This window comes from Streptomyces harbinensis (assembly GCF_900116145.1).
In the GTDB taxonomy this organism is placed as follows: domain Bacteria; phylum Actinomycetota; class Actinomycetes; order Streptomycetales; family Streptomycetaceae; genus Streptomyces; species Streptomyces carpaticus.
Window position 1 is genome coordinate 486,152 of sequence record NZ_FPAB01000003.1, and the last position, 230,686, is coordinate 716,837.

The 230,686-nt window shown below is 72.1% G+C and carries 200 protein-coding genes, 1 tRNA gene and 1 pseudogene (2 of these 202 cut by a window edge); 132 read left to right on the top strand and 70 right to left on the bottom strand.

Features of this window, described 5'->3' with window-relative positions:
- From BM385_RS10005 to BM385_RS10035, 7 genes are all read left to right on the top strand, one after another.
- Positions 1 to 637: the 3' portion of a cell division protein FtsQ/DivIB gene (locus tag BM385_RS10005; protein WP_093842815.1), read on the top strand. 164 nt of this gene lie to the left of the window's left edge; only the last 637 of its 801 coding nucleotides appear in the window; its start codon lies off the left edge, out of view; it ends in the stop codon at positions 635 to 637.
- Between the two features lie 261 nt (positions 638 to 898).
- Complete coding sequence (gene ftsZ / locus BM385_RS10010; protein ID WP_019433679.1) at positions 899 to 2,137, top strand: cell division protein FtsZ; 1,239 nt, start codon at positions 899 to 901, stop codon at positions 2,135 to 2,137.
- A gap of 15 nt (positions 2,138 to 2,152) precedes the next feature.
- Positions 2,153 to 2,887: a peptidoglycan editing factor PgeF gene (gene pgeF / locus BM385_RS10015; RefSeq protein WP_374314207.1), complete on the top strand. Its 735-nt coding sequence runs from the start codon at positions 2,153 to 2,155 to the stop codon at positions 2,885 to 2,887.
- Positions 2,880 to 3,602: a YggS family pyridoxal phosphate-dependent enzyme gene (locus tag BM385_RS10020; protein ID WP_019433677.1), complete on the top strand. Its 723-nt coding sequence runs from the start codon at positions 2,880 to 2,882 to the stop codon at positions 3,600 to 3,602. Before pgeF ends, BM385_RS10020 begins: the two co-directional genes overlap by 8 nt.
- A gap of 124 nt (positions 3,603 to 3,726) precedes the next feature.
- Positions 3,727 to 4,350 carry a cell division protein SepF gene (locus tag BM385_RS10025; RefSeq protein WP_019433676.1) on the top strand — a complete coding sequence of 208 codons (624 nt, stop codon included), beginning with the start codon at positions 3,727 to 3,729 and terminating at the stop codon, positions 4,348 to 4,350.
- 71 nt (positions 4,351 to 4,421) lie between these two features.
- On the top strand, positions 4,422 to 4,706 hold the full coding sequence (locus tag BM385_RS10030) for a YggT family protein (protein ID WP_019433675.1): 285 nt from the start codon (positions 4,422 to 4,424) through the stop codon (positions 4,704 to 4,706).
- 49 nt (positions 4,707 to 4,755) lie between these two features.
- Positions 4,756 to 6,042, top strand: coding sequence for a DivIVA domain-containing protein (locus tag BM385_RS10035; RefSeq protein WP_093842816.1), 1,287 nt, complete (start codon positions 4,756 to 4,758; stop codon positions 6,040 to 6,042).
- 147 nt (positions 6,043 to 6,189) lie between these two features.
- Here the strand turns inward: BM385_RS10035 and ileS are convergent, their stop codons facing one another.
- The gene (ileS, locus tag BM385_RS10040) at positions 6,190 to 9,333 is read right to left on the bottom strand and encodes an isoleucine--tRNA ligase (protein ID WP_093842817.1); all 3,144 of its coding nucleotides are present in this window, start codon (positions 9,331 to 9,333) and stop codon (positions 6,190 to 6,192) included.
- Between the two features lie 447 nt (positions 9,334 to 9,780).
- On the opposite strand from ileS, the gene BM385_RS10045 reads away from it, so the two are divergent.
- The 4 genes from BM385_RS10045 (at position 9,781) to BM385_RS10060 (ending at position 13,825) form a co-directional block, all read left to right on the top strand.
- Positions 9,781 to 10,479: a TraR/DksA family transcriptional regulator gene (locus tag BM385_RS10045; RefSeq protein WP_093842818.1), complete on the top strand. Its 699-nt coding sequence runs from the start codon at positions 9,781 to 9,783 to the stop codon at positions 10,477 to 10,479.
- Between the two features lie 56 nt (positions 10,480 to 10,535).
- A complete protein-coding gene (gene lspA, locus BM385_RS10050) occupies positions 10,536 to 11,165 on the top strand; it encodes a signal peptidase II (RefSeq protein WP_019433669.1) in 630 nt (209 codons plus the stop codon).
- A 24-nt stretch (positions 11,166 to 11,189) separates the two neighbouring features.
- Positions 11,190 to 12,131 (top strand): RluA family pseudouridine synthase, encoded by a 942-nt coding sequence (locus tag BM385_RS10055; protein WP_019433668.1) that lies wholly within the window; start codon positions 11,190 to 11,192, stop codon positions 12,129 to 12,131.
- A gap of 104 nt (positions 12,132 to 12,235) precedes the next feature.
- Positions 12,236 to 13,825 carry a Na+/H+ antiporter gene (locus tag BM385_RS10060; protein ID WP_093842819.1) on the top strand — a complete coding sequence of 530 codons (1,590 nt, stop codon included), beginning with the start codon at positions 12,236 to 12,238 and terminating at the stop codon, positions 13,823 to 13,825.
- A 171-nt stretch (positions 13,826 to 13,996) separates the two neighbouring features.
- Here the strand turns inward: BM385_RS10060 and BM385_RS10065 are convergent, their stop codons facing one another.
- Positions 13,997 to 15,058 carry a mechanosensitive ion channel family protein gene (locus tag BM385_RS10065; RefSeq protein ID WP_019433666.1) on the bottom strand — a complete coding sequence of 354 codons (1,062 nt, stop codon included), beginning with the start codon at positions 15,056 to 15,058 and terminating at the stop codon, positions 13,997 to 13,999.
- A gap of 124 nt (positions 15,059 to 15,182) precedes the next feature.
- Here BM385_RS10065 and BM385_RS10070 point away from each other — a divergent pair, with 124 nt between their 5' ends.
- Complete coding sequence (locus tag BM385_RS10070) at positions 15,183 to 15,758, top strand: dienelactone hydrolase family protein (RefSeq protein WP_019433665.1); 576 nt, start codon at positions 15,183 to 15,185, stop codon at positions 15,756 to 15,758.
- A 37-nt stretch (positions 15,759 to 15,795) separates the two neighbouring features.
- On the opposite strand, the gene BM385_RS10075 is transcribed toward BM385_RS10070, so the two are convergent.
- From BM385_RS10075 to BM385_RS10090, 4 genes are all read right to left on the bottom strand, one after another.
- The gene (locus BM385_RS10075; RefSeq protein WP_093842962.1) at positions 15,796 to 16,668 is read right to left on the bottom strand and encodes a thioredoxin domain-containing protein; all 873 of its coding nucleotides are present in this window, start codon (positions 16,666 to 16,668) and stop codon (positions 15,796 to 15,798) included.
- Between the two features lie 43 nt (positions 16,669 to 16,711).
- Complete coding sequence (locus BM385_RS10080) at positions 16,712 to 17,404, bottom strand: hypothetical protein (protein WP_019433663.1); 693 nt, start codon at positions 17,402 to 17,404, stop codon at positions 16,712 to 16,714.
- Between the two features lie 49 nt (positions 17,405 to 17,453).
- Positions 17,454 to 21,005, bottom strand: a complete 3,552-nt coding sequence (dnaE, locus tag BM385_RS10085) for a DNA polymerase III subunit alpha (protein ID WP_093842820.1) — start codon at positions 21,003 to 21,005, stop codon at positions 17,454 to 17,456.
- A 213-nt stretch (positions 21,006 to 21,218) separates the two neighbouring features.
- Entirely contained in the window at positions 21,219 to 21,497 is a 279-nt protein-coding gene (locus BM385_RS10090; protein WP_093842821.1) for a hypothetical protein, read from the bottom strand.
- Positions 21,498 to 21,635: 138 nt separating this feature from the next.
- On the opposite strand from BM385_RS10090, the gene BM385_RS10095 reads away from it, so the two are divergent.
- The 9 genes from BM385_RS10095 (at position 21,636) to BM385_RS10130 (ending at position 29,565) form a co-directional block, all read left to right on the top strand.
- A complete protein-coding gene (locus BM385_RS10095) occupies positions 21,636 to 22,481 on the top strand; it encodes a helix-turn-helix domain-containing protein (RefSeq protein WP_093842822.1) in 846 nt (281 codons plus the stop codon).
- Between the two features lie 29 nt (positions 22,482 to 22,510).
- Complete coding sequence (locus tag BM385_RS10100) at positions 22,511 to 22,723, top strand: DUF397 domain-containing protein (protein ID WP_078576039.1); 213 nt, start codon at positions 22,511 to 22,513, stop codon at positions 22,721 to 22,723.
- 32 nt (positions 22,724 to 22,755) lie between these two features.
- The gene (locus BM385_RS10105; protein WP_308277311.1) at positions 22,756 to 22,926 is read left to right on the top strand and encodes a DUF397 domain-containing protein; all 171 of its coding nucleotides are present in this window, start codon (positions 22,756 to 22,758) and stop codon (positions 22,924 to 22,926) included.
- A gap of 112 nt (positions 22,927 to 23,038) precedes the next feature.
- Positions 23,039 to 24,487 (top strand): WXG100 family type VII secretion target, encoded by a 1,449-nt coding sequence (locus BM385_RS26730; RefSeq protein ID WP_139275158.1) that lies wholly within the window; start codon positions 23,039 to 23,041, stop codon positions 24,485 to 24,487.
- The gene (locus BM385_RS10110) at positions 24,484 to 25,701 is read left to right on the top strand and encodes a S8 family serine peptidase (protein ID WP_037755870.1); all 1,218 of its coding nucleotides are present in this window, start codon (positions 24,484 to 24,486) and stop codon (positions 25,699 to 25,701) included. The genes BM385_RS26730 and BM385_RS10110 overlap by 4 nt, the downstream gene beginning before the upstream one ends.
- 393 nt (positions 25,702 to 26,094) lie before the next feature.
- A complete protein-coding gene (locus BM385_RS10115; protein WP_093842823.1) occupies positions 26,095 to 26,490 on the top strand; it encodes a hypothetical protein in 396 nt (131 codons plus the stop codon).
- Positions 26,477 to 28,546, top strand: a complete 2,070-nt coding sequence (locus tag BM385_RS10120) for a hypothetical protein (RefSeq protein ID WP_093842824.1) — start codon at positions 26,477 to 26,479, stop codon at positions 28,544 to 28,546. The genes BM385_RS10115 and BM385_RS10120 overlap by 14 nt, the downstream gene beginning before the upstream one ends.
- A gap of 3 nt (positions 28,547 to 28,549) precedes the next feature.
- Complete coding sequence (locus BM385_RS26735) at positions 28,550 to 29,083, top strand: hypothetical protein (RefSeq protein WP_139275159.1); 534 nt, start codon at positions 28,550 to 28,552, stop codon at positions 29,081 to 29,083.
- 236 nt (positions 29,084 to 29,319) lie between these two features.
- Positions 29,320 to 29,565: a hypothetical protein gene (locus BM385_RS10130; RefSeq protein WP_019433656.1), complete on the top strand. Its 246-nt coding sequence runs from the start codon at positions 29,320 to 29,322 to the stop codon at positions 29,563 to 29,565.
- 69 nt (positions 29,566 to 29,634) lie between these two features.
- On the opposite strand, the gene BM385_RS27095 is transcribed toward BM385_RS10130, so the two are convergent.
- Positions 29,635 to 29,793 (bottom strand): hypothetical protein, encoded by a 159-nt coding sequence (locus BM385_RS27095; RefSeq protein WP_175542960.1) that lies wholly within the window; start codon positions 29,791 to 29,793, stop codon positions 29,635 to 29,637.
- Between the two features lie 198 nt (positions 29,794 to 29,991).
- Between BM385_RS27095 and BM385_RS10135 the strand changes: the two genes are divergently transcribed.
- The 4 genes and pseudogenes from BM385_RS10135 to BM385_RS10150 all read left to right on the top strand — a co-directional run bounded on the left by BM385_RS10135 (position 29,992) and on the right by BM385_RS10150 (position 33,767).
- Positions 29,992 to 31,164: an NYN domain-containing protein gene (locus BM385_RS10135; RefSeq protein WP_019433654.1), complete on the top strand. Its 1,173-nt coding sequence runs from the start codon at positions 29,992 to 29,994 to the stop codon at positions 31,162 to 31,164.
- Between the two features lie 136 nt (positions 31,165 to 31,300).
- A pseudogene (locus BM385_RS28460) lies at positions 31,301 to 32,140 on the top strand (ABC transporter ATP-binding protein); the annotation flags it as partial.
- The gene (locus BM385_RS10145; RefSeq protein ID WP_175542968.1) at positions 32,101 to 33,042 is read left to right on the top strand and encodes an ABC transporter permease; all 942 of its coding nucleotides are present in this window, start codon (positions 32,101 to 32,103) and stop codon (positions 33,040 to 33,042) included. The pseudogene BM385_RS28460 and the gene BM385_RS10145, both read left to right, overlap by 40 nt.
- Positions 33,043 to 33,128: 86 nt before the next feature.
- Positions 33,129 to 33,767: an ABC transporter permease gene (locus BM385_RS10150; protein ID WP_093842827.1), complete on the top strand. Its 639-nt coding sequence runs from the start codon at positions 33,129 to 33,131 to the stop codon at positions 33,765 to 33,767.
- A gap of 24 nt (positions 33,768 to 33,791) precedes the next feature.
- Here BM385_RS10150 and ybaK read toward each other — a convergent pair whose 3' ends face one another.
- Both ybaK and BM385_RS10160 read right to left on the bottom strand, forming a co-directional pair.
- Positions 33,792 to 34,295, bottom strand: coding sequence for a Cys-tRNA(Pro) deacylase (ybaK, locus tag BM385_RS10155; RefSeq protein ID WP_019433650.1), 504 nt, complete (start codon positions 34,293 to 34,295; stop codon positions 33,792 to 33,794).
- Positions 34,296 to 34,310: 15 nt separating this feature from the next.
- A complete protein-coding gene (locus BM385_RS10160) occupies positions 34,311 to 35,099 on the bottom strand; it encodes an LON peptidase substrate-binding domain-containing protein (protein ID WP_019433649.1) in 789 nt (262 codons plus the stop codon).
- A 115-nt stretch (positions 35,100 to 35,214) separates the two neighbouring features.
- On the opposite strand from BM385_RS10160, the gene hisD reads away from it, so the two are divergent.
- Genes hisD through hisF form a run of 8 tightly spaced genes read left to right on the top strand, consistent with a single transcriptional unit; the run spans position 35,215 to position 40,958 of the window.
- Positions 35,215 to 36,537 (top strand): histidinol dehydrogenase, encoded by a 1,323-nt coding sequence (gene hisD / locus BM385_RS10165; RefSeq protein ID WP_093842828.1) that lies wholly within the window; start codon positions 35,215 to 35,217, stop codon positions 36,535 to 36,537.
- Positions 36,534 to 37,691 (top strand): histidinol-phosphate transaminase, encoded by a 1,158-nt coding sequence (locus tag BM385_RS10170; RefSeq protein ID WP_019433647.1) that lies wholly within the window; start codon positions 36,534 to 36,536, stop codon positions 37,689 to 37,691. Before hisD ends, BM385_RS10170 begins: the two co-directional genes overlap by 4 nt.
- A complete protein-coding gene (hisB, locus tag BM385_RS10175) occupies positions 37,688 to 38,278 on the top strand; it encodes an imidazoleglycerol-phosphate dehydratase HisB (RefSeq protein WP_019433646.1) in 591 nt (196 codons plus the stop codon). Before BM385_RS10170 ends, hisB begins: the two co-directional genes overlap by 4 nt.
- The gene (locus BM385_RS27100; RefSeq protein ID WP_019433645.1) at positions 38,275 to 38,439 is read left to right on the top strand and encodes a CG2302 family histidine operon protein; all 165 of its coding nucleotides are present in this window, start codon (positions 38,275 to 38,277) and stop codon (positions 38,437 to 38,439) included. The genes hisB and BM385_RS27100 overlap by 4 nt, the downstream gene beginning before the upstream one ends.
- The gene (gene hisH, locus BM385_RS10180; RefSeq protein WP_093842829.1) at positions 38,436 to 39,074 is read left to right on the top strand and encodes an imidazole glycerol phosphate synthase subunit HisH; all 639 of its coding nucleotides are present in this window, start codon (positions 38,436 to 38,438) and stop codon (positions 39,072 to 39,074) included. The genes BM385_RS27100 and hisH overlap by 4 nt, the downstream gene beginning before the upstream one ends.
- Complete coding sequence (priA, locus tag BM385_RS10185) at positions 39,074 to 39,799, top strand: bifunctional 1-(5-phosphoribosyl)-5-((5-phosphoribosylamino)methylideneamino)imidazole-4-carboxamide isomerase/phosphoribosylanthranilate isomerase PriA (protein WP_019433643.1); 726 nt, start codon at positions 39,074 to 39,076, stop codon at positions 39,797 to 39,799. The genes hisH and priA overlap by 1 nt, the downstream gene beginning before the upstream one ends.
- Entirely contained in the window at positions 39,796 to 40,191 is a 396-nt protein-coding gene (locus BM385_RS10190; protein WP_019433642.1) for a Rid family hydrolase, read from the top strand. Before priA ends, BM385_RS10190 begins: the two co-directional genes overlap by 4 nt.
- A complete protein-coding gene (hisF, locus tag BM385_RS10195) occupies positions 40,188 to 40,958 on the top strand; it encodes an imidazole glycerol phosphate synthase subunit HisF (protein WP_019433641.1) in 771 nt (256 codons plus the stop codon). Before BM385_RS10190 ends, hisF begins: the two co-directional genes overlap by 4 nt.
- Here the strand turns inward: hisF and BM385_RS10200 are convergent.
- Positions 40,943 to 41,641, bottom strand: a complete 699-nt coding sequence (locus BM385_RS10200) for a ScbR family autoregulator-binding transcription factor (protein ID WP_093842830.1) — start codon at positions 41,639 to 41,641, stop codon at positions 40,943 to 40,945. The two genes, hisF and BM385_RS10200, sit on opposite strands and share 16 nt — an antisense overlap.
- 60 nt (positions 41,642 to 41,701) lie before the next feature.
- A complete protein-coding gene (locus BM385_RS10205; protein WP_019433639.1) occupies positions 41,702 to 42,346 on the bottom strand; it encodes a ScbR family autoregulator-binding transcription factor in 645 nt (214 codons plus the stop codon).
- Positions 42,347 to 42,546: 200 nt separating this feature from the next.
- Here BM385_RS10205 and BM385_RS10210 point away from each other — a divergent pair, with 200 nt between their 5' ends.
- Positions 42,547 to 43,497 carry a ScbA/BarX family gamma-butyrolactone biosynthesis protein gene (locus BM385_RS10210; RefSeq protein WP_019433638.1) on the top strand — a complete coding sequence of 317 codons (951 nt, stop codon included), beginning with the start codon at positions 42,547 to 42,549 and terminating at the stop codon, positions 43,495 to 43,497.
- 321 nt (positions 43,498 to 43,818) lie between these two features.
- Entirely contained in the window at positions 43,819 to 44,889 is a 1,071-nt protein-coding gene (locus tag BM385_RS10215; protein WP_019433636.1) for a LysR family transcriptional regulator, read from the top strand.
- Here the strand turns inward: BM385_RS10215 and BM385_RS10220 are convergent.
- The 16 genes from BM385_RS10220 to BM385_RS10295 all read right to left on the bottom strand — a co-directional run bounded on the left by BM385_RS10220 (position 44,810) and on the right by BM385_RS10295 (position 61,954).
- Positions 44,810 to 46,381: an AMP-binding protein gene (locus BM385_RS10220; RefSeq protein ID WP_019433635.1), complete on the bottom strand. Its 1,572-nt coding sequence runs from the start codon at positions 46,379 to 46,381 to the stop codon at positions 44,810 to 44,812. The two genes, BM385_RS10215 and BM385_RS10220, sit on opposite strands and share 80 nt — an antisense overlap.
- The gene (locus tag BM385_RS10225) at positions 46,375 to 47,046 is read right to left on the bottom strand and encodes a flavin reductase family protein (protein WP_019433634.1); all 672 of its coding nucleotides are present in this window, start codon (positions 47,044 to 47,046) and stop codon (positions 46,375 to 46,377) included. Before BM385_RS10225 ends, BM385_RS10220 begins: the two co-directional genes overlap by 7 nt.
- Positions 47,047 to 47,069: 23 nt before the next feature.
- Positions 47,070 to 48,629: an amino acid adenylation domain-containing protein gene (locus BM385_RS10230; RefSeq protein WP_093842831.1), complete on the bottom strand. Its 1,560-nt coding sequence runs from the start codon at positions 48,627 to 48,629 to the stop codon at positions 47,070 to 47,072.
- Complete coding sequence (locus BM385_RS10235; protein WP_093842832.1) at positions 48,626 to 49,612, bottom strand: hypothetical protein; 987 nt, start codon at positions 49,610 to 49,612, stop codon at positions 48,626 to 48,628. Before BM385_RS10235 ends, BM385_RS10230 begins: the two co-directional genes overlap by 4 nt.
- The gene (locus BM385_RS10240; protein ID WP_093842833.1) at positions 49,609 to 50,220 is read right to left on the bottom strand and encodes a 4'-phosphopantetheinyl transferase family protein; all 612 of its coding nucleotides are present in this window, start codon (positions 50,218 to 50,220) and stop codon (positions 49,609 to 49,611) included. The genes BM385_RS10235 and BM385_RS10240 overlap by 4 nt, the downstream gene beginning before the upstream one ends.
- Positions 50,207 to 51,355, bottom strand: a complete 1,149-nt coding sequence (locus tag BM385_RS10245; protein ID WP_093842834.1) for an acyl-CoA dehydrogenase family protein — start codon at positions 51,353 to 51,355, stop codon at positions 50,207 to 50,209. Before BM385_RS10245 ends, BM385_RS10240 begins: the two co-directional genes overlap by 14 nt.
- Positions 51,348 to 52,526 (bottom strand): acyl-CoA dehydrogenase family protein, encoded by a 1,179-nt coding sequence (locus tag BM385_RS10250; RefSeq protein ID WP_175542961.1) that lies wholly within the window; start codon positions 52,524 to 52,526, stop codon positions 51,348 to 51,350. Before BM385_RS10250 ends, BM385_RS10245 begins: the two co-directional genes overlap by 8 nt.
- Complete coding sequence (locus tag BM385_RS10255) at positions 52,523 to 52,783, bottom strand: acyl carrier protein (RefSeq protein ID WP_019433628.1); 261 nt, start codon at positions 52,781 to 52,783, stop codon at positions 52,523 to 52,525. Before BM385_RS10255 ends, BM385_RS10250 begins: the two co-directional genes overlap by 4 nt.
- Position 52,784: 1 nt before the next feature.
- Positions 52,785 to 53,906, bottom strand: coding sequence for an acyl carrier protein (locus tag BM385_RS10260; RefSeq protein ID WP_139275160.1), 1,122 nt, complete (start codon positions 53,904 to 53,906; stop codon positions 52,785 to 52,787).
- Positions 53,903 to 55,270 carry a TrpB-like pyridoxal phosphate-dependent enzyme gene (locus BM385_RS10265; RefSeq protein ID WP_093842836.1) on the bottom strand — a complete coding sequence of 456 codons (1,368 nt, stop codon included), beginning with the start codon at positions 55,268 to 55,270 and terminating at the stop codon, positions 53,903 to 53,905. Before BM385_RS10265 ends, BM385_RS10260 begins: the two co-directional genes overlap by 4 nt.
- Positions 55,267 to 55,551, bottom strand: a complete 285-nt coding sequence (locus tag BM385_RS10270; protein WP_019433625.1) for an acyl carrier protein — start codon at positions 55,549 to 55,551, stop codon at positions 55,267 to 55,269. The genes BM385_RS10265 and BM385_RS10270 overlap by 4 nt, the downstream gene beginning before the upstream one ends.
- Positions 55,552 to 55,670: 119 nt before the next feature.
- Complete coding sequence (locus tag BM385_RS10275; protein ID WP_093842837.1) at positions 55,671 to 56,999, bottom strand: glutamate-5-semialdehyde dehydrogenase; 1,329 nt, start codon at positions 56,997 to 56,999, stop codon at positions 55,671 to 55,673.
- Positions 56,993 to 57,742 carry an SDR family NAD(P)-dependent oxidoreductase gene (locus tag BM385_RS10280; protein WP_019433623.1) on the bottom strand — a complete coding sequence of 250 codons (750 nt, stop codon included), beginning with the start codon at positions 57,740 to 57,742 and terminating at the stop codon, positions 56,993 to 56,995. Before BM385_RS10280 ends, BM385_RS10275 begins: the two co-directional genes overlap by 7 nt.
- A complete protein-coding gene (locus BM385_RS10285) occupies positions 57,739 to 58,545 on the bottom strand; it encodes a thioesterase domain-containing protein (RefSeq protein ID WP_093842838.1) in 807 nt (268 codons plus the stop codon). The genes BM385_RS10280 and BM385_RS10285 overlap by 4 nt, the downstream gene beginning before the upstream one ends.
- Positions 58,542 to 61,697: a non-ribosomal peptide synthetase gene (locus BM385_RS10290; RefSeq protein ID WP_093842839.1), complete on the bottom strand. Its 3,156-nt coding sequence runs from the start codon at positions 61,695 to 61,697 to the stop codon at positions 58,542 to 58,544. The genes BM385_RS10285 and BM385_RS10290 overlap by 4 nt, the downstream gene beginning before the upstream one ends.
- A complete protein-coding gene (locus tag BM385_RS10295; protein ID WP_019433620.1) occupies positions 61,694 to 61,954 on the bottom strand; it encodes an acyl carrier protein in 261 nt (86 codons plus the stop codon). The genes BM385_RS10290 and BM385_RS10295 overlap by 4 nt, the downstream gene beginning before the upstream one ends.
- A 279-nt stretch (positions 61,955 to 62,233) precedes the next feature.
- Here BM385_RS10295 and BM385_RS10300 point away from each other — a divergent pair, with 279 nt between their 5' ends.
- From BM385_RS10300 to BM385_RS10315, 4 genes are all read left to right on the top strand, one after another.
- Positions 62,234 to 64,738, top strand: a complete 2,505-nt coding sequence (locus tag BM385_RS10300; RefSeq protein WP_175542962.1) for a condensation domain-containing protein — start codon at positions 62,234 to 62,236, stop codon at positions 64,736 to 64,738.
- 72 nt (positions 64,739 to 64,810) lie between these two features.
- Positions 64,811 to 66,142, top strand: a complete 1,332-nt coding sequence (locus BM385_RS10305; protein ID WP_093842841.1) for an MFS transporter — start codon at positions 64,811 to 64,813, stop codon at positions 66,140 to 66,142.
- A gap of 56 nt (positions 66,143 to 66,198) precedes the next feature.
- Positions 66,199 to 67,581 (top strand): KamA family radical SAM protein, encoded by a 1,383-nt coding sequence (locus BM385_RS10310; RefSeq protein ID WP_093842842.1) that lies wholly within the window; start codon positions 66,199 to 66,201, stop codon positions 67,579 to 67,581.
- Positions 67,578 to 68,861: a pyridoxal phosphate-dependent aminotransferase gene (locus BM385_RS10315; protein WP_051131118.1), complete on the top strand. Its 1,284-nt coding sequence runs from the start codon at positions 67,578 to 67,580 to the stop codon at positions 68,859 to 68,861. The genes BM385_RS10310 and BM385_RS10315 overlap by 4 nt, the downstream gene beginning before the upstream one ends.
- 62 nt (positions 68,862 to 68,923) lie before the next feature.
- Here the strand turns inward: BM385_RS10315 and BM385_RS10320 are convergent, their stop codons facing one another.
- Genes BM385_RS10320 through BM385_RS10330 form a run of 3 tightly spaced genes read right to left on the bottom strand, consistent with a single transcriptional unit; the run spans position 68,924 to position 72,343 of the window.
- Positions 68,924 to 69,664 (bottom strand): succinate dehydrogenase/fumarate reductase iron-sulfur subunit, encoded by a 741-nt coding sequence (locus tag BM385_RS10320; protein WP_026047401.1) that lies wholly within the window; start codon positions 69,662 to 69,664, stop codon positions 68,924 to 68,926.
- Positions 69,665 to 69,669: 5 nt separating this feature from the next.
- Positions 69,670 to 71,640, bottom strand: coding sequence for a fumarate reductase/succinate dehydrogenase flavoprotein subunit (locus tag BM385_RS10325; protein WP_019433614.1), 1,971 nt, complete (start codon positions 71,638 to 71,640; stop codon positions 69,670 to 69,672).
- Between the two features lies 1 nt (position 71,641).
- Positions 71,642 to 72,343: a succinate dehydrogenase cytochrome b subunit gene (locus BM385_RS10330; RefSeq protein ID WP_175542963.1), complete on the bottom strand. Its 702-nt coding sequence runs from the start codon at positions 72,341 to 72,343 to the stop codon at positions 71,642 to 71,644.
- 96 nt (positions 72,344 to 72,439) lie between these two features.
- Here BM385_RS10330 and BM385_RS10335 point away from each other — a divergent pair, with 96 nt between their 5' ends.
- Positions 72,440 to 73,330, top strand: a complete 891-nt coding sequence (locus tag BM385_RS10335; protein WP_019433612.1) for a LysR family transcriptional regulator — start codon at positions 72,440 to 72,442, stop codon at positions 73,328 to 73,330.
- 26 nt (positions 73,331 to 73,356) lie between these two features.
- Here the strand turns inward: BM385_RS10335 and BM385_RS10340 are convergent, their stop codons facing one another.
- From BM385_RS10340 to BM385_RS10375, 8 genes are all read right to left on the bottom strand, one after another.
- Positions 73,357 to 73,992 carry a hypothetical protein gene (locus tag BM385_RS10340; RefSeq protein WP_093842843.1) on the bottom strand — a complete coding sequence of 212 codons (636 nt, stop codon included), beginning with the start codon at positions 73,990 to 73,992 and terminating at the stop codon, positions 73,357 to 73,359.
- 6 nt (positions 73,993 to 73,998) lie between these two features.
- Entirely contained in the window at positions 73,999 to 74,940 is a 942-nt protein-coding gene (locus BM385_RS10345) for a carbohydrate ABC transporter permease (protein ID WP_246338197.1), read from the bottom strand.
- Complete coding sequence (locus BM385_RS10350) at positions 74,937 to 75,899, bottom strand: carbohydrate ABC transporter permease (protein ID WP_019433609.1); 963 nt, start codon at positions 75,897 to 75,899, stop codon at positions 74,937 to 74,939. The genes BM385_RS10345 and BM385_RS10350 overlap by 4 nt, the downstream gene beginning before the upstream one ends.
- A gap of 49 nt (positions 75,900 to 75,948) precedes the next feature.
- Positions 75,949 to 77,253 (bottom strand): ABC transporter substrate-binding protein, encoded by a 1,305-nt coding sequence (locus BM385_RS10355; protein ID WP_093842845.1) that lies wholly within the window; start codon positions 77,251 to 77,253, stop codon positions 75,949 to 75,951.
- A gap of 287 nt (positions 77,254 to 77,540) precedes the next feature.
- On the bottom strand, positions 77,541 to 79,520 hold the full coding sequence (locus BM385_RS10360; protein ID WP_093842846.1) for a rhamnogalacturonan lyase: 1,980 nt from the start codon (positions 79,518 to 79,520) through the stop codon (positions 77,541 to 77,543).
- Positions 79,521 to 79,628: 108 nt separating this feature from the next.
- A complete protein-coding gene (locus BM385_RS10365) occupies positions 79,629 to 81,113 on the bottom strand; it encodes a GDSL-type esterase/lipase family protein (protein ID WP_254791496.1) in 1,485 nt (494 codons plus the stop codon).
- Between the two features lie 300 nt (positions 81,114 to 81,413).
- Positions 81,414 to 81,908, bottom strand: coding sequence for an NUDIX hydrolase (locus BM385_RS10370; RefSeq protein ID WP_093842848.1), 495 nt, complete (start codon positions 81,906 to 81,908; stop codon positions 81,414 to 81,416).
- A 39-nt stretch (positions 81,909 to 81,947) separates the two neighbouring features.
- A complete protein-coding gene (locus tag BM385_RS10375; protein WP_026047400.1) occupies positions 81,948 to 82,586 on the bottom strand; it encodes a TIGR03085 family metal-binding protein in 639 nt (212 codons plus the stop codon).
- A 69-nt stretch (positions 82,587 to 82,655) separates the two neighbouring features.
- On the opposite strand from BM385_RS10375, the gene hisI reads away from it, so the two are divergent.
- From hisI to BM385_RS10455, 16 genes are all read left to right on the top strand, one after another.
- The gene (hisI, locus tag BM385_RS10380; protein ID WP_019433601.1) at positions 82,656 to 83,021 is read left to right on the top strand and encodes a phosphoribosyl-AMP cyclohydrolase; all 366 of its coding nucleotides are present in this window, start codon (positions 82,656 to 82,658) and stop codon (positions 83,019 to 83,021) included.
- Positions 83,022 to 83,032: 11 nt separating this feature from the next.
- Positions 83,033 to 84,559: an anthranilate synthase component I gene (locus tag BM385_RS10385; protein WP_093842849.1), complete on the top strand. Its 1,527-nt coding sequence runs from the start codon at positions 83,033 to 83,035 to the stop codon at positions 84,557 to 84,559.
- On the top strand, positions 84,556 to 85,182 hold the full coding sequence (locus BM385_RS10390; protein ID WP_019433599.1) for a TIGR02234 family membrane protein: 627 nt from the start codon (positions 84,556 to 84,558) through the stop codon (positions 85,180 to 85,182). Before BM385_RS10385 ends, BM385_RS10390 begins: the two co-directional genes overlap by 4 nt.
- 128 nt (positions 85,183 to 85,310) lie before the next feature.
- A complete protein-coding gene (locus tag BM385_RS10395) occupies positions 85,311 to 85,595 on the top strand; it encodes an HGxxPAAW family protein (RefSeq protein ID WP_019433598.1) in 285 nt (94 codons plus the stop codon).
- Between the two features lie 152 nt (positions 85,596 to 85,747).
- A complete protein-coding gene (locus BM385_RS10400; RefSeq protein ID WP_254791498.1) occupies positions 85,748 to 86,179 on the top strand; it encodes a DUF2752 domain-containing protein in 432 nt (143 codons plus the stop codon).
- Positions 86,180 to 86,251: 72 nt separating this feature from the next.
- Positions 86,252 to 87,058: an indole-3-glycerol phosphate synthase TrpC gene (gene trpC, locus BM385_RS10405; RefSeq protein WP_019433596.1), complete on the top strand. Its 807-nt coding sequence runs from the start codon at positions 86,252 to 86,254 to the stop codon at positions 87,056 to 87,058.
- 6 nt (positions 87,059 to 87,064) lie between these two features.
- The gene (gene trpM / locus BM385_RS10410) at positions 87,065 to 87,262 is read left to right on the top strand and encodes a tryptophan biosynthesis modulator TrpM (protein WP_093842850.1); all 198 of its coding nucleotides are present in this window, start codon (positions 87,065 to 87,067) and stop codon (positions 87,260 to 87,262) included.
- 245 nt (positions 87,263 to 87,507) lie between these two features.
- Positions 87,508 to 88,752, top strand: coding sequence for a tryptophan synthase subunit beta (trpB, locus tag BM385_RS10415; RefSeq protein ID WP_019433594.1), 1,245 nt, complete (start codon positions 87,508 to 87,510; stop codon positions 88,750 to 88,752).
- The gene (gene trpA, locus BM385_RS10420) at positions 88,749 to 89,567 is read left to right on the top strand and encodes a tryptophan synthase subunit alpha (protein ID WP_093842851.1); all 819 of its coding nucleotides are present in this window, start codon (positions 88,749 to 88,751) and stop codon (positions 89,565 to 89,567) included. The genes trpB and trpA overlap by 4 nt, the downstream gene beginning before the upstream one ends.
- Before the next feature lie 74 nt (positions 89,568 to 89,641).
- The gene (locus BM385_RS10425; RefSeq protein WP_237751288.1) at positions 89,642 to 90,835 is read left to right on the top strand and encodes a DUF1266 domain-containing protein; all 1,194 of its coding nucleotides are present in this window, start codon (positions 89,642 to 89,644) and stop codon (positions 90,833 to 90,835) included.
- Between the two features lie 131 nt (positions 90,836 to 90,966).
- On the top strand, positions 90,967 to 91,716 hold the full coding sequence (locus BM385_RS10430) for a DsbA family protein (protein WP_093842852.1): 750 nt from the start codon (positions 90,967 to 90,969) through the stop codon (positions 91,714 to 91,716).
- 388 nt (positions 91,717 to 92,104) lie between these two features.
- Positions 92,105 to 92,518 carry a hypothetical protein gene (locus BM385_RS10435; protein ID WP_139275163.1) on the top strand — a complete coding sequence of 138 codons (414 nt, stop codon included), beginning with the start codon at positions 92,105 to 92,107 and terminating at the stop codon, positions 92,516 to 92,518.
- Between the two features lie 188 nt (positions 92,519 to 92,706).
- Positions 92,707 to 93,708 (top strand): prolipoprotein diacylglyceryl transferase, encoded by a 1,002-nt coding sequence (lgt, locus tag BM385_RS10440; RefSeq protein ID WP_093842966.1) that lies wholly within the window; start codon positions 92,707 to 92,709, stop codon positions 93,706 to 93,708.
- Positions 93,705 to 94,409, top strand: a complete 705-nt coding sequence (locus BM385_RS10445; protein ID WP_093842854.1) for a VIT1/CCC1 transporter family protein — start codon at positions 93,705 to 93,707, stop codon at positions 94,407 to 94,409. The genes lgt and BM385_RS10445 overlap by 4 nt, the downstream gene beginning before the upstream one ends.
- A 304-nt stretch (positions 94,410 to 94,713) precedes the next feature.
- A complete protein-coding gene (gene gltB / locus BM385_RS10450; RefSeq protein ID WP_093842855.1) occupies positions 94,714 to 99,282 on the top strand; it encodes a glutamate synthase large subunit in 4,569 nt (1,522 codons plus the stop codon).
- Complete coding sequence (locus BM385_RS10455) at positions 99,275 to 100,738, top strand: glutamate synthase subunit beta (RefSeq protein ID WP_093842856.1); 1,464 nt, start codon at positions 99,275 to 99,277, stop codon at positions 100,736 to 100,738. Before gltB ends, BM385_RS10455 begins: the two co-directional genes overlap by 8 nt.
- Positions 100,739 to 101,613: 875 nt before the next feature.
- On the opposite strand, the gene BM385_RS10460 is transcribed toward BM385_RS10455, so the two are convergent.
- Positions 101,614 to 102,168, bottom strand: a complete 555-nt coding sequence (locus BM385_RS10460) for a hypothetical protein (RefSeq protein ID WP_093842857.1) — start codon at positions 102,166 to 102,168, stop codon at positions 101,614 to 101,616.
- Between the two features lie 207 nt (positions 102,169 to 102,375).
- Here BM385_RS10460 and BM385_RS10465 point away from each other — a divergent pair, with 207 nt between their 5' ends.
- Genes BM385_RS10465 through BM385_RS10475 form a run of 3 tightly spaced genes read left to right on the top strand, consistent with a single transcriptional unit; the run spans position 102,376 to position 105,477 of the window.
- Positions 102,376 to 103,677, top strand: a complete 1,302-nt coding sequence (locus tag BM385_RS10465) for an extracellular solute-binding protein (protein WP_093842858.1) — start codon at positions 102,376 to 102,378, stop codon at positions 103,675 to 103,677.
- Complete coding sequence (locus BM385_RS10470) at positions 103,667 to 104,665, top strand: carbohydrate ABC transporter permease (RefSeq protein ID WP_093842859.1); 999 nt, start codon at positions 103,667 to 103,669, stop codon at positions 104,663 to 104,665. The genes BM385_RS10465 and BM385_RS10470 overlap by 11 nt, the downstream gene beginning before the upstream one ends.
- Positions 104,662 to 105,477: a carbohydrate ABC transporter permease gene (locus BM385_RS10475; protein WP_019433582.1), complete on the top strand. Its 816-nt coding sequence runs from the start codon at positions 104,662 to 104,664 to the stop codon at positions 105,475 to 105,477. The genes BM385_RS10470 and BM385_RS10475 overlap by 4 nt, the downstream gene beginning before the upstream one ends.
- A 24-nt stretch (positions 105,478 to 105,501) precedes the next feature.
- Here BM385_RS10475 and BM385_RS10480 read toward each other — a convergent pair whose 3' ends face one another.
- Genes BM385_RS10480 through BM385_RS10490 form a run of 3 tightly spaced genes read right to left on the bottom strand, consistent with a single transcriptional unit; the run spans position 105,502 to position 108,929 of the window.
- Positions 105,502 to 106,398, bottom strand: coding sequence for a tautomerase family protein (locus tag BM385_RS10480; RefSeq protein ID WP_093842860.1), 897 nt, complete (start codon positions 106,396 to 106,398; stop codon positions 105,502 to 105,504).
- The gene (locus BM385_RS10485) at positions 106,395 to 108,497 is read right to left on the bottom strand and encodes a serine/threonine-protein kinase (RefSeq protein ID WP_093842861.1); all 2,103 of its coding nucleotides are present in this window, start codon (positions 108,495 to 108,497) and stop codon (positions 106,395 to 106,397) included. The genes BM385_RS10480 and BM385_RS10485 overlap by 4 nt, the downstream gene beginning before the upstream one ends.
- A gap of 51 nt (positions 108,498 to 108,548) precedes the next feature.
- Positions 108,549 to 108,929 (bottom strand): VOC family protein, encoded by a 381-nt coding sequence (locus tag BM385_RS10490; RefSeq protein ID WP_175542965.1) that lies wholly within the window; start codon positions 108,927 to 108,929, stop codon positions 108,549 to 108,551.
- Between the two features lie 31 nt (positions 108,930 to 108,960).
- Between BM385_RS10490 and BM385_RS10495 the strand changes: the two genes are divergently transcribed.
- The 9 genes from BM385_RS10495 (at position 108,961) to BM385_RS10535 (ending at position 121,643) form a co-directional block, all read left to right on the top strand.
- Entirely contained in the window at positions 108,961 to 109,287 is a 327-nt protein-coding gene (locus BM385_RS10495; protein WP_093842863.1) for a chorismate mutase, read from the top strand.
- Positions 109,238 to 109,594 (top strand): Rv1352/Rv1906c domain-containing protein, encoded by a 357-nt coding sequence (locus tag BM385_RS10500; RefSeq protein WP_093842864.1) that lies wholly within the window; start codon positions 109,238 to 109,240, stop codon positions 109,592 to 109,594. The genes BM385_RS10495 and BM385_RS10500 overlap by 50 nt, the downstream gene beginning before the upstream one ends.
- 52 nt (positions 109,595 to 109,646) lie before the next feature.
- Positions 109,647 to 112,169, top strand: a complete 2,523-nt coding sequence (gene pepN, locus BM385_RS10505) for an aminopeptidase N (RefSeq protein ID WP_019433577.1) — start codon at positions 109,647 to 109,649, stop codon at positions 112,167 to 112,169.
- Positions 112,170 to 114,043: 1,874 nt separating this feature from the next.
- On the top strand, positions 114,044 to 115,531 hold the full coding sequence (locus BM385_RS10510; RefSeq protein ID WP_019433769.1) for a pyridoxal phosphate-dependent decarboxylase family protein: 1,488 nt from the start codon (positions 114,044 to 114,046) through the stop codon (positions 115,529 to 115,531).
- Positions 115,528 to 116,952, top strand: coding sequence for a lysine N(6)-hydroxylase/L-ornithine N(5)-oxygenase family protein (locus tag BM385_RS10515; RefSeq protein ID WP_093842865.1), 1,425 nt, complete (start codon positions 115,528 to 115,530; stop codon positions 116,950 to 116,952). The genes BM385_RS10510 and BM385_RS10515 overlap by 4 nt, the downstream gene beginning before the upstream one ends.
- 268 nt (positions 116,953 to 117,220) lie before the next feature.
- Positions 117,221 to 118,654, top strand: coding sequence for a pyruvate kinase (pyk, locus tag BM385_RS10520; protein WP_026047425.1), 1,434 nt, complete (start codon positions 117,221 to 117,223; stop codon positions 118,652 to 118,654).
- 136 nt (positions 118,655 to 118,790) lie between these two features.
- Positions 118,791 to 119,942, top strand: coding sequence for a Gfo/Idh/MocA family protein (locus BM385_RS10525; protein WP_019433772.1), 1,152 nt, complete (start codon positions 118,791 to 118,793; stop codon positions 119,940 to 119,942).
- Complete coding sequence (locus BM385_RS10530) at positions 119,939 to 120,877, top strand: DUF6807 domain-containing protein (RefSeq protein WP_093842866.1); 939 nt, start codon at positions 119,939 to 119,941, stop codon at positions 120,875 to 120,877. Before BM385_RS10525 ends, BM385_RS10530 begins: the two co-directional genes overlap by 4 nt.
- Positions 120,878 to 120,893: 16 nt before the next feature.
- Positions 120,894 to 121,643, top strand: coding sequence for a cupin domain-containing protein (locus BM385_RS10535; RefSeq protein ID WP_019433774.1), 750 nt, complete (start codon positions 120,894 to 120,896; stop codon positions 121,641 to 121,643).
- Between the two features lie 12 nt (positions 121,644 to 121,655).
- On the opposite strand, the gene BM385_RS10540 is transcribed toward BM385_RS10535, so the two are convergent.
- On the bottom strand, positions 121,656 to 122,438 hold the full coding sequence (locus BM385_RS10540) for a hypothetical protein (protein WP_093842867.1): 783 nt from the start codon (positions 122,436 to 122,438) through the stop codon (positions 121,656 to 121,658).
- Between the two features lie 112 nt (positions 122,439 to 122,550).
- Positions 122,551 to 122,624 (bottom strand) — tRNA-Leu (locus tag BM385_RS10545).
- Positions 122,625 to 122,721: 97 nt separating this feature from the next.
- On the opposite strand from BM385_RS10545, the gene BM385_RS10550 reads away from it, so the two are divergent.
- From BM385_RS10550 to BM385_RS10575, 6 genes are all read left to right on the top strand, one after another.
- Complete coding sequence (locus BM385_RS10550; RefSeq protein WP_019433776.1) at positions 122,722 to 123,381, top strand: ANTAR domain-containing response regulator; 660 nt, start codon at positions 122,722 to 122,724, stop codon at positions 123,379 to 123,381.
- A gap of 276 nt (positions 123,382 to 123,657) precedes the next feature.
- The gene (locus BM385_RS10555; RefSeq protein WP_026047427.1) at positions 123,658 to 124,839 is read left to right on the top strand and encodes a branched-chain amino acid ABC transporter substrate-binding protein; all 1,182 of its coding nucleotides are present in this window, start codon (positions 123,658 to 123,660) and stop codon (positions 124,837 to 124,839) included.
- 103 nt (positions 124,840 to 124,942) lie between these two features.
- Complete coding sequence (locus tag BM385_RS10560; protein WP_019433778.1) at positions 124,943 to 125,866, top strand: branched-chain amino acid ABC transporter permease; 924 nt, start codon at positions 124,943 to 124,945, stop codon at positions 125,864 to 125,866.
- Complete coding sequence (locus BM385_RS10565; protein ID WP_093842868.1) at positions 125,863 to 127,194, top strand: branched-chain amino acid ABC transporter permease; 1,332 nt, start codon at positions 125,863 to 125,865, stop codon at positions 127,192 to 127,194. Before BM385_RS10560 ends, BM385_RS10565 begins: the two co-directional genes overlap by 4 nt.
- Positions 127,194 to 128,087, top strand: coding sequence for an ABC transporter ATP-binding protein (locus BM385_RS10570; RefSeq protein ID WP_093842967.1), 894 nt, complete (start codon positions 127,194 to 127,196; stop codon positions 128,085 to 128,087). Before BM385_RS10565 ends, BM385_RS10570 begins: the two co-directional genes overlap by 1 nt.
- Entirely contained in the window at positions 128,084 to 128,848 is a 765-nt protein-coding gene (locus BM385_RS10575) for an ABC transporter ATP-binding protein (protein ID WP_093842869.1), read from the top strand. Before BM385_RS10570 ends, BM385_RS10575 begins: the two co-directional genes overlap by 4 nt.
- Before the next feature lie 34 nt (positions 128,849 to 128,882).
- On the opposite strand, the gene BM385_RS10580 is transcribed toward BM385_RS10575, so the two are convergent.
- Together BM385_RS10580 and BM385_RS10585 are read right to left on the bottom strand one after the other, a co-directional pair.
- Positions 128,883 to 129,416, bottom strand: coding sequence for a PaaI family thioesterase (locus BM385_RS10580; RefSeq protein WP_093842870.1), 534 nt, complete (start codon positions 129,414 to 129,416; stop codon positions 128,883 to 128,885).
- Positions 129,417 to 129,477: 61 nt separating this feature from the next.
- A complete protein-coding gene (locus BM385_RS10585; RefSeq protein ID WP_019433783.1) occupies positions 129,478 to 131,769 on the bottom strand; it encodes an FdhF/YdeP family oxidoreductase in 2,292 nt (763 codons plus the stop codon).
- 203 nt (positions 131,770 to 131,972) lie between these two features.
- Here BM385_RS10585 and polA point away from each other — a divergent pair, with 203 nt between their 5' ends.
- The 6 genes from polA (at position 131,973) to BM385_RS10615 (ending at position 142,256) form a co-directional block, all read left to right on the top strand.
- A complete protein-coding gene (polA, locus tag BM385_RS10590) occupies positions 131,973 to 134,681 on the top strand; it encodes a DNA polymerase I (RefSeq protein ID WP_093842871.1) in 2,709 nt (902 codons plus the stop codon).
- A 202-nt stretch (positions 134,682 to 134,883) separates the two neighbouring features.
- Complete coding sequence (locus BM385_RS10595) at positions 134,884 to 136,416, top strand: lytic murein transglycosylase (RefSeq protein WP_254791500.1); 1,533 nt, start codon at positions 134,884 to 134,886, stop codon at positions 136,414 to 136,416.
- A 396-nt stretch (positions 136,417 to 136,812) separates the two neighbouring features.
- Positions 136,813 to 138,321, top strand: a complete 1,509-nt coding sequence (gene rpsA / locus BM385_RS10600; RefSeq protein WP_019433786.1) for a 30S ribosomal protein S1 — start codon at positions 136,813 to 136,815, stop codon at positions 138,319 to 138,321.
- 219 nt (positions 138,322 to 138,540) lie between these two features.
- A complete protein-coding gene (locus BM385_RS10605; protein WP_093842968.1) occupies positions 138,541 to 139,494 on the top strand; it encodes a PAC2 family protein in 954 nt (317 codons plus the stop codon).
- Positions 139,495 to 139,520: 26 nt separating this feature from the next.
- Positions 139,521 to 140,126 carry a dephospho-CoA kinase gene (gene coaE / locus BM385_RS10610; RefSeq protein WP_093842872.1) on the top strand — a complete coding sequence of 202 codons (606 nt, stop codon included), beginning with the start codon at positions 139,521 to 139,523 and terminating at the stop codon, positions 140,124 to 140,126.
- Between the two features lie 42 nt (positions 140,127 to 140,168).
- On the top strand, positions 140,169 to 142,256 hold the full coding sequence (locus BM385_RS10615) for an NB-ARC domain-containing protein (protein ID WP_093842873.1): 2,088 nt from the start codon (positions 140,169 to 140,171) through the stop codon (positions 142,254 to 142,256).
- Here BM385_RS10615 and BM385_RS10620 read toward each other — a convergent pair.
- Entirely contained in the window at positions 142,238 to 143,782 is a 1,545-nt protein-coding gene (locus BM385_RS10620; protein ID WP_254791501.1) for a translation initiation factor 2, read from the bottom strand. The two genes, BM385_RS10615 and BM385_RS10620, sit on opposite strands and share 19 nt — an antisense overlap.
- 207 nt (positions 143,783 to 143,989) lie before the next feature.
- Positions 143,990 to 145,201: an FUSC family protein gene (locus BM385_RS10630; RefSeq protein ID WP_093842875.1), complete on the bottom strand. Its 1,212-nt coding sequence runs from the start codon at positions 145,199 to 145,201 to the stop codon at positions 143,990 to 143,992.
- Between the two features lie 122 nt (positions 145,202 to 145,323).
- Between BM385_RS10630 and BM385_RS10635 the strand changes: the two genes are divergently transcribed.
- Positions 145,324 to 146,463 (top strand): glutathione-independent formaldehyde dehydrogenase, encoded by a 1,140-nt coding sequence (locus BM385_RS10635; protein WP_019433792.1) that lies wholly within the window; start codon positions 145,324 to 145,326, stop codon positions 146,461 to 146,463.
- 171 nt (positions 146,464 to 146,634) lie between these two features.
- Complete coding sequence (locus BM385_RS10640) at positions 146,635 to 147,513, top strand: SAM-dependent methyltransferase (protein WP_019433793.1); 879 nt, start codon at positions 146,635 to 146,637, stop codon at positions 147,511 to 147,513.
- On the opposite strand, the gene BM385_RS10645 is transcribed toward BM385_RS10640, so the two are convergent.
- Positions 147,506 to 148,489: a zinc-dependent alcohol dehydrogenase family protein gene (locus BM385_RS10645; RefSeq protein ID WP_019433794.1), complete on the bottom strand. Its 984-nt coding sequence runs from the start codon at positions 148,487 to 148,489 to the stop codon at positions 147,506 to 147,508. The two genes, BM385_RS10640 and BM385_RS10645, sit on opposite strands and share 8 nt — an antisense overlap.
- A 127-nt stretch (positions 148,490 to 148,616) precedes the next feature.
- On the opposite strand from BM385_RS10645, the gene BM385_RS10650 reads away from it, so the two are divergent.
- The 5 genes from BM385_RS10650 to BM385_RS10670 all read left to right on the top strand — a co-directional run bounded on the left by BM385_RS10650 (position 148,617) and on the right by BM385_RS10670 (position 155,062).
- Positions 148,617 to 149,894, top strand: a complete 1,278-nt coding sequence (locus tag BM385_RS10650) for a VWA domain-containing protein (RefSeq protein ID WP_019433795.1) — start codon at positions 148,617 to 148,619, stop codon at positions 149,892 to 149,894.
- Positions 149,894 to 150,712: a hypothetical protein gene (locus BM385_RS10655; protein ID WP_019433796.1), complete on the top strand. Its 819-nt coding sequence runs from the start codon at positions 149,894 to 149,896 to the stop codon at positions 150,710 to 150,712. The genes BM385_RS10650 and BM385_RS10655 overlap by 1 nt, the downstream gene beginning before the upstream one ends.
- 152 nt (positions 150,713 to 150,864) lie before the next feature.
- The gene (locus tag BM385_RS10660) at positions 150,865 to 153,573 is read left to right on the top strand and encodes an ATP-binding protein (protein ID WP_093842876.1); all 2,709 of its coding nucleotides are present in this window, start codon (positions 150,865 to 150,867) and stop codon (positions 153,571 to 153,573) included.
- 46 nt (positions 153,574 to 153,619) lie between these two features.
- Positions 153,620 to 153,988 carry a 6-pyruvoyl trahydropterin synthase family protein gene (locus BM385_RS10665; protein ID WP_093842877.1) on the top strand — a complete coding sequence of 123 codons (369 nt, stop codon included), beginning with the start codon at positions 153,620 to 153,622 and terminating at the stop codon, positions 153,986 to 153,988.
- A gap of 66 nt (positions 153,989 to 154,054) precedes the next feature.
- Positions 154,055 to 155,062 carry a DUF5954 family protein gene (locus BM385_RS10670; protein ID WP_139275164.1) on the top strand — a complete coding sequence of 336 codons (1,008 nt, stop codon included), beginning with the start codon at positions 154,055 to 154,057 and terminating at the stop codon, positions 155,060 to 155,062.
- A 30-nt stretch (positions 155,063 to 155,092) separates the two neighbouring features.
- Here the strand turns inward: BM385_RS10670 and BM385_RS10675 are convergent, their stop codons facing one another.
- Complete coding sequence (locus BM385_RS10675) at positions 155,093 to 156,529, bottom strand: WGR domain-containing protein (RefSeq protein ID WP_093842879.1); 1,437 nt, start codon at positions 156,527 to 156,529, stop codon at positions 155,093 to 155,095.
- 92 nt (positions 156,530 to 156,621) lie between these two features.
- Between BM385_RS10675 and BM385_RS10680 the strand changes: the two genes are divergently transcribed.
- The 3 genes from BM385_RS10680 to BM385_RS10690 all read left to right on the top strand — a co-directional run bounded on the left by BM385_RS10680 (position 156,622) and on the right by BM385_RS10690 (position 158,967).
- Positions 156,622 to 157,065: a type II toxin-antitoxin system PemK/MazF family toxin gene (locus BM385_RS10680; RefSeq protein WP_019433802.1), complete on the top strand. Its 444-nt coding sequence runs from the start codon at positions 156,622 to 156,624 to the stop codon at positions 157,063 to 157,065.
- A gap of 126 nt (positions 157,066 to 157,191) precedes the next feature.
- Positions 157,192 to 157,956: an MHYT domain-containing protein gene (locus BM385_RS10685; RefSeq protein WP_139275165.1), complete on the top strand. Its 765-nt coding sequence runs from the start codon at positions 157,192 to 157,194 to the stop codon at positions 157,954 to 157,956.
- Positions 157,957 to 158,325: 369 nt separating this feature from the next.
- Positions 158,326 to 158,967 (top strand): M23 family metallopeptidase, encoded by a 642-nt coding sequence (locus tag BM385_RS10690; protein WP_093842880.1) that lies wholly within the window; start codon positions 158,326 to 158,328, stop codon positions 158,965 to 158,967.
- 125 nt (positions 158,968 to 159,092) lie between these two features.
- Here the strand turns inward: BM385_RS10690 and BM385_RS10695 are convergent, their stop codons facing one another.
- Positions 159,093 to 159,998, bottom strand: a complete 906-nt coding sequence (locus tag BM385_RS10695) for a glycerophosphodiester phosphodiesterase (RefSeq protein WP_093842881.1) — start codon at positions 159,996 to 159,998, stop codon at positions 159,093 to 159,095.
- 171 nt (positions 159,999 to 160,169) lie between these two features.
- Here BM385_RS10695 and uvrB point away from each other — a divergent pair, with 171 nt between their 5' ends.
- Entirely contained in the window at positions 160,170 to 162,290 is a 2,121-nt protein-coding gene (gene uvrB / locus BM385_RS10700; protein WP_093842882.1) for an excinuclease ABC subunit UvrB, read from the top strand.
- A 55-nt stretch (positions 162,291 to 162,345) separates the two neighbouring features.
- Entirely contained in the window at positions 162,346 to 162,927 is a 582-nt protein-coding gene (locus tag BM385_RS10705) for a TerD family protein (RefSeq protein WP_019433807.1), read from the top strand.
- A gap of 51 nt (positions 162,928 to 162,978) precedes the next feature.
- On the opposite strand, the gene BM385_RS10710 is transcribed toward BM385_RS10705, so the two are convergent.
- On the bottom strand, positions 162,979 to 166,422 hold the full coding sequence (locus BM385_RS10710; protein WP_254791503.1) for a phosphodiester glycosidase family protein: 3,444 nt from the start codon (positions 166,420 to 166,422) through the stop codon (positions 162,979 to 162,981).
- 115 nt (positions 166,423 to 166,537) lie between these two features.
- Complete coding sequence (gene uvrA, locus BM385_RS10715; RefSeq protein ID WP_019433808.1) at positions 166,538 to 169,471, bottom strand: excinuclease ABC subunit UvrA; 2,934 nt, start codon at positions 169,469 to 169,471, stop codon at positions 166,538 to 166,540.
- Positions 169,472 to 169,670: 199 nt separating this feature from the next.
- Here uvrA and BM385_RS10720 point away from each other — a divergent pair, with 199 nt between their 5' ends.
- The 12 genes from BM385_RS10720 to pgi all read left to right on the top strand — a co-directional run bounded on the left by BM385_RS10720 (position 169,671) and on the right by pgi (position 182,111).
- Positions 169,671 to 170,363 carry a maleylpyruvate isomerase family mycothiol-dependent enzyme gene (locus BM385_RS10720; protein ID WP_026047433.1) on the top strand — a complete coding sequence of 231 codons (693 nt, stop codon included), beginning with the start codon at positions 169,671 to 169,673 and terminating at the stop codon, positions 170,361 to 170,363.
- Positions 170,364 to 170,376: 13 nt separating this feature from the next.
- Entirely contained in the window at positions 170,377 to 171,033 is a 657-nt protein-coding gene (locus BM385_RS10725; protein WP_093842884.1) for an MBL fold metallo-hydrolase, read from the top strand.
- Positions 171,034 to 171,104: 71 nt separating this feature from the next.
- On the top strand, positions 171,105 to 173,150 hold the full coding sequence (gene uvrC / locus BM385_RS10730) for an excinuclease ABC subunit UvrC (protein ID WP_093842885.1): 2,046 nt from the start codon (positions 171,105 to 171,107) through the stop codon (positions 173,148 to 173,150).
- 83 nt (positions 173,151 to 173,233) lie between these two features.
- Positions 173,234 to 174,175 (top strand): RNase adapter RapZ, encoded by a 942-nt coding sequence (rapZ, locus tag BM385_RS10735; protein ID WP_093842886.1) that lies wholly within the window; start codon positions 173,234 to 173,236, stop codon positions 174,173 to 174,175.
- A gap of 1 nt (position 174,176) precedes the next feature.
- Complete coding sequence (locus BM385_RS10740; protein WP_019433813.1) at positions 174,177 to 175,253, top strand: gluconeogenesis factor YvcK family protein; 1,077 nt, start codon at positions 174,177 to 174,179, stop codon at positions 175,251 to 175,253.
- Complete coding sequence (whiA, locus tag BM385_RS10745) at positions 175,244 to 176,221, top strand: DNA-binding protein WhiA (protein ID WP_019433814.1); 978 nt, start codon at positions 175,244 to 175,246, stop codon at positions 176,219 to 176,221. Before BM385_RS10740 ends, whiA begins: the two co-directional genes overlap by 10 nt.
- A gap of 156 nt (positions 176,222 to 176,377) precedes the next feature.
- Positions 176,378 to 177,382, top strand: a complete 1,005-nt coding sequence (gene gap, locus BM385_RS10750) for a type I glyceraldehyde-3-phosphate dehydrogenase (RefSeq protein WP_019433815.1) — start codon at positions 176,378 to 176,380, stop codon at positions 177,380 to 177,382.
- A gap of 185 nt (positions 177,383 to 177,567) precedes the next feature.
- A complete protein-coding gene (locus tag BM385_RS10755) occupies positions 177,568 to 178,770 on the top strand; it encodes a phosphoglycerate kinase (protein ID WP_093842887.1) in 1,203 nt (400 codons plus the stop codon).
- Between the two features lie 3 nt (positions 178,771 to 178,773).
- On the top strand, positions 178,774 to 179,547 hold the full coding sequence (gene tpiA / locus BM385_RS10760; protein WP_019433817.1) for a triose-phosphate isomerase: 774 nt from the start codon (positions 178,774 to 178,776) through the stop codon (positions 179,545 to 179,547).
- A gap of 132 nt (positions 179,548 to 179,679) precedes the next feature.
- Entirely contained in the window at positions 179,680 to 179,904 is a 225-nt protein-coding gene (gene secG / locus BM385_RS10765; RefSeq protein ID WP_019433818.1) for a preprotein translocase subunit SecG, read from the top strand.
- A 128-nt stretch (positions 179,905 to 180,032) separates the two neighbouring features.
- Positions 180,033 to 180,368, top strand: coding sequence for an RNA polymerase-binding protein RbpA (locus tag BM385_RS10770; RefSeq protein WP_019433819.1), 336 nt, complete (start codon positions 180,033 to 180,035; stop codon positions 180,366 to 180,368).
- A gap of 114 nt (positions 180,369 to 180,482) precedes the next feature.
- A complete protein-coding gene (gene pgi, locus BM385_RS10775; RefSeq protein WP_380980373.1) occupies positions 180,483 to 182,111 on the top strand; it encodes a glucose-6-phosphate isomerase in 1,629 nt (542 codons plus the stop codon).
- Positions 182,112 to 182,135: 24 nt separating this feature from the next.
- Here pgi and pgl read toward each other — a convergent pair whose 3' ends face one another.
- Genes pgl through tkt form a run of 5 tightly spaced genes read right to left on the bottom strand, consistent with a single transcriptional unit; the run spans position 182,136 to position 188,651 of the window.
- The gene (gene pgl / locus BM385_RS10780; RefSeq protein ID WP_374313047.1) at positions 182,136 to 182,876 is read right to left on the bottom strand and encodes a 6-phosphogluconolactonase; all 741 of its coding nucleotides are present in this window, start codon (positions 182,874 to 182,876) and stop codon (positions 182,136 to 182,138) included.
- Positions 182,877 to 182,917: 41 nt separating this feature from the next.
- The gene (gene opcA / locus BM385_RS10785; protein WP_019433822.1) at positions 182,918 to 183,847 is read right to left on the bottom strand and encodes a glucose-6-phosphate dehydrogenase assembly protein OpcA; all 930 of its coding nucleotides are present in this window, start codon (positions 183,845 to 183,847) and stop codon (positions 182,918 to 182,920) included.
- Entirely contained in the window at positions 183,844 to 185,412 is a 1,569-nt protein-coding gene (gene zwf / locus BM385_RS10790; protein WP_019433823.1) for a glucose-6-phosphate dehydrogenase, read from the bottom strand. The genes opcA and zwf overlap by 4 nt, the downstream gene beginning before the upstream one ends.
- A 6-nt stretch (positions 185,413 to 185,418) precedes the next feature.
- Positions 185,419 to 186,537 carry a transaldolase gene (tal, locus tag BM385_RS10795; RefSeq protein WP_019433824.1) on the bottom strand — a complete coding sequence of 373 codons (1,119 nt, stop codon included), beginning with the start codon at positions 186,535 to 186,537 and terminating at the stop codon, positions 185,419 to 185,421.
- 35 nt (positions 186,538 to 186,572) lie between these two features.
- The gene (gene tkt, locus BM385_RS10800; RefSeq protein ID WP_019433825.1) at positions 186,573 to 188,651 is read right to left on the bottom strand and encodes a transketolase; all 2,079 of its coding nucleotides are present in this window, start codon (positions 188,649 to 188,651) and stop codon (positions 186,573 to 186,575) included.
- A 388-nt stretch (positions 188,652 to 189,039) separates the two neighbouring features.
- Here tkt and BM385_RS10805 point away from each other — a divergent pair, with 388 nt between their 5' ends.
- Genes BM385_RS10805 through BM385_RS10815 form a run of 3 tightly spaced genes read left to right on the top strand, consistent with a single transcriptional unit; the run spans position 189,040 to position 191,454 of the window.
- The gene (locus BM385_RS10805) at positions 189,040 to 189,981 is read left to right on the top strand and encodes a heme o synthase (protein ID WP_026047437.1); all 942 of its coding nucleotides are present in this window, start codon (positions 189,040 to 189,042) and stop codon (positions 189,979 to 189,981) included.
- Positions 189,982 to 190,039: 58 nt separating this feature from the next.
- Entirely contained in the window at positions 190,040 to 190,369 is a 330-nt protein-coding gene (locus BM385_RS10810) for a hypothetical protein (protein ID WP_019433827.1), read from the top strand.
- Between the two features lie 26 nt (positions 190,370 to 190,395).
- Complete coding sequence (locus tag BM385_RS10815; protein ID WP_093842890.1) at positions 190,396 to 191,454, top strand: amidohydrolase; 1,059 nt, start codon at positions 190,396 to 190,398, stop codon at positions 191,452 to 191,454.
- On the opposite strand, the gene BM385_RS10820 is transcribed toward BM385_RS10815, so the two are convergent.
- The 3 genes from BM385_RS10820 to BM385_RS10830 form a co-directional block, all read right to left on the bottom strand.
- Positions 191,442 to 192,428 (bottom strand): COX15/CtaA family protein, encoded by a 987-nt coding sequence (locus BM385_RS10820; protein ID WP_276035149.1) that lies wholly within the window; start codon positions 192,426 to 192,428, stop codon positions 191,442 to 191,444. The two genes, BM385_RS10815 and BM385_RS10820, sit on opposite strands and share 13 nt — an antisense overlap.
- Positions 192,429 to 192,485: 57 nt before the next feature.
- Positions 192,486 to 193,202 carry an ABC transporter permease gene (locus BM385_RS10825; protein ID WP_093842970.1) on the bottom strand — a complete coding sequence of 239 codons (717 nt, stop codon included), beginning with the start codon at positions 193,200 to 193,202 and terminating at the stop codon, positions 192,486 to 192,488.
- Positions 193,203 to 193,327: 125 nt separating this feature from the next.
- Entirely contained in the window at positions 193,328 to 194,269 is a 942-nt protein-coding gene (locus BM385_RS10830; RefSeq protein ID WP_093842892.1) for an ABC transporter ATP-binding protein, read from the bottom strand.
- 325 nt (positions 194,270 to 194,594) lie between these two features.
- On the opposite strand from BM385_RS10830, the gene BM385_RS10835 reads away from it, so the two are divergent.
- From BM385_RS10835 to BM385_RS10875, 9 genes are all read left to right on the top strand, one after another.
- Complete coding sequence (locus tag BM385_RS10835) at positions 194,595 to 195,863, top strand: M28 family peptidase (protein WP_019433832.1); 1,269 nt, start codon at positions 194,595 to 194,597, stop codon at positions 195,861 to 195,863.
- Positions 195,860 to 196,315, top strand: coding sequence for an NUDIX hydrolase (locus BM385_RS10840; RefSeq protein ID WP_093842893.1), 456 nt, complete (start codon positions 195,860 to 195,862; stop codon positions 196,313 to 196,315). Before BM385_RS10835 ends, BM385_RS10840 begins: the two co-directional genes overlap by 4 nt.
- 12 nt (positions 196,316 to 196,327) lie before the next feature.
- Positions 196,328 to 197,320: a Gfo/Idh/MocA family protein gene (locus BM385_RS10845; RefSeq protein ID WP_019433834.1), complete on the top strand. Its 993-nt coding sequence runs from the start codon at positions 196,328 to 196,330 to the stop codon at positions 197,318 to 197,320.
- 48 nt (positions 197,321 to 197,368) lie between these two features.
- On the top strand, positions 197,369 to 199,630 hold the full coding sequence (locus tag BM385_RS10850) for a hypothetical protein (protein ID WP_093842894.1): 2,262 nt from the start codon (positions 197,369 to 197,371) through the stop codon (positions 199,628 to 199,630).
- Positions 199,631 to 199,679: 49 nt separating this feature from the next.
- Positions 199,680 to 201,011, top strand: coding sequence for a DegT/DnrJ/EryC1/StrS aminotransferase family protein (locus BM385_RS10855; protein ID WP_019433836.1), 1,332 nt, complete (start codon positions 199,680 to 199,682; stop codon positions 201,009 to 201,011).
- A gap of 80 nt (positions 201,012 to 201,091) precedes the next feature.
- Positions 201,092 to 201,934, top strand: a complete 843-nt coding sequence (gene hisN, locus BM385_RS10860) for a histidinol-phosphatase (protein WP_019433837.1) — start codon at positions 201,092 to 201,094, stop codon at positions 201,932 to 201,934.
- Positions 201,931 to 202,539 carry a GNAT family N-acetyltransferase gene (locus BM385_RS10865; RefSeq protein ID WP_019433838.1) on the top strand — a complete coding sequence of 203 codons (609 nt, stop codon included), beginning with the start codon at positions 201,931 to 201,933 and terminating at the stop codon, positions 202,537 to 202,539. The genes hisN and BM385_RS10865 overlap by 4 nt, the downstream gene beginning before the upstream one ends.
- A 34-nt stretch (positions 202,540 to 202,573) precedes the next feature.
- A complete protein-coding gene (locus tag BM385_RS10870) occupies positions 202,574 to 203,626 on the top strand; it encodes a methyltransferase (protein WP_019433839.1) in 1,053 nt (350 codons plus the stop codon).
- The gene (locus tag BM385_RS10875) at positions 203,620 to 205,131 is read left to right on the top strand and encodes an MFS transporter (protein ID WP_019433840.1); all 1,512 of its coding nucleotides are present in this window, start codon (positions 203,620 to 203,622) and stop codon (positions 205,129 to 205,131) included. The genes BM385_RS10870 and BM385_RS10875 overlap by 7 nt, the downstream gene beginning before the upstream one ends.
- Before the next feature lie 56 nt (positions 205,132 to 205,187).
- Here the strand turns inward: BM385_RS10875 and BM385_RS10880 are convergent, their stop codons facing one another.
- The 4 genes from BM385_RS10880 to BM385_RS10895 form a co-directional block, all read right to left on the bottom strand.
- Positions 205,188 to 206,498 (bottom strand): Gfo/Idh/MocA family protein, encoded by a 1,311-nt coding sequence (locus BM385_RS10880; protein ID WP_019433841.1) that lies wholly within the window; start codon positions 206,496 to 206,498, stop codon positions 205,188 to 205,190.
- A gap of 87 nt (positions 206,499 to 206,585) precedes the next feature.
- Positions 206,586 to 207,875: an ABC transporter substrate-binding protein gene (locus BM385_RS10885; protein WP_019433842.1), complete on the bottom strand. Its 1,290-nt coding sequence runs from the start codon at positions 207,873 to 207,875 to the stop codon at positions 206,586 to 206,588.
- Positions 207,876 to 207,929: 54 nt separating this feature from the next.
- The gene (locus tag BM385_RS10890) at positions 207,930 to 208,862 is read right to left on the bottom strand and encodes a carbohydrate ABC transporter permease (protein WP_019433843.1); all 933 of its coding nucleotides are present in this window, start codon (positions 208,860 to 208,862) and stop codon (positions 207,930 to 207,932) included.
- Positions 208,852 to 209,817, bottom strand: a complete 966-nt coding sequence (locus tag BM385_RS10895) for a carbohydrate ABC transporter permease (protein WP_019433844.1) — start codon at positions 209,815 to 209,817, stop codon at positions 208,852 to 208,854. Before BM385_RS10895 ends, BM385_RS10890 begins: the two co-directional genes overlap by 11 nt.
- A gap of 219 nt (positions 209,818 to 210,036) precedes the next feature.
- Here BM385_RS10895 and BM385_RS10900 point away from each other — a divergent pair, with 219 nt between their 5' ends.
- The 9 genes from BM385_RS10900 (at position 210,037) to BM385_RS10940 (ending at position 217,841) form a co-directional block, all read left to right on the top strand.
- The gene (locus tag BM385_RS10900) at positions 210,037 to 211,029 is read left to right on the top strand and encodes a LacI family DNA-binding transcriptional regulator (RefSeq protein WP_093842895.1); all 993 of its coding nucleotides are present in this window, start codon (positions 210,037 to 210,039) and stop codon (positions 211,027 to 211,029) included.
- 137 nt (positions 211,030 to 211,166) lie between these two features.
- On the top strand, positions 211,167 to 212,003 hold the full coding sequence (locus BM385_RS10905; protein ID WP_093842896.1) for a helix-turn-helix transcriptional regulator: 837 nt from the start codon (positions 211,167 to 211,169) through the stop codon (positions 212,001 to 212,003).
- Positions 212,000 to 213,421: a Fe-S cluster assembly protein SufB gene (gene sufB / locus BM385_RS10910; protein ID WP_019433847.1), complete on the top strand. Its 1,422-nt coding sequence runs from the start codon at positions 212,000 to 212,002 to the stop codon at positions 213,419 to 213,421. Before BM385_RS10905 ends, sufB begins: the two co-directional genes overlap by 4 nt.
- Positions 213,422 to 213,480: 59 nt before the next feature.
- Positions 213,481 to 214,650, top strand: coding sequence for a Fe-S cluster assembly protein SufD (gene sufD, locus BM385_RS10915; protein WP_019433848.1), 1,170 nt, complete (start codon positions 213,481 to 213,483; stop codon positions 214,648 to 214,650).
- Complete coding sequence (locus tag BM385_RS10920; protein WP_019433849.1) at positions 214,647 to 214,991, top strand: non-heme iron oxygenase ferredoxin subunit; 345 nt, start codon at positions 214,647 to 214,649, stop codon at positions 214,989 to 214,991. The genes sufD and BM385_RS10920 overlap by 4 nt, the downstream gene beginning before the upstream one ends.
- Positions 214,992 to 214,998: 7 nt before the next feature.
- Entirely contained in the window at positions 214,999 to 215,763 is a 765-nt protein-coding gene (gene sufC, locus BM385_RS10925) for a Fe-S cluster assembly ATPase SufC (RefSeq protein ID WP_019433850.1), read from the top strand.
- A 17-nt stretch (positions 215,764 to 215,780) separates the two neighbouring features.
- Positions 215,781 to 217,040: a cysteine desulfurase gene (locus BM385_RS10930; RefSeq protein ID WP_086024460.1), complete on the top strand. Its 1,260-nt coding sequence runs from the start codon at positions 215,781 to 215,783 to the stop codon at positions 217,038 to 217,040.
- 13 nt (positions 217,041 to 217,053) lie between these two features.
- Entirely contained in the window at positions 217,054 to 217,509 is a 456-nt protein-coding gene (gene sufU, locus BM385_RS10935; RefSeq protein ID WP_019433852.1) for a Fe-S cluster assembly sulfur transfer protein SufU, read from the top strand.
- The gene (locus BM385_RS10940; RefSeq protein ID WP_019433853.1) at positions 217,506 to 217,841 is read left to right on the top strand and encodes a metal-sulfur cluster assembly factor; all 336 of its coding nucleotides are present in this window, start codon (positions 217,506 to 217,508) and stop codon (positions 217,839 to 217,841) included. The genes sufU and BM385_RS10940 overlap by 4 nt, the downstream gene beginning before the upstream one ends.
- A gap of 90 nt (positions 217,842 to 217,931) precedes the next feature.
- Here the strand turns inward: BM385_RS10940 and BM385_RS10945 are convergent, their stop codons facing one another.
- Positions 217,932 to 218,168, bottom strand: coding sequence for a metallothionein (locus BM385_RS10945; RefSeq protein ID WP_019433854.1), 237 nt, complete (start codon positions 218,166 to 218,168; stop codon positions 217,932 to 217,934).
- Between the two features lie 125 nt (positions 218,169 to 218,293).
- On the opposite strand from BM385_RS10945, the gene BM385_RS10950 reads away from it, so the two are divergent.
- The 3 genes from BM385_RS10950 (at position 218,294) to BM385_RS10960 (ending at position 220,563) form a co-directional block, all read left to right on the top strand.
- A complete protein-coding gene (locus BM385_RS10950) occupies positions 218,294 to 218,614 on the top strand; it encodes a DMT family transporter (protein WP_093842971.1) in 321 nt (106 codons plus the stop codon).
- A gap of 88 nt (positions 218,615 to 218,702) precedes the next feature.
- Positions 218,703 to 219,704 carry a 2,3,4,5-tetrahydropyridine-2,6-dicarboxylate N-succinyltransferase gene (gene dapD, locus BM385_RS10955; RefSeq protein WP_093842897.1) on the top strand — a complete coding sequence of 334 codons (1,002 nt, stop codon included), beginning with the start codon at positions 218,703 to 218,705 and terminating at the stop codon, positions 219,702 to 219,704.
- Positions 219,705 to 219,747: 43 nt separating this feature from the next.
- Positions 219,748 to 220,563: an EI24 domain-containing protein gene (locus BM385_RS10960; protein ID WP_037755963.1), complete on the top strand. Its 816-nt coding sequence runs from the start codon at positions 219,748 to 219,750 to the stop codon at positions 220,561 to 220,563.
- On the opposite strand, the gene dapA is transcribed toward BM385_RS10960, so the two are convergent.
- The gene (gene dapA, locus BM385_RS10965; RefSeq protein WP_019433858.1) at positions 220,535 to 221,437 is read right to left on the bottom strand and encodes a 4-hydroxy-tetrahydrodipicolinate synthase; all 903 of its coding nucleotides are present in this window, start codon (positions 221,435 to 221,437) and stop codon (positions 220,535 to 220,537) included. The genes BM385_RS10960 and dapA overlap by 29 nt on opposite strands.
- 25 nt (positions 221,438 to 221,462) lie before the next feature.
- Positions 221,463 to 223,313, bottom strand: coding sequence for a DUF8508 domain-containing protein (locus tag BM385_RS10970; protein WP_093842898.1), 1,851 nt, complete (start codon positions 223,311 to 223,313; stop codon positions 221,463 to 221,465).
- A 212-nt stretch (positions 223,314 to 223,525) separates the two neighbouring features.
- Here BM385_RS10970 and BM385_RS10975 point away from each other — a divergent pair, with 212 nt between their 5' ends.
- Complete coding sequence (locus BM385_RS10975) at positions 223,526 to 225,034, top strand: hypothetical protein (RefSeq protein WP_093842899.1); 1,509 nt, start codon at positions 223,526 to 223,528, stop codon at positions 225,032 to 225,034.
- A gap of 181 nt (positions 225,035 to 225,215) precedes the next feature.
- Here BM385_RS10975 and BM385_RS10980 read toward each other — a convergent pair whose 3' ends face one another.
- Positions 225,216 to 226,754, bottom strand: a complete 1,539-nt coding sequence (locus BM385_RS10980) for an MFS transporter (RefSeq protein ID WP_093842900.1) — start codon at positions 226,752 to 226,754, stop codon at positions 225,216 to 225,218.
- 89 nt (positions 226,755 to 226,843) lie between these two features.
- On the bottom strand, positions 226,844 to 227,488 hold the full coding sequence (locus BM385_RS10985; protein ID WP_019433862.1) for a TetR/AcrR family transcriptional regulator: 645 nt from the start codon (positions 227,486 to 227,488) through the stop codon (positions 226,844 to 226,846).
- 261 nt (positions 227,489 to 227,749) lie between these two features.
- Between BM385_RS10985 and BM385_RS10990 the strand changes: the two genes are divergently transcribed.
- The 3 genes from BM385_RS10990 to BM385_RS11000 form a co-directional block, all read left to right on the top strand.
- Positions 227,750 to 228,964, top strand: coding sequence for a hypothetical protein (locus BM385_RS10990; protein ID WP_019433863.1), 1,215 nt, complete (start codon positions 227,750 to 227,752; stop codon positions 228,962 to 228,964).
- 174 nt (positions 228,965 to 229,138) lie between these two features.
- Positions 229,139 to 229,798, top strand: a complete 660-nt coding sequence (locus BM385_RS10995; RefSeq protein WP_019433864.1) for a GntR family transcriptional regulator — start codon at positions 229,139 to 229,141, stop codon at positions 229,796 to 229,798.
- On the top strand, positions 229,795 to 230,686 hold the 5' portion of the coding sequence (locus tag BM385_RS11000; protein WP_019433865.1) for a dihydrodipicolinate synthase family protein. It continues 17 nt past the right edge of the window; the window shows 892 of its 909 coding nt (coding positions 1-892); its start codon is at positions 229,795 to 229,797; its stop codon lies beyond the right edge, outside the window. Before BM385_RS10995 ends, BM385_RS11000 begins: the two co-directional genes overlap by 4 nt.

Below are 230,686 nucleotides of genomic sequence, written 5' to 3' on the forward strand. Positions count from 1 at the left end.
CTCGCAGTGGCTGCGGATCGAGAAGGTGTCGGTGGCCTGGGAGTCCGGCAGCCGCCGGGAGCTGACGGCGGATCAGGTGCTGTCCGAGGCCGCGGTGCCGCTCGGGGCGCCGATGGCCTCGCTGGACAAGGACGCGATCGAGGACCGGTTGCTGGCCGCGCTGCCCCGGCTGAAGTCGGTGCGGGTGGTGCGGGCCTGGCCGCACGGGGTGGGGCTGAAGGTGACCGAACGGGAGCCGAGCGCCCAGGTGCCGGCCCCCGGCGGGTTCGCCGAGGTGGACGAGGAGGGGGTGCGGTTCGCGGAGATCGCCGAGCCGCTGCCCTCCGTACCGCTGCTGGAACCGGACATGGCGGACGCGCCGAGCGTGCGCCGGTTCGACGAGGAGCGGACCCTGCGGGAGGCGGTGGCGGTGGCGGCGGCGCTGCCGGAGCCGCTGGCGGAACGGACCTCGGTGATCCGGATCGCGTCGTACGACGCCATCACCCTTGAACTGTCAGATGATCGGACTGTGCGCTGGGGAAGTCCGGAAGACTCCTCCGCGAAGGCCGGTGCGCTGACCATACTGATGAAAGCGGCCCCGGACGCCCGGCACTTCGATGTGAGCGTGCCCAGCGCCCCGGCCGCGTCGGGGGGTTGACGGTGGGAACCTGGTTGGCCCGAACCAAGCGTGATCACATAGGGTGAAAAGAAAAACGGGAGGTTCGGCGTGTTCGTTGAACGCGTACCACATGTCGACTTAGTGTCCGTTCCGAGCAATCCAAGGAACGACCAGCACAGCTAACCCTAAACTTGAGCGTTAGGGTCGGGTCGGCTTTCCCAAACCGTCCCATCGGCATCCTTCGGCGCACCGCTGCATCCGCGGAGCGGCGATACGTAATCGAGGCGAGAGGCCTTCGACGTGGCAGCACCGCAGAACTACCTCGCAGTCATCAAGGTCGTCGGTATCGGCGGCGGTGGCGTCAACGCCATCAACCGGATGATCGAGGTCGGTCTCAAAGGCGTCGAGTTCATCGCGATCAACACCGATGCGCAGGCGCTGCTGATGAGCGACGCCGACGTCAAGCTGGATGTCGGCCGTGAACTCACCCGTGGCCTGGGCGCCGGAGCCGACCCCGAGGTGGGCCGCAAGGCCGCCGAGGACCACCGCGAGGAGATCGAGGAGGTCCTCAAGGGCGCCGACATGGTCTTCGTGACCGCCGGCGAGGGCGGCGGCACCGGCACCGGCGGTGCGCCGGTCGTCGCGAACATCGCCAGGACTCTCGGTGCGCTGACCATCGGTGTGGTCACCCGCCCCTTCACCTTCGAGGGCCGGCGCCGCGCCAACCAGGCCGAGGACGGCATCGCCTCGCTCCGCGACGAGGTCGACACCCTGATCGTCATCCCGAACGACCGGCTGCTGTCCATCTCGGACCGCCAGGTCAGTGTGCTGGACGCGTTCAAGTCCGCCGACCAGGTGCTGCTCTCCGGTGTCCAGGGCATCACCGATCTGATCACCACCCCGGGCCTCATCAACCTGGACTTCGCCGACGTCAAGTCCGTGATGTCGGAGGCCGGCTCGGCGCTGATGGGCATCGGCTCCGCGCGCGGCGACGACCGCGCGGTGGCCGCCGCCGAGATGGCGATCTCCTCCCCGCTGCTGGAAGCCTCCATCGACGGCGCGCGCGGGGTGCTGCTCTCCATCTCCGGCGGATCCGACCTGGGTCTCTTCGAGATCAACGAGGCGGCCCAGCTGGTGAGCGAGGCCGCTCACCCCGAGGCCAACATCATCTTCGGCGCGGTCATCGACGACGCGCTGGGCGACGAGGTACGGGTCACCGTCATCGCGGCCGGGTTCGACGGCGGTCAGCCGCCGTCCCGCAGCCGGGACCGGGTGCTCGGGTCGTACGCCGCCAAGGAGGAGGCGCCGGCCCCGGCGGCCAAGGAGCGCGGCGAGAGCGAGAGCACGGAGCGGCCGGCCTTCGGCGGACTCGGCACGCTGCCCGCCCGTGAGCCGGCCGAGCGCGAGACGCCGGCGGTGAGCGAGCCGGTCGCCGAGCGGCAGGAGACGGCGCCCCCGATCTCCCCGCAGGTGCCCTCGGCCCGCCCGTACGACGGCGGCCAGGCCGAGGAGCTCGACGTTCCCGACTTTCTCAAGTGAACCCTTCCTGACGTGATAGACCGACAGAACACAGCGAGCGGCGCGCACTACGCCTTCACCGACCGGTGGGGCGGGGTGAGCGCCGCTCCGTATGACAGCCTCAATCTGGGCGGGGCAGTCGGCGACGACGGGCTCGCGGTCGAGGCGAACCGGGCCCGGGTGGCCGCGGGGCTCGGGCTCGATCCGGCCGGGGTGTGCTGGATGCACCAGGTGCACGGCCGGGAGGTCGCGGTCGCCGAGGGGCCCTGGCCCGGCGGCCGGCCGCCCGAGGCCGACGGGGTGGTGACCGCCCGTCGCGGGCTGGCGCTCGCGGTGCTCACCGCCGACTGCACCCCGGTACTGCTGGCCGACGCCACCGCCGGGGTGGTGGGGGCGGCGCACGCCGGGCGCCCGGGGCTCGCGCTCGGGGTGGTGCCGGCCACCGTCGAGGCGATGGTGGCGCTGGGCGCCGAGCCGGAGCGGATCACCGCGCGGACCGGCCCGGCGGTGTGCGGGGCCTGTTACGAGGTGCCGCCCGCGATGCGCGACGAGGTCGAGGCCGCGGTGCCGGGCAGCGGCTGCTTCACCCGGCAGGGCACTCCCGGTGTGGACATCGGCGAGGGGGTGCGCCGGCAGCTGGCCGCGGCCGGGGTGACGGACGTCCTGCTCTCCCCGGTGTGCACCCTGGAGTCCACCGACCACTTCTCCTACCGCCGGGACCACACCACCGGTCGGCAGGCCAGTTATGTATGGGTGTCCCCCGATGAGTGAGCGCGAGCGGGAACTGGCCGCGGGGCTCGCCCGGGTGGAGGAGCGCATCATCCGCGCGTGTGGTGCGGCGGGGCGCGCGCGGGATGAGGTCACGCTGGTTGTGGTGACCAAGACCTATCCCGTGGAGGATGTGCGGCTGCTGGCCGGTCTCGGAATCCGGCATTTCGCGGAAAACCGGGACCAGGAGGCGGCGCGCAAGGCGGCGGCCTGCGCAGATCTTTCACTGAACTGGCACTTCGTGGGTCAGTTGCAGACCAATAAGGCACGTTCGGTTGCCGGTTATGCCGATTATGTGCACTCGGTGGACCGTGTCCGGCTGGTCGGCGCCCTCTCCACGGCGGTGACCGCCGTGGACCGCGCCCCGCTGCGAGTGCTGGTCCAGGTCGCGCTGGAGAAGGAATCCGGCCAGGGCGAGGGCCGGGGCGGAGTGGCGCCCGAGGGCGTACCGGAGCTGGCGCGCGCGGTGGCGGAAGCCCCCGGGCTCGATCTCGCGGGACTCATGACGGTCGCTCCGCTCACCGGGGCGTACGCCGGGCGCCCGGATGCCGCCTTCGCACGGCTGCGGGAAATCTCAAGTGACCTGCGCGCCGTCCATCCTGCTGCCACCATGGTCTCGGCGGGTATGAGCGCGGACCTTGAGGAGGCGATCGGGGCGGGGGCGACACACGTACGCGTCGGCAGTGCGGTACTCGGAGTCCGCCCCGCCCTCGGGTAACGTCGCCAAGCAAGTCGGAACACTGCCGAAAATATGGTCATTCCCGATATGTCCGGGGATGGTGGCGTGGATTGACGGCCCATCCGGGCGGTGCCGATCCACCAGGGAGCGGAGGATCCAGTCGATGGCTGGCGCGATGCGCAAAATGGCGGTCTACCTCGGCCTCGTGGAGGACGACGGCTACGACCGCCCGGGGTACGGCCCCGACGACGATTTCGAACCGGAGACCGAGCCGGAGCGCGGCCGGCGTCAGCAGACGCACGAACCGCCGCCCCGGGAACGGGTGGAGGAGCCGGTGCGGGTGGTGCAGCCACCGGCCCAGCGGGAGAGCGAACCGGCCCCGGCTCCCCTCCTGTCGGAAAACAGACGACCTGGGAGGATCGCTCCCGTGTCTTCCATCACATCCGAACGACCCCACGTCGAGAAGAGCGCACCGGTGATCATGCCCAAGGTCGTATCCGAGCGGGAGCCCTATCGCATCACCACACTGCACCCGCGCACCTACAACGAGGCCCGTACGATCGGGGAACACTTCCGCGAGGGAACCCCGGTGATCATGAACCTCACGGAGATGGATGACACGGACGCGAAGCGACTTGTCGACTTTGCTGCTGGCTTGGTCTTCGGTCTGCATGGCAGCATCGAGCGCGTGACGCAGAAGGTCTTCCTTCTGTCGCCTGCTAACGTCGATGTAACGGCGGAGGACAAGGCCCGGATCGCCGAGGGCGGGTTCTTCAACCAGAGCTGAGACGACAGCAACCGGACAAGAGCGAGGCCCGGCCGAACGGCCGGGCAGGGCAGGGGAGAGGGACACCGCGGATGGGCATCGTACGAGACGTGATCCTGATCGCCTTGTATTGCGTCCTCGGACTCCTCCTCTTCCGGCTGGTGATGGACTACGTCTTCATGTTCGCGCGGTCATGGCAGCCCGGACGGGCGATGGTCGTCGCGCTGGAGGCCACCTACACTGTCACCGATCCGCCGCTGAAGGCGCTGCGGAAGGTGATTCCTCCGCTGCGTTTCGGGGGTGTGGCGCTTGATCTGTCCTTCTTCGTACTCATGATCATCGTCTACATCCTGATCAACGTCGTGGCCGGGCTGTGAACGAGTACGGTCTTGCCGATATGCTGACGAAATACGTTGAGGTGAAGAGATGCCGTTGACCCCCGAGGACGTGCGGAACAAGCAGTTCACCACTGTCCGTCTCCGTGAAGGCTATGACGAGGACGAGGTCGATGCCTTCCTCGACGAGGTCGAGGCAGAGCTGACCCGGCTGCTGCGGGAGAACGAGGACCTGCGCGCCAAACTCGCCGCGGCCACCCGCGCCGCCGCCCAGAATCAGCAGAACATGCGCAAGCCGGAGCAGCAGGAGCGCCCCGGCCCGGGCGGGCCCGGTGGCCCCGGCGGCCCCGGTGGCCCGCCGGCCATATCCGGTCCGCAATCCGGTCCCCAGCAACAGCAGATGGGCGGCCCGCCCCAGCTGCCGGGGCCCGGTGGTCCGATGGGCCCGGGCGGTCCGGGTGGTCCCGGCGGTCCCGGTCAGATGCAGCAGCATCAGCAGATGGGCGGCCCCGGCCCGATGGGTCACGGCCCCGGTGGTCCCGGTGGCCCCATGGGTCCCGGTGGTCCGGGCGGCCCCGGCGGCCCGCTCGGTGGTCCCGGCGGTCCCGGTCAGATGCAGCAGCATCAGCAGATGGGCGGCCCCGGCCCGATGGGTCACGGCCCCGGTGGTCCCGGCGGCCCCGGTGGTCCCGGCCCGATGCAGCAGCCCGGTGGCAACGAGAGCGCTGCCCGGGTGCTGTCGCTGGCGCAGCAGACCGCCGACCAGGCCATCGCCGAGGCGCGTTCCGAGGCCAACAAGATTGTCGGTGAGGCGCGCAGCCGTGCCGAGGGTCTGGAGCGGGACGCCCGCGCCAAGGCGGACGCCCTGGAGCGGGACGCCCAGGAGAAGCACCGGGTCGCGATGGGCTCCCTGGAGTCCGCCCGCGCCACCCTGGAGCGCAAGGTCGAGGACCTGCGCGGCTTCGAGCGGGAGTACCGCACTCGCCTGAAGTCGTACCTGGAGAGCCAGCTGCGTCAGCTGGAGAGCCAGTCCGACGACTCGCTGGCCCCGCCGCGCACCCCCGCGGCTGCCTCGCTGCCCCCGTCCCCGCAGCCGTCGCTGGCCTCGGCCGGCGCGCCCTCCGGGCCCGGCGGCGGCATGGGCAGCCACCAGTCCATGGGCGGCCAGCAGCAGATGGGCGGCCCCGGTCACGGCGGCGGCCACGGCGGGCACCCCGGCGGCGGCCACTCCGGCCCGCCCTCGTACGGCGGCCAGCAGGGCATGTCCCCGGCGATGACCCAGCCGATGGCGCCGGTCCGGCCGGCCGGCCCGCAGCCGGTGCAGCAGCAGGCGCCGTCCCCGATGCGCGGCTTCCTGATCGACGAGGACGACAACTGACGCGGACGCCCCTGGCGTGACACGCCGGCATATCAGCACATCGAGGCGGGGCCCGGACATCAGTCCGGGCCCCGCCTCGTGCGCTGTGCCCGCACCGGCCACCGGGGGTGCGGGGCCCCGAGCGGAGCCCCGCACCCCCGGACGGCGTCAGACGCGGTGCAGGTGGAAGGTCAGCGTCAGGTCCTCGTCCGTGAACGCCGCGCCGGACTCCTCGGCCGGGTCCCCCTCGGCGAACTCCGTGGCCAGGACCTCCGTGGAGATGAGCGCCTGGTGGTCCGCCAGCGCCCGGGTCACCTCCGGATCGGTGGCGCGCCAGCGCACCGCGATCCGGTCGGTGACCTCGAGACCGCTGTTCTTGCGGGCCTCCTGCACCAGCCGGATGACATCGCGGGCGATGCCGGCCCGGCGCAGCTCCGGGGTGATCTCCAGATCGAGGGCCACCGTCGCACCGGTGTCCGAGGCCACCGACCAGCCCTCGCGCGGGGTTTCGGTGATGATGACCTCTTCCGGGGTGAGCGCGATCCGCTCGCCCTCCACCTCGACGGCCGCCGTGCCCGCCCGCAGCGCGGCCGACAGCTCGGCGGCGTCCGCCGCCGCGATGGCCTGCGCCACCGGCTGGGTGCGCTTGCCGAACCGCCTGCCCAGCGCCCGGAAGTTGGCCTTCGCGGTGGTGTCCACCAGCGAGCCGCCCATGTCGGAGAGCGCCGCGAGCCCCGTCACGTTCAGCTCGTCCGCGATCTGCTCCCGCAGATCGTCCCCGAGCAGTTCGAAGCCCTGGGCCGCGACCAGCGCCCGCGACAGCGGCTGCCGGGTCTTCACACCCGACTCGGCGCGGGTGGCCCGGCCCAGCTCCACGAGCCGGCGCACCAGCAGCATGTCCTGCGACAGATCCGCGTCCACCCGGGACAGGTCGGCGTCCGGCCAGGACGCCAGGTGCACCGACTCCGGCGCGCCCGGGGTCACCGGCACCACCAGGTCCTGCCAGACCCGTTCGGTGATGAACGGCACCAGCGGGGCCATCAGCCGGGTGACGGTCTCCAGCACCTCGTGCAGGGTGCGCAGCGCGGCCGGCTCGCCCTGCCAGAAGCGGCGGCGGGAGCGGCGCACGTACCAGTTGGACAGATCGTCGACGAAGGTCGAGATCAGCTTGCCGGCCCGCTGGGTGTCGTAGGTGTCCATGGCCTTGGTGACCATGTCGACCAGCGCGTTCAGCTCGCTCAGCAGCCAGCGGTCCAGCAGCGGGCGCTCGTCCGGGGCCGGGTCGCTCTCCGAGGGCGACCAGTCGGCGGCGCGCGCGTACAGCGACTGGAACGCGACGGTGTTCCAGTAGGTGAGCAGCGTTTTGCGCACCACCTCCTGGATGGTGCCGTGGCCGACCCGGCGGGCCGCCCACGGGGAGCCGCCGGCCGCCATGAACCAGCGCACCGCGTCCGCGCCGTGCTGCTCCATGAGCGGGATGGGCTCCAGGATGTTGCCCAGGTGCTTGGACATCTTGCGGCCGTCCTCGGCGAGGATGTGGCCCAGGCAGACGACCGTCTCGTAGGAGTTGCGGTCGAAGACCAGGGTGCCCACGGCCATCAGCGTGTAGAACCAGCCGCGGGTCTGGTCGATGGCCTCGCAGATGTACTGGGCCGGGTAGCGCTTCTCGAACTCCTCGCGGTTGCGGTGCGGGTAGCCCCACTGCGCGAACGGCATGGCGCCCGAGTCGTACCAGCCGTCGATGACCTCCGGGACCCGGGTGGCGGTGAGCGAGCAGCCCTCGGCCGTGCAGGGGAAGGTGATCTCGTCGATGTACGGGCGGTGCGGGTCCAGGCCCGACTGGTCGGTGCCGGTCAGCTCGCTCAGCTCGGCGAGCGAGCCGACGCAGGTGCGGTGGTCCTCGGCGCAGCGCCAGATGGGCAGCGGGGTGCCCCAGTAGCGGTTGCGGGACAGCGCCCAGTCGATGTTGTTGTTGAGCCAGTCGCCGAACCGGCCGTGCTTGACGGAATCCGGGTGCCAGGTGGTCTTCTCGTTCTCCCGCAGCAGGGCGTCCTTGACCTGGGTGGTGCGGATGTACCAGGACGGCTGTGCGTAGTACAGCAGCGGGGTGTGGCAGCGCCAGCAGTGCGGGTAGCTGTGCTCGTAGGCGAGGTGCTTGAAGAGCAGACCGCGCTGATCGAGATCGGCGGTCAGCGCCTCGTCGGCCTTCTTGAAGAACTGGCCGCCGACCAGCGGGACGTCCTCGGCGAAGGTGCCGTCCGGGCGGACCGGGTTGACGACCGGCAGGCCGTAGGCGCGGCTCACCCGCAGGTCGTCCTCGCCGAAGGCGGGCGCCTGGTGGACCAGGCCGGTGCCGTCCTCGGTGGTGACATAGGTGTCGTTGACGACGAAGTGGGCGTCCTGCTCGAACGGCACCAGCTCGAAGGGGCGCCGGTAGGTCCAGCGCTCCATCTCGGCGCCGGTGAAGGTCTGCCCGGTGGCGCGCCACTCCTCGCCCAGCGCGCTGCCCAGCAGGGCCTCGGCCACGACGAGCCGCTCGGTGCCGTCGGTGGCCACCGCGTAGGTGACCTCCGGGTGGGCGGCGACGGCGGTGTTGGAGACCAGCGTCCAGGGCGTGGTGGTCCACACCAGCAGCGCGGCCTCCCCGGCCAGCGGCCCCGAGGTGAGCGGCATCCGGACGTAGACGGAGGGGTCGACGACCGTCTCGTACCCCTGGGCCAGCTCGTGGTCGGACAGGCCGGTGCCGCAGCGCGGGCACCAGGGGGCGACCCGGTGGTCCTGGGTGAGCAGGCCCTTGGAGAAGATCTCCTTCAGGGACCACCACACCGACTCGATGTACTCCGGGTCCATGGTGCGGTAGGCGGCGTCGAGATCGACCCAGTAGCCCATGCGGGTCGTCAGCTCGGCGAAGGCGTCGGTGTGCCGGGTGACCGAGTCGCGGCACTTGGCGTTGAAGGCGGCGATGCCGTACGCCTCGATGTCCTGCTTGCCGGTGAAGCCCAGCTCCTTCTCCACCGCCAGCTCCACCGGCAGGCCGTGGCAGTCCCAGCCGGCCTTGCGGCTGACGTGGTAGCCGCGCATCGTGCGGTAGCGGGGGAAGGCGTCCTTGAAGACCCGGGCCTCGATGTGGTGCGCCCCCGGCATGCCGTTGGCGGTGGGCGGGCCCTCGTAGAACACCCACTCGGGGCGGCCCTCGGACTGCTCCAGGCTGCGGTCGAACGTCTTGTGCTCGCGCCAGAAGTCGAGGACCGCGTGTTCGAGCGCGGGCAGATCGACTTGGGCCGGCACGGGGCGGTACTGCGTCATCGGCATTCCTCCGGCGGACACACTGATCTCCGTCGGAGGGACGAGAGCCCGGCTCGGGCGCCCGCGGTACCACCCTCCTTGGCCGGGGCGCGGTGGCTGCCGCTGCCTCGGCCCCCTCATTGGGCCGCGATGCCGGGTCTACTCGCCCGCCCGGGGTGGGGTGGGCTTTCTTCCGGCGGCTCCGGGGTGATCTTCACGCTGCCGCACGCCCCCGGGCTCACACCGTCCCCGGGTCGCTGACGGCTGCCGGACAGCGCTACTCGTCCCCATCCACGCCTTTCGCTGCGCCCAGTGTACGGGGCTGTGAGAAGCACGAACGACCGGTTATCCGGGGGCCGGGCGGGGCACAACGCAGAGGGATCGGCGCGTCCCCGTTGCCGCTCACCCGGGGTCGATTTATCGTTCCGGTCACAATGCGCGAGCACGATCACACTATGTGAAGGGGCCGCCGCGATGGTGGCGAGCGACACCGCCGGGGACCCGCCGGAGGGCACACCGGCCGGGTCCGGGTCCGGGAACGGGCCAGGGAAGACATCCACGTCCGAGACGACGCAGACGACGCCGGAGAAGTCGGCGAAGAAGACGACCGCGAAGAAGACGGCGAAGAAGTCGGCGAAGAAGACGACCGCGAAGAAGACGGCCGAGAAGTCCACGACGGACGGGACAGGAGCCAAGAAGGTGGCTGCGAAGAACAGCACGAGGGACACGGTGGAGGACTCCTCCGCCGCGGTGCCCGCCGCCCGGCCCGCGAGCGCCGGGGAACTGCCGGTCCGGCCGGGCGAGGACCCCTGGACGCCCCAGGAGGTGGCCGAGGCGCGGCAGGGACTGACGGACGACGCGCAGCGGCTGCGGGCGGAGATCGCCGCGTCCGAGGACTCGCTGGCCGGACTGATGCGGGACTCCGGGGACGGGGCCGGGGACGACGAGGCGGACACCGGGTCGAAGAACATCACCCGCGAGCACGAGCTGGCGCTGGCCGCCAACGCGCGCGAGATGCTCTATCAGACGGAGAAGGCGCTCGACCGGCTGGCCGCCGGGACGTACGGCACGTGCGAGGTGTGCGGCAAGCCGATCGGCAAGGCGCGCATGCAGGCGTTCCCCCGGGCCACGCTGTGCGTGGAGGACAAGCAGCGGCAGGAGCGGCGGCTCTGAGGGCCGGCGGGCCGGTGGTCGGGTGATCGGACCGCACCGTGTCGTACCCTCAACGTGTGAGCGAGGCGGAGCGCACCATCGAGACACCCGAAGATTCCTCCCGTCCGGAGAAGGACGAGACGGCACCGGAGCAGGCGGCAGGTCCCGCCGAGCCGGCCGGCGAGGCCGGTGACGGGGCCGGGACGGGTCCGGCGGCGCCGCGGCGCCGCCGGATCGGCGTGCTGGCCGGGGTGGCGGGGTTCGCCTTCGTGCTCGACCTGCTCACCAAGATCGCGGCGGTGGAGTGGCTGGAGCACCAGCGGTCCATCGAGGTCATCGGCGACTGGGTGCGCTTCTCGGTGATCCGCAACGGCGGCGCCGCGTTCGGGTTCGGCGAGGCGCTGACCGTCTTCCTGACCGCCGTGGCCGCCACCGTGGTGGTGGTGATCATCCGGCTGGCCAGGAAGCTGTACAGCACGCCGTGGGCGATCGCGCTGGGCATGCTGCTCGGCGGCGCGTTCGGCAACCTCACCGACCGGCTGTTCCGGGCGCCCGGGGTGTTCGAGGGGCATGTGGTGGACTTCATCTCGGTCCAGCACTTCTCGGTGTTCAACCTCGCCGACTCGGCCATCGTCTGCGGCGGCATCCTGATCGTCATCCTGTCGTTCCGGGGCCTCGACCCGGACGGCACCGTGCACAAGGACTGAGCCTCCTCGGGCATACTCATTCGGGTGAGTGCGCTTCCCGAGACCCGGACCCTTCCCGTACCCGACGGCCTGGAAGGGGAGCGGGTCGACGCCGCCCTCGCCCGGATGCTCGGCTTCTCCCGCACCAAGGCGGCCGAACTGGCCGCCGCCGGAAAGGTACGCCTGGACGGCGCCGAGGTCGGCAAGTCCGAGCGGGTGACCGGCGGTTCCTGGATCGAGGTCGAGATGCCCCCGCCGCCGGGAGCGGTCACCGTGGTGGCCGAGCCGGTGGAGGGCATGGAGATCGTCCACGACGACGACGAACTCGTCGTGGTGAACAAGCCGGTCGGCGTCGCCGCCCACCCCAGCCCCGGCTGGACCGGCCCCACGGTCATCGGCGGCCTCGCGGCGGCCGGCTACCGGATCGCCACCTCCGGGGCGGCCGAGCGGCAGGGCATCGTCCACCGGCTGGACGTCGGCACCTCGGGCCTGATGGTGGTGGCCAAGTCGGAGCGCGCGTACTCGCTGCTCAAGCAGCAGTTCCGGGACCGTACCGTCGACAAGCGCTACCACGCGCTCGTCCAGGGCCATCCCGACCCGCTCAGCGGCACCATCGACGCCCCGATCGGGCGGCACCCGCAGCACGACTACAAGTGGGCCGTCACGGCGGAGGGCAAGCCGTCGGTCACGCACTACGACCTGATCGAGGCGTTCCGGGCGGCCAGTCTGCTCGACATCAAGCTGGAGACCGGGCGCACCCACCAGATCCGGGTGCACATGTCGGCCCACCGGCACCCCTGCGTCGGGGACCTGACGTACGGCGCGGACCCCACGCTCGCCAAGCGCCTGCGGCTCACCCGGCAGTGGCTGCACGCGGTGCGGCTGGGGTTCACCCACCCCGGGGACGGGCAGTGGGCCGAGTTCGCCAGCGAGTACCCCGAGGACCTGCAGCGGGCCCTGGACCGGGTGCGTGCGGAGAGCGCGTGACCGCGTGAGCGGGTGAGCGGGTGAGCGGGTGAGTGGCGGGGGCGTTTCCCCTCGTATCCGGGCGTTTACCCGGAATTGCCCGGGCTGCCTTTAGGATCAGCTGAATGGACCAGCTCACTCTCCTGTTCGTCCTGCTGCTCGGTGCCGTGGTCACCGTGCCGCTCGGGGACCGGATCTCGCTGCCCGCGCCGGTGCTCATGACCGTGTTCGGCGGCGTCCTGGCGCTGCTGCCGTTCGTACCGAACGTCGACATCGCGCCCGAGCTGATCCTGCCGCTGGTGCTGCCGCCGCTGCTCTACGCCGCCGTGCAGCGCACCTCCTGGCGGCAGTTCACCGCCAACCTGCGCCCCATCCTGCTGCTGGCGGTGGCGCTGGTCTTCGTCACCACCGCCGCCGTCGCGGCCGTGGCGCACACCGTCGTCCCCGGGCTGCCGCTGGCCGCCGCCGTGGCACTCGGCGCGCTGGTGGCCCCGCCCGACCCGATCGCCGCCACCGCCGTGGCCGGCCGCATCGGACTGCCCCGCCGGATGGTGTCCATCCTGGAGGGCGAGGGCCTCTTCAACGACGTGACGGCCATCACCCTCTACCACGTCGCCATCGCGGCGACCCTCACCGGCACCTTCTCGGTGGGCTCGGCCGGCGCCGAACTGCTGCTGTCGGCCGCACTGGCCATCGTGGTCGGCGTCGTGCTCGGCTGGGCCACGGTCAAGGTACTGGCCCTGCTGGGCGACGCCACCCTGCGGACCGGCATGACGCTGCTGGTGCCGTTCGCCTCCTATGTGCTGGCCGAACAGGTCCACGGCTCCGGCGTGCTCGCGGTGCTCGTCACCGCGATCTTCCTGAGCGAGGGCTCGGCGGACGCCGACGACGTCGCGGGCCGGATGACCGGGCACGCGTTCTGGTCGATCATCGACACCCTGGTGACCGGCGTCGCCTTCGGCCTCATCGGCCTCGAACTGCACAACGTGGCCGGCACCGCCGGCGAACGCTGGCGCGAACTGCTCCCGGCCGCCGGACTCGTCCTCGCCGTGGTGATCCTGGTCCGGCTGCTGTGGCTGCTGCCCGCCTCCTGGCTCACCCAGCGGCTCCACCGGCGCACCGACTACGCCGAGGAGATCCCGGTCAGCCCGCGCGAGACCCTGGTCATGTGGTGGTCGGGCATGCGCGGAGTCGCCTCCGTGGCCCTCGCCCTCGCCATCCCGCTCAGCACGGACGCCGGGGCGGACTTCCCGGAACGGGAGGCGATCATCTTCATCGGATTCGTGGTCGTCATCGGCACCCTGCTGCTCCAGGGCCTCACCCTGCCCTGGCTGGCCGGCCGGCTGGGCGTCCGGGCGGACAGCTCGGCCGAGGAGCAACTGGAACACGACCTGGCGGTACGGGCGGCGAAGGCCGCCAAGCGGCGGCTGCGGGAGATCGAGAAGGCGGAGGGCGACCGGCTGCCGGAAGAGGTCGCCGAGCTGCTGCTGCGCCGCGCGTACGAGATCGGGGTGCGGATCTCGCCGCGCATCGCGGACGACGAGCGGCGCGAGGCGTTCCAGAAACGCGCCGACCATCTGCGGCACCTGCACCGTCTGAAGGCGGAACTGCTGTCGGCGGCCCGGCACGAGGTGCTTGCCGCACGCAGCGAACCGGGCTCGGACCCGGAGGTGGTCGACCGCGTCCTGCGGCAGCTGGACCAGCGCAGCCTCTAGCCTTGCCGGCAAGCGCCGACGGCGGGCGCGGGCCGCTGGGACGAGCCGCTGCGCGGCGGGGCAGCCGCCGGCGGTGAAGGCGCGGTGTGTGGCGAAGCTTGTACGGGCGTACCGGGCGGCCGGACGGTGCCCGGTGAGAGGTGGCGGCCCGGGCCGGCGGGGCCGGTGGGGTCAGGGGGCCGGGTGTTCCGTGGCCGGGGGGAGTGCCGCCGGGGCGGTGGGGATGCGGGGGAGGGCGTAGGGGTGGTGGTCGCGGAGCCAGGCGATCAGTTCCTCGCGGACCGCGCACCGCAGGGTCCAGGCGTCGCTGGAGTCCTTCGCCGACATCGCCGCGCGGACCTGGATCGTGGTCGGGGTGGAGTCCGTCACCACCAGGCTCCACACCCGGCCGTCCCAGTCGGCGCGGCCCAGCAGGAACTCCTGGAGCCGCTTGCGCAGCTCGGGGACCGGCGTCGCGTGGTCCAGGTGCAGGTAGACCGTCGCCGTGATCTCGTGGCCGCCGCGCGACCAGTTCTCGTACGGGCGGCTGTTGAAGTACGACACCGGCATCGTGAGCCGGCGGTCGTCCCAGATGCGGATCGTCAGGAACGCCAGCGACAGCTCCTCGACCGTGCCCCACTCGCCGTCCACCACCACCGTGTCACCGATCTTCACCGACTCGCCGAAGGCGATCTGGAGACCGGCGAAGAGGTTCCCCAGCATGGACTGGGCCGCCACACCGGCGATGACACCGATCACCCCGGCCGAGGCCAGCATCGAGGTGCCCAGCGTCCGCAGGTCCGGGAAGAGCAGCAGGATCGCCACCGCCGAGGCCACGATCGCCAGCACCGTGGTGATCACCCGGCGCAGCATCGTCAGCTGGGTGCGGAACTGCCGGGCCCGGGCGAGGTCGTCCGTGCGGGCCTCGTACCGGGCCAGGGTGTTCTCGCCGACCGCGTCCGCGGCGCGTATCACCAGCCAGGCGGCCGAGGCGATGGTCAGGGTGGCCAGCATCTTCGGGATGACGTCGCCGCGCCCCAGGGACAGCTCCCACGCGGCGTAGCTGATCTGGACGGCCGCCGAGCCGAGCAGGATCTGGAGCGGCAGCTGGCACGAGCGCAGCAGCGACCACAGCCTGGTCTCCGGGTGCCGGCGGTCGGCGGCGCGCAGGGCGCGGTCGATCAGCCAGCCGATGACGAGCGTGAGGGTGATGGTGCCACCGATCACCAGCAGTGGCCGCAGCACATCATCCATGGGCGGTTCAGTCCTCCGTGGTCGCGGTCCCGGGCGGGCGCCGACCGGCGCGCCCATCCGGCAAGGCTACTGGCAGGATGAGGAACCGAAGCAAGAGTGCCCCTTTGGGAAGGCGAATCCGACCATGGCCGATGTTGTGCTGTTCCACTCCGCGTACGGGCTGCGGCCCGCCGTGCACACGGCGGCGGAGCGGCTGCGGGCCGCCGGGCACCGGGTGGTCGTTCCCGATCTGTACGACGGCAGGACCGCGGACACGGTGGAGGAGGGGATGGAGATCAAGGACGGGATCGGCCGGGACGAGCTGCTGCGCCGTGCCATCGCCGCCACCGCGCCGTACTCGGACGCGGGCCTGGTGTACGCCGGGTTCTCGCTGGGCGCCTCACTGGCGCAGACCCTGGCGCTGGGGGATGTGAAGGCGCGCGGGCTGCTGCTCCTGCACGGCACCGCGGACATCGCCGAGGACGCCTCGGTGGACGGGCTGCCGGTGCAGCTGCACGTGGCCGACCCCGATCCGTTCGAGCCGCACGACTGGCTGACCGCCTGGTATCTGCGGATCGGGCGGACCGGCGCGGAGGCGGAGGTCTTCCCGTATCCGGGCGCGGGGCATCTGTACACCGACCCGGAGCTGCCGGACTACGACGCGCAGGCGGCGGAGGCGACCTGGCGGGTGGCGCTGGCGTTCGTCGACGAGGTGGGCTGAGCCCGGCCGGACCTGCCCGGCCGGGCTCAGCGGGGGGTCACTCGGCCGGGTAGGCGGCCAGGGCGGCGTCCAGGTCCGTGGGGGAGTAGGGGACCTGCTCCAGCTTCTGGCCGTTGATCGCCATGGACGGGGTACCGCCGACGCCGGAGGCGTCGAACTTGTCCGACATCTGGAGCGCCCACGTGGCGTAGGTGCTGTTGGTGATGGCGTCCTGGAACTCCTGGTTGTCCTTGAGCTCCGGGATGGTGTCGCCGATCTCGATCAGGTACTCGTCGGTGAAGCCGTCCTTGTTCTCGGCCGGGTGCCACTCCTCGGAGAACATCGCCTCGTGGTACTCGAGGAACGCCTCGGGGCTGACGTTGAGGGCGGCGCCGAGGGCGGCGACGGCGTTCTTGGAGCCGTTGCCGGGGAAGTTGTTGTCCAGGAAGGTGCCGAAGACGAAGTCGACCTTGTAGCTGCCGTCCTCGATGCCCTGCTTGATCGTTTCTCCCATCGCCTGTTCGAAGGTAACGCAGATCGGGCAGCGCGGGTCCTCGTACAGGGTGACGGTGTTCGCCGCGTCCGGGTCGCCGACCTGGACGGTGAGGCCGTCGTCACCGCCGGTGTTGGCGGGGGCCTCGGTGGGGTAGTTCACGCCGTCCGCGCTGTCCTCGCCGTCGGCGTCGTCGCCCGAGGGGGCGCCGTTGTCGAGGATGTCGCGGGCCGCGCTCCAGTCGGTGCTGTCGCTCCCGCCGCCGGTGTTGTTGGCGATGGCGAAGCCGATGCCGCCGGCTATCGCGAGGATGGCCAGGGCCGAGCCGCCGACCGTCAGCTGGCGGCGGATCTTGTCGCGCTTGGCCTGCTTCTCGCGTTCGGCCTTCAGCCGCTCGCGGGCCTCGCGCTTGGCTTCCTGGGAGTTGCGCTTGCTCATGGTGATGGTCTCCGTGGTGTCCGTGTCGACGGGTGGGTGGTGATCAGGCGGCGAGCCGCAGATCACACGGTGGCCCGCGCAGGGTCACGGAGTGGGTGAGCAGCGCACCGGCGCCCAGCGGCCGGTGGCGGTGGACGCCGGTGCGTACCGCCGCTCGGCCCGCCGTGGCGGCGGCCCGGTGGACGGCGGCGGCGAGCAGCAGCGGCCGGAAGGTGGCGGCCACGGCGGCGTGCAGCAGCCGGGCCAGCGCCGCCTCGCCGCAGCGCAGCCAGCCGGCGGCGGCGAGGCCGATGCCGAGGTGGGCGCCGAGCAGCAGCCAGGGCAGCGCCGGGTGCACGGGGGTGGCCAGCGGTGCCTGGTCGCCGGCGGCGAGCCGGGCCAGCGGCGTACCGAAGTCGCCGCCCGCGCAGATCAGGTCCAGGCCGAGGAAGCGCAGCTGGCGCGGGAATGGCTCGTCGCCAGTGCCGTAGCAGGCGGCCTGGCCGGCGGTGAAGATCGTGTCGGCGGCCAGCTGGAGCGGCAGCAGCAGCCCGGCGATCCGCCAGTAGCCGCGCTCACCGCTGCCGGCCAGGACATAGGCGAGGACGAAGACCGCCGCTGTGACGGCGGTCACGGTGGGCAGCGGCAGCGGTGCGCCGGAGAGCAGGACGTGGGCGGCGGACGCCAGCGCGACGCACAGCGCGCTGAAGATGGCGGCGCGCGCCGCGCGTATGCCGGGTCCGCTGGTTATGCCCATCGTGCCGAGTGTGCCACGGGTGAACCCCCGACCGGTACGGGGGTGACGCTCACAACGCGATCCCCGCCCACGCGGAGGGGCCGAATCCGCCCTTGATGTCGGAGGCGATGTTCTCCGGGTTCACCAGGAAGCCCAGCTCGAAGATCGTGGTCTTCTGCCGGCCCTCGACCTTGAGGCGGACCGGGGAGTCGCCGGGGTGGGCCTTGAGGGTGCGCTTCAGCTCGCGGATGGCGCGGCCGTTGATCCGGTGCTCGGGGAGGACCAGCAGGACGGGCGGTTTGCCGCCGTGCTCGGCGGAGGAGATGTCCAGCGCGGTGATCTCCTGGCCGAAGAGGCTGATGGCGCCGTCGCGCTCGTTGATGCGGCCCCGGACGGAGAGCACGTTGTCGTCGATCAGCTCGTGCTGGACGAGGGCGTACGACTTGGGGAAGAACAGCACCTCCATGCTGGCGTCCCGGTCGGCGATCGTGACGATGGCCCACGGGTCGCCCTGCTTGTTCAGCCGGCGGTCGATGCCGGTGATCAGGCCGGCGATCTTGGCCTCGCCCTCGGTGCGGCCGGAGCCGAGCAGTTCGGCGATGGAGGTGTCGCGGCTGCGGGCCAGGATGTGCTCGGCGCCGTCCAGGGGGTGGGAGGAGACGTACAGGCCGAGCATCTCGCGCTCCAGGGAGAGCTTGGCCTTGCGGTTCCACTCCTGGTCGCTGACGGCGAAGTCGAGACCGATGGTGGGGGCGTCCTCGCCGGTGTCGATGGAGCCGAAGAGGTCGTCCTGGCCGATGGCCTGCTGCTTCTTGACCGGGATGACGGCGTCGACGGCGGTCTCGTGGATGTCGCACAGGCCCTTGCGGGTGTGGCCCAGGGAGTCGAAGGCGCCGGCCTTGATGAGCGAGTCGATGGTGCGCTTGTTGCAGACCACGATCTCGGACTTGTCGAGGAAGTCGGCGAAGGAGGTGTACTTGCCCTTGGACTTGCGGGTGTTCACCAGGGACTCGATGACGTTGGCGCCGACGTTGCGGATGGACTGGAGGCCGAAGCGGACGTCCTCGCCGATGGCGGAGAAGTCGGCGACGGACTCGTTCACGTCGGGGGAGAGGATCTTGATGCCGAGCCGGCGGCACTCCGCCAGGTAGACGGCGGTCTTGTCCTTGTCGTTGTCGACCGAGGTGAGCAGGGCCGCCATGTACTCGGCGGGGTAGTTGGCCTTCAGGTAGGCGGTCCAGTACGCGACCATGCCGTAGGCGACGGTGTGCGACTTGTTGAACGCGTAGCCGGAGAAGGGGACCAGGACGTCCCACACGGCCTGGATCGCCTCGTCCGAGTAGCCGCGCTCCCGGCAGCCCTTCTGGAAGGGGACGAACTCCTTGGCCAGCACCTCGGGCTTCTTCTTGCCCATGGCGCGGCGCAGCAGGTCGGCCTGGCCGAGGCTGTACCCGGCGAGGATCTGGGCGGCCTTCTGCACCTGCTCCTGGTAGACGATGAGGCCGTAGGTGGGGTCGAGGACCTCCCGCAGCGGCTCCTCCAGCTCCGGGTGGATCGGGGTGATCTCCTGGCGGCCGATCTTGCGCAGGGCGTAGTTGGTGTGCGAGTCGACGCCCATCGGGCCGGGGCGGTAGAGCGCGAGGACGGCGGAGATGTCGTCGAAGCGGTCGGGCTGCATCAGGCGCAGCAGGGAGCGCATGGCGGTGCCGTCGAGCTGGAACACGCCGAGGGTGTCGCCGCGGGCCAGCAGTTCGTAGGTGGGCTTGTCGTCCAGCTCGATGGAGCTGGTGTCGACCTCGATGCCCCGGTTTTCCTTGATGATCTTGATGGCGTGATCGATGATGCCCAGGTTCCGCAGACCCAGGAAGTCCATCTTGATCAGGCCCATCTCCTCGCAGTCGGGATACGAGAAGCCGGTGATGATCGTGCCGTCCCGGTCCCGCTTGTGCATCGGGATCAGGTCCAGGAGGGGGGTGCGGGAGAGGATGACGGCGGCGGCGTGCACACCGGTGCCGCGGATGAGGCCCTCGATGCCGCGCGCGGTGTCGATGATCTTCTTGACGTCCGGCTCGTTCTCGTACATCGAGCGGATCTCGGACGCCTCGGAGTACCGGGGGTGCTCGGGGTCGAAGATGCCGGAGAGCGGGATGCCCTTGCCCATGACGTCCGGCGGCATCGCCTTGGTGATGCGGTCGCCCATGGAGAAGGGGAAGCCGAGGATGCGGTTGGCGTCCTTGACGGCGGCCTTGGCCTTGATGGTGCCGAAGGTGTTGACCTGGGCGGTGTAGGCCTCGCCGTACTTGTCGGTGAGGTACCGCACCATGACGTCGCGCTGGCGGTCGTCGAAGTCGAGGTCGACATCCGGGGGGTTGATGCGCTCGGGGTTGAGGAACCGCTCGAAGAGCAGGCCGTGCTTGAGCGGGTCGACATCGGTGATGCGGGTCAGGTACGCGACCAGGGAGCCGGCGGCCGAGCCACGGCCGGGGCCGACCGGGACGCCGTTGTCGCGGCCGTACTTGCAGATGTCGGAGACGACGAGGAAGTAGGAGTCGAAGCCCATCGGGGTGATGACGCTCAGCTCGGTCTCCAGGCGCTCCAGCACCTCGGGGTCCGGGTTGTCGCCGTACCGCTCCTTGATGCCGCGCTCGCACTCCTTGCGCAGCCAGCTGGCCTGGGTCTCGCCCTCGGGGACCGCGAACTGCGGCATCTGGTCCTCGTAGGCGAACACCTCCTTGTACGACTCGACGCGCTCGGCGATCAGCAGGGTGTTGTCGCAGGCTTCGGGCAGCTCGGAGAAGAGCTGCCGCATCTCGGCGGAGGTCTTGATGTAGTAGCCGGTGCCGTTGAACTTGAAGCGGTTGGTGTCCGCCTTGTTCTTGCCCACGCCGACGCACAGCAGGCTGTCGTGGTCGTCGGCCTGGTCCTCGGTCACGTAGTGCGAGTCGTTGGTGGCCAGCAGCGGGATGTTCAGCTGCTTGGCGATGCGGAGCAGGTCCTCGCGGACCGAGCGCTCGATGTCGAGGCCGTGGTCCATCAGTTCCAGGAAGTAGTTCTCCTTGCCGAAGATGTCCTGGTACGTGGCGGCGGCCTTGACGGCCTCGTCGTACTGGCCGAGCCGCAGCCGGGTCTGGACCTCGCCGGAGGGGCAGCCGGTGGTGGCGATGATGCCGGAGGCGTACTGGGAGATCAGCTCGCGGTCCATGCGGGGCTTCATGTAGTAGCCCTCGAAGGAGGCGAGCGAGGAGAGCCGGAAGAGGTTGCGCAGCCCCTGGGCGTTCTGCGCCCACATGGTCATGTGGGTGTACCGGCCACCGCCGGAGACGTCCTTGCCGCCCTCGCCGCTGGCGTCCTGGCCGCGTCCGCTGCCGCCCCAGAAGACCTGCTTCTTGTGGAACCGGGACTCGGGGGCGACGTACGCCTCGATGCCGATGATCGGCTTGACCCCGGTCTTGCCGGCGGTCTGGAAGAACTCGTAGGCGCCGAACATGTTGCCGTGGTCGCTCATGGCGACCGCGGGCATCCCCTGGCGTTCGACTTCGGCGAACAGCTTGCCGTTCTTCGCGGCACCGTCGAGCATCGAGTACTCGGTGTGAACATGCAGGTGAACGAAGTTGTCGGCCACGGTGGCAGGGACTCCTCGCGGGTGGGGCTCAAGGGGGGCGTGGGGGCTCCCCACCCTAACGCGGTGGGATGGGTGTGCCGGTGGACGACGTGTGGGGGCGCGGGTGTGAAATCCGGCCCACTTGTGGGGCGCGCTCGGGTGGCCGCTGGGGTGGCCGCCGGGGCACGTGCGGGGTCGGCGGCCGGTGAGGGGGCGGTGGCCGGAGGGCCGTGATCAGTAGTGGTGCCGCCACACGGGCAGGTAATCGGGCCCGTCGCACCAGTCGGCGATGTCCTCCTCGGCGAGGAGGGTGGTGACGACGGTGTCCACGTCGGCGGTCTTGAGGTCGGCCCGCTGGGCGATCTCCTGGTGGCTGGCCCCGTGCTCGTGGGCGCGGAGGACGGCGAGATCACGGTCGGAGGTGACCTCTTCGACGATGTGGCTGAGGCGCCGCACGCGGTCGAGGTAGAACTCGGCGCGGGTTGGCTCGTTGGAGGTGTCGGTGTCGGGCATGGCGGTGAAGGTCCTTCCCGGGGTAGCTGAAGTAGGTACCTACATTAGGCACTGCGGTGGGGTCGCTGGCTAGGATTCGGGCACTCTCGGTAGGGGATCCATTCGTGTGGGTGACAGCCCACGGAAGGAGTGGCGGCGATGGCCTCACCATCGATTCAGCGCAGGAGGCTGGGCATCGCCCTGCGGCGGGCGCGCGAGCAGGCAGGCAAGACCCAGGAGGAGGCGGCGAGGACCATCGACGCGGCGTCAACGAAGGTGAGCCGCATGGAGCTGGGCCAGAACGGCATCAAGCTCACGGATCTGAACGTGCTGCTGGATCTCTACGGGGTGGACGGCGAACAGGCCGACTGGATGCGGGACCTGGCCAGGTCGGGACGGCAACGAGGGCGTTGGGGCGGCTACCGGAACGTCATCCCGGACTGGTTCCGGCAGTACCTCGATCTGGAGGAGGATGCGACGGAGCTCCGCTGGTACCAGGCGGAGTTGGTGCCTGGGATTCTCCAGACGGAGGGATATGTCCGGGCGTTGCACACCACCGCTCCATTCCAGAGCACGGAAGCGGACTCTGACCGTCAGGTGAAGGTTCGCATGGAGCGCGCGAGCGTCATCGACGGTCCTGATGCACCGCAGCTCAGATTCATCCTGAGTGAGTCGTCCCTGTGGCGGAACGTGGGAGGCAAGACCGTGATGCGAGGGCAGCTCAAGCACTTGGCGGCGGTGGCTCAACGACCGAACATTCAGCTACAGGTGTTGCCCTTCGACAGTGAAAGCTACGAGACCGCCACTTTTGGCTTCACCATACTGCGGTTTGATCACGACGCGAGTACTGACGTCGTGTACCTGGAGGACTACATGGACGCCGATTACCTGGACAGGCCAGATGCGGTGCGCGCCTACTCCTCCCTCTGGGATCGACTCCAGGCCGCTGCCCTGGGGCCGGTGGAGTCCCGGCGCCTTATCCTGCGTATGGCTGAGGCGGAGTAGGAACGGTGAGGCAAGAAGGGGCGTGCCGGATGGGAGATGGGGGTTTTTCTGATGCTGTGTGGCACAGAAGTAGTTACAGCGACAACAACGGTGGCCAGTGCGTTGAGGTAGCACTGGTGCGTGGTCTGGCGGGTCTGCGGGACTCGAAGGTCTCCGGCGGGCCTGTGTTGGTCGTCGGCTCGGGTGCGTGGGGTGCCTTCGTGCGTGCGGCGATTCGTCGAGAGTGGGAGGGCGGTTCGTGACAACCACGGGTGGCTCCGGCTCGGTGGCGACAGTGTGGCGCAGGAGTAGCTACAGCTCCGACAACGGCGGCCAATGCGTCGAAGTGGCCTTCTCGGGCGCCCGGGTGGGCTTGCGCGACTCGAAGGCCCCGGACCGTTCTTGCGTTACGGTCGATTCCGGCGCGTGGGTGAGCTTCACGGAGGCCCTGACCTCGTCGCGGTGAGGTGGGGTGGGCTGCCGTTGGGTTGGTGGCTCTCGGTGGCCTGTCGGAGGCGGACCGTATTCTGGGATGCGGACGTTTCGTTCGTGGGGTGGGGCGCGGGGAGGGGACCGGCATGGAGGATCCTGGGCAGCGGTATCTGCCGCAGGCGTACATCAGGGATCACCTGGACGAGCGCCTGGAGACCATGTCACATGAGGAGTTGGCGGGGCTGCTCGCCGGGGCGAACCCGGACGCGTTGATCCAGCGGGGCGAGGCACTGGGGACGGTGGCCGAGCGGGTCGCTGATGTCGGTCAGCAGATCTGGCGTGCGGCAGGAGAGTTGGAATGGCAGGGCCAGGCGGCGGACGCGTTCCGTGAGTGGATCAGCCGCTTCTATCTGGAGTCGGATCTACTGGGGTCGTACGCGAGCGTGGTCGGTATGCAGATCACCAACGCGGGGGTGGCCCTGCGTCAGGCTCAGAGTGAGATGCCGGAGCCGGAACGGTTCCGGGCGACAGACACCGCTGCCGATCCGGGGTTCCAGACGGTGTTGCCCGGCGTCGCGGATGGCACACAGGAAGCGCGCCGCCAGGAAGCCATCGCGGCGATCACCCGTCTGGGCTCCGCGTACAAGACGTCAGCGGCGATCATCGGGAGCCACCGGGAACCACAGTTCCAGAATCTGCCTGTGCAAACCTCGGGCGTCGATCCCGGCTCGGATGGGACGGGCTCTGTGAACCCACCTACGACCTATGGCGGTGTTCCTGCTCCGTCACAAGCGGCTCCCGTTCAGAACATCGCGGCCCGCGATGTCGCGTTGTCCTCGAATGTGACTCAGCCAGGTTCATCGCAGCACTCTGGCGTGATCTCCGGACCAGTGTTGGGTGTCGGCGATGGTGGTGGGGGGACATCGTTGGATTCGGTGGGGGTGAAGCCGAATGGGGCTGCTCCTCCGATTCCGTCTGTGTCTCTTCCGCCGGTGGTGGAGCGGCCGGTGGTGGTTGGTGGTCCGGGTGGTCAGCCGCCGGTAACAGGTCCGTTGCCGGGGTGGCCGCTGCAGGCTGGTCCTGGTCCTGGGCGTGCCGACGGGGGTCAAATGCCGCCGCCGCGGAGCCCGCTCGTGAAGCCGAGTGAGGTGCGTCCGCCCTCGGGGTCGCCTGCTGGACCAGTTGGTCAGCAGCCGCCGGTAGGCCGGCCGTCTGTAACCGGCCCGGGTCAAGGTGGTGGCCGGGGCTCTGGTCCTGGTACGGGTAACCCGTGGGGGCGTGCGAACAACTACGGGCTTCTTGGGGGGAGGCCAGTGCCGAACGCGAAGCCGACTGCGGCGTCGCGTATCCCTCCGGGCGGGGTGATTCAGCCGGGTATGAGCGCGTCCAACAGCAGGCTGGTCCCTACGAAGAAGGAGGACCCGACCGTGCCGCGTGGCACCTACGGCAAAGCCGTAGTGGACGGGCACAGCGGGAAACGGGGGGAACGCAAGCGGGCTTTGCCGAAACCTACCGGTGTGATTGGTCTCTCCGGCCAGAACCGCAAGAAGAAGCGTAAGAAGAACGAGAGCAAGGACGACAAGCAGCAGCCATGACCACTACCCGCCGTCGGGCCCTGGCCGCCCTCTTTGCCCTCATCGCCATGTTCGCCCCCACAGTCACCACCGCCCATGCGGTTGCCACGCCACAGAACCCTTGGTACTTCGAGTCCTTGAGGCTTGAGGAAATATGGGAGCACACGAAAGGTGGAGGCGTGACGGTGGCCGTAGTGGACTCCGGTGTGGATTCCACCCTTCCCGAACTACGGGGTCAAGTCCTCGATGGCGCTGATTTCACGGCGGACGGGTCGGGTGCACACGTTGACACCAGCGGACACGGCACCCACATGGCCGCCCTTATCGCGGGGACAGGTGAAGGTGGAGGTATCCAAGGGCTCGCACCAGACGTAAAGATTCTTCCCGTTCGCGTTTCCGAAGGAAGGGATGAGTATTTTTCCCTAAATAATTCTGAGGTTATGGCGGAGGGGATTAAGTATGCTGTTGAAAATGGGGCAGATATCATCAATCTTTCGATGGTTGCCAAAGATGTCATTGGCACCAGTAGCCCTTTGAAAGAAGCTGTCGACGCTGCGATACGAGGGGGGGTTCTCTTTGTTGCGGGGGTGGGAAATGAAGCGGAGGCTATGAACCAAGCGCTGCCGCCTGCCAGTCTCGATGGTGTTGTAGGCATTGGCGCGGTGATGTCTTCTTCCGAGCGTTCGGCCTATTCGACCCACGGTCCGCAAGTAGCTCTCGCCGCGCCAGGGGATGAAATCCCCTGGCATTGTGATGGCCTGGACGCTCCCGTATGTCTGAGGGAGGAAGGCGGCACGAGTTCCGCCACCGCCCTTGCGTCGGCCTCTGCCGCCCTCATCTGGTCGCAGCATCCGGACTGGACGAAGAACCAGGTCCTGCGTGTCATGCTCAACACGGCTGAGCGGTCGGATGATCAGCGGCGGGATGACTACACCGGGTATGGCATGGTGCGGCCCGATCGGGTCATCGTTGATGGGGAGGGGGATCCGGGGGACCCGGACAGTCCGCCCATCTTCCGTGACTATGAGGCCCGGCTCAGTCCGCCCGCTACCCCCTCGCCCTCGCCGGAGCCGGAGTCCGATCCGGCAGCAGGGCCCGAGCCGGGGGCGGATGCGGGGGCCGCTTCGCCGGCCGAGTCTTCCGGCAATGGCTCGCTGCCCTGGCTCGTTGGTGGTGGCGTCGTTCTCGTTCTGGTCGCCTTGACCGGGTGGACGGTGTGGCGGCGGAGGGTGTAGGGGCTCGTGGTGCCGGTCCCGGGCGGGCACAGGGCGGGCGATCTGCATTCGGACCCGAACTGTGGGTCACGGTGCCGACGTGCGCCGAGTGATGTGGCCGGTGACTGCCTGAATGCCCCTTGATACGGTGAGTCCGGCCAGAGTGTCACCATCACGGGGGAAGACATGTCGCCGGCGGATGATTCGGTACGCACCAGACTGAACTCGGACTGGGATGGTGGAACGGGGTACGACACCCCGCCTCCATCCTCACCTCCGCCCCCACCCCCGTCTCCGGCGGCGCCGGAGGATGCGGCGCTCAACCCGGGAACCCACCAGGACTGGGACGGCGGTGTCGGCGACACCCCACCCCCGGAGGGCCGGTCGCCGCTGGCGGATCTTTCCCTCGACCCGGTGGCGCTGGCCGGGATCGCCGGCGATGCCAGGGAGTTGCGGTTCGGACTGTCCTCGGTCACCGGAGTGGCCACCGCCTCCAGTTCCGGCGCGGCGGCGGATCTGCGGGCCGCCGGTCTGTCCAGTGGTTCGGCGCTGTCGACCGCCACCAACCGGTTCTTCCGCAAGTCCATGGATCTGATGGCGGATTGCCAGACCATCGAGGAAGGCCTCGACTCCTCGGTCACATCCCACACCGAACTGGAAGCTGACATCGTCGGCCAGTTGCACCGGGTGCACGCGGCCTTGCCCATCGGCAATCCGGTGATCGCGGCTCTGGAACCGGGCCCGCCCGCCACAGAGATCACCGGTATGTGGGGCACGGCCGCGAACGGAGGCCGCGATGCCCACCTATGAGCAGCTGTACAACCTGAACCTCACCAATCTGGAAACGGCTGCCGAGGACTGGAGCTCCCTGGCGAGCAGCCTCGGAGAGCTGTCACAGGCTGCGCAGGAAGGCTTGCTGGCCAAGGTCGAACCGTTGGATTGGCGCGGGGAGACGGCGGAGGCGGCCAAACCCCTCCTGACCGCCACCGGGCGGCGCTTCAGCCATGCGCACGAGATCGCCGCCGCCATCCATGACGTCTTGCTCACCCTGGCCGACAAACAACGTTCGGCGCGGAACGACCTGGCAGCCCTGTCGGAGGAGGCGGCCCAGCTGGATCTCTCCATCCGCTACCCGGACGGGGCGGTGTACCTGCGGTCCAACCACGGATATACGGACGAGTACCTGGAGCAGTTGGATCGCCATGGCACCGGTCTCCAGGATCCGGGCCGGCAGGGCGACGTGGACTACATCACCCGGCGCATCGCGGAGATCCTCGGCAACTCGGAGGAGGCGGACACCACGGCTGCGCGGGCCTTGTACGACCTGGTGGGTGAGGAAGGCGCGCCCTTCGCCGCCCCATCGGCGGACGGCTGGGAGACCGCCGAGCGTCAGCAGGGGTACGCGGACGCCCTTGAGGTGATCGAGCTCTACGAGACCGGGGAGCACAAGACTCCCGAGGGCCTGGCCCGGATGAACGAGTTGTTCGAGACCAACCAGGACAACGAATCCTTCGCGGTCCACTTCGCCACCCGGATGGGAGCGGACGGAGTCCTGGGCTTCTGGTCGGACATGGCCCTGCTGGGAACCGATCAGGAGCCGACCGATGAGTATGTGCAGTCAGTGGCCCAGTTGCGGGAGAACCTCGGCACCACCCTGGGCCTCGCCACGCGCAGTGGCGACTATCGGATGGGGGCGTGGGAAGCGGACGTCATCGCCAGGGGCACGGAGCCCTACGGCCATGGCTATGAGAACACCCTGACCGGTTTCCAGATCATGAGCGATCTGATGCGGTTCGGTGAATACGACGCGGGCTACCTCAGCGCCTACGGTGACGCGCTGGTCGCTTTCGAACAGCCGGAAGGGGAAGGCCATCGCTGGGCCACTCCCACCGGAGTCGCGCTGCCCGGCCTCGGCTTCGCCTACGACCCGGCCACCGGCCTGATGAACGCTCTGAGCCACAATCCGGAGGCCGCGACACACTTCTTCCTGTCCGGCAACCCGCAGGACAACGCCGTCTACTTCATCGAAGAGCGGACTTATGCGCCGGGTGAGAGCGACGAAGTCCTGAACGCGGTGGGCGAAGCCCTCTACGCGGCCACCACCGGAGTCAACCCCGATCTGTCCCATCCGTATCCGCCGGACCATTCGCCGGAACAGCAGAGGCTGTTCCGGCGAACACTGGAAATCGGATCCGGAATGGAAGACGACTTCCCTCCGGAGCTGAGGGAGAGCATGGCGCGGATGCTGGGCGACTACCGGAGCGATGTGCACGCGACTGCGAGAAACCATTCCGGCGGGGACCTTCCGCTGGACGCTGCCCAGCTCTCGGAGATAGCGAATCAGATTTCCAGAAGTCCGGAATCCTATGAGATCTTGCAGACCTCGATGGTGATCGAATACGCCGAGCAAATCGAGGCGGATACCACTGGAGATCCCGTCTATGTGCTCGATGACATCGCACGATCGATCGGGTTTCTTGAGCAGGGACGTTACGCGGCGCTGGAGATCGACAAGGACGATTCATCCTGGGCGGGCAAGAACCTGTACAACTTCATCGGGGCGACCCTGGGTGACACGCCTTATATCGGAACCCAGTTGCAGCATTCTGTCGATCAGCTGACCAGCAGGTGGGTGGACTGGGCCAACTCCACGACGGAAGCTGATCTGAGAAGGTCCAGGGCCGAATATTACACTGAAGGAAACAGTTTTCTCAATGGGATCGCTGAGCAGTGGCTCGCTGATAATCCGGCGCCTCCCGGCGTATCGGAAGACAAGTGGATTGATCGTGCCAATCAGACTGTGCGAGATGCCGCCAATGCGGGTCATCTGGGGGCTGTGAACTCCACTGGCGACAGGGATGACTAGGTCATGAAAGTGTTCACGCGCATCTCGTTCATCTTGCTTATGGCTGCCTGTGGATGTTCCCTGGGGGGTGGAGATTATGCGCTCCCTTCTGATCTCTGCGGGATCGGAATTACTCCTGATCCGCTGAGATCCATTCTCCCGCAAGGGGGGGGAATTGAGCAAGAAAAAATCGACCCGGATACCACTGAGCCGATCGTTTACAGTTGCCGAGTTCGTATCGATCAGGATATTGCCATGGCTATCACGGTGAGGGTGTACGATCCTACGGGATTCGATCTGATGGAATCCTATCGGGCTGCCCCAAGTGCCTATAATATCGGGTCCCCATATGAGGATGTCATAGGCGGCGAATATGCGATTCTCGACTCGGGTGGATCGCTTGTGCAGACATCATGCCCCGTGAAGAAGGATGTTGATGTTCTGGAGATCAACGTGCGCAATCATGCCGCGAGTTCGGAATCCGAAGAGGGCCGGGAGCGCATGAAGGACTTCACTGCCGCCTTCATGGACTCCGCCAAGGAGGAGTTCGGCTGCTGAGAGCGGGCCGTCCCCGAGGGCTGTCGGCCCTCAGGTGTCCCGTGGTGTCCCGTGCCGCGTCCCCTCCGCGCACGTCGGTTGCCCGGCCTCGCGGCGCCGTGGGTCCCGCCGCAGGGGTGTGTTGGTCGGATCATGAGAACGGCTTTACCGGATGCGGACACTGCTTTGCCCGAACGATCCCTTCGCGGCGCTACCTTCGGAGAGGAGCGAAGAGTCCGTCCGAGGGGTGGAACGCCATGGAAGCCCAGATGGTGGAGAAGGCCGTATTTCTTTTGCGCGAGGCACACGTCGCGCGGGGCCGGGCCGTACAGGCGCTGGCCGAGTATTTTCCCGGAACCGCATTCGACGACCGGCTGCGCTGTGTGCACGAGGCGTGGGACCGGGTGCATCAGGGGGCACCCGCGCTCCATTCCGTCCCGTCGCAACTGTCCGAGGCGGGCACCTTCGCCGCCGCCCACGAACGGCACGGACTGTCCGACTGAAGAACGGCGGAATCGGGCGCACGGACGAGAGCGCACCCCGGCGGGGTGCGCTCTCGTCGTGCTGCCGGGTCAGTTGTGACCGAAGCGGCGGGGCTTTCCGGAAGGGGTGGAATCGGTGCCGGTCTCGCGTATCTGCTGCTGCTCGCGTTCCATTCTGCGGCGCTCGTCCGCGGCCGAGCCGCCGCCCGAGGACCGCTGCTGATCGCGCTGCCGTTTCTTCTTGCTCATGATCGCCTCCTGGGACGGGAATCCATGGCGCGATCAGATTCGCATGATCGTACAGAATTCGCATTTCGGTCATGACGCGTGAAGTCCCCGGTATGACCGGTTCACGTCCGACTCGCCACGCCGATGATCGAGTTCACGCTGATAACGGTGACGCGGTCGGGCAGACTCCAGAAAACGGCTCGGTGAAAGAGGTGCCACGTGGATCGCTGCGTCGTCCTGGTCGATGCCGGGTATCTGCTCGGAGCCGCCGCGAGCCTGCTCGCCGGTGAACCCTCCCGCCCCCGCATCACCGTCGACCATGCCGCCCTCATCCAGGGGCTGCGAGAACGCGCCGAGGCCGACACCGGCTGCGACCTGCTGCGGATCTACTGGTTCGACGGCGCGCCCGACCGCGTCCCGCAGCCCGAACACCGGCGGCTGCGCGTCATGCCGCGCGTCACCGTCCGGCTCGGCGCCCTCACCCGCAGCGACGGACGGTGGGCCCAGAAGGGCGTGGACGCCGCCATGCACGCCGAACTGACCGAACTGGCCCGCAACCGCGCCTGCGCCGACATCGTGCTCATCACCGGCGACGGGGACCTGCTGCCCGGTCTGGTATCGGCCAAGGAACACGGGGTCGCCGTCCATCTGTGGGCCGTCCAGGCCGCCGACGGCGACTACAACCAGTCCGAGGATCTGGTCGCCGAGGCCGACGAACGGCGGGTCCTGGACCGGGCGTGGATCACCAGGGCCGTCCGGGTGAAGGAGACCCAGCCGCAGCCGCGCCCGGAGATCGCCGCGATCCTCTCCGCGCCCCCGGCCCACGCCAAGAACGGCACCCCGGTCCCCACCGCCGCCGCCGGGCCCGCCGAACCGTGTCCCGCCGCCCCCGAGGCGGAACCGGCCGGCAAGGTGCCCACCCCCAAGGACGTGGCCTCCCTGGGCCGCCCGGCCCAGGCCCCGCCCACCTCCGCCACGCTGCGCTGGTCCTCCGACCGGGGCTGGGTGGAACGCGGCCCCGAGGAATCCCCCGAGACCGCGGCCCTGCCGATGCTCTCCCACCTGACGACCGCGGAACAGCGCTGGGCCGACCGCGAGGAGGACATCACCGTCGTCAGCGGCGACCCCTTCGAGGTCGGCCAGGTCTTCGCCCGGCGCTGGGCCGACCGGATCGGCGGCCCCACCCCGCTCGCCCAGCTGTCGACGCTCTCGGCCGACTACCCGCGCATCCCGCACCGCATCGACGGCGAACTGCTGCGGTACGCCGCCCGCTTCGGGCTGCTGGCGCACAAGGACGACCAGATCGACGAACGCGACCGGTACGCGATCCGGGCCGGCTTCTGGCGGGAGATCGACGAGCGCACCGAGACGGTGCGCACCGGCGCCGAATAAGGCCCCGGCTCCCGGCGCCGCGCGGGCGCCGCGTAGGGTCGGGGCTGTGGGCCCCATTACCGCATGGGCCGGGCAATCGAGGCCCGGCGCGCAGCAGACAGCAGCGGGCAGCGGTGATGCCGCCACCGCGCTCTCGGTGCGTGGGCTCGTCAAGACCTATCCCGCACCGCGCGGCCGGCGCCGGCGCAGTACCGGCGCCCCCGTCCTCGCCAGCGACGGCGTCGACATCGAGGTGGCGGCCGGCGAGATCTTCGGCCTGCTCGGCCCCAACGGCGCGGGCAAGACCACCCTGGTACGGCAGCTGACCGGATTGCTGCGGCCCGACCGCGGCAGCATCGACCTGCTCGGCCACGACCTGGTGCGGCACCCGCGCCGGGCGGCCCGGCTGCTGGCGTACCTGGGGCAGGAGTCCGGCGCGCTGGACGAGCTGACCGTGGCGCTCGCCGCCGAGACGACCGGCCGGCTGCGCGGCCTGGAACCGGCCGCGGCCCGGCGGGAGCGCGACGCCGTCCTCGACGAACTGGGCCTGGGGCCGCTGGCCGGCCGGCCGCTGAAGCAGCTGTCCGGCGGGCAGCGCCGGCTCGCCTGCGTGGCCACCGCCCTGGTGGCGGGGCGCCCGGTCCTGGTGCTCGACGAGCCGACCACCGGCATGGACCCGGTGGCGCGGCGCGCCGTGTGGGCCGCGATCGATCGGCGGCGCGCCGAACACGGCACCACGGTCGTCCTGGTGACGCACAACGTGATCGAGGCGGAGACCGTCCTGGACCGGGTGGCGGTGCTGGAGACGGGCCGGGTCATCGCCTGCGACACGCCCGGCGGCCTCAAGGCGCTGGTCGGCGACGAGGTACGGCTCGACCTGGTGTGGCGCGACGAGGCCCCGCTGTGGCTGCCCGCCGTCGCCGCGCTGCGGCCCGGGGCCGTGGAGGCGGGGCGCCGCTGGACGCTGCGGCTGCCGCCGGAGCGGGCGCGGGCGGCGGTCACCGAGGTGACCACGGGGCCGGCGTTCGCCGCCCTCGACGACTTCACGCTGGCCACCCCGACCCTGGAGGACGTCTACCTGGCCCTGGGCGGCCAGGGGGAGGGGCTGGTACGGGCGTGAGCGCCGTTCCCCATCCGCTCGCTCCCGCCGTGCGGGTGTGGCCCGCGCTGCGGGCCGTCTATGTCGCGCAGCTGTCGCGGGCCCGGGTGGCCCGCATCCCGCTGCTGTTCGTGGCGACGTTCCAGTCGATCGGGATCATGGTCCTGATGCGCGGCGTCGTGGACGGCGGCAGCGGGGACGAGGCCCGCGCGGTGGTCGCCGGCTCCGCCGTCCTGGTGGTGGCGTTCGTCGCGCTCAATCTGCTGGCGCAGTACTTCGGGCAGCTGCGGGCCGGCGGCGGCATCGACCACTACGCGACGCTGCCGGTGCCGGCCGCCGCCGTGGCGCTGGGGACGGCGGCGGCCTACGCCTCGTTCACGGTGCCCGGAGTGATCGTGACGGCCGTGTCCGGGGCGCTGCTGTACCAGCTGCCGCTCGGCGGGCTGTGGGTGCTGCTGGCGGTCATCCCGCTGGCCGGGGCCGCCCTGGCCGGCCTCGGCGCGGCGCTCGGACTGCTGGCGCCCCGCGCGGAGCTGGCCACCCTGTGCGGGCAGCTGGGCATGTCGGCGGCGCTGCTGCTGGGCGTGCTGCCGGCCGCCCGGCTGCCCGAGCCGGTGCGCTGGCTGCGGGAGCTGCTGCCGTCCACCTACGGGGTGGAGGCGCTGGCCGAGGTGCTGCGGCCCGGCCCCGACTGGGGCGTGGTGCTGGTGAACCTCGCGGTCTGCGCCGGGGTCGGGGTGCTGGCGCTGGCGCTGGCCACCTGGGCGTACCGGCGGGCCGCGGTGAGCCGCCCGGCCTGACCCGGAGCCGTACGGACGATCCGTTCATACGCCCGAACGGTCGTCCCCGCGCCCGAACACGTGGCCGGAGCTGGCAGGATGTGGGGGTGATCGCGCCCCAGCCCTCCGAGGACCACCGCACGCCCGGCACGGGCGGCGGCCATGACCCCTGGTCGGTTCCCGCCCCGCCCCCGCCGGCGCGGACGAGCCCGCAGTGGGGACGGGAGATACGCACCGCCCTGCTGGTCGGGCTGCCCGTCGCCGTACTGGCCGGGCTCGCGCTCGGCGCGCTGTGGCCGGTGCTGGCGCCCCGCGTCCCGGTGGTCTCCAACGGCCGCGCCGTCATGCTCCAGAACTCCGAGGGCCAGCAGGCCATCGCCATCGACGGCACCTTCCTGCTCACCGGGCTCGCGGTCGGCGTCCTCGCCGGGGCCCTGGTCTTCTGGCTGCGCCGCCGCCGGGGCGGGATCGCCGAGGTGCTGGGGCTCGCCGCCGGCGCCGTGGCCGGGGCCTTCCTCGCCTGGCGCGTCGGTATCTGGCTCGGGCCCGAGGAGGACCTGGTCGCGCACGCGCGCCGGGTGGGGGAGGGCGTCGTCTTCGACGCGCCGCTGAAGCTGGAGGCCAAGGGCGTCCTGGCCGGGCTCCCGTTCGGCGCGGTCGGCGCGCATCTGCTGTGCACCGCGCTGTGGGGACCGCGCACCCCGCTGCCCGCCCCGGGGCGGGAGTTCCCGCGCTGGAAGGGGTGAGGGCCGGCCCGGCCCGTCCGTTCCTCAGTCCCTGCCGATCGGCGCCGTCACCGCCGAGGTGAGCGCCACCAGATCGGCCGGCGCCAGCTCGATCTCCAGCCCCCGGCGGCCCGCCGAGACGAAGACCGTGCCGTGGTCCGCCGCCGAGGCGTCCAGCACGGTGCGCAGCCGCTTGCGCTGCCCCAGCGGCGAGATCCCGCCCCGTACATAGCCGGTCGTACGCTCGGCCGCCGCCGGATCGGCCATCACCGCGCGCTTGCCGCCCACCGCCGCCGCCAGCGCCTTCAGATCCAGCGAACCGGCCACCGGCACCACGGCCACCGTGAGGGTGCCGTCCACCTCGGCGACCAGCGTCTTGAACACCCGGCGCGGATCGTTGCCCAGTGCCGAGGCCGCCTCCTCGCCGAAGGACGCCACCCCGGGATCGTGGTCGTAGGCGTGCAGCGTGAACCGCACCCCCGCCGCGCTCGCCGCCACCGTCGCCGGGGTGCCGCCCGCCCCGCCGCCCTGCCGCTTCTTCTTCGCCACCGTCGCCCCGTCCGCTCAGTTCAGGCTGGTCGGGCGCAGCGTGTACTCGGCGCCCGGGACCGAGGGGAGCCTACTGATCAGGGTGGTCTCCCGGCGCAGGATTTTCAGCTCCTCGGCCAGCCGGGTCGCGGTGTCCCGGGCCTGGAGCAGCCGCTGCTTGTCCGCCGTGTACATCACGGTGGCCGCCGCCACCAGGTACGACACCACGGAGGGGTCGTCCGGCAGCTCCTGGCCCGAGGCCAGCGTCCGCTCGTTCGCCCCGGCCAGCTCCTTCTGGTAGCCGCGGAACGCCCGCAGCACCCCCGAGGCCAGCGCCCCCGCGCCCTCCCCGGGCTCCTCCGGCAGCGTCTCCACCTCCGCCGTCAGATAGGGACCGCCGCTCTCCACCGACAGCAGCCGGAACCGGGTGGTTCCGGTGGCCAGCACCTCGTACCCGTCCACCGCCGCGCCCGGCTCGCCCTCCTCGGCGAGCACCGCGGCGGCCGAGGAGGCGCGCGGCCGGATGGTGGAGGCGTCCGCGATGCAGCCGACCGGGTGAAAGGACTCCATCGGGTCGGCGGCGAACCCGGCCGCCGGCCCCGCCTCGGGCAGTTCGGTGGGGTCGGGGAGGCCGACGGCGCTGGGCGCCACCTCGTGCCCGTCCCTGATCGCGACCACCCCGAACGGGCGTGGTCCGTCCTCGGGGAGGTCCAGCAGATCCCGCATCAGTGCCCGGTAGCGCGCCTCGAAGACGTTCAGCGGCAGCACGAGCCCGGGGAAGAGCACGGTGTTGAGCGGAAAGAGGGGCAGGCGCGTGGTCGTCACGACCGGCCAGCCTACTGGCTGTGTGCGCCCCTGTGACGGTGGGTCGCCGCTGCCCCCGGGACCGTATGGTGAAACGCCCGATCGCCCGGTCACGGCCGTCTGAGAGACTGGACCCGTGCTGAACCGAATCGATCTGCGCGATGCGCCCTCGTCGCAGGGTGTGATCGACCGTGACCTGCTGCCCCGCGCCGAACTCGACGTCGAGGCCGCCCTGGAGAAGGTGCGGCCCATCTGCGAGGACGTGCGCCATCGCGGCACGGCGGCGCTGATCGAGTACGCGCGGCGTTTCGACCGGGTGGAGATCGAACGGGTCCGGGTGCCGGTGGCGGACATCCGCGCGGCCCTCGACACCCTCGACCCGGCGGTGCGGGCGGCCCTTCAGGAGTCGATCCGGCGGGCCCGGCTGGTCCACCGCGACCAGCGGCGTACCGACTCCACCGTCCGCGTCGTGCCCGGTGGCACCGTCACCGAGCGCTGGGTGCCGGTGGAGCGGGTCGGGCTGTACGTGCCCGGCGGGCAGGCGGTGTACCCGTCCTCCGTGGTGATGAACGTGGTGCCCGCGCAGGAGGCGGGCGTCGGCTCGCTGGCCCTCTCCTCGCCGCCGCAGCGCGAGCACGGCGGACTGCCGCACCCCACCATCCTGGCGGCCTGCGCGCTGCTCGGGGTGGACGAGGTGTACGCGGCGGGCGGCGCGCAGGCGATCGCCATGTTCGCCTACGGCACCGACGAGTGCCGCCCGGCGCAGCTGGTGACCGGCCCCGGCAACGTCTACGTGGCCGCCGCCAAGCGGCTCCTCAAGGGCCGGATCGGCATCGACGCCGAGGCGGGGCCCACCGAGATCGCGATCCTCGCGGACGACGGCGCCGAGCCGCGGCACGTCGCGGCCGACCTGATCAGCCAGGCCGAGCACGACGAACTGGCCGCCGCCGTCCTGGTGACCGACTCGCCGCGGCTCGCGGCGGCGGTCGAGGCCGAGGTACGGACCCAGGTCGCGGCCACCAAGCACCAGGAGCGGGTGACGGCGGCGCTCACCGGGCGCCAGTCCGGCATCGTGCTGGTGGACGACATCGAGCACGGCCTCGCGGTCGTCGACGCCTACGCGGCCGAGCACCTGGAGATCCTCACCCGGGACGCGGCCACCGTCGCCGCCCGGGTGCGCAACGCGGGCGCGGTGTTCGTCGGCCCGTACGCGCCGGTCTCGCTCGGCGACTACGCGGCCGGCTCCAACCACGTACTGCCCACCGGCGGCTGCGCCTGCCACTCCTCGGGCCTGTCCGTGCAGTCCTTCCTGCGCGGCATCCACGTGGTGGACTACGACCGCGCGGCGCTGGCCGAGGTGGCCGGGCACGTGGTCACCCTCGCCGAGGCGGAGGATCTGCCGGCGCACGGTGCGGCCGTGAAGGCCAGGTTCGACTGGAAGGTCCCGGACAGCAAGTGACCCGCACCACCCGTATCGACGACCTGCCGCTGCGCGACGAGCTGCGCGGCAAGAGCCCCTACGGCGCACCGCAGCTCGATGTGCCGGTGCGGCTGAACACCAACGAGAACCCGTACCCGCTGCCCGAGGAGCTGGTGCGCCGCATCGCGGAGCGCGTCTCCGACGCGGCGCGCGGCCTCAACCGCTACCCGGACCGGGACGCGGTGGGGCTGCGTACCGCGCTGGCCGGCTATCTGACCGAGACCACCGGCCACCGGGTCGGGCCGACCCAGGTGTGGGCGGCCAACGGCTCGAACGAGATCCTCCAGCAGCTGCTCCAGGCGTTCGGCGGCCCCGGGCGTACCGCGCTCGGCTTCGACCCCTCGTACTCGATGCACGCGCTGATCGCGCGCGGCACCGGCACCGGGTGGATCTCCGGCGGCCGGGACGCGCACGACTTCACCATCGACGAGCCGGCGGCGGTGGACTTCATCACCGAGCAGCGGCCCGATGTGCTGTTCATCTGCTCACCGAACAATCCGACCGGCACGGCGGTGGCACCGGAGACCGTCCGGGCGCTGTACGACGCGGCCCAGGCGGCGGCGAAGGGCCGGCACGGCGCGCTGGTGGTGGTGGACGAGGCGTACGCGGAGTTCAGCCACCGGCCCTCGCTGCTGCCGATGATCGAGGGCCGGCCGAACCTCGTCATCTCCCGCACCATGTCCAAGGCGTTCGGGGCGGCCGGGCTGCGGCTCGGCTACCTCGCCGCCGACCCGGCGCTGGTGGACGCGGTGCAGCTGGTCCGGCTGCCGTACCACCTCTCCGCCGTCACCCAGGCCACGGCGCACGCCGCGCTGGAGTTCTCGCAGACGCTGCTCGGCTACGTCGAGGAGCTGAAGTCCGAGCGCGACCGGCTGGTGCGCGAACTGCGCGCGATGGACCTGGAGGTGACCGACTCGGACGCCAACTTCGTCCAGTTCGGCCGCTTCGCCGATCCGCACGCCTTCTGGGAGAAGGTGCTGGAGCACGGCGTCCTCATCCGGGACAACGGAGTACCGGGACGGCTGCGGGTCAGCGTCGGCACCCGCGCCGAGAACGACACGTTCCTGGATGCGGTACGCGCCGCGCTCAAGGACACCCACGAAGCAGCACCAGAGAGCGAGGAACGCCCATGAGCCGCGTGGGGCGGGTGGCACGGACCACTAAGGAGACCTCGGTGGTCGTCGAGATCGACCTCGACGGCACCGGGCAGGTCGATGTGTCGACCGGGGTCGGCTTCTACGACCACATGCTCGACCAGCTGGGCCGGCACGGCCTGTTCGACCTCACGGTCAAGACCGAGGGCGATCTGCACATCGACACCCACCACACGATCGAGGACACCGCGCTCGCGCTCGGCGCGGCGTTCCGGCAGGCGCTCGGCGACAAGGTGGGCATCGTCCGCTTCGCCAACGCCTCGGTGCCGCTGGACGAGTCGCTGGCGCAGGTGACGGTGGACCTGTCCGGGCGCCCGTATCTGGTGCACACCGAGCCGGAGGGCATGGCGCCGATGATCGGGTCGTACGACACGACGATGACCCGGCACATCCTGGAGTCGTTCGTGGCCCAGGCGCAGATCGCGCTGCACGTGCACGTGCCCTACGGGCGCAACGCGCACCACATCGTGGAGTGCCAGTTCAAGGCGCTGGCGCGGGCGCTGCGCTACGCCAGCGAGATCGACCCGCGGCAGACCGGCATCCCCTCGACGAAGGGCGCGCTGTGACCTGGGCCTCCACGCTGCTCTTCGCGGGCGGGCTCTTCCTGGGCGGCGGCACGTTCTCCTTCATCCAGCAGAAGATGCCGCGCGGCGTCACCCTCCTGCTCGCCCTGGGCGCGCTGATGTGCGTGCTGGCCGGGGTCGCGCTGCTGGAGGTGTGGGAGTGACGGCACCGTCGGTGGTCGTCTTCGACTACGGCTTCGGCAACATCCGCTCGGCCGAGCGCGCCCTGACCCGGGCCGGCGCCGAGGTGGAGATCACCCGGGACTTCGACACCGCGCTGAACGCCGACGGGCTGCTGGTGCCCGGCGTCGGCGCGTTCGCCGCCTGCATGGCGGGGCTGCGCGCGGCGCGCGGCGACTGGGTCATCGGGCGGCGGCTGGCAGGCGGCCGGCCGGTGCTGGGCATCTGCGTCGGCATGCAGATCCTCTTCGCGCGCGGCATCGAGCACGGCGTGGAGAGCGAGGGCCTGGACGAGTGGCCCGGCACCGTCGGCCCGCTCACCGCCGACGTGGTGCCGCACATGGGGTGGAACACGGTGACCACCCCGGCCGGCTCCTCCCTGTTCGCCGGGCTGTCCGCCGAGGACCGCTTCTACTTCGTGCACTCCTACGCGGTGGCCGACTGGGAGCTGGAAGCCCACAACGAGGCCCTCAGCGCACCCCTGGTCACCTGGGCCACCCACGGTGCGCCCTTTGTCGCGGCGGTCGAGAACGGCCCGCTGTCCGCGACGCAGTTCCACCCGGAGAAGTCCGGCGATGCCGGTGCCCAGCTGCTGAAGAACTGGATTGAGACGCTGTGATGAACGCTGCGAAGTTGGAGCTGCTGCCCGCCGTCGACGTACGGGACGGGCAGGCGGTGCGCCTGGTGCACGGCGAGTCGGGGTCGGAGACCTCCTACGGCGACCCGCTGGCCGCCGCGCTGGAGTGGCAGCGGGCCGGGGCCGAGTGGCTGCACCTGGTGGACCTGGACGCGGCGTTCGGCACCGGCGACAACCGGGAGCGGATCGCGGAGGTCGTGCGGAGCATGGACATCAAGGTCGAGCTGTCCGGCGGCATCCGCGACGACGCCTCGCTGGCCGCCGCGCTGGCCACCGGCTGCACCCGGGTCAACCTGGGCACGGCCGCGCTGGAGTCGCCGCAGTGGGTGGCGAAGGTCATCGCCGAGTACGGCGACCGGATCGCGGTCGGCCTCGACGTGCGCGGCACCACGCTGCGCGGACGCGGCTGGACCCGGGACGGCGGCGACCTGTACGAGACGCTGGAGCGGCTGAACGCGGAGGGCTGCGCCCGCTACGTGGTGACCGACATCGCCAAGGACGGCACCCTCCAGGGCCCCAACCTGGAGCTGCTGAAGAACGTCTGCGCGGCGACCGACCGGCCGGTGGTGGCCTCCGGCGGCGTGTCGTCCCTGGACGACCTGCGGGCTCTTGCCACTCTGGTGCCGCTGGGCGTGGAGGGCGCGATCGTGGGCAAGGCGCTGTACGCGAAGGCGTTCACGCTGGAGGAGGCGCTGAAGACCGTATGAGCGGCGGCGGTGGGACATGGGAGGACTCGCTCGGCGCGGCGCGCGCCGTGGCGGCGGGCGACCGGGTGCTGGTCTCCGGGACCGCGCCGCTGGCCGACGACGGCGGCGTGTCGGCGACGGACGAGGCCTATGAGCAGACCCGGGCGGCCTTCACCGAGGCGGTGGCCGCGCTGGAGCCGTTCGGCGTCGGCGCCGAGGCGGTGATCCGTACCCGGATGTACCTCAGCCACGTCCGGGACGTGGAGGAGGTGGCGCGGGCGCACCGCGAGCTGTTCGCGGCGGTGCGGCCGGTGTCGACGGTGGTGGTCACCGCCGGGTTCGTCGATCCGCGGGTGCTGGTCACCGTGGAGCTGGAGGCGTACCGGGGCAGCGAGCGGAGCGAGGCGTCATGAGTCTGGCGGTACGGGTCATCCCCTGTCTGGACGTGGACGCGGGCCGGGTGGTCAAGGGCGTCAACTTCCAGAACCTGCGGGACGCCGGGGACCCGGTGGAGATGGCGAAGGTGTACGACGCGGAGGGCGCCGACGAGCTGACCTTCCTGGACATCACCGCCTCCTCCGGGAACCGGGAGACCACCTACGACGTGGTGCGGCGCACCGCCGAGCAGGTGTTCATCCCGCTGACGGTGGGCGGCGGGGTGCGCACCACCGACGACGTGGACCGGCTGCTGCGGGCGGGCGCCGACAAGGTGGGCGTCAACACGGCGGCGATCGCGCGTCCCGAGCTGATCGGGGAGATCGCCGAGCGGTTCGGGAGCCAGGTGCTGGTGCTGTCGGTGGACGCGCGCCGCTGCCCGGAGGGCACGGTGACGGACTCCGGTTTCGAGGTGACGACGCACGGCGGCCGGCGCGGCACCGGCATCGACGCGGTGGAGTGGGCGGAGCGGGCCGCCGGTCTGGGCGCCGGGGAGATCCTGCTCAACTCGATGGACGCGGACGGCACGAAGGACGGCTACGACACCGCGATGATCGCGCAGGTGCGCAAGCGGGTGAGCATCCCGGTGATCGCCTCCGGCGGCGCCGGCCGGCTCGACCACTTCCCGCCCGCCGTCGCGGCGGGCGCGGACGCGGTGCTGGCGGCTTCGGTGTTCCACTTCGGGGATCTGCGGATCGGCGAGGTGAAGGCCACCCTGCGGGCCGCGGGTCACCCCGTCCGGTAGGGCACGGAGCCGGGTCCGGGGCCGGAGCCCGACCCGGCCGCCGTACAGCGGGGGGCCGTGGGGTCCTCCCCGGGGCCGGTTCTGATCCGGCCGCGTGCCCCTTCCCAGGCGAGGGTGGGCAGCAGCCGGTCCCACAGGGCGGTCAGCCGGTGCGCGGCCTCGGCGTAGGGGACGCCGGTCCAGCACAGCACCTCGATGCCGGAGGTGATGGCGGTGACCACGTCCTGGGCCGGCCGCAGCCCGTCGAAGCCCTCCCCGAGTTCGGCGCGGTCGTGTGCCTCGCGGATGAGCTGGGCGGCGTTGTGGGAGACCAGCCGGTAGTAGTCGGCGGGCGAGGGATCGCGCAGGGAGCGTTCCCGGGTGATCCGGACGCTGGCGCGGACCGCGGGTGCCCGGTGCAGCAGCAGGTTGAGATGGTGGGTGCTGTCCACCAGGCGTTGCAGCGCGGAGGGTTCGCGGTCCCGCGCGTGGTGCAGATACCCCTCCAGCAGGTCGCGCGCGCGGAGTTGCACGGCGTCGGCCAGCTCGTCCTTGGACGAGAAATGGAAGTACAGCGCTCCCTTGGTGACCCCGGCGGTGCGGGCGATGTCGTCGAGCTTGGCCCGGGCGTAGCCTCCCCGGTCGAACTCGTCGGCCGCGGAGTCGAGGAGCCGTTGCAGGGTGCGCTGCGATCGTTGCTGCATACGCTCGATATAAAAACCGGTCGATTGGTATGTCAACCCCCTTCCGTGGTCCGTGCCTCGTCAGACCCCCGGTAGGGCACCCCCGGCCGTCACCTCGGGGCTGCCCTCGGGGAGGAAGCGGGCCAGCCGGCGCGGCGGGACGAGACCGGGCAGCAGCAGTCGCCACATGGTCGTGGTGCTCTCCGTCAGCCGGGTGCGGCCGGTGAGGACTTCGGAGCTGAGCTGGAGCCCGGTCCAGCAGCCCACGATGAACCCGGCGGCCTCGCCCACATCGACCTCGGGGCGGACATCGCCACGGCCCTGGGCCCGGGCGAGGCAGTCGCGGACGGTGTCGATCCACGTCTGGTACGGCGTGGGGTCGGGGTCCTGGAAGCTGCCCTGCTCGATGACCAGCCGGATGCCGGCCCGTACCCGCACGTCGTCGCGGAGACTGAGGGCCATCCGGTGCAGCAGGTCGATCACCGTCTGCAGACCCGGCCGTTCGTCCTCCTCGAAGGGCCGCCAGACCGTGAACTGTTCCCCGACCAGGGCGTGGGCCAGCGCCTCCTTGGAGGTGAAGTGGAAGTACAGCGCTCCCTTGGTGACGCCGGCCTCCTTCACGATGTCGCTCAGGCTGGCGCCCGAAAATCCCGCCGTGTCGAAGGCTCTGGCCGCTCCGTCGAGGATGGCGTTCCGGGTCGCTTCCGCGCGTTCCTGCCTGACCAACGCTCTCGTCCTCCTGCGCTCGTGGTGTGACCGCCGGTGATGCGGAATCCGATCTTCCCGCATCCGCACGGTTTTTGTCTCCCGGAAGCGCAGACAAGAAACCAACCAGCAAGTATGGTTTGGCCTTACCGCACGACCGGCCTGTGAGCTCTTTTCGCCCTCGCACCTGCCTTGCCCAGGATCCGTACCGGAGGCCCCTTATGTGTGCACTCACTCTCGCCGACCACCAGCCGCGCCAGCCGCAGCCCGCGCCGGACCCCCAGCTGTTCCTCCAGACCGTGCCGCGCACCCTGGTGCACCGGGCCTCCGTCGCCGAGGTGCTGGTCACCGGCCTGCGCGACGGCGGACAGGACACCTTCGTGGTCGGCGCCCAGTGGCCGCGCGGCCACAGCTACTACCGGGCGGCGGACGGCCGCCGGCACGATCCGATGCTGCTCGGCGAGTGCATCCGGCAGGCGGTGCTGCTCATCTCGCACGAGGGGATGCGGATCTCCCTCGGGCACCACTTCTTCTCGCACACCACCTCCTACGAGGTCGACCCGGACGGCGCCCGGCTGGCGGACCGGCCGGCCGACATCGTCCTCACCGCCCGGCTGGCGGGCATCAAACGGCGCGGCACCGCCGTGGGCGGCTTCGAAGCCGCCGTCGACTGCCACCGCGAGGGCCGGCTGATCGGCCACGGCACCATGACCATGACCTGCGTGCCCAAGGCCACCTACCGAAGACTGCGCGGCGGGCGGGCGGACGCCCGCGCACCACGGCCCACCGCGGCACCGGTGCCACCGGGCACCGTGGGACGGCGCGAGGAATCGGACGTCGTGCTCGCCGGCACCGGTGTCGAGGGAGTCTGGTCGCTGCGGGTGGATCCCGACCACCCGGTACTTTTCGATCACCCGGTGGACCATGTGCCCGGCATGGTGGTGATGGAAGCGGCCCGGCAGGCGGCGCTGGCGGCGCTCGGCCGCCCCGACGGGCTCGCCACCGGATGCGCCATCACCTTCGAGCGGTTCGTCGAGTTCGGGGTGGCGTGCCTGGTCACCGCCGGTACCCCGGTGACGCACGGGGACGGGCGGCACACCCTGCCGGTGCGCTTCACCCAGGAGGACGTGACCGTGGCGTCCGCGGAGGTCACCCTGTGGACCGGCCGCTGACCGGGGACCACTGGTACCGGGGCGACGCCCGGTGGCGGGCGGCCGGGGCCGGCCCCGGGCCCGGATGCGCGGACCGGAGCAGGGCGCGCGCCGCCGCGGGTGTCTGAGAACCGGAAGGACGGTGGACCGCCGGAGTGCGGGCCGCCGTCCTTCGTGCTGCCCGGGGTTCATCGGCGCAGCTCAGCGGCGGTGTCCGACGGCTCGGGGGGCGCGCGCCGAGGCGATGTGCATCCATTGACAAACCTGCCGATCGGTTTGTTTACTGAGTTCCGAGCAATCCGACTTCTCGGCCGCAGCCGCTGTTCCAGGGGGAGTTGACTCATGGATACACCGCAGTTAGATGCGTTCATCGCCGTTGTCGAAGCGGGCAGCTTCACCCGGGCCGCCGCCAGACTGAGCCTCTCCCAGCCGACCGTGACCACCCGGATCAAGAACCTGGAACAGGGGCTCGGCACCATCCTGCTCGAACGGCTGCCGGGCGGCATCAGGACCACCCCGTCCGGCGCCGAACTGCTCCCCTACGCCCGCGAGATCGTCTCGCTCACCCGGCGGGCCAGGGAATCCGTACGTTCCGAGGGACAGCCGCACGGCCGGATCGACGTGGGCACCGTCGAGACACTGACCACCTACCGGCTGCTGCCCGTCATCGAATATCTGTACCGGCGCTATCCCAAGGTGCAGATCTCCATGCACACCGACACCACCGGCGACCCGCGGGCCCTGGTGCGGGACGGCACCCTCGACTGCGCGTTCCTCGTCGACGGGGTCGGCGCCGACCCGGCCGACGACCTGGAGAGCCGGGTGCTGCGCCCCGAACCGCTGGTCCTGGTGGGCGGCCCCGGGCACCTGCTGGCCGGCCGGGACCGGCCGGGGAACGCCGAACTGCGGGTCGCCACCCAGATCAGGGCCGACCGCGCCACCTACCACCGGCAGTTCGACCGCGCCATCGGCCTCGACCCGGGTGTCTCCCGGTCCCGGGTCTTCGAACTCGATTCGGTCGACGCCGCCAAATGGAGCGTCGCCACCGGCATGGGCATGGCGCTGCTGCCGTACGTGGCGGTCGCCAGGGAACTCGCCGAGGGCACCCTGGCCCGGATCGACTGGACGCCGCCCTTCGCCCCGTACACCCAGGTGGTCACCCGGCGCGACAGCGGCTCCAACACCGCGCTCAAGGTGCTGCTCGCCGCCGCCGCGGAGGTGATCGGCGAGGAGTCCGAGGTGCTGCCGGAACCGGCCGCCCGCCGCGAGCCGGGGCCGGTCGCGGCGGGCGGGCCGCGTCCCGCGCCCGTCCCGCCGCAGCCGCCCGCCGTCCTCACACCGGCAGGGGCCCGGCCTCCCTGGCCAGCGCCGCCCGATCGACCTTGCCGTTCTCCGTCGTCGGCAATCCCGTGAGCAGCCGCAGCTCACCCGGCACCATGTAGGAGGGCAGCACCCGCGCCAGCCGCGCGCTCAGTCCGTCCAGCAACGTCCCCTCCCGGGCCTGCGGCCCGGCCACCACGAACGCGCACAGCTCCGGGCCCGCGGGCCGGGGCAGCACCAGCACCGTCGCCGCCGTGATCCCCTCGCACTCCAGCAACCGGCGCTCCACCTCGCCGAGTTCCACCCGATTGCCCCGGAACTGCACCTGGGAGTCGGCCCGTCCGGTGAAGTACAGCTCACCGTTCTCCCCCCGGTACGCCAGATCCCCCGTCCGCAGCACCCGCTGCCCCGAACGCGGCTCCACCGGATCCGGCACCAGCGCCGCCGAGGTGGCGGCCGGGTCGTCCCAGTAGCCGCTGAACAGCGCCGGGGAGCGCAGATGGATCTCGCCCACCTCACCGGTGCGCAGGAACGGCCGGCCCGCCGCGTCCACCAGGATCATCTCCGCGCCCGGATGGGCGGCCCCGATCGACAGCCGCTCCAGATCATCCGGCAGCGGATCGGGCACATCGGTGAACGAACACGCCATCGACTCGGTGGCCCCGTAGCAGTTGACCAGCCGGGCCGCGGGCAGCGCGGCCCGCAGCCGGCGCAGCTCCGGCAGCGGGAAGTCCTCGCCGCAGAACAGCACCCCCCGGATCGTGTCGATCCCGGCCAGCCGGTCCGCCTCGTACCGCAGCACCTGCCGCCAGATGGACGGCACACCGTTGACCTGGGTGGCGCCCGTGTCGCGCAGCACCCGCAGGAAGCGCCGGGGCCAGCGCAGCAGCGGACGCGGCACCGGCACCACCGCCGCCCCGCTGCCCAGCGCCAGCCCGATGTCGAGCAGCGAGAAGTCGAACTGGAGCGGTGAGGTGGTGGCCACCCGGTCCCGCCCGCCGACGATCCGCTGCGTGTACATGCCCCGGTAGAAGGAGGTGACGGCACCGTGACTCATCACCACCCCCTTGGGCCGCCCGGTGCTGCCCGAGGTGAAGATCAGGTACGCGGTGTCGGTCGCGGTCAGCTCCCGGCGGTGCCGGATCGTGCCGGCGGCCGGCTCCCGGACGATCCGCAGCCCGTCCTGGCCGAACCGGCCGATCCCGAAGTCCCCGCGCACCCCCTCCCGGAAACCCTCGGCGGCCCGCAGATACAGCCGGGGCCCGGTGGCCGCCACCACCGCACGCACCCGCTCGTCCGGGGCCTCCGGGCTCACCGGGACGAACGGCAGCCCCAGCGAGGAACAGGCCAGCAGCGCGGCGATGGCGGCGGCCGAGGTGTCGGACTCCAGGACCACCCGGTCCCCGACCCCCAGCCCGGCCGCCGTCAGCGACGCCGCGAACGAGTCGACCAGCGCGCCCAGTTCCCGGTAGGACACGGTCCGCAGCCGGTCGTCCCCCAGGAACTCGATCACCGCGGGCCGGTGCGGGGTGCTCGCCACCGGGGCGAGCAGCACCTCGTGCAGCAGCGGGCTCGCGCTCACCACGTCCCCTCACCCTCTCCGCCGAGCGTGTGCGACCGTCCGTCGAGCAGCACCAGTGGCGGCTCCTCGCGCCGGGTCCTGGTCAGCGCCACGGTGCCGAACAGCAGCGTGTGGTCCAGCGCCGGCATGGTGTGCCGCAGCCGGCACACCACCGACGCCGAGGTGCCGTCGAGCACCGGTGCTCCGCCCCACACCGAGTAGGGCAGGCCGTCGAACCGGTGCCGCGGGTCGCCGGCCGCGAACCGTCCGGACAAGTCCCGCTGCCGCCACGACAGCACGTTCACCGCGAACCGCCCGGCATCGAGGACGTCCTCCAGGGTGCGCCCCGCGCTGCGCAGCGACACCACCAGCGTCGGCGGGCGCAGCGACAGGGAGAACACCGAGGTCGCGGTGCAGCCGGCGGGGCCGTCCGGGGTGGCCACGGTGATCACGGTGACGAAGGTCGCGAACCGCGACATGGTCTTGCGGAACGAGAACTCGTCCACGGCGTGCAGGGGTTCGCCCCGGGTGCCGGTACGGTCGCCGACCGCCGTGGTGGCGACCGCGGCCGGGTCCGCGAACGCGGTGAGGCCGGTGAGGTCGGTGAGGTCGCCGGGATGGGAAAGGCCGGGAAGGCCGGTGACATCGGACATGCTCGTGGTGCCGGTGGTGCTGGTGGTGTCGGTCATGCGGTCTCGCCTCCTTCGTCTGCTCAGGCCGGCCCGCCGGACAGCGACGCGGCCAGCACCGCGCGGTCCACCTTGCCGTTGGCGTTCAGCGGCAGTTCGGGCAGTACGGTCACGGTGCGCGGCACCATGTAGCGCGGCAGCCGCTCGGCCACCGCGGCGGCCAGCTCCCCGCCGTCCCGCTCGGCTCCGGTGCAGGCCGCCGCCAGCTCCACCTCGCCGTCCCGGCCGCGCACCGCCACGACGATCGCCTCGCGGACGCCCGGCTGCTGCCGCAGCACCGACTCGATCTCCCCCAGCTCCACCCGGTAGCCGCGGATCTTCAGCTGGTGATCGGTGCGTCCCCGGTGCACCAGCTGCCCGTCCAGCTCGCTCACCCGGTCCCCGGTGCGGTACCAGTGACCGGCCGTCAGCGGACCGGTCCCCTCGTACAGCCGCGCCGGACGCCCGGACCCCGGCTCGTAGGCGTAGAACCGGCCCGCGTTCTCGGCCGGGTCGAGATAGCCGGGGAACCGCTGGCTGCCCCGGACGCACAGCTCGCCGTCGGCGGCGGGCCGCCCCGACGCGTCCAGTACGGCGTGCTCCTGGCCGGGGTAGGGCCGGCCGATCGGCACCGTGCCGTTCGCCGGGCGCGGCCAGTCCTCCGGCGAGGCGGGCAGCCGGTACTCGGTCCAGGTGACCGTCATCTCGGTGGGGCCGTAGATGTTCTCCAGCACGCTCCCCGGAGCCGCCTCCCGCCAGGCCAGGGCGTGCTCCAGCGGCAGCGCCTCGCCGCAGAACAGGCTCCAGCGCAGCGTCGGCATGCTCCCCGGGGTGAGCCCGCGCAGCCGCCGCGCGATGGAGATGACCGACGGCACCGAGTTCCAGTGGGTGATCCGGGCCCGGTTGACGAACCGCACCGGGGCGAGCAGATCGGCGGCCCCGGGCACCACCAGCGCCGCCCCCGACCCCCAGGCGGCGAACATGTCGTACACCGAGGGATCGAAGGTGAGGTCGAAGGTCTGGGAGACCCGGGCACCCGGCCCCAGTCCGTAGCGCGGGATGACGTGCCGCAGATACGCCGACACATTGCGGTGCGGGATCGGCACCCCCTTCGGACGGCCGGTGGAGCCCGAGGTGAACAGGATGTACGCGAGCGCGTCCGGGTCGGACCCGGCCGCGGGCGGCACCGCCGCCCGGTCCTCCGCGGCGTCCTCCTGCGCCACGCCGTCCAGCCGCAGCACGGGCGCGGGCAGCGCGCCGGTGTCCGGCACCAGGCCGTCGGAGATCACCAGGTCGAGGCCCGCGCCGGCGGTGATCGCGGCGTTGCGCGCCATCGGGAAGCCGGGACCCAGCGGCACCACCGTGCCACCGAGCCGCTGGACGGCCAGATACCCGGCGTACGCGGTGACGCTGCGGGAGGCGAGCAGGCCCACCCGGCGCGGTGGCGCGCCGTGCGCCGTCACCAGGTGGGCGGCCAGCCGGCCGGCCAGGGCGTCGAGCGCGGCGTAGCTCAGCCGGCGGCCCGCGACCTCCAGGGCGGTCGCCTCGCCGTGCGCGGCGACCGACGCGGAGAACCAGTCGTGGAGGGTTCTTCTGTCGTTCATCGGGGTGTCTCCTCGGGAGTGAGGTGGGACATGGCGTCGATCACGGCCTCGCAGGCCCGTGCCACCAGCGCCGGCCGGGGCCGGCCGCGCTCGGCCGAGGCGAGAGCGAACCGCAGCGCGCGCGGCAGTTCGCCCCAGGCGTCGGCGGCGCGCGCCGCCGGGGCGGCCGGCAGCAGCCCCGCCCCGGCCAGGACACCGAGACGGTGCTGGTGGTGGCGGGCGGCGGCCCACAGGTCGTCGGCGTGCCGGGCGAGGGCGGCCGGGTCCTCGCCCAGCCTGCGGGCCAGCCGGGACAGCACCGGGGCGGTGCCCTCCAGCACCCCGGGACGGCCGCCGCCGTCGTCCCGGGCGGGCGGCGGCACCGGAGCCCGGCCGCCGATCCGGACCGGCAGCAGCCCGGGGGCCTCCCACACCAGCCAGCGGTAGTGCGTGGCGGCCGGCGCGGGCACCGGGGCACCCAGCGCGTACCGGTCGCGCAGCCCCACCTCCACCGGCAGCGGACCGCAGGGGGTGAGCACGGCGCGCAGCGCGGCGTCGTCGAGACGGCCCGCGTACGGGCGGTGCTCGCCGTGCGGCAGCAGCGCCTCGAAGCTGTCGCGGACGTGCCAGTGGTCGTCGCGGTGCGCGTCGATCAGCAGCCAGTGCGGTACGCCCGCGCCGCCGGAGGACGGGGCCCACGGCATCGTCGCGGTGTTGCCGACGGCGATCACCGGACCGCCGCGCTCCAGGGCCGCCGCGAGACCGGCCGCCGCCGCCGGCCAGGACGCCGCGGAGCGGTGGCTGAGCCGGCGGCCACCGGGCCCGGCGTCGATCCGGTCGTGGTGGGAGAAGGCCAGCACCCCGTCGGGCCGGCCGTCCAGGAGCCGGAGCCGGACGGCCAGCGCCAGCCGCAGCGCCGGATCGGGCACCCGGCCGCGCAGCGCGGCGACCAGCGTGGTGCTGTAGCAGCTCAGAGCGGGCACCGGCCCGCCGGGAACAATCATGCGGACTCCTTCCAGGCACAGCTCAACGGAATGGCGGAGACCTCGCGCAGGGCGTGCCAGCGGTAGCCCCGCCACGCCCCGGTGGTGCGGCCGGGCGGCACGTCGATGGTCCAGGGGCTGCCGGCCAGACCGCTGCCCTCGGCCTTCACACACGCCTCCTGCACGGTCCACACCCAGGCGAACTCCCGGGCCCGGTCCGGCGGGGCCAGCGCGCGCAGCTCGGCCAGGCCCTCCCGTACGCAGCGCCGCAGCACCGCGTCGGCCGGCGGGTCGGGCGGCAGCTGGACATCGACGCCGACCGTGTGGCCGGTGGCCACACAGGCGGCGAACGCCCCGCCGTCGTGGGCCACGCTGATGCCGATGTCCGGCCGGCCGGCCAGCGCGGGTTTGCCGCTGGTCCCGGGCACCACGCTCACCTCGGCGCCCGAGGTGCCCGGCAGGACCTCGGCGAGCAGCGCCCGCAGCACCGCCCGGCCGGCCAGGAACTCCGCCGCCCGCCACGGCGGCATCGCGGCGGCCGGACCGGCGTCGCGCGGATGCGGGGCGCCCGGCGGCGGCCCGGTGCGGGCGCTCACCCACAGCCCGGGCGCCACCTCATGGGTCGTCATGGCGCCCCGCCTCCGGTACGTCGGCGGTCAGCCCGTCCAGCAGCGGACCCGCGCCGCCCGCCACCACGGACAGCACCACCTCGGTGGTGCCGCCGCCGATGCCGAACAGCGCCGCCTCCGTCCGCAGCCGCTGCACCCCGCCGGCCGCGAACCCCTCCGCGCCCTGGAGCTGCGCGCACGCGTCGAGCACCCGGGGCACGGTGGTCCCGGAGGCGGACTTGAGCAGCGCGGCGGCGGTGGTGTCGTGCCGGTCCGTCACCCGGTGGGCCAGCTCCCGGGTGAGCGCGCGCAGCTGGTGCGCGGCGAGCAGACAGGACGCGTACCGCTGCTGGACGCTGTCGCGCTCCCACAGCGGCCGGTCCGCCACCGTACGCCGCTGGAGGAAGTCGCGGGTCTCGGCCAGCACCCGGCGGCACAGCGCGACGCCCCACAGCGCCCCGGCCAGCCGCTCCACCGCGATGTGCGCGGCGAAACCCGCCAGCCCCCGGCCGGGGCGGCCCAGCAACTGGGTACGCGGCAGCCGCACCCGGTCGAACGTGAGATGGCCGGTGCCGGAACCCGCGAACAGGTCGGTGTCCGCGGGCTCCACCGAGACGCCCGGCGCCGTGGCGGGCACCAGCACCCAGGTGAAGCAGGTGAAGTGCCGGCCGGGCCGGTGCCGGGCCAGGACCACCAGCTGGTCCGCCTGGGTGGCGTTGGTGATCCACCGCTTGGTGCCGGTGAGGACGAGCTGGTCGTCCTCGATGACGACCTCGGTCTCCAGCGCCGTGAGATCCGAGCCCGAGCCCCGGTCGGTGGCGGCCAGCGCCGTCACCGACCGCCCCTCCCGCGCCGCCGCCAGCGCGCCGGCGGCCGGCCCGGGGCCGGGGGAGAGGGTCAGCAGCGGGACGGCGGTGGCGAGCTGGACGCACACCGCGAGCGTGGTGCCGACACTGTGCCGGGCGTCCACGTCCGCCAGGACCGCGCCCAGTTCGCCCGCGCGCACCCCGGCGGCCGGGTCGCCCTCCCGGTAGACGGCGCGGATCCGGCCCGCCGCGCCCAGTTCCCGCCACACCTGCCGCCCGCCACCGGCCCGCGCCGCGGGTCCGGCCGTGGCCGGCGGGGCGGGGCGGGGGACGACCGCCTGCTCAGGCAAGACGCACCTCCGGATCCAGCAGGGCGAGCCGCCCGTCGGCCAGATGCAGCCGGTCGTTGCTGTAGTTGAGGGCGGCCGACCGCAGATCGCGCAGGGTGCGCTCCAGCCGGGTGGGGGAGTCCCGCAGATAGCCGTGCCGCATCCCGACCGCGGTGATCAGCTCGTCCACCGCCGCGTGGCACTGCTCGGCGGCGGTGATCTTGAGCGCGTTCAGCAGCAACTGGCGCGGCGGCGTGGACAGATCGACGCCCTCCGCCACCATCCGCTCGGCCCGCCACAGCAGCGCGTGCACGGTGTCCAGCCGGGCGCGGACGGTGGACAGCCGGGTCAGCAGCAGTTCCGAGCCGAGCGCCGACCTGGACCGGCCGGCCGGGTCGCGCAGCATCCGCAGCACCCGGGACAGCGCTCCGCTCGCCGCTCCCAGCCAGCAGGCCGACCAGCCCAGATGGGCGAGCGGGGCGAACACCCCGGTGGCGATGCGGGAGAACCCGCCGTGCCCGCCGACCACCTGGTCCTGCGGCACCGTGCCGGCCAGCCGCAGCGCCACGCTGTGGCTGGCCCGCATGCCCATCGGCTGCCAGTCGCCCGAGCCGCTGATCTCCAGCTGGTCCCGGCGCGCGTACACCAGGGAGAGCCGGCCGGGCGCGTCGTCGTCGGGGCCGCGCATCGAGATGAGGAAGGCGTCGGCGTGCGCGCCGCCGGTCACGATCGGCGCGAACCGGTCCACCACCAGATCGCCCTCGGCGGTGCGCAGCCTGCTCTCGGCGGAGAGCAGATGCCCGCCGCTGCCCGCCTCGGTGGTGACCGAGGCCAGATAGAGCCGGCCGGCGGCCAGCTCCGGCAGCACCTCGGCGCGCAGCCGGGGCCCCGCGTGCGCCAGGACGGCGGCGGTTTGCTGGCAGTGCATCGCGAAGATCATCGCGGCGGACACATCGGCCCGCCCGATGCGCAGCGCCGCCCGCAGCAGGTCGGCCGTGGAACCGCCGAGGCCGCCGTCCGCGACCGGCACCAGCAGCCCCAGCAGGCCCGAGGCGCGCAGCGCCGCCAGCGTCTCGACCGGGAAGGACGCCTCCCGGTCGGTCCGTTCGGCGTGCGCGGCGGCCACCTCGGCCACCTCGGCCGCCCGCTCCTGGATGGTGCGCGGGAGGGTCCGTTCGGGTGCGACGGTCACGGCGCACCGACCGATCCCTCGTGCGCCGCCCGGGCGGCGCGCACGGCGGTCCACAGGCTGCCGGCGGTGGCGAAGGTGGCGTCGTTGAGGTCCTCGTCCGGCAGCGGCACCCCGAAGGCGTCCTCGATGGCGAACAGCAGCTCGATCGACTGCATGGAGTCCAGGCCGAGTTCCGGCAGCGGGGACTCCTCGGTGATCTCCCGGCCGTGCAGATGCTTCAGGAACGGCGCGAGCAGTGCGGTGAAACGCGGGTCCATGTCAGGCACGTCCTCTCGTGGCGGCCAGCCGGCACAGGTCATCAAGGCGGTGCAGGTTCTCCGGCAGCAGATCCTCCGGGTCGAAGGCCGTGCCGAGGTGTTCTTCCAGGCGCTCGACGATCTCGACCACCCGGAACGAGTCGAAGCCGGGCAGCTCGGTCAGATCCCCCGAGCGCAGCACGGTCTCCGGCGCGCAGCCGGTCACCGAGGCGACCACCCGGGCCACCGTCGTGCGCAGCCCGTCGCCGGCCGGCCCGCCCGGCAGCGCGAAGACGGTGCGGTCCGCCGCCAGCACGGCGGCCAGATCGCCCAGCAGCCGCTGCGGCTCCGGCCGGCCGCGCTCCACCCGGCGCAGCGCCAGGAACGTCTGCTCGGCGAGCCGGTCCCAGCGCCGCAGCTGCTCCTCGCTCTGGGCGCCGCACGGCAGCCCGTACCGGGCACGGAACGCGGCGTGCAGCTTGCGGGACCTGGCCAGCAGCCAGGTCTCCACGGTCAGCCGCTCCAGCGCGGTGACCCGGTCGGGGTGGTCCGCGTACGCCGCCAGATAGCCGTCCGCCGGGCCGAGATCGAGGGCGGGCGGCAGATCCGGGACTCCGGCGGAGGCCGGTACGAGGGCGAGGGCGAGCGAGGTCGCGGGCAGCCGGTCCCAGCCGGTGCGCAGCCGCTGCGGCTCGGCGGTGCCCCACGGGGTGCGGTTGTGGTACGCGTCGGTGACCTGGGCGGCGTCCGGCGCGTACTCCACCAGATAGCTGTGCTCCATGCGGCGGCGCCCGTGGTACGGCAGCCACGGCATGTCGTAGGCGTCGGCCAGCACGTACACGGTGCCGTACTCCCGTGCCAGCTCCACCAGCGCGTCCCGGTCCGGCCGGTGGAGCCGGGCCGCCTCGGCCAGCCCGAGCCGCCCGATGCCGGCCAGTTCGGCGGTCAGCGGCGGCTCCACGGTGGGCAGGGCCGCCGGGCCGGGCGACGGGCGGAAGCGCAGCGTGGCGCCCAGGGCGAGATGGGTGCCCGCCCCGTACCCGCGGTCGGCGAGCACGGCCAGGTTGGACTGCACGCAGTCCAGCAACTCGGCCCGCACGGTGGGCAGTACGGCGTCGGCCCCGGGCGGTGTGGTGGTCGTCATCGCGGCCACCCCGCTCCGGCGGGCACCGCGGGGCGGACCGGGGCGAGACCGGAGACGGCGGCCAGCAGCGCCGCGTCCGCCGGGGCCTCGTCCTCCAGCGCGCCCTCCAGCAGCTGTTCGTAGGCGCCCAGGTCGAGATAGCCGTGGCCGCTGACGCACACCAGCACGCCCCGGCGGGCCGACAGCACCGTGTCGCCGTCCGGCGTGCCGGAGGTGGCCAGCCGGGCCGCCGCGGCCAGCGCGTGCCCGGACTCGGGGGCGGGCAGCACCGTCTCGTGCGTCGTCAGCAGCCGCCCGGCGGCCAGCGCGTCCGGCTGGCCGACCGCGGTGGCGGCCAGGTCACCGGTGTGCCGCAGCGCGGAGATCAGCTTGGCCGCGCCGTGGAACCGCAGCCCGGCCGAGTGCGCGTCCGGGATGGGGTAGTCGCTGCCGATGGTGTACATGGCCTCCAGCGGGCCGCTGCCGGTGGCGTCCGTCTTGTCGTACGCGTACACGCCCCGGGTCAGCTTGGGCGCCGTCGCCGACTCGGCCGCCACCAGCAGCGGCGCCGGGGCGCCGCCGGCCCGCGCCTCGGCGTGGAAGGGCAGCGCGATGCCGCCGAAGTTGGAGCCGGCACCGACGCAGCCGACCACCGCGTCCACCTCGGCGCCGAGCGCGGCGAGCTGGCTCCGGGCCTCCATGCCGATCACCGACTGGTGCAGGATGCTGTACGTCTCGCCGCTGCCGATGCAGAACGCCGCGCCCTCGTGGGTGGCCGCGTACTCCACGGCCTCACCGATGGCCAGCGACAGGCTGTTGCCGGTGCCCGTCCGGTGCCGGGCGGCCACCTCGGTCAGCCCGCTGGGGCTGGAGTGCACCCGGGCGCCGAGCATCCGCATCAGCACCCCCCGGTACGGCTTGCGGCGCAGGCTGGAGTCCACCATGAACACCCGGCAGTCCAGCCCGAACAGGGCGCACGCGGCGGCCATCGCCGTCCCCCACTGCCCGGCTCCGGTGCCGGTGACCAGTTCCTTGATCCCGGCCTTCTTGTAGTAGTGGGCCTGGGCGAGGGCGGTGTTGAGCTTGTGGCTGCCGGAGATGTTGCCGCCCTCGTACTTGACGTAGACCGGCACCCGGGCGCCGATGGCCCGCTCGAAGCCGGTCGCGCGCCACAGCGGCGTGGGCCGGTACCGGGCGTACGCGGTGGCCACTTCCGCCGGGATCGGCCAGTACTCGCGCTGCTGCACGCTCTGCCGCACCAGCTCCATGGGGAGGTTGACCTGGACGCCGCCGCGGCCGGTGCCCGGCGGTGTCAGGTCCGGCGGCATGGGGGTGTCGAGATGCGGCAGCACACTGCGCCAGTGGCCGGGGACGGGGGCGCTCACCGGCCGGCCTCCGCCCCGTCGGCGACGACGTCGATCAGGTCGCCGACGGTGTGGAAGGTGCGTCCGACGAACAGGTCGTCCGGCAGCACGACGTCGAGCTCGTCCTCGATCCTCACGAGCATGCCGACGAAGCCCAGCGAGTTGACCCGCAGCAGTTCGCCGACGAGTGGCTCGGACTCGCTGATCCGGGAGGTGGGGACGGACAGCCGGGACTCGGCGATGACGACCCGCTTGACGGCGTCGGCGACCGCGAGCCGGTCGGGGGTGTGGACGGCGGACATGGATTCTCCTCGGACGGTGGTCGTAGCGGGGAAGGTGGTGCCGCGTTCCGTGCTGCTCTACTGCCGTGCTGCCGTGCTGCCGTGCTGCGTGCGGATACCGGGCCGGGGCGGGGGCGGGGTCAGCCGCGCAGCTCTCCGTTCGCCTCCACGACCCAGCCGCTGGTCATCAGCGAGCCGAGCGTCACCGGGCCGCGGACGTGCAGCCGGCCGGTGGCGATGGCCAGTTCGGTGCCCAGGCCGAGCTTGGGCCCGTCGTGCAGGCGCAGGCTGCCGTTGACGATCACCGCGGCGGCGTCCACCGCGCGGGTGAACCCCGCGGCGACGTCCGGGTCGGTGGCGAGTACGCCCTCGGTGTGGCCCGAGCCGTGCCGGCGGATGTGCGCGATCGCCTGCCCGGGCCCGTCGACGGCGAGCACCCCGACCACCGGGTCGAGGAACTCCCGCCCGATGTCGTGCTCGGCCAGCGGCGCGATCCGGTCCGGGTCGCCGCCGGCCGGCGGCGCCACCGACGGGTCGAGCCGTACGGTGAACCTCGCCCCGCGCCGCTCGGCCTGCCGCAGCAGCTCCGCCGTGTACGCGGTGGCCACGGACCGGTCGGCCAGGACCAGCTCCACCGAGGTGCAGCCGGCCGGTTCCGGCAGCTTGCTGTCGAGGGTGACGGTCGCGGCCAGCGGCAGGTCGGCGCTGGCGTGGACGTAGAGGTGATTGACGCCGCCGCCGCTGGCGATCAGCGGAATCCGGCCCGCGTCGCGGCAGTGGGCGATCAGCGACGGGCTGCCGCGCGGGATCAGCACGTCGATGGCGTCCGGGCGTTGCAGCAGCGCCCGCAGCAGGGCCCGTCGCGGGTCGTGCAGCACGGTGACCAGCCCGGTGGGCAGCCCGGCGGCCCGCAGCGCCGCGTGCGCGGTGGCGGCCAGCGCCGCGTCGGTGTCCGCCATCTCCTTGCCGCCGCGCAGCAGGACGGCGTTGCCCGCCAGCACCGGCAGCAGGGCGCCGTCGACGGTGACGGTGGGACGGGCCTCGTACACCATCAGCACCACGCCGAGCGGGCGCGGCACCCGGCGCAGGGTGCCCCAGGCGCCGGCCGGGCGGCCGGTGTCGGCGGCGGTGAGCGCGGCCAGTTCGTGCCCGGCCCGGTCGGCGAGCGCGGTGAGCCGGGGCAGGTGGTCGTCGGTGAGGCGGAGCCGGTCGACGAGGACCGGTGGCATGCCGGCGCGTTCGGCGCGCTCGATGTCGCGCCGGTTGGCGCGGGTGAGGGCGGGCCAGTCGGCGGTGAGCCGGGCGGCCAGTTCCCTCGCGTAACGGTGGTAGGCGTCGGCGCCGATGGGTGGTGCCGCGGCGAACGCCTCCCGGGCGGCGGTCAGCAGGGCGTCGGGCGAGGAGGCGGGGCCGGGACGGGCGTCGGAGCCGGTGGCGGCGGGGGTGCCGGCCGGGGGTGCGGTCACCACATGAACTGCCCTCCGTCGATGATGAGTTTCTGGCCGTTGAGGTAGGAGCCGGCCGGGCCGGTGATGAACTCCAGGGCGTCCGCGATGTCCTCGGGGGTCCCGATGCGCCGGCTGGGGATCTCGTCCAGCGTCGCGGCCAGCCGTTCCGGGTCGTCCAGACGCCAGCGGATGCGCAGCTCGTCGGTGTTGATCATGCCGGGGATCAGGCAGTTCACCCGGATGGCGGGGGCCAGCTCCAGGGCCAGGCACTTGGTGAGCTGGAGCAGCCCGGCCTTGCTGGCGCAGTAGTTCGCGCCGTTGACCCGGGGGCGGATGCCGGTGGTCGCGCCGATGTTGACCACCTGGCCGCCGCCGGCCGCGAGCATTGCCGGGGCGAACGCCCGGGTCAGCCAGAACGGGCCGGACAGGTTGGTGTCCAGCACCCGGCGCCAGTCGCTGTCGCTCAGTTCGAGGAAGGGCCGGTCGGCGTTGAGCCCGGCGTTGTTGACGAGCACGGCCGGCGCGCCGTACCCGTCCAGGATCTCCCGCGCGGTTCCGGCCACCTGGTCCGGGTCGGAGACGTCCATCCGTACGGCGGTGAGCCGGCCGGGGTGTTCCGCCTCGGCCTTCTCGGCGGCGGCGGTGTCCCCGGCGTACGCGGCGACCACCCGGTGGCCGCGCTCGATCAGCCGGCGGCTCAGGGCGAGTCCGATGCCCCGGGTGCCGCCGGTGACGACGGCGAGGGGTGGGGGTGAGTCGGTCATGGGTGCTCCTCGGCAGGGCGGATGGGGGAGGCGGGCGCGGGCCCGGCGGGGCCGGTGTCGCGCAGGAAGTCCGTCACCAGGCCGGTGGTGGTGCGCAGCCGGGGCGGGGTCAGCAGGTCGAAGTGGCCGCAGGGCACGGAGACCGTTCGCAGCCCGGGCGCGACGGTGCGCCAGTGGGCCAGGTGCGCCGCCGCGTCGGGCTCGGCCGCGCAGCTCAGCAGCAGTGCGGGGTGGTCGTAGCCGCCGCGCACGGTGTGCCGGGTGAGCGCCCGCAGATGGGCGTCGGTGGTGCGCACCACCAGTTCGGTGTCGTGGCCGGTGGTCCCGGCCGAGTCGATGACGCGCTCGCGCAGGGCGGCGCGGTCGCGCCCGTCCCGGCCGTCGTGGGCCGGCGGCAGGGCCGGGCTGTCCAGCATCACCACCCGGGGCCGCTCCCCCCGGGCGGCGAGCCGCCCGGCGAGTTCCCAGGCCAGGAGGCCGCCGAGCGACCAGCCGAGCAGCAGCCCGACCGGGGACTCCAGCCGGTCGATCAGCCGCAGATAGCGCGCGGTCATGCCGGGTACCGAGTCGTCGGGTTCCTCGCCGGGCAGCAGCCCGGGGGCGCGGATGCCGCTGACCGGTCCGTACCGGGCGAGGGCCGCCGCGAGCCCCAGGTACGGGCCCAGGCCGCCGCCCGCCGGGTGCAGCACCACGGTGCGCAGCGGTCCGGCGGAGCGGGAGATGGGGATCAGCAGCCCGGCGTCGGCGGCCGGGGCGGCGGGCGGCGCGGTGGTCCCGGCCGGTGCCGGGGACGCGGCGGTCACCGGCCGGCCTCGATCAGTGCGGCCAGCGCGCGGACGGTGGGGGTGCGGAAGAAGTCCAGCAGCGGGACGTGGGCGCCGTACCGTTCCTCGATCGTGGTCATGGCGACCAGCACGTTCAGCGAGTGGGCGCCGCACTCCAGCAGCGACCGCTCGGCCGACAGGTCGGTGCGTCCCAGCACCCCGGACCACAGCTCCAGCAGTTCGGCCTCCAGCGGCCCGCCGGCCGCCGTCGCCTCCGGCGCGGGGCGCTCCTGGCGGGCGATGAGCGTGTCGGCCAGGGCGAGCAGCGCGGGTCGGTCGTACTTGCCGTTGCCGGTGGTCGGCACCGCGTCGACCGTCAGTACCCGGCCGGGCACCATGGGCGCCGGCAGCAGTCCGGACAGCAGCGCGGTCACCTCCCCGGCGGACGGCGCGGCGCCGGCGGCGGGGCGTACGAACAGCAGCAGCTCCCGCCCGGCGCCGGTGCCGCGCACGGCGGCGACCGCCTCCCGTACCGCGTCGTGGGTCAGGGCGGCCGACTCGACCTCGCCCAGCTCCACCCGGTGGCCGCGGATCTTGACCTGGTCGTCGTCGCGGCCCAGGAAGACGAAGGTGCCCCGGTCGTCCCGCAGCACCTGGTCCCCGGTGCGGTAGCGGCGGGCGCCCGGTGGGCCGTACGGGTCGGGGACGAACCGTTCGTCGGTGCGCTCGGGGTCGTTGATGTAGCCGTCGGCCGGGCACCGGCCGCCGAGCAGCAGCTCACCGGCGACGCCCGGCGGGGCCAGCCGGCCGGAGGCGTCGACGAGCTGGGCGGTGACCCCGTGGACCGGGCGGCCGATGGGGACATGGGCGGGCCAGCCGCCGTCCCGGCCGGTGAGCCGGTGGGTGGTGACGGCGTGGGTCTCGGTCGGGCCGTACAGGTTGACCAGCGTCAGCCACGGGCGTTCGGCGAAGAACTCCTCGATCTCCCGGTCCGCCACCAGCTGTTCGCCCGAGACGCACACGTGGCTGACCCCTTCCAGGGCCGCGCCGGCGGCGCGGGCCGCCTGGACGAACGGGCGCAGCGCGGCGACCGGCAGATACACATGGGTCACGGCGGAGTCGGTGATCCGGCGCACCACGGCCGGGAAGTCCCGGCGGTCGGCCGGTGCGCGGGAGACCACGGTGCCGCCGGCCAGCAGGGTGGGCACGATCTCCTGGAACGAGACGTCGAAGCCGAGCGGCGCGTACTGGAGGAAGCGGGTCCGCTCGTCCATGTCCAGCGCGGCGAGCTGCCAGCCGGTGAGGTTGAGCAGCGGGCCCTCGCTCATGGCGACGCCCTTGGGGCGGCCGGTGGAGCCCGAGGTGAACATGATGTACCCGCCCGGTTCCGCCGGGCCCTCCCGCCCCGGTGCCGGGGCGCCGCCGGCCGCGGCCTCGGCCGGGCCGAGCACGGTGGCGCCGGGCACGCTGCCCTCGCCCACCACCAGCCGGCACCCCGCCTTCTCCGTCATGTAGGCCAGCCGGTCGGCGGGCAGCGACAGGTCCAGCGGCAGATAGCGGCTGCCGAGACGCAGCACGGCGAGGGTGGTGACCACGGTGTCGGTGAGGGCGGAGGTGGTCAGCCCCACCACCGTCCCGGGGCCGGCGCCGCGCCGGGCGAGGCCGTCGGCGAGCGCCCCGGCCGCCGCGTCCAGCTCCCGGTAGGTCAGCCGCCGCCCCGGCTCCTCCACCGCCACCCGGCCGGGATGGCGGGCCGCCGTGCGGCGGAACCAGCCGTCGAGCGTGCCGGCCGGCGGCCCGGTGGCGAAACCGTCGGTCTCCGGGAGCGCGGAGCCGTCCCGGAACAGCCCGGTCAGCGGCACCGCCGGATCGCCGGCCGCGGCCTCCACCGCGCCGGCCAGCGAGGCGAGTACGCCCTCGGCCACCGGGTCCGGCAGCAGTTCGGGATCGTGCTCGACCTCCAGCAGCCAGCCGCCCGCGGTGGGCGTCACCCCCAGCCACAGGTCGAACTTCGCGGTGCCGGTGCCGTGTTCGCGCAGCGTCAGCACGGCGCCGCCCGGCTCCACCTCGGTGGAGTCCTGCATGGCCAGCATCGCCGCGAAGAGCGGATTGCGGTTGCCGATCCGGTCCGGTGCGGCGTGCTGCACGATGCGGCTGAAGGGCACCGCGGCCCGCTCCTTGACGGACTGGACCTCCGGGGCCACCCGCCGTGCCACCCAGTCAGCGAAGCCCGCCTCCCAGTCGATGTCCACCACCACCGGCAGGGTGTGCACGAAGAACCCGCACAGGCCGTACGAGCCGATGGTGCGCCGGGCCAGCAGCGGCGTGCCGAAGGTCACCGTGGCGTTGCCGCTGTGCCGGGCGAGCACGGCCGCGTGCAGGGCCGAGAAGAAGACGAACGGGGTCACCGACAGCCGCGCGCAGGCCCGGTCCACGGCAGCCGACAGCTCCGGGGACAGCGGCAGTTCGCGGCGCCGGCCGGTGAAGGCGGTCTCGGTGGGCCGGCCGGGACGCGGATACAGCACGGTGGCCGGGACGGAGCGCAGCCGCTCGCCGAGCGCCACGGCCGCCGCTTCCACCGCCGGGTCGGCGGCGGCGTCCCGCTGGGCGGTCAGTTCCCGGTGCAGGGCCCGCTCCCGGGCCGGGCGCAGGGCGACGACGTCCAGCCGCCCGGCCAGCGCGCTCTCCAGGTCCTTGACCAGGGGCCGCAGCGAGAAGCCGTCGAACACCGTGTGGTGCACCACGAGCAGCAGCGCCGCACGGTCCCCGGCCGCCGCCCGGACATGCACCGCGCGCAGCAGCGGCGGAGCGGCGAAGTCGAAGACGACGGTGGACAGTTCGGCCACCAGCTCGCCCAGCCGCCGGGCGTGGCCACCGCTCGCCGTCACCTCGGTGCGCAGCGGTACGGCGGCGGGCGGCGGCGGGTCGGCGAGGGTCGCGTGCGGCTGCGGGGCGGCGTGCAGCGCCGTCCGCAGGGCCGGCTGGACGGCGATGACCGCGGCCAGCGCCCGGCGCACCTCCTCATCGGTACGGGCCGGATCGAGGCCGATCTCGGCCACCACGTTGTAGAGATGGGGCACCGGGACCGTGCGGTGCACCATGAGCAGCCCCAGCTGGGTCTCGGTCAGCGGGGCAAGCCACGGGGCGTCCGTGCCGGGGGCCGGCCCGGACGGACGGACGGTGGTGGTCATCCGGGCTCACCCCCGCCGGCCAGGGCGCGCAGCCACTGCCGCAGCTCGCCCACGGTGCGCAGCTGGGCCAGCGCCCCGGCGTCGATCTCCTGATCGGTGTCGGGCGCGCATTCCACCGCCATGCTCACCAGCGTCAGCGAATCCAGACCGACTTCCGCCAGCCGGGAATTCTCGGTGAAAGGAACCCGCACCGCGGCATCGATCATTCTGCTCGCGATATCGCTTCCGGTCGCGTCGTCCACGGCCTCGTCGATCAAAGTCACTCCCTGGGAGCCGCCGCCTGTGGTCACAACGCGGATAATGTTCGGGCGGCGCTTCCGGTACTGTCAACGACGCCTTGGAAGAGGCCATAGAGAATGTGTATAAGGGCATCGCGGACCGGCTTTTCCGGGGTCCCATAGAAAACCTCTATGGGCTCATCGGGAATTCCCGGGGCGGTGGTTGCGATTCGGCAATTCCTCGGTCAGTCTGTCCTGGACTTCACAGCGCCCGCCGTTTCCAGGCGGCGGCGGACAGCGGCAGAGGGGATGTCAGACATGGCCGGCGCACCGCTCGAACTCCCCAGCAGCCCGGGGCAGGAAGCCCTGTGGTGGGTGCAGCACCGCTCCGCCCGCAAGGACATGTACAACCTGACCTGGCGGCTGCGGCCCGCGGCCCCGCTCGACGGCGCCGTCCTGCGCCGCGCCTGGGCCCTGGTGGTGGAGCGGCACGAAGCGCTGCGCACCGCGCTGGTGCCCCGCGACGGAGCCATCGCCCAGCGCGTCCACGCCACCGTCCCGGCGGACGTCCAGGAGGTCCGCTGGCACCGCGCTCCGGCCGGCGGCCCCGAGCCGCTGCTGGCCCACCTCGCCGCCCAGCTGCACGCCGAACCCTTCGACCTGGCGAGCGCGCCGCTGGCCCGGCTCACCCTGGCCGAGGCGGGCGGCGTCCAGGAGTTACAGGTGACGGTGCATCACGCGATCCTGGACGGCTGGGCCCTGCACCTCGTACTGGCCGACCTGGACCGCGCGATCACCGGCCTCACCACCGCCGCGCGCGAGGGCACCGACCCGGCCGCCGTCACCGCGGGGCAGATCTTCCCCGACCCGCCGGTGACCTCCCGGGCTTTCACCGAACACGCCCGCCGGCCCGCCCCGCCCGCCGGCCTCGACCACTGGCGCACCCGGCTGCGGCACGCGCGCGCCGTCGCACTCCACCCCGACACCCCCGGGCACGCGGGGACGGGCGCGGACGGCGCCGTCCTGCGGCACCGGCTGTCCGAGGCGGCGGCCACGGCCGCCGCCGAGGTCGCCCGCCGCATCGGCTCCACGCTGTTCGCCGTGCAGATCGCCGCCGTCCGCTGCGTCCTGGCGGCCGGCGGCGCCCGGGGACGTACCGCGCTCGGGGTCGTCGTCGCCAACCGGATGACCGCCCGGGACCAGGAGGCGGTCGGCTACCTCGCGCACAACGTGCTGTTCGCCGACACCGTCGAGGAGAGCGACACCCTCGACACGGTGGCCGCCCGTGCCCGCGACGCGCTGTGGGAGAGCCTGCCGCACCAGGGCGTCGGCCACCACACGGTGTTCGACGCGCTGCCGGCCGACGACGCCGCCCGGCTCGGCGCGATGCCACCGGTCCTGCTCACCCATCACGGCCTCATCGGCAGCGGACTGCGGCTCGGCGGCCACCCCGCCCGGCTGCTCCCCAGCCCCAGCAGCAGCGCCCGCTGCCAGCTGGTCATCGGGCTCCTGGAGGAAGCCGGCGGCACCGTCGTGGAGATCGAGTACGCCGCCGGCCGGCTGACCGAGGCCACCGTGCGGGACTTCCTGGCCGACCTGGAGGACCTGCTCCGCCGGGCCGCCCGCCCGGACACCGCCGTCCGCTCGCTACCGGTGCGCTCGCGCGCCGTCACCGGCCCGGCCGCCGTCGAAGCCGCGGGGCAGGCCGCCGTGGCGGCGCCCGGGGCCGGGGAGCGGGCCCGGGCGGCGGGGGCGGACGCCGCTCTCCTGGAGATCTGGAGCACGCTGCTCGGCCGGCCGGTACGTCCCGGCGACGACTTCTTCCAGCTCGGCGGCCACTCCCTCCAGGTGCTCAGCCTCGTCGGCACCGTCGAGGAGCGCACCGGCCGGCAACTGGAGGTGACCGAGTGGCTCGACCACCCCACCCCGGCCCGGATGGCGGAACTGCTCGGCATCGGCACCCCGCCCGCACCCGTACCCGCCCCCGCGGACCTCCGAAGACCGGCCCCCGCACCCGGCCCGGACACCCCGCGCCGCACCGGTGTCGCCGTCCTGCGCGAGGGCACGCCAGGTGGCCGCCATCTGCACCTGCTGCACGGCGCCGGCACCGGGCGGCTGGCCTACCGCGAGCTGGCCGCCGCGCTCCCCGCCGACTGGCGGGTCACCGTCCAGGAGGACGACGGCGACCCCGCCCCCACCACCGTGGACGCCCTCGCCGACCGGTACGCCCGCGACCTCGCCGCCGCGGCCGGCGGCCCGCTGCCCGACGTGCTCGGCGGCTGGTCCATGGGCGGGCTGCTCGCGCACGCCGTGGCCGTCCGCCTGGAGCGGGCCGCCCGGACCTGCCCGCCGCTGCTGCTGCTCGACCCGCCCGCACCCGACGCCGTACACGCCGCGCGCCCCGCCGACTTCGTGTCCTTCACCGACGCCGTGCTGGCCGGCGCGGGGGAGCGTGCCGGGGCGCTGCGGCCCGACCTGCTCACCCCCGGCGCGCCGCCCGAGCGCGAGGCCCGGCTGGTCACCGCGCTGCTGCGCGCCGCCGGGGAGGACGCCCGGGCCGACGCGCTCGCCGCCCGCGCCGCGCTGCACCGCCGGCACACCGCCGCGATGGCCGGACACCTGCCCGCGGGGCCGGTCGCCGCCCCCGCGCTGCTGGTGACCGCCGAGGGGAGCGAGGAGGAGGTACGGCAGTGGGCCGGCCGGTTCACCGCCGCGCCGCGCGTCGTACGGCTGCCCGCCGACCACCACGGCCTGCTGCGCGGGGCCGCCGCCACCGAGATCGCCCGGCTCACCACGGGAGTGCTGACGGCCGTGGCCGGCTGACGCCGTACCGGCACCCAGCGGCACCCCGGACCACCGGCACCGACACCACGTCACGGACGAAGAGAATCAGGTATGGAACCCACCAAGGCACCACGGTCGACCCCGGACCCCACCCCCGCCGCGGCCACCGCCCCGGCCCCCGAACAGGCCCCCGAACCGGCCGGCAGCGGGCTCGACCGCCGCACCAGCGACCGCAACACCACGGTCCTGGTGTCCTTCACCGCCGTCACCAACCTCGCCGACGGCGTCACCAAGATGGTGCTGCCGCTGATGGCGACCCGGGTGACCGAGTCCCCGGCCCTGGTCTCCGGGGTGTCCCTGTGCCTGACCCTGCCCTGGCTGCTCATCGCGCTCCATGTCGGGGTGCTGGTGGACCGGTTCGACCGGCGCCGGCTGCTGTGGGTCGCCAACGTCATGCGGCTGGTGGCCATCGGCGCGCTGCTGGCCTCGATCAGCGGTGACTCCGCCGGCCTGCCCGTGCTCTACGCGGGCGGTCTGCTGCTGGGCGTCGCCGAGGTCATCGCGCTCACCTCGGCCGCCGCCCTCGTGCCCTCGGTGGTGATCCCCGAGGGCCGCACCCGGGCCAACGCGTGGGTGGCGGGCGCGGAAACCGTCTGCAACGAGTTCTGCGGACCCTTCGTCGGTGGCCTGCTGATGGCTGCCGGCGCGGCCGTCGCGCTGGGCAGCACCGGCGTCGCGTACGTCCTGGCCATGATCGTGCTGGCCTTCCTCGCCGGACGGATGACACCCGGAACGACCCCGGGCCGCCCCGTCGGCACCGTCAACCAGCGGATCGCCGAAGGGCTCAAGGTGCTGTGGCGGCACCGGCTGCTGCGGGTGATGGCCTTCTCCCTCACCGTCCTGGCCTCCTGCTGGGGCGCCTGGCTCGCCCTGATGCCGCTGGTGGCCACCTCGCTGCTGGACCTGAGCGAACGGCAGTACGGCGTCGTGCTCAGCGCCCTGGGTGTCGGCGGACTGGTCGGGGCGCTCACCGTCGGCCTGGTCAACCGGGTGCTCGGCCGGCGCGGCGCGATGTTCGCCGATCTGCTCGGCACCGCCGCCATGGTCGCCGCGCCCGCCCTCAGCTCCAACATGTGGGTGGTGGCCGGCGGCGCCTTCGCCGGCGGCATGGGCGGCATCCTGTGGACCGTCAACTCCCGCACCATCAGCCAGCAACTCGTCGACATCGGCATGATGGGCCGCTACAACGCCGCCGCCCGGCTCTTCAGCTGGGGCGCGATGCCGCTGGGGGCGGGGCTCGGCGGGCTGCTCGCGGAATGGTTCGGGCTGCGCACGGCCTTTCTGGTGTTCACCGTCGCCGCGCTGCTGCTGATCGTGCCCTTCCTGCGCATGGTCACTCCCGCAGCGCTCGCCGAAGTACCTGACCCGGGCAGCCGCCCCTGAGAAAGGCGGCCCGCCTTTTCGCCCAGGCCCCCGCGGCCGAATCGGAGGATACGCACATGACCCTGCTCATGCCGGATTCCATGGCCACGACGCGATTCCGCGCCTACGGGCCGCGGCAGATCGATCAGATAGCGGACCGTTTCGGACTCGCTCCGGAAGACGCCGAAACGGTACGGCTGATATCCCGGGTGCTGCCGTTCCGGGTCAATGAATACGTCCTGTCCGAACTGGTCGACTGGGACCGGGCCCCCGACGATCCGATGTTCCGGATGCTGTTCCCGCAGCGCGGCATGCTGCACGAGGAGGACGAGCGGCTGCTGTCCGCCGCGGTCGCCGGCGGCGACCGGCAGATGATCGCGGCGGCGGTGAAGGAGATCAGGGGCCGGCTCAACCCGCACCCCTCCGGGCAGACCCAGTTGAACGTCCCCCGGCTGGACGGCGCCGAGGTGCCGGGGCTTCAGCACAAGTACCGCGAGACCGTGCTGCACTTCCCCGGCCAGGGCCAGACCTGCCACTCGTACTGCACCTACTGCTTCCGCTGGGCGCAGTTCGTCGGCGACGCCGATCTGCGGTTCGCCGCCCCGGGCCCCGAGGGCCTGGTCCGCTACCTCGGGGCGCACCCGGAGGTGCACGACGTCCTGATCACCGGCGGCGATCCGCTCATCATGTCCACCGACCGGCTGCTGCGGCACATCGAGCCGCTGCTGGAGATCCCCACCGTGCGCACGGTGCGGATCGGCACCAAGTCGGTGGCGTACTGGCCGCAGCGGTTCCTCACCGACCCGGACGCCGACGACCTGCTGCGGCTCTTCGAACGCATCGTCGCCTCCGGGCGGAACCTGGCGGTGATGGCCCACTTCACCCACCCCAGGGAACTGGGCACCGACCGCACCCGCCGGGCGCTGGCCAGGATCCGGTCAACCGGGGCGCTGATCTACTGCCAGGCGCCGCTGATCGCGCATGTCAACGACGACGCGCCGACCTGGAGCGCGCTGTGGCAGGCCGAACTGGCGGCCGGGGCCGTGCCGTACTACATGTTCGTCGAGCGGGACACCGGTCCGCAGGAGTACTTCAAGGTGCCGCTGGCCACGGCGGCCGAGCTGTTCCGGGCCGCCTACCGCACCCTGCCGGGGCTGGCGCGGACGGTGCGGGGGCCGGTGATGTCGGCGACGCCCGGCAAGGTGGTGGTGGACGGGGTGGAGACCACGCCGCAGGGCCGGTTCTTCCAGCTGCGGATGCTCCAGGCCCGCGACCCGGCGCTGGTCGGCCGGCCGTTCAGGGCTCGGTACTCCACCTCCGCCGCCTGGCTGGACGACCTGGACCTGGCCCCGGACGCCCCCGCCGACATCGCCGCGGCCGTCAGGGGCACGGCGCGTCCTGTGCACCGGGAGCCGCCCGCCGCCGTCGCGCTCTCCGGCCACGGGGGGTACATGTCATGAGCACATCAGTCGCCCCGGCCGGGACCCGGTGGCGGATGTCGCCCAACCTGGAACTGAACCAGCGCGTCGCCGAACGCCGCGCCGCCGGCGAGCACATCATCCACCTCGGCTTCGGCGAATCCCGCCTCCCCGTCTTCGGACCACTCGCCGACCGGCTGCGCGCCGGCACCGACCGCAACGCCTACGGCCCCGTCCAGGGCGACCCGGGCGCACGGGCCGCCGCGGCCGGCTACTTCACCCGCCGCCGGCTCCCCACAGAACCCGCGCAGATCGTCCTCGCCCCCGGCAGCAAACCCCTGCTGATGGCGCTGAACCTCGTCCTCCCCGGCGACGTCCTGCTGCCCCGCCCCGCCTGGAACACCTACGCCCCCCAGGCCGCCCTCGCCGGAAAACGCGCCCTGTCCGTCCCCATCCCCGAGGCGTGCGGCGGCGTCCCCGACCCCGCCGCGCTGCGCGCCGCCCTCACCACCGCCCGCCGCGACGGCGCCGACCCCCGCACCCTCGTCCTCACCCTCCCCGACAACCCCACCGGCACCCTCGCCGGACCGGAGTTGATCCGCGAGATCTGCGCCATCGCCGAGGAGGAGAACCTCACCCTCGTCTCCGACGAGATCTACCGCGACGTCCTGCACGACCCGGCCACCCCCTTCCTCAGCCCCGCCGAGGTCGCCCCGGATCGCACCGTCGTCACCAGCGGGCTCTCCAAGAGCCTGGCGCTGGGCGGCTGGCGGGTCGGCGTCGCCCGCTTCCCCGGCACCGCCCGGGGCGACGCCCTGCGCGACGGCGTGCTGTCGGTGGCCAGCGAGGTGTGGTCCACCCTGGCAGGACCCATGCAGAACGTCGCCGCCTACGCCTTCGCCGAGCCGCCCGAACTCCGCGCCCATCTCGACCGCAGCGCCCGGCTGCACGGTGCCGTGGCCCGGGCCGTGCACCGGATCTTCACCGCCGCCGGCGCCCGCTGCCGGCCGCCCACCGGCGCGTTCTACGTGTACCCGGACTTCGCGCCGCGCCGCGCCGAATTCGCCGCCCTGGGCGCCACCGGCTCCGCCGCGCTGCGCGACCTGCTGCTGGACCGCGCGGGCCTGGCCGTACTCGCCGGACATCTGCTCGGCGACGACCCCGGCGCGCTGCGCTTCAAGGTCGCCACCAGCATGCTCTACGGAGACACCACCGAAGAGCAGTGGCAGGCGCTGGCGGCGGACGACCCGCTCACGGTGCCGCATGTCGCCGCGGCCCTGGCGGACATCGAGACCGGCCTGGCCGCGGTCACCGCCGGCTGACCGGACCGGGACGGAGGCAGGAGGCACCGGCGCCCCGGGGGAGCGGGGCGCCGGTGACCGCCTCAGCGTTTGCGCACCGCGCGCAGGTACTCCCGGTTCATCGCCGTGATCGAGGTCAGCGGGATGCCCTTGGGGCAGGCCGTCGCGCACTCGCCGGTGTTGGTGCAGCCGCCGAAGCCCTCGGCGTCCATCGTGCCCACCATGTCCAGGACCCGGCTCTCACGCTCCGGCGCGCCCTGCGGCAGCACATTGAGGTGCACCACCTTCGCCGAGGTGAACAGCATCGCCGAACCGTTGGGGCAGGCCGCCACGCACGCCCCGCAGCCGATGCACTCCGCGTGCTCGAACGCCGTGTCCGCGTCCGGCTTGGGCACCGCCGTCGCGTGCGCCTCCGGCGCGCTGCCGGTCGGGGCCGTGATGTAGCCGCCAGAGCCGATGATCCGGTCGAACGCGGACCGGTCCACCACCAGGTCCTTCACCACCGGGAAGGCCGCCGCCCGCCACGGCTCGATGTCGATCGTGTCGCCGTCGGAGAAGTGCCGCATGTGCAGCTGGCAGGTGGTGGTGCGCTCCGGGCCGTGCGCCGCGCCGTTGATGACCATCCCGCAGGCACCGCAGATGCCCTCCCGGCAGTCGTGGTCGAACGCCACCGGCTCCTCGTCCGCCAGGATCAGCTCCTCGTTGAGGGTGTCCAGCATCTCCAGGAACGACATGTCCGGCGAGATCCCCGACACCTGGTACGTCGTCAGCCGCCCCTCGGCGTCCGGGCCCGCCTGGCGCCAGATGCGCAGGGTCAGATTCATCGTGGTCATGCGTAGCTCCGCTGGGTGGGGTGGACGTACTCGAAGGTCAGCTCCTCGCGGTGCAGCACCGGCGGCGCGCCCGTCCCCCGGAACTCCCAGGCCGCCGCGTACGAGAACTCCTCGTCCCGGCGCGCCGCCTCGCCGTCCGGGGTGCGCGACTCCTCGCGGAAGTGGCCGCCGCAGGACTCGGAGCGGTGCAGCGCGTCCAGGCACATCAGCTCGGCCAGCTCCAGATAGTCCGCGATGCGGTTCGCCTTCTCCAGCGACTGGTTCAGCTCCTGCCCGGAACCGGTGACCTTGATCCGCTGCCAGAACTCCGCCCGCAGCGCCGGGATCCGGGCCAGCGCCTCGCGCAGCCCCTCCTCGGTGCGGGACATCCCGCAGTGGTCCCACAGCAGGGTGCCCAGCTCCCGGTGGAAGGAGTCGGGGGTGCGGTCGCCGTTGTTGGACACCAGCCGGTAGAGGCGGTCGCTGACCTCGAACACCGCCTCGGAGACGGCCGGATGGTCGGCGGGCACCTCCGCGAGGCCCGTATTGCGCGCCAGATAGTCGGCGAGGGTCGCGGGCAGGATGAAGTACCCGTCCGCCAGGCCCTGCATCAGGGCGGAGGCGCCCAGCCGGTTGGCGCCGTGGTCGGAGAAGTTGGCCTCACCGATCGCGAACAGCCCCGGCACGGTGGTCTGGAGGTCGTAGTCCACCCACAGCCCGCCCATGGTGTAGTGGATCGCCGGGTAGATCCGCATCGGGACCTCGTACGGGTTCTCGGCGGTGATCCGCTCGTACATCTCGAAGAGGTTGCCGTAGCGCGCCTCGACCGCGTCCCGGCCGAGACGGGCGATGGCGTCGGCGAAGTCCAGGTACACGCCCTGCCCGCCCGGGCCCACCCCGCGGCCCTCGTCGCAGACGTTCTTCGCGGCGCGCGAGGCGATGTCGCGGGGCACCAGGTTGCCGAACGAGGGGTACTGGCGCTCCAGGTAGTAGTCCCGCTCGTCCTCGGGGATCTCGGCCGGCGGCCGGGAGTCCCCGGCCCGCTTCGGCACCCAGATGCGGCCGTCGTTGCGCAGCGACTCGCTCATCAGGGTCAGCTTCGACTGGTGCTCGCCCGAGCGCGGGATGCAGGTGGGGTGGATCTGGGTGAAGCAGGGGTTGGCGAAGTACGCGCCGCGCCGGTGCGCCCGCCAGATGGCGGTCGCGTTGGAGTTCTTGGCGTTGGTGGAGAGGTAGAAGACATTGCCGTAGCCGCCGGAGGCCAGCACCACCGCGTCCGCGAGATAGGTGTCGATCCGTCCGGTGAGCAGATCGCGGGCCACGATGCCGCGGGCCCGGCCGTCGATCACGATCAGGTCCAGCATCTCGGTGCGGGCGTGCATCGTGATGTTGCCCGCGTCGATCTGCCGGGACAGCGCCTGGTAGGCGCCGAGCAGCAGTTGCTGCCCGGTCTGGCCGCGGGCGTAGAAGGTACGGGAGACCTGCACGCCGCCGAACGAGCGGGTGTCCAGCAGCCCGCCGTACTCGCGGGCGAACGGCACGCCCTGGGCGACGCACTGGTCGATGATCTCCACCGACACCTGGGCGAGCCGGTGCACATTGGACTCGCGGGCCCGGAAGTCGCCGCCCTTGACGGTGTCGTAGAACAGCCGGTGGATGGAGTCGCCGTCGTTGCGGTAGTTCTTGGCGGCGTTGATGCCGCCCTGCGCGGCGATGGAGTGGGCACGGCGCGGCGAGTCCTGGTAGCAGAACTGCTCGACGTGGTACCCGGCCTCGGCGAGGGTGGCGCCGGCCGCGCCGCCGGCCAGGCCGGTGCCGACGACGATCACGGTGTGTTTGCGGCGGTTGGCCGGGTTGACCAGCTTGGCTTCGAAGCGGCGGCGGTCCCAGCGTTCGGCGATCGGCCCGCCGGGGGCCGCGGTGTCGCGCAGCGGGGCCTCGGCGGTGGTGTAGTCGCGGTAGCCGGTGGGCTCGGTGAAGGAGGACATATCAGCTCACGATTCCGGTCATGACGGCGACGGGGACGGACACGAAGCCGGCGGTCAGCACGAGCGCCACGGTGGTGGCGGTGGCGCGCAGCGCGCGGTCGCGGGTGCGGCTGCCAAGACCGAGGGTCTGGACGGCGCTCCACAGGCCGTGCCGGATGTGCAGGCCGAGGGCCACCAGCGCCACGATGTAGATGACGTTGCCGTACCAGGTGCTGAAGGTGGCGACGACGTTCTCGTACGCCTCGCCGTGCACGCCGTGCGGGTTCACGGTGCCGGTGGTCAGGTCCAGGATGTGCCAGACGATGAACAGCCCCAGGATCACCCCGCCCCAGCGCATGGTGCGGGTGGCGTAGCTGGTACGGCGCCGGGTGTGCGCGTACTTCACCGGGCGGGCCGCCAGGTCGAGCCGGCTCAGCTGGTAGGCGGCCACGCCGTGCGCGACCACGGCGGCCAGCAGGCCGACGCGGGCGATCCAGATGAACCACTCGTGCTTGAGGAACGGCTCGCCGATGGTGCGCAGCCACTGGGCATACGCGTTCATCTCGTCCGGGCCGAAGAAGACCTTCAGATTCCCGAGCATGTGGGTGATCAGATAGAGGAGCATGATCAGCCCGGAGACGGCCATCACGGTCTTCTTGCCGATGGTGGACCGCCAGATGAGGGCGGGGATGCTGCGGCTGCCTGCCCGCGTCGCCAGAGCCATGACACCCGACCGTAGGGAGCCGGGCCGCGATCCGTCCAAGACATGGAACAGCTGATCTCGATAGCCTGGGGCTATCGTCCCGGGTAGGGTGCGGTCATGCAGCTCCAGCAGCTCCGGTATTTCACCGCCGTCGCCGAGACCCGGCACTTCACCCGGGCCGCCGAGCGCGAGCACGTCTCCCAGCCCTCGCTCTCCCAGCAGATCAAGGCGCTGGAGCGGGAGCTGGGCGCCGAGCTGTTCCACCGGGCGCGCGGCCACATCGGGCTCACCGACGCCGGCGCCGCGCTGCTCCCGCTGGCCCGGCGGATCCTGGCGGACACCGAGACCGCCCGCCGCGAGGTGCAGGAGGTGGCCCAGCTGCGGCGCGGCCGGGTCCGGCTCGGCGCCACCCCGAGCCTGTGCGCCTCCCTGGTCCCGGATGTGCTGCGCACCTTCAAGGACCGCTACCCGGGCGTCGACCTGCTCGTGCACGAGGGCGGCTCGCGGGACCTGGTACGGCTGCTGGCGTCCGGCGAACTCGACCTGGCGCTGGTGATCACCCCGCTCCAGGCGGACGCCCCGGCGCTGGTCACCGGCGAGCTGCTGCGCGAGGAACTGGTGCTGATCTCCCCGCCCGGCGGCCCCTCACCGGTCCGGGGACGGCGGGCGGCGCGGGTGGCGGATCTGCGCGAGGTGCCGCTGGTGATGTTCCGGCGCGGCTACGACCTGCGGGAGCTGACGGTGGCGGCCTGCCAGCAGGCCGGGTTCGAGCCGGTCTTCAGCGTGGAGGGCGGGGAGATGGACGCGGTGCTCGGCTTCGTGCGGGCCGGGCTCGGGGTGGCGGTGGTGCCGAGCATGGTGGCCGCCCGCTCCGGGCTGCCGACGACGCCGTTCGCGGCGCCGGGGCTGCACCGTACGGTCTCGGTGGCGCACCGCGGCGATGTCTCCCCGCCCCGGGCGGCCCGGGAGCTGGAGCGGATCCTGATGACGCACCGGGGCGGGCTGTAGGCCCACGCCCCGGCGCCGGGCCCCGGTCAGCGGACGGCGGCGCTGTCCTCGGGCTCCCCGGTGTCCGCTCCGGCCGCCGCCCTGGCCGCGAAGCGGTGCTCCACACCGAGCGCCGCCAGCGCGAGCAGCCCGCCCACCAGCAGGGCCAGCGGCAGCAGCATCCACACGAAGACCAGGCACATCGCCGCCGCCAGGACCAGCAGCAGGGAACCGGAGAGATCGTCCCGGATGTCGGTGAACGCCGCACGCACCGCCGTACCGAGGTGGGTGCCCGGGTGCCAGCGGGCCGCGATCCGCAGCAGCAGCACCGCGAGCGCGCCGCCGTGCACCAGCGACAGGGCGTAGACAGCGGGACCGCCCGGCAGCAGGCCGGTCTCGGCCAGCGACAGATTCCACAGCAGCAGCAGGACGGCGAACGGAAAGGCCAGCGCCAGCGGCCACAGGGTGCGCCAGGCGGCGGTGAAGTCGGCCCACGCGTCCGCCAGCCGCACGCTGTCGCCGGTCAGCTGGCGCCGCAGGTGCGCCGTGCCGGCCACCAGCGCCGGCACGGCGGTGACCAGCGGCGCGGCCAGCACGGCCACCAGGACCCCGGTGATCACCACCTCGCCGAACAGGGTCAGCCCCGCCCGGATCCCGCCGCCCTCGCCGGTCCTGCTCGCCATGCCCGATCAGCCCTTCAGACCCGAGGTCGCCACACCGTCGACGATATAGCGCTGGAAGAGCATGAAGAAGATGATGACCGGGGCCAGCGCCAGGACGGCCGCCGCCATCTGGGCGCCGTAGTCCGAGATCGAGGTCTGGTCCGAGAACTGGCGCAGCATCAGCGGCAGCGGGTACTTGTCCGGGCTGCGCAGATAGATCAGCGGCGCCAGGAAGTCGTTCCAGCTCCAGATGAACGCGAAGATCGACGCCGTGGCCAGCACCGGCCGCATCAGCGGCAGCATGATGAACCAGTAGATCCGGCCGTGGCCCGCGCCGTCGATGCGCGCCGACTCGTCCAGCTCGCGCGGCACCCCGCGCATGAACTGCACCATGAGGAAGACGAAGAACGCCTCGGCCGCCAGGAATTTGCCGATCAGCAGCGGGATGTAGGAATCCGTCCAGCCCAGTTCGTTGAACATGATGAACTGCGGAATGATCACCACGTGGAACGGCAGCAGCAGCGTGCCGATCATCAGCCCGAAGTACAGTTTCCGGCCCGGGAATTCGATCCGCGCGAAGGCGTAGGCCGCCACCGAGCAGGACAGACAGACACCCACCACGGAACCGACGGCGAGAATCATCGAATTGCTGAAGAAGGTCCAGAAGGACACCCCGCCGATGCCCTCGAAGGCACGGGTGAAGTTGTCCAGGGTGGTTTCCCGGGGAATCAGCCCGACCTCGCCGATGATCTGATTCGTCGGCCGGAACGAGGACAGCAGCATCCACACCCCGGGATAGAGCATCACGATGCCCAGCGCCCAGGTGACCCCGTGGAACAGTACGGTTCTGGTGCCCCCGCGCACTTTCGCCTTCCGCCGGGCCGCCCGCGCCTGAACGGAACGGTCCTCGGCGGCCGGCGGTGCGGGTGGGGGTGTTTCCCCGGTGAGGGTGGGAGTGGTGTTGCTCATCGTGTCTCCCCGCCGTAGTGCACCCAGTATTTCGAGGTCTTGAAGAAGATCAGCGTGATGATGCCGACGACGATCACCAGCAGCCAGGCCATGGCCGCCGCGTAACCGAGCTGCCCCTGGCCGAAGCCGCGCTGGTAGAGATACAGCGTGTAGAACAGCGTCGAGTTCGCGGGACCGCCCTTGCCGCCGGAGATGATGAAGGCGGAGGCGAAGACCTGGAAGGAGTTGATGGTCTCCAGCACCAGGTTGAAGAACAGCACGGGCGAGAGCATCGGCAGCGTGATCCGGAAGAACTTGCGCAGCGGACCGGCGCCGTCCACGTCGGCGGCCTCGTACAGCTCGTTCGGGATCTGCTTCAGACCCGCCAGGAAGATCACCATCGGGGCGCCGAACTGCCACACCGCCAGCAGGATCATCATCGGCAGCGTCATGTCCGGGTTGCCGACCCAGCCGCCGGGCTTCATCCCGAAGAACTGGCCGATCTCGTCCACGATGCCCTGGTCGTTGAACATCGCCTTCCAGATGATGGCGATGGAGACACTGGCGCCGATCAGCGAGGGCGCGTAGAAGAGCGAGCGGTAGGTGCCCTGGCCGCGCCGCCGGTTGTTCAGCAGCATCGCCACGGCCAGCGCGGCGGCCAGCTTGATCGGGGTGCCGACGACCGCGTACAGGCTGGTGACCTGCACCGAGTCCATGAAGCGCGGGTCGTCGAAGAGCCGGGTGAAGTTGTCGAAGCCGATCCAGCCCCAGTCCCGGATCGGGTGGAAGTTGGTGAAGGAGAGGTACAGCGAGGCGATCATCGGGCCGGCTGTCAGGGTGATGAAGCCCAGCAGCCAGGGGGCGAGGAAGGCGTAGCCGGCCCGGGTCTCAGCACCCCGCCGCGGCGGCCGCCCGTTGCGCGGTCGCCGGGCGGGGGTGCTGTTCGCCGATTCCCGGGACGCCTCATGCGTGAGTGACACGAGGAATCATCCGTTCGGTGCGTCTGTGAGGGGACTCCGGGGATACCGGTCAGCGGACGAGGTGGTTGCCCGCCTCGGAGAACCAGCGCTGGACGAAGGTGTCGGTGTCGATGCGGTAGAAGCCGAACTCGGCGGCCAGCACCTCGACGTACTCGGTCTCCACCGCGCCGAAGCCCTCGGGCTGGAACGGCACGGTCGCCGTCATGTAGCCCTCGTCACGCGCCCGCTGCTGGTACTCGATGACCCGCTCGTCCAGGCTGCCCGGCTCGATCTCCAGGGCGTCGAGCCGCTCGGCGGAGGCCGGCACGCCCAGGTCGGTGCCGATGATGGCGCCGGCCTCGGGGGAGTTGATGAGGAAGTCGACCAGCAGGGCGGCCTCTTCGGGGTGCTTGGTGTTGGCGCCCATGCTCAGCTGCATGGTGGGCTTGAAGAACATGTGCTTCTGGCCGTCGGCGCCGGTGGGCACCGGCATCAGCTGCACATTGTCGCTGCCGAGGTCGTGCGAGTAGTTGTGGATGAAGTTGTCCCAGTGGAACTCCATCACGGCCTCGCCGTTGGTGAACCCGCCCAGCGGGTCCAGCTGTTCGGTCCGCTCGGCGGGGAAGAACTGGTCGTCGGGGGCGCGCAGGGAGGCCGCGCTGTCGATGAATTCCCGCATGTCGTCCTCGGTGAAGTTCAGTTCACCGGTCTCGCTGAACGGCTCGATGCCCTGCTGCACCAGGTGCTGCATGAACAGCCACCACACCATGGTGGGGTCGTCGGCGCCGTACACGCGCGGGCTGTGGTCCGCGCCGGCCGCGGTCACCTCGGAGATGAAGGCGAAGTACTCGTCCCAGGTGTAGTCCCAGTCCGGTATCTCCAGGCCGAGTTCCTCGATGAGATCGGGGTTGTACATCAGGGTGAGGGTATTGGTGCCGGTGGGGATGGCCACCAGTTCGCCATTGGCCTCGCCGGAGCTGAGGAGTTCGGCGTCGATCTGCGAGGTGTCCAGCTGGTTACCGGCGTAGTCGTCGAAACCGAGCAGCAGACCCGAGCCCGCGTACTCCAGGAGCCGGGAGGCGTCCATCTGGAAGACGTCGGGGAGTTCGCCGGAGGTGGCATCCGTGGAGCGCTGCGTCCAGTAGTCGGGGAACGCCGCGAAAGAGGTCTGGACCTTGATGCCCGGGTTCTCGTCCTCGAACAGCTTGATGGCCTGCTCATAACGGGAGGCCCGCTCGTCGCCGCCCCACCAGGTGAACTTGAGGGTGACATTCCCACCGTCACCACTGCCACCGTCGGAGCCACATGCCGTAAGGGCCAGAGATCCGGCTACGGCGATCGCGAGACCACGCAGCGCGGTCTTCTTGAATGACATGTAGAGCCTCCTTGCTCCGTTATGCACAACGGCACTCCACGGGAGGTGTCAATGGCTTCTCAACGCCTTACCGGCCCCCGGTGACACCCGAAGTGAATCGTTACAATACAGCCGGGGCCTGCTCCGGCAACCGGGCGGCGGATAACTTTTCGGAAACGCCGACGTCATGTTCGAAGGTTCGGCAACGCGGCCGGGCGGCCCGCGATCGGGCCGCCCGGCGACGTCGGACCCTGTTGGATCCTGGTGATTCCTGCGCTGACCTGCGCAGTTATGGGAGCTGCTGAGGGTCAGCGGGCCAGCGGAGCCGGCACATAGCCGATACGCGGCTTCGCCGGCCGGTCCATGCCCTCCCCGATGAAGAACGACGGGTGCGGCGGCTGGTTGTACGCCACGTTCTGCCAGGCAACCGCCAGCCGGTACTGCGGATCGTGCATCAGCGTGCGCAGCCGCAGATCCGTCTCGTCCACCGTCGTGAACACCCGCAGCGCCGAGTCGTCCTGCGTCCGGTAGACGACCTCCTCCCGCCAGTCCCCGTACAGATCCGCCTGGATCACCGGCGTGCCCTTGGTCCAGTTGTTGGAGTACACGCCCTCCGGATGGAAGATCTCCACCTGCTCCTGGTTCACCCAGTCCCACTTGGCGATGAACGGCGCACCGGCCGGGTCGTTCGCCTCGTCGAAGGTGTGGTCCAGGATCTCCCGCAGCGGATCGGCGTCCCACCAGATCATGAAGTTGGCCGACGGGATGGAGGTGCCCAGCAGCGTCCCGTCCGCCGCGCGCAGCTCGCCCTCGCGCGAGTTCCACGCCCCGGTGGCCGTCACCGCCCAGCCCTCCGCGCCCGGATGGGTCGGGTCGATGTCACCGATCGCCGCCCGCCCGGTGTCCCGGGTGGCCGCCATGTCGTACAGGATCTCCCCGGTCGCCGCGTCCCGGAACGTCGCGCCCCGGTTGCCGGACGACGACATGCTCTCGTGCGCGCCGAACACCTCAAGACCCGGCCGGGACGGATCGAAGTTACCCACGTGCAGCGCGTCGCCGTGCCCCAGCCCGGTGTTGTACAGCGGCGTCCCGTCGTCGTCCAGCGTCAGCTGGCCGTACACGATCTCGTCCCGCCCGTCGCCGTCCACATCGGCCACCGACAGGCTGTGGTTGCCCTGCCCCTCGTACGCACGCCCCCAGTCGTTCGAGTCGAACGTCCAGCGCTCGCGCAGCGCCCCGTCCCGGTAGTCGTACGCCACCAGCACGGTACGGGTGTAGTAGCCGCGCGCGAAGACCACGCTCGGCCGCTCCCCGTCCAGGTACGCCACCCCCGCCAGGAACCGGTCCACGCGGTTGCCGTAACCGTCGCCCCAGTCGGCGACGTTCCCGCGCCCGGGGGAGTAGTCGATCGTCTCCACGGCGGCGCCGCTCTGCCCGTCGAAGACCGTCAGGAACTCCGGCCCCGACAGGATGTACCCGCCCGAGTTGCGGTGGTCGGCCGACGGATCGCCGAGCACCGCCCCCGTGCCGTCGACCGTCCCGTCCGCCGTCTTCACCACGACCTCCGCCCGGCCGTCACCGTCGAGGTCGTAGACCATCAGCTGGGTGTAGTGCGCACCCGCCCGGATGTTGCGGCCCAGGTCGATCCGCCACAGCTGCTCGCCGTCCAGGGTGTAGGCGTCGATGTAGACGTTGCCGGTGTACCCGGAGTGCGCGTTGTCCTTGGCGTTGCTCGGCGACCACAGCTGGACGATCTCGTAGCGGCCGTCGCCGTCCAGATCGCCGATGCTCGCGTCGCCCAGGTGATAGGTGTACTCCACCCCGTCCGGGGTCGTCCCGCCGGCCGGCCGGTCGACCGGGATGTCGCGGTACTGCTGCGACCAGACACCGAACTCCTCGGTGCGCTCGCCGCGCGGCCCGTTGCCGCCCTGGACGACGGCCACCTGGTAACGGGAGTCGGCGGTGCCGTCCGGGTCGGTGTAGTTGGTGGCGCCGCGCAGCGGCTGCCGGGTGATGCGCTCACCGTCCCGGTAGACGTGGAACGAGATGTGGTCCGGGTCGAGACCGAGCATCCGCCAGCCCACGTACACCCCGTCCTCGGTGAGTACGGCGACGGGGGCCCGGTCCAGCTGCTCCATCGCCCGCACCGGGGCGGGGGAGGGCTTGCCGCCGGGCGCGGCGGTGCCGGCCGGGGCGGTCAGCAGCGAGGCGGCGGTGGCCAGCGCGGCGAGGGCGGCGACGGTGAGGGTACGGGTTGATCTTCGGACGCTTGCGGCTCGGAAAGCCATCCGTGCTCCTTTGTTGCGGGTTGGTGCGAGGTGGTGCGGCGGCCCCCGGCGCGCGGTCGCGCGCCGCGCGGCGACGTGCCGGGGCCACGAAGGGGGGACCGGTCCGGCTCAGCCGGTCCTGGTCAGCTCCAGACCGTTGAGGTGCGCGGTCTGGCCCGAGACGGTGACGTTCAACTGCCCGTCGGTGACGGTGATCCCGGTGAAGGTGGCCGTGGTGACGCTGCCGCCGCCGGCCGAGACCCCGCCGGCGTCCCGGCCCTCGAAGGCGAGCTGGGTGCGCGCCGAGCCGAGCAGATCGCCGACCTGGACGGTGGCCGCGTAGGTGCCGTCGGGGACGTCCACCCGGAACTCGTAGCTGCCGCCGAAGTACGCGACGAAGTCCCGCTGCACCGCGTCCAGCGCGCCGCCCCGGTCCCGGTCGATCACCTCGGCGGTGGAGACGAAGCCGTAGCCGCGCTCGGCGCTGTACAGCGTCCCGGTGTTGACCTCCGTCCAGCCCGCGGCGACCACCTGGCCCACCGGGCCGAAGTCGAAGCGGTACTCCGGGGAGCGGGTGGTCAGGCTCAGCGGGGCGGACGGGGCGGACTCACCGCGGGCGTTCACCGCGATCACCCGCAGCTCGTACCCGCTGCCCGCCGACAGCCCCGACACATCGGCGAGCGGGAGGGTGGAGGTGGCGGCCAGGGCGTACGCGCTCTCCGGCGCGCCCTGCGGCTTGCGCTGCACCCGGTAGATGTCGGCACCGGGCACCGCGTTCCAGGTCAGCCGGGCGCCCTGGTCGGAGATGTCCCGGGCGGCCAGCCCGGTGGGCCGCTCCGGGACCGCGCCCGGGGTGCCGGCGCCGGTGACCCGGCTCGCCAGCGGGGTGTCGAGCCGGGCGACGTCCTGGGCGACGAGCCGGGCCATCTGGATGGCGCCGTACTCCTGGAAGTGGGTGTCGTCCACGGTCCCGGCGGGCCGGTTGGGATAGACACCGGCCGGCACGTGCAGGAAGACCGACTTCGCCTCCTCCGGGCCGATGCTGTCCAGATAGGCGCGGGAGGACGCGGACAGGTCGATCAGCGGGACGTTCTCCTCCCGCGCGACCGCGATGGCGCGGTCCACGTACTGCGGGAAGGAGACATTGAATTGGCCGGTGGCCGGGTCGAAGGAGCGCCGCGACACCGGGGTGACCACCACCGGGATCGCGCCGCGCTCCTTGGCGCGCCGGATGTAGTCGTGGCGCAGGTATTCCTTGTAGTCGTCGGGCGGGGTGTAGCGCTCGGGCCGGTCGACGGTGGCGTCGTTGTGGCCGAACTGCACGAAGAGGTAGTCGCCCGGGCGGATGACATCGAGGATGGCGTCCAGCCGCCCCTCCTCGATGAAACTGCGCGAACTGCGCCCGCCGATGGCGTGGTTGGCGATGGTGACGTCGTCGGTGAAGAACCGGTCGAAGACCTGGCCCCAGCCGGCCTGCGGGACCCAGTACGGGTCGTAGGTCTGGACGGTGGAGTCACTGGCGAGATACACGGTGACCGGTTCCGCGGCCCGTGCCTGCGCCGGCAGGGCGAGGCCCACCACGGCGGTCGCGGCGGCGGCGACCGCCGTGATCACGGTCCGCAGCAGGGCGCGGCCCCGGCGGGTTCGGTGGCCGTGCCGGTGCCCGGGGGCCGGTGGAGCAGCACTTCCGCCCATCATCACTCCTATGTGGTGGGTGGGTACGGAGCGCGTGCGGGGTGTGCGGTGGCATGGCGGTGCCCGTGAATCGATCGACGTGAATCGATTCATTAATCATGCGCACGACACGTGCAAGCGCTTGCTGATTCGCCGGGAGTGTTGCCAACCGGTCACGGCACTGTCAAGACGTCTGCACGCATTCACACGGGAGCGAACAGATACGCGCAGGTCGGGCGGTCAGCCTGGGGCGACGCCCAGCGCCCGGGCCGCCACCTCGTACACGAGTTGCTCGTGCGGCGCCCGGTTGTCCTTCAGCTCCGCCAGATTCGCAGGACCGAACCACCCGTACCGCGGGTGCTTGGACCACTCCAGCCGCGGCGCCGACAGATCCCCGTCCACCTCCACCACGAAGTCGGCCTCGTGCCGCAGCCCGAGCCCGTCGTCCCCCTCCCAGGTCAGCACCCCGAGATGGCGCCGCACCCGGCGCAGCCGCCACCCCGTCTCCTCGGCCACCTCGCGCACCAGCGCCGCCAACAGCGTCTCGCCGGGCTCGACATGGCCGCCGATCAGATCCCAGGTGTCCGGGAAGAGCCGCCGCGCGGCGGACCGCCGCTGCGCGAACACCTCCCCGCGCCCGTTGAGCACCACGGCCCCGACCGCCCACAACTCACCGGCCGCCGGCACCGGGAACTCCACACCGTCGTCGATCCGCACCCCGCAGTCATCGGTCATCCCGCCACCGTAGCGGGTGCGCGGACGACGTTCCGGCCGTCAGCCGCCAAGACCCATCCGGGCCGCGCCGGCCGCCTTCACCGCGGCTTCCTCGCCCTCCACCGTCACCCGCGCCGCCCGCTGCCGGCCCGAGGCGAACAGCAGCAGCTCACCCGGCTCACCGGTCACCGTCACCACCGGAGCGCCCTTCTGCGCCACCACCGTCTGCCCGTTCGGCCGGCGCAGCACCAGACCCACCGGGCTCTTGCGGCCCATCAGCCGCGCCGTCGTCTCCAGCCGCTTCCACAGCGCGTCCGCGAACACCGGGTCCAGCGCGCGCGGCTCCCAGCCCTCGCCGCCCCGCCGCACGTCCTCGGCGTGGATGAAGAACTCCACCGTGTTCGCCGCCTCGTCGATCGGCTTCAGCGAGAACGGCGAACCACGGCCGGGACCGGACCGGATCAGCTCCAGCAGCTCCGCGTACGGCTTGGCGGCGAACTCCGTCCGGATGTTCTCGCCGCGCGCCGCCAGCGGCTTGATCACCATGCCGGCCGCCGCGTCCGGGCGGCGCTCGCGCACCACCACGTGCGCCGCCAGATCACGGGTGTTCCAGCCGTCGCACAGCGTCGGGGCATCCGGGCCGGCCTCTTCCAACAGGTCGGCGAGCACCAGTCGTTCACGTTTGGCATGGGTAGACATACGTCCCAGCCTAGGGTGAGGCCCCGGCAACCGTCCCGCCACCGCGCCGCGCCCGGCACAATAGGGGCTATGGCCCGCACCACATCCGCGCTCGACCCCGCCATCGCCGCCCGCCTCAAGCGCACCGACGACGGCCTCGTCCCCGCCATCGCCCAGCAGTACGACACCGGCGAGGTCCTCATGCTCGGCTGGATGGACGACGAGGCCCTGCACCGTACGCTCACCACCGGCCGCTGCACGTACTGGTCCCGCAGCCGCCGCGCCTACTGGGTCAAGGGCGACACCTCCGGCCACCACCAGCACGTCAAGTCCGTCGCCCTCGACTGCGACGGCGACACCCTGCTGGTCAAGGTCGACCAGGTCGGCGCCGCCTGCCACACCGGCGACCGCACCTGCTTCGACGCGGACCCCCTGCCGGTTGCCCCGGGGCAGTAGGCTCACCAGCCATGACGCAGCAGGCGCAGCAGGCGCACCGGGCAACGCCGGACCCCGACCGCTTCCGGATACTGGCCAAGGACCGCAGAGTCATCCCGGTCACCCGCCGGCTGCTCGCCGACGGCGACACGCCCATCGGCCTCTACCGCAAGCTCGCCGCCGAACGCACCGGCACCTTCCTCCTGGAGTCCGCCGAGAACGGCCGCACCTGGTCCCGCTACTCCTTCATCGGGGTCCGCAGCGCCGCCGCCCTCACCGTCCGCGACGGCGCCGCCCACTGGCTCGGCACCCCGCCCGTCGGCGTCCCCACCGACGGCGACCCGCTGCACGCGCTGCGCGCCACCCTCACCGCCCTGCACACCCCGCGCGAGCCGGGCCTGCCGCCGTTCACCGGCGGCATGGTCGGCTACCTCGGGTACGACGTGGTCCGCCGTCTGGAGCGGATCGGCGAACACGCCCGCGACGAGCTGGGCCTGCCCGAGCTGACCATGCTGCTCGCCTCCGACCTCGCGGTCCTCGACCACCGCGACGGCACCGTGCTGCTCATCGCCAACGCCATCAACCACAACGCGCGCGACACCGGCGTGGACGAGGCGTACGCCGACGCCGTCGCCCGGCTCGACGCCATGACCGCCGACCTCGCCCGCCCGGTGCCGGCCGAGGCCGTGCCGCTGCCCGCCTCCGAACTGCCGCCGTACACCGCGCACTGGGGCGGCCCCGACTTCCGCGCCGCCGTCGAGGACGTCAAGGAGCACATCCGGGCCGGCGACGCCTTCCAGGTGGTGCCCTCCCAGCGCTTCGAGACGGCCTGCCCGGCCAGCGCCCTCGACGTGTACCGGGTGCTGCGAGCCACCAACCCCAGCCCGTACATGTACCTCTTCCGCTTCGGCGGCTTCGACATCGTCGGCTCCAGCCCCGAGGCCCTGGTGAAGGTCGAGGACGGCCGCGCGATGCTGCACCCCATCGCCGGCACCCGCCCGCGCGGTGCCACCCCGCAGCAGGACGCCGACCTCGGCACCGAACTCCTCGCCGACCCCAAGGAACGCGCCGAGCACCTGATGCTGGTCGACCTCGGCCGCAACGACCTCGGCCGGGTCTGCGCGCCCGGCAGCGTCGAGGTCGTCGACTTCATGACGGTGGAGCGCTACAGCCACGTCATGCACATCGTCTCCACCGTCACCGGCACCCTCGCCGACGGCAGGACCGCCTTCGACGCGCTCACCGCCTGCTTCCCCGCCGGCACCCTCTCCGGCGCCCCCAAACCGCGCGCCCTCCAGCTCATCGAGGAACTGGAGCCGGTACGGCGCGGGCTGTACGGCGGCTGCGTCGGCTATCTCGACTTCGCCGGCGACGCCGACACCGCCATCGCCATCCGCACCGCGCTGCTCCGCGACGGCACGGCGTACGTCCAGGCCGGCGCCGGGGTCGTGGCCGACTCCGACCCGGTGGCCGAGGACACCGAGTGCCGCAACAAGGCGGCGGCGGTTCTCAGGGCGGTCGGCACCGCCGCGAAGCTGCGCGGTAGCGTGGAGGGGTGACTCGTGAGCCGGCCAGCAGCAGCCCCGCCCGCGCCTCGCGCCGCGCGCTCGGCGCGGCGCTGCTCAGTGGCGCCGCCGGGGCAACCGTCGTCCTGATCGCCGCCGGACAGACCTGGGGCGAGGGCGAGGCGAGCCAGATGGGCCTCGGCGCCGGCGAACTGCACGTCACGGCCAGCGGCAGCGCCGTGTCCGGGCTGCCCAGCGCGCTGGCCCTGGTGGGCCTCGCGTCGCTGGTCGCGGTGTTCGCGGTGCGCCGTACCGGGCGGGTGATCGTCGCCTCCGTGCTGGCGCTCAGCGGGGCCGGCGCGATCGGCGCCGCGCTGGTGGGCGCCTCCGACACCACGGCCCTGGAGCGCTCGGCGGGCGACGCGCTCGGGCTGACCGAGGCGGCGGTGACCGGCGTCAGCCACTCCGGCTGGCCGTGGTTCTCGGCCGTGGGCGGGCTGCTGCTGCTGATCGCCGGGCTGCTGGCGCTGAGTTACGGGCGGCAGTGGCCGGCGATGTCCGGACGGTACGAGCGGGCCGAGCGCGGCGACCGGCGCGGCCGACGCGGCGCGGTGGACCCGGACCGTCCCGAGGACCTGTGGAAGGCCCTGGACCGGGGCGAGGATCCCACCACCTAGCGGGAAGTGCGGGACCGGAAGTCCGGGGCCGGAAGTTCGGGACCAAGGGCCTCATCCGGCTCCCCGAAGGGGCCTGACACAATGGCGGTGGGCATTCCCCACCACCGAGGAACACAAGGAGCATGAGCATGGCGGGCCACGACGACCACGGCAACACCCCTGCCGCCTGGACCGGTGTCATCATCATGATCGCCGCCTCGATCGTCGGCGGGTACTTCATGGTCGCGGGCCAGCCCTTCGTGGGCCTGGGCGCCTGGGTCGGCCTGTCCGCCGTGGGCGTGGCCGCCGGCCTGGTCATGCGCGCGATGGGCCTGGGCAAGAAGCCCGAGACGCTGCCCGCGCAGCGCACCGCCCCGGCCGCCGAGCGCACCGCCGAGCCGGCCCCGGCCCCGGCCGCCGCGGCCGGCAACTGACCGCACCGGCCCCACCGCGGCCGTCCGCGGGCGACCGCACCGGCCGCCCGCCGTACCGGCAGCGCACCCGCACCACCCGGCGCGGCGCCGATCGATCCCCCGATCGGCGTCGCGCCGTTGCGTGCCCCCGGCACCCCGCCCAAGCTGGGCCCGTGCCTCCCGACGCCCCCACCGTCCCCGCCGCGCGCCGCCTGCGCCGGGCCGCCGCCCCGCTCTCCGCGCTGGCCACGGCGGGCGCCGCCTGGGCCGTGGTCGCGGCCGTGGACCCGTCCGCGCCCGGCTCCCCCTACCCCGCCTGCCCGCTGCCCGCCCTCACCGGCTGGGACTGCCCCGGCTGCGGCGGACTGCGCGCCGCCCACGCCCTGGCCCACGGATTGCCGGGCCAGGCACTGGCCGCCAACGCCCTGGTGGTGGTCGCCGCCCTCGTCCTCGGCGCCGCGCTGCTGTACTGGCTGGTGGCCGAACTGAGCGGCCGGCCCGTGCCGCCGCCGGCCGTACCCGCCGCCTGCCGCTGGGCACTGGCGGCGGCGGTGGCGGCCTTCACCGTGCTGCGCAATCTGCCGCTCTTCCCGCCGGGGGCGTAACCTCTGCCCCGGGCCCGATACCATCGGTGTGTCCGATCGATCCGCGATCCCCTTACGACTGGAGGCCGCCGCGTGAGTGTGCTCGACGAGATCATCGACGGAGTGCGTGCGGACCTCGCCGAGCGCCAGGCACGGGTGAGCCTGGACGAGCTGAAGCAGCGCGCCGCCAAGGCGCCGCAGGCCAGGGACGGGGTCGCCGCCCTCAAGGGCGACGGGGTCCGGGTGATCTGCGAGGTCAAGCGGTCCAGCCCCTCCAAGGGCGCGCTCGCCGCGATCGCCGACCCGGCCGGGCTCGCCGCCGACTACGAGGCGGGCGGCGCGGCGGTGATCTCCGTCCTGACGGAGGAGCGGCGGTTCGGCGGCTCGCTCGCCGACCTGGAGGCCGTCCGCGCCCGCGTCGACATCCCCATCCTGCGCAAGGACTTCGTGGTCACCTCCTACCAGCTGTGGGAGGCCCGGGCGTACGGCGCCGACCTGGTGCTGCTGATCGTGGCCGCCCTGGAGCAGGACGCGCTGGTGTCGCTGGTGGAGCGGGCCGAGTCGATCGGCCTGACCCCGCTGGTGGAGGCGCACGACGAGGAAGAGGCGGAACGCGCGGTGGCCGCCGGCGCCAAGATCGTCGGGATCAACGCCCGCAATCTGAAGACGCTGGAGGTCGACCGGGGCACCTTCGCCCGGGTGGCCCCCGAGATCCCCGATCACCTGATCAAGGTCGCCGAGTCGGGCGTGCGCGGCCCGCACGACCTGATCGCCTACGCCAACGAGGGCGCGGACGCCGTCCTGGTCGGCGAGTCCCTGGTGACCGGACGCGACCCCCGTACCGCCGTGGCCGACCTGGTCGCCGCCGGCGAGCACCCGGCCCTGCGGCACGGACGCTGACCAGCCATGCCCGCCGCCGTCCCCACCGACTTCCCCCGGCTGGCCCGGGGCGCCGCGCCGCGCGGCTGCCGCGCGCCGGCCAGGCGGGTGCTGGGACGGCGGGTGCGGTACCACATCGGCAGCGAGCCCGGACAGATCAGCGGCAGGCGATGGCCGTGCCGGGCGAGGGCGCTCGGCGGCCGGACGGCGATACACGCCGCCTGACCGCGGCCGGCCCCGGCCGGCCGTACCGCGCGCGCTGACGTCCGCGACGGCACGGCCCGCGGGTCCCGGCTGACGTACCGCCGGCTGCCCGCACGGCGCACCGCCACCCGGCGCCGCCGCGCACCGGCGGGCCACCGGCCGTACCGCCGCACCGCCGTACGCCCCCGGCCCGCGCACCCGCGCGCCGCGCCCCACCCCCACCGCAGCACCGTTTCCGTACCCATCCATGCCCGGAGGGCTCACGCATGTCCGACCTGTACTTCCACCCCGACCCGCAAGGGGAGGTCCCCGACGCCGGGGGGTACTTCGGGGCCTTCGGCGGCACCTTCATCCCCGAGGCGCTGCGCGCCGCCGTCGAGGAGGTCGCCGCCGAGTACGAGAAGGCCAAGGCCGATCCGGCCTTCGCCGCCGAACTCAACGATCTGCTCGTCCACTACACCGGCCGCCCCTCGCCGCTGACCGAGGTGCCCCGGTTCGCCGAGCACGCCGGGGGCGCGCGGATCTTCCTCAAGCGCGAGGACCTCAACCACACCGGCTCCCACAAGATCAACAACGTGCTCGGCCAGGCCCTGCTCACCCGCCGCATGGGCAAGACCCGGGTCATCGCCGAGACCGGCGCCGGCCAGCACGGCGTGGCCACCGCCACCGCCTGCGCGCTGTTCGGCCTGGACTGCACCATCTACATGGGCGAGGTCGACACCGAGCGCCAGGCGCTCAACGTCGCCCGGATGCGCATCCTGGGCGCCGAGGTCATCCCGGTGCGCTCCGGCAGCCGCACCCTGAAGGACGCCATCAACGAGGCGTTCCGCGACTGGGTCGCCAACGTCGACAGCACCCACTACCTGTTCGGCACCGTCGCCGGGCCGCACCCGTTCCCCGCCCTGGTGCGCGACTTCCACCGGGTCATCGGCGTCGAGGCCCGCCGGCAGATCCTGGAGCGCGCCGGCCGGCTGCCGGACGCGGTGGCCGCCTGCGTGGGCGGCGGCTCCAACGCCATCGGGCTCTTCCACGCGTTCGTCCCCGACACCGGCGTACGGCTGGTCGGCCTGGAGGCCGCAGGCCACGGCGTGGACTCCGGCGAACATGCCGCCACCCTGACCGCCGGCGAACCCGGCATCCTGCACGGCTCCCGCTCCTACGTCCTCCAGGACGACGAGGGCCAGATCACCGAGCCGTACTCGATCTCCGCCGGCCTCGACTACCCGGGCATCGGCCCCGAGCACGCCTACCTCAAGGACAGCGGGCGCGGCGAGTACCGTCCCGTCACCGACGACGAGGCGATGCGCGCGCTGCGGCTGCTCTCGCGCACCGAGGGCATCATCCCGGCCATCGAGAGCGCGCACGCACTGGCCGGCGCCCTCGACCTGGGACGCGAACTCGGCCCCGAGGGCCTGGTGCTGGTCAACCTCTCCGGCCGTGGCGACAAGGACATGGACACCGCCGCCCGCTACTTCGGGCTCTACGACGACACCGAGGGAGCGCCGGCATGACGGGCAACCTTGACCTGCTCAGCACCACCCTGGCCGCCACCCGCGCCGAGCGCCGCGCCGCCCTCATCGGCTACCTCCCGGCCGGCTTCCCCACCGTGGACGGCGGCATCCGCGCCGCCGTCGCCATGGTGGAGGGCGGCTGCGACGTCATCGAGATCGGCCTCCCGCACAGCGACCCGGTGCTGGACGGCCCGGTCATCCAGACCGCCGACGACATCGCGCTGCGCGGCGGCGTCCGCATCGAGGGCGTCCTGCGCACCGTCCGCGAGGTGCACGCCGCCACCGGGGCGCCGGTGCTGTGCATGACGTACTGGAACCCGGTGGACCGGTACGGCGCCGAGCGGTTCGCCGCCGAACTCGCGGCGGCCGGCGGGGCGGGCTGCATCCTGCCGGACCTGCCGGTCGAGGAGTCCGAGGTGTGGCGGAAGGCGGCCCAGCAGCACGGGCTGGCCACCGTGTTCGTCGTCGCGCCCAGCAGCCGGGACGACCGGCTGGCCACCATCACGGCGGCGGGCAGCGGCTTCGTGTACGCGGCCTCCCTCATGGGTGTCACCGGCACCCGCGAGTCGGTGGGCCGGGAGGCGGCCGGCCTGGTGCGCCGCACCCGCGCCACCACCGAACTGCCGGTGTGCGTGGGGCTCGGCGTCTCCAACGCGGGCCAGGCGGCCGAGGTCGCCGCGTTCGCGGACGGGGTCATCGTGGGAACGGCCTTCGTGAAGGAACTCCTGGCGCACGAGGGAGACGAGACGGCGGGGCTCACCGCCGTCCGGGGGCTGGCCGCGGGGCTGGCCGCCGGGGTACGGCGCCGGGACTGACCGGCGCTGCCGGCCGCCCCCGGGCTGATCCGCGCGGGGGCGGCCGGGCCCGATAAGGTCTGCCCATGGGGAGTATGGGGGCCACATCCGAAGGGCCTTGGCAGCCGCCGACCGTCGTGGAGGCGGGTCTGTACACGGCGGGCATGAACGGCGACTGGCCGGCGTTCTTCGACGTCCTGGCGGGCACCGATCTGTTCTTTCCGATGTCGCGCGAGGTCGTCGACGCGGTACCCGGCGGGTTCCGCTTCGCGCCGTTCCGCGACCCGCAGGTGGAGGGGCTGTGCGTGGCCGTCTTCACCCGGGGCATGCTGCCCCCGCCGTCCGGCGGGCAGGTCTTCGAACGCGGCAACCTGGGGCCGCTGGCCAAGGCGTGGCCCAGGACGGTCAACTGGCTGGCGGTGAACCCGGGCACCCCGGTGGAGACGTTCGTCCCGGCCGAGCCCCGGCAGTGGAAGCGGCACGCCAAGCGGGCGAAGCCCGAGGCGCGGCTGAAGACGCTGTGGACCGGCCCGCGCAGCGACGCCATGGCGCACGGCATGGCCTGCGGGGCGCTGCTGCTGGTCAACAACGGGACGCTGTGGAACCAGCTGGGCTGGCAGAGCGGCGGCTACTCCGAGACCCGCGAACTGCTGAAAACCTGGTGGGGCATCACCGGCCGGGAGGGCTGGCTGGAGGCCCAGGAGGGGCTGCTGCGCGGTGAACTGTCACCGCCCGCGTGGGAGTTCTGTCTGCGGGTGCGGCACGTCCTGATCGAGGAGTACGGCACGGCACCGGGCGCGGTGCAGTGGCGGGAGACGGCCGAGCGGGTGCTGCTGGCCAGGACCGCCGAGGTCGTCGACAAGACCGGCCGGCCACCGCAGTTCGACCTGGACGCGGACATCACCCTCGCGCAGGACCTGATCGGCCGGATCCTGCGCTACGAGGCCCGGTTCCGCGCGGACGGCATTCTGGCGGCGGACGCGTCGGTACGGTCCGTCCTGGCCTGGGACTACGGGCGCGCCTCGTTCATGGCGCGGGACGGCCTGGGCGCCCGGTACTGCGACACGCACGAGGCGGAGACGGCCCTGCTGCGGGCGGGCGCGGCGGCGCGCCGGATGTACCGCTCGTGGCCGGACTTCGCGGCCGGGTACATCCTGGGCCGCTGTCTGCACTTCGACGACGAGACGTTCGGGGACTGGTACCGGGAGATGCTGGAGGTGCACCGGATCCTCAGCACGGAGCCGGAGAGCCCGTGGCTGACGGTGCCCTGGGAGATCAAGGAAGGTTAGCCCCCGGCCGGGTGCCTCCCGGCCGGGCTGCCCGTATCTCCCGGGTGGCGTGCCGATCGCCGCGACGGCGGCCGTGGAGGCACCGGCCCGGTGAACCGTGTCCTCGCGGCCTGTGAGTCGTTGCCCCGGGCGTGAGCCAGAAGAACCGTGACGGAAAAGGCAGGGCCCGCGACCGGATGCGGGAGGAGCGCGAGCGCGAGAAGGCCGCAGAGAAGCGGATGCGCGTGCTCAAGGTCGGCGGAACGGCCACCGCCGTCCTGGCGGTGGCGGCCGTCGTCGGCGTGCTGGCGGCCAACTCGGGCGGCAGCGGCAGCAACGACGGCCCGGCGGCCGAGCCCATCACGGTGGGCCAGTCCACGGCGCCGGCCACGCTGACGGTGTACGAGGACTTCCGCTGCCCGGCGTGCAGCCAGTTCGAGAACGGCTTCCGCGACGTCATCCACGAGCTGACGGACGCGGGCACGCTGAAGGCGGAGTACCACCTGGTCAGCATCATCGACGGCAACATCCGCGGCGACGGCTCGAAGAACGCCGCCAACGCCGCCCAGTGCGCCAACGACCAGGGCTCGTTCGCCGCCTACCACGACGTGCTGTTCGAGAACCAGCCGGCCGAGGCGGACGACGCCTTCGGGGACAAGGACCTGCTGATCGACCTGGCCGGCCAGGTCGACGGCCTGGACAACGCGGAGTTCCGCACCTGCGTCCAGGAGGGCACCCACGACGACTGGGTGCAGCGCAGCAACGCGGACTTCATGTCCTCGGATTTCAACGCGACCCCGACGATCCTGCTGAACGGCGAGAACATCTACGGCGACCCGTCGGTCCCGCTGACCCCCGACTCCCTGCGCAACCAGGTGAACCAGCTGGCCGCCGGGTCCTGACCGGTCACGTCTCGGTCTCGGCAGCGGGGACAAAACCCTCACCGGACGACCCAGCCGCCCAAAGCGCGAGCCGGTCACGACGTGATGAGCTTGCGAACACCTGATGAAGATCACAGACTGCCCCCCACAGCGCACCTGTCCCGTGGGGGGCAGTCTGTGTGCCGGCTTCGGCGGCGGGTTGTGCCTTGTCGGGCCGACTCGGGAATCGGGGCGGCTGGGACGAGGGAGGGTGGGGATGAGTGAGCCGTTGTTCGTGACCAGTGAGCCGGCCTCGCGTGGTGATCACGGAACGCTGGAGTTCAGGGGGTGGGTGACCACGGCCGAACTGATCGAGGGGCGACGGGCGCGGCGTGGGGCTCCGGCCCTCCGGGTGGGTTTTCACGCACTCATGGCTGTCGGACTGATGGCCGCTGTGGCGCTGGTGACCAGTGACCAGGACGAGCTGGGACGGGCGGCCGTCGCCTCCGTCCTCGTCATCGCCGCGTGCGGGGCGTTCGGTTGGTTCTTCTCTGTGCGGATGCAACTCGTACGGATCGTGAGGCGGGCGCGGCGGGGGGAGGAGTGCACGATCAGCCTGGAGGAAGACGCCGTCCAGGTCGTCGAAGGTGGTATCACGACCCGGATCTCCCGGCAGGCGTATCCCTTCTTCGCGGAGACCCGCGGGAGCTTCGTTCTCCTCACCTCACGGTCGCCGCGCTCCGGTGTGCTGGTGATTCCCAAGCGGTTCGCCGGGCGGCCGGCCGACGTCGACAGGGCGCGTGCGGTGCTCGGCGGCTCCTGGGAACCGCTCGGGCGGGCGTGAGGCGGCGAGTGGCCGGGGCCCCGGGAGGACGCCGTGCACGGGCCGCGCGGGTGGCGGGGCCCTCTTCGCAAGGGGAAACGGGAAGCTCACGCTTGCCGCATACGATTGGTCACGGAGGGTGATCCCGGCCCGGAATGCGGGCCGTGGATTCCCGGGTGGAGCCGCGGCGCGGTAGCGTCGGGGGCACCATGGAGATCCTTGCCTCTATCCCCAGCCCAGGCACCAGCGAGGTCCATCTCGGGCCGCTGCCCCTGCGTGGCTATGCCCTGTGCATCATCATCGGTGTCTTCGTCGCCATCTGGCTCGGCGGGAAGCGCTGGGTCGCCCGGGGCGGACAGCCCGGGACCGTCGCCGACATCGCCGTGTGGGCGGTGCCCTTCGGGCTGATCGGCGCGCGGTTGTACCACGTCATCACCGACTACCAGCTGTACTTCGGTGACGGGCGCGACCCGGTCAACGCGTTCAAGATCTGGGACGGCGGCATCGGCATCTGGGGTGCCATCGCCGGTGGCGCGGTGGGTGCCTGGATCGCCTGCCGGCGGCGCGGGATCCCGCTGCCCGCGTTCGCCGACGCCGTGGCGCCCGGGATCGCGTTCGCGCAGGCGATCGGCCGCTGGGGCAACTGGTTCAACCAGGAGCTGTACGGCAAGCCCACCGATCTGCCCTGGGCGCTGGAGATCGACAACGGCATCGACAGCGGGACCTTCCACCCCACCTTCCTGTACGAGTCGCTGTGGTGCGTCGGTGTCGGCGTGCTGGTGATCTGGGCCGACCGGCGGTTCAAGCTCGGGCACGGCCGGGCGTTCGCCCTGTACGTGGCCGCGTACACCGCGGGCCGGTTCTGGACCGAGTATCTGCGCATCGACGAGGCCCACGAGGTGCTGGGTCTGCGGCTGAACAACTGGACCTCCATCGTCGTCTTCCTCGCCGCCGTCGCCTACCTGGTGATCTCCGCCAAGCGCCGGCCGGGCCGCGAGGAGGTCGTCGAGCCGGGTGCCGCGGACGGCTCCGGGGGCGCGGGTGAGGCCGCCGCCGAGAAAGCCGGAGCCGGCGACGCGGACGCCGACGCGGACGGGGAGCGGACCGCGACCGAGGGCGACAAGGAGCCCGCCAAGGGCGCCGACCTCAGCAAGAAGGGCGGGGAGCCCGGCGAGGGCACCGACAAGGCGGGGGCTGCCTCCGCGTCATGACGGCGTCCGCCGAGGCCCACCACCGGCACCGCGATGTGAGCGGCGGCTGGCTGCGTCCCGCGGTCTTCGGGGCCATGGACGGGCTGGTCTCCAACCTCGGGCTGATCAGCGGGGTGGTGGGGTCCTCGGCGTCGGCGCACACGATCGCCGTCGCCGGTATGGCCGGGCTGGCGGCTGGGGCGTTCTCGATGGCGGCCGGGGAGTACACCTCGGTCGCCTCGCAGCGCGAGCTGGCGCTGGCCGAGATCGAGGTGGAGCGGCGCGAGCTGGCCCGCAACCCGGACGCCGAGCTGGCCGAGCTGACCGAGGTGTACGTACGGCGCGGGGTGGAGCCGGAGCTGGCCCGGGAGGTCGCCCGCCAGCTGTCCCGCGATCCGGAGCAGGCGCTGGAGATCCACAGCCGCGAGGAGCTGGGCGTGGGCCCCGGCGATCTGGCCTCGCCGCTGGTCGCGGCGCTCGCCTCGTTCGGCTCCTTCGCCGTGGGCGCGCTGCTGCCGGTGCTGCCCTATCTGCTGGGCGGTACGGCGTTCTGGCCGGCCGCCCTGCTGGCGCTCGCCGGGCTCTTCGTGTGCGGCGCGGTCGTGTCCCGGGTGACCGCCCGCTCCTGGTGGTACAGCGGGCTGCGCCAGCTGCTGCTGGGCGCCGGGGCCGCGGCCCTGACCTACGGGCTCGGGTCACTGCTCGGCACCGCACTGGGCTGACCGGTTCGCCCGGGAATATACCCGCCACCCCGTACGCTGGGTACTGGGTGGCGCGCTCATGGGTGAGCTTTGTTTCCGGAGGGTTTCAGTTCGTTTCCTGCGGGCATGAGGCTTCCACGTCCGCCAGCGGCGACATATCCGCCATTCTCCGGCCGCAGCACGGCAGAACGAAGTCCGCATCGTGGACAGAGGTATCCACTTCCCGGAAACCTCGCCATCGTGTAACCTGCACGAAAATTTTGAGCCACCAGGGCCAACGTCGTCCCTCGGTACCAGCACCTACCAAGAGACGACGGGAGTGCCGATGCGTTCTGCGTCCCACCCGGTGAAGCAGGGGATGTACGACCCGGGCAACGAGCACGACGCCTGTGGCGTCGGCTTCGTCGCCACCCTCACGGGCGAGGCCAGCCACGAGCTGGTCGATCAGGCGCTCACCGTGCTGCGGAACCTGGAGCACCGCGGTGCCACCGGCTCCGACCCGGACACCGGGGACGGCGCGGGGATCCTCATCCAGATCCCCCACGCTTTTCTGCGCGAAAATGTTCCTTTCGGTCTTCCCGAGGCCGGCTCCTACGCCGTCGGCACCGCCTTCCTCCCGGTCGGCGCCGACGAGAACGCCACCGCCGTCGCCGCCGTCGAGGCCATCGCCGCCGAAGAAGGACTGACCGTCCTCGGCTGGCGCGAGGTCCCCGTCGCCCCGCAGCTCCTCGGCGCCGCCGCCCGCGAGGCCATGCCCGCCTTCCGGCAGCTCTTCGTCCAGGATGCGGACGGCTCCCGGACAGGCATCGAACTGGAACGCCTCGCCTTCGTGCTGCGCAAGCGCGCCGAACGCGAGACCGGCGTCTACTTCGCCTCCCTGTCCGCCCGCACCCTCGTCTACAAGGGGATGCTCACCACCGGACAGCTTGAGCCATTTTTTCCTGATCTTTCAGACCGTCGCCTGGCATCCGCCATCGCCCTGGTCCACTCCCGCTTCTCCACCAACACCTTCCCCAGCTGGCCGCTCGCCCACCCGTACCGGTTCGTCGCCCACAACGGCGAGATCAACACGGTGCGCGGCAACCGCAACTGGATGCGCGCCCGCGAGTCCCAGCTGGCCTCCCCCCTCTTCGGCGAACGCATCGGCGACCGCGACGCCCTGGAGCGGATCTTCCCCGTCTGCACCCCGGACGCCTCCGACTCCGCCTCCTTCGACGAGGTCCTGGAACTCCTCCACCTCGGCGGACGCTCCCTCCCGCACGCCGTCCTCATGATGGTCCCCGAGGCATGGGAGAACCACGCCTCCATGGACCCCGCCCGGCGCGCCTTCTACCAGTTCCACTCCACCCTCATGGAGCCCTGGGACGGCCCCGCCTGCGTCGCCTTCACCGACGGCACCCAGGTCGGCGCCGTACTCGACCGCAACGGACTGCGCCCCGGCCGCTACTGGGTCACCGACGACGGATTCGTCGTCCTCTCCTCCGAGGTCGGCGTCCTCGACATCGACCCCGCCCGCGTCGTGCGCAAGGGTCGCCTCCAGCCCGGCCGGATGTTCCTCGTCGACACCGCCGAGCACCGCATCATCGAGGACGACGAGATCAAGGCCGCCCTCGCCGCCGAACACCCCTACGCCGAATGGCTCGACAGCGGCCTCATCGACCTCGCCGACCTCCCCGAGCGCGAACACGTCGTCCACACCCACGCCTCCGTCACCCGGCGCCAGCAGACCTTCGGCTACACCGAGGAAGAGCTGCGCATCCTGCTCGCCCCCATGGCCGGCAGCGGCGCCGAACCCATCGGCTCCATGGGCACCGACACCCCCATCGCCGCGCTCTCCGACCGGCCGCGGCTGATCTTCGACTACTTCACCCAGCTCTTCGCCCAGGTCACCAACCCCCCGCTGGACGCCATCCGCGAGGAACTGGTTACCTCCCTGCACTCCTCCCTCGGCCCCCAGCACAACCTGCTGGAGCCCAGCGCCGCCTCCTGTCGCTCCGTGAACCTCCCCTTCCCGGTCATCGACAACGACGAGCTGGCCAAGCTCATCCACATCAACGCCGACGGCGACCTCCCCGGCTTCGGCTCCGCCACCCTCTCCGGCCTCTACCGGGTCAGCGGCGGCGGCGAAGCGCTCGCCGCCCGCCTCGACGAGATCCGCGCCGAGACCGACGCCGCCATCGCCGACGGCGCCCGCCTCATCGTGCTCTCCGACCGGCACTCCGACGCCGAGCACGCCCCCATCCCCTCCCTGCTGCTCACCTCCGCCGTCCACCACCACCTCATCCGCACCAAGCAGCGCACCCAGGTCGGGCTGCTCATCGAGGCCGGGGACGTCCGCGAGGTCCACCACGTCGCCCTCCTCATCGGGTACGGCGCCGCCGCCGTCAACCCCTACCTGGCGATGGAATCCGTCGAGGACCTGGTCCGCCGCGGCACCTACCTGCCCGGCACCGACGCCGAGACCGCCATCAAGAACCTCATCAAGGCGCTCGGCAAGGGCGTCCTGAAGGTCATGTCCAAGATGGGCATCTCCACCGTCGCCTCCTACCGCGGCGCGCAGGTCTTCGAGGCCATCGGGCTCGACGAGTCCTTCGTCGACACCTACTTCCACGGCACCACCACCAAGATCGGCGGCGCCGGCCTCGACGTCATCGCCCAGGAGGTCGCCGCCCGGCACGCCAAGGCGTACCCCGCCTCCGGCATCGCCCCCGCCCACCGCGACCTGGAGATCGGCGGCGAGTACCAGTGGCGCCGCGAGGGCGAACCGCACCTCTTCGACCCCGACACCGTCTTCCGGCTCCAGCACTCCACCCGCGAACGCCGCTACGACATCTTCAAGCAGTACACCGGCCGGGTGAACGAGCAGGCCGAACGGCTCATGACCCTGCGCGGACTCTTCCGCCTCAAGAACGGCGAGCGCGCCCCCGTGCCGCTGGACGAGGTCGAGCCCGTCAGCGAGATCGTCAAGCGCTTCTCCACCGGCGCGATGAGCTACGGCTCCATCTCCCGGGAAGCGCACGAAACCCTCGCCATCGCCATGAACCGGCTGGGCGCCAAGTCCAACACCGGCGAAGGCGGCGAAGACCCCGAACGCCTCACCGACCCCACCCGGCGCAGCGCCATCAAGCAGGTCGCCTCCGGACGCTTCGGCGTCACCAGCGAATACCTGGTGCACTCCGACGACATCCAGATCAAGATGGCCCAGGGCGCCAAGCCCGGCGAAGGCGGCCAGCTGCCCGGCCACAAGGTGTACCCGTGGGTCGCCAAGACCCGGCACGCCACCCCCGGCGTCGGCCTCATCTCGCCGCCCCCGCACCACGACATCTACTCCATCGAGGACCTCGCCCAGCTCATCCACGACCTCAAGAACGCCAACCCGGCCGCCCGCATCCACGTGAAGCTGGTCTCCGAGGTCGGCGTCGGCACCGTCGCCGCCGGCGTCTCCAAGGCCCACGCCGACGTGGTCCTCATCTCCGGACACGACGGCGGAACCGGCGCCTCCCCCCTCACCTCCCTCAAGCACGCCGGCGGCCCCTGGGAACTCGGACTCGCCGAAACCCAGCAGACGCTGCTCCTCAACGGACTGCGCGACCGCATCGTCGTCCAGACCGACGGCCAGCTGAAGACCGGCCGCGACGTCCTCATCGCCGCCCTCCTCGGCGCCGAGGAGTACGGCTTCGCCACCGCGCCGCTCGTCGTCTCCGGCTGCGTCATGATGCGGGTCTGCCACCTGGACACCTGCCCGGTCGGCATCGCCACCCAGAACCCGGTCCTGCGCGAACGCTTCAGCGGCAAGCCCGAATTCGTCGTCAACTTCTTCGAGTTCATCGCCGAAGAAGTCCGCGAACTCCTCGCCGAACTGGGCTTCCGCAGCATCGAGGAAGCCGTCGGCCACGCCGAACTCCTCGACATCAGCCGCGCCGTCGACCACTGGAAGGCCGCCGGGCTCGACCTCGCCCCGCTGCTGCACATCCCCGACCTGCCGGCCGGCACCCCCCGCCACCAGGTCATCTCCCAGGACCACGGCCTGGAGAAGGCCCTGGACAACGAGCTGATCCGGCTCTCCGCCGACGCCCTGACCGCACCCACCGCCCAGGACGCCCGGCCGGTCCGCGCCCAGGTCGCCATCCGCAACATCAACCGCACCGTCGGCACCATGCTCGGCCACGAGGTGACCAAGAAGTTCGGCGGCGCCGGACTGCCCCAGGACACCATCGACATCACCTTCACCGGCTCCGCCGGCCAGTCCTTCGGCGCCTTCGTCCCCCGCGGCGTCACCCTGCGCCTGGAAGGCGACGCCAACGACTACGTCGGCAAGGGCCTGTCCGGCGGACGGATCGTCGTCCGGCCCGACCGCGCCGCCGACCACCTGCCCGAGTACTCCACCATCGCCGGCAACACCCTCGCCTACGGCGCCACCGGCGGCGAACTCTTCCTGCGCGGCCGGGTCGGCGAACGCTTCTGCGTCCGCAACTCCGGCGCCACGGTCGTCGCCGAAGGCGTCGGCGACCACGGCTGCGAGTACATGACCGGCGGCCACGCCGTCGTCCTCGGCGAGACCGGACGGAACTTCGCGGCCGGCATGTCCGGCGGCGTCGCCTACGTCATCGACCTCGACGAACACAACGTCAACCCCGGCTTCGTCGCCGTCGAAGCACTCGACGACGCCGACCGCGCATGGCTGCACGACGTGGTGCGCCGACACGCCGAGGAGACCGGATCCACGGTCGCCGGCACGCTGCTCAAGGACTGGGACACCGCCGTGACCCGCTTCAGCAAGATCATGCCCACCACGTACAAGGCCGTGCTCGCCGCCAAGGACGCCGCCGAGCGCGCCGGACTCAGCGAGTCCGAGACCCACGAGAAGATGATGGAGGCGGCGACCCATGGCTGACCCGAAGGGCTTTCTCACCACCGGCCGCGAGACCGCCACCTCCCGGCCGCCCGCCGAACGCGTCAAGGACTGGAACGAGGTCTACGTCCCCGGCTCGCTGCTGCCCATCATCAGCAAGCAGGCGTCCCGGTGCATGGACTGCGGCATCCCGTTCTGCCACAACGGCTGTCCGCTCGGAAACCTCATCCCCGAGTGGAACGACTACGCCTACCGCGAGGACTGGACCGCCGCCAGCGAACGGCTGCACGCCACCAACAACTTCCCCGAGTTCACCGGCCGGCTGTGCCCCGCGCCGTGCGAGTCGGCGTGCGTGCTCGGCATCAACCAGCCCGCCGTCACCATCAAGAACGTCGAGGTCACCATCATCGACAAGGCGTGGGAGGCCGGGGACGTCACCCCGCAGCCCCCGCAGCGCCACTCCGGCAAGACCGTCGCCGTCATCGGTTCGGGCCCCGCCGGACTCGCCGCCGCCCAGCAGCTCACCCGGGCCGGCCACACCGTCGCGGTGTACGAGCGCGCCGACCGCATCGGCGGACTCCTGCGCTACGGCATCCCCGAGTTCAAGATGGAGAAGCGCCACATCAACCGGCGCATCGAGCAGATGCGCGCCGAGGGCACCAAGTTCCGCACCGGGGTCGAGATCGGCCGCGACATCGACGCCGCCAAGCTCCGCAAGCGCTACGACGCCGTCGTCATCGCCGCCGGCGCCACCACCGCCCGCGACCTGCCCGTCCCCGGCCGCGAACTCAACGGCGTCCACCAGGCGATGGAGTACCTGCCGCTCTCCAACAAGGTGCAGGAAGGCGACTACATCACCGCGCCCATCACCGCCGAGGGCAAGCACGTGGTCGTCATCGGCGGCGGCGACACCGGCGCCGACTGCGTGGGCACCGCCCACCGGCAGGGCGCCGCGTCCGTCACCCAGCTGGAGATCATGCCCCGGCCCAGCGACACCCGCCCCGGCCACCAGCCGTGGCCCACGTTCCCCATGACCTACAAGGTCACCTCCGCGCACGAGGAGGGCGGCGAACGCGTCTACTCCGTCTCCACCACCCACTTCGAGGGCGACGAGGACGGAAACGTCCAGTGGCTGCACCTCGTCGAGGTCGAGTTCATCGACGGCAAGCTCACCCCCAAGCCGGGCACCGAACGCAAGATCCCGGCCCAGCTGGTCACCCTCGCCATGGGCTTCACCGGCACCGACCAGGAGAACGGCCTCGTACGGCAGTTCGGCGTCGACCTCGACGCGCGCGGCAACATCGCCCGCGACGCGGACTACGCCACCAACGTCGACGGCGTGTTCGTGGCCGGCGACGCCGGCCGCGGCCAGTCGCTCATCGTGTGGGCCATCGCCGAAGGCCGCGCCGCCGCCCGCGGCGTGGACCGCTACCTCACCGGCGCGCCCAGCGCCCTGCCCTACCCGGTCCGGCCGACCGACCGCGCCCTGACGGTCTGACGGCCCGACCCCACCGGCCCGGCACCCGCCACCACCGGCACCGGGCCCCACCCGCTTCCGTACAACGTCGTACGGAAAGTGGCCGCGGCGCCTGCCTCTCCCCGACCGAGCGAGGGCAGGCGCCGAGGCATGTCCACACCCCGGCGCGGGCAGACGGCAGCCGAGGGGCGCGAACGGCCGCACGCCGCAAGCCGGTGATGCGCGCGCCGGCCGCGCGGGCCACGGGGACGGGGACGGGGACGGGAACGGGGGAGCGGTGACGGTCTTACGGAACGGAGCGCTGCGGCTGACGGGCGCGGTCCTCGGGGCAGCCCTCTTCGTGGCCGCCTGCGCCCTGGGCGCGCTCCAGTACCTGATCCTGAACGGCGGCCACACCCCCTGGCCGGTGATCCTCGTCCAGGGACTGGGCGCGGTGGCGGCGGTCATGCTGGCCGTCGGGTGGCTCTTCACCCAAAGCCGCTGGCAGTGGCGCACCCGGCTCACCTGCCTGATCGCCCTCGGCGGCGCGCTGGTGACCGGACTCGCCACCCGCTGGCTGCTGATCGCCTGGCGCGGGGAGCGGGTGAGTGCCCGCGTCACCGAAGCACGGACGACCCGCAGCGGACCCCCGGGAAACACCGAACTGCGGCAGTGCCGGATCAGCCTCCTGGACGGCACCCCGGTACGCGAGCCGCTGAACCAGGGGCCCTCGTGGCATCCGGGCGACTGCCGGGCGCAGACCGTGGCCGGTGATCTCGTCACCGCGTGGATCGACCCGCAGGAAGCGGTCGCCCCGCTGGCCGGACCGCCGTACGCCGCCGCCCGGACCGCCCTCGTGGTGCTGGTCCTCGGCGCTCTCGCCGCTGCGGTCCTGGCCGCCGGCGCGGCCGTCCGGCTCACCGGGCCGGTGGCAGCACCGCCCCGGACACCGCGTCGACCACCGGCCGGCCGCCCAGCTCCGACTCCAGACCGAGCACCCGGACACCGGTCAGCAACTCCTCCGTACACGGGCCCGCCGCCGGATCGGACACGGTCCAGCCCCCCACGATCACCAGCTCCGCCGTCTCCCGCAACCAGGCGCCGTAGTCCGCATCACAGGCACCGTAACCGACGGAGACGGTGAGCACCGTCGCGTCCGGCTCCACCGAATCCACCCCCTGCACCGGCAGCAGATCGGGGCCGCCGCCCCCGGGCAGGGGCTCCGGCCGGGGCCAGCTCGCGGCGATCGCGTCGGCCCGCTCCTCGAAGGGCGCGGTGTCCACCGCCGTGGGCGTCGGCCGGGGCAGCGGCTCTGTCCCGATCGGATGGGTGATGTTGCCCGGGTCCGGCCCCAGCCACAACGACAGCAGCACGGTCGCGCTCGCCCCCAGCACCACCCCGGCCGCACCCGCCACCGCCGTCCCCGCCACGACCGCCGCCCCGGTGAGGACCCGTCGCCACCCGCCGCGCATCCCTCGTCCCCCTCCGGCCTCCATGCCCGGTGGGACGGTCCGTACCTGACCCCGGTTCCGGTCCGACCTCCAGTGGTCCAGGCCACAAACGGTGCTGTTCCGTGATGTACGGGCCTGGATCGGACGAACACCCCGCTGTCACAATCAACGCCCGGGCACCACCCGGTCACCACCGGGCCACCTCCCCGTCCCCGGAAGGGACTTGCCATGCCGCACGCCCCCGGCCGCCGCCTCCTCGCCGGCGCGGCAGCACTGTCCCTCGGCCTGCTCACCGCCGCCTGCGGCGGCGACGCGTCCTCCTCGTCCGGCGACGGCTCCGGCGCCGGCCCGACCCTCGACGTGTGGATCATGGAAGGCACCAACCCGGACGCCGGACCCTACTTCGAGGAACTGGCAGCCGTCTTCGAGGAGAAGACCGGCGCCTTGCTCAACGTCCAGTTCATCCAGTGGGCCGACGCCCACGACCGGATCACCACCGCCATGGCCGGCCGCGAACTCCCCGACGTCGCCGAGATCGGCACCACCTGGGCCCTGGAATTCGGCGCGGTCGGCGCCCTGCGCGACCTCTCCGGCGACATCGAGGCGGCCGGCCTCGCCGGCGACCTCGTCCCCGCCCTGCACGAGGCGGGCACCGTCGACGGCGCCACCTACGGCATGCCCTGGCACGCGGGCACCCGCTCCCTCATGTACCGCGCCGACCTCTTCGCCGAACACGGCCTCCAGCCCCCCACCTCCTGGGACGAACTCCTCGACGTCGCGCTCCAGCTCAAGGAACTCGAACCCGACATGATCCCCTTCCCGGTGATCGGCGGCACCGAATACGCGGTGGACGCCTTCATCTGGGGCGGCGGCGGCCAGATCGCCCAGGCCGACGACTCCGGCCGCTGGACCTCCACCATCAACGCCCCCGAGGCCGTGGCCGGGATCGAGTTCCTCACCTCCCTCGCCACCGAACACGGCCTGTCCGTCGCCGCCGCAGAGACCTGGACCGAGGCCGACCAGCTCCAGAGCTTCCAGAACGGCGAAGCCGCCATGGTCATCAACGGCAACTGGACCGTCAACACCCTGCTCGCCGACGACCCCTCCTGGGCCGACCGGCTCGGCGTCGTTCCCGTCCCCGGACCGCAGCCCGGCACGTACAGCCCCTCCTTCGTCGGCGGCTCCCTGCTCGGCGACTTCACCAGCGACCACCCCGAACTCGCCTGGGAACTCATCCAGCTGATGTCGACCGGCGAGTACGGTGCCAAGTGGGCCGACGAATCCGGGTTCTTCCCCGGCCAGCAGTCCCTGCTCGAAGACGTCGCCGCCGAAGCCGGCCCGCTCGTCGCCCCGTTCGCCACCCAGATGATGGAAGCCGGCCACAGCGTCCCGGTCACCGAACTGTACGGCCGGGTGCAGGGCGCCCAGATCATCCCGCGGATGCTCCAGTCCATCCTCGCCGGCTCCGCCTCCGTCCAGGAAGCGGCCGACACCGCCGCGGCAGCCATGGACGAGACCTTTGGCCACTGACCGCGCCACCGGCCCCACCCGGCCACGGCCCGGGCGGGAAGCCGGGCCCGACCGCCCGGCCCCCGACCCCGCCCGCCGCGCCCGCCGAGCCCGCCGCGCCCGCGCCCTGCGCCCCTGGCTCCTGCTCGCCCCCGCCCTCACCGTCCTCGCCGTCCTCCTCCTGTGGCCCCTGCTCCGCGTCGTCCTGCTCTCCTTCCAGGACTACGGCCTGCGGCAGATCTACACCGGCGAAACCCACTGGACCGGCCTCGACAACTACACCACCCTGCTCACCGACAGCGCGCTGTGGACCACGGTGCTCCCCAACACCGTCGTCTTCGCCGCCGTCTGCGTGGCCCTCACCGTCATCACCGGCACCCTCGTCGCCCTGCTGCTGCAACGCCTCGGCCGCACCTGGCGGATCATCTGCTCCACCGTCGTCATGACCGCCTGGGCCATGCCCGCCGTCACCGGCACCTACGTCTGGATCTGGATCTTCGACCCACTGGGCGGCATCGTCAGCGGCGGCCTCGACGCCCTCGGACTCATCGAACCCCGCGAGACCAACTGGTTCACCGACCGCTGGTCCTTCTACGCCATCGCCACCCTCAACGTCGTCCACCACGGCTTCCCGTTCGTCGCCATCACCGTGTTCGCCGGACTGCTCACCATCCCCAGGGAACTGCCCGAAGCCGCCCTCATGGACGGCGCGAACGCCTGGCAGCGGTTCTGGAAGATCACCGTGCCGACCATCAGACCCGTCTTCACGGTCGTCACCATCCTGTCCACCATTTGGGACTTCAAGGTCTTCGCCCAGATCTACCTCATGCCGGGCGGCTCAGGATCCAACCCCGACATCTTCAACCTCGGCGTCTGGTCCTACCACCAGTCCTTCGTCAAGAACGAGTACGGCATGGGCTCGGCGATCGCCGTCCTGCTCACCGTGCTGCTGCTCGCCATCACCGTGGTCTACCTCCGGGCCCTGTTCAAGGAGAGGGACGACCTGTGACCGGACGCCGCCTCGGACTCGCCGCCGCCGTCACCGCACTCCTCGTCTTCTCTCTCTTCCCCGTCTACTGGATGGTCAGCTCCGCCGTCGACCCCGGCGCGAACACCCGCGGCGCCGCCGTCCTGCCCTCCGGATTCACCCTCGACCACTTCCGGTACGTCCTGGACACCGGCGACTTCACCACCTACCTCGCCAACTCCGCGCTCGTCGGCGCCGGCACGGTGCTGCTCGCCGGGCTGCTCTCCCTCTTCGCCGCCGTCGCCGTGGCCCGCTTCCGGTTCCGGATGCGCACCAAAGTGCTCCTCATGATCCTCATCGTGCAGATGGTGCCGCTGGAAGCCCTGGTCATCCCGCTCTTCCTCCAGATGAGCGACCTCGGCATGCTCAACAGCCTGCTCGGCCTCACCATCGTCTACCTGGCGTTCTCCCTGCCCTTCGGCATCTGGACCCTGCGCGGCTTCGTCGCCGCCGTCCCGCAGGAGATCGAGGAAGCCGCCTACCTCGACGGCTGCGGCTGGTGGCGGATGTTCCGCTCCGTCCTGCTGCCCCTGGTGGCCCCCGGCCTGGTCGCCACCAGCATCTTCGCCTTCATCGTCGCCTGGAACGAATTCATCTTCGCCTTCACCTTCATGCAGAACGACAGCAAGTACACCGCCGCCGTCGGACTGCACCGCTTCTTCGGCCAGTACAGCACCGACTGGGGCGCCGTCATGGCCGGCTCCACCCTCATCACCGTGCCCGTACTGATCTTCTTCGTCCTCGTGCAGCGCCGGCTCGCCGGCGGACTGGCCGCCGGCGCCATCAAGGGCTGACCCGCGCCCGCCGCAGCACCGCGCTCAGGTGTCGCACTCCAGGACCGTACGGCACAGCCCGCACCGCGCCCGGCTCCGCCCCGCCACCGGCAGCCGCAGCTTCTGCCCGCACACCGGACAGCCGAACACCACCGTCAACCCGCCCCCGGACCCGTCCTGTTCGAAGGCATAGCCGGCACCACCGCCCGCCATCGCCTCCGGAACGGCCCGCCCGCGCGCCGCCAGCGCCCGCTCCGCGGCATACCGCTGCCGCGCCGCCCACGGCCCGCCGGCCAGCGGCGGCCGGACCGCGTCCCGCTCCGCCAGCCGGCGGCCCGCCTCGTACGCCTCGTACGCCTGCGGGCTCGTGAACCAGATCCGCGGATCCTCCCCGAACACCGCCGCCCGCCGCGCGAGCACGTACCCGTACTCCTGCGGCGTCAGATACCCCAGGCGCTGCGAACCCAGCGCGTCCTCCCGGAACGCGTCCAGCAGCAGCCAGCCCACCCCCAGATACGCGGCGGCCGTATCGGTGAGGATCTCGTCCTCCGCGGTCACCGGCAGCCCCAGCCCCGCCCGGTGCAGATACACATGCATCACCTCGTGCGCCAGCACCGCCCCGATGTCCCGCCGCTGCCCGTCGAAACGGCGGTGCAGATCGACGGTGTACCCGCCCGCCCCGCCGTCCCGCTCCACCCATGCCGCCTCCGGCATCTCCGTGAACCGGACCCGCACCGGCGCCTCGGGCAGCCCCAGATGCCGCACCATCACCAGCGCCACCCGCTCGACACCGGCCCGCAGATCCTCCGCGTCGTCGAACGCCACATCCACCGGCAGCACACTGGTGGCGAACCCCCGCACCGTCCCCGGCGACAACCCCCGGTACAGCGCCGTGATCGCCGACCGCACCGCCGCCAGATGCGGAAACGCCGCGCCGCTCACCGGCCGTCCGGAACGACCACGGCGGCGCTTTCCACGGCCAGCTCGCTCATGCCCCACGTCTCCAGGATCTCGCCGTACGTTCCGTCGTCGATCAGCTCCTGCAACGCCTGCTGGAGCGCGTCCCGCAGGGAAGGGGCGCCCACCGACACCGCGAAGCCTACCGGTTCGGGGTCGAACCGGGCGTCCGAGATGACCAGTTCGTTCGGGTTGTCCGCCATCAGGGCCACCGCGCCCGAGTGATGGACGTACACGGCGTCCGCCGCACCGCTGCGCAGGTCCAGGACCAGATCCTCCGGCTCCAGGTGGCCGGTGACGCGCACCGGATCGGCGCAGCCGGCGCTGTGCCGGGCCACCGCCTCCTCGGCCTCGTCGGTGCGCCAGGTCGCCACGGTCTTCCCGCACAGATCCGCGAACGCGGCGGCGCCGTGGGACGCCCCCGCGTGCGTCATCAGGACCCAGCTCTCCTCGAAGTACGGGAGGAAGTCGAGATTGGAGACGGTGAAGACCGAGGTGGCGGCTGCGGGCATCACGCCCATCGCGATCCAGCCGGCCGGATCCAGGGTGTGGGCCAGCTGGTTGAGGAGCTGGGCATGGTCGGTGTGGGTGAAGCGGAACTCGACACCGAGACGTTCCCCGAGCGCGGCGGCGAGGTCCGGGTAGAAGCCGGTCTCCTCCGCCGCCCAGGGCGAGGACATCAGCGGCAGCGCCCCGGTGCCGGTGCGCACCGGGATCCGGCCCGACTCCTGGATCTCCGGCGGCAGCAGGCCGTACAGCGGGGCCTGTGCTCCCTCCTCCGGCCCCGGGTCGTTGCCCGGGTCCGCCTCCGGGACGGCGTCCCGGTCCGTTTCCGTGGCCTTGCCGGGCGCGCCGTCCCCGGGGGCGGGCCCGGCCGACGGGTCCTCGTTCCCGCCCGAGGTGCGGGTCAGCAGTACGGTGAGCGCGACGATGAGCGCGAGCGCGGCGACGACGGCCCCGGCCGCCAGGAACCTGCGGGGGCCGGTGCCGGTGCCGGTGCCGGTGCCGGTTGCGGGAGCCGTCGGGGTGGGTGGGGCGGACGGCACGGGCACGGCGGCGGTGACGGTCGGCGCCGCGTGCGGTGGCACGGGCGGCGGTCCGGCGGGCGGCTGCGGAAGGGCCGGCGGCGGCGCACCCGTCCCGGCGTGCGTCGGCACCGGCCCGTCCAGCGCCGGCACACCGGCCGCCCGCTGCTCCAGCCGGGCGGTCAGCGCGGCCGGCAGCCACGGCTCGCCCTCCGGCCCCGCCGCCCCCGGCGCGCAGCGCGCGGCAACCCCGGCGATCTCCGCCACCGAGGGCCGCCCGGCCGGCTCCTTGTCCAGACAGCGCACCACCAGATCCCGCAGCGGACCGGTCAGCGGACCGTCCGGCGCGCCCAGCTCCGGCTCCTCGTGCAACACCCGGTACAGCACGGTGTGGACCGCGGGCTCCCCGGCCGCGAACGGCGCGGTGCCCGTCGCGGCGAACGCCAGCACCGTACCGAGCGCGAACACGTCCACCGCCCCGGTGACATCCTCGCCCCGGATCTGCTCCGGCGGCATGTACCCCGGCGAACCGATCATCGAACCCGTACGCGTGGCCACACTCGCGTCCACCGCGCGCGCGATCCCGAAGTCGATGACCTTCGGGCCCTCCAGCGCGATCAGCACATTCGACGGCTTGAGATCACGGTGCACCAGCCCCGCGCCGTGGATGTCGCCCAGCGCCCCGGCGAGACCGGCCGCCAGCGTCCACAGCGACCGCTCCGGCAACACCCCGTACGACCCCAGGACGGTCTCGTGCAGGGAGAACCCCGGGATGTACCCGGTGGCCACCCACGGCACCGCCGAGGAGGTGTCGCCCGCCAGCACCGGAGCCGTCCAGGTGCCACTGACCCGTCCGGCGGCGGACACCTCCCGGCGGAAGCGGCGACGGAACTCCGGGTCCGCCGCCAGCTCCGCGTGGACCAACTTGACCGCCGCCAACCGGCCCTCGGGCGCACGCCCCAGGAACACCTGCCCCATACCACCGGACCCGAGCCGGCCGAGTATGCGATACGGACCCACCTGGGACGGATCCCCCGGGCGCAACGATTCCACCGTCATCCCCCAACTCCCCGGCGCGGTCGGGGCCGGGGCACTCAGCTGCCGAGTCTGTCAGAACTGCCCGTAACAGAGGCAGAACGGATGCCCGGCCGGGTCCTCGTAGACGACGAACCCCCGTTCCTCACCGCCGCTGTCGTGCCGGAAACGCGCACCCAGCGCCTCCACCTGCGGTCGCGCCCGGTCCACGTCCTCCCGCGCGGGTACGTCGAAGTCGAGGTGCATCTGCTGCGGGTGCCCCGGGTCCGGCCAGCGCGGCGGCTGGTGGTCGGGCGCGTACTGGAAGGCGATCCGCCCGCCGGTGGCCGGGTCCGAGAGCGTCACCCACGGGGCGTGGGAGTCATCCAGCTCCCAGCCCAGGATGGACCGGTAGAAGCCGGCGAGGGCCGCCGGGTCGGGACAGTCGATCACCAGGGACTGCATTGTCGCGATCATCACGGCAGCATAAGCCGCATAGGCTGGTCCCATGAGTGACATCGACGACGAGGTGCGTGGCGAGCTGACACGGCTGCGGGAGAGCATCGACAACATCGACGCCGCCGTCGTCCACATGCTGGCCGAACGCTTCAAGTGCACCCAGCAGGTCGGCCGCCTCAAGGCGCAGCACCAGCTGCCGCCCGCCGACCCCGCCCGCGAGGCGCGGCAGATCACCCGGCTGCGCCAGCTGGCCGAGAGCGCGCACCTGGACCCGGCATTCGCCGAGAAGCTGCTGAACTTCATCATCGCCGAGGTCATCCGGCACCATGAGACGATCGCGAGCGAGGTCACCGACCCGTCCACCCCGGCCGGCTGACCGGAAAGCGCCCGAACCCGAACCCGAACCGGAGCCGGAGCCCGAGCCCGAGCCGGACCCCGAACCGGAGACCGTCTCCTTCGGCTCCGGCACCTACCTCGTCGGCGAGGACATCGAACCCGGCGAATACCGCACCGAAGGCGGCACCGACCGCCTGATGGGCGGCTGCTACCGGGCCCGCAACAGCGACGCCTCCGGCGAATTCGACTCCATCATCGCCAACGACTACTTCGAAGGCCCCGGCCGCGTCACCGTCAACGAAGGCGAATACTCCGAAACCAACGGATGCACCTGGGAACCCGCCTGACCCACCCCACCGAGAGCCGTCCGGCCCCGTCCCATTTGGCAGCATGAGCACCATGGCCACACTGACGCGTGACGAAGCCCGGACCCGGGCCGGACAGCTCCAGGTCCACACCTACACCATCGACCTCGACTTCACCCGAGGCGACACCACCTTCGCCTCCACCACCACCGTGCGCTTCGCCACCCGCCCGGACGCCACGAACACCGAGGCCGCCACCGACACCTTCATCGAAATCCGGCCCCACACCCTCCACCGCGCCACCCTCGACGGACACGACCTCGACCCCGGCACCCTCGTCGACGGCCGCCTCCCCCTCACCGGCCTCACCCCCGGCGACCACGAACTCACCGTCCTCGCCGACATGCCCTACTCCCACACCGGCGAAGGCATGCACCGCTTCACCGACCCCGCCGACGGCCTCACCTACCTCTACAGCATGTGCTGCATGACCGACAGCCCACTGGTCTACGCCGCCTTCGACCAACCCGACCTCAAAGCCACCTTCGACGTCACCGTCACCGCCCCCGAGGACTGGACCGTCCTCGGCAACGGCATCGCCACCCCCGTCGCCGGCGCCCCCGGCCGCTGGCGCTGCGCCACCACCCCACCCATCAGCACCTACCTCATGGCCGTCGCCGCCGGCCCCTACCACTCCGTACGCACCGAACACGCCGGACTCCCCTTCGGCATCCACGTACGCCGCTCACTCGCCCCCCACCTCGACCGCGACGCCGACGAAATCCTCGGCATCACCCGCGCCGTCTTCGACCGCTACGCCGACATCCTCGACGAGCCCTACCCCTTCGACTCCTACGACCAGGCCTTCGTCCCCGAATTCAACGCCGGCGCCATGGAGAACCCCGGACTCGTCACCCTCCGGGACGAATACATCTACCGCTCCGCCGTCACCGACACCCAACGCCAACTCCGCGGCGTCGTCATCGCCCACGAAATGGCCCACATGTGGTTCGGCGACCTCGTCACCCTCCGCTGGTGGGACGACATCTGGCTCAACGAGTCCTTCGCCGAGTTCATGGGCTACCAGACCCTCGCCGACGCCGTCCCCACCTACACCCCCTGGACCGAATTCGCCGTCGACCGCAAAGCCTGGGGCTACGACGCCGACCAGCGCCCCACCACCCACCCCGTCGCCCCCGAACCCGACGGCGTCCCCGACACCGCCTCCGCCTGGCTCAACTTCGACGGCATCTCCTACGCCAAAGGCGCCTCCGCCCTCCGCCAACTCGTCACCTGGCTCGGCCAGGACACCTTCCTCGCCGGCGTCAACGACCACTTCGCCCGCCACCGCTTCGGCAACGCCACCCTCGCCGACTTCATCGACGCCATGGCCCGCGCCTCCGGCCGCGACGTCCACGCCTGGGCCGACGCCTGGCTGCGCACCAGCGGACCCGACCTCCTCACCCCCGACATCACACAGAACCCAGCACCGGACACCAACTGGACCCTGACCCTCCACCACCAGGGCAACCGTCCCCACCGCCTCCGCATCGGCACCTACGACGGCGCCCAGCACCGCGCCACCCACGACATCGAACTCACCGCCGACCAGCCCACCACCACCCTCACCGCCCCCGGCAACCGCCCCGACCTCCTCATCGTCAACGACGGCGACCTCACCTACGCCAAAGTACGACTCGACCCCTGCTCCTGGACCACCGCCCAGCACGTCCTCTCCCAACTCCCCGACCCACTCAGCCGCACCGTCGTATGGAACGCCGCCCGCGACATGGTCCGCGACGCCGAACTCCCCCCACACGCCTACCTGGAAGCCGCCCGCCGCCACCTGCCCACCGAACCCGAAACCGCCATCGTCGAAAGCGTCATCGCCTTCGCCACCACCCAGATCACCGACCGCTACCTCGCCGGCGAAGAACCCGCCCGCACCGAAGCACTCGCCCTGCTCACCGAACTCGCCACCGACCTCGCCCACCACGCCACACAACGCCAGGACGACGCCAAACACCTCATCGCCCAGCGCACCGCCATCCGCAGCGCCACCGGCGAAGCACCCCTGCGCACCTGGCTCGCCGACGACACCGCCGGCCGCGACCCCGAACTGCGCTGGCAGATCCTCTACCGGCTCGCCACCCTCGGCGCCACCGACGAAACCGAAATCCGCGCCGAAGCCGAACGCGACCCCAGCGCGAAAGGCGAAGAAGGAGCCGCCCGCTGCCTGGCCGCCCTCCCCGACCCCCAAGCCAAAGCCACCGCCTGGCACGCCCTCTTCGACCCCGCCGACACCCTCTCCAACTACCTCTTCACCGCCACGGCCCAAGGCTTCTGGCAACCGGAAGAACGCCAACGCGACCTGCTGCGCCCCTACGTCGAACGCTACTTCCCGGCAGCCGCCGCCGTCGCCACCCGCCGAGGCCACGCCCTGGCAGTGGCCACGGCACGCCACGCCTTCCCCCACCCCTTCACGGACCACACCACCCTCACCCTCGCGGAAGCGGCCCTGCGGGAACCCCTGCCACCGGCACTCCACCGCAAACTGACCGACGAAACAGACGACCTCCGCCGCGCCCTCCACGTCCGCGAACGCCCCTGGGCGTGAGGCAGGGCTCCGCCCGGCAGCGGGGCGCCCGCGCGGCGGGGCGGTCGCGCGGCGGGGCGCCGGGCGGTGCGGCGCCCGGTTGGGGCAGGGCCCAGGCCCTGCCCCAACCGGGCTGGCCCGCTGCGCGGGCGGCCGGAAGCGTGAAGCGGGTAGTACCCCCGCGCCTGCGGGGAGGACCCGGTGGTCCACGTCTGGCTCGTCTACGACCGCGGAACACCCCCCGCGCCTGCGGGGAGGACGCGTCGAACCGAGACTTCAGGCCGGTCGGATCCGGAACACCCCCGCGCCTGCGGGGAGGACGCTGTCGTTCGTTCGATCTCTCGCTCAATCTCCGGAACACCCCCGCGCCTGCGGGGAGGACCCTTTTTGAGCTGGGGTTTAGTGAGGGCTTTGCCATTCCTTTGCTGGCTCACTGTGGTGCATCGGTTGAAGGGTAGCGGGTGGCACGTCTGTTGCGTCCGAGGCTGCTCCTGGTGGGGTGGGTGGGTGCGGGTTCATGCGGCGCGGGAGGGTGGGGGGTTGTTGTTTCGTGTCCCCATGCCCTGTCCGTGCTTGCGGGGTTGGGGTTACGACAAGGCAGCGGCGGGAGGGGTGGGGTGGTGGGTGGCCCCGCCGTCGTGACCGAGGCGGCTGCTCGACCCGATACAGGTTCCGCCTGCCCGGCGCAGGGACTGACCAGTGGTCTAGGGACGGTTCGTGGGTGGGGGTGCAGGTAGCGCGCACCTGCCCTGGCCGCACGTCCGTGCGGTAGTGGCCGTGCGCTGGGCTGATGCGCTCGCGGATGATCCACCATCGCTCCGCCCGGGGTGATCGGCCGCCGCGCCACGTGACGCGGGGCCTACCGGTTTCGCCGCCGACGCTCTTCGCGTCGCGGGGTTGGTCGTGTCACGGGCGCCAGCTGCCGCGAAGGGACCAGGGTGATGGGAGAAGGTGCTGGAGTGACACTTTCTCATCACTTTCGGGGAGGTGACGCGGCCCGAAAGCCGCAGCGAAGGATTCCCAGAAAGCGGTGTGCTGATTCGGTCAAGAGGCGAGGAAATCCGGTCATCGCGGCAAGGGTCTCTCGTTCGTGATGCGTTTTGATGCGGGGAGGTGGTGTTCGCTGGGTGGTGCTCGGCATTTCTCCGCGCGAACGACGTGCTCTCTGCTGCCGACCTGATGCGAAAGACCGAGTGATCGAATCCGTCGAAGATGAGGGCATGTATTGATCGCAGAGGATCGAAAGTGGCATGGCGCTTGTTGCCCGGCCCGAAACGTGAGGTGAATGTGCTGCCCTGGCCCGTTCGCGGCAGCTGGTGCCCGTGACACGACCAACCCCGGGACATGAGGAGCGTCGGGGGCGAGACAAGGGGGCCCCGCGTCAGGTGGCGCGGCGGTCACCGGGACCGGGCGGAGCGATGGTGGATCATCCGCGAGCGCATCAGCCCAGCGCACGGCCACTACCGCACGGACGTGCGGCCAGGGCAGGTGCGCGCTACCTGCACCCCCACCCACGAACCGTCCCTAGACCACTGGTCAGTCCCTGCGCCGGGCAGGCGGAACCCGCATCGGGTCGAGCAGCCGCCTCGGTCACGACGGCGGGGCCACCCACCACCCCACCCCCCCCGCCGCTGCCTTGTCGTAACCCCAACCCCGCAAGCACGTGCAGGGCATGGGGGGACGAAAGGTGAGGGCCCACCCTCCTGTGCCGCATGAACCCGCACCCGACAACCGAACCAGGAGCAACCTCGGACGCAACCAAGGCCCCGAACTTGGCGGGAAGCCACACCCCCCGCGTCACCCGTACGGGGGAAGAATGGCGTTCCGTGGGATCGGTGGCCCGCGTGGCGCGTAGCTTGTGGCCACTCATCCGCCCTCGTTGAAAGGGCTCTCCCATGCCCGCCTCACCGCCCCATGACCCCACCCTGCTGGCCGGCGGCGCCGCCGGATCGCGTGCGTTGGGGCCGCTCGTCGAGACCGTGCTCGCCGCCCTCGCCGAGGGTGCCGCCGCCCGGTGCGGGCCACTGCCCGGCGGGGGACCGGACGGGGTGGCGAGACGGGTCGCCGACCGCGGCACCCCGGTACTGCCCGAGCAGGGGCAGGGGGCTCATGACGCACTGCGCGAGTTGGTGGGGGTGCTCGCCGAGGGCGCGGCCGATCCGGCCGATCCGCACTGCGCGGCCCATCTGCACTGCCCGCCGCTCGCCGTGGCCACCGCCGCCGATCTGGCGGCCTCCGCGCTCAATCCGTCGATGGACTCCTGGGACCAGGCCCCCGCCGCCTCCGCCCTCGAAGAGCGGGTGACCGCCGGGATCGGTGCCCTGGTCCACCCGGACGGCACGGCCCCGGACGCGCTGGTCACCACGGGCGGCACCGAGTCCAACCTGCTCGGTGTCCTCCTCGCCCGCGAGGCACACGGCCCGCGCGTGCGGCTGGTCTGCGGCGCAGCCGCGCACCACAGCGTCCACCGCGCGGCCTGGCTGCTCGGGCTCCCCGAGCCGCTGGTGGTCCCCACCCCCCAGGGCGTACTCGACCCGGCCGCCGTCGACGAGGCGCTGACCCGGCTGGACGCGCTGGAGTGCCCCGCCCCGGACCGGCCGTCTCCCGCCGTGGTCGTCGCGACCGCCGGGACCACCGACACCGGCGCCGTCGATCCGCTCGCCGCCCTCGCCGACGTGGTGGCCGCCCACCGCCACCGGCGCCCCGTCACCCTGCACGTGGACGCCGCCTACGGCGGCCCGCTGCTGTTCAGCGACCGCCACCGGCCCCGGGTCGCCGGGATCGAACGGGCCGATTCCGTGACGCTCGATCTGCACAAGCTCGGCTGGCAGCCGGTCGCCGCCGGCCTGCTGACGGTGCCCGACCGCTCCGCGCTGGCACCGCTGGGCCACCGCGCCGACTACCTGAACGCGGACGACGACACCGAAGCCGGCCTCCCCGACCTCCTCGGCCGCTCCATCCGCACCACCCGCCGCCCCGACATCCTCAAAATCGCCGTCACCCTGCGCGCCCTCGGCCGGCACGGCCTGGGCGCGCTGGTGGACGCGGTGTGCGCCACCGCCGAGGAGTTCGCCGATCTGATCGAGGCCGAACCCCGGCTGCGGCTGCGCGCCCGCCCCGGGATCAGCACCGTGCTGTTCCGCCCGCACGGCGCCACCGACGCCCAGGTCGCCACCATCCGCCGCCGCCTGCTCCACGAAGGGCAGGCCGTACTCGGCCGGGCCCGCGTCCCCGACCCCGCCACCGGCCGGCCCGTGCTGTGGCTGAAGGCCACCCTCCTCAACCCGCACGCCCACAGCAGCGATCTGCACGGCCTGCTCAAGCTGGTCCTCGACCAGCACGACCTCCCCGCCGACCTCCGCCCTCAGGACCCGCCGCGATGACCACCCAGCAGCCCTACGACCTCGCCGGCATCGGCATCGGCCCCGCCAACCTCTCCCTGGCCGCCCTCGCCCACACCCAGCCGGGACTCACCGCCGCCTGGTACGAACAGCGCCCCGCCTTCCACTGGCACCCCGGCCTGCTCATCGAAGGCGCCACCCTCCAGGTGCCGTTCCTCGCCGACCTGGTGACTCTGGCCGACCCCACCAACCCGTGGAGCTTCCTCAACTACCTCCGGCACCACCAGCGGCTGTACCCCTTCTACCTCTCCGAACGCTTCCACAGCCCGCGCGCCGAGTACGACGACTACTGCCGCTGGGTCAGCCGCGGCCTGCCCTCCCTCCGTTTCGGGCACCACGTCGACGCCGTCCGCTGGGACGCCGCCCAGGGCCTGTTCGGCATCGACTACACCCGCCTCGGCCCCGACGGGGAGGCCGAGGCGGTCGGCCGCGCCCACGCCCGCAACCTGGCCATCGGCATCGGCACCGCTCCGCACATCCCCGGGCCGCTGCGTCCGCTCGCCGAACGCCCGGTGGTCCCCGTCATCCACTCGGCCGACTACCTCGACCACCGCGAACGGCTGCTGGCCGCCGCCCACATCACCGTCATCGGCTCCGGCCAGTCCGGCGCCGAGGTCTTCCTCGACCTGCTGCGCCACCGCCCGCCCGGACGCGAACGGCTGCACTGGATCACCCGCACCCCGGCGTTCGCACCCATGGAGTACAGCAAGCTCGGCCTGGAACACTTCACCCCCGACTACACCCGCTACTTCCACGCGCTGCCCGAGCAGCGGCGCGACGAACTGGTGGCGCGTCAGTGGCAGTTGCACAAGGCCATCGATCACCAGACGCTGGCCGACATCCACGACGAGCTGTACCGGCACAGCATCGGCGGCGGCTGGCCGGACGTGGTGCTCACCCCCGGGGTGAGCGTCCGCACAGCGGGCCGGATCGGCACCACACAGGTCGAACTGCACCTGGACCACGCGGAGCAGGGCGAGCGGTCCCGGCTGGTGACGGAGGCGGTGGTGATGGCGACCGGCTACCGGGAACGTCCGCTCGACCCGCTGCTGGCCGCGCTCGACCCGCTGCTGCACCGGGACGCGGCGGGCCGGATCACGGTGGACGAACGCTACCGGCTCGGCCTGGACCGGGAGGTGACCGGCTCGGTGTACGTCCTCAACGCGGAACGGCACACCCACGGTGTCGGCGCACCGGACCTCGGGCTGGTCGCGCACCGGAGCGCCACCATCCTCAACTCGGTGACGGGGGAGGAGCGGTACCGGCTGCCGGAGCGGAGCGCGTTCACCACCTTCGGGCTGCGGCCCGGCGGTGGCGGGGAGGAGACGCCGGGCGGCGGGGCCGCCGGTGCCGGTGCCGGGGCCGGCGGGCAGCGGCAGGGGGCACGGCGGGTGAGCGTCTGAGCGTCCGGGCCGCTCCCGCGAGCCGGTCCCGCGAGCCGCGCCCCGTACCGGGTGCGCCCCCGGTGTACGCCGGGCGCGCACCCGGCGCGGCAATTCCGGGGCGAATCCGGCCGAATATTCCGAACATATGCCGCCCGGAAATGCGGCGCGGCTCAGAAGAGCAGGCTTCTGCTCATGAGGGGAGTTGTCAATGCCTCTTTAATTTGCGGTCGTTGCCTGGTCACTTTCCGATAGCTCTCTACCCGCTGGTACGTCCTACTGTTGAGGTATGCGCCGAGCAAAAATTGTCTGCACACTTGGGCCCGCCACTGACTCATATGAGCGCATCGCCGCGCTTGTCGAAGCAGGAATGGACGTAGCCCGGCTCAACCTCAGCCACGGCGGCCACCGCGACCACGAACAGCGCTACCAACGCGTACGCCGCGCCGCCACCGCAGCAGGGCGCAGCATCGGAATTCTGGCCGACCTCCAAGGCCCGAAAATCCGGCTCGGCAGCTTCCGCGAAGGCCCCGTACTCCTGGAACCCGGCGACCACTTCACCATCACCACCGAAGACATCGAAGGCGACCAGCACCGCTGCGGTACCACCTACGCCGGCCTCGCCACCGACGTACGCCCCGGCGAACGCATCCTCATCGACGACGGCCGCGTCGCCCTCGACGTCACCACCGTCGAAGGCCCCGAGATCCACACCACCGTCGCCGAAGGCGGCATGATCTCCGACCACAAAGGCATCAACCTCCCCGGCGTCGCCGTCTCCGTCCCCGCCCTCTCACCCAAGGACATCGACGACCTGCGCTGGGCCCTGCGCACCGGCGTCGACATCATCGCCCTCTCCTTCGTCCGCACCGGCGACGACATCAAGGACGTCCACCGCGTCATGGCCGAAGAGGGCCGCTTCCTCCCCGTCATCGCCAAAATCGAAAAACCCCAGGCCGAGGAGAACCTCCAGGACATCGTCGACGCCTTCGACGGCATCATGGTCGCCCGCGGCGACCTCGGCGTCGAAGTCCCCCTCGAAGAAGTCCCCATGCTCCAAAAACGCGCCGTCAAACTGGCCAAACGCAACGCCAAGCCGGTCATCGTCGCCACCCAGATGCTCGACTCCATGATCGACGCATCCCGCCCCACCCGCGCCGAAGCCTCCGACGTCGCCAACGCCGTCATGGACGGCACCGACGCCGTCATGCTCTCCGGCGAGACCAGCGTCGGCCGCTACCCCATCGAAACCGTCCGCACCATGAGCCGCATCGTCACCGCAGCCGAGGAAGAAGTCCTCGCCCGCGGCCTCGTCCCCCTCGACGAAGCGGCCAAACCCCGCACCCAGAGCGGCGCCGTCGCCCGCGCCGCCGCCGAGATCGGCGACTTCCTCGGCGCCACCCTCCTCGTCGCCTTCACCCAGAGCGGCGACACCGCCCGCCGGCTCTCCCGCTACCGCTCACCCATCCCCCTCATCGCCTTCACCCCCGACCCCGCCACCCACGCCCAGCTCACCCTCACCTGGGGCGTCGAGACCCACCTGGTCCCCACCGCCGCGTCCACCGACGAAATGGTGACCCAGATGGACGAGCAGCTGCTGCGCCTCGGCCGCTGCCGCAAGGGCGAGACCGTGGTGATGACGGCCGGGTCCCCGCCCGCCATGTCGGGCACCACCAACCTGGTACGGGTCCACCACGTCGGCGAGGACGACACGCCCCACTGACACCCCGCACCCCACCCGGCGACGGGCGCCGCCCGGATCGGGCGGCGCCTCTTGTCATGCCGGGCGACGGCATGGTTGGCTTTTGGCGAATTCCGATTGAAAGCGCTTACTATCGCCCAGCCAGGAGTCGCACCACATGGCTGACCACCCCGCCAGCACCCGCATCCGCACCGCCGTCGTCGGCACCGGCGGCATCGTCACCGGAGCCCACCTCCCCGCCATCGCCGCCCACCTCGACGAACTCGAACTCGTCGCCGCCGTCGACATCGACCAGGACCGACTCGACGCCTTCCACACCACCGCCACCGCCATCGACGGCATCGGCCCCGTCACCGGCCACACCGACCTGGCCACCATGCTGGAAACCGAGCGCCCCCAACTCGTCCTCCTCGGCACCCCACCCTCCCTCCACCACCAGCAAGCCCGCGCCGCCCTCACCGCCGGCGCCTGGGTCTGGGCCGAAAAACCCCTCTGCCTCACCCTCGCCGAATTCGACGACATCACCGCCGCCGAAGGCCCCGCCGGAACCGGCCCCTACGCCGCCGTCGTCGCCCAGCACCGCTACGGCTCCGGCACCACCCACGCCCGCCGCCTCCTCACCACCGGCGAACTCGGCACCCCCCGCGTCGCCCACTGCCAGACCACCTGGTACCGCAACACCGACTACTACGCCGTCGACTGGCGCGGACGCTGGGCCACCGAAGGCGGCGGCCCCACCATGGGCCACGGCATCCACCAAACCGACCTCCTCCTCCACCTCCTCGGCGACTGGACCGAAATCCGCGCCCTCGCCGGCCGCCTCGTCCACGACATCGAAAGCGAAGACGTCTCCACCGCCCTCGTCCGCTTCGCAGGCGGCACCATCGCCACCGTCGTCAACAGCGTCCTCTCCCCCCACGAAGTCAGCCGCATCCGCATCGACTGCGACGACGCCACCGTCGAACTCACCCACCTCTACGGCCACACCAACAACGACTGGACCTACACCCCCCGACCCGGCATCGACGACACCCGCGTCACCAACTGGCGCACCAACCCCGACGACACCCCCAGCTCACACGCCGCCCAACTCGCCGGCATCATCCATGCCTACCGCACCGGCACCCGCCCACCCGGCAGCGGCCCCGACGCCCGCCGCACCATCGAATTCAACGCCGCCCTCTACAAAGCCGCCTTCACCGGCCGCCCCGTCCACGCCGGCGACATCACCCCCGACGACCCCTACTACACCGCCATGCACGGCAACCACCCCGACTGGGCCCCCGCCACCACCGAGGAGCAGCAGTGACCGACGCCCCCCTCACCGTCACCCACACCCACGGCGAACGGATCAGCGTCGACGCCGCAGGCACCGAAATCCTCTCCTACGTCTACCGCCCCGACCCCGAAGCGTACGAATCCCCCAAACCGTACGCCCACCCCCTCCGCACCCTCGCCGGCCACCTCGTCACCGGCTACCGCCCCAACGACCACCGCTGGCACAAAGGCGTCCAGATGACCGCCAGCCACCTCTCCGAACAGAACTTCTGGGGCGGCAACTCCTACATCCACGGCCAGGGCTACCAGCGCATCCCCGAACGCGTCGGCACCATGCGCCACGACGGCTTCACCGCCGTCACCACCACCCCCGAACGCGCCGACATCACCGAAAACCTCACCTGGATCAACCACACCGGCCAGCACTGGGCCACCGAAACCCGCACCCTCGCCATCCACACCGCCGACACCACCCACAGCGCCTGGACCCTCGAATGGTCCATCGACCTCACCAACATCCGCGGCGAACCCCTCCACTTCGGCAGCCCCACCACCGCAGGCCGCACCATGGCCGGCTACACCGGCCTCCAATGGCGCGGCCCCCGCGACTTCACCGGCGGCCAGATCCTCACCCCCACCGGCCCCAGCACCGACGCCGACACCATGGGCACCCCCGCCACCACCACCCCCTGGATCGCCTTCACCGCCCAGCACGACGACCACGACGGCCACTCCACCCTCATCTTCGACCACGCCCCCGAAAACAGCGCCGAAACCGCCATCCACCCCTCCCACTGGTTCGTCCGCTCCACCCCCATCCCCACCGTCGCCTTCTCCTGGGCCTTCTTCGACGAATTCGAACTCCCCCCAGGCGACTCCTTCCACTACCGCTACCGCATCGTCATCGCAGACGGCGCCTGGGACACCGACCACATCACCACCTACCTGAAGAACCACCCCTGGTAACGACAGGACGGACCCCATGACCACCCTGCACAACCCCCTCCCCGGCGCCATCGGCGTCTCCCACATCACCGCCTACGACTGGCCCGCCCCCGACGGCGCCTGCGGCGGCAGCCCCCACATGCACCTCGCATGCACCGAGGCCTACGTGGTAACCGCCGGAGAGGGGGCGGTGCAAACCCTCACCCCCACCGGATACACCGAAACCCCCCTCCACCCCGGCGTCATCGCCTGGTTCACCCCCGGCACCATCCACCGCATGATCAACGGCGACGGCAACCTCCACGTCACCGTCCTCATGCAGAACAGCGGCCTCCCCGAAGCCGGCGACGCCGTCTTCACCTTCCCACCCCACATCCTCGCCGACCCCGACCGCTACGCCCACGCAGCCACCCTCCCCGGCAAAGAAGGCCCAGCCGTCGAACAAGCCGCACGAACCCGCCGCGACCTCGCCCTCGAAGGCTACGAAACACTCCGCACCGCAACACGCGACGGAGACCCCGCACCCCTGCACGCCTTCCACCAGGCAGCGGCACGCCTGGCAGCCCCCAAGGTCGCCGAATGGCGCACCCGCTGGCAGGACGGCGCCCTGGCAGCCGCCCGCACCACCGGAGAACACCTGGCCGCCCTCGCCGAGGCCGACCCCACCCACCTCTCCCACGCCCGCATCACCACCAGCACCCCGACCCGCGCCGCGGGCTACGGCATGTGCGGACGCCGCCAGGAGTACGAGATCCCCGGCACCACACTCCCGTACTACGGCGAGTAGCGAGCCGGCCGCTCAGAACTTCGGACCGACATGGGCGTCCATGAGCGCCACGGACGCCCTCCGGGCCACGGATATGGTCTGTGCCCGCCGCCGCTGACGCAGGTGTTTCCAGGCCACGCCCAGGGAGTCGAGCGTGTCGGTGTACAGCCGGATGATGTCGTCCGAGGTGTTGGTGAAGAAGTACCGGGGGTATTCGTAGCGCTTGGGCTGCCCGGCGATGGTCCGGGTGGTCCAGTTGATCACGCGTGAGCCGTCCGAATGGATGAGCCCACGCACGAACTCCCAGGGGTGAGCGCGGACGATCCGTTGTTGCCACGGTTCGAGGGCGATGGGGCGCTCATGCTTCCTGCCGGGGCCGTGCTGCGGGAAGAGGCAGGTCAGGTGTTTGGAGGAGAGCTTCACGTCCGCGCAGCCCGTCTTGCGGCGACGGTGGACGGAGTTGCCCGGGAAGACCGAGCGCATCGCCGCTTCGCAGGCGTCCATCAGGCCGGGCCACGCATTGCCACAGGTGATCGCCAGGACGGGTGCACGGTGCTGCGCATGCTGGACGATGTACCCGTCCCCCAGGTAGAGACCCAGGAGGTAGGAGTAGGCCGCCTCGTCCAGGTCGCACCCGTCGCAGCGTGGGCACGGGCGAGGCCGGATGCCCGGAGCTGTCCCCGAGGCCGTCCGATCGATGTGTGTCCAGTAACTGACGGTTCCCGGCGGCACGTCGAGCAGTCGGGCAACGTCGGCGTTGGTGACACCGGAGCGAACGAGCGCGACTGCTCTGCTCCGGATGAGGGGATCGTGCATGGCCCGATCATGGAGGCGAGGCGGTGCACGTATCGTGCGATCGGACGGTTGTTCCCCCGAAAGAGGGGCGCTGGTCCCGAATCGCTGATCAACCTTCGAATCGAAGGCAAAGTGCCCCGAGTGGGATTCGAACCCACACTGTCGGTGGTTTGAGCACCGTCTCTCTAACCGTTGGAGTACCGGGGCCTTGGAAAGCAAGGTTGCAGCTTCCTGCTGTGCCACTAGCGTACCGCAGGTAGGTACCCTCAATGGTGCCCCCATCCTGCAGGAAACGAGGAGCAACGTGAGCACCCCCGAGGTCCCCGACGAGCCCACTGACACCGGTACCGGCGCGGGAAGCGCGCATGTGCCGCCGTTGACCACCCGTGTCGTCATCGCCGAGGACGAGGCCCTGATCCGGCTGGATCTCAAAGAGATGCTGGAGGAGGAGGGCTATTCCGTCGTCGGGGAGGCCGGGGACGGTGAGCGGGCCGTCGAGCTGGCGCGGGAGCTGCGCCCGGATCTGGTCATTCTCGATGTGAAAATGCCCGTCATGGATGGCATCTCCGCCGCCGAAAAGATCGCCGGGGAGGCCATCGCCCCGGTGCTGATGCTGACCGCCTTCTCGCAGCGCGATCTCGTGGAGCGGGCGCGTGATGCGGGGGCGATGGCGTATCTCGTGAAGCCGTTCAGCAAGAGCGATGTGATTCCGGCGATCGAGATCGCGGTCTCGCGCTTCACCGAGCTGAAGACGCTGACCAAGGAGGTCGCGGACCTGGCGCAGCGGCTGGAGACGCGGAAGCTGGTGGATCGGGCGAAGAGTGTGTTGCAGACGCAGTACGGGTTGTCGGAGCCGGCGGCGTTCCGGTGGATTCAGAAGACGTCGATGGATCGGCGGTTGTCGATGCATCAGGTGGCGGAGGCTGTGATTCAGGACGCCGAGGAGAAGAAGCAGCGGAAGTAGGTTTCGGCGGGCTGGAATTGGGGAAGCCGGGCGGTGTTTGCCCGGCTTCCCCTTTTTTGCTGCCTCTTCGGGGGCGGCGTCGTGTCTTGGCTGGATTGTTCGCTCAGCGGTAAGCAGTGTTCTGTTTCCGACGCGTGACGCAGATCACGAGGCGGTCACATCTGTGTCGGCTGTCTATCTGTGCCGCGCACATGGGCAATAGATTCCGCACACGCCATGCGGCTGTCGTGGGGCGTTGTCAAAGATCTTCTCGCTGGCCTCCAGGGGGTTTTGCTCGTGCTCAACAGATCCATCGTGAAGCTGGCGATACCTGTCGCCATCGGTGCGCTCGCGCTCACCGCGTGCGGCAGTGACGATGGCGACAGCAATGGCGGCGGTGGCGGGGGCGGCGGCACCACGTACAAGATCGCCTACCAGGGTCCGCTGTCGGGTGACAACGTGGCGCTCGGCGAGAACATGCAGAACGGGATTCAGCTGGCGATCAATGAGGCCAATGAGTCGGGTGACTACGACTTCACGGTGGAGTACGTGGCCACTGATGACCGGGGTGTGGAGGGTCAGGCGACGGCTGCGGCGCAGCTGGTGATCGATGACGAGGATGTGATCGCGGCGATCGGTCCGGCGTTCTCGGGGCCGGCGGAGGTGGCGGCGCCGCTGTACGGGGAGGCGGGGGTGCTGGCGGTGTCGTCGTCGGCGACGAATCCGACGCTGACGGAGCAGGGTTTCCCGACGTTCTTGCGGGCGGTGCCGAACGACTTCGCGCAGGGTGCGGGGATGGCGCAGTTCCTGGCGGCTCAGGATGGTGTGGAGAAGGTCATCCTGGTCGACAATGTGACGCCGTACGGTGAGGGTCTGGCCGAGGTGGCGGAGGCGTCGCTGACGGAGCTGGGTCTTGAGGTGGAGCGTTCGAGCGTTCCGGTGGATACTCCGGATTACAGCGGTGCGGCGCGTACGGTGGTGCAGTCGGGTGCGGATGCGCTGGTCTACGCGGGTTACTACCAGACGGCGGGTCCGTTCGCGGCGAGTCTGAAGGACGCGGGTTTCGACGGGATCGCGGTGTCGGGTGACGGCACCAATGACATGCAGTTCCTGTCGCTGGCGGGTGCGGCGTCCGAGGGCTGGTATCTGACGTGTCCGTGTACGGATGCGACGGCGGACGAGGCGACGGCTGATTTTGCGGAGCGGTATCAGAGCGCGTTCAACCAGCCGCCGGGTACGTATTCGGCGGAGTCGTACGACGTGGCGCAGATGATCATCAGTGCGATCGCGGAGCTGGGTGCGGAGGCGAACCGGGACTCGCTGTACGAGGCGGTGGCGACGGGTTCGTACGAGGGGCTGACGAAGACGTTCTCGTTCGATGAGAACGGTGAGTTCACGAATGACGCGATCTTCATGTACCAGGTGCAGGGTGATGACATCGCGTATCTGGGGCCGATCGAGGAGTTGACCGGCGGCTGATCGGCGGGTTGCCCGTCGCTTTCCCAGTGAGTTGTCGGCGGGGCGCGGTGTGTCATCGCGCCCCGCTTGCTTTGTGCCCGTTTCGCTAAAGGAAGTCAGCTCCATGTCCCTACAGGATTTCTGGGACGTTTTCGTCCTCGGGGTGGTGCTCGGCTCGTTGTATGCCGTCATCGCCATTGGCTACACGCTTGTTTATGGTGTTCTGCAGCTTCTGAACTTCGCGCACAGCGAGGTGTTCATGTCCGGCGGTTTCGGCGGACTCATCGTGTTGACGGTGGTGGTGCCGGCGGCGGATCCGAGTGGGATTCAGTCGGCGGGCTATGTGTTGCTCGGTATGTTGGCCGGTGCGGCGCTGGGTGGTGGTGTGGCGTACGGTCTGGAGCGGGTGGCGTACCGTCCGTTGCGGCGGCGGGGTGCGCCGCGTCTGGTGTTTCTGATCACGGCGATCGGTGCGTCGTTCTTCATCTACAACCTGGCGGGCAAGATTTTCGGCCGGAATGCGAGCCGGATGCCGTCGATGTATGAGAACAAGACGTTGTTCACGTTGTTCGGGGCGCCGATCAATGTGACGCAGGCGCTGGTGGTGGTGTCGGCGGTGCTGATGCTGATTCTGGTGGACTTCGTGGTGAATCGGACGAAGCTGGGGTCGGGTATCCGGGCGGTGGCGCAGGATCCGGAAGTGGCGTCGTTGATGGGTGTGAACATCGACAAGGTGGTGTCGCGCACCTTTGTGCTGGGTGGGTTGATGGGTGGTGTGGCCGGCTTCTTGTACGGGACGACGACCCAGGTGTGGTACACGATGGGCTTCTTGCCGGGTATTACGGCGTTCGCGGCTGCGGTGCTGGGGGGTATCGGCAATGTGCGGGGGGCGATGCTGGGCGGGATGGTGCTGGGTGTCGTTGAGGCCATGACGGTGGAGATCTGGGGCGACGCGTGGCGGTATGTGGGCGCGTTCGCGGTGTTGGTGGCGGTGCTGATGTTCCGTCCGACCGGGATTCTGGGCGAGCGGGTTGCGAGGACGGCATGAGCACGGTGAGGGATTCGAAGGGCCGGGAGCGGGTGCCGTCGGCGGCGAGCTTGCGGCGGGTGCGCTGGTATCAGGAGGCGCGGTGGAAGCGTCTTGTGGCTCTGTTGGTGCTGGCGGTGGTCGGTGCGCAGGTGACGGGGGTGCAGGGTACTTCGACGGATATTTTCTATGCGTTGGGGGAGAATTTCACCGGTACGGGGATCTGGATCTGGCTGGCGCTGTGTGTGGGCGTGTGGGTGATCCGGGAGTTTTTGAGTGAGCCGGTGAACCGGGGGTGGGTGGCGTCGCGGGATCGGGTGTCGCAGCCGGTCGCGCGGGTGCGTGGTGTGTGGCAGGCGGATCCGCGGTTGCGGTACGGCGGTGGTGCGCTGCTGCTGGTGGTGCTGATTCTGTTGCCGTTGTGGCTGTCGACGTACTGGCAGCAGGTGATGGTGGACCAGATCGCTATTTTTGTGTTGTTGGCGATCGGTTTGAATGTGGTGATCGGCTGGGCCGGGATGCTGGATCTGGGTTTTGTGGCGTTTTTTGCCATCGGGGCCTATTCGGCGGCGTTCTGGACGGGTTCGCTGCCGGTGGAGCCTCCGGTGGTGCTGAACACGTTCCTGGTGATTCCGATCGCGATTGTGACGTGTTTGCTGGCGGGGGTGTTGCTGGGGGCGCCGACGCTGCGGTTGCGGGGTGACTATCTGGCGATCGTGACGCTGGGGTTCCATGAGATCGTGTATCTGGCGGCGCGGAACTGGACTGATTTCACGGGTGGTTCGCGGGGCGCGCGGATGTCGGAGCGGTTTGTGATCGATCTGGGGTTCTGGCGTTTCGAGTGGGGTCTTGATCCGAAGCCGTATTACTGGTTGTTGCTGGGCTTCATCGTGGTGATCATTTTCTTGTTCCTGCGGTTGGAGCATTCGCGGGTGGGCCGGGCGTGGACGGCGATCCGTGAGGATGAGGTGGCTGCGGCTTCGACGGGTGTGAACACGGTGCGGATGAAGCTGCTGGCGTTCGCGATCGGTGCGTCGACGTCGGGTGTGGCGGGTGTGGTGTACGCGAGCAAGGTGGCGTTCATCTCGCCGGAGAATTTTGTGCTGTTGTTGTCGATCCTGGTGCTGGCGTATGTGATCTTCGGTGGTATGGGGTCGATTCCGGGTGTGCTGGCGGGGGCGGCACTGTTGATCTGGCTGCCGGAGTATCTGCGGGATTCGGTGGATCCGCAGGACCGTTTCATGTACCTGGGTGCGCTGCTGGTTGTGATGATGATTTACCGGCCGCAGGGTCTGTTGCCGTCGAAGCGGAGGCAGCGTGAGCTTCGACTGGCGGAGGAGAAGGCGTGATGGCCAAGACGGAGCAGGTGGCGGAGGCCGGCGGGAACGTGCTGGAGGTTTCCGGTGTCACGTTGCGGTTCGGTGGTCTGACGAGTCTGAACGATGTGTCCTTGTCGATGGGCCGGGGTGAGATTCTGGCGATCATCGGGCCGAATGGTGCGGGGAAGACGTCGTTCTTCAATTCGGTGACGGGTGCGTATCTGCCGCAGGAGGGCACGATCGGCTTTCTGCCGCGGGCGGGTGGCCGGCACGAGTTGCGGGGCTGCAAGCCGTATCTGGTGTCGCGGCACGGGGTGTCGCGTACGTTCCAGAACATCCGGTTGTTCGGGGCGCTGACGGCGCTGGAGAACGTGAAGATCGCGGTGGAGACGCGGCAGAAGACGGATGCGGTGTCGATCATGCTGGGTTTGCCGCATGCGCGGCGTGCGGAGCGTGAGAGTGATCGGCGTGCGCACGAGGTGCTGGCGTTCGTGGGTCTGGAGGGCCGGCTGAACGAGTTGGCGTCGTCGCTCAGTTATGGCGAGCAGCGGCGGCTGGAGATCGCGCGGGCGTTGGCGACGGGTCCTGAGTTGTTGCTGCTGGATGAGCCGGCGGCGGGGACGAACCCGACGGAGAAGCGGGATCTGGAGGATCTGATCCGCCGGATCAATGCCGATCTCGGGGTGAGTGTGCTGCTGATCGAGCACGACATGAAGCTGGTGATGTCGGTGGCGGACCGGGTGGTGGTGCTGAACTTCGGGAAGAAGATCGCCGAGGGGACGCCGGGTGAGGTGCAGCGTGATCCGGCGGTGATCGAGGCGTATCTGGGTGCTTCGGCGGAGGAGGACGCGGCGGCGGTGGCGGATGTGGTGGCCGGGCAGGCTGCTTCGGGTGCCGCCGAGGGTGAGGTGAAGGGCGCATGAGTACGCAGCTGACGAAGGACGGTGCGGCGCAGGGGTCGTCGGCGGCTCCGGCGTTGCTGGAGTTGCGTGAGCTCCATGTGTTCTACGGGGCGATCGAGGCGCTGAAGGGTGTCGAGCTGTCGGTGGCGGAGGGGGAGGTCGTCGCGCTGCTGGGTGCCAATGGTGCGGGCAAGTCGACGACGCTGAAGACCGCTTCGGGGATGCTGAAGCCGCGTTCGGGTGAGGTGCTGCTGCGCGGGGAGCGGGTGGACGGGATTCCGTCGCACGAGCTGGTGCGGTTCGGGATCGGTCATGTGCCCGAGGGGCGGCGGGTGTTCGCCCGGATGTCGGTGGTGGAGAACCTCCAGATGGGGGCGTACCGGTTGCGGCGTCCGGATCCGGCGGACATGGACCGGGTGTTCACGCTGTTTCCGCGGCTGGCGGAGCGCCGTAAGCAGTTGGCGGGGACGCTGTCGGGTGGTGAGCAGCAGATGCTGGCGATCGGGCGGGCCCTGATGGGGAAGCCGGAGCTTCTGTTGCTGGATGAGCCGTCGATGGGTCTGGCGCCGCTGATCGTGCAGCAGATTTTCGACATTCTGCGGGAGATCAACGAGCAGGGGACGACGCTGTTGCTGGTGGAGCAGAACGCTTCGCAGGCGTTGCAGCTGGCGGATCGTGGCTATGTGCTGGAGACGGGTGCGGTGGTGATGTCGGACGACGCGTCCGAGTTGCTGACGCATCCGCGGGTGCGGGCGGCGTATCTGGGGGAGGCCGCCGAGTAGCGGCCTCCCGTTGCGGGTGGGCCCCGTCGTCCGGTCAGTGGGCGGCGGGGCTCGTGCCGTTCGTGGTGTTCGTGCTGCTTGTGGTGTTCGTGGTGTCGGTGGTGCCGTTGGGGGCGGCGGGGCGCAGGGCGCAGGTGAGGCGGGCGGTGCAGACGCGTTTGCCGTGGTCGTCGGTGATGACGATGTCGTAGGTGGCGGAGGTGCGTCCGGCGTGGACGGGGGTGGCGGTGCCGGTGATGGTGCCGGTGCGTACCGCGCGGTGGTGGGTGCAGTTGAGGTCGACTCCGACGGCGATTTTCTGGGGGCCGCCGTGGAGCATGGCGCCGATGGAGCCGAGGGTTTCGGCGAGGACGGCGGAGGCGCCGCCGTGGAGGAGGCCGTAGGGCTGGGTGTTGCCTTCGACGGGGAGGGTGCCGACGACGCGGGTGGGGGCGGCTTCCTGGACCTGGACGCCCATGCGGGTTCCGAGGGCGCCGGCGGAGAACAGCTGGGGCAGGTCGATGCCCAGGCCGGCCCACTGCTCGATGATGTCGTGCGGGAACCGGGTGCTGGTGGTCTGGTCGGTCATGGCGTACGGCTCCGATCGTGCGCTTGTGGCGTGTCGGGACGGTGGTCCGTACAGGGTTGTATCAGGTGGTGTGGCGGCTGGTGGGGGTGAGGCGGATGACGATGGATTTGCTGGTGGGGGTGTTGGAGGTCTTGGCGGTGGCGTCGAGGGGGACGAGGACGTTGGTTTCGGGGTAGTAGGCGGCGGCGCAGCCGGGGGCGGTGGGGTAGTGGACGACGCGGAAGCCGGGGGCGGTGCGTTCGGTGCCGTCGGTCCATTCGCTGGTGAGGTCGGCGTAGGTGCCGTCGTCGAGGCCGAGTCGCCGGGCGTCGTCGGGGTGGACGAAGACGACGCGCCGGCCGCCTTTGATGCCGCGGTAGCGGTCGTCGAGGCCGTAGATGGTGGTGTTGTACTGGTCGTGGGAGCGGAGGGTCTGGAGGAGGAGGCGGCCTTCGGGGACGCGGGGCCAGGTGAGGGGTTCGGCGGTGAAGTTGGCTTTGCCGGTGGTGGTGGGGAAGGTGCGGCTGTCGCGGGGCGGGTGGGGGAGGGCGAAGCCGCCGGGTCGGGCGACTTTGGTGTTGAAGTCGTCGAAGCCGGGGACGACGCGGGCGATGCGGTCGCGGATGCGGTCGTAGTCGGCGGCGAATTCTTCCCAGGGGGTGGTGGAGCCGGGGCCGAGGACGCGGCGGGCGAGGGCGCACAGGATGGCGGTCTCGGAGCGCAGGTGGGGGCCTGCGGGGGCGAGCCGGCCGCGGGAGGCGTGGACCATGCCCATGGAGTCCTCGACGGTGACGAACTGGTCGCCGCCGTCGGGGCGGCGGTCGCGTTCGGTGCGGCCGAGGGTGGGGAGGATGAGGGCGCGGCGGCCGGTGACGCAGTGTGAGCGGTTGAGTTTGGTGGAGACCTGGACGGTGAGGCGCGCGCCGGCGAGGGCGGTTTCGGTGACGGCGGAGTCGGGGGTGGCGGAGACGAAGTTGCCGCCGACGGCGAGGAAGACTTTGACGCGGCCGTCGCGCAGGGCGCGGATGGTTTCGACGGTGTCGAGGCCGTGCTCGCGGGGCGGTGTGAAGCCGAATTCGCGTTCGAGGGCGTCGAGGAGCTGGGGGGTGGGGCGTTCGCAGATGCCCATGGTGCGGTCGCCCTGGACGTTGCTGTGGCCGCGTACCGGGCAGACTCCGGCGCCGGGGCGGCCGATGTTGCCGCGCAGCAGGAGGAAGTTGACGATTTCCTGGATGGTGGGCACGGAGTTCTTGTGCTGGGTGAGGCCCATGGCCCAGCAGACGATGATGCTGCGGGAGGCGAGGATCAGCTCCAGGGCGGCTTCGATGTTCTCGCGGGTGAGGCCGGTGGCTTCGAGGGCCTGGTCCCAGGTGGTGGCGCGGGTGGCGGTGGCGAAGTCCTGGAAGCCGTGGGTGTGGTCGCGGATGAACGCGTCGTCGGTGGCGCCGTCCCGTTCCAGCAGGAGTTTGTTGAGGATGCGGAAGAGTGCCTGGTCGCCGCCGAGCCGGATCTGGAGGAAGAGGTCGGTGAGGTCGGTGCCGGGGCCGGCGAGTCCGCGGGGGGTCTGCGGGTTGTGGAAGTTCCGCAGGCCGGCTTCGGGCAGCGGGTTGATCGTCATGATTTTGGCGCCGGCGTGTTTGGCGCCTTCGAGGGCGGTGAGCATCCGCGGGTGGTTGGTGCCGGGGTTCTGGCCGGCGACGATGATGAGGTCGGCCTTTTCGAGGTCGTCGAGCAGGACGCTGCCCTTGCCGATGCCGAGGGTGTCGCCCAGCGCGTAGCTGGAGGACTCGTGGCACATGTTGGAGCAGTCGGGCAGGTTGTTGGTGCCGAACTCGCGGGCGAACAGCTGGTAGACGAAGGCGGCTTCGTTGCTGGTGCGGCCGGAGGTGTAGAAGGCGGCCTCGTCGGGTGAGTCGAGTGCGTTGAGTTCGCCGGCGATGAGGTCGAGGGCGGCGTCCCAGCCGATGGGGGTGTAGTGGGTGGCGCCCTCGGCCAGGTACATGGGTTCGGTGAGCCGGCCCTGCTGTCCGAGCCAGTAGCCGGAGCGTTCGCGCAGGTCGGCGACGGAGTGCTCGGCGAAGAACGCGGGGGTGATCCGGCGCAGGGTGGCTTCCTCGGCGACGGCCTTGGCGCCGTTCTCGCAGAATTCGGCGGTGTGCGGCTTGCCGGGTTCGGGCCAGGCGCAGCCGGGGCAGTCGAAGCCGTCGTGCTGGTTGACGCGCAGGAGGGTGAGGGCGGTGCGCCGCAGGCCCATCTGCTGCTGGGCGGTGCGCAGGGCGTGGGTGATGGCGGGCAGGCCGACGGAGGATTCCTTGGGGGCGCCGACCTGGGGGGCGTCCTGGACCGGATCGGAGGCGGGCGGCTTGGCGGACATGGGCGGCTCTCCTTTGACGCGGACGGCGGACGGGCCGGGGCGCGGCCGGGTGGGCCGCGCGGGCCAGGGTGCGATCGTGTCATGCCGGGCCGCCGGTGGCACGGGTCGGGCGCGGACCGTCGCGGCGGGTGCGGCCGGGGCGGCGGGGCGGGCCGGATGGCGGCCGGGCGGGACTGTCAGTGGTCCGTGGGAGGATCGGTGACGTGGCTGAGAACGCATCGCACCCCCAGACGACCTCGGCGCCGCGTCTGCTCCTGCTGGACGGGCACTCGCTGGCGTACCGCGCGTTTTTCGCGCTGCCCGCGGAGAATTTCACGACGGCTGTCGGGCAGCCGACGAACGCGATCTACGGCTTCGCCTCCATGCTGGCGAATACGCTGCGTGATGAGGAGCCCACGCATCTGGCGGTGGCGTTCGACGTGTCGCGCAAGACGTGGCGCTCCGATCGCTACGACGGGTACAAGGCGACCCGTTCGGCGTCCCCCGACGAGTTCAAGGGGCAGGTGGAGCTGATCGGGGAGCTGCTGGACACCATGCGGGTGCGGCGCTTCGCGGTGGACGGGTTCGAGGCGGACGATGTGATCGCCACCTTGGCGACGCGGGCGGCCGACGAGGGCTTCCAGGTGTCGATCGTCACCGGTGACCGGGACTGCTTCCAGCTGGTGAGCGACCGGATCACGGTGCTGTATCCGACGAAGGGTGTTTCCGAGCTGACCCGGTTCACGCCGGAGAAGGTGGAGGAGCGGTACGGCCTGACCCCGGCCCGGTATCCGGATTACGCGGCCCTGCGCGGCGACCCGTCGGACAATCTGCCCGGCATTCCGGGGGTGGGGGAGAAGACGGCCGCCAAGTGGATCCACCAGTTCGGCTCGCTGGACGCGCTGCTGGAGCGGGCGGACGAGGTGAAGGGCAAGGCGGGCGCCAATCTGCGCGAGCACCTGGAGTCGGTGCGGCTGAACCGGGAGCTGACCGAGCTGGTCCGCGACATGGAGCTGGAGTGCGGCCCGGTGGACCTGGTGCGCTCCCCGTACGACCGGGAGGCGATGACCGTCCTGCTGGACGTGCTGGAGTTCCGCAACCCGAGCCTGCGGGAGCGGCTGTTCGCGGTGGACCCGGGCGCGGCCGGTGAGGAGACGGTGCCGGCCGAGGGCGTCGCCGTCGACGGCACGGTGCTGGCGGCCGGCGAGCTGGGCCCGTGGCTGGCCGGGCAGGACGGGCAGCGGCTGGGCGTGGCCACCCTGGACGACTGGAAGCTGGGCGCGGGCGCGGTGCGCGCGGTGGCGCTGGCGACCGGGGAGGGCCCGGCGGCCTGGTTCGATCCGGCGGCGCTGGACGAGGCGGACGAGCGGGCCTTCGCCGGCTGGCTGGCGGACGCCGGCCGCCCCAAGGTGGTGCACGGCGCCAAGGGCCTGATGCGGGTGTTCGCCGAGCACGGCTGGCAGCTCGCCGGCGTCGCCATGGACACCGCGCTGGCCGCGTACCTGGTCCAGCCGGGCCGCCGCTCCTTCGCCCTGGACGCGCTGAGCGTGGAGTTCCTGGGCCGCGAGCTGGACCGGCCGGAGGACGACGGCGGGCAGCTGGCGTTCGGCGCCGACGACGAGGCCGAGGCGCAGGCCCTGATGCGGCAGGCCCGGGCCGTCCTCGACCTGGGCGCGGCCTTCGAGGGCCGGCTGGCGGACGTCGGCGCCGCGGAGCTGCTGCACGATCTGGAGATTCCGGTGTCCGCGCTGCTGGCCCGCATGGAGCGCGCCGGGATCGCCGCCGACCGCCCGCACCTGGAGCGGATGGAGCAGCGGTTCGCCGCCGCCGTGCAGCAGGCGGTGGGCGAGGCCCACGCCTCGGTGGGCCACGAGTTCAACCTCGGCTCGCCCAAGCAGCTCCAGGAGGTGCTGTTCGGCGAGCTGGGGCTGCCGAAGACGAAGAAGACGAAGACCGGCTTCACCACCGACGCGGACGCCCTGCTGTGGCTGGCCGGGCAGACCGAGCACGAGCTGCCGGTGATCATGCTGCGGCACCGGGAGCAGGCCAAGCTGCGCACCACGGTGGAGGGGCTGATCAAGACGATCGCCTCCGACGGCCGCATCCACACCACCTTCCAGCAGACCGTCGCCGCCACCGGCCGGCTCTCCTCCACCGACCCCAACCTGCAGAACATCCCGGTGCGCACCGACGAGGGCCGCGCCATCCGGGGCGGGTTCGTGGTCGGCGAGGGCTACGAGACGCTGCTCACGGCCGACTACAGCCAGATCGAGCTGCGGGTGATGGCCCACCTGTCGGAGGACGCCGGGTTGATCGAGGCGTTCACCTCCGGCGAGGACCTGCACACCACGGTCGCCTCGCAGGTCTTCGCCGTCGGCAAGGACGACGTGGACGCCGAGATGCGCCGCAAGATCAAGGCGATGAGCTACGGCCTGGCGTACGGCCTGTCGGCGTTCGGTCTCTCGCAGCAGCTGTCGATCAGCCCGGACGAGGCACGCAAGCTGATGGACACCTACTTCGAGCGCTTCGGCGGGGTCCGTGACTACCTCCAGCGGGTGGTCGACGAGGCGCGCGCCACCGGGTACACCGAGACGATGCTCGGCCGCCGCCGCTATCTGCCGGACCTCACCAGCTCGAACCGGCAGCGCCGGGAGATGGCCGAGCGGATGGCGCTGAACGCCCCGATCCAGGGCACGGCTGCGGACATCGTGAAGATCGCGATGCTGCGGGTGGACGAGGCCCTGACGCAGAAGCGGCTGCGTTCGCGGATGCTGCTCCAGGTCCACGACGAAATCGTGCTGGAGGTCGCCCCGGGTGAGCGCGAGGCGGTGGAGGCGCTGGTGCGTGAACAGATGCCGAACGCCGTCTCGCTGCGCGCCCCGCTGGATGTGTCCGTCGGCTGGGGCGACACCTGGGAGTCGGCCGCGCACTAGGCACGCCCCACAGCGCCCGCTGACGGCCCGGCACCGCGGGGTGCCGGGCCGGGCGTCACCCCGGGGAAAGGCCAAGTTCCTCAAAGTGTCACGGGGTTGGGACACGTGCGCACCGTCGGACGCCTGCGGGCGGCGGTGTTCGCACGTATCGTACTGTCGGACCTGTCGACGGGTACCAAGCGTGACATGGGAGGGGACGCGCGTGACGTTGCGCATCGGGAGATTCCGCAGGGGGATATCCGGCTCGGCGGTGGCGGCGGCGGCCATGGCCGCCCTGACCGCCTCCCAGGCCTCCGAGGTCCTGGCCACCGAGCCCGCCGGGGAGCCCGACCCCCGGGAGAACGCGGCACAGGAACAGCCGGGCACCGACCGGGAACACCTGGGGCTGCCCTACCACACCGATCTGCCGCCGCTGGTCCCGATCGGTCCGGCGGAGCCGCCGCTCGACCTCGGCTACGGTCCGGACGGCGAGGGGGAGGCCGGAGGGGGCGGCGCGGCCATCCCGCCGGGCGCGGCAGAGTCCGGCATCCCGGCCACCGTGCTGGACGCCTATCTGCGGGCCGAGGCGGCTCTGGCCTCTTCCACGCCCGGCTGCGGCCTGGACTGGGAGGTGCTGGCGGCCATCGGCAAGGTCGAGTCCGGTCACGCGAGCGGCGGCCGGGTCGACGCCGACGGCAACACCCTCACCCCGATCCGCGGCCCGCAGCTCAACGGCAACGGCTTCGCGAGGATCCTGGACACCGACGGCGGACGCTGGGACGGCGACCCGGTCTACGACCGCGCGGTGGGGCCGATGCAGTTCATCCCCTCCACCTGGGCCTCCTGGGGCGCGGATGGCAACGGGGACGGCATCAAGGACCCCAACAACGTGTACGACGCGACGCTGGCCGCCGGGAACTACCTGTGCGCCGGTGGCCGGGACCTCACCACCGAGGACGGGCTGAACCGGGCGCTGCTGAGCTACAACTACTCGTGGGACTACGTTCGCACGGTGCGCTCCTGGCTGGAGTTCTACTCCCAGGGCGTCCACGAGGTGCCGGACGGCACCGGCCAACTGCCCACCAGCCCCGGCCCGGGCCGGGACGGCGCCCGGCAGCCGGAGCGGGACGGCGCCGACCGCACGCCGCAGACCCCCGGGAGCGGTGACCGGGAGAAGCCGGCCGGGGAGAAGCCCGCCGCCCCCAAGCCGGCCGACCCCGTCGAGGGCGGCATCAAGCCGGTCGACCCCGCGCCGGCCGACCCGCCGGCCGGCGGAGACCCGGACGACTCGGAAGGCTCGGACGACCCGGACGGTCCGGACGAGCCCGGCACCCCCGGTGAGCCGGAGGAGCCCGGGCAGCCAGGCGAGCCCGAGGACCCGGACGAGCCGGGTGACCCGGGCGAGCAGCCGGAGTGCCCGGTGGACCCGGACGGCGAGGAGCCGGAGGAGGACACCGGCGCGGACGGCGGGAGCGACACCGGTGCCGACGCCGGTGACACCGACCCCTCCCGCGAGGGCGAGGGGACCGGCGAAGGCGAGGGGAACGGCGAGAACGGCGAGAACGAGGAGACCGAGGACCCGGACGGCGCCGAGGGGTGCGACGACCCCGAGGACGGGGACACCGACCCGGACGGCGACGACCCGGACGGGGACGGCGAGGACGGCAAGGACGAGGACGGGACGGACTCCGGCACCGCGACCGGCGGCGACACGCCGGTGACGCAGACCGCCGCCGCGGCCACCCGCCGCGTCTGATCACCCGCACCGCGCACGGCGCGCCCGGGTCCGCACGGACCCCGGCGCGCCGTTTGCGTACGCTCGGGGGTGCGCCACGCCCGGCGAGAGGGTGATCTTGACCCCGGCCGGCCGGAGAACTGCCGGTTTTGGCTGGATATCGCATGGGGTGGGGCGAACCACGCATTGACCCCGCTGAGATGCGCCCGTATGCTATAAGACGCGCTGCGGGCCTGTGCGCCTCGGACGGAGCAGGCCGCGCTCGCACTTGTTGTATGTCCCCTCGGTTGTCGAGGCGCTTTCGGAAGCGGTAGCTCCGGAGAGCGCTTCTCAGGCTGTCCGGCTTCGGCAGTGCGATACGGGCCCCGTGCGTAGTAGTGCCTACGACACCTTGTCCGTACCGGAGCCCTTTACCACATGACGAGCAGCACCGAGACCACCGTGACCACCCCGCAGGTTGCGGTCAACGACATCGGTTCCGAGGAAGACTTCCTCGCCGCGATCGACGAGACGATCAAGTATTTCAACGACGGCGACATCGTCGACGGCGTCATCGTGAAGGTCGACCGGGACGAGGTCCTGCTCGACATCGGCTACAAGACGGAAGGGGTCATCCCCTCCCGCGAGCTGTCGATCAAGCACGACGTGGACCCGAACGAGGTCGTCGCCGTCGGTGACGAGATCGAGGCCCTGGTTCTCCAGAAGGAGGACAAGGAAGGCCGCCTGATCCTGTCCAAGAAGCGCGCTCAGTACGAGCGTGCCTGGGGCACCATCGAGAAGATCAAGGACGAGGACGGCATCGTCACCGGTACCGTCATCGAGGTCGTCAAGGGTGGTCTCATCCTCGACATCGGCCTCCGCGGCTTCCTGCCGGCGTCCCTCGTCGAGATGCGCCGCGTCCGCGACCTCCAGCCCTACGTCGGCAAGGAGCTGGAAGCCAAGATCATCGAGCTGGACAAGAACCGCAACAACGTGGTCCTGTCCCGCCGTGCCTGGCTGGAGCAGACCCAGAGCGAGGTCCGCCAGACCTTCCTCACCACCCTGCAGAAGGGCCAGGTGCGCTCCGGCGTCGTCTCCTCCATCGTCAACTTCGGTGCCTTCGTGGACCTGGGCGGCGTGGACGGTCTGGTCCACGTCTCCGAGCTGTCCTGGAAGCACATCGACCACCCGTCGGAGGTCGTGGAGGTCGGCCAGGAGGTCACCGTCGAGGTCCTCGACGTCGACATGGACCGCGAGCGCGTCTCCCTGTCGCTGAAGGCGACCCAGGAAGACCCGTGGCAGCAGTTCGCCCGCACCCACCAGATCGGCCAGGTCGTCCCCGGCAAGGTCACCAAGCTGGTGCCGTTCGGTGCGTTCGTCCGCGTGGACGAGGGCATCGAGGGTCTGGTCCACATCTCCGAGCTGGCCGAGCGCCACGTGGAGATCCCGGAGCAGGTCGTCCAGGTCAACGACGAGATCTTCGTCAAGGTCATCGACATCGACCTGGAGCGTCGCCGGATCAGCCTCTCGCTGAAGCAGGCGAACGAGAACTTCGGCCCCGACCCGCTGGCCGTCGAGTTCGACCCGACCCTGTACGGCATGGCTGCGTCCTACGACGACCAGGGCAACTACATCTACCCCGAGGGCTTCGACCCCGAGGCCAACGACTGGCTGGAGGGGTACGACAAGCAGCGCGAGGAGTGGGAGCGCCAGTACGCGGAGGCGCAGGCCCGCTTCGAGCAGCACCAGGCGCAGGTCGTCAAGTCCCGCGAAGCGGACGCCCAGGCCGAGGCCGAGGCGGCGGGTGCCGGTGTTCCGGCTCCGCAGTCCGGCAGCGGTGGCGGCGGGGGTTCGTACTCCTCCGAGGGCGCCGAGGACACCGGTGCGCTGGCTTCCGACGAGGCGCTGGCGGCGCTGCGCGAGAAGCTGGCCGGCGGCCAGAGCTGAGTGCTCACCGCCGCTGACGCCGCCCGTTAGGGCGGGCTGAGGCTCCCAGGGCCCGCACCCCGACCGGGGTGCGGGCCCTGTCGCATGTCTGCCGGGTCCCGCCATCGTCCCCTTCGCCGGACGGCCGGCGCCGGACATGGCAAGCTGCCCCGGGAATGCCGTCGCGTCACCGCGCGTTCTGTCCGGTGCACGCAAGACAGCGGAAGGGGTGCGGTGACGGTGCGGGATCCGCAGGAGTTGTACGCATGGGACGCCCGGGGGCTGCGGCTCGCCGAGCAGAGCGCGACCGGAGCGGACGGTGCCGGGCCGGTGCTGATCTACTTCCTCGACGGCTTCATGGACGCCGGCGAGACCGGCGGCCAGCTGATCGAACAGCTGCTGGACGGCCGGCCGTACACCACGGTGGCGCGCTTCGACCACGACCGGCTGATCGACTACCGGGCCCGCCGGCCGGTGATGACGTTCCGGCGCGACCGCTGGACGGCGTACGAGACGCCGCACCTGGAACTGCGTCTGGTGCACGACGAGACGCACCAGCCGTTCCTGGTGCTGTCCGGCCCCGAGCCCGACGTGGAGTGGGAGCGGTTCGCGGCGGCGGTGCGGCAGATCGTGGAGCGGCTGCGGATCCGGATGGCCGTGACCTTCCACGGCATCCCGATGGGCGTGCCGCACACCCGGCCGGTGGGGCTCACCCCGCACGGCAACCGCACGGATCTGCTGCCGGCGCACCGCGGCATGTTCGACGAGGCGCAGGTGCCGGGGAGCGCGGCGGCGCTGCTGGAGCTGCGGCTGGCCGAGGCCGGCCACGACGTGCTGGGCGTGGCGGCGCACGTGCCGCACTACATCGCCCGCTCCCGGTATCCGGACGCGGCACTGGTGGTGCTGGAGGCGGTCACCGGGGCGACGGGCCTGGTGCTGCCGCAGGTGGCGCACGCGCTGCGCAACCGGGCGCTGAAGACGCAGAACGAGATCGAGCGGGAGCTGGCCGAGGGCGACTCGGAGCTGGTTGCGGTGGTGCGCGGCCTGGAGCAGCAGTACGACGCGCTGGCGGGGGCTGCCACCCGCGGCTCGCTGGTGGCGGAGTCGGCCGAACTGCCGTCCGCCGACGAGCTGGGCGAGGTCTTCGAACGGTTCCTGGCGGAGCGCGAGCAGGGCGAGGGCGGCGACCGCTGACGGCGCCGGGCCGGTAGCCTGCGGGCATGCTGAGCGTGGGAGTCACCGGCGGGATCGGGGCGGGCAAGAGCGAGGCCGTGCGGCGGCTGGCCGCGCACGGCGCGGTGGTGGTGGACTCCGACCGGATCGCCCGCGAGGTGGTGGAGCCCGGCACCCCGGGTCTTGCGGCGGTGGTCGAGGAGTTCGGGCCGGGCGTGCTGGCCGCCGACGGCTCGCTGGACCGGGCGGGGCTCGGCCGGATCGTCTTCGCCGACGCCGGGCGGCGGGCGGCGCTGAACGCCATCGTGCACCCGCTGGTCGCCCGCCGCTCCGCGCAGCTGCGGGCCGCGGCGCCGCAGGACGCGGTGGTGGTGCACGACGTGCCGCTGCTGACCGAGAACGGCCTGGCGGACCAGTACGACCTGGTGGTCGTGGTGGACGCCTCGCCCGAGGTGCAGCTGGAGCGGCTGACCGGGCTGCGCGGCATGAGCGAGGCGGATGCCCGGGCCCGGATGGCGGCCCAGGCGACCCGGGAGCAGCGGCTGGCCATCGCGGATGAGGTGCTGCACAACGACGGCACGCGTGAGGAGCTGGCCGCGCAGGTGGACCGGCTGTGGGAACGGTTGCGGGAGCGGTTGCGACAGCGGCGGTAACGCCTCCCCGCTGGGCGGAGGTTGGCGGCGTACCCTGGTGCGGTGACCGGGGACGGCGTACACAATCAGGTGGGCGGACAGGCCCGGGTGGAACAGCTCGTGCAGGCCCACACCGTGCATGTGCACCAGTACGGAGGCGGGGCGCCGCCGGGGCGTACGGTGCGTCAGCTGCCCGCGGAGCGCGGGCCGTTCGTGGACCGGGACCGGGAACGCGCCCTGCTGCGGGCGGCCGTGGCCCGGCGGGCGGACGGTGCCGGGCCCGGCGTCGAGCGACCGCTGATCGGCGGGGTGAGCGGCCTGCGGGGCATCGGCAAGACCACCCTGTGTGTCCGGCTCGCCCATGAACTGGCCGATCCGCACTACCCGGACGGCACCTGCTACGCCGATCTGGACGCATTCCGCAGCGGCAACGGTGTCGTGCTGTCCGACGTACTCGCCGAGCTGCTGGACCAGTTGGACGACCGGAGCGAGCGGGGCGCCGCCGATCTGCGGTCGCTGCACGGGCGATATGCGCGGCACACGGCGGGCCGGCGACTGATCGTGGTGCTCGACAATGTGCGGTACGAGGAGGAGCTGGAGACCCTGCTGCCCGCCTCGGCCCACAGTCTGGTGGTGGTGACCGGCGACCGCAGGCTCACCGGCCCCGACCGGGGCGAGGGCGTGGTGGAGCTGCCGCTGGAGCCGCTGGAGGAGCGGCACGCCGCCGAGTTGCTGCGTCAGTTGCTCAAGCGCGACGATGCGCGGCTGGCGGACGAGGCGGCCGTCCGGGACCTGCTGCGGATCTGCGAGGGGCTGCCGCCACTGGTGAAGGTGGCCGCCGGACTGCTGAACCGGCATCCGCACAGCCGGCTCGCACGGCTGGTGGAGCGGGTGCGGGCGGAGGCCGAGCGGGAGGGGACGGCCGCGATGGAGTCGCTGTTCGCCGCTGCCGGCCGGGAGGCGGGCCCGGACGCGCTGCTGCTGTTCCGGCTGCTGGCCTGGTATCCGGCCGGGCACTTCCCGTTGCAGGCGGCGGTCGCCGTGCTGGGCCGGGGCGAGGACGCGGCGGCCGATGCCGTCGACGACCTGGTGGAACTGGGCCTGCTGGCCGATCGCGAGGACGGCCGGCTCCAATTGCACGGGCTGATGCGCGGGCACGCCCGCCGGCTGGCGGAGCGCGACGGCACGGCACGGGAGGCATCGGCCGCCCAGGCCCGGCTGATCCGCTGGTTCCGGCGGCAGGCGGAGCGCGCTGACCGGCTGAACGGGGCCGCGCGGCTGCGGTGCGGGAAGCCGCTTCAGGAGCCGCGGTACGCGCCGGATGTGGAGTGGCCGGACGGGGCGGCGGCGCTGCGCTGGCTGCACGAGGAGCGCGACGCGCTGTACGGGTGCGTGGCGCTGGCCCACGCGCGCGGTGACGACACGGACGTCTGGGCGCTGTGCGAGCCGCTGTGGCTGCACTTCAAGGAGCATCCGCGGCACGGCGAGGCGTCCGCCGCGTTCGCGCTGGGGGTGGAGTCGGCCGGGCGGTCCGGGCACTGGCGGGCGCTGATCCGGATGCGGTGCATGCTGGCGCAGGCGCTGTGGGAGCAGGGACGCATCGAGCGGGCCGAACGGGAGCTGGCCGACGCCGGCCGGGCCGCCGGACAACTCGGCGAGGACCGGGACGACCGCCTGCTGCTGGCGTCGGTGCGGGAGTTCCAGGGCAATCTGTGCGCGGCGCGCGGGGACGGGTGGGGCGCGCTGGCCGCGTACGAGGCGTCCCGGGCGGTGCATCTGGCCATCGGCAACGGGTACGGGGTGCTGTTGCAGACCCATCTGATGGGGAAGGCGGCGGCCGGTCTGGGGGAGTGGGAGCGGGCCGCCGTGCTGCTGGAGGAGGCGCACGCGCGGGCCCGCGAGCTGGATCGGGAGCGCATGGTGGGGCGTACGGCGCACGAGCTGGCCCGTGCGCGCCGGATGCTGGGTGACGGGGGCCGGGCGGCGGAGCTGTACGCCCTGGCGCTGGAGAACGCCGGGCGGCGCGGGGCGGACCAGGAGCGGATCACGATCCTGGCGGCGCTGGCGGAGCTGGCCGAGGAGGCCGGGGACAGCGGTTCGGCCGCCGGGTACCGGCGGGCGCTGCGGGAGCTTCAGAGCGGGGAGAGCTGAACCCCGACGGTGCGGTCGCCGAGGTGGCAGCGGAAGCGGTCCGCGCCGGTGGGCCGGCGGGCGTGGACCGCGGACAGGACGGCGCTCGGATCGACGGGCGCGCCGGGTCCGTGGTCGATGACGACGGCCAGCCGGGCGCCGGCCCGGGTGCGTACCGTGCAGCGGTCCGGGGCCAGGATCTGCGCGGCGGTGCGGCATGCCGGGTACTCCGCCAGGGCCAGGGCCGGCCAGTCGGGGGCGCCGGTGGCGGGGCCGCGCCGGTAGAGCAGGGCGGCGGTCTGGAGCTGCCCGAGGGCGGCCCGGTCGGCGTCGGCCGCGAGGTGGTCGCCGGGCGGGCCGTCGGCCGCCGCCGGGAAGCGGGATACCCGGACCCCGTCGGGGGTGGGTGCGGTCTCGACGGTGAAGGCGGTCACCGGCTCGGGCGTGGCGCCGGGTTCCGGCAGCGGCACCGGCAGTACGGGCCCTGGCGGCGGGTCGAGACCCAGCAGCCGGTACAGCTCGGTGCGCAGCAGGTCCAGCGCGCTGCCCCGGGCGGCGAAGGCGGGATCGGCCAGCGGGCGTACGCTGCCGGGCCGGTGGCCGGCGAGGGCGGCGGCCAGCTGGCCGGGGTACGGGGCGTGCGAGGTCAGCCGGGGTACCTGTGCCAGGAGCTGGGCCATGGGGCTGTCCGGGACCAGCTCCCGGCCGCCGTCGTACGCGCCGATCAGCGGGCGGTCCAGGGCCGCCGCGTACAGGGCGGTGGAGCCGTGGTCGGTGATCACCAGATCGGCGGCGATGAGCGCGGCGCCCCACTCCTCGTACGGGCCGGGGAGCACGAGCCCGGCGCGCAGGGCGGGGGCGAGCCACTGGTGCAGCGCGAAGGCGCCGTGCCGGGCGCGCGCGTTGGGGTGCAGGACGAGCGCGACCTGGTACGTGTCGTAGGGGAGGGTCGCGGTGAGCCGCTGCGGCAGTTCCGGGTGCCGGGCGAGCAGGGACTCGGGGCCGAAGGTGGAGGTGAGGACGATCAGGCGCCGGTCGCCGGTGCCCAGGGCGGCGCGGTAGCGGGCGCGGCCGGGCTGGGAGTGGTGGAGGCGTTCCAGGGTGGGATCGCCGGTGACCTTGGCGGGTGCGGCGGCGGTGGGGCTGGTGCGGGCGAGCCGGGCGAGCTGGCTGGGGTGGGCGAGGGCGTGCAGATCGGCGAGCGGCCGGCCGGCGTGCAGCAGCTGTCCGGGGTCGAGGCCGGTGGCGGACTCGCGGTCGGCGAGGTGCTTGTTGAATCCGGCGCCGTGCGGCAGGAGGGCGAGCGGGCCGGGGAGGAGGTGCAGGGCGCCGTTGGGGCTGGCGGCGAGGGCGAGCCGGTGGTGTGCGCCGGTGACGGCCTCGTCCCAGGGGATGGTGCGGGCACCGGCTCCGTCGAGCGCGGCGAGGGCGTCGGTGTCGTACGCGGAACCCGGGGCGAGGGTGAACAGCGGCGTGACGCGGTGGTCACCGGCGAAGACGGGGAGCACGTCGAGCAGCCGGTGCAGCGTCGTCGCCGAGCGGGCCACGCACAGGACGGTGTGCGTACCGAGGCCGCTGCCCGCTGCCCGCTGCCCGCTGCCCGCTGCCCGCTGCCCGCTGCCCGCTGCCCGCTGCCCGCTGCCCGCTGCCCGCTGCCCGCTGCCCGCTGCCCGCTGCCCGCTGCCCGCTGCCCGCTGCGCCGGATTCCGCCATACCCACCCCCCCTGCGTCCCAAGCGTGGCCGTCCGCGGATTTTACCGGGAGCTGCGGACCCGGATCCTGGCCTTGCGGCGCAGCCGCCGCACCCGTTCGCGGCGCTCGCGCGAGTAGCGGTCCAGCTCCTCCATCACCCGCAGGGACCGCTTCTCCACGTCCAGCTCGTCCAGCATCCGGTCCGCCTCGGCCAGGATCGAGCCGTGGAACTGCCACTGCCGCGGATGCTCCCGTACCCCGGTGAGCATCAGCTGCGCGAGCCGCTCCCGGCTGGCGCGGCTGGCCTCCAGTTCGTGCATCAGATTGTCCTCCGCCTCCTCCGCCGCCTCGTTGACCTGGCTGGTGATGAGGGTGGCGAAGCTGTCCACGGCGCGGGCGAGGTTGGCCAGCAGATCCCGCAGGGCCGGGCCGACCTCCGGGGGGACCAGCGGCTCGCCGGTGCGCCGGGCGGCGATGTCGGCCTGGGAGCGGGACATGGTGCGCAGGATGACGGCGCACACCTCCAGCGTGTCCAGGCCGGTACGCAGCACGATCCGGGTCAGCAGCCCCTCCTTGACCCGGGGGTTGAGCCGCAGGCTCTCCTCGGCCTGCCGCAGTGAGGCGTCCACGGTGGTGATGTCCTGGTCGAGCTGCCGGGCCTCGTCCAGCTTCTGCTCGGCCCGGGTGACGGACAGCCGCTGTGTCTCGGACTGCTCGGCGAGGCGCAGCAGCAGATCGCGCATCCGGGCGGCGAGGTCCTCGATGTCCTCGCCGGCGCTCTGCACCCACACCGGTGGTACGAAGATCACGTTGAACAGCAGTCCGACGACGGCGCCGATCAGGGTTTCCGCCACCCGGTCCCAGGCGGTCTCGGCGACCTGGGCCACGCCCAGCACGAGCATGGCGCTGATGGCCACCTCGGGGACGAACTCGCTCACCCGTACCAGGTGGCCCACGGTGAGCGCGCAGAGGATGAGCAGGCCCAGGCTCCACCAGCTGAGTCCGACGATGGCGCTGAAGCCGGCGGCCACGACGACGCCGACCACCACCGAGGTGACCCGGCGGATGCCGCTGGTGATGGTGGCGAAGAGGGTGACCTGGACGACGAGCAGGGCGGTCAGCGGGGCGAGCAGCGGGGCGCTGACGTTGGTGAGCCAGAGCGCGGCGATGTAGGAGAGGGTGGCGGCCGTGGCGGACCGCAGGGTCTGGGCGACCACCGGTTCCCGGCCGCCGCGTTTGGCGAGGTCGACGACTTGCTCGGACAGATCGGGCACGCTGCCGCCCTTCTGGTGCTTTTCTGCCGCTCACACCCGTGTGGCTGTACCAGACATAACACCCTAATATGACAAAAGGAATGGCAGCCAGCTGTCGGGGGCCACACAGCAGGGAGGACCCAGTGAAGGCGGTTGTGTACCAGGAGCCCTTCTCCGTCGCCGTTCAGGATGTGGACGACGCCCGGATACAGGCGCCGAACGATGCCATCGTCCGGGTGACGACAGCGGCGATCTGCGGGTCCGATCTCCATATGTACGAAGGACGCACCGGGGCCGAGCCGGGCATCGTGTTCGGCCACGAGAACATGGGCATCGTCGAGGAGGTCGGCTCCGGCGTCACCACGGTCAAGAAGGGCGACCGGGTGGTGATGCCGTTCAATGTGGCCTGCGGCTTCTGCAAGAACTGCCTCGCCGGGAAGACCGGCTTCTGCCTGACGGTCAACAAGGGCTTCGCGGGCGGCGCGTACGGCTATGTCTCGATGGGCCCGTACATGGGCGGCCAGGCCGAGTACCTGCGGGTGCCGTTCGCGGACTTCAACTGCCTCCAGCTGCCGATGGGCGAGGAGCACGAGGACGACTTCGCGCTGCTCGCGGACATCTTCCCGACCGGCTACCACGCCACCGAGATGGCGGAGGTCTCGCCCGGCGAGTCGGTGTGCGTCTTCGGCGCGGGCCCGGTGGGGCTGATGGCGGCCTACTCCGCGCTGCTGCGCGGCGCCGCCACGGTGTTCGTGGTGGACCGCCAGCCGGACCGGCTGCGGCTGGCCGAGCGCATCGGGGCGATCCCCATCGACTACAGCAAGGGCGACCCGGCCGAGCAGATCAAGGACCGTACCGGCGGCGAGGGCACCGACAAGGGCATCGACGCGGTGGGCTACCAGGCCACCGTCCGGGAGGGCGAGGAACAGCCCGCGATGGTGCTCAACACGCTCGTGGAGAGCGTACGGCCGACCGGCATCCTCGGCGTCGTCGGCCTCTACGTCCCCTCCGACCCGGGCGGGCCCTCGGAGAGCGCCCGGCACGGCGAACTGCTCTTCACCATGGGCCGCTTCTTCGAGAAGGGCCTGCGGATGGGCACCGGGCAGGCCAACGTCAAGGCGTACAACCGGCAGCTGCGCGACATGATCGTCGCCGGCCGGGCCACCCCGAGTTTCCTGGTCTCGCACCGGCTGCCGCTGCGCGAGGCACCCGAGGCGTACCAGCACTTCGACCAGCGCGACGACGGCTGGACCAAGGTGCTGCTCAAGCCCGCCATGGCCTGAGCCGGCGGCCCCGCCGCGCACCGGCTCCCACGTGCCCCGCCCCCGTCAACGGCGGGGCACCCGCATCCCCGTACGGGTGAATACCGGGCCGCACGGCACTGCCCGGCACGCCCGGCGGGCAGGTTGGGGGCGGTGAGCGGGGGGCCGATGCCCAGGAGGGGGAGAACGACGATGCCGGAGACCACCGATACCGGGCTGCCCGGAGCACCCACACCGCAGGCGGTGGGGGAGTTCTACGACGCGAACAACCGGGTGATCACCGAGATCTACGGTGGCAACATGCACTACGGGTACTGGCTGGGCCCGGACGACACCAGCGACTTCGCCACCGCGGGGGACCGCCTCACCGATCTGCTGATCAGCCGGCTGCGGGCCGGCCCCGGTGACGAGGTGCTCGACCTCGGCTGCGGCACCGGCGGCCCCGGCGTGCGGCTGGCCAAGGCCAGCGGCGCCCGGGTGACCGGCGTCTCCATCAGCGCCGGTGACGTCGCGCTGGCCGGGGCACGGGCGGAGGCCGAAGGGCTCTCCGGACAGGTCCGTTTCGAACTGGCCGACGCCATGGACCTGCCCTACCGGGACGCCTCGTTCGACGCCGTGCTCGCCTTCGAATCCATCGTGCACCTCCCCGACCGGGGCGCGGCGCTGGCGGAGATCGCCCGCGTGCTGCGCCCCGGCGGCCGGCTGGTCCTCACCGACCTGGTGGAGCGCGGCCCGGCCGAGGAGGACGAGCACAAGCGCCGGGCGGTCGCCGAAATGCTGGCCATCTGGCGCGCCGCACCCATGACCCGCGCCGAGGCGTACCCGGGCCTCGCGGACGCCGCCGGACTCGTCATCGACGAGATCACCGACATCACCGAGCACACCAAGTACACCGCCGCCCACATCTACGCCGGGACCCGCGACCATCTGCTGCGGTACGGCGAACTCCCCCCGGACCTGGCCCGCATCCACGCGATGGGCGCCCATGTGGACTGGGCGGAGTTCACGGCCGCCGAACAGAGCGACGGCATGATCATCGTGGTGGCGCACCGCCCGCCCGGGCTCACATGACCAGGACGGCCGCGCCGTTGACCCGGTCCGCCGCCAGGTCGTCCAGGGCGCGGTCCGCCTGCTCGAAGGGGTAGGGCGTGACGGTGGTGCGCAGCGCGTGGGCGCGGGCCGCGGCCAGGAAGGCGCGGCCGTCGTCACGGGTGTTGGCGGTGACGCTGCGCAGCGTGCGTTCGTGGAAGAGGTGGCGCTCGTAGTCCAGCGCGGGGATCCCGGAGAGGTGGATCCCCGCGATGCTCAGGGTGCCGCCCGCGTCCAGGGCGGTGAGGGCGGTGGGGACCAGATCGCCCACCGGGGCGAACAGGATCGCGGAGTCCAGTGGCTCGGGCGGGGCGGCGTACGCGTCGGCCGCCGAGGCGGCGCCGAGGTCGAGAGCCAGGCGCCGGGCCGAGGCTGACCGGGTGAGGACATGCACCGTCGCGCCCTCGGCCAGGGCCACCTGGGCGGTCAGGTGCGCCGAGCCGCCGAAACCGTAGATGCCCAGCCGGCCGTGCGGCGGCAGGTCGGCCCGGCGCAGCGCCCGGTAGCCGATGATGCCCGCGCACAGCAGCGGGGCCAGCGCCGTATCCGGGTAGCCCTCGGGCAGCGGATAGGCGTAGGCCGCGGGCACGGTGGTGTACTCGGCGTAGCCGCCGTCCGCGTCCCAGCCGGTGTAGCGGGAGTGCGGGCACAGATTCTCCCGGCCGCCCCGGCAGAACCGGCACCGGCCGCAGGTGTGCCGCAGCCACGGCACGCCCACCCGCGCGCCCACCGCGTGGCCCGCGGCGCCCGGCCCGGCCGCCACCACCTCGCCGACCACCTCGTGCCCCGGCACCACCGGCGTCCGGTGCGGCGGCAGCTCCCCGTCCCGGACGTGCAGATCGGTACGGCACACGCCGCACGCCCGTACCCGCACCAGCAGTTCGCCCGCGGCGGGGCGGGGGACCGGCAGTTCGGCGGGGTCCAGCCGGCCGGGGGTGCGGACCGTCCAGGCGCGCATGGTCGCGGGCGGCGCACCGGGGGTTTCGGCAGTCATGTCCGACAAGGTAGTGCCGCCCCGGGTGCCGAGGCCCGGAAGCGACCCGCTCGTTTTGAGGTGAGCACCTGACGGTCAATAAGATCCGCCAATGATCATAAGAAAGTGGTCGGTCGCCCTGAGCGGGCTGCTGACCGTCCTGATGGCGGGCGCCTTCGCGCCCGGCGCGCTCGCCGACGGCGCGGTGACCGAGGGCGAACCGCCGCCGCCCCGCGTGGAACTCGTCCTCGACGTGAGCGGCTCCATGAGTGAACGCGACATGGCCGGCGGCCAGTCCCGGATCGCCGCCGCACAGCAGGCGTTCAACGAGGTGCTCGACGCGATGCCGGAGGAGGTGCACCTCGGCATCCGGACCCTGGGCGCCGGCAACCCCGGCGACGACAAGGTCGCCGGGTGTCTCGACAGCGACCAGCTGTACCCCGTGGGGCCGGTGGACCGTCTTGAGGCCAAGACGGCGGTGGCCACGCTCCGCCCCACCACCGGCTTCACCCCGATCGGCCTCGCGCTGCGCGAGGCCGACAAGGACCTCGGTGACGACCCCGGCACCCGCCGGATCGTGCTCATCACCGACGGCGAGGACTCCTGCGGCCAGCCCGACCCCTGCGTGGTGGCCCGCGAACTGGCCGCCAAGGGCACCCACCTGGTGGTCGACACCCTCGGCCTGACCCTGGACGACGCCGTGCGCCAGCAGCTGAGCTGCATCGCCGAGGCCACCGGCGGCACCTACACCGCCGTCCAGGACGCTGACCAGCTCGCCGACCGCATCGGGCAACTCGTCCGGCGCGCCGACGTGCCGGTGGAGAACCCGGCCGCCGTCGAGGGCGCCACCCAGTGCGCCGACGCCCCGCTGCTGGGCGCCGGCGTCTATATCGACCGCGCCGAGTTCGGCGAGCCCCGCTGGTACCGGGTGCCGGTGCGCCCCGGCCAGGAACTGCGCGCCTCGGTCAGCGTGGCCGCCGACCGCGCCATGGACCCCGACCACGGCGTGCTGCTGCGCGCGGTGAGCGAGGAGGGCCAGGAACTGACCCGCGGCACCGGCGCCGGCCACGGCCGCACCGATGTGATGTCCACCGGGCTGCGCTACCCGCTGCCCGAGCCGGAGGAGGGCGACACCTCCGCGTCGGTCCCGGTCTGCCTCGAGGTCTCCAACTCCTTCTCGGTGCCCGAGGGACAGCCCCGCACCCCGGGTCTGCCGGTGGAGCTGGCCGTCGACGTGGTGGCCGGCCCCGACAACCCCTCGGACGTGGCGGCCTTCGGGCTCGCCCGGGGCTGGGTGCCGCTGGTGCTGCTGACCGTGGTCGGCCTGGTCGCCGGTGTGCTGTGGGGCCTGCTGGTCCGGATGGGGATCGCGCTGGGGAGGGCCCACTGATGCGACAGGGACTGCGACGTACGATCCGGGGCGCGGCGCTGCTGCCGCTGACCGGACTGCTGCTCGCCGGTGCGGGCACGGCCGTGGCCGACGACGGCGGGCAACAGGAGGCGGGCACCAGCTTCCGGACCGCCACCGTGATCGCCCAGGACGAGACCGCCACCGCCATGGCCTCCACCGGCGACTACCTGTACTGGACGTTCCCGGCCGGCGCCGGACAGACCGCCACCGCCGAGGCCACGGTCACCCTGCCGGACGCCGCCGCGCGCAGCGGCCCGGTCACCTGGCAGCTCGACGTGTACGACGGGCTGCGCCGCCGGCAGGCGTGCACCGAGGGGCAGCAGACGGTGACGGCGGCCGAGACCACCGCCTCCATCGACCTCAGCTGCACCCTGCGCCCGGTCAAGCCCTGGTCCGAGCCGTGGGCGGACGACCCGCTGCCCGGCGCGTACTATCTGCGGCTGACCGTCGTGGAGTTGCCGGAGCGTGATCTCGGGCTCGGCGTCTCGGCCCAGGTGAGCGTCACCGCCACCGAGTCGGGCGGGGCGCGGGCGAGCGGCGGCGAACTGTCGGAGCCGCTGATCCCGGCGGCCCGGGCCGGATCCATCGTCGATCTGGAGGCCGACCCGGACGCGGAGGAGGACGGCGACGACACGGCGACCGGCGTGCAGCCGGTGGCCGTCGCCGAGCCCGAGTCCGGCTGGATGGGCTCGTGGTGGACCGACCGCTGGGTGTGGACGGCGGCCGGCGGTGTGCTCGGCGCCATCGCGGGCGTGGCCGGTTATGTGCTGATCCGGCCGCGGCAGCGGGAGAGCTGACCCGGCGGCGCATGTTGTGTACGGGTCCGGCCGCCGGGGCACGATAGCCTGGCGGCCGGCTCCGTCCCCGGCTGGTCACCTACCGCCACCGCCATCGGTAAGTCCGCCGCGCCGGAGTGCTGTTGACGGCTGAGGCTGAAGCGGGGGACCGAATGCGCACCGCCTTTGTGGACCGGGTCGACTCCATGGGCGCCCTGCTGGAGGTGGCACGCGATCTGACGGCGGGCCGGGGGCAGGCGCTGGTGGTGGAGGGCGTCTCGGGGATGGGCAAGTCCGCCCTGCTGGACGCCTTCGCCCAGCGGATCGAGAACGACCCGGAACTGCGGCGCGGCGTACGCCTGGTGACGGTACGGTGCGCCCCGGACGTCGGCGACGCCGGGACCAGCCCGTACGCCCCGATGGCCGAGATCCTGCTGGAGCTGAACGGGCGGGCCGGTGCCCGGCGGCGCTGGCAGCGGGCGGCCGGGGTGTTCGGCCGGAGCATTCCGCGCCTGCTGGCCCAGTTCGTCCCCGGCGCGGGACCGCTGCTCGACAGCGGTCAGGACATCGTCGAGGCCGCCCTGCGGACCGGCTCGATGCCGGGCGACAGTCTGCTGCCGCAACAGGAGTCGATGGCCCTGCGCACCGCCGAGGCGCTGCTGGCCGAGGCCGCCGCCGGGCGCCCCGCGCTGGTGCTGCTCGACGACATCCAGTATCTCGACCTCAGCAGTCTCCAGGTCCTCGACCGGCTGGTCAGGGCGCTGCCGGACGCCCCGCTCGCCCTGGTGCTGGGCCACCGGGTGGACGGCCTGGACAGCGAGGGCGCCATCGCCGAACTGCTCCAGCGCTGGGAGTACGAGGAGAAGCTGCGGCGGGAGCGGCTGCGCGGGCTGCCGCGCGACGCGGTCGCCGAGCTGGCCCGGGCCCGGCTGACCGGGCGCACCGTCCCCGACTCCTTCTCCGCGCAGCTCGCCGAGGCCACCGACGGCCACCCGATCTTCGTCGAGCAGATCCTGCGTCAGCTGCCGCCGGGCCGCCTGGAGCGGGTCGAGCTGCCGCACGACCTGCCGCAGGCGGTGCGGAACCGTTTCCGTGAACTGGACGCGCCGACCCAGGAACTGCTGCGGGTCGGAGCGGTCCAGGGCCGGGCGTTTCTGTCCCTCACCGTTGCCGAGGTGGCCGGGGTACCCCACGAGGAGGCGCTGGAGCGGCTGCACCGGGTGGCCGCCGGACGCCGGCTGATCCGGGAGCGCACCGAGCGGGCGCCGCAGTGGGTACGGCGGGCCGGCGCCGACCTGTACGAGTTCGAGCATCTGGCGCTGCGCGAGGGCGTCTACCGCGGGCAGAGCACCGGCCAGCGGGAGAGCAGGCACGCCGCGCTGGCCGGCGTACTGACCCGGATCGCGGGGCAGTTCGGCGCGGAGGTCCCGCTCGAACTGCGCCGGGACATCGCCGGCCAGCTGCGGGCCGCAGGTCCCCGCGCGCTGGCCGCCTCCGCGGTCGCGCACCACCGGCTGGCCCTCGGCTCGGCGCTGTCCGCCCTGTCGTTCGCGGACGCCGAACGGGACTGCGCCATCGCCATCGACGCGGCCCGGCGGCTCCCGGCGGACGGCGGCGAGCGGGATCTGGCCCTGGTCCAGTCGGTGGAACTGCTGCTCTCCCTCACCGAGGTCCGCTGGCGCGGGCACCGGGACGCGCTCGGCGCGGAGACCGACATCGACACCCTGGCGGCCGAGGCGGAGGCCGCGGCGCACCGGCTGGGCGACCGGCGGCTGATCGCCCGTACCGCGCTCCAGCGCGGCAAGACGCTGATGGCCACCCGGGGGCTGCGCCGTTCCCTGGAGAAGCTGGCCGAGGCGGTGCGCCGCGCCGAGGAGAGCGACGACCCGGTGGCGCTGTTTGTCGCCAAGGTCGAGTACGGGCGGCAACTGCCCAAGCGGGATCTGGCCGCGGGGCTGCGCGAGCTGGCCGAGGCGGAGCGGCTGTACGCCACCGAGCCGTCGCTCGGCGCCCGGGACAACCCGGTGCTGGCCCACGCCCGCAACCTCAACGAGATGCAGCTGGGCGTCAATCTCTACGACGCCGGCCGGCTCGGCGAGGCCCGCAAACGGCTGCTCCAGTGCACCGCGCGGCTGCGCTCCGAGCCGCTGAACGCCGAACTGCCCATCGCGCTCAACTACCTGGCGCAGCTGCACCTCGCGCTGGGCGCGGAGGCGGAGGCCGCCGAGGTGCTGCGCGAGGCGCTGGCCTTCGAGGAAAAGCGGGGCGGCGACAGCGGCTGGCACGCGTACAACGCGGCGCTGCTGGCGCTGCTGCTCTCCCGGGACCCGGCCGGCCGGGAGCAAGCGCTGGAGCTGGCCGAGGCCGCATGGCTGGAGACCCAGCGCACCTGGCTGGCGAACCTGGTGCCGATCGTGCGCAACCTGTACGCCGAGGTGGTGCTGGACACCGCGCGCGGTCCGGCCGATCTGGAATGGGCGCACCGGCTGGCGGTGGACACCTGCGCGGAGACGGCGGAGGGCACCGGGAGCGGCATGGTGCGCAGCGAGATCGCGGCGCTGGTCCTGCGCTCGCGGATCCGGCTGCGGCAGGGCGCGGTGACGGAGGCGGCCGAGCGGGCCGGGGCGGCGCTGGCGCTGCTGGAGCGGCACGGGGATCTGCCCGCGCTGCGCACCGAGGAGGTGCTGTACTGGTCGGCCCGGGCGGTGCTCGCCGACGGTGCGGACGGTGCGCGCGAGCGGGCCGGCGCGCTGCTGGCGCGGGCCCGAGAGCAGGTGGCGCGCAAGGCGGACAGCCTGGAGGGGGACCGGGTGCTGCGGGAGGCTTTCCTCACCCGGGTGCCGCTGAACCGGTGGATCACCGAGGGCGAGGGATTGAGCTGACGGGTACGGTGCCAGCACAGGAGAAAGCGGAAGGGGGCGGTGCCGGATGTTCATGATCAGCAAGGAGTTCCACTTCTCCGCGAGTCATGTCCTGGACCGCCTTCCCTCCTGGCACCAGTGCGCCAGGATGCACGGGCACAACTACGTGGTGGTGCTGGAGCTGTCGGCCCGCGCCGAGGATCTGACCGAGGCCGGTTTCGTGCGGGACTACCGGGATCTGGACCCGTTCAAGAAGTGGCTGGACGACACGCTGGATGACCGGCATCTGAACGAGGCGCTGGGGGAGACGATCTCGCCGTCGGCCGAGAACCTGGCGAAGTGGATCTTCGACGCCTGGGTGGAGCAAATCCCGGAGCTGGCGGCGGTGAGGGTATCGGAGACGCCGAAGACCTGGGCGGTGTACCGGCCGGATTGACCCCCGGGAGGATGATCCGGGACGGATCCGCTGCGATGTGGCTGACAGGGCTACCACAATGCGGGTATGAGCGATGACCAAGCGGAACTTCCCGAACCCCACCGTGTCATCAGCATGGCGCGGTTCGACGATCCGGTGTCGGTGATCTCCGATACGGAGGCGTGGCGCGCGCGGGACACCTATCCGGACATCATGGGGCGGGGGCCGATGTTCGCCCTCGTGGAGCAGGAGGCCGATGGTCGCTGGCGGGTGATCGTCGCCGATGAGGGCAATCCGCAGGGCTGCCGGGACGAGCTGGCCCGGGAGTGCCGGGTGCGGGCGGCGGAGGCCGTGGCGGTGAAGGACCGCGAGGCCCAGCGGCTGTGGCTGACCGGGGCCCGCCGGATGGACTGGGAGAAACTCAACGAGCTGCGGGTGGGGGAGTGCCGGTTCCGGATCGCCCGGGGTGACATGTTCATCCGGATGGGACCGGACGGTCCGGAGCCGCCCCGGCCCAGCGATCCGGATCCGATGCGGCCGGGGGAGGGGTACCGGGCCAGGTCGCGTACCCGCGGCTTTCTGATCGATCCGGCGGCGGCCACCGGGATGTCCGAGGGGATGCTGCGGATCGATCTGCTGAGTTTCGTGTATCCGTCGTCGCGGGTGCCGCACGATGTGCGGGCGGATTCGCTGCGGGCGCTCCAGAGCCATCCGGGCGGGGTGCTGCTGCCCCCGGTGTTCGCGATCACCGAGTTCACCGAGGGCAGGTGGACGCCGATGACGGGCGGGGCGGACACGCCGCAGGCGATCCGGGACTCGCTCGTGACCTATCTGCGGGAGGTCGCGCCGATGCTGCACGAGGACGATCCGGCCCTGGTGGCCCGCTTCCGGGCGGCGGCCGACGAGCTGGCGTACACCCGGTGGGACGAGACCCGGATCGCCGACCGGCACTACCGGGTGATGCGGCTGGAGCGGCTGGTGCGGGTGGGCCCGGACGGCCCGGAGCCGCCCCGGGCCTCCGACTGGGATCCGGAGCTGCCGGTGCAGGCCCAGGCGGAGCGGGACCGGCTGAACGGAGTGCGGTACGACGACTAGCCGACCGTCCGGCCCGCAGTGCGGGGCGGCTCAGCCGAGGCGGCGTATCTCGCCCTGCACCCGGTAGAAGCCGCCGGCGGAGGCGTGCAGGGCGTCGACGACGTACCGGGCGCCGGCCTCGCGGATGTGGCGGGGGAACTGCACGTTCCAGTTCGGGTCGTAGCCCGCGGTACTGACGCGCATCCGCAGCCGGGAGCCCTCCCGTACGCACTCGACGACCACGCCGCCGGCCGGGACGGCGGTCACCAGCTCCACGGCCTCGGCCGTGCGGGCCGGGGTGTAGGTGGGGGTGCCCGCCGCCGACTTGATGTCCCGGGCGGTGGGCACCGTGCCGCGCTGGGCGTCGGCGATGGCCGCCTCGCCGGCGTCGATGCAGGCCAGCGAGCCGTCGGTGGTGACGATGTACAGCTTCTCGTCTCGGTACTGCATGGACAGCGCGGAGCCGGCGCCGGTGCCCAGCTTCCACAGCCGGGTGCCGTCCTCGGCGAAGCAGTAGACCGAGGAGGAGGAGTCCCCGGCGAAGACGTACCGGCCGCCGGGCGCGGTGGCGCAGGAGTACACGACGGAGTCGCAGCTGTAGGTGGCCTCGATCCGGCCGCTGTCCTTGGCCAGCCGCTGCACCACCCGCCGGTCGGTGCCGGCGTACACCGAGCGGTCCTCCTGCCAGCCGAAGAGCACCGCGCCCCGGGTGCCGGTGTGCCACAGCTCGCCGGAGCCGTCGGGGGCGTAGGCGGTGACCCCGCCGCCGTGCCCGTGGTAGACGGCGCGGTCGTCGCGGCGCACCATCCAGGCGTGGTCGCCGGTGCTCCTGCGCGACCACTGGAACTCGTCCTCGTGGTCGATGACGGTCAGCCCGCCCTGCCGGTCGGCGACGTTGAGGACGCCCTCGTGGATGTCGAGCCAGAAGATGTCGACATCGGTGGCGATCTCGTAGGCGGCGAAGGGGAGCTTGGAGGAGAGGTCGTAGACGGTGCCGTCGTCGCAGCCGGCGTAGATCCAGAAGTCGTCGGCGACCAGGCACTTGACGCCGTCCGGCAGCCGGTAGCGGGCCAGCACCTCGCCGTCGTGCCCCAGGGTGAAGACGTCGCCGCTCTGATTGCCGACCCAGCAGCGGTCCTCGTCGATGTGGATGCCGAACGCCGCGGCGTCGGTACGGAACCGCCACAGCACGGGGGCGACCGAGCGGGCGGTGGAGGGGGCGGAGGAGACCTGACGGCGGGTGACCGACCGGGCGGCGCGACCGCCGGGGACGGCTGCGGCGTAGCCCTTGCGGACCTTCTCGCCGACCTTCTTCGCCGCCGCCGCCCGTGCCTTCTCGGCGCTGGCGAACTGCTGGGTCTTCAGCTGCCCGGCGGCGCCGATCCGTCCGTACCGCACGCGCACCGTCGTGCCGTCCACCGTCACCTCGTAGAACTTGTGGGCGCCGCCGCCGTCCTCGGACAGCTCCAGATAGGTGGTGGTGGACATGCTGGTCTCCCCTGCCGTTGCGTCGTTCGCGTCAGTGAGCACAACGTAAGGGCGGGCACTGACAATTGGTCCGACGGGGATAGCGTTGCGGTATGACGATCGATGCGGATGAGGTACACGGGAGGGGTGGGCCCACCGGGACCACCGAGGTGCGGGCGGGGTCACTGGGCGTGGTGCGCACCGCGTACGCGCCGGAGTTCGACGGCGACCCGGACCCGGGTGAGATCGTGTGGACCTGGGTGCCCTACGAGGAGAACGACGGCCGGGGCAAGGACCGCCCGGTGCTGGTGGTGGCCCGCGAGGATGCCGGCACCGTGCTCGCGGTGCAGCTGAGCAGCAAGGAGCGGGACGGGGACCCGGAGTGGTTCCCGCTGGGAGCGGGTCCGTGGGACCGTTCGGGGCGGGAGTCCTGGGTGGATCTGGAGCGGGTGCTGCGGGTGCACCCGGAGGGCATGCGGCGCGAGGCGTGCGCGCTGGACCGGGCCAGGTACCAGAGCGTGGTGCACAGCCTCCAGGCGCGGCACGGCTGGCGGTGAGGCGGGGGCCCGGCCGGGAAGGGGCCGGGCCCGTCACGGACTCCCCTGGGCACACTTTGATCACAGGCGTTACATATCTGATCGTTTCGCCTTAGCATCCTGCCATCTGACCTGGTGGGGGGAGCTGTGGCACGTGCTGTCGAAGTGACCGTCGATCACTTCAGCTATGGAACGATCACGCCCGTCCTGGGCTATCTGATGGCCGTCCTGGGCGCCGCGCTGGGACTGCGCTGCACCGTACGCGCCCTCTCCGAAGGACACGGCCGCCGCAAGGGCTGGCTGGTCCTGGGGGCGCTGGCCCTCGGCTCCGGCATCTTCACCATGCACTTCATCGCGATGATGGGCTTCACCACCGGCGGGGTGCACCTCGACTACGACCTGGCGCGGGCCTTCGCCAGCCTGGCCATCGCCGTCGTGGTGGTGGGCGCCGGGCTGCTGCTGGTGGGCACCGCCCGGCGCACCGGGCCGGCCGTGCTCGGCGGCGGTCTGATCACCGGGGCCGGGATCGCGGCGATGCACTACGTGGGCATGACCGGCTTGGTCATGACGGCCGAGGTGCGGTACGCGCCGGCGTATGTGGCCGCCTCCGTGGTCATCGCGGTGGTGGCCGCGATGCTGGCGCTGTGGTGCGCGGTCGCGGTGCGCGGGCTGAAGGCGGCGGTGGGGGCCAGCGCGCTGCTGGGGATCGCGGTCAGCGGCATGCACTACACCGGCATGGCCGCCATGTCGGTGCACGCCCACGCGCTCAGCGCGCTCGACACCCGGGCACCGATCGAGACCCTGATGCCCATCCTCGTCGTACCGCTGCTGCTGATGCTCTTCACCGGACTCTTCGTCGGTCTCGACCCGATGGCCTCCCGCGTTCCGGAAAGGGCGGGACAGCGGAATTGAGGGCACTTTCCTGTGGCCCTCGACACAGCCCGCGTGGAGCATACGAAGAGGCTTAGGAGAGAAAGGTGACCAAAGGCCGGGACTTTCGTCCCGGCCGCCCGGGAATTCCGGCCCGGGAGAGGCCGGGAATTCCGGCAGGGGACCGGGGTCCCGCCCCGTACCACCAGCGCGGGGCTCGGTCGGTGGCGACCGAAGAGGGCGGCGGAACGGCCGGGTTCCCGGGGATCCGGAAGGGACCTTTTTCCCTTTCCCCTGCTACGCCCCGGCCTAGTAACAGCGGCGCTTGAATGCCCGGGAATCGGCCACTACGAATGGGTGTTGTCCCGGCCGATGGTCGAATTTCCCCGAGCTCCGCGAGGTAATCCCCGAATGTCGAACCGCATCACGAACCGCATCGCCAAGGTCTCCAATGTCCGCACCCGTGCCGCCGTGCTGGCCGCCGGACTGGGCGCATCGGCGGTCCTGACGGTGGGCGTGGCGACGGCCGCCGAGGGTTCCCAGCAGACCCCCGACCTGTTCGCCGCCCACACCGCCAGCCAGCTCGCCGACTCCACCGGCGCCCAGGCCGACGCCGTGACCGCGGTCCAGAACTCCTGGATCAGCCCGATCGGCGGCGACTACAGCCTCACCGCCACCTTCGGCAACAGCGGTGACCGCTGGGCCAGCAAGCACAGCGGCCAGGACTTCGCCGTCCCGGTGGGCACCGACGTCCTCGCCGTGCACAGCGGCACCGTCGTCAAGGCCGGCGGCAACGGCGCCGGCGACGGCCCGGCCTACGGCAACGCCATCGTGATCAAGCACGACGACGGCACCTACTCGCAGTACGCCCACCTGAACAAGATCGACGTGAAGGTCGGCCAGCAGCTGAACACCGGCGACAAGATCGCCGAGTCCGGCAACACCGGCAACAGCAGCGGCCCGCACCTGCACTTCGAGATCCGGACCAGCCCGGACTACGGCACCGCCATCGACCCGATGGCCTTCCTGCACAGCAAGGGCGCCACGGTCTGACCCGACCGCGCCCACCGCGACCGCGCCCCGCCGGACACCGCACAGGTGCCCGGCGGGGCGCCGCCATGTCCGGGGCCGGCCGCCGGTGGCCGGCAGTGGCCACCGGCAGCCGGACCGGTGTCCGTTCAGCCGCCGATCGCCTCCCGGACCACGTCCGGGAAGTTGGTGATGATCCCGTCCACGCCCAGCCCCGCGATCCGGGCGGCCGTCGGGCCGTCGTTGATCGTCCAGGCGTTGACCTCCAGCGGCTCGCCGTGCACCCCGTCCACCGCCTGGATGGCCGCAACGTACTCGGCGGTGAGATCCGTGTACCGGGGGCCGATCTGGTCGGAGAACTCCGCGTAGTACGGCAGCTCCGCCACCGGCGGCGTGCCCAGGAAGCCGGTCTTCACCTCGGGTGCCAGCTCGTGCACCGTACGCACCGAGTCGCCGCTGAAGCTCTGGAGCACCACCCGCTCGCCCGGGTACGCCTCCGCCAGCCAGCCGGCCCGGTCCAGCTCGGCCAGGATCTGCCGCTCGATCCCCGGGTACAGCTCGGGGGACTTGATCTCCAGCAGCAGTTTCTGGTCGTTCGCGGTCAGCCGGTGCAGATACTGCCGCAGGGTCGGTACCCGTTCGGCCAAGAACTCGTCACCGAACCAGCTGCCCGCGTCCAGCCGGGCGATCTCGCGCGCGGTGAAGTCGCGGACGTTCCACGGCGAGCGGTCGGGGAAGACCGCCGCCGCGTTGGTGGTGCGCGCCAGGGTGGTGTCGTGCATCGCGATCAGCTGGTGGTCCTTGGTGCGCTGGACGTCGATCTCCACCCACTCGGTGTCGAGCCGGGCGGCCTCGTCGGCGGCGACCAGGGTGTTCTCCGGGGCGTAGCCGGATGCACCGCGATGGGCGACGATCAGTGGAGTGGCGGAGGCGGTCGTCACCGGCGCGTCCGCCGCCGGAACGGCAGCGGCGCCGCCGGCGGGGATCACGGTGAGCAGAAGCGTGATGACACCGAGGGCCGCGGCCGCGACCGCCGATCCGGGGCGTTTCGACACATTGACTCCTATGCGTCGGTTGGTAGGACGTAATGATCTTTTCCCCGCAGAAGACCGCGCCAGACAGAAAGATGGTGACTAGCGGCTGAACAGGTAGCGACAATCCGTCACCACAGACGGTCGCAGAGCACTCCGGAGCCGATTGTCGGTGCCGGGTCGTACGGTGGGGTCATGCGGCCCGTTTCCCACATCGAACGTACGGTGGCGCCCTTCGAGGTCGTCAGCCCCTACCAGCCCAGCGGCGACCAGCCGGCGGCCATCGCCGACCTGGAGCGGCGGATCAAGGGCGGCGAGAAGGACGTCGTCCTGCTGGGCGCCACCGGCACCGGCAAGTCGGCCACCACGGCCTGGATGATCGAACGGGTCCAGCGCCCCACCCTGGTGATGGCGCCCAACAAGACACTGGCCGCCCAGCTGGCCAACGAGTTCCGCGAGCTCCTGCCGAACAACGCCGTCGAGTACTTCGTGTCGTACTACGACTACTACCAGCCCGAGGCGTACGTCCCGCAGACGGACACCTACATCGAGAAGGACTCCTCGATCAACGAGGAGGTGGAGCGGCTGCGGCACAGCGCCACCAACTCGCTGCTCACCCGGCGCGACGTGGTCGTGGTGGCGTCCGTCTCCTGCATCTACGGCCTGGGCACCCCGCAGGAGTACGTGGACCGCATGGTGCCGCTGAAGGTCGGCGAGGAGATCGACCGGGACGCGCTGCTGCGCCGCTTCGTCGACATCCAGTACACGCGCAACGACGTGGCGTTCACCCGCGGCACCTTCCGGGTGCGCGGGGACACCATCGAGATCTTCCCGGTCTACGAGGAGCTGGCCGTCCGGATCGAGATGTTCGGCGACGAGATCGAGGCGCTCTCCACCCTGCACCCGCTCACCGGCGAGGTCATCGCCCACGAGCAGCAGCTGTACGTCTTCCCCGCCTCGCACTACGTGGCAGGACCCGAGCGGATGGAACGGGCCATCGGCGGCATCGAGCGGGAGCTGGCCGAGCGTCTGGAGGAGCTGGAGCGGCAGGGCAAGCTGCTGGAGGCGCAGCGGCTGCGGATGCGCACCACCTACGACATCGAGATGATGCGGCAGATCGGCACCTGCTCCGGCATCGAGAACTACTCGCTGCACGTCGACGGCCGCGAGCCCGGCTCCCCGCCGCACACCCTGCTCGACTACTTCCCCGACGACTTCCTGCTGGTCATCGACGAGTCGCACGTCACCGTGCCGCAGATCGGGGCGATGTACGAGGGCGACGCCTCCCGCAAGCGGACCCTGGTCGACCACGGCTTCCGGCTGCCCTCGGCCGTGGACAACCGGCCGCTGAAGTGGGAGGAGTTCCTGGAGCGGATCGGCCAGACGGTGTACCTGTCGGCCACCCCCGGCTCCTACGAGCTCTCCCGCGGCGACGGCGTGGTCGAGCAGATCATCCGGCCCACCGGCCTGGTCGACCCCGAGGTGGTGGTCAAGCCCACCGAGGGCCAGATCGACGACCTGGTGCACGAGATCCGCACCCGCACCGAGAAGGACGAGCGGGTGCTGGTCACCACGCTCACCAAGAAGATGGCGGAGGACCTCACCGACTACTTCCTGGAGCTGGGCATCCGGGTCCGCTACCTGCACAGCGACGTGGACACCCTGCGCCGGGTCGAGCTGCTGCGCGAGCTGCGGGCCGGTGAGTACGACGTCCTGGTCGGCATCAACCTGCTCCGGGAGGGCCTGGACCTCCCCGAGGTCTCCCTGGTGGCCATCCTGGACGCCGACAAGGAGGGCTTCCTGCGCTCGGGCACCTCGCTGATCCAGACGATCGGCCGCGCGGCCCGGAACGTCTCGGGGCAGGTGCACATGTACGCCGACCGGATCACCGCCGCCATGGAGCGGGCCATCGAGGAGACCAACCGGCGCCGCGCCAAGCAGATCGCGTACAACGAGGAGCGCGGCATCGATCCGCAGCCGCTGCGGAAGAAGATCGGTGACATCGTGGCGTCCATCGCCCGCGAGGAGGTCGACACCCACGATCTGCTGGGCACCGGCTACCGCCAGGGCGGGGAGCAGCGCAAGGGCAAGGCACCGGTGCCGGTGAAGCAGCCCGCCCGCAAGGGCGAGGCCGAGGGCACCGGGGAGCTGACCGAGCGCCCCGCCGCCGAGCTGGCGGAGACCATCGAGCAGCTCACCGAGCGGATGCGGTCCGCCGCCGCGGAGCTGCAGTTCGAGGTCGCGGCCCGGCTGCGGGACCAGGTCTCCGATCTCAAGAAGGAACTGCGTCAGATGCGCGAGGTGGGCCTGCGCTAGCGTCGCCCTTGACTCTTTCTTTACCGGAGTCGCCTGACAAGGAAGGGGAGCTGTTGTGGGCGTCAATTTGTCCAAGGGGCAGGCCGTCAGTCTCGTGAAGTCCGGGGGCGGCGGGCTGTCCGCCGTCCGGATGGGCCTGGGCTGGCAGGCGGCGCGGCGCGGGTTCTTCAGCAAGATGCTCGGCGGCGGCGGGGACATCGACCTCGACGCCTCGGCCGTGCTGTACGCGGGGACCGAGTCGCGCGATGTGGTCTTCTTCCAGAAGCTCACCAGTGACGACGGCTCGGTGATCCATACCGGTGACAACCTCACCGGTGGCGCGGGCCAGGAGGACGACGAATCGATCCTCGTCGATCTCGCCCGGCTGCCGGACGAGATCGACACCATCGTCTTCACCGTGAACTCGTTCACCGGCCAGACCTTCACCGAGGTCGAGAACGCGTTCTGCCGGCTGGTCGACGAGACCACCGGTGAGGAGCTGGCCCGCTACACGCTGGCCGGCGGCGGTGCGTACACCGGCCAGGTCATGGCCAAGGTCAGCCGGCGGGACGGCGAGTGGCGGATGACGGCCATCGGCGAGCCCGCCTCCGGCCGGACCTTCCAGGACCTGCTGCCGTCCATCGCCCCGCACCTGTAGCGGTGCCGGCGGGGCGGGGGCCGCGTGGTCGGCCCCCGCCCCGCCCCGCGGTCAGCGGGTGACCCGTACGGTGATCTCCTCCCGTACCCCGCTCACCTCCACCCGGAGGGTCACCTCCCCGGGGCGCAGCGCCGTGAGCAGGCCGGTCGCCGGATCGAAGGCCGCCACCTGCCGCCGCCCCGCCTCACCGGGCGGCCCGAGGTGCAGGGCGCGCGACCCCGACCAGTCGGCGCTCACCGGATACCCCACCGGCACCGCGCGGGCCCCGGCCCCGTCCCCCTGGACCACCGTGGCCGCCACCGCCGCCTCCGTACCGGCCGCCAGGGTCGCGGGCGCGGTGAGGGCGAGACCGTCCACATGGGGCCTGGTCTGCACCGAGAGCCAGTCGCCCGCATCCCCCGGGCCACCGGCCCCGCCGCCCGCGGGGCGGCCGGCGGCGCCCCCGTCCACGCCCACCAGGGCCCAGCCGGTGAACCCGCCCTCCCCGGGCGGCGCGGCCGGTGCCTTCCCGGCGTCCCCGCCGATGACGTACGGCACCCCGTCCCGCCAGGAGCTGTCGAAGACCCCGACGTGCGCCCCGAAGAAGGCCACCCCCTTGCCGGAGGTACGGCGGAAGTCCGCCAGCCAGCGTTCCAGCAGCGCGGCCTCCATCCGGTCGGTCAGTTCACTGGCCGGCCGCACCGTCGGATCGCGCGGCGGCACATGGCCGACCACCACCACCGAGCCCACCGACGGGTTCCCCGCGGCGTCCGCCAGGTCCGCCCGCAGCCGCTGGAACTGGGCGAACCCGCCGCCGCGCAGCGTCAGCGAGGAGGTGTCCAGGGTGATGAAGCGGGTGCCCCGGTGGTCGAAGGTGCGCTGCGCCGGGCCGATGACCTCCTCGAACAGCTCGATGGAGCCGCCCATGACCTCGTGGTTGCCCGGCACGTAATACCAGGGCACCGTGTCGCCCAGCTCCTCCTCGATCATCTGCCGGGCGAATTCCAGATCGGCCCGCGAGCCCTCGTCCACCCAGTCCCCGTTGATCAGCACGAAGTCCGGCTCGGCCGCCCGGGCCTCGCGCAGGGTGCGCCGGGCCGCCGCCGCGAGGGCGCTGTCCGGGTCGCGGGCCACGAACTGGGCGTCCGAGACGACCGCGAACCGCCAGTCGCGCTCCGCCACCTCCGCTGCCGGGCCGATCAGCGGCCCGCTCGCGGGCACCTCCGGCGGCAGCCCGGCCTCGGGGGCGGTGCGCACCGTCAGACCGTCGAGCGCGATCGAGCCGGTGTACGCGGCGTCCGGCCGGGTCTCGGCCAGATAGAAGCGGTGCACGCTCACCGGCAGCGCCAGCCCCTCGGGCACCGGGAACTCGACCTGCCGCCAGCCCTCCCAGGTGACGTGGTCGCCGCGCAGCACCTGGTCGGTGCCCGCCGCGTCCTTGAGGTGGAGCGAGGGCCAGCCGCCGTGGCCGTCGCCCTCGATCCACAGGGCGAAGCTCTGCGGCGCCCCGGGGACCTCGATGGCGCGGGGCGGGGTGGCGTACGCGGCGCGGGTGGCGGTGCTGAGCGTGAAGTCGTAGCTCAGACGCAGCGCGCCGCCGCCGTCCTGCCCCGCCGGCTCCGGGGTGATGCCGCCGGCCGCCCGGGCGTGGCTGAAGGTCCACTCCCCGGCGTCCTCGAAGTCGGCGAGTTCGCTCTCCTCGCCGCCGACGGTGACGGCGAGCACGGTGCTCAGCCCGCCGGCCGTGGCCCGTACCTGTCCGGCCGTCCCGTCGGCGGCGCCGGCCGCCGTCACCGTGAAGCCGCCCGCGGCCGGATCGGGGGTGACGGTGAACAGGGACCGGTCGTACTCCAGCGTCACATCGGCCGGCTCCACCGGGGCGCTGTGCCCGGTGGCGTCCTGACCGACCAGCCCGAACCGCGCGCCGGCCCCGGCGGCGGTCAGGGCGATCCGGCGGCTGGTCGGGTCGATCCGGGCCAGGTCGCCGAGGACGGTCAGCTCGATGCCGCCGCCCGCCCCGCCCCGTCCGGCGGTCACCGTGGTGGTGCCGGGGCGGCGCGCGGTGAAGGTGCCGTCCGCGTCCACCCCGCCGACCGAGGGCCGGTCGGTGCGCCAGGCGGGCCGGGCGGCGGGGGCCGGGCCGTACGTCTCGTCGTGGCCGGTCGCGGTCAGCCGCCGGGTGAGTCCGGGGAAGACCCGTTCGGGGTGTCCGCCGGGCACCGGATCGGCGGTCGGGGTACGCGCCGGGTCCACCACCGTCTCCACCCGGAACCCGGCCGTGGCGCCGCTGCCGAGCGGCACCGTCACCGCGAGACCGTTGGGCACCGGGCGCTCCACGCCGTCGGAGGGGCTGTTGACGAGCCGGGGCGCGCTGTCCCCGGGGGCGCGGGCGAGCAGCGTGGTGGAGCCGCCGCCGTCCAGGTTCAGCGCGGTGTACGCGCCCAGGTCGGCGAGCAGCACCGCCAGCTCGGTGAGGGTGGCGCCGCCCGCGTGCGGCTGCCGGCCCTCCACCGTCACCAGGTACATCTCGCCGCCGTCCCGGGAGAAGCCGACCGCGGTGCGCGGGGCCGCCGCGTTGTTGGGCCGGCCCTCCCAGTCCTGCGGCTCCCCGTCGATCACCAGCAGGCCCCGGCCGCCCACCGCCTCCTCGGGCAGCGGGCTGCCGTCGCCGGTGCGCGCCCCGTACTCCAGCACCACCGTGTCGCCCGGGACCAGCGCGGCGAGAGTACGGGCCCCGGCGTCCCGGCCCAGCAGCACGCTGGCGCCCTCCGGCACCCGGTCACGGCCGGCCGTACCGGACACCGAGACCACCGTCTCGTCCCGGACGAGCACCTCGGTGACGGCGCCGGCCCCGGTGACGGTCAGGGCCCGGTCGGCGGTGCCCCAGCCGGAGGTGTACACGCCGATGCCGCCGGCCGGGACCCGGGCGGCGTTGTAGGAGGCGACCTCCGCCACGCCGTCCGGCAGCAAAAGGCTGCCCTCGGCGTACACCTCCAGGATCCGGCCCAGTTCCCCCGGGCCCCAGGCGGCCACGTCCAGGGGAGCCCCGTCGGAGGCGGAGTGCCGCAGCGCGCCGCCGGTGATGCCGGGGCCCAGCGGCGCCTTGGTGCCGTTGATGTCGAAGAAGTCGGCGTTCACGGCGGCCACCGTGGCCCGCCCGGGGCCGGGGTCGTGGTCGCGGACCAGGTCGCTCAGCGGAGCGGCGTCCGCCACGTCGTCGGGCGCCAGCGACTCCACGCGGGCGCCGGCCGACAGATCGACGGTGAGGGACTGGGCGCTGTGCCAGCCGGTGGGCTCCAGGCTCCGATAGCGGGTCAGTTCGGTGCCCGGGCCCAGCGGCTGGACGGTGCGGGACAGCTCCAGACCCTCGCCGGTGGTCGTGGCGGCCCCGGCCGCCCCGGCCGGCAGCAGGCCCAGGGCCAGGGCGGCGAGCGCCGCCGCGACCGGGGCCCGGGTCCGCAGGGCCGGCCGGATACGGCGGTGGCGTGCTGTGGTGCTCGGTGCGCGGTGGATCACCAGGACTCCCTCGGACGCGTCGGCAGCGGGCGCCTCAGCGTTCCAAGGGAGACGGCGCCGCACCAGTGCGGCGCCGTCCATGTCCGGCGAACGGTGGTCGACGAAACCGGGTGGGCTACTTCTTGGTGCTCCGTCCGGTGCTCTTCCCGGCCGCTGCCCGCTTCTTCGGGGCGGTGGTGCGCCGCCGGGCCGGGGCCGCGTCGCTGACCCGGTCGCCGAGCACGTCCCGCAGGAACTTCCCGGTGTGGCTGGCGGGCACGGCCGCCACCTCCTCCGGGGTGCCCTCGGCGACGACGGTGCCGCCGCCGTGGCCGCCCTCGGGGCCCATGTCCACCACCCAGTCGGCGGTCTTGATCACATCGAGGTTGTGCTCGATGACGATCACCGTGTTGCCCTTGTCGACCAGGCCGGACAGCACCTCGATCAGCCGCCGGATGTCCTCGAAGTGCAGACCGGTGGTCGGCTCGTCCAGGACGTAGACGGTGCTGCCGGTGGAGCGGCGCTGGAGCTCGGAGGCGAGCTTGACGCGCTGCGCCTCACCGCCGGAGAGCGTGGTGGCCGGCTGGCCGAGCCGCACGTACCCGAGCCCGACGTCGTTCAGCGTGCGCAGGTGACGGGCGATGGCCGGCACCGCCTCGAAGAACTCCAGCGCCTCCTCGATGGGCATGTCCAGCACCTCGGCGATGGACTTGCCCTTGTAGTGGACCTCCAGCGTCTCCCGGTTGTAGCGGGCGCCGTGGCAGACCTCGCAGGGGACGTAGACGTCCGGCAGGAAGTTCATCTCGATCTTGATGGTGCCGTCGCCCGAGCAGTTCTCGCAGCGCCCGCCCTTGACGTTGAAGGAGAACCGGCCCGGCAGATAGCCGCGGACCTTGGCCTCCATCGTCTCCGCGAACAGCTTGCGGACGTGGTCGAAGACGCCGGTGTACGTGGCCGGGTTGGAGCGCGGGGTGCGGCCGATGGGGGACTGGTCGACGTGCACCACCTTGTCGACCAGATCGTCCCCGGTGACCCGGGTGTGCCGCCCGGGCACCGCCTTGGCCCGGTTCAGCTCGCGGGCCAGATGGGTGTAGAGGATGTCGTTGACCAGCGTGGACTTGCCGGACCCGGAGACGCCGGTGACCGCGGTGAGCACCCCGACCGGGAAGCTCACGTCGATGTTCTTCAGGTTGTGCTGCCGGGCGCCGTGCACGGTCAGCCGGCGCTTGGGGTCGGCCGGCCGCCGTACCTCGGGCATCGGGATGCTGCGGGCGCCGGTGAGGTACTGGCCGGTGACCGACTTCTCGTTGGCCAGCAGCTCCGCCAGCGGTCCGCTGTGCACCACCTCGCCGCCGTGCTCGCCGGCGCCGGGGCCGATGTCCACCACCCAGTCGGAGGTCTTGATGGTGTCCTCGTCGTGCTCCACCACGATCAGCGTGTTGCCGAGGTCGCGCAGCCGCACCAGGGTCTCGATCAGCCGGTGGTTGTCGCGCTGGTGCAGACCGATGGACGGCTCGTCCAGCACGTACAGCACCCCGACCAGGCCGGAGCCGATCTGGGTGGCCAGCCGGATGCGCTGCGCCTCGCCGCCGGAGAGCGATCCGGCGGCGCGGCCCAGGGAGAGGTAGTCCAGGCCCACGTCGACCAGGAACCGCAGCCGCTCGTTGACCTCCTTGAGGACGCGTTCGGCGATGGCCTTCTCGCGGGCGTCCAGCGTCATGCGGCGCAGGAAGTCGGCGCACTCGCTGATCGACAGGGCCGAGACCTCGGCGATGGACTTGCCCTGCACGGTCACCGCCAGCACCAGCGGCTTGAGCCGGGTGCCGTGGCAGGCGGGGCAGGGGGCCTCGCGCATGTAGCCCTCGAACCGCTCGCGCCCGGCGTCGGTGTCGGCCTCCGCGTACCGGCGGCGCAGGAAGGGGATCACGCCCTCGAAGGCGGTGGCGTACGCGCGCTCCTGGCCGTGCCGGTTCTCGTAGCGGACCTCGATCTTGGTGCGGTGCCCATTGAGCAGCGCCTTCTTCGCCCGCTGCGGCAGGGCCTCCCAGGGCACGTCGGTGCGGAAGCTCAGCGCCTCGCCCAGCGCGCTGATCAGGTGGTGGAAGTACCCGCGGGTGTGGCCGTGCGACCAGGGGTGGATGGCGCCCTCGTCCAGGGACTTCTCCGGGTCCGGGATGATCAGCTCCGGGTCCACCTCCATCCGGGTGCCGATGCCGGTGCACTCGGGGCAGGCGCCGAAGGGGGAGTTGAAGGAGAAGGAACGCGGCTCCAGCTCCTCGAACGACAGGTCGTCGTACGGGCAGTACAGATGCTCGGAGAACATCCGCTCGCGCTGGGGGTCGTCCTGGGGCAGGTCGACGAAGTCGAGCACCACCATGCCGCCGGAGAGGCCGAGCGCGGTCTCCACCGAGTCGGTGAGCCGCCGCTTGGCGCTCTCCTTGACGGTGAGCCGGTCGACGACCACCTCGATGGTGTGCTTCTCCTGCTTCTTCAGCTTGGGCGGGTCGGCCAGCTGGATGGTGGCCCCGTCCACCCGGGCCCGGCTGTAGCCCTTGGTCTGGAGGTCGGCGAAGAGGTCGACGAACTCGCCCTTGCGCTCGCGCACCAGCGGGGAGAGCACCTGGAAGCGGCTGCCCTCCTCCAGGCCCAGCACCTTGTCGACGACGGCCTGGGGCGACTGGCGGGCGATGGGCCGGCCGCACTCGGGGCAGTGCGGCTTGCCGATGCGGGCGAACAGCAGCCGCAGATAGTCGTAGACCTCGGTGATGGTGCCCACGGTGGAGCGCGGGTTGCGCGAGGTGGACTTCTGGTCGATCGAGACGGCCGGGGAGAGGCCCTCGATGAAGTCGACGTCCGGCTTGTCCATCTGGCCGAGGAACTGCCGGGCGTACGCGGACAGCGACTCCACGTAGCGGCGCTGCCCCTCGGCGAAGATCGTGTCGAAGGCGAGGGAGGACTTGCCCGAGCCCGAGAGGCCGGTGAAGACGATCAGGGCATCGCGCGGCAGGTCGAGCGAGACATTCTTGAGGTTGTGTTCACGAGCACCGCGAACGGTGAGCCGGTCGGCCACGCGGATGGCACCTTTCGTGTGACGAACGGGGACCCCATGGCGCACGGGGCACCCCCGTCCAAGAGTAGGGGCGGGCGGCAAGCCGGAAGGCCGGATCGGTCTCCCGATGGCGGTGAGCCAGCTTATAGCACGTGCGTTCGATTACGGTGCCGTTCCCGCCATCTTCACTCGAAGGAGTGGTCCCGGATAGCGTGTGATCATGACGAAGCCGACCGCAGATCTCACCGGTCTGGACGAGGCCACCCACCGCCTGCTGACCGCCCTCGACGCCCTGGACGACGCCGCGATCGCCGCGCCCTCCCGGCTGTCCGGCTGGACGCGGGGCCACCTCACCACCCACCTCGCGCGCAACGCCGACGCCCTCGTCAACGTGCTCGCCGGGCGCCCCATGTACCCGAGCGAGGACAGCCGCGACACCGACATCGACCGCGGCGCCCCCCGCCCCGCCGCCGAGCAGCGCGCCGACGTGCGCGACAGCGCCCAGCGGCTGGCCGGCGCCTTCGCCGCCCTGCCCGCCGACCGCTGGTCCACCACCGCCGCCCTGCGCAACGGCGTCACCGACCGGCTCGACTCGCTGCCGCTGCGCCGCTGGGTCGAGGTCGAGCTGCACCACATCGACCTCGGCATCGGCCGCACCGTCCACGACCTCCCCGGCGCCTTCACCGACCGCGCCGTCGACTACCTCACCCGCCGCTACGAGGGCCACCCCGCCCTGCCACCCCTCGACCTGCGCGCCGAGGACGGACGCAGCTGGTACAGCGGCGGCCACGACGGCACCCGCCTCGTCGTCGCCGGCGCCCCCACCGCCCTCGTCGGCTGGCTCTCCGGCCGCACCACCGGCTCCGGGCTCACCGTCAGCGGCGGAACACTGCCCGCGGCACCCGCGCTCTGACACACTGACCGCCATGTCGTACACCGGAAACGTCACGGTCGGCGGGCCGGCCGACGCCCACGAGCTGGCCCGCCTGATCATCTCCAAGGCGGCCGTCGGCCCGATGAACAACAACGCCTACCTGCTGCGCTGCCGCGCCACCGGCGCCCAGCTGCTCATCGACGCCGCCGCCGAGCCCGCCACCCTCCTGGAGCTGATCGGCGCCGACGGCCTCACCGGCGTCGTCACCACCCACCGGCACGCCGACCACTGGCAGGCGCTCGCCGAGGTGGTCACCGCCACCGGCGCCACCACCTACGCCGGCCGCCCCGACACCGACGGCATCCCCGTCCCCACCGACACCGCCCTGGACGACGAGGACACCGTCACCTTCGGCGACATCACCCTCACCGTCCGCCGCCTCACCGGGCACACCCCCGGCTCCGTCGCCCTCGTCTACGACGACCCCGACGGCCACCCGCACCTCTTCACCGGCGACAGCCTCTTCCCCGGCGGCGTCGGCAACACCCACGGCGACCCGGCCGCCTTCGCCGGCCTCCTGCACGACGTGGAGAGCCGGCTGTTCGCCACCCTTCCGGATGAGACCTGGGTCTACCCCGGACACGGCGCCGACACCACCCTCGGCGCCGAACGCCCGCACCTCCCCGCCTGGCGCGAACGCGGCTGGTAGCCCGCCCCGGGCGCCCCGTACGGCCGCCCGGTGACCATGAGGTGTCGGTCCCCGGCAGTAGGGTTACGACCATGGCCGACCCCTCCAGCTACCGCCCCAAGCCGGGCGAAATCCCCGACGAGCCGGGCGTCTACCGCTTCCGCGACCAGCACGGCCGGGTCGTCTACGTCGGCAAGGCCAAGAGCCTGCGGCAGCGGCTGTCCTCCTACTTCCAGGACCTCACCCACCTGCACCCCAGGACCGCCACCATGGTCACCACCGCCGCCTCCGTGGAGTGGACCGTGGTCGCCACCGAGGTGGAGGCGCTCCAGCTGGAGTACACCTGGATCAAGGAGTACGACCCCCGCTTCAACGTCAAGTACCGCGACGACAAGAGCTACCCGTACCTCGCGGTCACGATGAACGAGGAGTTCCCCCGCGCCCAGGTCATGCGCGGCACCAAGCGCAAGGGCGTCCGGTACTTCGGCCCCTACGGCCACGCCTGGGCCATCCGCGAGACCGTCGACCTGCTGCTGCGGGTCTTCCCCGTCCGCACCTGCTCCGCCGGGGTGTTCAAGCGCGCCCACCAGATCGGCCGCCCCTGCCTGCTCGGCTACATCGACAAGTGCTCCGCGCCCTGCGTCGGCCGCGTCACCCCCGAAGAGCACCGCGAACTCGCCGAGGAATTCTGCGACTTCATGGCCGGCCGCACCGGCGCCTATCTGCGCCGGCTGGAGAGCGGCATGCACGAGGCGTCCGAGGCCATGGAGTACGAACGCGCAGGCCGGCTGCGCGACGACATCGAGGCACTGCGCCGCGCCATGGAGAAGAACGCCGTCGTCCTCGCCGACGCCACCGACGCCGACCTCATCGCCGTCGCCGAGGACGAGCTGGAGGCCGCCGTCCAGATCTTCCACGTCCGCGGCGGCCGGGTGCGCGGCCAGCGCGGCTGGGTCACCGACAAGGTCGAGCACGTCGCCACCCCCCAGCTCGTCGAGCACGCCCTCCAGCAGCTCTACGGCGACGAATGGGGCGACGGCGCCACCGGCGGCGGCAGCGGCGGCGTCCCCCGCGAGGTCCTGGTGCCCGCCCTCCCCGAGGCCGCGGACGCCCTCACCGACTGGCTGGGCGAACGCCGCGGCTCCCGGGTCAGCCTCCGCGTCCCGCAGCGCGGCGACAAGAAGGACCTGATGGCCACCGTCCAGCGCAACGCCCAGCAGGCGCTCGCGCTGCACAAGACCAAACGCGCCTCCGACCTGACCACCCGCTCCCGCGCCCTGGAGGAGATCGCCGAGGCCCTGGACCTGGACTCGGCGCCGCTGCGCATCGAGTGCTTCGACATCTCCCACCTCCAGGGCGAGGACGTCGTCGCCTCCATGGTCGTCTTCGAGGACGGCCTGGCCCGCAAGAGCGAGTACCGCCGCTTCCAGATCAAGAGCTTCGCCGGACAGGACGACGTCCGCTCCATGCACGAGGTGATCTCCCGGCGCTTCCGCCGCTACCTGCGGGAGAAGGAGAAGAGCGGCGGCTGGGTCGAGGAGTCCCCCGAGGGCCCCGAGCCCGGGGAGAACGGCCAGGGAGGCGGCGAGGAGCCGGCCGCCCCGCGCCCGGACGCCCACCGCGAGGAGGACGGCCGCCCCAAGCGCTTCGCCTACCCGCCGCAGCTGGTCGTGGTCGACGGCGGCGCCCCCCAGGTGGCCGCCGCCCGGCGCGCCATGGACGAGCTGGGCATCGACGACGTGGCCGTCTGCGGCCTCGCCAAGCGGCTGGAGGAGGTCTGGCTGCCCGGGGACAGCGACCCGGTGATCCTGCCCCGGTCCAGCGAGGGCCTGTACCTGCTCCAGCGGGTCAGGGACGAGGCCCACCGGTTCGCCCTCCGCTATCAGCGCGGCAAACGGGCACAATCGATGAAGAAGGGCCCGCTGGACGCCGTCCCCGGGCTCGGCGAGACCCGCAAGAAGGCACTTCTGAAGCACTTCGGCTCGGTCAAGCGGCTGCGCGCCGCCTCGGTGGAGGAGATCTGCGAGGTCCCCGGCATAGGCCGCAAGACGGCCGAGACGGTGCTCGCCGCGCTCACCGAGCGCGGCCCCGCCGCCCCGGCCGTCAACACGGCGACCGGCGAGATCATCGACGACTGAGCCGGCCGCGACGGCCCGGGGCGCACGCCGGGCCACCGCACCACCCACACACCACACACCACACCGGCGGGGGAAGAGAGACCATGAGCGAACACAGCAGAGCACAGGAACAGCCGGACCCCACCGCGAGCGCGGCCACCGCCACCGCGGGCGAGGAGACCGGCCCCACCCCCGAACTCGTGATCATCTCCGGGATGTCGGGAGCCGGCCGCAGCACCGCCGCCAAGTGCCTGGAGGACCTCGGCTGGTTCGTCGTCGACAACCTGCCGCCCTCCCTCATCCCCACCATGGTCGACCTCGGCGCCCGCTCCCAGGGCAACGTCGCCCGGATCGCCGTCGTCGTGGACGTCCGCGGACGCAGCTTCTTCGATAGCCTCCGCGAATCCCTGGCCGACCTCGACGCCAAGTCCGTCACCCGGCGCATCGTCTTCCTGGAAGCCTCCGACAACGCCCTGGTGCAGCGCTTCGAGTCCGTCCGCCGGCCGCACCCCCTCCAGGGCGACGGCCGGATCGTGGACGGCATCGCCGCCGAGCGCGACCTGCTGCGCGAACTGCGCGGCGACGCCGACCTGGTGATCGACACCTCCAACCTCAACGTCCACGAACTGCGCGCCAAGATGGACGCCCAGTTCACCAGCGGCGACGAGCCCGAACTGCGCGCCACCGTGATGTCCTTCGGCTACAAGTACGGCCTGCCGGTGGACGCCGACCACGTCGTGGACTGCCGTTTCCTGCCCAACCCGCACTGGGTGCCGGAGCTGCGGCCCTTCACCGGCACCAGCGAGGAGGTCGCCGGGTACGTCTTCGACCAGCCCGGCGCCAAGGAGTTCCTGGAGCGCTACGCCGACCTGCTGCACCTGGTCGCGGCCGGCTACCGCCGCGAGGGCAAGCGCTATGTGACCATCGCGGTCGGCTGCACCGGCGGCAAGCACCGCTCGGTGGCCGTCTCCGAACGGCTCGCCAAGGTGCTGGCCGCCGAAGGCATCGAAACCGTCGTCGTACACCGGGACATGGGACGCGAATAACATGCCACGCAAGGCCGCCCGGCAGGGCCGGGACCCCGAGCGCCGGCGCACCGTCATCCGGAGCATCGGCCGCACCGGCCGCGCGGGGCGGCGCGGCGCCCAGCCCAAGGTGGTCGCCCTCGGCGGCGGCATGGGCCTGTCCGCCTCCCTCACCGCGCTGCGCCGCATCACCGGCGACCTGACCGCCGTGGTCACGGTCGCCGACGACGGCGGCTCCAGCGGCCGGCTGCGGGACGAACTCGGCGTACTGCCCCCGGGCGACCTGCGCAAGGCGCTGGCCGCGCTGTGCGGCGACGACGACTGGGGACGTACCTGGTCGGAAGTGGTGCAGCACCGCTTCAAGAGCGAGGGCGCGCTGCACGATCACGCCGTCGGCAATCTGCTGATCGTCGCACTGTGGGAACAACTGGGCGATCATGTGCAGGCGCTCGACCTGGTCGGCAAACTGCTGGGCGCGCACGGCCGGGTGCTGCCGATGTCGGCCGTTCCGCTGGAACTGGAAGCCCTGGTACGCGGCCACGACGTCCACCGCCCGCAGGCCCTCAGCCGGGTGCGCGGCCAGGCCACCGTGGCGCTCACCCCCGGCGAGGTGCTCCAGGTGGTGCTGGTGCCGCACGACCCGCCGGCCGTCCCGGAGGCGGTGCAGGCCGTGCTGGACGCGGACTGGGTGATCCTGGGCCCGGGTTCGTGGTTCTCCTCGGTGATCCCCCATCTGCTGGTGCCCGAACTGCTGGACGCCCTCACCCGGACCAAGGCGCGCCGGGTGCTCTCGCTCAACCTCGCACCCCAACCCGGGGAAACTGATGGCTTCTCCCCGCAGCGTCATGTGGAGGTTTTGGTACAACACGCCCCTAAACTCGCCTTTGACGTGGTGCTGGCCGACCGGGCGGCGGTCCCCGACCAGGAGAGCCTGCGACTGGCGGCCGAGCGACTGGGGGCCTCCGTCCAGCTGGCCCCGGTGGCCGCCGTCGGGGATCCGCTGACCGGCGGTGGCTCCGCACGGCACGACCCGGAGCTGCTGGCCGCCGCGTATGACCGGATTTTTCGTATGCATGGAAGGATCGGCCCATGGCGATGACGGCCGCGGTGAAGGACGAGATCTCACGGCTCCCCGTCACCCGCACCTGCTGCCGCAAGTCGGAGGTGTCGTCGATCCTGCGGTTCGCCGGCGGCCTGCACATTGTGAGCGGGCGGATCGTGATCGAGGCGGAGCTGGACACCGGCATCGCCGCCCGGCGGCTGCGCCGGGACATCCTGGAGATCTTCGGGCACTCCTCCGATCTGGTGGTGATGGCCCCCGGCGGGCTGCGGCGCGGCAGCCGCTACGTGGTGCGGGTGGTGGCCGGCGGTGATCAGCTGGCCCGGCAGACCGGCCTGGTGGACGGCAGAGGCCGCCCCATCCGGGGCCTGCCGCCCCAGGTGGTCTCCGGGGCCACCTGCGACGCGGAGGCGGCCTGGCGCGGCGCCTTCCTGGCCCACGGCTCGCTGACCGAGCCCGGCCGCTCCTCCTCCCTGGAGGTCACCTGCCCGGGCCCGGAGGCCGCCCTGGCCCTGGTGGGCGCCGCCCGGCGGCTCCAGATCGCCGCCAAGGCCCGCGAGGTGCGCAGCGTGGACCGCGTCGTCGTCCGGGACGGTGACGCCATCGGCGCGCTGCTGACCCGGCTCGGGGCGCACGAGTCGGTGCTGGCCTGGGAGGAGCGCCGGATGCGGCGCGAGGTCAAGGCCACCGCCAACCGGCTCGCCAACTTCGACGACGCCAATCTGCGCCGCTCGGCGCGCGCCGCCGTGGCCGCCGGGGTGCGGGTGCAGCGCGCGCTGGAGATCCTGGGGGAGGAGGTGCCCGAGCACCTGGCGGCGGCCGGCCGGCTGCGCATGGAGCACAAGCAGGCCTCGCTGGAGGAGCTGGGCGCGCTGGCCGATCCGCCGCTGACCAAGGACGCGGTGGCCGGCCGGATCCGCCGGCTGCTGGCCATGGCCGACAAGCGGGCGCAGGACCTGGGGGTCCCGGGCACCGAGTCCAACCTCACCGAAGAAATGGTCGGCTGACCCCGGCCACCCACCGCCCGGTCGCGCCTTCCGCACTCCGCCCCCCGGCCGATGTCACCGCTTCGGTCCGGGCGCGGTAGGGTCGGTTGTGGTCGGGGACGTCCCATACAGCATCGCCGGAATCCGCATCCGGCGTACCAACGAGGAGATCGGTTCGTGACGATCCGCGTAGGAATCAACGGCTTTGGCCGTATCGGCCGCAACTACTTCCGCGCGCTCCTTGAGCAGGGTGCCGATGTCCAGATCGTCGGGGTCAACGACCTCACCGACAACGCCACCCTGGTCCACCTGCTGAAGTACGACAGCATCCTCGGCCGCCTCAAGGAAGAGGTGAGCCACACCGACGACACCATCACGGTGGGCAACCAGACCTTCAAGACGCTGGCCGAGCGCGACCCCGCGAACCTGCCGTGGGCCGAGCTGGGCGCCGACATCGTGATCGAGTCCACCGGCATCTTCACCAAGCGTGACGACGCCGCCAAGCACCTGGCCGCCGGCGCCAAGAAGGTCCTCATCTCCGCCCCGGCGAAGAACGAGGACATCACCATCGTCATGGGCGTCAACCAGGACGCCTACGACGCGGCGCAGCACGACGTCATCTCCAACGCCTCCTGCACCACCAACTGTGTGGCGCCGCTGGCGAAGGTCCTGGACGAGAGCTTCGGCATCGTCAAGGGTCTGATGACCACCGTCCACGCGTACACCAACGACCAGCGCATCCTGGACTTCCCGCACAGCGACCTGCGCCGGGCCCGGGCCGCCGCGGTCAACATCATCCCGACCACCACCGGCGCCGCCAAGGCCACCGCCCTGGTGCTCCCGCAGCTGAAGGGCAAGCTGGACGGCATCGCGATGCGCGTCCCGGTGCCCACCGGCTCGGTCACCGACCTGGTCGTCGACCTGGACCGCGAGGTCACCGCCGAGGAGGTCAACGCCGCCTTCCAGGCCGCCGCCTCCGGCGAGCTCAAGGGCATCCTGGAGTACACCGAGGACGCCATCGTCTCCTCGGACATCGTGAACTGGCCCGCGTCCTGCACCTTCGACGCCCAGCTCACCATCGCCCAGGGCAACCAGGTCAAGGTCGTCGGCTGGTACGACAACGAGTGGGGCTACTCCAACCGCCTCGTCGACCTGACCGTCTACGTCGGCGAGCGCCTGTGACCCGCTGATCGTTCCGACGGTCAGGGTCACAGCGGTCGTACGGGCACCGGCCGGCCGGCCGGGCCCCGGATCCGGCACGCAGGGCCCGCGAACCGCGCACCACGCGCGGCGCGGGCCCTGCGCGCGGTCCGGGCCCGGTCACCGGCTCGGCACGGGCCCCGCCTCACGAGGAGCGCATCACACGTATGAAGACGATTGACGATCTCCAGGTCGCCGGGCGGCGGGTCTTCGTCCGCGCCGATCTGAACGTCCCGCTGGAGGGCGGGAAGATCACCGACGACGGCCGGATCAGGGCCGCCGTACCGACGATCCGCAAGCTGGCCGCGGCCGGCGCCCGGGTCGTCGTCGCCTCCCACCTCGGCCGCCCCAAGGGCGCGCCCGACCCGGCGTACTCCCTCGCCCCGGTCGCCGCCCGGCTCGGCGAACTGCTCGGCGCCCCGGTCGCGTTCGCCTCCGACACGGTCGGCGACAGCGCGCGCGCCACCGTGGCGGACCTGGCGGACGGCCAGGTGGCACTGCTGGAGAACCTGCGCTTCAACCCCGGTGAGACCAGCAAGGACGACACCGAGCGCGGCGCCTTCGCCGACGATCTCGCCTCCCTGGCGGACGCCTACGTCGGCGACGGCTTCGGCGCGGTGCACCGCAAGCACGCCTCCGTGTACGACCTCCCGGCCCGGCTGCCGCACGCGGCCGGCGGGCTGATCGCCACCGAGGTGGGCGTCCTCAAGCAGCTCACCGAGGACGTGCGCCGCCCGTACGCGGTGGTGCTCGGCGGCGCCAAGGTCTCCGACAAGCTCGGGGTCATCGACCATCTGCTGGAGCGCGCCGACCGGATCCTGATCGGCGGCGGCATGGCGTACACCTTCCTCAAGGCCCAGGGCCACGAGGTCGGCGACTCGCTGCTCCAGGAGGACCAGGTGCCGGTGGTGCGCGAGTATCTGCGCCGCGCGGCCGAGCGGGGCGTGGAGTTCGTGCTGCCGGTGGACGTGGTGGCCGCCAAGGCGTTCCCCGACCTGGCCACCAAGGCGCCCGCGCACCCGGTCGTGGTGCCGGCGGACGCCATCCCGGAGGGCGTGATGGGCCTGGACATCGGCCCGCGCACCGCCGAGCTGTACGCCGCCAAGCTGGCGGACGCCGCGACCGTGTTCTGGAACGGCCCGATGGGTGTCTTCGAGCACCCGGAGTTCGCGGCCGGCACCCGCGGTGTCACCCAGGCGCTGCTCGATTCGCCCGCCTTCACCGTGGTCGGCGGCGGTGACTCGGCGGCGGCGGTGCGCATCCTCGGCTTCGACGAGACGGCGTTCGGCCACATCTCGACCGGAGGCGGCGCCAGCCTCGAATACCTGGAGGGCAAGACCCTCCCCGGCCTCGCCGCACTGGAGGACTGAACCATGGCACGCACCCCGCTCATGGCGGGCAACTGGAAGATGAACCTCAACCACCTCGAGGCCATCGCCCAGGTCCAGAAACTGGCCTTCGGCCTGTCCGACAAGGACTACGACGCGGTGGAGGTGGCCGTGCTGCCGCCGTTCACCGATCTGCGCTCGGTGCAGACGCTGGTCGACGGCGACAAGCTGAAGATCAAGTACGGGGCGCAGGACGTCTCGGCGCACGACTCCGGCGCCTACACCGGTGAGATCTCCGGCGCCATGCTCGCCAAGCTGAACTGCACCTACGCGGTGATCGGCCACTCCGAGCGGCGCCAGTACCACGGCGAGGACGACGCCACCTGCAACGCCAAGGTCAAGGCCGCCTACCGGTACGGGCTCACCCCGATCCTGTGCGTGGGCGAGGGCCTGGACGTCCGCAAGGCGGGCGGGCAGGTCGCCCATACCCTGGCGCAGCTCGACGGCGCGCTGGCGGACATCCCGGCCGAGCAGGCGGCGAGCATCGTGATCGCCTACGAGCCGGTCTGGGCGATCGGCACCGGCGAGGTGGCCACCCCCGAGGACGCGCAGGAGGTGTGCGGGGCGATCCGTGCCCGGCTGGCCGAGCTGTACGACGCGGAGCTGGCGGACGGCGTCCGCATCCAGTACGGCGGTTCGGTGAAGTCCGGCAACGTGGCCGCGATCATGGCGCAGCCCGATGTGGACGGCGCTCTGGTGGGCGGTGCGGCGCTGGACGCCGAGGAGTTCATCAAGATCGTCCGGTTCCGCGATCAGTAACGGTCCGGCCGTGCACTAGCGATACCCTGTCCGGGGGCCGGACCGGTGACGTCCCGCGTCTCCACCCGGCCCCCGACGCCCTGTACATTGTGTGTGTCCATCCGTCCGAGAGAGTTGGTCCCAGTCGTGGAATTGGCGCTCCAGATCGCCCTGATCGTCTTCAGCTTCCTGTTGGGGCTGCTTGTGCTGATGCACAAGGGAAAGGGCGGCGGCCTCTCCGACATGTTCGGTGGCGGCATGCAGTCCTCGGTGGGCGGATCGTCGGTCGCCGAACGCAACCTTGACCGGATCACCGTGATCGTCGGGCTCATCTGGTTTGTGATCATCGTGCTGCTCGGTCTGCAGATGAAATCCTGACCACCGCACGTCCCCGCGCCGGCGGGGACGGTTCCGGTCCGTCGTAACTCGGACACTGGACGTGCGTTGAGCCTTGCATAGACTGAGGCGACTTCTTAGCACGTGTAGTGAGGCAGGGAGTTACGACAGTGGCAGGTGGCAACGCGATCCGGGGCAGCCGGGTCGGCGCGGGGCCGATGGGCGAGGCCGAGCGGGGCGAATCCGCGCCACGGCTGCGGGTCTCCTTCTGGTGCGCCAACGGACACGAGACACAGCCGAGTTTCGCCAGCGACGCGCAGATCCCGGACACCTGGGACTGCCAGCGCTGCGGCTTCCCGGCCGGCCCCGAACGCGAGGCCCCCCCGGCCCCGCCGCGCACGGAGCCGTACAAGACCCACCTGGCCTACGTTCGCGAGCGCAGAAGCGCGGCGGACGGCGAGGCCATTCTGGCGGAGGCCCTGGCGAAACTGCGCGGCGAGATCTGAGCTCCCCCGCGCACGGGCCGTGAACACGGACGGGCGGCACGCCGCCGTTGCCGGTGATCGGCTAGCTTGGGCCGGGTGACAGAGAACAACAACGGCGCCGGGCGTCGTGGCAGGGTGGACCGGTCGGGGGAGTGGCGCGCGCTCGGGGAGCACCGGGACGCGGTGGGGGAGGTGTCGCTCCGCGAGCTGTTCGCGAAGGATCCCGGGCGGGCCGAGCGGTACTCCCTCGGTGTCGGTGATCTCCACGTGGACTTCTCCAAGCAGCTGGTGACGGACGAGACGCTGCGGCTGCTGCGCGATCTTGCCGCCGCGCGGGGGGTCGCCGAGCTGCGGGACGCCATGTTCCGGGGCGAGCGCATCAACACCACCGAGGACCGGGCGGTGCTGCACACCGCGCTGCGCGCGCCGCGGGAGGCCGTCATCGAGGTGGACGGCGAGAACGTCGTCCCGGCCGTGCACGCCGTGCTGGAGAAGATGGCCGCCTTCGCCGACCGGGTGCGGTCGGGGGAGTGGAAGGGGTACACCGGGGAGCGGATCACCACCGTCGTCAACATCGGCATCGGCGGCTCCGATCTCGGGCCCGCCATGGCGTACGAGGTGCTGCGGCCGTTCACCGCGCGGGACATCGGCTTCCGGTTCGTCTCCAACGTGGACGGCGCCGATCTGCACGAGGCGGTGCGGGACCTCGATCCGGCGCGGACCCTGTTCATCGTCGCGTCCAAGACGTTCACCACCATCGAGACCATCACCAACGCCACCTCCGCGCGGCGCTGGCTGCTCGACGGGCTCGGCGGGGACGCCGCGGCCGTGGCCCGGCACTTCGTGGCGGTGTCGACGAACGCCGGCAAGGTCGCCGAGTTCGGTATCGACACCGACAACATGTTCGAGTTCTGGGACTGGGTCGGCGGCCGGTACTCCTACGACTCGGCCATCGGCCTCTCGCTGATGATCGCGATCGGCCCCGCGCGATTCCGGGAGATGCTCCAGGGGTTCCACCTGGTCGACGAGCACTTCCGCACCGCGCCCGCCGAGGAGAACGTGCCGCTGCTGCTCGGGCTGCTCGGCGTCTGGTACGGCGCGTTCCACGACGCCCAGTCGCACGCGGTGCTGCCCTACAGCCACTACCTGTCGAAGTTCACCGCCTACCTCCAGCAACTCGACATGGAGTCCAACGGCAAGCGCGTGGACCGGCAGGGCGAGCCGGTGACCTGGCAGACCGGGCCGGTGGTGTGGGGCACGCCCGGCACCAACGGGCAGCACGCCTACTTCCAGCTGCTGCACCAGGGGACCAAGCTGATCCCCGCCGACCTCATCGGCTTCGCCCGGCCGGTCGCCGAGCTGGCCCCCGATCTCGCCGCCCAGCACGACCTGCTGATGGCCAATCTGTTCGCCCAGGGCCAGGCGCTCGCCTTCGGCAAGAGTGCCGAGGAGGTACGGGAGGAGGGTGTCGCCGAGGAGCTGGTGCCGCACCGCACCTTCCCCGGCAACCGGCCCACCACCACCATCCTGGCCACCGAGCTGTCCCCGTCCGTGCTGGGCCAGCTGATCGCCCTGTACGAGCACAAGGTGTTCGTCCAGGGCGCCGTCTGGGACATCGACTCCTTCGACCAGTGGGGGGTCGAGCTGGGCAAGGTCCTGGCCAAGCGGGTCGAGCCCGCCCTCACCGAGGGGGCCGAGGTGCCCGGGCTCGACGCCTCGACCGGGGCCCTCGTCGCCCGGTACCGGGAGCTGCGCGGGAGATGACCCCCGCCCCCGGCGGCGGCCCGCTCAGGCCGTCGCCGGGGGATACAGCTGCGGTGGCAGCGCGGAGGCCGCCGCGCGGTCCAGCAGCCACAGGGTGCGGCTCTCGCCGTACGCGCCGGCCGCCGGTACCTGGAGTTCGCCCGGGCCCGACAGCGCGATCCGGGCCGCGTCCGCCTTGTCCTCGCCCGCCGCCAGCAGCCACACCTCGCGTGCGGTGCGGATCGCCGGCAGGGTGAGGGTGATCCGGGTCGGCGGCGGCTTGGGCGCGCCGTGCACCGCCACCACCGGGCGTTCCCGCTCGTGCAGCGCGGGATGCTCCGGGAACAGCGACGCCACATGGGTGTCGGGGCCCACGCCCAGCAGCAGTACGTCGAACCGCGGCACCGCGCCGTGGTTCAGCACGTCGCGGGCCGTGGCCAGCTCCGCCGCGTACCCCTCGGCCGCCGCCTCCGCGTCATTGCCCCACGGGCCGTCGGAGGCCGGCATCGGATGCACCCGGGACGGGTCCACCGGGACCCGCTCCAGCAGCGCCTCGCGGGCCTGGACCTCGTTGCGGTCCGGGTCCCCGGCGGGCAGGAAACGCTCGTCCCCCCACCACAGATCCAGCCGCCCCCAGTCCACCGCGTCCCGCGCCGGGGAGGCCGCCAGCGCGGCCAGCAGCCCGTTGCCGTTGCGGCCACCGGTCAGCACCACCGAGGCGGTGCCGCGTGCGGCCTGGGCGTCCACGATCTTCGTGATCAGCCGGGCGGCGGCGGCCTGCGCCATCAGCTCCTTGTCGCGGTGGACCACCACCTGCGGGGTGGCCGTCACCGCTGTGCTCCCGCCGCCGCGCCGAAGCGCAGCGCTTCCGCGTACGCCTCGTCCGGGTCGAGCCGGCGCAGCTCCTCGGCGATCAGCTCCGCCGTGGAGCGCCGGTGCAGCGCCACATGCCGGTCCGGCTGCCCCGGCACCGCCAGCTTCGCCAGCGACCCGGTCGGCCGGTCCAGACAGATCGTGCCGTCCTCGGTGAGCAGCCGCACGGCCGTGATGCCGGGCCCGGGGGTCGGCACCCGCTCGACCGGGACGCCCAGCCGCTCCGCCAGCCACAGGGCCAGCAACTCGGTGGAGGGGTTGTGCTCCTCGCCCTCCACCACCGCCGAGTCGATCCGGCCGTGCTTCTGGTCGAGCGCCGCGGCCAGCACACTGCGCCACGGGGTGATCCGCGTCCACGCCAGATCGGTGTCGCCCGGCGAGTAGACCTCGGCGCGCGCCCCGAGCACCGCCACCGGGTCCTCGTTCGCCGCCGCGTCCATGATCCGCCGCTGCGCCAGCGTCCCCAGCAGATCGCGCTCCGGGTGCGCCGGGGCGTCCTGCGGCCACCACACCACCACCGGGGCGTCCGGCAGCAGCAGCGGCAGCACCACGCTGTAGGCGTGCGCCGACAGCTCGCCGTGCAGCCGCAGCAGTACGGTCTCGCCGCTGCCGGTCTCCCCGCCGACCCTGACCTCGGCGTCCAGGTGGGAGCCGGCGTGCTCCCGCGAGGAGCGTCCCGGCCGCCGGATGACGACCAGGATGCGCGAGGGGTGTTCCTTGGACGCCTCGCTGGCCGCCTTCAGCGCGTCGTAGTGGTTGCCCTCGTCGGTGACGATGACCAGGGTCAGCACAATGCCTACCGCCGGGGTTCCCGTTGCCCGCCTGGCCTGGACCAGGGCGGCGTTGATCTGACTGACTGTGGTGTCCGTGAGGTCGATCTTCATGGCCGCCGCCAGCTCCGTCCGTCCAGGGAGAGCATGTCATCAGCCGCCTTGGGCCCCCAGGTGCCGGCCGGGTACGGCTCGGGCCGGCCGTGGCCCGCCCAGAACTCCTCGATGGGGTCGAGGATTTCCCACGAGCGCTCCACCTCCTGGTGGCGCGGGAACAGGTTGGCGTCCCCGAGCAGCACGTCCAGGATCAGCCGCTCGTACGCCTCCGGGCTGGATTCGGTGAACGACTCGCCGTAGGCGAAGTCCATCGTCACGTCCCGGATCTCCATCTGGGTGCCGGGCACCTTGGAGCCGAACCTGATGGTGACGCCCTCGTCCGGCTGCACCCGGATGACCAGCGCGTTGTTGCGCAGCTCCTGGGTGTCGGTGGCGTCGAAGGGTGAGTACGGCGCCCGCTGGAAGACCACCGCGATCTCGGTGACCCGGCGGCCCAGACGCTTGCCGGTGCGCAGATAGAACGGCACCCCGGCCCAGCGCCGGTTGTCGATCTCCAGCTTGATCGCGGCGTAGGTGTCGGTCACCGACTTGGGGTCGATGCCGTCCTCCTCCAGATAGCCGGCCACCTTCTGGCCGCCCTGCCAGCCGCCGGTGTACTGGCCGCGCACCGTGTGCCGGGCCAGGTCCTGCGGCAGCCGCACCGCGCTGAGCACCTTCAGCTTCTCGGCGACCAGGGACTCGGCGTCGAAGCCCGAGGGCTCCTCCATCGCGGTCAGCGCCAGCAGCTGGAGCAGGTGGTTCTGGATGACGTCGCGGGCTGAGCCGATGCCGTCGTAGTACCCGGCCCGGCCGCCGATGCCGATGTCCTCGGCCATGGTGATCTGCACATGATCGACGTACGACCGGTTCCACAGCGGCTCGAACAGGGTGTTGGCGAACCGCAGCGCCAGGATGTTCTGGACGGTCTCCTTGCCCAGGTAGTGGTCGATGCGGAAGACCTCGTGCGGCGCGAACACATCGTGGACGACCGCGTTCAGCTCCTGCGCGGACGCCAGATCGTGGCCGAACGGCTTCTCGATGACGGCCCGCCGCCAGCTGTCGCCCTGCCCCTCGGACAGGCCGTGCTTCTTCAGCTGGCGCACCACCGTGGGGAAGAACTTCGGCGGTACGGAGAGGTAGAAAGCGAAGTTGCCGCCGGTGCCGCGCTCCTTGTCCAGCGCCTCGATCGTCTCGCGCAGCGTGTCGAACGCCACGTCGTCGTCGAAGGTGCCGGGCACGAAGCGCATGCCCTCGGCCAGTTGCCGCCAGACCTCCTCACGGAAGGGGGTGCGGGCGTGCTCCATGACCGAGTCGTGCACGACCTGGGCGAAGTCCTCGTTCTCCCAGTCCCGGCGGGCGAAGCCCACCAGCGAGAAGCCCGGGGGCAGCAGCCCCCGGTTGGCCAGGTCGTACACCGCCGGCATGAGCTTCTTGCGGGACAGATCGCCGGTGACCCCGAAGATCACCAGGCCCGACGGCCCCGCGATACGCGGGAGCCGCCGGTCCTGCGGGGTGCGCAGCGGGTTGGCACGGACGCCGGGGATCTGCCCGGCGCCCGGCGCGTTCGCAGCTGAGCCGCTCACCGTCGCTCAGACCTCCCCGCCGGCGAGCCGCTCGAGTTCGGCCTGGGTGGAGTCGAGCAGCGCGGTCCACGCCGACTCGAACTTCTCCACGCCCTCGTCCTCCAGCAGCTGCACGACCTCGTCGTAGGAGATGCCGGCGGCGGCGAGCGCGTCCAGGTCGGCGCGGGCCTGCTCGTAGGTGCCCGCGATGGTGTTGCCGGTGATCTCGCCGTGGTCCTCGGTGGCCTTGAGGGTGGCCTCCGGCATGGTGTTGACGGTGCCGGGGGCGACCAGCTCGGTCACGTAGAGGGTGTCCGGGTAGGCCGGGTCCTTCACACCGGTGGAGGCCCACAGCGGGCGCTGCTCGTTGGCGCCGGCCTTGGCCAGGGCGCGCCAGCGGTCGGAGGCGATGACCTCCTCGTACGCCTGGTAGGCGAGCCGGGCGTTGGCGAGGGCGGCCTTGCCGCGCAGCGCCTTGGCCTCCTCGGTGCCCAGCGCTTCCAGGCGCTTGTCGATCTCGGTGTCGACCCGGGACACGAAGAAGGACGCCACCGAGTGGATGGTGGAGATCTCCAGGCCCCTGGCCTGGGCCTGCTCCAGACCGGTCAGGTAGGCGTCCATCACCTCGCGGTAGCGCTCCAGGGAGAAGATCAGCGTGACGTTGACGCTGATGCCCCGGGCGATGGTCTCGGTGATGGCGGGCAGCCCGGCCCGGGTGGCCGGGATCTTGATGAAGGTGTTGGGGCGCTCCACCAGCCAGGCCAGCTGCTTGGCCTCGGCGACGGTGGCCCGGGTGTTGTGCGCCAGGCGCGGGTCGACCTCGATGGAGACCCGGCCGTCGCGGCCCTCGGTCGCGTCGTACACCGGGCGCAGGACGTCGGCGGCGTCCCGCACGTCGGCCGTGGTGATCATGCGGACGGCCTCTTCGACCGTGACCTTCCGGGTGGCGAGGTCGGTCAGCTGGGTCTCGTACCCGTCGCCCTGCGAGATCGCCTTCTGGAAGATCGCTGGATTGGTGGTCACCCCGACGACGTGCTGCTGGTCGAGCAGCTCACCGAGGTCGCCGGACGTGATGCGCTTGCGCGACAGGTCGTCCAGCCAGATCGCGACACCCTCCTCGGAGAGCCGCTTGAGTGCGTCGGTCATGGAAATCGCATCCCCTGCTTGTTGTCTCTTAGAATTCAGCGCTCTGCGGCGGCCAGGGATTCCCGGGCCGCCTGGGCGACGGCCTCCGGGGTGATCCCGAACTCGCGGTAGAGCGTCTGGTAGTCCGCGGACGCCCCGAAGTGCTCCAGCGAAACGATCCGCCCGGCGGTGCCGACGTAGCGGTGCCAGGTCAGCCCGACCCCGGCCTCGACCGCGACGCGGGCCGCCACGACCGGCAGCAGCACATGGTCGCGGTAGGACTGATCCTGCTCCTCGAACCACTCCACGCACGGCATCGACACCACCCGGGTGGGGACGCCCTCGGCCTGGAGCACCTCACGGGCGGCCAGCGCGAGCTGCAGCTCGGAGCCGGTGCCGATGAGGATGAGGCGCGGGGTGCCGCCCTCGGCCTCGGTGTGGATGTAACCGCCGCGCACCGTGTTCTCGTTCGGCGCGTAGGTGGGCACGTTCTGCCGGGTGAGCGCGAGGCCGTGCGGCGCCGGCTTGGTGGCGTACCGCTCGAGGATCTCCCGCCACGCCAGGACGGTCTCGTTCGCGTCGGCCGGGCGCACGATGTTCAGGCCGGGGATGGCGCGCAGCGCGGACAGGTGCTCCACCGGCTGGTGGGTGGGGCCGTCCTCGCCGAGGCCGATGGAGTCGTGCGTCCACACGTAGGTGACCGGCGCCCCCATCAGGGCGGCCAGCCGCACGGCGGGGCGCATGTAGTCGGAGAACACCAGGAACGTACCGCCGTACACCCGGGTGTTGCCGTGCAGCGCGATGCCGTTCATGGCCGAGCCCATGGCGTGCTCGCGGATGCCGAAGTGGATGGTGCGGCCGTACGGGTCGGCGCCGGGCAGCGAGTTGCCCTCGGGGAGGAAGGAGGCGCTGCCGTCGATGGTGGTGTTGTTGGAGCCGGCCAGGTCGGCGGAGCCGCCCCACAGCTCGGGGATGACCGGGCCCAACTCGCTGAGCACCTTGCCGGAGGCCTTGCGGGTGGCGACGTCCTTGCCGGCCGGGAAGGCGGGCAGCGCCTTCTCCCAGCCCTCGGGCAGCCGGGCCGCGCGGATGCGGTCGAATTCGGCCGCGCGCTCCGGGTTGGCCTCGCGCCAGGCGGCCAGCCGCTCCTCCCACGCGGCGCGCGCCCGCCGGCCGCGTTCGGTGACGGCGCGGGTGTGGGCGAGCACCTCGGGGGCGACCTCGAAGGACTTGGTGGGGTCGAAGCCCAGGACCTCCTTGGTGGCGGCGACCTCGTCCGCGCCGAGCGCCGAGCCGTGCGCGGCCTCGGTGTTCTGGGCGTTGGGGGCCGGCCAGGCGATGATCGAGCGGGCGGCGACGATGGAGGGCCGGTCGGTGACGGCCTGGGCGGCGAGCAGCGCCTCGTGGACGGCCTTCGGGTCCAGGTCGCCGTTCTCCAGCGGGGCCACTCGCTGGATGTGCCAGCCGTACGCCTCGAAGCGGGCCAGGGTGTCCTCGGAGATCGCGGTCTCGGTGTCACCCTCGATGGAAATGTGATTGTCGTCCCACAGCAGGACGAGGTTGCCGAGCTTCTGGTGCCCGGCCAGCGAGGCGGCCTCGGCGGCCACACCCTCCTGGAGGCAGCCGTCACCCGCGAACACCCAGATGGTGTGGTCGAACGGGGAGGTGCCCGGCGCGGCCTCCGGGTCGAACAGACCGCGCTCGTAGCGGGCGGACATCGCCATGCCCACCGCGTTGGCCACGCCCTGGCCCAGCGGCCCGGTGGTGGTCTCCACCCCCACGGTGTGCCCGTGCTCGGGGTGCCCGGGGGTACGGCTGTCCCAGGTGCGGAAGGACTTCAGATCGTCCAGCTCCAGGCCGTACCCGGCCAGGTACAGCTGGATGTACAGCGTGAGGCTGGTGTGACCCACGGACAGGACGAAGCGGTCCCGGCCGGTCCAGTCGGGCTCCGACGGGTCGTGCCGCAGCAGCTTCTGGAACAGCACGTAGGCGGCGGGGGCCAGCGACATGGCCGTACCGGGGTGGCCGTTTCCGACCTTCTGTACGGCGTCCATGGCCAGAACACGAACGGTGTCGACGGCCCGCTGGTCCAGCTCGGTCCAGTCGAGGGCTGAGGTGGTCGGCTTGGTGCTCACCCTGCGTCAGGGCTCCTCTCCGCGGTCGATAGGTCCGGTGATGCGTTCTCCCACCGGAAGCGGCGCGAGGCTCACCGGGCGGTCCGAGCCTACCCCTGGCGTGCGGGGGTCCTGTGTCCGCGTTCGTCCAGTGGTCGGGGGGTGCGGCGGCGCTGCCGGCCCCGGCGGACGGTGAACGGACCGTGGTGGCGATGACGCGACCCACCATCCCAGGCGCGCCGCGCCCTCGCACGCGGCACGCCCGGCGTGGGGCGACCCCGGAGACAAGGTGGGTATCTCGGGCGTCTAGAGTGACGGTGTTCATGTGAGGGGCGTCCATGAGCGGTCAGCGGCACGACGGCCGCTACGCCGGTGCCCCGACGCTGATCTCGCAGAATCAGGGGTGTCCGTGACGGTCGTCGATTCCCGTCCGGTGGCAGAGCGCGGTCCCGGCTCCGGCCAGTGGACGCGTGGAGCCCGGATCAGGGCGTTCATCGCGCTGACCAAGCCCCGCATCATCGAGACGCTGCTCATCACCACCATCCCGGTGATGTTCCTCGCGGAGCAAGGGGTTCCTGACCTCTGGTTGGTGATCGTTACCGTTACGGCGGGTTATCTGTCGGCGGGCGGCGCCAACGCGCTCAACATGTACTACGACCGCGACATCGACGCGCTCATGCACCGCACCTCGAACCGGCCGCTGGTGACCGGGATCGTGAGCCCGGCCGAGTGCCTGGTGTTCGGCATCGCGCTGGCGGTGCTCTCCACCGCGATGTTCGGCCTGCTGGTCAACTGGCTGTCGGCCGCGCTGGCGCTGGGCGCGCTGCTCTTCTACGTGCTCGTCTACACCATGCTGCTCAAGCGGCGCACCGCGCAGAACATCGTGTGGGGCGGCATCGCCGGCTGCATGCCCGTCATCATCGGCTGGTCCTCGGTCACCAACTCGATGTCCTGGGGCGCGGTGATCCTGTTCCTGGTCATCTTCTTCTGGACCCCGCCGCACTACTGGCCGCTGTCCATGAAGGTGCGCGAGGACTACGCGCGGGCCGGGGTGCCGATGCTGCCGGTCATCGCGAGCAACAAGGTCGTGGCCCGGCAGATCGTGGTCTACAGCTGGGTCATGGTGGGCGTCTCGCTGCTGCTGTGGCCGCTGGGCTACACCGGCTGGTTCTACCCGGCGGTCGCGCTGGCCGCCGGCGCGTGGTGGCTGTGGGAGGCGCACGCCCTCCAGGCGCGCGCCCGGGCCGGGATCACCGGATCCAAGCTCAAGGAGATGCGGCTGTTCCACTGGTCCATCACCTATGTCTCGCTCATCTTCATCGCGGTGGCGATCGACCCGTTCATCGGCTGATCCGGGGTCGGCGGGGGCGGCCCGGGGGTGTTCCCGAGCGGGATTACCGGGAAGTAGCATGCCGGGCATGACGACCCGCAGCACCGCCAGGACCGGCCGCCGGCTCACCCGCCGCATCACCGCCTTCGCCCGCGCGCACGGCGGGTCCGCCGAAGCCACCGTCTCCTACACCGGCGAACGCGGCGTCCGCGTCGTCCTGGTGGGCGCCGACGGCGGCTGGGGCGATCTGATGGCCCCGGACGGCGACACCGCCCGGCAGGCGCTGGAAGCGGCCGGAATCACCCCGCAGGACACCTTCGACGCCCCGCTCGCCGCTAAGGTACGCACCGGCCGCTACGAGTGGAGCCGGATGGCCGGGCTCCAGATCGGCGGACCCCGCAATACCTGAAAGCGGTTTCGGGCGTTAGGCGGAATATGCACACCTCGCCCCTGGTGGACCAGCACGGCCACGGCGTGCTCCACGGCGACCTGGGCCTCGGCACCTTCGAGCGGCACCTCGCCGCCGCGCTCGGCGGCCCCGCCGGCACCGGGAGCGCGTACGACACCACCACCGGGCTCGCGCTGCGCCGCTGGTGCCCCCCGCTGCTCGGGCTGCCGCCGCACTGCACCGCCGTGCGGTACCTGGCCCGCCGCCGGGAGCTGGGGGCGTACGCCGCCTCCCGCGCGCTGCTGCGCGGCAGCGGCATCCACACCTATCTCGTGGACCCCTCGATACCCGGCGCGGACCGCGACGGCACCGAGGAGCCCGTCACCGCGATCGGGGAACTGGCCTCGGCCGCCGGCACCAGGGCCCACGAACTGGCCGCGCTGGAGGCGGTGGCCGGCGAGGCCGCCGACCGGGGCGGCGGGGTCCGTACCTTCGCGCAGGACATCGCCCAGGCGCTGCACGGCGCCGCCCGCCGCGCGGTCGCCTTCGTCTGCGACGCCGCCGCGCTGCGCGAGCCGGGCCCGCCCGAGCCCGCCGAGGTGCGCCGGGCGGCCGGCCGCTGGCTGGCCTGCGGGCGGCGGCGCAGCGAGCCCGCGCTCACCGGCCATCTGCTGTGGGCCGCGCTGGCCTGCGGGCTCCCCGTCCAACTGCGCTGCGCGGACCCGGAGCCACTGGTCCCGCTGCTGCGGGCCACGGCGGGGCGTGCCCCGCTCGTGCTGCTTCCGCGCCGGCCCCACCACGAGGCCGCGGCCCGGCTGGCCGCGGCCTTTCCGCATGTCTACGCCGATGTGGGGCCCGAGCCGGCCGTCACGCTGGCGCGGGCGCCGTTCGGCAAGCTGCTGTTCTCCACCGGGGCCCGGGCCCTGCCCGAACTGCACGTGGTGCGGGTACGGCAGTACCAGCGGGCCATGACCCGGCTGCTGGGGGAGTGGATCACCCAGGGCGACTGCTCGCGGGAGGACGCCCGGCGGATCGCCGACCGCATCAGCGGCGGGACCGCCCGGCGCATCTACCGGCTGGACGAGCGACCGGCTCAGACCGGCTGAGGCTCCTTCTCGGGCCGTCCGGCCGAGGGCTCGGTGTCCGGCGCGGAGACCGGGGCCGGGCCGCGCTCGCGGGTGGACAGCAGCAGCCGCAGCATCGCGATCCACACCAGGGCCGAGCCGAGCATGTGGATGCCGACCAGCCACTCCGGCTCGTCCAGGGCGTACTGCACATAGCCGATCGCGCCCTGGGAGAGCACCACCAGCAGCAGATCGCGGCTGCGGGCGCGCGGCCCGGCCGGGGCGTCCACCAGGCGCAGCACCAGCCAGACGGCGAGCGCGCCGAGCGCCACCGACCAGGCGAGCATGGAGTGCACCCGGGTCACCGTCTCCCAGTCGAACGGCATCCGCTCGATGTCCCCGCTGTCCCCGGCGTGCTTGCCGGTGCCGGTGACGGCGGTGCCGGCCACCAGCAGCACGGCGGTGAGCACGGTGAGCCCGGACACGGCGCGGCGGACCGGGACGCCGACCAGCGGACGCGGCGGCTCGTCGCCCTCGCGGGCCCGCAGCCAGGTGAGGGTGGTGGTGGTGAGCAGTGCCATCGCGGCCAGGAAGTGCGCGGCGACGATGTACGGGTTCAGCTCGGTGAGCACGGTGATGCCGCCGATGACGGCGTTGCTCATGACCACCCAGAACTGGGCCCAGGCCATCCGGGTCAGCGGATGCCTGCGCGGCTTGGCGGCGCGGGCGGCGATGATGGTCCAGCCGACGGCGGCGCTGACCACGTAGGTCAGCATCCGGTTGCCGAACTCGATCAGCCCGTGCACCCCCATCTCGGCGGTGGTGGTGAGCGAGTCGTCCGTGCACTTGGGCCAGGTGTCGCAGCCGAGCCCGGAGCCGGTGAGCCGGACGGCGCCTCCGGTGATGATGATGAGGACACTCATCACCAGGGCGGTCAGCGCGGCACGGCGCACCGTTTCGGGGCGCGGGGTCCAGCGCTCGGCGATGTACGCGAGGGGATTTCGCACTGCTTTCAGCACCCGCTCATCGTAGGCCCCGAGCTTGTGCGCGTTTTCACGAGGGGGTGCTTCGGCTCATTCCCAGCGGAAGAAGCGGGCCGCGGCGCCGAGCGAGAGCACGGACCACACGGCCAGGATCCCGGCCTGGGCCCAGGGCATGGCGGCGCCGTCCTGGAGCACCTCGCGCAGTCCGGTGGACAGGGCGCTGACCGGCAGCAGCTCCAGCACGGTGCGCACCGCGCCGGGGAAGTTCTCCAGTGGGACGATCACACCGCCGCCGAGCAGCAGCAGGATGAAGACCAGATTGGCGGCGGCCAGGGTCGCCTCGGCGCGCAGCGTCCCGGCCATCAGCAGCCCGAGGCCGCTGAAGGCGGCGGCGCCCAGCAGCATCAGGGCGGCGGGGGCGAGCGGATTGCCGTGCGGGGACCAGTCCAGCGCCCAGGCCGTGCCGGTCAGCAGCACCGTCTGGAGCGCCAGGGTGACCAGGACGGCGCAGGTCTTGCCGCACAGCAGGCCCCAGCGGGGGAGCGGGGAGGCGCCGAGCCGCTTGAGCACGCCGTAGCGGCGCTCGAAGCCGGTGGCGATGGCCTGCCCGGTGAAGGCGGTGGAGACCACGGCCAGCGCGAGGACGCCGGGGGTGAGGAAGTCGACGCGGGCACCGTCGCCGGTGTCGACGATCTCGACGGTGCTGAACAGCACCAGGAGCAGGGTGGGGATGACGACCGTGAGCAGCAGCTGTTCGCCGTGCCGCAGGAGCATCCGGGTCTCCAGGGCGGCCTGGGCGGCGATCATGCGGGGCAGCGGGGCGGCGGCGGGGCGCGGGGTGAAGGTGCCGGGCCGGGCCGTGTCGCCGGCGTCCCCCGCGGCCCCGGTGTCCCGGGTCCGGCCGGTGTTCCCGGTGGCGGCCGAGTCGGTGGTCATGACCGCAGCTCCTTGCCCGTCAGTTCGAGGAAGACGTCTTCCAGGGTGTGCCGGCGGGTGGTGATCCGGTCCGGCAGCACGCCGTGCTGGGCGCACCAGGCGGTGACGGTGGCCAGCAGGCGCGGGTCGATCTCGCCGGTGACGCGGTAGGCACCGGGGCTCGGCTCGCTCACATCGGCGCCGGCCGGCAGCGCGGCCTTGAGGGAGGTGAGGTCCAGGGCGGGCGGCCCGCCGAAGCGCAGGGTGTCGGCGGCGCCGCCCCGGCACAGCTCGGCGGGGGTGCCGCGGGCGATGACCCGGCCGGTGTCGATGATCGCGACGTCGTCGGCCAGCTCTTCGGCCTCGTCCATGAAGTGGGTGGTGAGGACGGTGGTGACGCCGTCCGCGCGCAGTTCGCGCACCAGCTCCCAGGTGGCGTGCCGGGCCTGCGGGTCGAGACCGGCGGTGGGCTCGTCGAGGAAGACGAGTTCCGGGCGGCCGACGACGGCGAGGGCCAGCGCGAGCCGCTGCCGCTGACCGCCGGAGAGCCGGCGGTAGGGGGTACGGCCGCAGGAGGCGAGGCCGAGCCGTTCGGCCAGCGCGTCCACGTCCAGGGGGTGCGCGTGCAGGGCGGCCAGGTGCCGCAGCATTTCGAGGGCGCGGACGCCGGGATAGACGCCGTCGCTCTGGAGCATGACGCCGATCCGGGGCCGCAGCGCGGCGGCGCCGGCGGGCGTGTAGGGGTCGAGGCCGAGGACGCGCAGCCGGCCGGCGTCCGGCCGCCGGTAGCCTTCGCAGGCCTCGATGGTGGTGGTCTTCCCGGCGCCGTTGGGGCCGAGCACGGCGGTGACCGATCCGCGTTCCACGGTGAGGTCGAGTCCGTCGACGGCGGTGGTGCGGCCGTACCGCTTGACCAGCCCGACGGCTTCCACGGCCGCCTGGGCCCCTGCGGTCTGCATGCGATCGAGTCTAGGGCGAGCGGCGATCGGGGTGGGCGGCGCCCCGGGGGCCCGAGGGTCGGTGCGCGCCCGGCGTGCGCGCGGATATTCCGTTCCGCCGCATTGCCCGGCACGCTCCCCCGCCCGCTGTAATTCTGAATGTTCGAGTTTGCTGCCATCGGCCCCGGGTAATTTTCCCGGCGGAATCAAGACTTCATTTTCGAGCCGCCCTCCTGGAGTCGGATTGTCCGCGTGGATGTGTGCCGGAATTCCTTTTCTCCTGCTGACCCAAAGCCTGTCCCAGCCCGCTCAGCAGTCGGAAACCCCTACGTTGTCCCTGGTCAGAGTGGGTGATCACCTGGAGGAATTCCAGCGGATCGCCCTCGCCCACCATGGCCATCGCGCCTCCGGGACGGCCGGCCACGCCGCGTCGCTCAGCTATGTCGAGAAGGAACTGTCGGCAGCCGGTTATCTGCTCCGGCGCCAGGAGTTCTCTTTTCTCTACACGGAGACGGTGGAAGAAAGAATGACCTTGTCCGACGGAAGATCCCCGGTCGTGACCGCTTTCGGATATGCACCGTCCACGCCCGAGGCGGGACTGAACGCCGCGTTCCTGCCGCTGGACGCCACGGGCTGCGACGCCGCCGACTGGGCCGGGGTGCCGGCCGAGGGCCGCACCGTCGTGCTCCCGGCCGAGGGCTGCGCCGCCGCCGAGAAGGAACGGGCCGCCGCCGACGCGGGAGCCGCCGCCCTGCTGCTCGCCGGCCCCGGCCCCGACGCCCCGCACGGCTGGCTGACGGACCCGGAGGCGGCCCGCATCCCGGTCGGCGGCATCGGCGCGGACACCGCCGCGGACCTGGCGGCCGAAGCGGCGGCCGGCCGCACCGGACAGCTGTGGCTGCGCGCGCTCACCGAGCCGCGCACCACCGAGAACCTCATCGCCACCACCCCCTCCGGGGACCCGGGACGCACCGTGGTGGCCGGCGCCCACCTCGACTCCGTACCCGACGGCCCCGGCATCAACGACAACGGCGTCGCGGCGGCCGTCCTGCTGGAAGCCGCCCTCGACGCCGCCCCCCGCGCCGCCGACCCGGGCCGCGCCCGGCTGCGGTTCGCGTTCTGGGCGGCGGAGGAGTTCGGCCTGCTCGGCTCCGCCCACTACCTCGACACCCTCTCCGCCCCCGAACGCGAGGCCACCGCCCTCTATCTCAACCTGGAGATGATCGGCAGCCCCAACCACGGCCTGTACGTCCTGGACCCGGGACCCGGCGACCCGCCCTCCGCGGACATCGCCGGCCGGCTCACCGCCGCCTTCGCCGGCCTCGGCGAGACCGCGCGGCCCTTCCCGCCCGACGGCCGCTCCGACTTCGCCCCCTTCCTCGACGCCGGCATCCCCACCGGCGGCCTCTACGGCGGCTCCTACGAACCCAAGACCGAGGAGCAGGCCGAGCTGTGGGGCGGCACCCCGGGCGTCCCCCACGACCCCTGCTACCACCAGCCCTGCGACGACAGCACCGGCTGGAGCCGCACCGCCGCCGCCCTGCACGGCGAGGCGTTCCACCGGGTCCTGGAGCACTACGCCCGGCACCCCCTCGCACCCAAGGACAGGCCATGACCACCCCGCGGCTCGTCGTCGGCGCGCTCATCCGGGACGGCGGCGACCGGATCTTCGTCCAGCAGCGGTCCTGGGAGCGCCGCCTCTTCCCCGGCCGCTGGGACATCGTCGGCGGCGCGGTGGAACGCGACGAGGACCCGATGGCGGCCCTGCGCCGGGAGATCACCGAGGAGACCGGCTGGCGGCTGCGCCGGGTCCTCGCCCCGCTCGGCCCCGCCCACTGGACGGCCGACGGCGTACCCCACACCGAACTCGACTTCGTGGTCGAGGTGGACGGCGATCTGAGCGCCCCGCGCCTGGAGCCGGACAAACACCTGGGGCACGCCTGGGTCGGCCCCGGCGACCTCGCCCTGCTGGACCAGCACCGCATCCCCGGCGAGAGCACCTTCATCACGGACCTGGTCACCGCCGCCCACCGATGGCTGGCCGCCGCCGCGGCCCGGCGCAGCTGAGGAGCCACGGCCATGCGCGTACCCGCACCCGCACCCGCGCCCACCACCGCCCCGGCCAGGCCCCGCACCCTGCTCGTCGGCTTCGCCGGACAGCAGGGCCGGGAGTACCTGCCCGTCCTGCGGACCTGCGCCGACATCGCCGGAGGCGTGGACAGCGCCCCCGGCGCCGGGGACATCGCCCGCACCCTCGGCTTCCCGCACTTCGGCAGCGTCGCCGAGGCGGTGGCCCGCGTCCGCTTCGACACCGCCGTGGTCACCGTCCCGCACCACGCGCACTTCGCCGTCTGCGAGGAACTGCTGCGGCACGGCAAGCACGTCATCAAGGAGAAGCCGTTCGCCGTCACCGAAGCGCAGGCCCACCGGCTCGCCGCCCTCGCCCGGCGGTCCGACCGCAGCGTCTACACCCTGCTCCAGCGCAACTTCGACCCCGTCTTCGGCTTCGCCAGGCGCCACCTGGAGCGGCTGGGCGAGCCCTACTGGTTCTCCTACGACTACCACCTGAACCTGCCCCGCCCCACCAGCGGCTGGCGCGCCCGCCCGGACACCGCGCTCGGCGGCGTCCTGCTCGACATGGGCTACCACCTCATCGACGTCCTGGCCGGCATGTTCCCGCCCCCGGCCCGCGTCGACGCCGTCTTCACCTACCGCTACCCGGAGATGCGCGACCACCGCCTGGAGGACCTGGTCAGCCTGCTCTACGGCTACTCCGCCCCCTCCCTGGCCGGGTCCCTGCGCATCTCCCGCCACCACTACGAGAAGACCGAACGCCTCTCCGTCCTCGGCACCCGCGGCACCCTCACCCTGGAGCCCGGCGAGGCCACCCTCACCCCCGCCCGCTCCGCGGGTCCGCTGCGCTTCGTCCGGCGCGGCACCAAGGGCGACACGGTGCGCACCATGCTCGCCAGCTATCTGCGGCGCCTGGAGGACCGCGCCTTCCGGGAGGCCCATCTGGCCCGCCAGCTCGCCACCGTGCGCACCATCGACGGCGTGTACCGCCACCGCTGAGCCGCCCCCGAGCGCACCCCCGACCCGTACCGGAGAGGAACGACAGCCGTGCGCATCACCCTCGCCCGTACCCCGCGGACCTACCTCGCGGCGGCCCTGGCATCCCCCGCGGACGACGGCCGCCCCACCGCCGTCCCCGCACTCGACCGCACCGGGACGCACCGGTGGCCCCGCCGGATCGCCGCCCGGCTCGGCCTGCCGCAGGCCACCGCGCCCCCCGGCGCCGCCACCGTCGCCGACGCCCGCGCGGTGCTCGCCGGTACGGCACGCCCCGGCCATCTGGTGATCGCCCTGGCCGGCGAGGACGACCCGTTCGCCTTCCCGGCCGCCGTCTTCGCGCTCGCCAAACGCGCCACCCTTGTGCTGGCCCGCGACCCCGACGCGGTGCTGACCGCCGCGGGAAAATCCCCCGACGCCCACCACCTCACCCTGGTGGGCCCCACCGACCGGCTCGGCTTCGCCCTCACCACCGAACTGCGCCACCGCCACCCGGGCCCCGCCCTCGGCGTCCTGTGCGCCGACACCCCCGACCGGCTCGCCGACCTCGTCCTCAAGACCCTCGCCCACCCGGCCGCACCCGCCGGCCGGGACGCCCTCCTCGCCCCCCTGCTCAAGGGCGCGGAACCGCTCACCCAGGGCAGGCTGACGATCTATCCGCAGGACGCCCTGGACCCGGCCGCCTTCGCCGCCCCGGCCGGCGCCACCGCGCCCGGCACAGCCGAACGGCCGCTGCTGCGGGTCCTCAGCCTCATCACCCACGGCAGCGAGGACTATCTGCGGCTCACCCCCCGCGACATCCTGTGCGGGCTCACCCCCGACCCCGCCGAGCAGGCCGCCGCCCGCGCCACCACCCACACCCTGCCCGCCTGCATGCGCGGCGACGACTGCGTCTACCCCGACGCCCGCCGCCTGGACCCGGCCACCGTCCCCGCCCAGATCGTCTTCGTCAACGCCTGCCTCACCCTCAAGTTCGGCACCCAGCTGTTCGGCCGCCACAACCGGTTCACCGTCGCCCGCCGCTTCCTGGACGGCTGGGCCGGCACCTACATCGCCAGCCCCCTCCTCAAGGACGGCACCCCGGCCGAGAACCTGCTCTTCCACCACCTCCTCGACGAGGGGCTCACCGTCGGCGAGGCCGTCCGCGAGGTCAACACCGCGCTGCGCGCCTGGGGGATCGACGCGCCCGAGATCCTGGTGATCGGCGACCCGGAGGCGCGCTACACCGACCCGTCCGCCCCCGCGCCCGCTCCGGCGCCCGCCGGAACCGTCACCGTCACCGAACGGGCCGGCGGCGCCCGCATCACCTTCCACCACACCATGCCCGCCCGCACCCGGGTCCCGCTGCGCGACCCCGCGCTGCGGGAGGCCCACCGCGCCGGCCGGCTGCGCGTCACCGCCGACACCCCGTTCGGCGGCCGGCACCCGGTGTACGCGACCTCCGCCGTCCTGGACGGCACACCGCACGTCGTCGTCCTCGGCTTCCAGGACCGCCCGCTCACCGGAACGCGGACCTCCCGCACCCTCACCGTCACCGACGGCACCCCCTCCACCCCCGCCGACCGGATCGTGCGCGCCGTCGAACGCTACGAGAACCTCGCCTCCCTCGACATCCGGCTCGACAAGACCCGCTCCGTCCTCGCCGACGCCGCCAACAGCCTGCCCGCCGTGGCCCGCCGCGTCCGGGCCGGCATCGGCGACCTCACCCAGTCCGAACCCCTGGCCAAGGCCACCGGACGCATCCTCGGCAACTGCGCCCGCCTCGACCGGCATCTGCTGGCCACCCTGCTGCGGCTGACCGAGACCCGCGAATACCACTTCGTCGAGGCGTACCGGCCCGCGTACGCCGTGCGCGCCGTCGACAGCCCCTACGGCCGCTGCCGCTACTGCGGGGAGCCGCAGCACCGCTACCACAGCGCCCATGTGCTGCGCCCCTGGCTGACCCGGCAACTCCTCAGCTGCCCGCTGTGCGGCGCCACCCAGGACACCGAGGACGACTCGGTACGCCTCACCCTCACCGGCGAGACCCGGCTGGACCCCGAGCGCCCCGCCGAACTCACCGCCGTCATCGACAACGACGGCGAGGAACCCCTCGACGTCCTGCTCGGCGCCCGCATCACCCGCGGCCGGGCCTACGGCTTCGGCTTCCGGCTCGACCCCGACACCCTGCGCGTGGACCCCGGCGCCACCGGCCGCGCGCGGCTGACCATCACCAGCGGCACGCCGCCGGTCCGGCACGCCATGCTGCTGCGGCTGTACGCCGTGGGCATGGGGCGGATCGACTTCGCGGGCCGCGAACTGTGGTTCCGCTGACCCGGCGCCGACCCCCACCCACCCGTGTTCCCGAACCGTGGAAAGGCCCATGACCAGGACCAGCGCGGACGACCGGCTCGCCCTCCTCGGCGGCCGGCCGGCCATCGGCCACCCCCGCCCCCACGAGATGTGGCCCCCGCCCGGCGACGCCGCCGAACTCGCCGACCTGACCGCCCAGCGCAACACCGACATCTCCATCAAGGGCAGCAGCGGCCCCATCCGCGCCCTGGAGGAGGACTTCCTGGACTTCCTCGACCACCGGGTCCGCTGGGCCGTCACCTTCAACTCCGGCACCAGCGCGCTGCTCGCCGCCTACTTCGCGCTCGGCGTGCGCGAGGGCGTGGACGTCATCGGACCCGCGCTCACCTACCACGCCGCGCTCAGCCCGGTCTTCGCGCTGCGCGGCGACGTGGTGCTCGCCGACATCGACCCGGCCACCCGCTGTCTGGACCCCCGGGCCCTGGAAGCCGCCGTCACCGAACACACCCGGGTCGTCACCGTCGTCCACCAGTGGGGCCACCCCGCCGACATGGACCGGGTGCTCGACATCGCCGCCCGGTACGGACTCAAGGTGCTGGAGGACTGCTCGCACGCGCACGGCAGCCGCTACCGGGGCCGCCCCGTGGGCACCTTCGGCGACGCCGCCGTCTTCTCCCTCCAGGCCGCCAAGGCCGTCTACGCCGGGGAGGGCGGCATCCTCGTCACCAACGACGCCGGGGTCCACGACCGGGCCACCCTGCTCGGCCACTACCGCGACCGGTCCCGCGACGAGGTCACCGACGCCCGGCTGCGGGACCACTGGGTCACCGGCTTCGGCCTCAAACTGCGGATGTCCCCGCTGAACGCCGTCGTCGCCCGGCACGCGCTCGCCGCCTTCCCCGCCCGCCGCGACGCCCGGCACCGCTGTCTGCACCACCTCGGCGGGCTCATCGCCGACGTGCCCTACCTGGAGCCGGTCACCGTCGCCGACGACGTGGACATGGGCGCCTGGTACGGCTACAAGCCGCTCTACCGGCCGAAGGCACTGCCGGGCGTGGACCGCGCCCTGCTCATCGACGCGCTGCGCGCCGAGGGCATGGAAGCCGGCGCGCCCTCCGCGCCCCGGCTCGGCACCCTCCCGCTGTACGCCGCGCCCGAGAACCCGCTGTTCCCCGGCACCGCCAAGCGCTCCGCGGGTGCCATGCCCGGCTCCGCGGCCGCACACGTCGAACAGCACGCGCTCTCCCTGCCCACCTTCAGCCGCTGGCCGCAGGACAAGCCGCTCATCGAGGAGTACGCCGCCGCCTTCCACAAGATCGCCCGGCACGGCGCGGAGCTGGCCCGGTACGCGGAGCACCGCGCGGCCCCGGCCGACGCACCGGCCGACGCACCCGCCCGCTGACCCGGGGCCGCCCGGACCCCCGGCCCGTCCGGACCCGGGCCCGTCCGATCCGCCCGACCCGTCCGACCACCGGAGACCCCGTGGACGCACCGCACCCCGACGACGTCCGGCTCGCGCTGCGGCTCGCCGACACCGCCGACGCGCTCACCCTGCGGCGCTTCCGCGCCGGCGACCTGCGCTGCCGCAGCAAACCCGACCGCACCCCGGTGACCGACGCGGACACCGCCGTGGAGGCCGCCGTCCGCCGCACCCTGCGCGCCGAGCGGCCCGCCGACGCCGTCGCGGGGGAGGAGGGCGGCGGCGCCGTCACCGGCGGCAGGACCTGGATGGTCGACCCCATCGACGGCACCAAGAACTATCTGCGCGGCCTGCCCGTCTGGGCCACCCTCATCGCCCTGCTGGACGCCGGCCGCCCGGTGCTCGGCGTCGTCAGCGCCCCCGCCCTGCGCAGCCGCTGGTGGGCGGCCCGGGGCGCCGGTGCCCTGCTGCGCCGGGCCGGGGCCGCCCCCGTACCGCTGCGGGTCTCCGGCGTCGGCCGGCTCGCCGACGCCTATCTCTCCACCACCCGCACCAGCACCTGGCACACCTTCCACTCCCGCCCCGCCTATCTCGCCCTGGCCGACGCCTGCTGGGAGGAACGGGCCTTCGGTGACTTTCTCCAGCACTGCCTCGTTGCGGAGGGTGTGCTGGACATCGCCGCGGAACCCGTCGTCGCCCCCTGGGACGTGGCCGCCGTGCGGATCGTGGTCGAGGAGGCCGGCGGGCGCTGCACCGATCTGCGCGGCGGCGACCCGCTGCGCGGCACCGGGGCGCTGTCCGCCAACCGCGAGCTGCACCGGCAGGCCCTCGCGATCCTGGACCGGTCCCCGGCGGGACCGGCCCCCGACGACCATCCCCCCGGCGAGGAGACACCCCCACCATGACCGCACTGGACACCGGCGTCCGCCCGGCGGAACCGCAGGACACCCCGCGCGCCGTCCGCACCCTGGGCCGCGCCCTGGCCGGCTACCCCGCCCTGCGCCACACCGTCGACCCGGACGGCCGGGCCGAACGGGTGACCGCCATTCAGGAACTCTTCTTCACCCGGGTGGGCCTGGAGGCCGGCCGGGTCTGGGTCGCCGACGGCGGCGACGCGGTGGCCGTGTGGACCACCCCGCACAACGGCAACGCGGGCGCGGTCTTCGCCGAGATCGGCCCCCGGCTGGCCGAACTGTGCGGCACCCGGGCCGCCGCCCAGGAGGCCCTCGACACCGCCCTCGCCCCGCACCGGCCCACCGAGCCCGTGTGGTTCCTCGCCACCGTCGGGGTGACCCCCGAGCGGCAGGGCGCCGGACTCGGCGGCGCCGTCCTGCGGCCCGGCATCGAGGCGGCCGAGGCGGAGGGCGTCACCGCCTTCCTGGAGACCTCCGACCCGCGCAACCTCCCCTTCTACCAGCGGCTCGGCTTCGAGATCAGCGCGGACGTCACCCCGGCCGACGGCGGCCCCCGCACCTGGTGCCTGCGCCGCCCCGCGGCCGGCCACGCGTAGCGCACCCCCACCGCTCAGAGAACGGAAGCCGCCCATGACCCTCCCCGGCCCGCCGGTCCCCGACCACCGCGCGCAGTTCCCCGACCAGTCCCTGCTGCTGCGGCTGCTGTGGGGCTACATGACCTCCGACCTCGTCGAACTCACCGTCCGGCTCGGGCTGGCCGACCGCATCGGCGACGGCGCCCACGCCGCCGCGCTCGCCCACGCCACCGACACCGACCCCTCGTCCCTGCTCCGGCTGCTGCGCGCCCTCGCGGCCCTCGGGCTGCTGCGCGAGACCGGGCCCGAACAGTTCGCCCTCACCCCGGCCGGCGCCCGGCTGCGCGGCGACGACCCCGGTTCGCTGCGCGCCTTCGCCGAACAGGGCGCGGGGGACTTCCGGCGGGCCTTCGGCGGGCTCGAACACAGCATCAGGACCGGTGAACCCGCCTTCGACCGGATCTTCGGCACCGGCTTCTTCCAGCACCTGGGCGCCCACCCGGAGCTGTCCGCCACCTTCCAGGCGTCCATGCGGCAGGCCACCCGGACCCTGGCCGCCGCGCTGCCCGCCGCCTACGCGTTCTCCCGCGTCCGTACCGTGGTGGACGTCGGCGGCGCCGACGGCGCCCTGCTGGCCGCCGTCCTCGCCGCCCACCCGGAGCTGACCGGGGTGCTGTACGACTCGCCCGAGGGCGCGGCCGACGCCCCCGGCACCCTGGGCGCCGCCGGGGTCGCCGATCGCTGCCGGATCAGCACCGGGGACTTCTTCACCGCCGTACCGGAGGGCGGCGACCTGTACGTGCTCAAGAGCGTGCTGCACGACTGGAGCGACACGCACGCCGAGCGGATCCTGCGCACCTGCCGCACCGCGCTCGCCCCGCACAGCAGGCTGCTGGTCATCGAGGTGCTGATGCCGGAACGGGTCACCCCCGACGCCGACCCGCTCACCTACCTCAGCGACCTCTACATGCTGGCCAACATGGGCGGCCGGGAGCGCACCGAGGCCGAACTGCGCGCCCTGCTGGTCAAGAACGGCTTTGGCTCGGTCCGGGTCGCCGCGCCCGCCGCTCTCGCGCCCTTCGCCCTGATCGAGGCGCACCCGTGCTGAGCACCGGCGGCGCGGACCGGCCGGAGCGGCCGGACCCGCCGCCGGAGCAGCGCGAGCGCGCGCGGGAGCCCGCCGACCCCCGCCGCTGGTGGGCCCTCGCCGTCATCGGCCTCGCCCAGCTGCTGGTGGTGCTCGACGCCACGGTCGTCAACATCGCCCTGCCCTCCGCCCAGCAGGACCTCGGCATGACCGACGCGGGCCGGCAGTGGGTGGTGGCCGCCTATACCCTGCCGTTCGGCGGGCTGCTGCTGCTCGGCGGGCGGATCGCCGACCTCGCCGGGCGGCGGCGGATGTTCCTGCTGGGACTGGCCGGGTTCGGTGCGGCCTCCGCCCTGGGCGGCGCCGCCCCGGGACCCGGCGCGCTCTTCGCCGCGCGCGCCCTCCAGGGGGCCTTCGCCGCCCTCCTCGCGCCCGCCGCGCTCTCACTGCTCACCACCCTGTTCACCAGCGCCCGGGACCGGGCCCGCGCGTTCGGCGTCTACGGGGCGCTCAGCGGCGGCGGCGCCGCGGCCGGGCTGCTGGCCGGCGGGATCCTCACCGAGTACCTGGACTGGCGCTGGTGCCTGTACGTCAACGTGCCCCTGGTCGCCCTCGCGCTGGCCGGCTGCGCCCTGCTGCGCCGGGACCCGCCCCGGCCGGGCGGCGGCCGGCTCGACCTGCCCGGCACGCTGCTGGGCTGCGGCGGGCTGCTCGCCTTGGTCGCCGCGTTCGCCGAGGCGGAGGGCGGCTGGGACCGGCCCGTGGTCGCCGTGCTGCTGGTCACCGGCGCGCTGGCGCTGCTCGCGTTCACCCGCGTGGAGTGGCGGGCCGCGCATCCGCTGCTGCCGCTGCGGGTGGTGGCCGACCGGTCCCGGGGCGGCGCGTTCCTCGCGGTGGGCGTCCCCCAGGTGGGTCTCTTCGGGCTCTTCCTGTTCCTGACGTACTACTTCCAGGCGGTGCTGGGCTACTCGCCCGTCGAGGCGGGGCTCGCGTTCCTGCCGCTGTCGGCCGCCATGGGGGTCGGCGCGGCGGTGATCGCCCGCAGGGCCCTGGCCAGGGGGGTGCCCGCGCGGCATCTGATGGCCGGCGCGCTGCTGGTGGCCGCCGCCGGGATGGTGCTGCTGACCGGTCTTGAGGCGGGTACCGGCGAGGTGTTCGCCGTCCGGCTGCTCCCCGCCCAGCTGCTGATCGGCGCGGGCATCGGCTGCGCGGTCATGCCGGCGATGATCACCGCCTCGGCCGGGGTGGACCCGCGCGACGCCGGGGTGGCGGCGGCGCTCGTCAACAGCGCCCAGCAGATCGGCGGCTCGCTGGGGATCGCCCTGCTGAACACGGTCGCCACCTCGGTGGCCGCCGCCCACCCGGCCGGGGGCGGCGCCCCGGCCGCGCTGGTGCACGGCTACACGGTGGCGCTGTGGGTCGGGGTGGGGTTCCTGCTGCTGGCGGCGGTGCTGGCCGGGGTGCTGGTCCCCTCCCGGCGCCCGCCCGCCCCCGTGGAGCCCGGGCGGCAGCCGGCCCCGCTGTGAGCCGGGACGGCGGGGAGGGCCCCGACCGCCGCTCCCCGCCGTCCCGGCTCACCGGCTCAGTCCCGCGGGGCGAGCTTGGTGCCCTCGTCCGTCAGCAGCACCGGGGCGCCGGTGCGGGCGGACTCGTTGGCGGCGACGCCGGTGAGTACGCTGCGGATGCCGTCCCGGTATCCGGCCTGGCGGGCCAGCGGGTCGTTGTCCGGGCCGCGGAAGACGTCGTTCAGCAGCAGCCGGTCGCCGCCGCCGTGGCCGCCCTCGCCCTGCGGGATCTCGATCTCCTCGGCCTGCTTCCAGTGCTCCTGGAGCACCAGCCGCTCGGAGACGCCCTCGGCCAGGGACTTGCTGGCCGCCGTCGGGTCGATCGCGGCGTGCGGCGGGGTCCAGGCGCGCTCGACGACCTCCAGCTCCAGCCGGCCCCTGGTGCCGTTGAAGGTGACCCGGTAGCCCTCCCACGGGGAGTGCGCGTTGAGCGAGTAGGTGAGCAGCGCGCGGTTGTCGTAGCGGACCAGCACCGCCATGTTGTCCTCGATCGTGACGCCCTCGGCGAAGACGTCCTGGTCGCGGATGTAGCCGTCCTCGTGCTCGGCGTCCAGGTAGAGCGCCTTGAGCTTCGGGTCGACGGAGATGTCCAGGATGAACGGGTCGGAGCCCAGGCCGGGGGAGCCCTGGCCGCGCTCGGGGCGCGCGCCGCCCGCGAGTGCGGCGCCGGCCGCCTCGCTGCCGTAGAAGCGCAGGTCGGTCTGGGAGAACACCAGCTCGGGGCTGGCCGCCAGCCACCAGTTGATCAGGTCGAAGTGGTGGGTGGACTTGTGCACCAGCAGCCCGCCCGACTCGTGCTTGCGGCGGTGCCAGCGGCGGAAGTAGTCCGCGCCGTGGATGGTGTCCAGCGCCCACTCGAAGTGCACGGAGGTGACATCGCCGATCCGGCCGTCCGCGATGGCCTGCCGTACCGCCGAGTTACGGGGGGAGTAGCGGTAGTTGAAGGTGACGATCAGCTGCCCGGGGTTGCGCTCGGCGGCGTCGGCGATCCGCTCGCAGCTCTCGGCGTCGATCGTCAGCGGCTTCTCCACCACCACGTCGCGGCCGGCGTCCAGCGCGGTGCAGACGTAGTGGGCGTGGGTGGAGTCCATGGTGGTGACGACGACCACGTCCGCCCGCTCCAGCAGCGCGTCGAAGGCGTCGGGCGTGAAGGTGGGCACCGCCTGCCGGCCGGCTGCGGTGATGAGCTGGTTGTAGTAGTCCATGCGGGTCTGGTTGAGGTCGCAGAGCGCGGTGATCTCACCGGTGTCGCTCCAGTCGCCCAGCAGCGCGTCGACATACATCTGGGCCCGGTTGCCGAGTCCGACGAAGGCGTAGCGGCGGGTCATCTCTCAGTTCTCCCCTGAGTAGCGGTGGTACGGCCGAGAGCCCGCGCACCCGCCCCGGCGAGGGGCGGTGCGCGGGCCGGCTCGGTATTACTTGCTGAGGACGGAGTTGGCCTCGTTGATGAAGCCGGAGGCGGCCTCCTGCGGGCTCATCCGGCCGAAGACGACTTCCTGGCCGTACCGCTCCAGCATGGCGGGCATCTCGCCGGCGCCGTTCGGGTTGGCCTTGGGCGGGTCGTTCAGCTCGTCGGCGAGCGCGCCGATGAACTCCAGCGAGGCCTGGTCGGTCTCGGGCAGGTCGGCGCGGATCTGCTCCAGCACGGCCTCGTTGCGCGGCAGACCGCGGTCGGAGCCGATGATGGCGGCGGCCTCGGCGTCGTTCACCAGGAAGTCGACGAGCTGGCCTGCGGCGTCCTTCTTGCCGCTGCTGGCCGCGACCGACCAGAACATGTTCGGCTGGAGGAAGTGGCCGCCGCTGACGGCGTCGGCGTCCTTGGGCATGCGCAGCAGCACGATCTCCGAGCCGGAGCCGGTGGTGATGGCGTTGAGCTGGTTGGACCACCACATGCCGAAGGCGCCCTTGTTGGTGGCGACCAAGGAGGCCTCGACACCGGTGGAGCCCAGCTCGGCGCTGCGCGAGGCGTCGGGGCTGGCACCCGAGTCGATCAGCTCCTGCTGGAAGCTGTACCAGTCGGCGATGACCTCCTCGGACATCCCGATCTTGCCGTCGTCGCTGTAGAACTTCTCGCCGTGCTGCTGGGCGTAGATGTTGAGGTAGGCGTCGTTGAAGCTCAGCTGGGTGCCGTACGAGCCGCCGTCGGTGGCCGCGGTGACCTCGGCGCTGAACTCCTTGTAGTCGTCCCACGTCCAGGTGGTGTCGTCCGGCAGCGCGATGCCGGCCTCGTCCAGGACGGTCTTGTTGGCGGCGATGATGAAGGCGTTGACGCCGGTGGGTATCGCGTACTGGGTGCCCTCCAGCTGGCCGGACAGCAGGAGCTGTTCGTCCAGGCCGCTCATGTCGACCAGGCCGTCGAGGTCGGCCAGCGCGTTGCGGGTGCCGAACTCGCCCATCCGGCGGATCTCGGTGGCGAACACGTCGGGCGCGTCACCGGAGGCCATCTGGGTGGTGAGCCGGTCGTAGTAGTTGTCCCAGTCGGAATACTCCATCTCGACCTTGATGTCCTCGTTCTTCTCCATGAAGAGGTTGAGGACTTCCTCGGTGATCGCCTGGCGGGTGTCGTTGCCCCACCAGGCCACCCGCAGGGTGGTCGTGCCGTCGCCGCCGCTGTCCCCGCCGCCGCAGGCGGCGGTGAAGGTGAGGGCACCGGCCAGCAGGAGCGCCGAACAGAGCTTCGTCGCACCGTTCTTTCTGCCGTTCACAAGGACTCCTTGTCGATAACGCGATAAGGGGGGACGTACAGGGGGTGGCGTGGCCTACTTGAGGCCGGTGGTGGCGATGCCGCGCACCAGGTACTTCTGGCCGGCGAGGAAGAAGCCGAAGATCGGGCCGAGCGAGAGCACCGAGATGGCGAACATCGGGCCCCAGGAGGACTCTCCGCTGGAGTCCAGGAAGGTGCGCAGCGCCACCGGGACGGTGAACTTGTCCGGGTTGGTGAGGAAGATCAGCTGGCTGAGGAAGTCGTTCCAGGTCCAGATGAAGGTGAAGATCGCCGTGGTGGCCAGGGCGGGCGTGGACAGCGGCAGGATGATCCGGGTGAAGATCCGCCAGTGTCCCGCGCCGTCGATGACGGCGGCCTCGTCGAGTTCCCGGGGCAGGGTGCGGATGAACTGCACCATCAGGAAGATGAAGAAGGCGTCGGTGGCCAGGAATTTCGGCACGATCAGCGGATAGAACGTGTTGATCCAGCCGAGGTCCGAGAACAGGATGTACTGCGGGACGATCACCACGTGCAGGGGCAGCATGATGGAGCCGAGCATCAGGGCGAACCAGAACTTCTTGAACGGGAACTCCAGCCGGGCGAAGGCGTAGGCGGCCAGCGAGCAGGCCACCAGGTTGCCGACGATGGAGGCGCCGGTGATGATCGCCGAGTTCAGGAAGTAGTGGCTGAACGGGTAGCGCAGCGCGTCCCAGCCGTTGCTGAAGTTGTCGAAGGTGAAGCTGGAGGGCCACAGCCCCGGCTCGCGGAAGATGAGTTCTTCCGGCTTGAGGGAGCTGGAGATCATCCACAGGATCGGGTACAGCATCACGAACCCGAAACCGATGAGCAGGATGTGGGTCAGGATGCGCTTGCCGCTGAGGGCGCGCAGGACGCGGGCGAACAGGGTGTCGTTCAGTTCGGGGTGACCGTTGCCGTCGTGGGCGGCGCCGGCGCGTGCGTCGGGGCGCGATTTGACGTTATTTGTCACTGTAGAACACCCAATACTTTGACATGAGGAAGTTCACCCCGGTCAGCGCCGCGATGATCAGGACCAGGACCCACGCCATGGCCGAGGCGTAGCCCATCTCGAAGCTGTTGAAGCCCTTCTGGTACACGTGCATCGTGTAGAGGAGCGTCGAGTCGGCCGGGCTTCCGTTGCCGCCACTGATGACGAACGCCTGGGTGAAGGACTGGAAGGCGTTGATCAGCTGGAGGATCAGGTTGAAGAAGATGATCGGCGACAGCAGCGGCAGCGTGATGGAGAAGAACTGCCGGGTCTTGCCGGCTCCGTCCAGGCTGGCGGCCTCGTAGTAGCTGGTGGGGATCTGCCGCAGACCCGCGAGGAAGATGACCATCGGCGAGCCGAAGGTCCACACGTTGAGGATGATCAGGGTGCCCAGCGCGGTGTCGGGGTGGGAGACCCAGCCCATGCCCTCGATGCCGAAGATGCCCAGGAACTCGTTGACCAGGCCGTCGGCGCCGAAGATCTGCCGCCACAGGATGGCGATGGCGACGGAGGAGCCGAGCAGGGACGGCAGGTAGTACACGGAGCGGTAGATCGGCAGTCCGCTCACGCCCCGGTCGAGCACCATCGCCAGCGCGAGGGCGAAGGCCAGCTGGAGGGGGACGGAGACGAAGACGTAGATCGCCGTGTTGGTGAGAGCTTTGATGAACCGCGGATCGTCCTGGAACATCCGGATGTAGTTGTCGAAGCCGACCCAGTTGCTGTCCCCGATGAGGCTGTAGTCGGTGAACGACAGGTACAGCGAGGTCAGCAGGGGGCCGGCCGTGATGGCGATCAGCCCGACGAACCACGGCAGCAGGAAGAGGTAGGCGGTCAGGGACTCCTTGCGCCGCCGTTTGCGCAGCGCGCCCTTGTGGTCCGCCACGGGGGGGCGGGTAGTGGCGCCCGGTGGCCTGGGGCGCACCTGGGTGTCGGTCATGCGAGGGCGCTCCTTTCGAGGAGACGAGGGGCAGCACACCGAGCGTGTTGATGGGACGACGCGGGATCCGGGTTGTTGCTCCGTTAATACAACCGGTTGCAGCAGGCTGGTGTAACCAGCAGGAAACGTCAAGGGTCTGCGCGGATTTTCATGACAACCGATTGCAGGCTATGGTGACCGCCGTGACAGAGAGACGACTGTGGAGGGGGGCGGGCGCTCATGGCGGTGACCATCCGTGATGTGGCCCGAGCCGCCGGCGTTCATGTGTCCACGGTCTCCCGGACATTCTCGGCACCGAACCTGGTCAAAGTCGACACCCGGGAAAGAGTTCTCGCCGCCGCCGCCGAGCTGGGCTACCGCCCCAACCAGGCCGCTCGCGCGCTGACCACCGGCGTGACCCACAATCTGGGGCTGATCGTCGCCGACATCGCCAATCCGTTCTTCCCGCCGCTGATCAAGTCCGCCCAGTCGTACGCGAGAGTGCGCGGCTACCAGGTGTTCGTGGCGGACACGGACGAGGATCCGCGCGCCGAGGAGGAGCTGATCGCGATCCTCGCCAAGCAGGTGGACGGGGTGGTGCTGGTCAGCCCGCGGCTGTCGAACACCGCGATCGCCCAGCTGAGCGCCGATCTGCCGTTCGTGGTCGTGAACCGCAGCGTCAAGGGGCTGCCCGCGGTGCTGATGGACGTGAGCAGCGGGGCGGCGGCGGCCGTGGAGCATCTGGCGGGTCTCGGCCATCGCCGGCTGATGCTGCTGGGCGGGCCGCGCGGCTCGTGGACGAGCGAGCAGATGTGCAGATCGGCCGCGGCCGCGGCCGAGCGTGCCGGGGTGGCGCTGGAGATCACCGGCCCGAACGCGCCCACCGAGCGCGGCGGCCAGCAGGCCGCCGCCGCGGTGCTGGGGGCCGGGGCCACCGGCGTCATCGCCTACAACGACCTGATGGCCATCGGCACGATCGAGGGTCTGGCCGGCAGCGGGGTCGAGGTGCCGCGCGAGGTCAGCGTGGTGGGGGTGGACGACACCATCGCGGGCCGGGTGAACCGGCCCAAGCTGACCTCCATCGCGATGCCGACCCAGGAGGCGGGCCGCTCGGCGGTGGATTTGCTCCTGCACGCGATCGACCTGCCGGCCGGCCGGAGCGCCGCCAAGACGACGCTGGAGACCTCACTGGTGATCCGCGAGTCCACCGCGCCCCCGCCGGATCTCAAGTAAGGCAAGGCTTACCTATCCTCCGCACCCCCGCTCCGGCATACCGGGCGGGGGTTAGGTTTGCCTTACGTGATGCACCGCATTTCCGGGAACCGGAACGCGGCTTGCTCGCTTTGCGGGAATTACGCAACAATGGCGTTGTGAAAAACGGCGAGACGCAGCGTACGACGCCGGTGGCAGCGGATGCCGCCGGCGCCGCTCCGTCGCGCGCCGCCACCGCGTCCGCCCAGGACGGGGAGCAGCACGGCACCCGGCAGCGGGTGGCCCGGTCCATCCTCGACCACGGCCCCTCCACCGCCGCCGAGCTCGCCGACCGGCTCGCCCTCACCCAGGCCGCCGTGCGCCGGCACCTGGACGCGCTGGCCGCCGACGGCGTGGTCGAGGCCCGGGAGAAGCGGGTCTACGGCTCCCGGGGCCGGGGGCGGCCCGCCAAGGTCTTCGCCCTCACCGACGGCGGCCGGGACGCGTTCGACCACGCCTACGACGCCCTCGCCGTGGAGGCGCTGAGCTTCATCGCCCGCGCCGCCGGCGGCGGGGAGCGCGGCGCCGCCGCCGTCCTCGCCTTCGCCCGCGAACGGGCGAGGGCCCAGGGCGAGCGCTACCGGCACCGGCTGGAGGCCGCGGGCGAGGGTGCGCAGGAGCGCACCCGGGCGCTGGCCGAGGCCCTGACGCAGGACGGGTACGCTGCGATGGCGCGCACCGCACCCGGCGCGCCGGGGGAGCAGCTGTGCCAGCACCACTGCCCGGTGGCGCACGCCGCCGAGCGCTTTCCGCAGCTGTGCGAGGCGGAGGCCGAGGTCTTCTCCCGCCTGCTGGGCACCCATGTGCAGCGGCTCGCCACCATCGCGCACGGCGATGGCGTCTGCACCACCTTCGTCCCCTCCGCGCCATCGGCCGGCCATCGGCCGGCCTCGTCACCGGTGCCGGAGACACCCACCACAGCGACACCACGCACTGCCGGGAGGAACCCCGCATGACGCTCCCCACGGAGACCGCCCACCCCGAGCTCGAAGGGCTGGGCACCTATGAGTACGGCTGGGCCGACTCCGACGCGGCCGGTGCCGCCGCCAAGCGCGGCCTGAACGAGGACGTCGTCAAGGACATCTCCCAGAAGAAGTCCGAGCCGGACTGGATGCTCAACCTGCGCCTGAAGGGTCTGAAGCTCTTCGGCAAGAAGCCGATGCCCACCTGGGGCTCGGACCTGTCGGGCATCGACTTCGACAACATCAAGTACTTCGTGCGCTCCACCGAGAAGCAGGCCACCAGCTGGGAGGACCTGCCCGAGGACATCAAGAACACCTACGACAAGCTGGGCATCCCGGAGGCCGAGAAGCAGCGCCTGGTCGCCGGTGTCGCCGCGCAGTACGAGTCGGAGGTCGTCTACCACCAGATCCGCGAGGACCTGGAGCAGCAGGGCGTCATCTTCCTGGACACCGACACCGCGCTCAAGGAGCACCCGGAGCTGTTCCAGGAGCACTTCGGCACCGTGATCCCGGCCGGTGACAACAAGTTCGCCGCGCTGAACACGGCGGTGTGGTCCGGCGGCTCCTTCATCTACGTGCCGCCGGGCGTGCACGTGGACATCCCGCTCCAGGCGTACTTCCGCATCAACACCGAGAACATGGGCCAGTTCGAGCGGACCCTGATCATCGTCGACGAGAACGCCTACGTGCACTACGTCGAGGGCTGCACCGCGCCGATCTACAACTCGGACTCGCTGCACTCGGCGGTCGTCGAGATCATCGTGAAGAAGGGCGGTCGCTGCCGCTACACCACGATCCAGAACTGGTCCAACAACGTCTACAACCTGGTGACCAAGCGGGCGGTGGCCTACGAGGGCGCCACCATGGAGTGGGTCGACGGCAACATCGGCTCCAAGGTCACCATGAAGTACCCGGCCATCTACCTGATGGGCGAGCACGCCAAGGGCGAGACCCTGTCGGTGGCGTTCGCGGGCGAGGGCCAGCACCAGGACGCCGGCGCCAAGATGGTGCACATGGCGCCCCGCACCTCCTCCAACATCGTCTCCAAGTCGGTGGCCCGCGGCGGCGGCCGTACCTCCTACCGGGGCCTGATCGAGATCGGCGAGGGCGCGGAGGGCTCCAAGTCCAACGTGCTGTGCGACGCGCTGCTGGTGGACACCGTCTCCCGCTCCGACACCTACCCCTACGTCGACGTCCGCGAGGACGACGTGACCATGGGGCACGAGGCCACGGTCTCCAAGGTGAGCGACGACCAGCTGTTCTACCTCATGAGCCGCGGGCTCTCCGAGGACGAGGCGATGGCGATGATCGTGCGCGGCTTCGTCGAGCCGATCGCCAAGGAGCTGCCCATGGAGTACGCCCTGGAGCTGAACCGGCTGATCGAGCTGCAGATGGAGGGCGCGGTCGGCTGACCCGGCGCCCCGCCCGCGATCCGTTTCCCCCAATCAAGAGAGTGAGCACGACGAGACCCATGGCTGAGGCCCCAACCAATCCGGTCGCACTGGCGGCGGAATCCACCGTCGCCACCCGGATGAGCGCCCCGCCGTCCTTCGACGTGGCCGATTTCCCGGTGCCCACCGGCCGCGAGGAGGAGTGGCGCTTCACTCCTCTGGAGCGGCTGCGCGGCCTGCACGACGGCAGCGCCGCCGCCACCGCCGGCGGCAGCGTCAAGGCCGAGGTGACCACCCCCGAGGGCTCCGGTGTCACGGTGGAGACCGTGAGCCGCGACGACGCCCGGGTCGGCAAGGCCGGCACCCCGGTGGACCGGGTCGCCGCGCAGGCGTTCAGCGCGGTGGAGAAGGCCACCGTGATCACCGTGCCCGCCGAGGCGGTCCTGACCGAGCCGGTGCGGGTGTCCGTGCACGGCGAGGGCGGCGTCACCTTCGGGCACACCGTCTTCCGGATCGGCGCCTTCGCCGAGGTCGTCCTGGTCCTCGACCACACCGGTGACACCGTGCGCGCCGCCAATGTCGACTTCGTCGTCGGCGACGGCGCCAAGGTCACCGTGGTGTCCGTGCAGGACTGGGCCGACACCGCCGTGCACTGCTCGCAGCACAACGCGCTGGTCGGCCGGGACGCCACCTTCAAGTCGGTGGTCGTCACCTTCGGCGGCGACGTGGTCCGCATCCACCCCCGGGTGACCTACGCGGGCCCCGGCGGCGAGGCCGAGCTGTACGGTCTGTACTTCACCGACGGCGGCCAGCACCAGGAGCACCGGCTGCTGGTGGACCACTCCGCTCCCAACTGCCGCAGCAACGTGGCCTACAAGGGGGCGCTCCAGGGCGCGGACGCGCACGCGGTGTGGATCGGCGACGTGGTCATCCAGGCCGCCGCCACCGGCACCGACACCTACGAGCTGAACCGCAACCTCGTCCTCACCGACGGCGCGCGGGTCGACTCCGTCCCCAACCTGGAGATCGAGACCGGTGAGATCGCCGGGGCCGGGCACGCCAGTGCCACCGGCCGGTTCGAGGACGAGCAGCTGTTCTACCTGATGGCGCGCGGCATCCCCGAGGAGGAGGCGCGGCGCCTGGTGGTGCGCGGCTTCTTCGCCGAACTGATCCAGCAGATCGGCGTCCCGGACGTCGAGGAGCGGCTGATCGCCAAGCTCACCGCCGAGCTGGAGAGGTCCATCGCATGACCGCCGACGCGTCCGCGTACGTGAAGGCCTGCGCGCTGGGTGACCTGGAGGAGGACACCCCCAAGCGCGTGGAGCTGGGCGGCGTGCCGGTGGCCGTGGTCCGGACCGAGGGCGAGGTCTTCGCCGTCCACGACATCTGCTCGCACGCCAATGTCTCGCTCTCCGAGGGTGAGGTGGAGGACTGCCGGATCGAGTGCTGGCTGCACGGCTCCAGCTTCGATCTGCGCACCGGCAAGCCCTCCGGGCTGCCGGCGACCCGCCCCATCCCCGTGTTCCCCGTCAAGATCGAAGGAGACGGCCCCGGCGCCGCTGTGCTCGTCTCCGTCACCCAGGAGTCCTGAAGCACCCATGGCAACCCTTGAGATCCGCGACCTGCACGTCTCCGTCGAAGCCGAAGGCGGCCCCACCGAGATCCTGCGCGGCGTCGACCTGACCGTGAAGCAGGGCGAGACGCACGCCATCATGGGCCCCAACGGCTCCGGCAAGTCCACCCTGGCCTACTCGCTGGCCGGCCACCCCAAGTACACCGTCACCGGCGGCACCGTCACCCTCGACGGTGAGGACGTGCTGGAGATGTCGGTCGACGAGCGCGCCCGCGCCGGCGTCTTCCTGGCGATGCAGTACCCCGTCGAGGTCCCCGGCGTCTCCGTCTCCAACTTCCTGCGCACCTCCGCCACCGCCGTGCGCGGCGAGGCACCCAAGCTGCGTACCTGGGTGAAGGAGGTCAAGGAGGCGATGGCCCGCCTGGAGATGGACCCCGCCTTCGCCGAGCGCAACGTGAACGAGGGCTTCTCCGGCGGTGAGAAGAAGCGGCACGAGATCCTCCAGCTGGAGCTGCTCAAGCCGAAGATCGCCATCCTCGACGAGACCGACTCCGGTCTGGACATCGACGCGCTGCGCATCGTGTCCGAGGGCGTGAACCGGGTGCGCGCGAACGGTGAGTCCGGCACCCTGCTGATCACCCACTACACCCGCATCCTGCGCTACATCAACCCCGACCACGTGCACGTCTTCGCGGGCGGCCGGATCGTCGAGTCGGGCGGCCCCGAGCTGGCCGACAAGCTGGAGGCCGAGGGCTACGAGGCCTACACGAAGGGTGGTGGCGTCTCATGACCGACGCACGGGCGGGTCTGCCGGGTCTCCCGGCGGGCCTCCTGGACACCGAGGCGATCCGCAAGGACTTCCCGATCCTGGACCGGGTGCTGCACGACGGCAAGAAGCTCGTCTACCTGGACAACGCGGCCTCCTCGCAGAAGCCGCGCCAGGTGCTCGACGCGATGAACACGTACTACGAGCGGCACCACGCCAATGTGCACCGGGGTGTGCACGTCCTGGCGGAGGAGGCCACCGAGCTGTACGAGGGCGCCCGGGACAAGGTGGCCGCGTTCATCAACGCGCCCAGCCGCGACGAGGTGATCTTCACCAAGAACGCCTCGGAGTCGCTGAACCTGGTGGCCAACATGCTCGGCTGGGCGGACGAGCCCTACCGGGTGGACTCCGGCACCGAGATCGTCATCACGGAGATGGAGCACCACTCCAACATCGTGCCGTGGCAGCTGCTCGCGCAGCGCACCGGTGCGCGGCTGAAGTGGTTCGGGCTGACGGACGAGGGCCGCCTCGACCTGTCCACCATCGACGGGATCATCACCGAGCGGACGAAGATCGTCTCCTTCACGCTGGTGTCCAACATCCTCGGCACGCTCAACCCGGTGCGGGAGATCGTCCGGCGGGCGCACGAGGTGGGCGCGCTGGTGCTCATCGACGCCTCGCAGGCGGCGCCGCACGCGGTGCTGGACGTGCAGGACCTCGGCGCGGACTTCGTGGCCTTCACCGGTCACAAGATGTGCGGGCCGACCGGCATCGGCGTCCTGTGGGGCCGGCACGAGCTGCTGGAGGACCTGCCGCCGTTCCTGGGCGGCGGGGAGATGATCGAGACCGTCTCGATGAACTCCTCGACGTACGCCCCGGCGCCGCACAAGTTCGAGGCGGGCACGCCGCCGATCGCCCAGGCGGTCGGGCTCGGCGCGGCGGTGGACTATCTCAGCGGCATCGGGATGGACCGGATCGCGGCGCACGAGCACGCGCTGACCGAGTACGCGCTGGCGCGGCTGGCCGAGGTGCCCGAGCTGCGGATCATCGGCCCGGCGACGGCCGAGGACCGGGGCGCCGCCATCTCCTTCACGCTGGGTGACATCCACCCGCACGATGTGGGGCAGGTGCTGGACGAGCAGGGCATCGCGGTGCGGGTGGGCCACCACTGCGCACGGCCGGTGTGCCTGCGGTACGGAATTCCGGCGACCACGCGGGCGTCGTTCTATCTGTACACCTCGCCGGCCGAGGTGGACGCCCTGGTCGACGGGCTTGAGTACGTACGCCGCTTCTTCGGGTGAGGTGCACCGGGACATGCGACTGGAATCGATGTACCAGGACGTGATCCTGGATCACTACAAGAACCCGCACGGGCGCGGCCTGCGCCCGGGCGACGCCGAGGTGCATCACGTCAACCCCACCTGCGGGGACGAGATCACCCTGCGGGTGCGGCTGGACGGCAGCACCGTCGCCGACGTCAGCTACGAGGGGCAGGGCTGTTCGATCAGCCAGGCCAGCGCCTCGGTGCTGAACGAGCTGCTGGTCGGCAAGGAGCTGGCCGAGGCGCGGCGGATCCAGGAGACGTTCCTGGAGCTGATGCAGTCCAAGGGACGGCTGGAGCCGGACGACGCCATGGAGGACCTGCTGGAGGACGCGGTGGCGTTCGCCGGGGTCTCCAAGTACCCGGCGCGGGTGAAATGCGCACTGCTGAGCTGGATGGCGTGGAAGGAAGCGACCGCCCAGGCCCAGGTACACAAGGAGGCGGCATGAGCGAGACGACGACCGAGATCTCTCCCGCGAGCGAGGAGGAGATCCGCGAGGCGCTGTACGACGTCGTGGACCCCGAGCTGGGCATCGACGTGGTGAATCTCGGGCTGATCTACGGGATCCACATCGACGACGACAATGTCGCCACCCTCGACATGACGCTGACGTCGGCGGCCTGCCCGCTGACGGACGTCATCGAGGACCAGGCGAAGTCGGCGACCGACGGCCTGGTGAAGGACCTGAAGATCAACTGGGTCTGGATGCCGCCGTGGGGCCCCGACAAGATCACCGACGACGGGCGCGAGCAGCTGCGCGCGCTCGGCTTCAACGTCTGAGGCACCCGCGGCGCGGGGCAGCGCACCGGAAGGCGGGGCGGGACCATCGTGGTCCCGCCCCGCCGTACGTCGCACCGGGCCCGCCCGCCGTCAGGCGTGGTCGACGAGCTGCTGATGCCCCTGGACCCGGGCGCAGTGGGCACAGCAGAAGAAGCGGCCGTCCGAGGTCTCCACGCCGTGGCCCATGATCCGGCACCGGCAGTTCTCGCAGACCGGGGCCAGCTGCTGGATGGCGCACTCGAAGCTGTCGAACACGTGCACCTCCCCGGCGGCGCGCACCTCGAAGGCCATCCGGTAGTCGTTGCCGCAGACCTCGCACTCGGCCATGGGTCCGTCCTTTCGCTGCCACGTCATCAGGGTCGGCTTCAGGATGCGGGGCGGCGTACGGCGGGCACCGGTGGCACGCGGAGCGGGTCACTCCGGTGGTGCCGTGGATGGGTACGGTCGTCCGCATGGCTTATCTGATGCTCGCGGGCGCGATCCTCTTCGAGATCGCCGGCACCACGCTGATGAAGTTCAGCGACGGCTTCACCAAGCTCTGGCCCACCCTCGGCACCCTGGCCGGCTACGCCGTCGCCTTCACCCTGCTCGCCCAGGTCCTCAAGTCCATGGACGTCGGCGTCGCCTACGCCGTCTGGGCCGGGGCCGGCACCGCCCTGATCGCCGCCGTCGGCATGGTCTTCCTCGGCGAGAGCATCACGGCCGCCAAGGTCGCCGGTGTCCTGCTGGTCATCGGCGGCGTGGTGCTGCTCAACCTCGGCGGGGCGCACTGACCGGCGCCGGGCCGCCCTGCCCCGCCCCGGGGCCCGGCATCGGGGACCGGTTCGCCAGCCGCCCCCGCCACCGGTTAGCGTCTGGGACATGACCGACGCAACCACCTCCGCCCCCGTCACCCGCACCACCGGTGCCGTCGCCGCCGGCCTGGCCACCCTCGCCGCCGACGGCACCGTGCTCGACACCTGGTTCCCCGCCCCCGCCCTCAGCGACGAGCCCGGCGAGGCCGGCAGCGAACGCCTCACCCCCGAGCACGCCGCCGAACTCCTCGGCGCCTCCGCCCCGCAGGCGATCGGCTCCGACCCGGTGCGCGGCGTGGAGGTCGTGGCGGTCCGTACGGTCATCGCCTCCCTCGACGACAAGCCCGTCGACGCCCACGACGTCTACCTCCGGCTCCACCTGCTCAGCCACCGCCTGGTGCGCCCGCACGGGCTCAGCCTGGACGGCATCTTCGGGCTGCTCGCCAACGTCGCCTGGACCAGCCTCGGCCCGGTCGCCGTGGACCGGATCGAGGAGACCCGGCTGGCCGCCCGCGCCGCCGGGGCCGCGCTGACCGTCACCAGCGTCGACAAGTTCCCCCGGATGACCGACTACGTCGTCCCGGCCGGGGTGCGCATCGGCGACGCCGACCGGGTGCGGCTCGGCGCGCACCTCGCCGCCGGCACCACCGTCATGCACGAGGGCTTCTGCAACTTCAACGCCGGCACCCTCGGCAACTCCATGGTCGAGGGCCGCATCAGCGCCGGCGTCGTCGTCGGCGACGGCTCCGACGTGGGCGGCGGCGCCTCCATCATGGGCACCCTCTCCGGCGGCGGCAAGCAGACCATCACCATCGGCGAACGCTGCCTGCTGGGCGCCGAGTCCGGCATCGGCATCTCGCTGGGCGACGACTGCGTCGTGGAGGCCGGCCTGTACGTCACCGCCGGCACCCGCGTCACCCTGCCCGACGGCTCCGTCGTCAAGGCCGCCACCCTCTCCGGCATCAGCGGCATGCTCTTCCGCCGCAACTCCACCACCGGCACCGTCGAGGCGCTCCAGCGCACCGGCTCCTGGGGCGGCCTCAACGAGGCGCTGCACAGCAACAACTGAGCCGGTCCGCACCTTCCTCCGGCTGCGGGATCATGAACGCATGATGACTGATCTCGCGGCCGGGATACGGTACGTGGTGCTGGGCCAGCGGTGGCTCGCCCAGCACCCCGGACGGTACGGCCGCGCCCTGCTCCCCGCCCTGATCGCCCTGGTCCTCTACGCCGCGGCCCTGCTCGTCCTGCTGCTCAACGCCGGTGCGCTCGCCGCCTGGATCACCCCGTTCGCCGACGACTGGGACTCCCCGTGGCGCGGCCTGGTGCGCGGCCTCGCCGTCGCCCTGCTGCTGGCCGCCGGGCTCTCGCTCACCGTCCTCACCTTCACCGCCGTCACCCTCGTCATCGGCGACCCCTTCTACGACGCGCTCTCGGCGGCCGTCGAGGAGAGCGAGGGCGACTGCCCGGCCGGGCCGGAGCGCCCGCTGTGGCGGGAGCTGTGGGCGGCGGCCGTGGAGGCGCTGTACGTGCTGTGGCGGGCCACGCTGTGGACGGTGCCGCTGTTCCTCCTCGGCTTCGTCCCGGTCATCGGCCAGACCGTCATCCCGGTGATCGCCTTCGCGGTCTCCGGGTTCTTCCTCACCCTGGAACTGGTCTGCTACGCGCTGGGCCGGCGCGGCATCGAGGTCAAGGAGCGGCTGCGGCTGCTGCGCGGCCGGCGCTGGCTCGCGGTCGGCTTCGGGGTGCCGCTGGTGGCGGCGTTCCTGGTGCCGGTGGCGGCGATCTTCCTGATGCCGGGCGCCGTCGCCGGCGCCACCCTGCTCGCCCGCGACCTGATGGGCGCCGGGCCGGCGCCCGACGCGGAGCCGGAACCCGGCCCCGCCCCGGGGCCCGACCTCACGAAACCGGCGCCAGCGCGCCCTTGAGCCCGTCCACCAGCCGGCCGGTCAGCTCCGCACCGGCCGGCAGCAACGGCCCCCGTACCGGGCCGCCGGGCAGCCCGGCCGCCTCGAACAGCGCCTTGACGGCGACCGTGCCCGGCACCTCCATCATCACCGCGTCGATCAGCGGCAGCAGATGGTGGTGCAGCCGGGTGGCGGCGGCCAGGTCACCGGCATCCACCGCGTCCAGCACCGCCCGTACCTGCCGTCCCGCCACATTCGCCACGGTGCTCACATAGCCGGTGGCACCCAGCGCGAACAGCGGCAGGTTCAGCTCGTCGCACCCCGAGTAGTACGCCAGCTCGGTCCCGCTCATCACCAGGGCCGACTTGTGCAGGTCGTACGCGCAGTCCTTGACCGCCCGGATCCGCGGATGCTCCGCCAGCCGGCGCAGCGAGTCGGCGGTCAGCTCGGTGCCGGCCCCGGTACGCGCCGGGATGTCGTACAGCATCACCGGCAGTTCGGTGGCGTCCGCGACCGTCGCCAGATGGTGGACGATCGCCTCCTGCGTCGGCCGCGAGTAGTACGGGGTGACCACCAGCAGGGCGTGCGCCCCGGCCGACCGGGCGGCGCGGGCCAGCGCGACGGTGTGCCGGGTGTCGCTGGTGCCCACCCCGGCGATGACCGTGGCCCGGTCGCCGACCGCTTCCACCACGGCGCGCACCACCGTGTCCTTCTCGGCGTCGGTGGTGGTCTGGGACTCGCCGGTGGTCGCGTTGAGGACCAGGGCGTCACAGCCGCCGCGGTCGACGAGATGCACGGCGAGGCGGGCGGTGCCCTCGGTGTCGAGGGCGCCGTCCGCCGTGAACGGGGTGATCATGGCCGCGGCACGGCGGCCGAACGGGGCTTCGGGGCGCATGCCGCACACCGTAGCCGCTGGGGGGTCAGGGCTTGAAACGGATAATCTGCGGGTCGTGGTCGCTGGCCTGGCCGGCGAACTCCGAGTTGATGTGCACGATGTCGTAGTCGAACTTCTTGATCCCCGGCGAGACCAGCGTCTGGTCGAGCACCTGCGCGTTGCCGTTGAAGATGTACGTGTAGCGCTCGTCGGCCGGCAGCGAGAACACCGCGCTGCGCAGCGCCCCGCCGGCGGTCAGGGCGTCGGTGGTGGCCGAGAACTCGAAGTCGTTGATGTCACCGAGCACGACGACCTGCGCGTTCTTCTGCACCCGCAGGATGTCGTGGACGAAGGCGTTGACCGACTCGGCCTGCGCCAGGCGCTGCACCTCGCTGGAGCGGGTGGGCGGCTGGTAGCGGGAGTACAGCGACTGGTCGCCGCCCTTGGAGTTGAAGTGGTTGGCGATGACGATCACCGGCGTGCCGCGGAAGCTGAACTCGCCGGCCAGCGGCTTGCGGCTGGAGTCCCACGCCGGATTCGCCGGGTCGACGCGGCCGGGGGAGTGGGTCAGCGCCGCCTTGCCGCGCTGCTTGACCACCGAGGTGGCGGTCGTGGCGTCACCGCCGGGCCGGTCGGTGAAGGAGACCCGGTCGGGGTTGAAGAGGAAGACGTTGCGGATGTTGCCGCCCGGCTGTCCGCCGTCCCGGCCGTCCTCGGGGTCGATGCCGCGCCAGGCGTAGCGCGGGCCGCCGGCCGCGACGATGGCGTCGGTGAACCGGGTCAGCGTGACGTCCGCCGTGACGGTGCCGTCGTCGACCGGGCCGCTGTCGTCCTGGATCTCCTCCAGGGCGACGATGTCGGGGGAGGCGAGGTGGTGCACCACGCCCGCCGCCAGCCGGTCGAACTTCGCCTGGTCGTTGGACGGGTTGAGGTTCTCCACGTTGTACGCGGCGACCGCGAGTTCCTTGCGGTCCTGGGCGCGGGTCGTCTCCGGCTCGGTGCCGCCGGGGACCACGGTGCCCAGCTCGCGGGCGGCCAGCAGATAGCCGCCGAACTCGTCGTAGTCCAGCGGGCCCTCGGTGACGCCGCCGAGGGTGTCACCGGTGTTCGCGGTGGGGAACGGCTGCTGCGCCACCGGGACCAGCGACTCGACCTTCAGACGTCCCGGGTTGGGGTCGTCGTAGGAGGCGTAGCGGGTGCCGCCCCGGGAGGTGGCGTTCACCTCGGGCTGGAGGGTGACCCACAGTTCGTAGTATGCGGTGCTGGGGCCGGTGATGGCGGCGTCCTCGATCCGGACGTTCATCCCCTCCAGCGAGGCGTACAGGTCGAGGGCGTACTTCTCCGGCTGGAGCGGCAGGTTCTCGATGCTGCCGCCGTCGGCCGGGTCGCCCTCGGGCGCGTAGGCGGCCGGGATCGCGTCGGCGTCCAGCACGACGGGGGCGGGGAGTTCGTTGCCGGAGGACACCACCGAGACGGTGGGCCGGGAGATCTGGGTGAGCGAGGTGTCGCCGCGCGCGGCGCCGCCGTAGTAGTACTCGGTGACGGTGCCGCTGACGGTGACCGCGTCGCCGACCGCCACGGCCGGCGCGGCGTTGGTGAAGACGAAGATGCCCTCGCTGGTGGCCGGGTCGTCGTCGGGCCGCGGGTCCTGGATCCAGAAGCCGCGCGAACCGTAGGCGCGCACCCCGGTGACGATGCCGGCCACATCGGTGACCTGCTCGCCCACGTGCGGCGAGACCCGGGTGTTGCCCTGGATGTCGTGGATGCGCAGCTCACCGGGCCCGGCCGCGGTGGCCGTGAACGGCGAGGTGACCAGCAGGGTGGCGCCGAGCGCGGCGGAGACGGTGAACGCGCCCACGGCGGCGGCGCGTCTGGACGGGCGGGACAGAGCGATCACGGGCCCTCCGGGGCGGTACGGGATCCTGACGGGGTTTCTACGCGCGTAAAAATCCCGTACCCGCCCGGTGTTGTCAACGCCCGCCCGGCGACGCCTGCGTGAACCCCGGCGGAAGGCCCGCCGGACAGTGGGCGCTGTCTTTGGGCGTGGTGTGGATCACGCTCTAGGCTGGGCCGACGCCGACCGCCATCGTTGCCGAGGAGCCCCCCTTCATGTCCGGTGCGGACCTGCCCACCCTGCCCCCCGTGCGGCTGCCCACCGAGGCGGAACTGGCGCGCGACGCGCTGTCCGTCCCGCTGGTCTCCCGCGCCGCCGCCCTCGCCCGCTGGGCGGAATCCGGCGTGCCCGTCGGCGCCGGCGCGGAACTGCTCGCCGCCTCGCTGGCCGGGGCGGTGACCGCCCTCGGCCTGGAGGCGGAGGAGTACGGCGCGGAACTGGCCGTCGAAGCCTGGAACTTCGCGGTCGACACCGGCCTGGTGGAGATCACCGAGGAGGACGAGGACGCCGGGACCGCGACCGCCGCCCCCGGCGCGGACCTCGACCGGCTCACCGGCGGCGCCCCCGAGGACGTCCTGGACCTGTGGGCGGACGGCCTGGAAGCCGTGCTCGCCGACGCCGCGACCCCCACCCTGGAGGATCTGCTGGGCGAGGACCTGGAGTCGCTCGACCCCGCCGGTCTCGACCTGGAGGCGCTGGACTGGGACGCCGACGAGGAGGCCGCCTTCCTGGACTCCGCGCTGGCCCAGCTCTATCTGCTGGCCGCCACCGACGAGAAGGTCGCCGCCGGGGCGATGGTCCCGCTGCCCGTGGTCGCCGCGGCCCTCGTGGTCCCGGACGAGGAGGACACCGAGCCCGAGGGCACCGGCGAGCCGAGCGACGAGACCCTGGAGGAGGTCTCGGCCGTCATGATGCGCCTGGACGAACAGTTCCGGGTGCTGGAGGGCACCGGCCTGCTGGAGTACGACCCGGTGGACCCGGCGCTCATCGTCGAGGAGAGCGAGGGCGAAGCGGGCCCGGCGCCCGAACTCCCCGCCGAGGAGGAGGACCTGACCCGGTACGGCCAGGTGCGGCTCACCCCGCTCGGCGTCTACGGCGTACGGCGCCGGATGCGGGAGGCGGGCCTGGACGCCCCGGCCGTCGGCGACCTGGCGACGGCGGACGCCGCCCCGCTGCTCCTGGCACTGCCCCGCCGCGCGCACGGCGCGGCCCAGGCGGAGGCCGAGGGCTGGCTGGCCGGCCGCGACCCGCTGACCGCCGCCCGCGAACTGCTGACGGCGGCGCGCGGCACCGACCCGCGGGCGCCGCTGCGGCGGCTCGGCTGCCAGCTGGCGCTCTCCCTGCTGGGCCCGGCGGCCGAGCCGGCCCTGCGCGAGGTGCTGGACGATCCGGAACTCGGCGGTCTGGCCCGGGTGTGGCTGGCGGACCGGGACGCGGCCAATGTCCCCGCGCCCGGCCCAGAGATGGTCTACTGGCTGACCGTCGACACCCTCGCCGCCCAACTGGCCACCGTGGACGAGGAGGACCCGGGCGAAGCGGACGAACTGCGCACCCTGGTGGACGGGCTCACCGTCCAGCACGGCACGTTCTTCGAGCACGCCTGGCGGGTGGACCACCCCGCGACGGCGGAGGTGCTGGAGGCGATCGGCCGGCTCCACCCCGACCCCGCCTTGGCGGAGGAAGCCCGCGCGGCGGCGCTCAGGGCGCGGTCCCGGGCGGAGTAGCGGCCGGACACGGGCGGGAGCTGAGCGCTGCCCGCCCGTCCCCCCGCCCCCGGTCCCCCCGGACCGGCCGGGCCGGTCAGCGGTGCGTGGCGGTCGCCGTGCCGGTGCGGGGCCCGCGGTGGCGGGTACGTTCCCGGGCGGGACCCGGCGGTGTCCGGCGGGCCCCGGTGGGCCGGTGTGCTCAGGCGTCGGCGTCCTGCGTCCGTGGCCGGGCGGTGTCCTCGCGCAGCCCGATCAGGGCGAGGGCGATCAGCACGGCCGAGACCGCCGCGCTGAGGTAGCCGACCACGTTGAGACCGTGGGTGAACGCCTCGTCGGCGGCCCGGATCACCCCCTGGGCCAGCTCCGCCGGGAGCTGGGCCACGCTGCTGTGCGCGGCGGTGATGCTGCCGGAGGCCGCCTCCGCCGCCTCCGCCGGGAGGTCCGCCGGCAGCCGCCCGCCGATGTCCGCCCGGTAGACGGCGGTCACGACGCTGCCCGTGACGGCGATCCCCAGCGCCACCCCCAGTTCACCGCTGGTCTCCGACAGGGCGGCGGCCGAACCCGCCTTGTGCTCGGGCGCCGAGGCGACCACCAGGTGGGTGGTGAGCACCGTCATCGGGCACATCCCGAGGACGGCCAGGCAGGCCCCCACCAGCAGCGTCCCCAGCGATCCGGTGGTCCCGACCTGCGACAGGACGAGATAGCCGGCCACCGAGACGGCCGTGCCGGCCGCGATCAGCCGCGCCGTCCCGAACCGGGCGGCCAGCCACGGGGCGGTGAGCGATCCCGCCATGGCCGCGAGGGCGAGCGGGGTGGTGAAGAGCCCGGCCCGGAGCGGGGAGTGCCCGGCGACGAGCTGGAGGTACTGCGGTATGAGGAAGTTCACCGCGGTCGCCGCGAAGATCCCGGCGGTGAGCAGGGCCAGCGCCGTACTGAAGGCACGCCGGGAGAACAGCGTGAGGTCGATCAGCGGCTGCGCGAGCCGCCGCTGGCGGCGGACGAACACGGTGGCCAGCGCCGCGCCGGCGCCCAGCGGGAGGAGCGCGCCCGCCGTGATCCCCTCGGCGGCGAGTTCCTTCAGGCCCTGTACGACGGCGATGATCCCCGCCACCGACAACGCCACGCTCGCCCAGTCCGTGCCGCCGGCCGACGGGTCACGGCTCTCCGGCAGCAGCCGCGGGCCGAGCACCAGCACCAGGAGCATCACCGGGACGGCGGCCAGGAAGACCGAGCCCCACCAGAACAGTTGCAGCAGCGCGCCGCCGAACAGGGCGCCCAGGGCCACGCCGACCGAGAACGTGGTCATCCACACCGAGATCGCGGTGGCGCGCTGCGCGTCGTCGCGGAACATGGTCCGGATCAGCGCGAGCGTCGAGGGCATCAGGGTGGCGCCCGCGACGCCCAGGACCGCTCGCGCGGCGATCAGCACGACGGGCTCCTGGGCGAAGGCTGCGAGCGCGGAGGCGAGGGCGAACGCCGCCGATCCCACCAGCAGCAGTCGCCGCCGCCCGATCCGGTCCCCGATCGATCCCATGGTGACCAGGAAGCCGGCGATCATGAAGCCGTAGATGTCCAGGATCCACAGCCACTGCGTCGCCGAGGGCGCCAGGTCGGCTCCGATGTGCGGCGCGGCCAGGAAGAGCGCGCTCACGTCGATGGCGAGCACGAACAGCGGCAGGGTCAGCAGCCCGAGCCCCAGCCACTCGCGCCGGCCGGCTCTGGTCGTGGTCTCCGTCATGTGGCCCCCAATATCGATACGGTACGTCGCGTATCTCAATGTAGGCGCGACGGTCCCGGGGGTCAACGCGGGGTGCGGGACGGGACGCGTTACGGGGCGGGGTGCGGGCTCTCCGGCTCGCCGTGGTCCCGGTACTCCCGCAGCAGGGCGTCGAAGTCCCGGGCGATGCCGCTGAGCAGGACCGTCACGACATGCCCGATCTCGGGGCCGGTCAGCGGGGCGTGACCGAACAGCAGGCGGTAGAAGACCAGCGAGGCGAGGGAGTCGATGGTGAGGGTGAGATCGATGTCCCCGCGCAGATCGCCACGGTCCCTGGCCGCTTCCAGCGTGGCCCCGACCGCGGCCCGCGGCGGTTCGAACAGGCTCTCCATCAGCTGCTCGCGCAGGGCCGGCTCGGCGCAGTCGGCGAGCAAGGGGGCCAGGGTTTGCGGGCCGAGGCGGGTGAAGGTGTCGACGAACAGGGACAGTGCTTCGTGCAGGTCGCACAGGGTGCAGCCGCTGAGCGGCGGTTCCAGTGTCGCCATCCGCCGCCGCAGCTCCGCCAGTACCAGCACCTGGCGGTTCGGCCACCGCCGGTAGATCGCGGTCTTGCTCACCCCCGCCGCGCGGGCGACCTGTTCGATCGCGACCCCGCCGTATCCCGAGCTGTCGAGCGCGGCGGAGACCGCGTCGAGAATGGCGGCGTCGAGGTGTGCGTCACGCGGCCGGCCGGCCGGCGAGGGCTTCGTGGGCATCGTCGGATTCTATGCCGCACGGCGGGGCCGGACCGGGGACGCCGTGGGGCGCGGCGGCCGAGGTGGTCCGGTCCGGGTTCTTGACGGCACCCGGGGGCGTTGGAAGTATCCGGGGAAGCCGGTGCCGGGGCCCGCGCGTTCGCAAGCGCTTTCCCCGCCGGTGACTCCCGCACGCTCCTGCTGGTTCGCGAGAACCGGGCAACGGGACGTTCCCGGCCTTCTCGTGAATCGATTCACCGCCCCCCACCGAGGAGAGAACGCATGGGAACGCGAAAGACCGGAGCCGCGACGCCGTTACGGAAGCGGCGTCCCGCCCTGTTCACCGCCGCGCTGCTCGCCCTGGCCACCGCCGCCGCCACCCTGACCGGGACCGGCACCGCGACCGGAGCCGGGGCGGAGGCCGCCGGCGCCCCCGCCACCGCGGGTGTGAGCGCCCTGGCCTGCGGCGACTCGGGCGCCCACGCCGAGGCGGTGCGGAACGGCAACACCTGGACCGCGCCCGGCTACTCCGGGACCGACATGCTGTCCGCCATGCGGGCCGCCGTGAACAGCCTCACCCCGGGCCGTACCAGCAAGCAGCGCGTCGTCGTGCGCGGTTCGGGCGATGTGCCCGCCAACCAGTCGCTCGACCTGCCCAGTTACACGATCCTGGAGGTCTGCGGCACGATCAATGTCACGGGCAGCCCGGGCGGCGACCACGCGGTGGTCCGGGGCCGCAACGTCACCGACATCGAGGTGCCGTACCTCAATGTCACCGGGGCGCCGTACTTCGGGATCTTCGTCCGCAACGGCACCAACATCACCCTGGGCCAGATCGATCTGCGGCTCTCCGGCGGCCTCGGCATCCGGATCGACAACCACAGCAACCGCAATGTCCGCACCCGCAACGTCCGGATCGACAACGTCTACGTCTCCGGCACCAACAACCACGGCGTGGAGACCTACGGGGTCGACGGCCTCACCATCGGCACGGTGACCGCGCGCAACACCGCCTACTCCGGGCTGCTGCTCAACGACACCATCAACGCCACCGTGCAGCGCGTGGACGGCCAGGGCACCGGCACCGGCACCGGGTACGCCGCCTTCCGGATGGCAAACCGCAACGGGCGGGTCGGCGACAGCTACCCCACCAACATCCGGGTCGGCGAGGTCATCGCCCGGGGCGGCGGACGCGGGATCTTCTGCGTCTCGGAGAGCGGCGGCGTGGTCATCGACCGCGTCAACATCGCCGACACCGGCAACAACGCCATCCTCATCGAGAACTGCTACAACGTGAACCTGGCCGCTGTCAGCGGCACCGTCAGCGGTGGCGGGGGCATCCGGATCGCGGCCCGTACCGAGTTCGCCAACACCCGGGACGTCACCCTGCAGAACCTGACGATCACCAACAACTCGCTCACCGAGAACCCGTGCGGGGTCAACATCCAGTACCGCAATCTCACGCTGAACAACTCCAGCCGCTCCACCTGCAGCTGACCCCGCCCCGCGGTGCCGGCCGCCCCGGATTGCACACCCGGGCGGCCGGCACCTGGCAGTAAGCCCTTTCCATCAGTTCTGTCCGAACCGTTGACGCGGTCGCGTTCTCCTTCTAGCGTGCGCTGTGCATCTCATACGTCATATCTCATATACGAGACGAGCCGGCCCACCCTCATGAACGCACCCCTCCCCGGCAGGACCCCGGTCCCCATCCCCTCCCGCACCAGCTATGTGCTGGAGCACCTGACCCACGCCATCCTCAGCGGAGCCCTGGCACCCGGGTCACCTCTGGTGGAGACCGAACTCGCCGCCGGTTTCGGGGTGTCCAAGACCCCGGTCCGCGAGGCGCTGAAGACCCTCGCGGGCCGCGGGCTGGTCGAGATGAACGAGTACAAGGGCGCCGCCGTACGCACCGTGAACGCCGAGATGGCGCGGTCCGTGTACGACATCCGGCAGTTGCTGGAGCCCGAGGCGCTGCGCCGCACGGTGGCCGCCGGCCGTGACCTCGGCCCGGCCCGGGTGGCCCTGGAGCAGGCGCTGTCCGCCGCGGACGCCGCCACCCGCGCCGAGGCCAACCGCGACTTCCACCGCGCCCTGTACGCGCCCTGCGGCAACCCGCTGCTGGTGAAGACCCTTGACGACCTGCGGGATCAGGCCGCCCTCGTCTCCTCCGTCGCCTGGCAGATCACCCCCAGCTGGGACGGCGAGGCGGACGAGCACCGGGCGATCCTGGCCCGCGCCGAGGAGGGCGACGCCGACGGCGCCGCCCGGCTGTTGTACGCGCACATAGCGGGGTTCGTCTCCCGGGCGTTCCCCAAGGAAGGCACATCATGACCGACTTCGCGGCCCAGCGCGCCGCCCTCGCCGATGTGGTGGCCATCCCGGTCACCCCGTTCGACGCCCAGGGCGCGCTCGACCAGGACACCTACCGGGCCCTGCTGCGCCGGCTCCTCGACGGCGGTATCACCACGCTCACGCCGGGCGGCAACACGAGCGAGTTCTACTCCCTCACCCCCGAGGAGCGCCGGCTGGAGGTCGAGCTGACCGTCGCCGAGGCCGGCGGCGCGGCGCAGATCGTCGTCGGTGTCGGGCTCGACCCGGCCACCGCCGCCGCCGAGGCGCGCGCGGCGCGCGACGCCGGCGCGCACCTGGTCATGGTGCACCAGCCGGTCAACCCGTACGTCTCGGCCGAGGGCTGGATCGCCTACCACCGCGCCGTCGCCGACGCCGTGCCGGAGCTCGGCGTCGTGCCCTACGTGCGCAATCCGCTGCTGGAGGGCGCCGCCCTCGCCCGCCTCGGTGAGCAGTGCCCCAACGTCATCGGCGTCAAGTACGCGGTGCCGGACGTGGTGCGGTTCGCCACCTTCGCCCGCGAGGCGGGCCTGGACCGGTTCGTGTGGGTGGCCGGTCTCGCCGAGCTGTACGCGCCCGGCTACTTCGCGAGCGGCGCCACCGGCTTCACCTCCGGCCTGGTCACCGTGGCCCCGGCCGTCTCCCGGGAGATGCTGACCGCCCTGCGTGCCGGCGATTACCCGGCCGCCATGAAGGTCTGGGAGCGCATCCGCGGCTTCGAGGAGCTGCGCGCCGCCCGGCAGTCGGCCAACAACGTCTCCGTCGTCAAGGAGGCGCTGGCCGCGCTCGGCCTCGCCCGCCGTGACGTCCGTCCGCCCAGCAGCGTGCTGCCGGCCGAGGGCCGGGCCGCTGTCGCCGCCATCGTCGAAG

What these genes read in the sequence shown, in the direction of transcription:
- BM385_RS10660 (WP_093842876.1), top strand. Translation starts at nt 150,865, where the DNA reads ATGCGCACCGCCTTTGTGGACCGGGTCGACTCCATGGGCGCCCTGCTG.
- BM385_RS10865 (WP_019433838.1), top strand. Translation starts at nt 201,931, where the DNA reads ATGACCGCACTGGACACCGGCGTCCGCCCGGCGGAACCGCAGGACACC.
- BM385_RS10425 (WP_237751288.1), top strand. Translation starts at nt 89,642, where the DNA reads ATGGGGGCCACATCCGAAGGGCCTTGGCAGCCGCCGACCGTCGTGGAG.
- BM385_RS10725 (WP_093842884.1), top strand. Translation starts at nt 170,377, where the DNA reads ATGTCGTACACCGGAAACGTCACGGTCGGCGGGCCGGCCGACGCCCAC.
- BM385_RS10585 (WP_019433783.1), bottom strand. Translation starts at nt 131,769, where the DNA reads ATGTCCGCCAAGCCGCCCGCCTCCGATCCGGTCCAGGACGCCCCCCAG.
- BM385_RS10070 (WP_019433665.1), top strand. Translation starts at nt 15,183, where the DNA reads ATGGCCGATGTTGTGCTGTTCCACTCCGCGTACGGGCTGCGGCCCGCC.
- BM385_RS26730 (WP_139275158.1), top strand. Translation starts at nt 23,039, where the DNA reads ATGGAGGATCCTGGGCAGCGGTATCTGCCGCAGGCGTACATCAGGGAT.
- lgt (WP_093842966.1), top strand. Translation starts at nt 92,707, where the DNA reads ATGGAGATCCTTGCCTCTATCCCCAGCCCAGGCACCAGCGAGGTCCAT.
- BM385_RS10215 (WP_019433636.1), top strand. Translation starts at nt 43,819, where the DNA reads ATGGATACACCGCAGTTAGATGCGTTCATCGCCGTTGTCGAAGCGGGC.
- BM385_RS10950 (WP_093842971.1), top strand. Translation starts at nt 218,294, where the DNA reads ATGGCTTATCTGATGCTCGCGGGCGCGATCCTCTTCGAGATCGCCGGC.
- BM385_RS10230 (WP_093842831.1), bottom strand. Translation starts at nt 48,629, where the DNA reads ATGAACGACAGAAGAACCCTCCACGACTGGTTCTCCGCGTCGGTCGCC.
- BM385_RS10240 (WP_093842833.1), bottom strand. Translation starts at nt 50,220, where the DNA reads ATGACGACCCATGAGGTGGCGCCCGGGCTGTGGGTGAGCGCCCGCACC.
- BM385_RS10655 (WP_019433796.1), top strand. Translation starts at nt 149,894, where the DNA reads ATGCGACAGGGACTGCGACGTACGATCCGGGGCGCGGCGCTGCTGCCG.
- BM385_RS10255 (WP_019433628.1), bottom strand. Translation starts at nt 52,783, where the DNA reads ATGGACCCGCGTTTCACCGCACTGCTCGCGCCGTTCCTGAAGCATCTG.
- priA (WP_019433643.1), top strand. Translation starts at nt 39,074, where the DNA reads ATGAACGCTGCGAAGTTGGAGCTGCTGCCCGCCGTCGACGTACGGGAC.
- BM385_RS10080 (WP_019433663.1), bottom strand. Translation starts at nt 17,404, where the DNA reads ATGGGCATAACCAGCGGACCCGGCATACGCGCGGCGCGCGCCGCCATC.
- BM385_RS10895 (WP_019433844.1), bottom strand. Translation starts at nt 209,817, where the DNA reads ATGACCGACACCCAGGTGCGCCCCAGGCCACCGGGCGCCACTACCCGC.
- BM385_RS10120 (WP_093842824.1), top strand. Translation starts at nt 26,477, where the DNA reads ATGCCCACCTATGAGCAGCTGTACAACCTGAACCTCACCAATCTGGAA.
- dapD (WP_093842897.1), top strand. Translation starts at nt 218,703, where the DNA reads ATGACCGACGCAACCACCTCCGCCCCCGTCACCCGCACCACCGGTGCC.
- pyk (WP_026047425.1), top strand. Translation starts at nt 117,221, where the DNA reads ATGCGCCGAGCAAAAATTGTCTGCACACTTGGGCCCGCCACTGACTCA.
- BM385_RS10810 (WP_019433827.1), top strand. Translation starts at nt 190,040, where the DNA reads ATGCCGGGCATGACGACCCGCAGCACCGCCAGGACCGGCCGCCGGCTC.
- BM385_RS10130 (WP_019433656.1), top strand. Translation starts at nt 29,320, where the DNA reads ATGGAAGCCCAGATGGTGGAGAAGGCCGTATTTCTTTTGCGCGAGGCA.
- BM385_RS10975 (WP_093842899.1), top strand. Translation starts at nt 223,526, where the DNA reads ATGTCCGGTGCGGACCTGCCCACCCTGCCCCCCGTGCGGCTGCCCACC.
- BM385_RS10290 (WP_093842839.1), bottom strand. Translation starts at nt 61,697, where the DNA reads ATGACCACCACCGTCCGTCCGTCCGGGCCGGCCCCCGGCACGGACGCC.
- BM385_RS10375 (WP_026047400.1), bottom strand. Translation starts at nt 82,586, where the DNA reads ATGTCTACCCATGCCAAACGTGAACGACTGGTGCTCGCCGACCTGTTG.
- BM385_RS10495 (WP_093842863.1), top strand. Translation starts at nt 108,961, where the DNA reads ATGAGTGACATCGACGACGAGGTGCGTGGCGAGCTGACACGGCTGCGG.
- pepN (WP_019433577.1), top strand. Translation starts at nt 109,647, where the DNA reads ATGGCCACACTGACGCGTGACGAAGCCCGGACCCGGGCCGGACAGCTC.
- BM385_RS10515 (WP_093842865.1), top strand. Translation starts at nt 115,528, where the DNA reads ATGACCACCCAGCAGCCCTACGACCTCGCCGGCATCGGCATCGGCCCC.
- BM385_RS10190 (WP_019433642.1), top strand. Translation starts at nt 39,796, where the DNA reads ATGAGCGGCGGCGGTGGGACATGGGAGGACTCGCTCGGCGCGGCGCGC.
- BM385_RS10280 (WP_019433623.1), bottom strand. Translation starts at nt 57,742, where the DNA reads ATGACCGACTCACCCCCACCCCTCGCCGTCGTCACCGGCGGCACCCGG.
- BM385_RS10755 (WP_093842887.1), top strand. Translation starts at nt 177,568, where the DNA reads ATGAAGACGATTGACGATCTCCAGGTCGCCGGGCGGCGGGTCTTCGTC.
- BM385_RS10985 (WP_019433862.1), bottom strand. Translation starts at nt 227,488, where the DNA reads ATGCCCACGAAGCCCTCGCCGGCCGGCCGGCCGCGTGACGCACACCTC.
- sufD (WP_019433848.1), top strand. Translation starts at nt 213,481, where the DNA reads ATGGCTGAGGCCCCAACCAATCCGGTCGCACTGGCGGCGGAATCCACC.
- BM385_RS10445 (WP_093842854.1), top strand. Translation starts at nt 93,705, where the DNA reads ATGACGGCGTCCGCCGAGGCCCACCACCGGCACCGCGATGTGAGCGGC.
- BM385_RS10840 (WP_093842893.1), top strand. Translation starts at nt 195,860, where the DNA reads ATGACCACCCCGCGGCTCGTCGTCGGCGCGCTCATCCGGGACGGCGGC.
- BM385_RS10435 (WP_139275163.1), top strand. Translation starts at nt 92,105, where the DNA reads ATGGCTGTCGGACTGATGGCCGCTGTGGCGCTGGTGACCAGTGACCAG.
- BM385_RS10920 (WP_019433849.1), top strand. Translation starts at nt 214,647, where the DNA reads ATGACCGCCGACGCGTCCGCGTACGTGAAGGCCTGCGCGCTGGGTGAC.
- BM385_RS10235 (WP_093842832.1), bottom strand. Translation starts at nt 49,612, where the DNA reads ATGATTGTTCCCGGCGGGCCGGTGCCCGCTCTGAGCTGCTACAGCACC.
- sufC (WP_019433850.1), top strand. Translation starts at nt 214,999, where the DNA reads ATGGCAACCCTTGAGATCCGCGACCTGCACGTCTCCGTCGAAGCCGAA.
- BM385_RS10455 (WP_093842856.1), top strand. Translation starts at nt 99,275, where the DNA reads ATGGCTGACCCGAAGGGCTTTCTCACCACCGGCCGCGAGACCGCCACC.
- BM385_RS10870 (WP_019433839.1), top strand. Translation starts at nt 202,574, where the DNA reads ATGACCCTCCCCGGCCCGCCGGTCCCCGACCACCGCGCGCAGTTCCCC.
- BM385_RS10325 (WP_019433614.1), bottom strand. Translation starts at nt 71,640, where the DNA reads ATGTCCTCCTTCACCGAGCCCACCGGCTACCGCGACTACACCACCGCC.
- BM385_RS10060 (WP_093842819.1), top strand. Translation starts at nt 12,236, where the DNA reads ATGGACCAGCTCACTCTCCTGTTCGTCCTGCTGCTCGGTGCCGTGGTC.
- ileS (WP_093842817.1), bottom strand. Translation starts at nt 9,333, where the DNA reads ATGCCGATGACGCAGTACCGCCCCGTGCCGGCCCAAGTCGATCTGCCC.
- BM385_RS10260 (WP_139275160.1), bottom strand. Translation starts at nt 53,906, where the DNA reads ATGACGACCACCACACCGCCCGGGGCCGACGCCGTACTGCCCACCGTG.
- BM385_RS10490 (WP_175542965.1), bottom strand. Translation starts at nt 108,929, where the DNA reads ATGATCGCGACAATGCAGTCCCTGGTGATCGACTGTCCCGACCCGGCG.
- BM385_RS10330 (WP_175542963.1), bottom strand. Translation starts at nt 72,343, where the DNA reads ATGGCTCTGGCGACGCGGGCAGGCAGCCGCAGCATCCCCGCCCTCATC.
- BM385_RS10370 (WP_093842848.1), bottom strand. Translation starts at nt 81,908, where the DNA reads ATGACCGATGACTGCGGGGTGCGGATCGACGACGGTGTGGAGTTCCCG.
- BM385_RS10305 (WP_093842841.1), top strand. Translation starts at nt 64,811, where the DNA reads ATGGAACCCACCAAGGCACCACGGTCGACCCCGGACCCCACCCCCGCC.
- BM385_RS10645 (WP_019433794.1), bottom strand. Translation starts at nt 148,489, where the DNA reads ATGCGCGCCTGGACGGTCCGCACCCCCGGCCGGCTGGACCCCGCCGAA.
- BM385_RS10815 (WP_093842890.1), top strand. Translation starts at nt 190,396, where the DNA reads ATGCACACCTCGCCCCTGGTGGACCAGCACGGCCACGGCGTGCTCCAC.
- BM385_RS10225 (WP_019433634.1), bottom strand. Translation starts at nt 47,046, where the DNA reads ATGACCGACACCACCAGCACCACCGGCACCACGAGCATGTCCGATGTC.
- gltB (WP_093842855.1), top strand. Translation starts at nt 94,714, where the DNA reads ATGCGTTCTGCGTCCCACCCGGTGAAGCAGGGGATGTACGACCCGGGC.
- hisI (WP_019433601.1), top strand. Translation starts at nt 82,656, where the DNA reads ATGGCCCGCACCACATCCGCGCTCGACCCCGCCATCGCCGCCCGCCTC.
- rapZ (WP_093842886.1), top strand. Translation starts at nt 173,234, where the DNA reads ATGAGCGAACACAGCAGAGCACAGGAACAGCCGGACCCCACCGCGAGC.
- BM385_RS10035 (WP_093842816.1), top strand. Translation starts at nt 4,756, where the DNA reads ATGCCGTTGACCCCCGAGGACGTGCGGAACAAGCAGTTCACCACTGTC.
- BM385_RS10100 (WP_078576039.1), top strand. Translation starts at nt 22,511, where the DNA reads ATGGGAGATGGGGGTTTTTCTGATGCTGTGTGGCACAGAAGTAGTTAC.
- BM385_RS10680 (WP_019433802.1), top strand. Translation starts at nt 156,622, where the DNA reads ATGACGATCGATGCGGATGAGGTACACGGGAGGGGTGGGCCCACCGGG.
- BM385_RS10300 (WP_175542962.1), top strand. Translation starts at nt 62,234, where the DNA reads ATGGCCGGCGCACCGCTCGAACTCCCCAGCAGCCCGGGGCAGGAAGCC.
- BM385_RS10200 (WP_093842830.1), bottom strand. Translation starts at nt 41,641, where the DNA reads ATGCAGCAACGATCGCAGCGCACCCTGCAACGGCTCCTCGACTCCGCG.
- BM385_RS10560 (WP_019433778.1), top strand. Translation starts at nt 124,943, where the DNA reads ATGTCCCTACAGGATTTCTGGGACGTTTTCGTCCTCGGGGTGGTGCTC.
- BM385_RS10670 (WP_139275164.1), top strand. Translation starts at nt 154,055, where the DNA reads ATGAGCGATGACCAAGCGGAACTTCCCGAACCCCACCGTGTCATCAGC.
- BM385_RS10650 (WP_019433795.1), top strand. Translation starts at nt 148,617, where the DNA reads ATGATCATAAGAAAGTGGTCGGTCGCCCTGAGCGGGCTGCTGACCGTC.
- uvrC (WP_093842885.1), top strand. Translation starts at nt 171,105, where the DNA reads ATGGCCGACCCCTCCAGCTACCGCCCCAAGCCGGGCGAAATCCCCGAC.
- BM385_RS10830 (WP_093842892.1), bottom strand. Translation starts at nt 194,269, where the DNA reads ATGCAGACCGCAGGGGCCCAGGCGGCCGTGGAAGCCGTCGGGCTGGTC.
- BM385_RS10395 (WP_019433598.1), top strand. Translation starts at nt 85,311, where the DNA reads ATGGCGGGCCACGACGACCACGGCAACACCCCTGCCGCCTGGACCGGT.
- BM385_RS10900 (WP_093842895.1), top strand. Translation starts at nt 210,037, where the DNA reads ATGGCGGTGACCATCCGTGATGTGGCCCGAGCCGCCGGCGTTCATGTG.
- BM385_RS10525 (WP_019433772.1), top strand. Translation starts at nt 118,791, where the DNA reads ATGGCTGACCACCCCGCCAGCACCCGCATCCGCACCGCCGTCGTCGGC.
- BM385_RS10315 (WP_051131118.1), top strand. Translation starts at nt 67,578, where the DNA reads ATGAGCACATCAGTCGCCCCGGCCGGGACCCGGTGGCGGATGTCGCCC.
- BM385_RS10355 (WP_093842845.1), bottom strand. Translation starts at nt 77,253, where the DNA reads ATGTCATTCAAGAAGACCGCGCTGCGTGGTCTCGCGATCGCCGTAGCC.
- BM385_RS10640 (WP_019433793.1), top strand. Translation starts at nt 146,635, where the DNA reads ATGCCGGAGACCACCGATACCGGGCTGCCCGGAGCACCCACACCGCAG.
- BM385_RS10675 (WP_093842879.1), bottom strand. Translation starts at nt 156,529, where the DNA reads ATGTCCACCACCACCTATCTGGAGCTGTCCGAGGACGGCGGCGGCGCC.
- BM385_RS10535 (WP_019433774.1), top strand. Translation starts at nt 120,894, where the DNA reads ATGACCACCCTGCACAACCCCCTCCCCGGCGCCATCGGCGTCTCCCAC.
- opcA (WP_019433822.1), bottom strand. Translation starts at nt 183,847, where the DNA reads ATGAAGATCGACCTCACGGACACCACAGTCAGTCAGATCAACGCCGCC.
- BM385_RS10880 (WP_019433841.1), bottom strand. Translation starts at nt 206,498, where the DNA reads ATGACCCGCCGCTACGCCTTCGTCGGACTCGGCAACCGGGCCCAGATG.
- sufU (WP_019433852.1), top strand. Translation starts at nt 217,054, where the DNA reads ATGCGACTGGAATCGATGTACCAGGACGTGATCCTGGATCACTACAAG.
- BM385_RS10845 (WP_019433834.1), top strand. Translation starts at nt 196,328, where the DNA reads ATGCGCGTACCCGCACCCGCACCCGCGCCCACCACCGCCCCGGCCAGG.
- BM385_RS10580 (WP_093842870.1), bottom strand. Translation starts at nt 129,416, where the DNA reads ATGACCGACCAGACCACCAGCACCCGGTTCCCGCACGACATCATCGAG.
- BM385_RS10345 (WP_246338197.1), bottom strand. Translation starts at nt 74,940, where the DNA reads ATGAGCAACACCACTCCCACCCTCACCGGGGAAACACCCCCACCCGCA.
- uvrB (WP_093842882.1), top strand. Translation starts at nt 160,170, where the DNA reads ATGCGGCCCGTTTCCCACATCGAACGTACGGTGGCGCCCTTCGAGGTC.
- BM385_RS10855 (WP_019433836.1), top strand. Translation starts at nt 199,680, where the DNA reads ATGACCAGGACCAGCGCGGACGACCGGCTCGCCCTCCTCGGCGGCCGG.
- trpM (WP_093842850.1), top strand. Translation starts at nt 87,065, where the DNA reads ATGCCCGCCGCCGTCCCCACCGACTTCCCCCGGCTGGCCCGGGGCGCC.
- coaE (WP_093842872.1), top strand. Translation starts at nt 139,521, where the DNA reads ATGCTGAGCGTGGGAGTCACCGGCGGGATCGGGGCGGGCAAGAGCGAG.
- BM385_RS10030 (WP_019433675.1), top strand. Translation starts at nt 4,422, where the DNA reads ATGGGCATCGTACGAGACGTGATCCTGATCGCCTTGTATTGCGTCCTC.
- BM385_RS10740 (WP_019433813.1), top strand. Translation starts at nt 174,177, where the DNA reads ATGCCACGCAAGGCCGCCCGGCAGGGCCGGGACCCCGAGCGCCGGCGC.
- BM385_RS10465 (WP_093842858.1), top strand. Translation starts at nt 102,376, where the DNA reads ATGCCGCACGCCCCCGGCCGCCGCCTCCTCGCCGGCGCGGCAGCACTG.
- BM385_RS10825 (WP_093842970.1), bottom strand. Translation starts at nt 193,202, where the DNA reads ATGATCGCCGCCCAGGCCGCCCTGGAGACCCGGATGCTCCTGCGGCAC.
- BM385_RS10340 (WP_093842843.1), bottom strand. Translation starts at nt 73,992, where the DNA reads ATGGCGAGCAGGACCGGCGAGGGCGGCGGGATCCGGGCGGGGCTGACC.
- BM385_RS10020 (WP_019433677.1), top strand. Translation starts at nt 2,880, where the DNA reads ATGAGTGAGCGCGAGCGGGAACTGGCCGCGGGGCTCGCCCGGGTGGAG.
- BM385_RS10385 (WP_093842849.1), top strand. Translation starts at nt 83,033, where the DNA reads ATGACGCAGCAGGCGCAGCAGGCGCACCGGGCAACGCCGGACCCCGAC.
- BM385_RS10690 (WP_093842880.1), top strand. Translation starts at nt 158,326, where the DNA reads ATGTCGAACCGCATCACGAACCGCATCGCCAAGGTCTCCAATGTCCGC.
- BM385_RS10575 (WP_093842869.1), top strand. Translation starts at nt 128,084, where the DNA reads ATGAGTACGCAGCTGACGAAGGACGGTGCGGCGCAGGGGTCGTCGGCG.
- BM385_RS10565 (WP_093842868.1), top strand. Translation starts at nt 125,863, where the DNA reads ATGAGCACGGTGAGGGATTCGAAGGGCCGGGAGCGGGTGCCGTCGGCG.
- BM385_RS10485 (WP_093842861.1), bottom strand. Translation starts at nt 108,497, where the DNA reads ATGACGGTGGAATCGTTGCGCCCGGGGGATCCGTCCCAGGTGGGTCCG.
- BM385_RS10335 (WP_019433612.1), top strand. Translation starts at nt 72,440, where the DNA reads ATGCAGCTCCAGCAGCTCCGGTATTTCACCGCCGTCGCCGAGACCCGG.
- BM385_RS10045 (WP_093842818.1), top strand. Translation starts at nt 9,781, where the DNA reads ATGGTGGCGAGCGACACCGCCGGGGACCCGCCGGAGGGCACACCGGCC.
- trpA (WP_093842851.1), top strand. Translation starts at nt 88,749, where the DNA reads ATGACGGGCAACCTTGACCTGCTCAGCACCACCCTGGCCGCCACCCGC.
- BM385_RS10995 (WP_019433864.1), top strand. Translation starts at nt 229,139, where the DNA reads ATGAACGCACCCCTCCCCGGCAGGACCCCGGTCCCCATCCCCTCCCGC.
- tal (WP_019433824.1), bottom strand. Translation starts at nt 186,537, where the DNA reads ATGACCGACGCACTCAAGCGGCTCTCCGAGGAGGGTGTCGCGATCTGG.
- BM385_RS10360 (WP_093842846.1), bottom strand. Translation starts at nt 79,520, where the DNA reads ATGGCTTTCCGAGCCGCAAGCGTCCGAAGATCAACCCGTACCCTCACC.
- BM385_RS26735 (WP_139275159.1), top strand. Translation starts at nt 28,550, where the DNA reads ATGAAAGTGTTCACGCGCATCTCGTTCATCTTGCTTATGGCTGCCTGT.
- BM385_RS10110 (WP_037755870.1), top strand. Translation starts at nt 24,484, where the DNA reads ATGACCACTACCCGCCGTCGGGCCCTGGCCGCCCTCTTTGCCCTCATC.
- BM385_RS10720 (WP_026047433.1), top strand. Translation starts at nt 169,671, where the DNA reads ATGACGAAGCCGACCGCAGATCTCACCGGTCTGGACGAGGCCACCCAC.
- BM385_RS10570 (WP_093842967.1), top strand. Translation starts at nt 127,194, where the DNA reads ATGGCCAAGACGGAGCAGGTGGCGGAGGCCGGCGGGAACGTGCTGGAG.
- BM385_RS10025 (WP_019433676.1), top strand. Translation starts at nt 3,727, where the DNA reads ATGGCTGGCGCGATGCGCAAAATGGCGGTCTACCTCGGCCTCGTGGAG.
- BM385_RS10665 (WP_093842877.1), top strand. Translation starts at nt 153,620, where the DNA reads ATGTTCATGATCAGCAAGGAGTTCCACTTCTCCGCGAGTCATGTCCTG.
- BM385_RS10075 (WP_093842962.1), bottom strand. Translation starts at nt 16,668, where the DNA reads ATGAGCAAGCGCAACTCCCAGGAAGCCAAGCGCGAGGCCCGCGAGCGG.
- BM385_RS10310 (WP_093842842.1), top strand. Translation starts at nt 66,199, where the DNA reads ATGACCCTGCTCATGCCGGATTCCATGGCCACGACGCGATTCCGCGCC.
- BM385_RS27095 (WP_175542960.1), bottom strand. Translation starts at nt 29,793, where the DNA reads ATGAGCAAGAAGAAACGGCAGCGCGATCAGCAGCGGTCCTCGGGCGGC.
- BM385_RS10095 (WP_093842822.1), top strand. Translation starts at nt 21,636, where the DNA reads ATGGCCTCACCATCGATTCAGCGCAGGAGGCTGGGCATCGCCCTGCGG.
- BM385_RS10270 (WP_019433625.1), bottom strand. Translation starts at nt 55,551, where the DNA reads ATGTCCGCCGTCCACACCCCCGACCGGCTCGCGGTCGCCGACGCCGTC.
- hisF (WP_019433641.1), top strand. Translation starts at nt 40,188, where the DNA reads ATGAGTCTGGCGGTACGGGTCATCCCCTGTCTGGACGTGGACGCGGGC.
- trpB (WP_019433594.1), top strand. Translation starts at nt 87,508, where the DNA reads ATGTCCGACCTGTACTTCCACCCCGACCCGCAAGGGGAGGTCCCCGAC.
- BM385_RS10500 (WP_093842864.1), top strand. Translation starts at nt 109,238, where the DNA reads ATGAGACGATCGCGAGCGAGGTCACCGACCCGTCCACCCCGGCCGGCT.
- BM385_RS10960 (WP_037755963.1), top strand. Translation starts at nt 219,748, where the DNA reads ATGACTGATCTCGCGGCCGGGATACGGTACGTGGTGCTGGGCCAGCGG.
- BM385_RS10320 (WP_026047401.1), bottom strand. Translation starts at nt 69,664, where the DNA reads ATGAATCTGACCCTGCGCATCTGGCGCCAGGCGGGCCCGGACGCCGAG.
- BM385_RS10945 (WP_019433854.1), bottom strand. Translation starts at nt 218,168, where the DNA reads ATGGCCGAGTGCGAGGTCTGCGGCAACGACTACCGGATGGCCTTCGAG.
- BM385_RS10210 (WP_019433638.1), top strand. Translation starts at nt 42,547, where the DNA reads ATGTGTGCACTCACTCTCGCCGACCACCAGCCGCGCCAGCCGCAGCCC.
- whiA (WP_019433814.1), top strand. Translation starts at nt 175,244, where the DNA reads ATGGCGATGACGGCCGCGGTGAAGGACGAGATCTCACGGCTCCCCGTC.
- tpiA (WP_019433817.1), top strand. Translation starts at nt 178,774, where the DNA reads ATGGCACGCACCCCGCTCATGGCGGGCAACTGGAAGATGAACCTCAAC.
- BM385_RS10540 (WP_093842867.1), bottom strand. Translation starts at nt 122,438, where the DNA reads ATGCACGATCCCCTCATCCGGAGCAGAGCAGTCGCGCTCGTTCGCTCC.
- BM385_RS10090 (WP_093842821.1), bottom strand. Translation starts at nt 21,497, where the DNA reads ATGCCCGACACCGACACCTCCAACGAGCCAACCCGCGCCGAGTTCTAC.
- BM385_RS10980 (WP_093842900.1), bottom strand. Translation starts at nt 226,754, where the DNA reads ATGACGGAGACCACGACCAGAGCCGGCCGGCGCGAGTGGCTGGGGCTC.
- BM385_RS10940 (WP_019433853.1), top strand. Translation starts at nt 217,506, where the DNA reads ATGAGCGAGACGACGACCGAGATCTCTCCCGCGAGCGAGGAGGAGATC.
- BM385_RS10510 (WP_019433769.1), top strand. Translation starts at nt 114,044, where the DNA reads ATGCCCGCCTCACCGCCCCATGACCCCACCCTGCTGGCCGGCGGCGCC.
- BM385_RS10460 (WP_093842857.1), bottom strand. Translation starts at nt 102,168, where the DNA reads ATGCGCGGCGGGTGGCGACGGGTCCTCACCGGGGCGGCGGTCGTGGCG.
- BM385_RS10990 (WP_019433863.1), top strand. Translation starts at nt 227,750, where the DNA reads ATGGGAACGCGAAAGACCGGAGCCGCGACGCCGTTACGGAAGCGGCGT.
- hisB (WP_019433646.1), top strand. Translation starts at nt 37,688, where the DNA reads ATGAGCCGCGTGGGGCGGGTGGCACGGACCACTAAGGAGACCTCGGTG.
- dapA (WP_019433858.1), bottom strand. Translation starts at nt 221,437, where the DNA reads ATGCGCCCCGAAGCCCCGTTCGGCCGCCGTGCCGCGGCCATGATCACC.
- pgl (WP_374313047.1), bottom strand. Translation starts at nt 182,876, where the DNA reads ATGGCGCAGGCCGCCGCCGCCCGGCTGATCACGAAGATCGTGGACGCC.
- sufB (WP_019433847.1), top strand. Translation starts at nt 212,000, where the DNA reads ATGACGCTCCCCACGGAGACCGCCCACCCCGAGCTCGAAGGGCTGGGC.
- rpsA (WP_019433786.1), top strand. Translation starts at nt 136,813, where the DNA reads ATGACGAGCAGCACCGAGACCACCGTGACCACCCCGCAGGTTGCGGTC.
- BM385_RS10065 (WP_019433666.1), bottom strand. Translation starts at nt 15,058, where the DNA reads ATGGATGATGTGCTGCGGCCACTGCTGGTGATCGGTGGCACCATCACC.